This is a genomic window from Microbacterium testaceum StLB037 (genome assembly GCF_000202635.1).
In the GTDB taxonomy this organism is placed as follows: domain Bacteria; phylum Actinomycetota; class Actinomycetes; order Actinomycetales; family Microbacteriaceae; genus Microbacterium; species Microbacterium testaceum_F.
The window spans coordinates 3479311-3709996 of sequence record NC_015125.1; the positions used below are offsets into that span (position 1 = coordinate 3479311).

The window sequence follows — 230686 nt, forward strand, 5'->3', positions numbered from 1 at the left end:
CCGGCAGTCGCAGCGGCACGAGCTGTACCGCGAGGTGCTCGACAAGCTCGTCGCCGCGGGGGCCGTGTACGAGAGCTACTCGACCGCCGAGGAGATCGACGCGCGCAACGAGGCGAACGGCCGCGCGAAGCAGCTCGGTTACGACAACTACGACCGCGACCTCACGGACGAGCAGAAGGCCGCCTTCCGCGCCGAGGGGCGTCAGCCCGCGTGGCGCCTGCGCGTGCCCGACCACGACCTGAGCTACGTCGACCTCATCCGCGGTGAGGTCACCTTCCCGGCCGGCTCGTTCCCCGACTTCGTGCTCGTTCGCGCCGGGGGAGTGCCGCTCTACCCGTTCGTGAACCCGGTCGACGACGCCCTCATGGGCATCACCCACGTCATCCGCGGCGAAGACCTCATGCCCTCGACGGCCCGGCAGCTCGCGCTGTACTCCGCCCTGGTGGATGCCGGGGTGACGACGTTCATCCCGCGCTTCGGCCACATGCCGCTGGTGCTGGGCGAGACGGGCAACAAGAAGCTCTCGAAGCGCGACCCGCAGGCCGACCTCTTCCTGCAGCGTGAGAAGGGCTTCATCCACGAGGGCCTCCTCAACTACCTCTCGCTGCTCGGCTGGTCGCTCGCGAGCGATCGCGACGTCTTCTCGCTCGACGAGATGATCGCCGCGTTCGACATCGCCGACGTGAACCCCAATCCGGCCCGCTTCGATCAGAAGAAGGCCGAGGCGATCAACGGCGACCACATCCGGATGCTGGATGCCGACGACTTCGCCGCGCGGATCGTTCCGTACCTCGCGGGTGCGGGGTACATCGCCGAGGAGCCGTCGCCGGAACACCGGGAGATCATCGCCGCGGCAGCGCCCCTCGTGCAGGAGCGCGTGCAACTGCTGGGCGAGGTCCCGGGCATGCTCGGGTTCCTCTTCGTCTCCGAGGTCGACTACGCCGAAGATGCGCTGAAGGGCCTCCCCGCCAACGCGGACGAGGTGCTCGTGGCATCCGTCGGCGCTCTCGAGCTCGTGCCCGACGCGGAGTTCACCGCCGCCGCCGTGCAGGAGGCACTCTCGAAGGCCCTGGTCGAGGAGCTCGGGCTGAAGCCCCGCGTCGCCTACGGCCCGCCCCGTGTCGCCCTCACGGGTCGGCGCGTCTCGCCTCCGCTGTTCGAGTCGATGGAGCTTCTCGGCAAGGCGGAGACGCTGCGGCGCCTCGACGCCCTCGTGCGGCACCTGGGCTGAGCGTCGCGCGCGTCGCGCGGAGCGCGCCCGCTGCGCGGAGCGCACGACCTCGCAGAACCGCGCGGACCTCGCAGAATCCCCGGCGGATCCTGCGAGGTTCGCGCGTTTCTGCGTGGTTCGCGGCAGCGCGGTCGTGCCGCGCGACGCGCGCGGGCCGACTCCGGTTTGGTGAAGGGCCGCGCGTCACGTAAGCTTGATCCTCGGCACGAGTTACGGCTCACCGCCTTGGGGTATGGTGTAATTGGCAACACGGCGGTTTCTGGTTCCGTTGTTCTTGGTTCGAGTCCAGGTACCCCAGCAAAACGAAAAGCCCCGGTCAGCGCACAATGCGTGAGAACCGGGGCTTTTGCTTTGCCGTCGCGTCTGGTGCCTGTCCGAAGACGCTGGTAGGCAGGACGTATGACCACGACCTCGACACCGCCGCGCCGCCCGTCGCCGGGTGCACGTCGTGCGCGCCGGGAGCGCCTGGCCACCTGGATCACGATCTCGGTCGTCCTCGTCATCTGCGGAGCCGCCGGCCTCGGGGCGTACGCGATGTCGCACTCGTGGTGGGTCGAGGCGGCGCCGGCTCCCGCGGCCGACCAGCAGCTCACGGACGGGCAGTCGCGCTTCGACCGCGCGGGCCTCGACTTCCTCAACCGCCAGCGCCTCGCCACCGTCGATGTCGTGGCCCCCGCTCCCGCGAGTGAACTCGGTCTTCCTTCGGACGGCGACACCCCGATCGAGACCCTCGTCCCTCTGACCGTGGACGTGCGCGGCGCCGAGGGTGTGCTGTCGTTCCCGGGCGTCTCATCCTTCGCCCTCACCACGTCGGGGGATCGGCTCGCGACCCTGACCGTGACGCCGGCCGCGAGCGGCACGTGGATCACGATCCGCGCTGACCTCGAGAAGCGGGCGACGGAGTGGGGCTGGTCGACGGCGGACCTCGAGGATCTCGAGCGCAAAGTCGGTGAGGCGGGCCGTCAGGAGGGTGTCGCGCAGACGATGAGCCTGCCCGAGGCATCCGTCGACGGGATGACCGTGAGCGCGGACGTCACCGTCGACGCGGCGGGAGGGATCGCGCTGCAGTACGTCTTCGCGCGCTGATTCGGGGTCTCGGAGCTCGCGCCCGATCGGCGCGCGACAATAGGTGCATGGGACTCTTCATGCAGCGTCCGGAGGAACCGAGTGAATGGGCGGGACTCCCCGGCGAGCCCCTCCGGCCCCGGAGCCCGGCCGAGGTGCTCCCCGACGACGGGCCCGTGGATGCCGCTTCGGCCGGTCTTCTGGGAGTGGGGGACGTCCCCCTTTCGTCGATCTCGGTGCCGCTCGAGGTGGTGCATCCCCGCGAGAGCGACGTGTCGCCCGCTCCGGATGCCGACGAGGACTGACGGGCGCTCGGCACAAGCGCCCGCATCCGCTCGCCGCGGGTGAGCCGGTTCGGACGGGAAGGCGCGCGCGACTTAGGGTGAAGCAGTGCGCGTTCGTCCCTTTGCCACCCTTCTGGTGCTTCTGGGTGCGGCGCTCACCGCCTGTGCGTCGCCCTCGATGACCCCGACCCTCTCCCCGTCGCCTTCGCTCGCGCCGAGTGCGAGCGTCAGTTCGCCGGCGCCCGAGGCCGCCTCCTCTTCCGGGTGCGGTGCGACGCCGCCGGCCCCCGTCGGCGCGACGACCGCCGGTTCGATCACCGTCGACGGACAGAGCCGCACGTACCTCCTGCACATCCCCGGCGGCTACGACGCCACGAAGCCGACCCCCGTCATCCTCGCGTTCCACGGTCACGGGATGTCGCAGGGGGCTCTCGAGGGCTTCAGCGACCTCGAAGTCAGCGGGTCCCTTGTCGTCTACCCCAAGGCGGTGGGGAGCTCGCCCAAAGACGGGTGGCAGGGTGCGCCCTACGCGTCGGGCGCAGACGACGTGGCGTTCGTCTCCGCACTCATCGACACCCTCTCCGGTCGCTACTGCGTCGACACCGATCGAGTATCGGCGGTGGGGATCTCGAACGGCGGCGGATTCGTCGCCCTGTTGTCGTGCGCCCTCCCGCACCGCATCGCGGCCTTCGCCGTGGTCGCCGGAGCGATCTACCCCGCCTTCAATCCGGGATGCCCGACGGCCGAACCCGTCCCCCTGATCGAGTTCCACGGCACGGCCGATCCCATCACCACGTTCGAGGGTGGGGATCGCAACGGGACGCCCCTGGCATCCGTCCCGACATGGCTGGCGCGGGAGTCGCAGCGAAACGGCTGCGCCGCGACGCCGACGCGGACGAAGCTCGGCACCGACGTCGACCAGGACACCTGGACCGGATGCCAGGGGCGCGGTGCCCTGATCGCCTACCGCATCAACGGCGGAGGCCACACGTGGCCCGGCGCGGTCGCTGCGAGCGGGCCCGGCGTCACGACACAGACCATCTCGGCGACGTCTCTCGTCCTCGCCTTCTTCGCGGACCACCCGCGGCGGTGACGGCGGCTCCTCCGGGAGCAAGCGCCCGTCGCGTCCGCGGATTCAGGAACGAGCGGGGTAGCATCCGGGACAACAGCGCCGGGGCGGCCCCGGCCGGGGAGGTCTGACGTGAAGCGTTCGTCGTTCATCGTGGCAGGGGCTCTTGCGGCCGCTCTCCTCCTCGCCGGCTGCTCACCCGCCGCCGACTCGTCGTCCTCCGGCGGAGCGGACATCGGCTCGTCCTCGTCGGCGGTGAAGCCCGGGGCGTCGGCGAGCGCGCAGGCGCTTCCGCCGACGCTCGTGTCGCCGGGCGATCTCGACGGGCGGGACGTGACGGTCATCGTCGGGACCTCGCTCGTGATCGCCGCGCCCGACGGCACGGACGCCGAATGGACGGGGACGACCGCCGACCGCACCATCGCCGAGTTCTCGGCGGGCGGGGCCTCGGAGGGAGCGACGTTCCATCCCGGCTACATCGCGCGGGCGACGGGCACCACGGATGCCACCCTGACGGGACCGGACGGGAAGAACATCTCCTTCCGCATCTCCGTCGTGGCTCCCTAGCGGGCTCGCGCCGCGCCCGGCCTGTGACGATCGTGTTACGTCCGGGAATGGTCGCGAAAAAGTATGAAAAATTCCTTCATATCGTGCTTCACTGTACGCATCTCATCCGTACACCCAGAGGCCCTTATGAAGAAACCTTGGATCACCGCCGGCGCGGCTCTCGCTGCCGTCGTGCTCGTCGGCAGCGTTGCCGGCACCGTCGCCGTCGCGCAGAGCGGTTCTCCCGCTCCCGCAGACCCGAACTCGAACGCCGCGGTCGCGGCATCCGTCGCCGATCTGGATCGTTCCGGCTCGTTCTCGCTCGCCGAGACGGAGGCGACCGCCGCGATCGATGACAGCCGTGTCATCGCCGCCGCCCCCGAGGCCGACACCCGGGTGCCGGTGACGCTCGACGTGTCGAGCATCGAGCAGTACTGGCTGTGGGCCGGCGGCGTGAGCGTGACCGCGCACGGCCTCACGCCCGGGGCCGAGGTCGAGATCGGGATCGTCTTCGCCTCCGGCACGACGTTTCACTGGGCGCCCGTCACGGCCGACGCCGACGGGAACGTCGTCACCCAGGTGCGCACGCTCGACGTCGACCCCGAGAACACGCGGCCCGAAGCAGGACTCGCGCAGATCACCGTCACCTCGTCGGCGGGGGAGGCGGGCTCGGCGCTCCTGCGTGTCACCGCCACCACCGATGCCCTGACGGTGTCGACCGACCCCGTGACCATCAGTCAAGACGCCTTCCTCGACGCACCCGTCACGATCCACGCCGGCGGCTTCACCCCGATGACGAAGGTGTTCTTCAACCTCGGTATGCCCGATACGACCATGGTCGGCGTCGGCGAGAACGAGGGGCTCCACTCCGACGAGAACGGCGACTTCTCGTACTCGCTGCAGATGAACTCGGTCAACGCGCAGGTGGGCACGTGGCTGGTGAGCCTGATCTCGGCGGACGAGGGTCAGAGCGGATCCGCGACGTTCCAGGTGACCGCCGGCGCGGAGCGCGTCGCGGACAAGAAGGTCACTCCCGCAAGCTCCGAGATCTCCGTCGCCGATTTCGTCGCCGAGCCGGGCATGCGCTTCACGCTCGACGGGTTCCTCGCCTTCGACACGTACGAGCTGCTCCTGACCACCTCTCGCGGGTACACGGCGTCGCTCGGCATCTCGCGCACCAACGGCGAGGGGCACCACAGCAACGCGATCACGAGCCCCGAAGGCATCCCCGAGGGCGTCTACACCGTGACGGCGCGATCGACCACGACGGGTGACTACGCTTCCGGCACGTTCCGCGTGACGGGGAACCCGACGGCTCCGGCATCCGAGATCTCCCTCTCGACCGGCACGGTGAGCGCGGATGCTCTCGCCGACCCGTCGGCGGGTGTCGTCGTCCGCGGGCGGGACATCACCCCGGACACGTCGTTCCGCGTGTCGCTGCGCAACGCCGCGTGGGAGCGTCAGCCCCTGCTCGTCGGCGCGGACGCCTACGTGAACGTGGGCGCGGATGGGGTGCTCTCCCTGCCGCTGGTCACGCTGCAGACCCTCGCCGCCGGAACCTACACCGTGTGGATCGAAGGCGGCGGGGGAGCGGCGGCATACAACGCCCACCTTCCGCTCGAGGTGACGGCGGCCCCGGCCGCGGCCCCCGAGGCCTCGCCCACGCCGGAGACGCGTCTCGCCCCCGTCGAGCAGGCGCCCGTCGCTCCGCAGCCTTCGCCGGTCGCGCCCGAGACACCGGCTCCGGCCCCGTCGCCGAGTGCGTCGCCGACTCCCACCCCCGACCCGTTCGAGGACTTCGCGCCGGACCCGGCGATGCCCGTCCCGACCGTCCCGACCCGCTGAATACAGGAACCCATGATCACTCCACATTCGGCGCGCTCGCGCGCCTGCGCCCTGGTCGGAACCGGCCTCCTCGCGACCACGCTGTCGCTCGGTGCCGCTCTGCCCGCCGGGGCCGCCCCCGCCGGTCTCGATGAGATCGCCCTCGCCCCCGCCGGCCCCGGCAGCGGGACGCCGTTGCCCGACTCCGTCCTGTCCGCCGTGGGGAAGGTCGACGTCTTCGTCCAGACGCGCGGCGACAGCGCCCTCGGCGTGAGCAGTGCGCGCCGGGCGCAGGGCGCGCCGGAAGACGCGGCGACCGCGGCCGCGGCGGAGACCGCCGCGCGCAACGCCGAGGTCACCGAGCGCGTCTCCGACGCTCTCGGACAGATCGATCCGGATGCCACGGTGCTCTACACCTCGACCTACTCGGTGCCCGGGATCGCCGTGAGCGCCGACGCAGACACGCTTCGCCAGCTCGCCGAGCGCTCGGATGTCGAGAAGGTCTCGCGCATCGTGTCGCAGTCGATCGAGCTTCCGGCCGCGGACGGAGCGACGCCGTCGAACGCGGCCTCCGACGCCCTCACCCGCGCGGTCAACGCGTGGCAGCAGGCCGGTCGTACCGGGAAGGACGTGACGGTCGCCGTCGTGGACACGGGGGTGGACTACACCCACGCCGACTTCGGCGGACCCGGCACCACGGAGGCGTACCAGCAGGCCTTGGCCTCGACCGACGCGCCCGACGCGAGCTGGTTCGACGCCGCCAAGTACCTCGGCGGCTGGGACTTCGCCGGCCCCTCGTACAACGGTGCGAACGGCACCCCGGCGTACGACCCGATCCCGCGCCCGGACGCCAACCCGATCGACGGCCCGGGCGGAAACCACGGCACGCACGTCGCCGGCACCGCCGTCGGACTCGGCGTCGACAAGGACTCCCGGACGTTCCGGGGCGACTACACGACGCTGTCGTCGGAGAGCGTCCGCTCGCAGTTCTCGATCGGCCCCGGTTCCGCCCCGGAAGCCGGTCTCGTCGCGCTGAAGGTGTTCGGCGACAACGGCGGCAGCACCTCTCTCACCGGGGCGGCGCTGGAGTGGATCGCGGAGAAGGTGGCATCCGGAACCTCCATCGATGTCGTCAACCTCTCGCTGGGCACGAACTACGGCGCGATCGACGACCCCGACAACGCCAAGCTCCAGGTGCTCGTCGACGCGGGAGTGCTCCCGGTGGTCGCGGCCGGCAACTCCGGCGACGTCACCGACATCGCGGGCAGCCCCGGCACCACGATGGGCGCGCTGACCGTCGCCGCGTCGTCGAGCGGACACGGCCTCGCGGACGCGGCGTTGGCCACGGTCGGTGATCCCGCGCAGAACGCCGCCGAGAAGATCAAGGTCCAGTACTCGCAGGAGTACGGCTGGGACTTCGACGTCGCCCGCAACGTCGTCGCCCTGTCGGACACCACCAACGCGGACGGCTGCAAGCCGTTCAGCGCCGCGGACCGCCCGCGCGTCGCCGGCAAGATCGTCTGGCTCGAGTGGGACGACGCGGACGTCGCGTGCGGTTCGGCGACGCGGTTCGACAACGCCGACGACGCGGGTGCCGTGGGGGTCGTGCTGACCAGCCAGGCCAACTCCTTCGAGAACGGCATCGCGGGGAACTCCGCGATTCCCGGCGCCCAGCTCACCGGTGACTCCACGAACGCCCTCCGCCCCGCGATGGAGGAGGGACGTCTCGTGATCGAGATGCGCTCGGACCTGCGTCGCACCATCGAGGTGTTCGACTCCTCGCGGGTGGACACCGCGGCATCCTTCACGTCCCGGGGAACGCACGGGTCGATCGACAACGTGCTCAAGCCCGACGTGTCGGCGCCCGGAGTCTCGGTCGTCTCGGCCGGGAACGGCAGCGGGACCGGGCTCGAGGTGCTCAGCGGCACCTCGATGGCGGCCCCGCACGCCGCAGGCGTCGCCGCCCTCGTCGTCCAGGCGCACCCGGACTGGTCGGCCGAGCGCGTCAAGCAGAAGGTCATGAACACGGCCGCGCACGACATCGTCACCGCGGGGGAGAACCCGATCGCCTACGGCCCCGCTCGCGTGGGCGTCGGTCGCGTCGATGCGCTGGCCGCCGTCGAGGGCGACATCGACCTGCGATCGGTCGAGAACGGCGACCTGATCAGTGCGTCGTTCGGCGTGATCGACGTCGGCACCGAACCCGTCGTGCAGACGCGCACGGTCTCGGTCGGCAACGACGGGACGGATGCCGCCACCCTCGACCTGCGGTACTCGCCGCGCACGGAGACGCCCGGCGTCGCCTACGAGGTCAGCCCCGCGAACGTCACGGTTCCCGCCGGGGGAAGCGTCGACGTGACGCTCACTCTGCGGATCGAGGACCCGGCGGCTCTGCGTCGCACGCTCGACCCGACCATGGAATCGCAGACCGGGGGAGCGCCGCGGCAGTACCTCGCCGACGCCTCGGGAGTGCTCGAGGCCACCGGCCCCGCGGGCACCTATCCCGTGCGTCTCGCCGTGTACTCGGCTCCGCGGCCGTACTCCGAGACGCATGCCGAGGGACTCGCGTTCGACGGCACGGGCGGCACGCTCACGATCGACGGGCGCGGGCTCGACCAGGGCGAGGGGAGCGAGCGGTACCGCTCGATGATGGTGCCGCTCATCCTCGGAGCGACCGACCCCGACGACACCTTCCCGGACACGTCGGCGCAGCACACGCTGGAGAGCGCCGACATCCTCGCGGTGGGTGCCTCGTCGACCGCGTCGCTGCTGGACGATCCGACCGAGGGCGTGCTGACGTTCGGACTGCAGATGGACGGCGAATGGGCGCGGATGTCGCCCCTGACCTGGCCTATGGTGCAGCTCGACGTCAACGGTGACACCCGTGCCGACTTCATCGTGCAGGTGCAGCCCGGCGACGCCGGGGACGTGCCCGTGGCGATGACGATCGACGCCGTGACCGGTGACCTGATCGAGGAACGGCCCGTGAACGGCGTGTTCGGCGACCAGGGGACGAACGTGTTCGACAACACCGTCCTGACGATGTCGACCTCGCTGAAAGCGCTCGGCTACACGACCGGGACCACGCAGACGACGGTGCGCTACCTCGCGCAGACCCGCTCGTACTACAACCCCGCGTTCGACGGCGGGTACCAGAGCGCGCTCGTGGATCAGACGGATGCCGCCACCATCGACGCCTACGCTCCGGCGCTGTCGTTCGGTGAGAGCGGGACCGCGATGTTCGCGGACGCGGCGGGATCGGTTCCCGTGACCCGTGCGGGGGACGCGGCGCCCCAGGTGCTTGTGCTGCACCTGCACGGCGAGGGCGACGCCCGCGCCGAGATCGTCACCCCGACGATCGCCGGGGGACCGACACCGACGCCGACCGACCCGGCCCCGAGCCCGTCGGCGTCGAACCCGGACGGCGGAGGCTCCACCCCGCCGGGTGCCTCGCCGAAGCCCCAGGCTCTCGCCTCGACCGGACTGGACGGGGTCGCGCTCGTGTGGCTCGGCGCCGGTGCGGCCGCCGCGCTGGTCGCGGGAGCGGCCCTCGTGTGGCGTCGCCGCCAGCGGTCCTGAGCACGGCCACGGCGGGCGTCGCGCGTCCCTCGGGGTGCGCGGCGTCCGCCGACGCGGCAGACTGGGACGTCATGTCCGGTCAGACGCTCGTCATCTCCGATCCCCGCGCGGTTCGCGCCATGGCGAACCCCCTGCGCATGGTCGTGGTCGACGAGCTGTACCGACGTCAGGGCCCGGCGACGGCCACCGAACTCGCCGAGCTCGTCGGTCTCACGCCGAGCGCGATGAGCTACCACCTGCGTGCCGCGGAATCCACGGGGCTCATCCGGCGCGGCGAGTCCACGGATGGGCGCGAGCGCCCCTGGCTGCCGGCCGCACCGAGCTATTCGCTGGTCGCGAGCGTCGAGTCCGACGCCGTCCAGCGCATGGTGCTGATCGATTCGCGCCTGACGCCGATGCGTCAGCGCATGGAAGAACTTCTGGCCGCGCGTTCGGTGCGAGCTCCGGATGCCGACATCGTCTACATGGTGCTGCGGACCGGGCAGCTGCTGCTCAGCGCCGAGGAGGTCGGGCAGCTCCAGGACCGTGTGATGGACGTCTTCGACGAGTTCGAAGCCCTCAGCGCTGACCGCACCGAGGAAGGCGACTTCCGTCGCGGACGCTACATGTGGTCCATCGTCCCCGAGAAGGTACAGCCCGAGGACTGAATCCCCGGGCGCCGCGAGTGCGCCCGATTCCGGATGCCGGGAGTCGACCGAGCGCGACCGTGCAGCGCCCGGGCTCGGCATCCGGCGTGCCGGAAAGCCATGTGGCATTTCTGTTGCTGTGTGTGGGTTCGTGTTGTATCGTGTGGGAATCCTCGAAGGAGATCCCCGTGTACGCAATGGAGCGCCAACAGCTCATCGAGCGCGAACTGCGCGAGGTCGGACGCGTGAGCGTCGTCGACCTGGCCCGTCGTTTCGACGTGACCACGGAAACCGTCCGTCGCGACCTCGACCGTCTCGAGTCGACCGGTTCGCTCCGCCGCGTCCACGGCGGCGCCGTCGGTGTCGACCGGGCCAGCACGGCCGAGTCGACGCTCACCGAGCGCCGCGAACGCCAGGGCGACGCGAAGCGCGCGATCGCCGCCGCGGCCGCCGCGGTGCTGGGTTCCACCTTCCGCGGTTCGGTCTTCGTCGACGCGGGAACGACCGCCGCCGCCGTCGCCGCCGCCCTTCCGAGCGCGCTGAGCGCGAGCACGGGCGTCGAGGTCGTCACGCACTCGCTCGAGGCGGCGCATCTGCTCGCGGGGGAGGAGCGTCTCTCGCTCACCACGATCGGCGGGCGCGTGCGCGGGGTCACCGCCGCCGCGGTCGGGGCGCACACGGTGCGTGCGATCGGGCAGCTCCGTCCCGACATCGCCTTCGTCGGAACGAACGGTCTTAGCGCGGGTTTCGGGTTGAGCACCCCCGATCCCGAGGAAGCCGCCGTCAAGACGGCCATCATCCAGTCCGCGCGCCGGGTCGTCCTGGTCGCCGACGCGGCCAAATTCGGAGAGGAACTGCTCGTGAGCTTCGCCCGTCTCGATGAGATCGACGTCCTCGTCACGGACGCGTCGCCCGCCGCGCCCCTGGCGGACGCCCTCGCCGACGCCGACGTGGAGGTGCGTGTCGCATGATCGTCACCCTGACCGCCAACCCCTCCGCCGATCGTGCCGTCGTGCTCGCGGAGGCACTCGCCCCGGGCGAGGTGCAGCGCGCCCTCTCGTCACGCGAGGACGCCGGAGGAAAGGGTGTCAACGTGGCCCGCGTCGTCACGGCGGCGGGTGCCCCGGCTCGGGCCGTCGTGCCGGTCAACGGCCACGACCCGTACCGGATGCTGCTCGAAGACACCGGGATCGCCCTTGAGACCGTCGAGGTGGCGGGCCGCGCGCGAGCGAACCTCACCATCACCGATCCGTCGGGCGAGACCACCAAGCTCAACCTCCCCGGCGCCGAGCTCTCGGCGGCCGAGGCCGCGTCGCTCGTCGCGGGCGTCGTCGCTGCCGCCGAGGGGGCGACCTGGCTCGTTCTCGCGGGATCCCTGCCCCCCGGTGTGCCGGCGTCGTTCTACGCCGACCTCATCGCCGCCGTGCGCGAGCGATGGGGGAGCGCCTCCCCGCGCATCGCGGTCGACGCCTCGGGCCCCGCTCTCGCGGCCGTGGTCGAGACCGCCCACCCCGACCTCATCAAGCCCAATCACGAAGAGCTCGCCGAGTTGGTCGGCGAAGACGCGGCCACCGACACGGACGTTCTCGTCGAGGCCGCGCGGCGGGCGCGGACGCTCGTGCCCGAGCGCGCGGCATCCGCGCTCGTCACGCTCGGAGCCGACGGAGCCCTGCTCTTCTCAGCCGACGGCGCCTGGCGCGGACGCGCCCCGAAGATCCAGGTCGCCAGCACGGTCGGGGCGGGCGACAGCTCGCTCGCCGGCTACCTGCTGGCCGACCTCGAGGGGGCCACGGCCCCCGACCGTCTCGCCCGCAGCATCGCTTACGGCGCCGCGGCCGCGACGCTGCCCGGCACCCAGGCCCCGACACCGGCGGATCTGCCCGCAGGTCCCATCGCGGTCTCCGACTTCTCCACCCCCATCGCAACATCCTGACCACGGAGGTCACTGACAATGTCCGACATCATCACTCCGGAGCTCGTCACTCTCGACGCGCCCCTGGGCACCGACAAGCAGTCGGTGATCCGAGCCCTCGCCGAGCGCGTCGTCGCGCAGGGTCGCGCGACCAGCGCGCAGGAGCTGTTCGACGACGCCTGGGCCCGCGAGCAGAAGGACGAGACCGGCCTGCCCGGCGGCATCGGCATCCCGCACGCGCGCAGCGCGTCGGTCACCGAGCCGACTCTCGCATTCGCCCGCCTGAAGCCCGGCGTCGACTTCGGCGCCCCGGACGGCCCCGCCGACATCGTGTTCCTCATCGCCGCGCCCGCCGGCGCCGACGAGGCGCACCTCGCGGTGCTGTCGCAGCTGGCCCGCAGCCTCATGAACGACCAGTTCATGTCGGGCCTGCGCGCCGCGCAGACCCCCGCGGATGCGGTGCGCATCATCACGGATGCCGTGAACCCGGCGCCCGCGGCCGCTCCGGCCGAGACGTCCGCGGCGCCGGCCGCCGCCACGCGCGCCGAGGCCCGCAACGCGACCGCGCCGAAGACCAAGAAGATCGTCGCCGTCACCGCGTGTGCCACCGGCATCGCCCACACCTTCATGGCCGCCGACGCGCTCACGGCTGCGGGCGCCGAGACGGACGGCGTCGAGCTGGTCGTCGAGCCCCAGGGATCGAGCGGCTACAAGGCGCTTCCGCAGAGCGTGATCGACGACGCCGACGCCGTGATCTTCGCGGTCGACGTCGACGTCCGCGAGCCCCAGCGTTTCGCCGGCAAGCCCGTGGTCCGCGCGGGGGTCAAGCGCGGCATCGAGCAGCCGAAGCAGCTCATCGCCGAGGCCCTCGCCGCCAGTGAGAACCCCAACGCGGCACGCGTGCAGGGCGGTGCCGCCGCGGCATCCGCGTCCGACGCCCCCGTCGCGCAGCAGTCGGTGGGTCGCCGCATCCAGCGTTGGCTGCTCACCGGTGTCAGCTACATGATCCCGTTCGTCGCCGGTGGCGGTCTGCTCATCGCCCTCGGCTTCCTCCTCGGCGGCTACCAGGTCACCAAGGACGCGGCGAACGTCATCATCCAGAACTCGCTGTGGGACCTCCCCACCGAGAACATCACCTCGCCGCTCGGGCCGATCGGTCAGTACCTCGGCTCGGTCGCGTTCACGATCGGTGCGACGTCGATGGGCTTCATCGTCGCCGTCCTCGCGGGCTTCATCGCCTACGCGATCGCCGACCGCCCCGGCATCGCTCCCGGTTTCGTCGCCGGAGCCGTGGCCGTGCTCATGAACGCCGGCTTCATCGGCGGCATCATCGGCGGTCTCCTCGCCGGTTTCATCGCCTGGTGGCTCGGCCGTTTCGACGCCCCGCGCTGGTTGCGCGGCCTCATGCCGGTGGTGATCGTGCCGTTCCTCGGCTCGATCTTCGCCTCGGGGCTGATGATCCTGTTCCTCGGCCGCCCGATCGCTGCCCTCATGGCGGCGCTCACCGAGGGTCTCACCTCGCTCGCCGCCAGCAGCGCCGGTGCGATCGTCCTCGGCGTCATCCTCGGTCTCATGATGTGCTTCGACCTCGGTGGCCCGGTGAACAAGGTCGCGTACGTCTTCGCCACGACCGGCCTCGCCGCGGCGACCCAGACGAACACCGCTCCGTACCTCATCATGGCCGCGGTCATGGCCGCCGGCATGGTGCCCCCGCTGGCGATGGCCCTCGCCTCGACGCTTCTCGCCCGTAATAAGTTCACGCCGGTGGAGCGCGAGAACGGTGCGGCCGCGTGGCTGCTCGGTGCCTCGTTCATCTCCGAGGGCGCGATCCCGTTCGCCGCGGCCGACCCGCTGCGCGTGATCCCCGCCTCGATGGTGGGCGGTGCGATCACCGGTGGTCTCAGCATGCTGCTGGGCGTGCAGTCGTTCGCCCCGCACGGCGGGATCTTCGTCTTCTTCGCGATCAACCCCTTCTGGGGTTTTGCCCTCGCAATCGTGGCGGGTACCGTCGTGACGGCGCTGATCGTCGTGGCCCTCAAGGGTCTCGGTCGCAGCACCAAGGACGCCGCCGTCACCGAGGCCGCTCCCGCAGCCACGGTCGCCGCGTAACACCCCGTCGAATCGGAAGGATTCACCATGGCAGAACGTCAGGCCACCATCGCGAGCGCCTCGGGCCTCCACGCTCGTCCCGCCAAGCTCTTCGTGCAGGCCGTGCAGGAGAAGAAGATCCCCGTCACGATCGCCGCCGAAGGCGGTCCGGACCTCAACGCCGGCAGCATCCTGTCGCTCATGGGCCTCGGCGCCGGTCACGGCACGGTCGTGACCCTCAAGGCCGAGGGCGAGGGGGCCGAGCAGGCGCTCGACGAGCTCGTCGCGCTCCTCGAGACCGACCTCGACGCGCAGTAAGCAGCTTCACCGCAGAACACCGGATGCCACGGCCCTAGGGGTCGTGGCATCCGGTGTTTCGCGTGCGGGATCGTGGTCGCCCCGGGCCGAACTCCTGAGCAACGCGCGGTTCCCGGGCGGGCACGCTGCGGCGGATGACCGCCGCAGCCGAAACTCAGGAGTCCGGCCCGCAGGCGACCGTCACACGTCGACGGAGTCGCCGGGCTTCAGGTCGACGAACGACCCGCCGTTCTGCTCGACCGCCCACGTCAGTCGCGCGTCGCCCATCTGCTTACCGGCGGCCGAGAGGGTCATGTCGTGGGTCGCGAAGACGCGCTCCGGCTTGACGTCGAGGACGAAGTCGATCGCGTCGCCGATCTTCAACCAGGGCGCGCCCACCGGTGCCGCCAGCAATGCGACCTTCCTGTGCTTGGGGAGCGCGTACGAGTCGCCCGGGTAGTACAGCTGGTCGTTCACCAGGACGCCGACGTTGTCGATGACCGGGATCGACTCGTGGATGACGGCGTGCTCTCCGCCGAAGAACTCCAGGTGGAACGGGCCGAGGTCGAGCCTGTCGCCCGGGTGGACGGTGGTGACGTCGAAGCCCGCCGCAGCCTGTCGGACGCCCTCGGGTCCGTAGATCGGCGTACCCGGGTGCGCCGTGAGGAGGCGGGTGAGGTGGTCGGGCGTCCAGTGATCGGGGTGCTCGTGGGTCAGGACGATGCCCGCGAGGTTATCCACGTCGTCGAGCGGCGAGGTGAAGGTTCCCGGGTCGATGACCAGCGAATGTCCCGACTCGACGAGGACGAGGGCGGCGTGTTCGTGCTTGGTTACTCGCATGGAGCAAGTCAACTCCTCGCTCCGGGGCGCGGCAACCGGTGGCGCACGGGACTATGGGGGAGTAGATATGCCCGTCGGGGGATACTCACCGCGCTCTTCCGTCCGCTGCGGGATGGCGCTACGGTGGCCGGACACGCCCGAGATCTGCGGCGGTCCCGCCCCGATTTTGCGTGCGTGTTTTTGTGGTGCATACTTGAACGGTTGCGACGCGGCCCCATCGTATAGCGGCCTAGTACGCCGCCCTCTCACGGCGGTAACGCGGGTTCGAATCCCGCTGGGGTCACCAACACGGAAAAGAGCTTCGACCGTCAGGTCGGAGCTCTTTTCCGTATCGGCGAACTCGGCAGGACGAGGAGCCGTACGCGCGGGTTCGGCCCCACCGCCCGACCGTTCTCGGGCCGATGCCGGCGGACGGCCGCCGCGGAGGTCAGCCCTCGCGCGCCGCGCGCCGTCGGCGCAGCACCCGCCGCACCGCCCACACCACCGCGCCGACGATGGCCGCGACCGCGATCCAGGGCAGCAGGAACCCCAGCCCGATCACGACGCCGTTGAGGGCGGCGACGAGGCCGTTCCAGCCGGCGAGCAGCCCGTCGCCGAACCCCGCGGGGTCGGCGGATACGGTCGCCGTCGCGGGGACGACCTGCACCGACAACGACGACATCGACACCTGCGTCTCCAGCAGCGTCAACTGCTGCCGGTCGGCGTCGAGCTGCGCTTGCCGTTGTGCCAGCGCCGACTCCGCCGTGATGAGGTCCGACACCGACGCCGCCTGCGACATCAGTTCGGTCAGCCGGGCGACGGATGCCTCGCCCGCGGTGACACGCGCCCGGAGGTCCACCGCCTGGTCGGTGACATCGCTCCTCGAGACGCTCGAGGCTGTCACCGTTCCGACGGCGGAGAGCCTGTCCATCACGCTCGAAAGCTTGTCGGCGGGGATGCGGACCGTGACCCATGCCGTCGACGGGTCGCCGTTCGCGCTCTCCCTCACGGTGTCTCCCTCGAGGGGGACGACTCCGGACGAGCCCCCGACCTGCGAGGACTCGACGTAGCCGCCGACCGAGGTCGCGGCATCCGAAATCTGTGTGACAGCGGCAGCGACGTCGTTCGCCTCGATGGTCGCGGAGCCGTTCGCGATGATCTCGCGCGTGGTGGTGTCGCTCGCGCCGGGGGCCGCCTCGCCCCGCGCGCCATCGACGGACGGGGCGAGGGGAGCGCTGTCCGCGGAGCCCGCGTTCTGCTCGGTGACGCTGCCGCCGCCGGAAGCGGACTGCTCGAAGAGGGCACGATCGCCGCCGTTCAGGACGGCCGGACCGACGATGGCCGCGATGAGGACGACGCCGGCGGCCGCGGCGGTCCATCCGCCGATCCGTGCGCGCCTGCGTCGGCGATCGGCGTGCGCGGAGTCGTGGATGCGCGCGAAGATCCGGGTCTCCATCGCGTCGACCTGGCTGTCGTCGAGTGGGGGGAGCGTGGGCGTGGTCATGGGGTCTCCGTCTCCATCGCGGTGGCGCGCACCCGGGTGCGGATGCGGGAGAGGCGATTGCGCACGGTGCCGTGCGAGACGCCGAGATGCTCGGCGGCTGCCTGGTAGCCGTAGCCCTCGGCCGCGCACAGACGGAAGATCTCGCGGTCCAGGTCTCCGAGGCGATCGACGACCGCGAGGATCGCGGCCACGGTCTCCGCCTGCACGACCTGGGCTTCGACGTCGACGGTCGAGGCGATGTCTTCGTCGAGGCCGGCGTGCGAACCGTGGCGACGGCGCGCCCGCAGCCGGTTCTGTGCCTGCAGGCGGCAGACCGTCGCAAGCCACGGGAGCAGCGAGGTGCCCTCGAGTCTCAGCGACGGGATCTTCCGCCAGGCGACGACGAACGTGTCCTGCACGACGTCCTCCGCGTCGGTCGCGTCGCCCATCAGTCCGAACGCGATCCAGTACACCGGTCGCACGTACGCCCGGTACAGCTCGCGGTAGGCGACCTCCGACCCGCCGGCGGCGCGCGCCACGAGGGCCCTGTCGTCGATCACGTCGTGGCTCATGGCATCCGTTCCGCCCCCCGGGTGAGTCCCGGGAGCACTCTCTCACTCAGAGGTGTCCGCGCCCGCCTGATCGTCTCACCTCGCCGTTCCGTAACAGGGTGTGGGGCATCGGGCCCGGCTGGCGTGGATGCGAGAGGAGGCCTGAGAAGCCCTCAACGGGATGTCATCCGGAGGGACTGGTAATTCACCCTCCGACACCGTCGTGACCGAGGGTGGCACCTATACATTCGCTTGTGAAGATGACGATTGCGCGGAGGCGGCCATCATGAAGCAGTTTTTTCGGGTGAAGACCGTGCGCAGGTGGGGCGTGCCAACGGCCGGAGGTGGCTCTATGCACACGGAAACGAAGGTGAGCGGCTGGCTCGTCGCCTATAAGCCGAACGGGCGGTTCTCTTGCGTCTGAGGGTCGGGAGTGTTGCGCTCGCACTGTGTGTGGTCGGGGTGGTCGCAGGACTCGTGATCTTCGTCAGCGCCGCCCCCGCCGACGCGTGCGCGGGCCCGGTCGTCGACACGTCGTTGTGCGAGGGCGTGCGGCTCCGCGAGGCGATTCTCGCCGCTGCCCTGGTGGGCTCGGCGCTCGTCGCCGCAGCTCTCGTGATCGGCGCACTCATCCTGTCGCGGGAGCGTGCGGACAGCCGCTAGGCCTACGGCTCCACCGCGATGGAAGAGACCGCGCGAGCGATGGGTCCGTGGTACCGCTGGATAGACTCGAGCGTTTCCCCCGAACGAGAGGCTCGTCATGGAGCTGCAGATCGACCCGCTCTTCCAGACGGTCACGCTCGTCGCGCTCGTCCTGATCCTGGTCGCCGATCTGCTGATCATCCTCAAGCGGCCGCACATCCCCGCGGCCAAGGAATCGACCCTCTGGGTCGTCTTCTACGTCACGCTCGCGCTCATCTTCGCCGGGGTGCTGTGGATCGTGGCCGGGGGAGAGGTCGCGGGACAGTTCGTCGCCGGCTGGCTGACGGAGTACAGCCTGTCGATCGACAACCTCTTCGTCTTCGTGCTGATCATGGGACAGTTCGCGGTGCCGCGGCGCTATCAGCAGGAGGTGCTGATGGTGGGCATCATCATCGCGCTCGTGCTGCGCGGCGCGTTCATCCTCGTCGGTGCCACGATCATCGAGAACTTCAGCCCGATCTTCTACCTGTTCGGTCTGTTCCTCGTCTACACGGCGATCCGGCAGGCCTTCCCGGGCGACGACGATGACGACGCGCAGAAGGAGAATCTCATCGTGCGGACGCTGCGCCGCGTGCTGCCGATGAGCGACTCGTACGACGGCAAAAGGGTTATCACGCGCGTGAACGGCAAGAAGCTGTTCACGCCGATGATCATCGTGTTCGTCGCGATCGGCGTGACCGACCTGCTGTTCGCGATCGACTCGATCCCCGCCATCTTCGGCATCACGCAGAGCCCGTTCATCGTCTTCACCGCGAACCTGTTCGCGCTCATGGGCCTCCGCCAGCTGTACTTCCTCCTCGGCGACCTGCTCGACCGCTTGAAGTACCTGCACTACGGGATCGCGTTCATCCTCGCGTTCATCGGTGTGAAGCTCGTCCTGCACGCGATGCACGTCAACGAGCTGCCGTTCCTCAACGGCGGGGAGCCGATCGAATGGGCGCCCGAGATCTCGACCTGGACGTCCCTCGCCGTGATCGTCCTGTCGATGGCGGTGGCCACGATCGCCAGCCTGATCGCCGCGCGTCGTCACCCCGTGTCCGACGGACCTCAGGATGCCGCGACGGATGTCGCCGACGAGAGGGGCACGCCCACGACGGTGGAGCGCCCCGAGAGCGACTGACGCCGCTCCCGGAGCTCCGCAGCCAGGAGGACCCTGAGCTCGTCGAAGGGTCCGGGAGCGCGCGCGGGCGACGGTGGCTTCGACGGGCTCAGCCATCGTTGCGGGCAGTCACCTCGTTGCGGGCTCAGCCCGCGGCATCCGGGAACCTAGAATGCCCGCAGGTTCGCCCGCAGGCCGCCGTCGACGTACTCCTCGCGCAGGATGCCACGGCGCCGCAGGATCGGCACGAGGTCATCGAGCACGCGGTGGACGGTGACCGGATGCAGGTCGCCCCACAGGAGCACGCCGTCGTTGCCCCACGTGCTGAGCTCCTCGATGCGGTCGGCGAACTCGTCGGCCGTGCCCACGAATCCGGTACCGTCGTTGAGCCGCCCCAGGCGGGCGTGCGCGGCCAGCAGCGTGCGAAGCGGAGTGTGGGCGTCGTGCTTTCCGACGAGCCTCTTGATGCTGCCCTCCGACACGTGCTCGCCGAAGATCGACCGGTCGAGGGGCCGGTCGAGATCGAGCCCCGTCAGATCGGTCTCGAGGTCACTGGATTGCTTGCGCGCGATCGCGATCAGCGCGTCCTCCGAGGGATCGGCGGATGCCGCGACGAGACGATCCGCCTCCTCCGGTGACGACACCAGGACGGGCTGGATCGCGAAGAGGATCTTGATGGCGTCAATCGCACGACCCGCCGCCTCTGCCGCGGCGTGGATGCGCCCGCGGTAGGCGCGGATGCTCGCCTCGTCGAGCGGGGCGAGGGCGAGCTGCACGTCGGAGTTGTGGCCCGCGAACGAGAGTCCGCGCCCCGAGCCGCCCGGCGAGACGATCGCCGGCTCGCCGTCGGTGAACGGGATCGCGTTGAGCGGGCCGTCGAAGCCGAAGTACTCGCCGCGGTGGCGGGTGGCATCCAGTCTCGTCCCGTCGGCGTACACGCCGGATTCCTCGTCGACGACGAGCGCTCCCTCTCCCCAGCTCCGCCAGAGCTGACGGATGCCGTCGAGCCACTCTTCAGCTCGGTCGTACGCCGCGTCGTGTCCGAGCTGCGGGGCCGTGGAGAAGTGGCGGGCGCTGCCGGTATCGGTGACGACGTTGAGTCCGAGCCGGTGTCCGCTCAGGTGCTGCAGCGTCGCGAACTGCCGGGCCGCGGTGTACGGCAGGTACGCGGCGGGGTTCACGGTCGGCACGACGCCCAGGTGACGGGTGGCGGCGAAGAGGTACGGTGCGAGCAGCAGCGGGTCGTGCTTGGGCCCGCCGAAGGCGTGACGCACGCGCAGGTCGATGGTCTCTGCGCTGCCGAGCGAGGGGGCGTCTTCGATGATGAGCAGGTCGAAGCCGGCCTGCTCGAGCGTGCGCGCGGAGTCCTGGTAGAGCCCCGGCTCCGTCCAGCGGTGGTTCCACCGCAGGTACGGGTGTCCCCAGCCGTGCGGACCGAATCCGCGGGCGAGGAACCACCCGAAGTGCTGCAGCCGGCTCACAGGACGACCGTCTCGCGCTCGGCCACGGGCACTCCCACGAGCGCCTGCTCGAGGTCGGCCAGGATGTCGTCGATGTCCTCGATCCCGATCGACAGGCGGACGGTGCCGGGGAAGACGCCCGCGCGCTCGCGTTCTTCGACGGTGCGGGCCGAGTGCGAGGTGCTCTGCGGGTGCAGCACGAGCGAGCGGACGTCGCCGAGGTGGGTCATGTGCGTGATGAGCTTCACCGACTGAACGAGGTGGCGGGCCGCCTCGAGTCCGCCGCGGAGCGTCACGGTGAAGACCGAGCCGGTGCCGCGGGTGAGATAGTGTGCGCCGAGGTCGTGATGCGGGTGCGAGGTGAGCCCGACGTGGTCGACACGCTCCACCTCGGGCCGGCCCTCGAGCCACCGGGCGACCGCGAGCGCGTTCTGCGACTGCCGCTCGACGCGCAGGCTCAGCGTCTCGATGCCCTGACCGATCAGGAACGCGTTCAGCGGCGACGGCGCGGGGCCGAACCGCGGGGCGACGCTTTCGCGGATGTACGCGCCGCGCGCGCGGGCGCCGTGCTTCTCGGCGTAGCTCGCGCCACCCAGGCGGTCGGTGTGCACCAGGTGCGGGAAGAGATGACCGGATGCCGCGGCGTCGAAGCGTCCGTCGTCGACGATGACCCCGCCGAGCACCGCACCCTGGCCGGCGAGGAACTTGCTCGCCGAGTGCACCACGATCGCCGCGCCGTGCTCGATGGGACGAAGGAGGTACGGCGTCGTGAAGGTGCTGTCCACGACGAGGGGGATGCCGCGCTCCCGGCCGATCGCGGACACGGCGGCGATGTCGAGGACGTCGTTGCGGGCGTTGGACAGCGTCTCGGCGAACAGCGCCTTGGTGCGGGGGGTGACGGCATCCCGCCAGGCGTCGAGGTCGGACGTGTCGACGAAGGTGGTCTCGATACCGAGACGCGCGAGGTTGTCGAGGAGCAGGCCGCGCGTGCCCTCGTAGATGTGCTCGGAGACGACGACGTGATCGCCCGCGCCCGCGAGCGCCAGGAGGGCGACGGTGACCGCGGCCTGCCCGCTCGACACGAGCACGGCCTGGTCGCCGCCCTCGAGCGAGGCCAGGCGGTCCTCGACGGCCTGCACCGTGGGGTTTCCCGTGCGCGTGTAGCCGAAGCCCGCGCCGGTGCCGAAGTGGTCGGCGGACTCGTCGAGGTCGGTGAACGTGAAGCCGGCCGTGAGGTAGATCGGCAGGGCCCGCGGCGAGGCGGGCACCGTCGAGGCTCCGACGTGGACCTGTCGGGTCGAGAATCCGGGCTCTGCGTTCGCGGCCATGCGGCACGCTCCTTCCTGCGGCGTCTCGACAGGCTCGCACGAGGGCTCGGGCAATGCCCAAATGTGCGGCGTCGTGTTACGTCCCGCGCGGGGTCGGGGACGGCGGGCCGCGCGGAGAGAGGGACGGAGCCCGGTGGTATCGTGACGAGGTGCGGATCGTCGGCCTCCTCCTTAGCGGCCGCGACGAGACCTTGTTCTAGGCCTTTCTCGTCGCGGAGTTCGTCGCGGGCCTCACACCCCTCCCGAGGAGAAACGCAAACCATGAGCACGATTCCCGAGAACCCTCGCACCCTGGCTGAGAAGGTCTGGGACGACCATCTCGTCGTCAAGGGCGAAGACGGTCAGCCCGACCTCATCTACATCGACCTGCACCTCGTGCACGAGGTCACCAGCCCCCAGGCCTTCGACGGTCTGCGCGCCGAGGGGCGCCCCGTGCGCCGCCTCGACCTCACGATCGCGACCGAGGACCACAACACTCCGACCCTCGACATCGACAAGCCGATCGCCGACCTCACCAGTCGCACGCAGATCGACACGCTGCGCCGCAACGCCGAGGAGTTCGGCGTGCGCATTCACTCGCTGGGCGACAAAGAACAGGGGATCGTCCACGTCGTGGGTCCGCAGCTCGGACTCACGATGCCGGGCATCACCGTCGTCTGCGGCGACTCGCACACCTCGACGCACGGCGCGTTCGGCGCCATGGCGTTCGGCATCGGCACGAGCGAGGTCGAGCACGTGCTCGCAACGCAGACGCTGCCGCTCAAGCCCTTCAAGACCATGGCGATCACGGTCGAGGGCGAACTGAAGCCCGGCGTGACGGCGAAGGACATCATCCTCGCGATCATCGCCAAGATCGGCGCGAACGGCGGCCAGGGCTACGTCCTGGAGTTCCGCGGCAGCGCGATCCGCTCCCTCTCGATGGAGGGGCGAATGACGATGTGCAACATGTCGATCGAGGCCGGCGCTCGCGCCGGCATGATCGCGCCCGATGAGACGACGTTCGCGTACGTGAAGGACAAGCCCCACGCGCCGCAGGGGCAGGACTGGGACGACGCGGTCGCCTACTGGCGCACGCTGCCGAGCGACGAGGGTGCCGTCTACGACGCCGAGGTGTTCCTGGATGCCGCCGAGCTGGAGCCCTTCGTGACCTGGGGCACGAACCCCGGCCAGGGTGTTTCGCTGTCGGACGTCGTGCCCACCCCCGCCGACATCGCCGACCCCAATGAGCGCGCCGCCGCCGAGCGGGCGCTGGAGTACATGGACCTCACGGCGGGCACCCCGATGAAGGACATCCCCGTGGATGCCGTCTTCATGGGCTCCTGCACCAACAGCCGCATCGAAGACCTGCGTGCGTTCGCCTCGGTCATCGAGGGCCGCACCAAGGCCGACAACGTCCGCGTGATGGTCGTGCCGGGTTCGGCGCGCGTGCGTCTCGAGGCCGAGGCCGAGGGCCTCGACAAGGTCTTCACCGACTTCGGCGCCGAATGGCGCTTCGCCGGCTGCTCGATGTGCCTCGGGATGAACCCCGATCAACTGGCGCCGGGGGAGCGCTGCGCCTCGACGTCGAACCGCAACTTCGAGGGTCGCCAGGGCAAGGGCGGGCGGACGCACCTCGTGTCGCCGCTGGTGGCTGCGGCCACCGCCGTGCGCGGCACGCTGTCGAGCCCCGCCGACCTCGACCCCCTGCCCGGCGCGACCGCGCCCGCGGAGACCGTTTCGACCGGGGCGGAGGCCTGACATGGAGAAGATCACCACGCACACCGGTGTCGCCGCCCCGCTGAAGCGCTCAGCGGTCGACACCGACCAAATCATCCCCGCCGTCTTCCTCAAGCGGGTCACGAAGACCGGGTTCGACGACGCCCTGTTCGCCAACTGGCGTCAGGATCCGGAGTTCATCCTGAACCAGGACGCCTACCGGTCGGCATCCGTCCTCGTCGCGGGCCCCGACTTCGGCACCGGCTCGAGCCGCGAACACGCCGTCTGGGCGTTGCGCGACTACGGCTTCCAGGTCGTGCTGAGCCCGAAGTTCGCCGACATCTTCCGCGGTAACGCGGGCAAGCAGGGCCTGGTCACCGGGGTGATCACCGAAGACGAGGTCGAGCGGATCTGGGCCGTCATCGAGGCGAACCCCGGCATCGAGATGACGGTCGATCTGCAGGCGAAGACCGCCACGGTCGGCGACCTCCAGGTCTCGTTCGAGATCGACGATTACACTAGGTGGCGGCTTCTCGAAGGGCTCGACGACATCGGGCTCACGCTGCGTGACGAAGACAAGATCACGCAGTTCGAGGCGCGCCGCGAGGCATGGCGGCCGCGGACCCTTCCGGTCCGCTGAGCCCGATCGACCCGATCGGGTCGATTCGCCGCCCCTCGTCCACGAAGTGAGGTCCACCCCCCTATGAGCACACTCGTCACCGATACCGGAGACCAGAACCCCGGCCAGCCGGACTGGGAGGCGGCAGAGACCCTCACCATCCGCGGCGGTCGCCCCTTGCGCGGCACCGTCGAGGTCAAGGGAGCGAAGAACCTCGTCACCAAGGCGATGGTGGCGGCCCTTCTGGGCGACAGCACCAGCACCCTGCGCGACGTCCCGATGATCAGCGACGTCAAGGTCGTCCGTTCGCTCCTCGAGGTGCACGGCGTCACCGTCACCGAGGGCGAGGAGGAGGGAACCCTCCACCTCGACCCCTCCGGCGCGGTCGCCGCGCACTTCGAGGAGATCGACGCGCACGCGGGCGCTTCGCGCATCCCGATCCTCTTCTGCGGCCCGCTGCTGCACCTGCTCGGTGAAGCGCTGATCCCCGACCTCGGCGGATGCCGCATCGGCGACCGTCCGATCAACTTCCACATGGACGCGCTCCGCGCCTTCGGTGCGGTCGTCGACAAGAGCTACGAGGGCATCCGCATCACGGCGCCCAACGGCCTGCACGGGGCGAACATCACGCTCCCGTACCCGAGCGTCGGCGCGACCGAGCAGGTGCTGCTCACGGCCGTCCGCGCAAAGGGCGTCACCGAGCTGCGCAACGCCGCGATCGAGCCCGAGATCATGGACCTGATCGCGGTGCTGCAGAAGATGGGCGCGATCATCTCCTACGAGCCCAACCGCGTCATCTTCATCGAGGGCGTCGACAAGCTCGACGGCTACGACCACCGCGCGATCTTCGACCGCAACGAGGCCGCGTCGTGGGCCTGCGCCGCTCTCGCGACCGACGGTGAGATCTTCGCCAAGGGCGCGCGTCAGCAGGACATGCTGACCTTCCTCAACGTCTTCCGCAAGGCCGGCGGCTGGTTCGACGTCCGCGAGGACGGCATCCTGTTCCGTCGGGGCGAGGCGCTCAAGCCCGTCATGGTCGAGACCGACGTGCACCCCGGCTTCATGACGGATTGGCAGCAGCCGCTGATCGTGGCGCTCACGCAGGCTCCGGGGACCTCGACGGTCCACGAGACCGTGTACGAGAACCGCCTCGGCTTCACGGCCGCGCTGAACAAGATGGGCGCGGACATCGTCGTGCACCCGAAGGGCATCGCGAGCCCCGACCGCCGTGTCCCGCGTCGCGACCTCGAACAGGCCGCCGTCATCAACGGTCCGACGCCGCTGCACGGAGCCGACGTCGAGGTCCCCGACCTCCGCGGCGGTTACAGCTACGTGATTGCCGCCCTGGCGGCCGAGGGCGAGTCGACGGTGCGCAACATCGGCATCATCCGCCGCGGGTACGAGAAGTTCCTCGAGAAGCTCACCGCTCTCGACGCCGATTTCTCGGTCGTGGGCTGACGCCGGTGGCCTCGAACCCCGAGAAGAGCCGCCCGAGCGCCTTCTGGCCGCTCGCGGCGATCATCGTCCCCGTCACGGGACTCTTCGCCCGGATCGAGATCCGCGGTGCGGAGAACCTTCCGCGCGAGGGGGCGTACGTCCTCGCTCCGAACCACAACTCGGAGTTCGACCCCGTGACGGTCGCGGTGGCCGTCTGGCGTCTCGGGCGTGCCCCGCGGTTCATGGCGAAGGAGAGCCTCTTCAAGGTCCCCGTGCTGGGGGCGGCGCTCCGGGCGACCGGAATGGTCCCCGTGCCGCGGTCCTCCACCAGCGCCAATCAGTCGATGAAGGCCGCCCAGCAGATCGCGAAGGACGGGCGCGGTGTCATCGTCTACGCCGAGGGCACGCTCACGCGCGACCCCGATCTGTGGCCGATGCGCGGCAAGACCGGCGCCGTCCGGCTCGCCCTCGCCGGTGATCTTCCGCTCATCCCCATGGCGCAGTGGGGAGTGCAGCAGATCCTGCCGCGCTACGGCAAGCTCAAGTTCCCGCGGCGCTCACACGTGATCGTGGAGTTCGGCCCCGCGATGGACCTGTCCGAGTACGCCGGATCCACCTCGCCCGCGGTGCTGACGCGCGCGACGGACGCGCTGATGGGGCGCATCTCGGAGATGCTCTCCGGCATCCGGGGTGTTCCCGCTCCGGCCGAGCGCTGGAACCCGTCGCAGCACGGGCAGAACGAGACGGGCCGCCTTGAGCCGTAAGAACCTCGCGCAGGCCGCTGGTCCCAAGGTCGCCGTCATCGGCGCCGGGAGCTGGGGCACGACCTTCGGGAAGATCCTCGCCGACGGCGGGGCGTCGGTCGTCATGTGGGCTCGCCGGCCCGAGCTGGCGGCCGAGATCACCGAGTCCAAGCGCAACAGCCGCTATCTCTCGGGCATCAATCTGCCGCGCACCATGACGGCGACCACCGATCTGGCCGAGGCGATCCGCGGTGCCGAGCAGATCTACCTCTCCGTGCCGAGCCAGTCGCTGCGCGAGAACCTCGCCGCGATCAAGCCGCTCGTCGCGCACACCGACGTCCCGATCGTCTCGCTCATGAAGGGCGTCGAGAAGTCGACCGGGTTGCGCATGAGCCAGGTCATCGAGCAGGTGCTGGAGTGCGACCCGGCCCGCATCGCGGTGGCATCCGGTCCGAACCTCGCTCTCGAGATCGCGCGCGAGCAGCCGACGGCTGCGGTCATCAGCTCGCTGAGCCCCGAGACGGCCGAAGCCGTGGCCCGCCGCGCGCGCAACCGGTACTTCCGCTCGTTCGTGAACACCGACGTCGTCGGCACCGAGTTCGGCGGCGTGCTGAAGAACCTCATCGCCGTCGCCATCGGCATCGTCGACGGGGTCGGCTACGGCGAGAACACGAAGGCGTCGATCATCACGCGCGGTCTCGTCGAGATGACGGACTTCGCCGTCGCGCAGGGCGCGCAGCCCGAGACGCTGCAGGGACTCGCGGGTCTCGGCGACCTCATCGCGACGTGCCAGTCACCGCTGAGCCGCAACAACACCGCCGGGCGACTGCTCGGCCAGGGCTACGGCTACAAAGAAGTGGTCGCCCAGATGCAGCAGACCGCGGAGGGGCTGGCATCCGTCGCTCCCGTGCTCCAGCTCGCGAAGCAGGTCGGTGTCGACATGCCCATCGTGCAGCAGGTGAAGATGGTGCTCGACGGCACGATGGACCCGCGCGACATCGCGCCCCACCTGACGACCGACGACGACCAGCCGCAGGGCGAGAGGACGCAGAATGACCAAACCGGTGGTGGTGGTGCTCTTCGGCGGGCGCTCCAGCGAGCATTCGATCAGTTCCGCCACGGCGGGCGGGGTGCTGCGCGCGATCGATCGTGACCGCTTCCGGGTGATTCCGGTCGGGATCACCCGCGACGGCGCCTTCGTCCTCGAGGACGACGACCCCGACAAGTTCGCTCTCATCCCCGAGGCGCTGCCGCAGGTCGTCGACAACGGCACGCGCGTGCGACTTCCCGACTCGACGCTCACGCGCGAGTGGACGGTGACGGATGCCGAGGGCACGTGGTCCCTCGGCGACGTCGATGTCGTCCTGCCGATCCTGCACGGCCGCTTCGGCGAGGACGGCACGGTGCAGGGACTGCTCGAGCTCCTCGGCATCCCGTATGCCGGCGGCGGCGTGCTCATGTCGGCGATCGGCATGAACAAGCACGTGACCAAGCAGGTGCTCCGCGCCGCGAACGTCCCCGTCGTGCCGTGGGTCGCGGTGAGCCGCGCCGACCTCGCCCGCGACCGGTCGCTGTGGGAGCGGCGCATCCGCGCCCTCGACCTGCCGGTGTTCGTCAAGCCGAACGAGGCCGGCTCGAGCGTCGGCGTCACGAAGGTGTCGCGCTGGGAAGACCTCGATGCCGCCCTCGACACCGCTTTCGCCGAGGACGGTCTGGTGCTCGTGGAGAAGGCGATCGTCGGGCGTGAGCTCGAGTGCGGGGTCCTGCCCGGACGCGACGGGGGACCGGTGCGCGTGTCCGTCGCGGGCGAGATCGTCGTGACGGGCCGCGAGTTCTACGACTTCGAGGCGAAGTATCTCGACGCTCCGGGCGTCGACCTCGTGTGCCCCGCAGAGCTTGGCGACGGCGAACTGGCCGAGATGCAACGCATCGCCACGCAGGCCTTCGAGGCGATCGGCGGTCAGGGGCTGGCCCGGGTGGACTTCTTCTCCACCGGCACCGAGTTCTTCGTGAACGAGGTCAACACGATGCCCGGGTTCACGCCGATCTCGATGTTCCCGACGTGCTGGATCGCGTCGGGCCTGAGCTACCCCGACCTGATCAGCGACCTGCTCGACGCGGCGCTCGAGAAGGCCTGAGCGCTCTCCCACGGGAGGGGATTCCGGCTCCGGAGGACGGTCCGGCCAGGTCTCGTCCTCCCGCCTCGGGATCTCCTCCGCACCGGGAGGCCCGCTCCCGCAGCGCCGCTCTGGTCTCGCTCGGGCACGGGGCTGCGCGCGATGAGGAGGCGTGCGGACCCGACACCGCTACGGGGTCGCTGAGGGCGACGGCTCGGGAGCCGGCGTCGCGTCCGACAGCGATGTGCATTTCGCGCCGGTCGCGGCGAGGTTGTCGCGAATGAGGGGACCGAGCGCCTGGGCCACATCGCCGCTGCTGGCCACGCCCTGATCCAGGAAGACCTGCACGGCGGGCTCGCGCCCGTAGGTGGTGAGCGTGTACTTGTTCTCGGCCGCGCGGGACTCGTCGACGATCCAGTCCACCCCGTCCGACGTGCGACACGGCAGCGTCGTCGGGCCCGGGGCCTCGAGACCGCAGGTCATGAGAATGGATGCCGGATTGCCCCAGGCCGCGGTCGACTGCGCGTCGGTCCAGCGGCGCTCCTGCCCCGAGATGGTCTTCGGCAGCCGTGCCTCGACGTTGGCGCACGCGGGGTCGTTCGCGAGCTTCGCCGGCTGCATCGCGACGGTCGCGCTGCAGGCCGCGAGCCCCGGCAGGAGCGTGAGGGCGGCGAGCAGCGCGAGGGTCCGAGAAGAGCGGGGCACCCCTCCAGGCTAATAGCGTGGGGGAGTGACCGATGCCGAGACCAGCCGTGAGATCACCGTGGGAGAGCTCTCCGAGGGGCAGATCCTCCGCGGCATCCTGGATCGCCTTCCGCCCTCCGCAGCGCCGGTCGGACCGGGCGACGACGCGGCGGTGCTCGCGGTTCCGGACGGGCGTGTGGTCGCGACCACCGACACCCTCGTGCACGGCCCGGACTTTCGTCTCGCGTGGTCGTCCGCGCACGACCTCGGCTTCAAAGCGGCCGCGGTGAACCTCGCGGATGTCGCGGCGATGGGCGCTCGGCCCATCGCGCTGTTGGTGGCGCTGGCGATGCCCGACGCGACCCCGATCTCGTTCGTGCGGGGTTTCGCCGACGGACTGGCCGACGCCTGCGCCGAGCTGGCCCCGGACTGCGCGGTCGAGGGCGGCGACCTGACCGTCTCGGACACCCTCATCATCGCCGTCACCGCGCTCGGCTCGCTCGACGGCCGTGCTCCCGTCCGTCGATCGGGCGCGCGGGTCGGCGACGGCGTCTACGTCATCGGAGAGCTCGGCCCGGCCGCGCGCGGCATCGACCTGCTCTTCCGTCGGTTCACGGATGCCGACGGTGCCCCCGTCGCGCTCACGGCCGAGGACCGCGCGGCCCTTAGCGCCGCCGATGCCCGCGCGCTGTCTCGGCAGCTCGCGCCGCGGCCTCCGATCGCGGAGGCGCTGCGCGCGGCCGGCGCGGGAGCTACGGCGATGATGGACATCTCCGACGGCCTCGCGCTCGACGCCACACGGATGGCGGATGCCTCCGACGTGACGATCTCGCTCGATTCGGCGTCCCTGGGCGATGACCCCGCGCTCGCCCTGGGCGGGGGAGAGGATCACGGTTTCCTCGTCACCTTTCCGCCGGATGCCGACCCGCTCGGCCGCCGGATCGGAACCGTCGAAGCGCGCGGTGACGAACCGATCACCGTCGACGGACGGCCGTGGACCGGCCGGGTCGGCTGGGACCCCTACCGCGACTGGGACGCCGGTCGCGGCTGACCCTCTGCCGCGTCAGGCGGGTGGCCGTCCCCACCACAGGGTCGTGTCCCCGTAGGCACGCTCCCGATCGGGTTCGAGACCTGCGGCGGCCCAGTCCGGTGCCGGTGAGCGCTTCGCGCGCTCGACGATGACCGCGGCATCCGGGCTCAGGCGCGGAGCGAGCGCGACCAGCACACGGGTGAGCTCGTCCTCGCCGACGTCGTACGGCGGGTCGATGAAGACGAGGTCCCACTCGGACCCGGATGCCAGAAGGTAGGTCGTGACGTTGGCCCGGTGCACCCGCGCGGGCGCGTGGACGCCCGCCGTCCGCACACGGTCCGCATTCTTGCGGATGACGGCGGATGCCGGGGCGGACAGCTCCACGAGGTCGGCGGAAACCGCTCCTCGGCTCAGGCTCTCGAGCCCGAGCGCGCCCGAACCGGCGTAGAGGTCGGCGACGCGCGCTCCGTCGAGCAGGTCGGCGGACTCGAGAGCGCCGAACAGCGACTCGCGCACGCGGTCGCTCGTCGGGCGCGTGCCCTTCGGGGGGACCTCGAGCACGGTGCCGCCCGCGCGGCCGGAGATGATGCGCGTCACCCTCCCAGCCTAGGGTTCCGCGGACGCGAGCCCGGGGCCGCGTCGATGTCGGTGGTCGTCCCTAGACTCGAGGCATGTCCGGACTGTCGCTCGCCTCCCGTCTCGACGGCGCGATCGGCGGCAAGACGGCAGCGGCGTTCGACCGCGCTTTCGGCATGAAGACGGTGGGTGAGCTGCTCGAGCACTACCCGCGGCGGTACGCACGGCGTGGCGAGCTGACGCCGATCTCGACGCTCCCGCTGGGTGAACCGGTCACGATCGTCGCCGAGGTCGTGAGTGCGAGCGAGCGGCGGATGCAGAATCGTCGGGGCTCCCTGCTCGAGGTCGTCATCAGTGACGGCGACGGTCGGCTCTCACTCACGTTCTTCAACCAGCCGTGGCGGCTGAAAGATCTGACCCCCGGTCGCCGGGGCATCTTCTCGGGCAAGGTCGGCGAGTACCGGCGCCAGACGCAGCTGACGAACCCCGACTACGAGCTGTTCGACGATCTCGCCGAGGCCCGCGCCGAGGCCGAGGTCAGCGCGAAGCGTCCGATCCCGATCTATCCGGCCACCGCGACCGTGCCGAGCCCGCTCGTGCAGAAGACCATCTCGCTCGTCCTCGACGCGCTCGGCGACATCGACGATCCCCTTCCCGACGATCTCCGCGCCCGGCGGGGCCTCCTTCCGGCCCGCACCGCGCTCGAGCAGATCCACCGCCCCGAGGACGACGACGACATCCCTCCCGCCGTGGCGACCCTGCGCATGCAGGAGGCTTTCGTCCTTCAGACGGCGCTCCTCCAGCAGCGCCAGTTCGTACGAGCCCTCTCGGCGACGAAGCGGCCCGCCGCGCCCGGCGGTCTTCTCGAGCGATTCGACCGCATTCTGCCGTTCGAACTCACCCCCGATCAGCAGAGCGTGGGCGCGCAGATCCAGGCCGACATGGTCGGCGACTGGCCCATGAACCGTCTCGTCCAGGGCGAGGTCGGTTCGGGGAAGACCCTCGTGGCCCTCCGTGCCATGCTGCAGGTGGCCGAGACCGGCGGCCAGTCCGCGCTGATCGCCCCGACCGAGGTGCTCGCCGCGCAGCACCTGCGTTCGATCGCCCGCATGCTCGGCCCCGAGCTCGCCCCCGAACTCATGCCGACGCTGCTGACCGGGCAGCTTCCCGCTGCCGAGCGACGCAAGGCCGCTCTGCGCGTGGCATCCGGTCAGGCGCGCATCGTCGTCGGCACGCACGCGCTCCTCAGCTCGACCACGACCTTCGCCGACCTCGGGTTCGTCGTCGTCGACGAGCAGCACCGCTTCGGCGTCGACCAGCGTGAGGCGCTGCGCGCCAAGGGCGATTCCCCGCACACCATCGTGCTCACGGCGACACCCATCCCGCGCACGGTGGCCATGACGGTCTTCGGCGACCTCGACGTCTCGACGATCCGCACCATGCCGGCCGGGCGCGCCGGCATCCAGTCCTTCGTCGCGCCCCTCGCCGAGAAGCCGAGCTGGTTCGCCCGGGTGTGGGACCGCGTGGCCGAAGAGGTCGCGCAGGGGCGCCAGGCCTTCGTCGTCTGCGCCGCCATCGACGCGGATCAGCTCGCGGCCGACGACAAGACCGACGAACCGGCCGATGCACCGGAAGGGCCCGCGTCTGCCGCAGCGAGCGACGGCCAACGTACCCGGTGGGGAGTGGTCCAGGTCGAGGCCCTGCTCTCGCGACTGCCGGCGTTCACCGGCATCCGCGTCGAGATCCTGCACGGCAAGATGCCGTCGGACGAGAAGGATGCCGTCATGCAGGCCTTCGCGCGCGGCGACATCGATGTGCTGGTCGCGACCACGGTCATCGAGGTCGGTGTCGACGTGCCGAACGCCTCCACGATGGTGATTCTGGAAGCCGACCGTTTCGGCGTCTCCCAGCTCCACCAGTTGCGCGGACGCGTCGGTCGCGGCGGACTACCCGGACTGTGCCTGCTCGTCACCGAGGCGGCCCCCGGCACGTCGTCGCGGGCCCGTGTCGACGCGGTGGCGGCGACCCTCGATGGCTTCGCCCTGGCCGAGGTGGATCTCGAGCTGCGCGGTGAGGGGGATGTGCTCGGCGGCGCGCAGTCCGGCGTGCGATCGTCGCTCCGGCTCCTTCGCGTCGTCACCGACGCCGACCTCATCACCGAGGCACGCGCCGAGGGGGAGCGGTTGCTCGCCGACGATCCCGCCCTGCAACGGCATCCGGGGCTGGCGGCCGCCCTCGAGCGTCGTCTCGGCGTCGAAGAACGCGCGGCGCTCGCGAAGTCCTGAGCGGCACCCGGTCGGTAGGCTGGCGGCATGGACCCCCGGATCGCCGTTGTTCCCGGCTCGTTCGACCCGCCCACGCTCGGGCACCTCGACGTGATCCGGCGTGCGGCCGGTCTCTTCGACCAGCTGCACGTGCTCGTGGTCCACAACCCCGGCAAAGAGGCGATGCTGCCGATCGCCCAGCGGCAGTCGCTGCTCGAGCAGTCGATCGCCGAGGCGGGCGTCGAGGGAGACGTGGTCGTCGCGGCCTGGAGCATGGGGCTGCTCGTCGACTACGCCACCGAGGTGGGCGCGAAGGTTCTGGTCAAAGGCATCCGCTCGCAGGTCGATGTCGCCTACGAGACGCCGATGGCGATCGTGAACCGCGATCTCGCGCACGTCGAGACCGTGTTCCTCCTCCCGGACCCCTCGCACGCGCTGGTCTCGAGTTCTCTCGTCCGCCAGGTCGCGGGTCTCGGCGGCGACGTCTCGCCGTACGTGCCGCCCGCGGTCGCCCGCTTCCTCGACACCGGCGCGCGAGGTCTCTGACCGGCGCAGCGCCCGCGCGCCCGGCCCTCATCCCGGAGCGCCCGGGTAGCATGGACGACCGTGAGAACCCGACGACCCGGCCCCTTCCAGCTCCCCGTGCGCGACATCGAACGCAAGCCCGGTGAGATGCGCGAGCACAGCCTCGAGCTTCCCGCTCCCGAGAAATGGGGCGAGGGTCTCGTCTCGGTCGCCGAGGCCGAGCTGCTCGATCTCGAGGTGCGCCTCGAGTCGGTGCACGAGGGGATTCTCGTCTCGGGCACGGTCGACACCACCGCCACCGGCGTGTGCGGACGATGCCTGATCGACATCGAGGAGCCTGTCGAAGTCGAGTTCCAGGAACTTTTCGCGTATCCTGGGGATGAAGCGAGCGACTTCGACGTTCAAGACGACCACGTGGATCTTGAAAATCTGGTCCGGGACACGATTGTCCTGTCGCTTCCGTTCCAGCCGGTGTGTCAGCCGGACTGCCCCGGGCTCGACCCGAACACGGGCGAGAGGCTGACGGAAAGCCCCGGCGACACGGAGCAGACGTCCGTTGATCCTCGATGGGCTGCGCTCCAGCAGTACACCCCAGACGACGGCGATGCGCTCCGCGCCGCCCCCAAGACAGAGAAGAGCTAGTCATGGCAGGTAACCCCCCGAAGCGGAAGGTCTCCCGCTCGAACACCCGCTCGCGCCGCGCGCAGTGGAAGGCCGAAGCCCCCGCGCTGGTCAAGACCATCGAGAACGGCAAGGTCGTCTACAGCCGTCCCCACCAGGCGAAGGTCGTCACCGACTCGCAGGGCACCGAGCTCTTCCTCGAGTACAAGGGCCGCAAGGTCGCCGACGTCTGATCGGCGATTCGTGACGCGTAACAACGTCGAGCGCTCCGCGCTCACCGAGAAGCTCGGGGTCGACATCGACCCCGAGCTTCTTTCGCTCGCTCTGACGCATCGCTCGTTCGCCTACGAGAACGGCGGCATCCCGCACAACGAGCGCCTCGAGTTCCTCGGCGACTCGGTGCTCGGGCAGGCCGTCACCGTCCGCCTCTTCACGCGGCATCCCGATCTCGACGAGGGCCAGCTCGCGAAGCGCCGCGCCGGCGTGGTCTCGACGATCGCTCTCGCCGAAGTCGCTCGCGGCATCGGTCTCGGTCAGCACGTGCGTCTCGGGCGGGGGGAGATCCTCACCGGCGGCCATGACAAGGACTCGATCCTCGCCGACACCATGGAGGCGATCATCGGCGCGACGTACCTGTCCGCCGGACCGGATGCCGCCACGGCGATGGTGCTGCGTCTGGTCGAACCCCTGATGGCCGATCCCGCGCGTTACGGTGCGGCGATGGACCCGAAGACGAGCCTGCAGGAGATCGCGGCGCGGCTGTCGGTGCCCGCTCCGACCTACTCCGTCGAAGCCGCCGGCCCCGATCACGACCGTCGCTTCACCGCGACCGTGCGCGTCGGCGACGTGGTCACCACCGGAACCGGGTCGAGCAAGAAGCAGGCCGAGATGGCTGCGGCGCTGACGGCCTGGCGCGAACTCGACGCGCGTGCCTGAGCTTCCCGAGGTCGAGGTCGTCCGCGCGGGCCTCGAACCCGCGGTGACCGGCGCGCTGATCACCTCGGTGGACGTCCGCGACGAGCGCGCCCTCACACGTCATACCGGGGGAGCAGCCCACTTCGAGGCCGAACTGACCGGTCGGCGGATCGATGCCGCTGTTCGTCGCGGAAAGTTCCTCTGGATGCCGGTCTCCGCCGACGAAGCGATCGTGACGCATCTCGGGATGAGCGGGCAGATGCTCCTCCGCGTTCCGGGAGCGCCGGAGGAGCGCCACGAGCGCATCCGCATCGAGCTCGAGCATCCGGTACACGGCCCGCTCTCGGTGGTCTTCGCCGACCAGCGGACCTTCGGTTCCCTCGCGGTCGACCGACTCGTCGACACCCCTGACGGCGCCGCGGCCGGACGCGGATCGAGCCTGCCGCGCGTTCCGACCCAGGTCGCGCACATCGCCCGCGATCCGCTCGACCCCGCCTTCGACGTCTCGCGCTTCCGGTCACGCGTCGGTCGAACAGCGTCCGGCATCAAGCGCGTCCTGCTCGATCAGACCGTGGCGAGCGGCATCGGCAACATCTACGCCGATGAGTCGCTGTGGGCGGCGCGCATTCACCCCGAGGCCGTGGCATCCTCTCTGCCGACCCGCGCGGTGAATCGTCTGCTGGGCGAGGTCCGGGAGGTGCTCGACAAGGCGCTGGCCGAGGGCGGGACCAGCTTCGACGCGCAGTACGTGAACGTCAACGGCCAGGCCGGGTACTTCGCGCACTCGCTCAACGCCTACGGGCGGACCGGCCAGCCGTGCCCTCGCTGCGGCCGGCCGATCGTCCGGGTGTCGTTCATGAACCGATCGAGCCACTTCTGCCCGCACTGTCAGCGCCTCCGCTGACAGTGCGCCCGGCGGTCAGGACAGCACTTTCTTCCACGCCCCCTCGTACGCCACCGGGACGAAGCCGATCGCCTCGTTGATCGAGAGCATGGGTCGGTTCTCCTCCGCGTTGTAGGTGAGGACCCGCGGGGAGTCCGGCGCGATGTCGCGCCAGGCGAGAAGCCCCGCGCACTTCACGAGCAGCCCGAGGCGGTGGCCGCGGTGCGAGTCGACGACGAGCGTGTCGTGCTGAGACGTCGCAGCCGTGCGGTCCTTGCCGATCGCGAGCTCGTTGAACGCGACCAGCTCGCCGCTGTCGATGTGCTGAGCCGCCGTCACCAGGAGTAGGCGCCCGGCATCGAGGTAGGTTCGCTCGTAGCGGCGGACACGCTCGGCATCCCACTTCTCCTCGTCGAACTCCAGTCCCGCCGCCGGGGCGTCGGTGACCATGCGTGCCTTCATGAGCGCCAGGCCGTCGACGAACTCGTCGGGGGTCGGCAAGGTCCACTGCACGACGCGGTACCCGACGGACGCTGCTTCGGCCACCGCGAGGAGCTCGCGAAGGCGAGGTTCGGCGGTGGTGAGGTCGAGCGCACTGTTGCGCTCCACCTGCTCGAGAGTGTGACCGGATGCCAGGAAGAACCGCGCGATGTGATCGTGCGGCACCGACCCGAACCCGGTGGGCGCCTCGAGGTGCGGGCCGTCGGCGGCGGGGTGCTCGGCCCAGGATTGCAGCACGGTTCGGCCGTGCTCGCGCGCGGTCTGCTCGACGAGGGCGTAGGCGGCTCGTCCGATTCCGCGGCCCCAGACGGAGCGAAGCAGCTCGATGAGCCAGAAGCCCGATCGTGCCCCCTCCTCCTGCGGGAGGTCGAGGCCGACGCGTCCGACGGCCTCGCCGTCGAGCACCACGAGCCACGAGAACCGCAGCTGGGCGGGGTCGGGCTGGAAGTTCGGGAGCAGTTCGTCCGCGGGCATGGCGTGATCGTCGTGTCCGGAGATCTCGGCGTAGACGAGGTTGCGCACGCGCGTCATCTCGCGGAAGTCGGCGGCGTCATCGCTGTCGATCGAGGCGGGGATGTGCAGGCGTCGGAACTCGACGCCGGCGGGAAGCGAGGTCATGAGATGTCTTTCTGGGGTGGGAGGGGTCGGGGTGTGCGCCGCCCCGAAGGACGGCGCACACCGGATCAGGCGGTCGGGCGCATCAGGGACGCCGTGCGGTACCAGTCGCGTTCGCGCCGGCTCCGCTCGGCCGACTGCACGTGCGCCCGATGGGCGCTGGCCGTGCGCAGCTCGATGACGTGCACGCGCGCCGCGTGTCGCGTCAGCAACCACAGGCCGAGGCGAAGGGTGAGACGGTCGACGAAGCCGACCGGACGGTCGGTGATCAGGGGAAGGGAAACGGTGGGCGTGGCCGCGGTGTGCTGCGGCGCGCGCGTGGGCAGGGTGCTCATGCGGAGGCTCCGATGAAGGGAAGAGCGGGAGAGGAAGCGGCGAGCGGTGCTCGCGGAGGGATCGAACGATCCTGAGTGCACGGCATCCGGAAGATGCGGCACGCGAAGCGGAGACGACGAGCGTCTCGACGCGACGGGTCAGCCCTGGAAGACGGGCGTTCCGACGACGGTGGTCACTCCGGCAAAGGATGCGGACAGCACGGGGGCGGCGGTGAAGCCGGTGGCGTCGAAGCCAGTGGTGTTGCGAATCATGGGAGGACCTCCTTTCGTCGTCGGTTGCGAGCCCCGACGCTAGCGAAGGCTGTCAGCGAATGTCAAGCTCACGTCCAGATTCGCCAGGCGCCCGGGCGCGTCTTGGCGGCGCAGACGGCTCGGTGCCGCGGAATCCCGCGGTTGCTCAGGTAGCGTGAAGCGTGGACGATCAGGCGGGAGGCGGGGCGACGTGCACTTGAAAAGCGTGACGCTCAAGGGCTTCAAGTCGTTCGCGCAGTCCACGACGTTCGCGCTCGAGCCCGGGGTGACCTGCATCGTCGGCCCGAACGGCTCGGGCAAGTCCAACGTCGTCGACGCGCTCGCCTGGGTGATGGGGGAGCAGGGAGCCAAGACCCTCCGCGGCGGCAAGATGGAGGACGTCATCTTCGCCGGCACCTCGACGCGCGGTCCGCTCGGGCGCGCGGAGGTGCAGCTGACGATCGACAACTCCGACGGCGCGCTCCCGATCGACTACAGCGAGGTGACGATCAGCCGGACGCTGTTCCGCACCGGCGCGAGCGAGTACGCGATCAACGGGCAGACGAGCCGGTTGCTCGACGTCCAGGAGCTGTTGAGCGACTCGGGTCTCGGACGCGAGATGCACGTGATCATCGGGCAGGGGCGCCTGGACACGGTGCTGCAGGCGACCGCGGAGGACCGCCGGGGCTTCATCGAGGAAGCCGCGGGGATCCTGAAGCACCGCCGCCGCAAAGAGAAGACCGTCCGCAAGCTCGAGGCGATGGAGACCAATCTCACTCGGCTCAGCGACTTGGCCGGAGAGCTTCGCCGCCAGCTGAAGCCGCTCGGAAAGCAGGCCGAGATCGCACGGGAAGCCGCCACGATCGCGGCGGTCGTCCGCGATGCCAAGGCCCGACTCTTCGCCGACGAACTCGTGCGACTGCGCGGGCAGCTCGCCGACGCCGCGCGGGCCGAGAACGAGCGCCACACCGAGCGGCTCGTGCTGCAGGAGCAGGCGGAGGGTCTCCGTCACCGCGTCGAGCGACTCGAAGAGGAACAGCGCTCCGAGGCGGTGGACAAGGCCCGTCGCGTCGCGTTCTCGCTCGAGCAGGTGCAGGAGCGCCTGCGCGGCCTGTATACGCTCGCGGGTCAGCGACTCGCGCTGCTGTCCGACGACGACCGGGACACGGGCGCCTTCTCGCCGACGGTGACGCAGTCGATGATCGACGATGTCCGCGGCGAGATCGACGACATCGCCGCGGGTCTCGGTGACGCACAGGATGCCGCGGCCGATGCCGCGCGGGTGGTGGGGCGTGCACGCGCCGACCTCGACGCCCTCGACATCGACATCGCGGCGCAGAGCGCGCTGGTCTCCGAGCACGACATGAAGCTCACCGCCCTGCGCGGTGCGGCCTCGTCGGCGGCCTCGACCCGGGATGCCGTGCGCGCGGGCGTGGAGCGCCAGCAGCGCGCTCTGGACGCGGCGTTGGTCCGGCGAGCCGAGGCCGAGGAGGCCCTCGCCGACCTGGATCCGACGGTGGCTCCCGAGGCGTCGTCGGCCGAGCACGCGGCCGCCTATGAGCGCGCACAACGCGAGGCCAACGACGCCGAGACCTCGGTGGCCCAGCTGCGCGAACGCCTGCACGCCGCGGAGCGCGAGCGGGACGCCCTCTCCGCGCAGACGACGGCCCTCGGACGCGCGCTCGACGTGCGCAACGCCGCGGCAGATCTGGTCGCCTCGGGGCAACCCGGCGTCCGAGGACTGGTGGGAGACGGCGTCAAGGTGACCGCGGGCTACGAAGCCGCGATCGCCGCAGCGCTCGGATCGCTCGCCGAGGGTGTGCTCGTCGACGATGCCGCCGCCGCCTTCGCCACGGCCCGTGCCGCAGCCGAGGACGACCTCGGCATGGTCGAGATCGCTGTCGCCGACGCATCGGTGGACAGCTCACCGGCGCCCGTCGTCGCGGGCGGCGTGCGAGCCGTCGACGTCGTGACCGCCCCGCCGGGCATCCTCGGCATCCTGGCTCGGTTCGTGATCGTCGACGACCTGGATGCCGCCCAGTCGGGGCTGAACGACCTCGACGAGCGCACAATTCTCGTGACGCGCGCCGGCGAGGTCCTGACGGCGCACACGCTGCGCGCGGGGTCGGGCGCCGGGCGTTCGCGGCTCGAACTGGCGGCGGAGCGGGATGCCGCCGCGGAGCGGCTCGCGGAGATCGTCGTGGTCGCCGACTCGCTCCGCGAAGCCCTCGGTGACGCGCAGCGAGGGCTCGTCGACGCCCGACAGCGCACGAAAGACACCCTCGCCACACTGCGCGCACATGATGCGGCGCTGGCGGCTCAGGCCGAGAAGGTCAACCGCATCACGGTGCGGCACGAGGCTGCCGTCGCCGAGTGCGAACGGCTGGAAGCAGGACTGGCGCAGGCCTCCGCGGCTGTCGCCGAGGCCGAAGAGGCGGCGGTCGTTGCCGAGGCGGCGCTTGCTCGTGCCCTCGAGGCTCCTCGTCCGATCCTCGATGCCTCGGCGCGAGACGGCATGGTCCTCGAACTCGAGTCGGCGCGTGAGGCCGAGATGCGCGCGCGCCTCGACATCGAGACGCTCAAGGAGCGGGTGCGCGCCGGCGAGGCTCGCATCGTGCAGCTCGAGAACCAGCGTGAACGGGAGCGGGCCGCCGCCGAGGAAGCCGCACGGCGAGCCGTGATCCGGCGCGCGCAGCGCGAGATCGCTGCCGAGGTCGCGGCCCAGCTCCCCGCGCTCCTCGACTCGGTCGATCGCTCAGTGAGCCAGGCGCGCGTGGAGCTCGCGGCGGCGGAGGCCACCCGCACCGCGGTGTCGGCGGACCTCACGCGGGCCAGAGGCGAAGAGGCCGAGGTCCGCGAACGCCTCGCCCGCCTCACCGAGAGCGTTCACGGGCTCGAGCTCCAGATGCACGAGAAGCGCCTGCACGTCACGAGTCTGTTGGAGCGCGTGCAGTCCGAGCTGGCGCTCGACGAGGACATTCTCGTTTCGGAATATGGCCCGGATCAGCCCGTTCCGACGGAGGTCGAGGGGGAGACGCTCGCGTTCGATCGAGCGGGGCAGAAGCGCCGCCTGCAGGACGCGGAGCGCAAGCTCGGTCAGCTGGGCCGGGTGAACCCACTCGCTCTCGAGGAGTTCGCCGCGCTCGAGCAGCGCCACGCCTTCCTCACCGAGCAGCTCGCCGACCTGCAGCAGACGCGAGCGGACCTTCAGACGATCATCGCCGAGCTCGACGAGCGCATGCAGACGATCTTCGTCGCGGCCTTCGAGGACACGCGCGCCGCGTTCACCGAGATCTTCCCGATCCTGTTCCCGGGCGGGTCGGGGAGCATCTCGCTCACCGATCCGGAACACCCGTTGACGACGGGCATCGAGGTCTCCGTCCGCCCCGTGGGCAAGAAGATCGAGCGTCTCTCGCTGCTCTCCGGCGGGGAACGGTCCCTCGCCGCTGTCGCGTTCCTGACCTCGATCTTCACGGCCCGTCCGAGCCCGTTCTACATCCTCGACGAGGTCGAGGCGGCCCTCGACGACGCGAACCTGGGCCGTCTCCTCGGGGTCTTCGAGAAGCTGCGCTCGAGCAGCCAGCTGATCGTCATCACCCACCAGAAGCGGACGATGGAGATCGCGGACGCGCTCTACGGCGTCTCGATGCGGCAGGACGGGGTGTCCGCCGTCGTGGGCCAGCGCGTCGGCGATCGGGCGTCGGCCGCGCGCGAGGTCGCCCCCGTAAGCTGAGGGAATGGCTGAGAACTCCTGGTCGCTCGGCCGCGCGTTGCGCGGGCTGTTCGTCAAACCCACGATCGACGAGACCACGTGGGACGACCTCGAGACGGCTCTGCTGACGGCCGACTTCGGTCCCGACGTGACCGAACGGCTCGTCGACGAGCTGCGCGAGAAGGTGGAGCGCTTCCGCACGACCGATCCGCGCGACCTGCAGCGCATGCTGAAGGAGACGCTCGAGGAGCACTTCGCAAAGTTCGACACGACGCTGCGCCTCACCGAAAGGCCGGCGGTGGTCCTCGTCGTCGGCGTCAACGGCGTCGGCAAGACGACGACGATCGGCAAGTTCGCCAAGTTCCTCCAGCGCTACGGACGCACCGTCGTCGTCGGGGCCGCGGACACCTTCCGCGCCGCCGCGGTGGACCAGCTCGCCACGTGGGCGGAGCGCGGGGGAGCCACGATCGTCCGTCCTCAGCACGAGGGCCAGGATCCGGCATCCGTCGCTTTCCAGACCGTCGCGCACGCGAAGGAGACGGGGACCGAGATCGTCCTGGTCGACACCGCCGGGCGCCTCCACACCAAGGGCGGGCTCATGGACGAGCTCGGCAAGATCAAGCGCGTGATCGAGAAGCAGGCGCCGATCGCCGAGGTGCTGCTGGTCCTCGATGCCACGACGGGCCAGAACGGGCTGATGCAGGCGCAGGCCTTCCTCGACAGCGCCGGGGTGACGGGACTCGTGCTGACCAAGCTCGACGGCTCCGCGAAGGGCGGCTTCGTGCTCGCCGTGCAGGAGCGCACGGGCATTCCCGTCAAGCTCCTCGGTCAGGGCGAGGGCATCAACGACCTCACGGGTTTCACCCCGCACGTCTTCGCCTCCTCGCTCGTCGACTGACGAACGGATCGCGTCGCCCGCACCGGGCGGGTCGCCTTCCCGAAGCGGGTGGGGACTGGTTTCATGGGGGTATGGCGATCGAGCACGATTTCTTCGGACTCCTCGAGTCCGGACCCGACGGGTCGATCTTCTGGTCCGAGAACGTCGAGTTCGGCGACCAGAGCGTGACCGTCGACCTGACGGCCCCCGATCAGGACGACGTGTCCGTGGAGGCGCTCGACGTGGCGGCGGCCATGATCTCCGCCCTCGAGGCGATCGACCTCGCCGCGCGGAACGCCATGGTCGGTGAACTCGACTCGCGCACGAGCGAGGTCACGGAATACATCCTCCAGCAGCAGGCGACTCTCGGAGAGGAGATCGACGACCTCCTCATCGATCCCTCCGGCGACACCCACATCGACGTCATCAAGTCGATGCAGCTGATGAGTGTGACGATCCTCGCGGACGAGCACGGCGGGTCCGACCCCTTCGCGGTGCTCGAGTACGCCCTCGATCCGGATGCCACCGACGACGTGCTCCTCGTCAATCTCGCCTCGGACGGCACGGTGCAGTCGGTCACCAGCGCCGACTGAACCCGTGCAGACGTTCCTGCCCTACCCGTCGTTCGCGGAATCCGCCGCGGTCCTCGACACGAAGCGGCTCGGAAAGCAGCGCGTCGAGACCTTCCAGCTGCTGCGTGCCCTCACGGTCCCGGGACACGGCTGGCGCAACCATCCCGCAGCGAAGATGTGGGTCGGCTTCCTCCCGGCGCTCGTGTCTTACGGCCTCGCGATGACCGACGAGTGGATCGTTCAGGGCCGCAACGACACCGTGCGCGAGAAGATCCGCGTCTTCGCACCCGAGGTCGACGGTCTCTCGCAAGCCGACCTGGTCGTCCCTGCCTGGCTCGGCGACGAGGCATTCCACCTCTCGCATCGCTCCAACCTCATCCGCAAGGATGCCGACTTCTACGTGCCGCGCTTCGGCCCGGTGCCCGCCGACCTGCCTTACGTCTGGCCGGTCTGAGCGAGCATCAGACGGCCTGGGCGAAGCCCGCCTCGGCGGCCGCGATGTCCTTCGCCAGATGCGTGAGGTGCGGCGGGATCTCGCGGCCCTTCGAGACCATCGACTGCGCCCACAGGCGACCGGCGCGGTAGGACGAGCGGACGAGGGGACCCGCCAGAACACCGAGGAAGCCGATGCGCTCCGCTTCCTCCTTGAACGCGACGAACTCGGCGGGCTTGACCCACCGCTGCACCGGCAGGTGGCGCGGGGTCGGTCGCAGGTACTGGGTGATGGTGATGATGTCTGTCCCCGCCTCGCGCAGGTCGCGCAGGGCCTGCACGACCTCCTCCGGCTCTTCGCCCATTCCCAGGATGAGGTTGGACTTCGTGATGAGCCCGGCGTCGCGTGCCGCGGTCAGCACGCCGAGGGAGCGCTCGTAGCGGAAAGCGGGGCGGATCCGCTTGAAGATGCGCGGAACCGTCTCGACGTTGTGGGCGAAGACCTCGGGGCGGGAGGAGAAGACCTCCTCGAGCAGAACGGGGTTCCCGGAGAAGTCGGTGGCGAGGATCTCCACGCCCGTCCCCGGGTTCTCGGCGTGGATCCGACGGACGGTCTCGGCGTGCAGCCACGCCCCTTCGTCCGGGAGGTCATCGCGGGCGACGCCCGTGACCGTCGCGTAACGCAGTTGCATCCGGGTCACGCTCTCGGCGACCCGCCGGGGCTCGTCGGTGTCGTAGTCGGCGGGCTTGCCGGTGTCGATCTGGCAGAAGTCGCACCGTCGCGTGCACTGTGAGCCACCGATGAGGAAGGTCGCCTCGCGGTCCTCCCAGCACTCGAAGATGTTCGGGCAGCCGGCTTCCTGGCACACCGTGTGGAGGTCCTCGCTCTTCACGAGGTTCTGCAGCGCCGTGTACTCCGGCCCCATCCTGGCCTTCGTCTTGATCCACTCGGGCTTGCGCTCGATCGGCGTCTCCGCGTTGCGGACCTCGAGGCGCAGGAGCTTCCGCCCGTTCGGAGCAGTGGATGCCGGCACCCCGGCCGTTCCGGTGCCACAGGTGCTCATGCGGCCACCCCCGCGTACTCGGCGCGGAAGACGTCGACGATGCGCGGCACGAGATCGCCGGGGGAGACGTCGGCGCCGATCACCTCGCTCACGGTGGTCACGCCGGCATCCGTGATCCCACAGGGGACGATGTGCCGGAAGCCCGCGAGGGTGTTGTCGCAGTTGACGGCGAAGCCGTGCATGGTCACTCCTTTTTCGACGCGGACGCCGATCGCCGCGACCTTGTCGAGGCCGAGGGGGCGTTGGACCCACACGCCGCTGCGTCCGTCGACGCGGATGCCGTCGACGCCGAGCGGGGCGAGGGCGGCGATGATGAGGGATTCGAGGCGTCGGACGTGCGCGACGACGTCGACCGGTTCGGGCAGACGCACGATCGGGTAGCCCACGAGCTGACCGGGGCCGTGCCAGGTGATCTTGCCGCCTCGGTCGACGTCGATCACGGGAGTTCCGTCATCGGGACGCTCGTGGTCCTCGGTGCGCTTGCCCGCCGTGTACACCGCCTCGTGCTCGAGGAGCAGGAGGGTGTCGGGACGCCTGCCCGACACGACGTCGGCGTGGACGCGCCGCTGCTCGGCCCAGCCGTCGAGGTACGGCACGTAGTCGGGGGCGAACCCCGAGTGATGGATGTCGAGCATCACCGCTCCCGCCTTTGTTGGATTGCGTCTAACAATACATGCGCGACCGTCTCCTAGGCTGTGGTGATGACCTCAGCGAGCCGGAGCGGACGACCTCGCGCGTCGTCCCGGGAGGTCCTCGCCGAAGCCGCGTGCGAGCTCTTCCTCGAGCGCGGGTACGAGGCGACCTCGGTATCGGACATCACCCGCCGTGCCGGCGTCAGCCGCTCGAGTTTCTTCAACTACTTCTCGGCGAAGAGCGACGTGCTGTGGTCGGGATTCGACGAGCAATCCGCCCGGGGCGTCGGGCTGCTCCGCGACGGCGTCGACCCGCGACAGGCGCTGACGGTGATCGGAGACGGCCTGGACCCCGACGCCCTCGCCCTCGCCATCACGAATGCGGATGCCATGGGCATCGCCGCCGAACTCGACCGCGACCGCGCGGTGCGCCAGTTCCAGCTGCAGCGCGAGGTCGCCGCTCGCCTGGTGCGGGACGGCGTCCCGCCGCTCACCGCGCAGGTGCGGGCGGGCGCACTGTCGGCCGCCGTCCTCGCCGCCGTCTGGGCGTGGGCGGACCGCACGGCCGCGGGACGATCGCTTCCCGAGACGCTGGCGGAAGCCCTCGCGACGGCCTGACGCTTCTGCCCGGGCGGCGGGTGTGCCTCGTGCCGCGTAAACTCGACTCATCATGGCGACTTTCGGCACCCTCTCCGACCGGCTCACAGAGACCTTCCGCAATCTCCGGAAGAAGGGCCAGCTCACGCCCGCCGACGTCGACGGGACGGTGCGCGAGATCCGCCGCGCCCTCCTCGACGCCGACGTGGCGCTGCCCGTGGTCAAGGAGTTCACCGCCGCGGTCCGCGAACGCGCGCTCGGCGACGAGGTCAACCGTGCGCTGAACCCCGCGCAGCAGGTCGTGCAGATCGTCAACGACGAGCTCATCGGCATCCTGGGCGGCAAGCAGCGTCGCCTGCAGTTCGCCAAGAACCCGCCGACGGTCATCATGCTGGCCGGCCTCCAGGGTTCGGGTAAGACGACCTTCGCCGGCAAGCTCGCGAAGATGCTCGAGAAGGACGGGCACACGCCCCTTCTCGTCGCCTGCGACCTCCAGCGCCCCAACGCCGTCAACCAGCTCCAGGTCGTCGCGGAGCGCGCCGGTGCCGCCATCTACGCGCCCGAGCCCGGCAACGGCGTCGGCGACCCCGTCAAGGTCGCGCGCGACGGCGTCGCCTACGCCACGCGTCAGCAGCACGACATCGTCATCATCGACACCGCCGGCCGCCTCGGCGTCGACGCCGAGCTGATGAAGCAGGCCGCCGACATCCGCACGGCCACCCAGCCCGATGAGGTGCTGTTTGTCATCGACGCGATGATCGGTCAGGATGCCGTGAACACGGCCAAGGCGTTCCAGGACGGCGTCGACTTCACCGGCGTCGTGCTGTCGAAGCTCGACGGTGACGCCCGCGGTGGCGCCGCGCTGTCCGTCGCCTCGGTGACCGGACGCCCGATCATCTTCGCGTCGACCGGTGAGGGTCTCGACGACGTCGAGCCGTTCCACCCCGACCGCATGGCATCCCGCATCCTCGATCTCGGTGACATCCTCACGCTGATCGAGCAGGCGCAGAACGCCTTCGACGAGGCCGAGGCGATGAAGGTCGCCGAGAAGCTCGCGACCGAGACGTTCACGCTCGAGGACTTCCTCGAGCAGATGCAGCAGATGAAGAAGATGGGCTCCATGAAGAAGATGCTCGGGATGCTCCCGGGCATGGGAAACATGAAGCAGCAGCTCGAGGACTTCGACGAGCGTGAGATCGACCGCACGGAGGCGATCATCCGCTCGATGACCCCGGTCGAGCGCCGCAACCCGAAGGTCCTGAACGGGTCCCGGCGTCTTCGCATCGCCCGCGGTTCGGGCATGACCGTCACCGACGTGAACCAGCTGGTCCAGCGCTTCGAGCAGGCCGCGAAGATGATGAAGACCGTCGCGCGCGGCGGTGTGCCCAACATCCCCGGCATGGGTCCGGTGGGGGGCAAGCCCGGTGCGTCGTCGAAGCGCGGCAAGCAGCAGAAGGCCAAGGGCTCGAGGTCGGGCAACCCGGCCAAGCGCGCCGCCGAGAACGCCGGCATCGCGGCATCCACCGCTCCGACCGGGTCGGGCTTCGGCCTGGGCGGTCAGGCGGCGCCGAGCGAGGCCGACCTCGCGGAGCTGCAGAAGATGCTCGGTCGCGGCTGACGCCGCGCTCCCTGCAAGACGCGTCGATCAGGGCACGCGTCGGTCAGGGGAGGATGTCTGCGTCCTGCAGCGCGGACACGATCGTCTGCTCGATCGCTTTCTGTCCGCGAGCCGTGGGATGTACGTCGTCGTCCTGCAGCCATTCGGGGTGCCCGAGAAGCGGCTGTCCGATGTCGATGTATGTGCCGCCGACCGCGTCGATCGCCTCCTGCAGGGCCTGGGACGTGACGGCGTTGTCATCGGGGATGTCGGATTCGTCGTTCCAGATCGTGCTCAAGCCGACGATGTGCGCCGCGGGCGCCGCTTCGTGGAGTTCGTCGACGGTGGCCATGGTGCTCGAGCGGATGTCGTCGGCGTCTTGCCAGAAGTCGTTGCTCGACGACTCCACGATGAGCAGATCGGGCTGCAGCGCCGCGACCGCGGGAGCGAACCCCGCGTAGTTCGTTCCGCACTCACCGTCCACCACGAACCCCATTCCTCCGCAGGCCAGGTTCGTCAACGCGAGATGAGCGCGGGATGCCATGAGGTCGGGCCAGGCCTCGCCCAGCGTCAGTCCGGCGCCCGACATGAGTGAGTCGCCGACCGTGACGACGCGGAGGCGCGGGGGAGTGCTCGTCGACGGGGCCGGGGTCGGGGAGTCGACCGCGAAGGTCAACTCGGGTCGCGGCGCAGCCGCGGGCTCGGGGGCGCACGCGGCGAGGATGACCACCAGACCCGCGAGGAGCGCTGCCAGAGGTCGGCGCGAGCGGGTGCGTGCGGAGGTCATGGCGTGATCTTAGAGCGGCCCGTCTATGAGAATCCGCCGAGCGGGCATCACCCGGCGGCGGCGGACGGCTCAGACACGGAGCGCCGCGAGGTGCTCGCGCAGGGTCGGTCCGGCGCGGAACTCCCGGATGAGGTGCTGCACGACCTCGCGCAGGTCGCCGTCGGCGGCGTCCGCGACCGCGACCTGCCGTGCGGAGCTTCCGCCGGTGGCGAGGATCGTCTCGAGGCCGGCGAACTCCCGCGCGCACTTCAGCTCGACCGCGACGTCCGCCAACTCCTCCATGGTCTCGCGCAGGTGCTCGACGACGGGGCGCTGCGTTCCCTCGCGGTCGACGATCACGCGTGCGTCGAGTCCGTAGCGCGCAGCGCGCCACTTGTTCTCGCGGGCGAACCACGGAGGGATGCCGGGCAGTTCCCGGCCCTCGTCGAGGAGGCGCGAGAAGTGCTCGACGAGGGTCTGGGCCAGCGCCGCGACGGCGGCGAGCTCGGGGAGGGTCGACATCCCGTCGCACGCGCGGATCTCGACGGTTCCCCAGCGCGGCGCCGGACGGATGTCCCACCGCACTTCCGTGGCATCCGCCATCACGCCCGTGCGGATCATGTCGTCGAGGTAGCTCTCGAACTGACCCCAGGTCTCCATCTGCCAGGGGAGCCCCGCCGTCGGCAGCTGTTGGAAGACCAGGGAGCGGTTCGAGACGTAACCGGTGCGCTCTCCGGCCCAGAAGGGACTGGATGCCGACAGCGCCTGCAGGTGCGGGAGGAAGACGGTCAGCGCGTTGACGATCGGGAGCACCTTGTCGACGGAGTCGACGCCCACGTGCACGTGCACCCCCCAGATCATCATGTTGCGCCCCCACCACTGGGTGCGCTCGATGAGGGTGTGATACCTGGTCTTGTCGGTGACCTGCTGGTCGTACCACTGCGCGAAGGGGTGGCTCCCCGCGCAGAGCAGTTCGATGCCGCGCTTCTCCGTCTCGTCGCGGAGGGCGCCGATGGCGTCGGCGATGTCGTCGACGGCCGCGGCCACCGTGTCGCCGACACCGCTGGTGACCTCGACCGTGTTCGTCAGCAGCTCGCCCGTCACGGTGTAGCGCTCGAGGGCGGTGCGCTCCTCGACGAGCTCCAGGATCTCGGGCGCGCGGGGCACGAGATCGCCCGTGTCGCGGTCGGCGAGCATGAGTTCCCACTCCAGCCCCACGGATGATCGCGTTGAGGAAGCGAACGGCAGCGTCATCCGGTCAGTCTGACATGGGACACGCGGCACTCTCTGTTTCGCGCCTCGCGGTGTCATCTGGCAGAATAGAGGGTCGGACCAGGCACTCGACCCTCTATCCAGTGCCGGCCCGCCTTTTTTGAGCTTCCGCCGGGTGTGCACCCCACGCTCCAGGCGACCAGTTCGTTCGCTTTTCACCATCCAGGAGAAAATTCGTGGCTGTCAAGATCCGTCTCAAGCGTCTCGGTAAGATCCGTGCGCCCTACTACCGCATCGTCGTCGCCGACTCGCGCACCAAGCGCGACGGTCGTGTGATCGAGGAGATCGGCAAGTACCACCCCACCGAGGAGCCCTCGTTCATCGAGGTCGACTCCGAGCGTGCGCAGTACTGGCTCTCGGTCGGCGCCCAGCCCACCGAGCAGGTCGCGGCGATCCTCAAGCTCACCGGCGACTGGGGCAAGTTCAAGGGCGACAAGGACGCCGTGTCCACCGTCAAGGTGCGCGAGCCCAAGGCGGCCTTCGAGGCCGACGCGTCCAAGAAGTCGGTCGTCAAGCCCAAGGCCGAGAAGAAGGCGGAGGCCCCCGCGGCCGACGCTTCGGCCGACGACGCCGCCGAGACCTCGGCCGAGTAGTCCTCGTGCTGTCTGCCGCGCTCGAACACGTCGTCAAGGGGATCGTCGATCACCCTGAGGACGTGACCATCCGTTCCAGCACCTCGCCCCGGGGCGATGTGCTGGAGGTTCGCGTGCACCCCGATGACCGGGGTCGCGTGATCGGGCGCGGCGGACGCACCGCCAAGGCTCTGCGCACCGTCGTCTCCGCCCTCGCCGACGGGCGCCGCGTGCGCGTCGACGTGGCCGACGACTGATGGCGGCCGGCGACATCGCGGGCGGACAGCCCGCCAAGACACAGCTCCGCGTGGGGCGGCTCGTCAAGGCCCACGGCCTGAAGGGCGCCTTCAAGCTCGAGCTCTACACCGACGACCCCGAGGGACGCTTCGTCCCGGGGAACACCTTCACTCTGCAGGTGCCGGAGTCGTCGCCGTGGCACGGCCGTCCGTTGACGGTCCGGGAGTTCCGCTGGATGAACTCGCACCCCGTCGCCTTCTTCGAGGGCGTCGACGATCGTAATGCCGCCGAAGAACTCGTCAAGGCGATCCTCTGGATCGACCAGGACACCGCCGACGCCCCGGCCGAAGACGACGCGTGGTACGACCACCAGCTCGTCGGACTCGACGTCGTCCGCGACGGCGAGGTCGTGGGACGCGTGGTCCGCGTCGACCACTTCCCCGCGCAGGACCTGCTGATCGTGCGCCCGTCGGGCGAGGACCGTGAGGTGCTCGTCCCGTTCGTGAGCGCCATCGTCCCCGAGGTCGACATCGCCGGTGGCCGAGTGGTCGTGACACCCCCGGCGGGGCTCTTCGAAGACCTGCCGAGCGACGACGGAGACGAGCCCGAAGATTCGGACCGCGACGACTCCGACGACGCTTCCGCAGCCCGCGAGGACTGACATGCGCATCGACGTCGTGTCGATCTTCCCGACGATCTTCGACGCCCTCGAGGTGTCGCTGCTCGGCAAGGCCCGCACGACCGGCCTGCTCGACGTCCGCGTCCACGACTTGCGCGACTACACGCACGACCGCCACCGCACCGTCGACGACACCCCCTACGGTGGGGGCGCCGGCATGGTGATGAAGCCGGAGCCGTGGGGTGAAGCGCTCGACGACATCGTGGGCGATTCCGCCCCGCGCCCCGTCATCATCTTCCCCTCGCCGGCCGGTGAGCGATTCACCCAGGCGACCGCCCGCGAGCTGTCGACGGCGCAGCACCTGGTGTTCGGCTGCGGTCGCTACGAGGGCATCGACGAGCGTGTCTTCGACTACGCCGCGGAGCTCGGCGACGTCCGCCTCCTCAGCCTGGGCGACTACGTCCTCAACGGGGGAGAGGTCGCCGTCATGGCGATGGTCGAGGCCATCGGCCGCCTCATCCCCGGGGTCGTGGGCAACCCCGAGAGCCTCGTCGAAGAATCGCACGAAGACGGTCTGCTCGAGTACCCCTCATATACCAAGCCCTCGGTCTGGCGCGGACGCGAGGCTCCGCCGGTCCTGCTGAGCGGCAATCACGGTGCGGTCGCCGCGTGGCGCCGGGAGCAGCAGCTCGTTCGCACGCGCGAGCGTCGTCCGGACCTGCTCGCGGACTGACGCCCCGCGGGAGCGGCGCGGACCCCAGAATCTCGGCGACGCGAGCGCGGAACTCGCGGACGATCGCGACTCTCGCAGTAATCCGCGCGGAACGCGCGTCTCTGCCCGGTCGGACGGGACGGATGCCACGACCCCGAAGCCGCGGCATCCGGAATCCGTCGTCAGCGCACGCCGAGGAACGACCGGTCGGTGAGCACGATCGGGCCCTCGGCGGTGATCGCGACGGTGTGCTCGGAGTGCGCGCCGCGCGAGCCGTCGACGCTGCGCAGGGTCCAGCCGTCGGGGTCGGTGACGAGCTCGTCGGTGGTCTGCAGGAACCACGGCTCGAGCGCGACGACCAGGCCCGCGCGGAGAGGGTATCCGCGGCCGGCCTTGCCGTCGTTGGCCACGTGCGGGTCGCCGTGCATCGTGCGGCCCACGCCGTGACCGCCGAAATCGGTGTTGATGCTCAAGCCCTCGGCGTGGGCGACAGCGGCGATGGCCGCGGAGATGTCGCCGATCTTGTGTCCGACGGTCGCGGCGTCGATCGCGGCGACCAGAGCGCGTTCGGTCGTGTCGATGAGCGCGAGGTCTTCGTCGCGGGGGGTGCCGACCACGAACGAGACCGCCGAGTCGGCGACCCATCCGTCGACGGATGCCGCGAAGTCGAGCGAGACGAGGTCGCCGTCGCGCAGCACGTAGTCGTGGGGCAAGCCGTGCAGGACCGCGTCGTTGATCGAGGTGCAGAGGACCTTTCCGAAGGGGCTCGCTCCGAAGGACGGGTGGTAGTCGATGTAGCAGGACTCAGCCCCCGCGGCACGGATCATGTCGTGGGCGCGGCGATCCAGGTGGAGGAGATTGGTTCCCACCTTGGTCTCGTCGCGCAGCGTGGCCAGCACCTCGGCGACGAAACGGCCGGCCGGCCGCATCGCCTCGATCTCGGCAGGGGTGCGCAGTTCGATCATCGGTGGTTCCCTTCGTCTCTCCCATTGTCCCCGATCCGTTCGTGCCGCCCGACGTGCACCTGCCGCACTCATAGGCGGTGCACAGTGACGGTGCGTAGCCTCGATCCATGGTGCTTCGCCGAGTGTTCCTCCGCTGGCTGTTCCCCGCAGCCTTCGTCCTGCCGCTCTGGCTGTTCGTCGGATGGATCGTGTTCGCCGGCGGAAGCGCGTGGGCCCTGCTGTGGCTGCTCATCGCCGCTCCCACGGTGTTCGTGTCGCAGATTCTGCTCACGCTCCTGGTCCGTGCGCGCACGAGCGTCCGTCTCGGGCGTGCTGTCGCGTGGCGCGACGTCCTCGGGCTCGGCATCTGGCACGTCGTGATCGTTGCGCTGGGCTTCTACGATTCGCGCGCTTTCTTTCCCCTGCTCGTCCTCAGTGTGGTCGGAGCGCTCGTCCTGTTCTGGTCCTCGCTGGCCCAGCTGTGGAACGAGGCGCGCGGTTCGATGACCGTGATGCACGCGCAGGACGGCACCGCCTACATTCCGCCGACGGCCGAACGTCCGCGTCCGCGCGTCGGCGGAGACGTGATCGTGGTGTCGGAGAGCACGCCCCGCGACTGACCTGGTTTGGCGCGTGTCTTCTGCCGTGGCAGAATAGATGTTTGTGCCCTGACCAGCTCTGCCTCAGGGGAGTCCAGCCGCTTTCGCGGCCTCGGGCACGCCTCACCTTTTTCCCTCTTATCGTGCGATCGACCTGTGGCGGTCGCAGGAAGTGATGATCATGCAGATCCTCGACTCCGTCGACGCGGCTTCGCTCCGCTCCGACATCCCCGCCTTCGGCCCCGGTGACACCGTCAAGGTGCACGTCAACATCACCGAAGGCAACCGCTCGCGTATCCAGGTGTTCCAGGGGGTCGTCATCGGCCGCTCGGGCGACGGTGTGCGCGAGACCTTCTGCGTCCGCAAGGTCAGCTTCCAGGTCGGCGTCGAGCGCACCTTCCCGGTCCACAGCCCCGTGATCGACCACATCGAGGTCGTCACGCGCGGCGACGTGCGCCGCGCCAAGCTGTACTACCTGCGCAACCTGCGTGGCAAGAAGGCCAAGATCAAGGAGAAGCGCGACCGCTGAGTCGACTCTCTCGAACGCCCCGCGACTTCGTCGCGGGGCGTTCGGCGTTTTCCGGGTGACGTCGTGCGGCATCGCGCTTTCGATGTGCGACCCTTGTTCCTGCGGTTCTCCGGTGTGCGGCGAGCCCGGTGAAGGATCTTTGTGATGAGCGACCAGACCGCGTCGACCCCGGATGCCATGGCATCCGCCCCCTCGGACCGTCGGCGACGAGGGTGGGGCGCATTCCTCCGCGACATCGTCGTCATCATCCTGATCGCGCTGGCCGTCTCGTTCCTCGTCAAGACGTTCGTGGTCCGCTCGTTCTACATCCCCTCCGCCTCGATGAACAACACGCTCATCGAACAGGACCGCATCCTCGTCGACGAGCTGACCCCCCGCTTCGGGCAGTACTCGCGCGGTGACGTCGTCGTCTTCCGCGATCCGGGCGGGTGGCTCCCCGTCTCGACCCGTCCGGCACGTCCGCCCCTCGAAGAGGGAGCCGACTGGGTCCTCTCGCTGTTCGGCCTTTCCGCCCCCGACAGCGACGATCACCTCATCAAGCGCGTGATCGGAACGCCGGGTGACCACGTGGTGTGTTGCAACGCCCTGGGGCAGACCTCCGTCAACGGCGTGCCCCTCGACGAGCCGTACGTGAAGCTCTTCCCCGGCGCGACCGCGCCCAACCCGGTTCCGTACGACATCACCGTGCCCCAGGGCTCGCTCTGGGTGCTCGGCGACAACCGGAACAGCTCGAAGGACTCCCGCTTCAATCAGGATCAGCCGGGCCACGGTTTCGTGCCGATCGACAACGTCGTCGGACGCGCCTTCCTCATCACGTGGCCCTTCTCCCGTTTCGGGATCATCGACTTCCACCACAACGTGTTCGCGGGGGTGCCCGCGCCCGAGGCCACGCCGTGATCGAGCCGACGCTGACCCTCGAGCGTCGCCTTCTCAAGGAGCACGCACTTGTCATCGCGTGCGACGAGGTGGGGCGTGGAGCGCTGGCCGGTCCGGTGGCCGTCGGCGCCGCGGTGATCGATCCGTCGCGGTCGCGTAAGCGTGTGCCCACCGGCCTGCGCGACTCGAAGCTCGTTCCCGAGGCCCGTCGTCCCGAGGTGGCCGCGCGCGCGGCGGCGTTCGTCCAGCACAGTGCCGTCGGCTGGGCGAGCTCGGAGGAGATCGACGAGATCGGCATCATCCGGGCCCTCGGTCTCGCCGCGGTCCGGGCGATCGCCGATCTTCGGGCGCACGGTGTCGTGCCCGAGGACGCGTTGGTCATCCTCGACGGCAATCACGACTACATCACACCGGCGGGAGAGTCGGGTCTCCGTGTTCAGCCCATCGTGAAGGCCGACCGGGACTGCGCGAGTGCCGCCGCGGCATCCGTCATCGCCAAGGTCGCGCGCGACACCGTCATGACGTATCTGCACGACGATCTGCCGGCGTATGGCTGGGCGCGCAACAAGGGGTACGCGAGCCTCGATCACCGCGAGGCGATCTCGGCTCACGGGATGAGCGTGCACCACCGGCACTCGTGGGCGATCGCCGCGGCGCCGACGCTGTTCTGATCCGGCTCGACGCGGACGCGCCCGGGGCGAGGGCGCCGTGCGACCCCGAGGACCGGGCGCACCTAGGATGGAGAGACCATGGATGACGACGTCTTCGAGGATTACGACCGCGAACTCGAACTGGCCCTGTACCGCGAGTATCGCGACGTCGTGCAGCAGTTCCAGTACGTGATCGAGACCGAACGCCGGTTCTACCTGGCCAACGACGTGAACGTCGTCCGCCGCGACACCGAGCACGACTTCTACTTCGAGATCTCGATGTCCGACGTGTGGGTGTGGGACATCTACCGTGCCGACCGTTTCGTGAAGTCGGTGCGCGTGCTCACGTTCAAGGACGTGAACGTCGAAGAGCTCTCGCGTCGGGACTTCCAGCTCCCGGAGGAGCTCTCGCTCGACAACTGAGGGGCGTGACCCGGCATCGCACGGGTGAGCCTCCTCCCCATTCCGGGGATTGGCGGGTCCATCCACGGAAGGCCGGGGTGAGCCCTCGACACGTCGTCTCGGGATGCCACGCTCTCGGGCATGGCAGCGAAAGACGAACTCGGACGAGCCGGCGAGAACCGCGCGGTGGCGCATCTGCGCACCAGTGGCTACCGGATCCTCGACCGCAACTGGCGGTGTTCCCAGGGCGAGATCGACATCGTCGCGGACCATCACGGCGCTCTCGTGGTGATCGAGGTCAAGACCCGCACGAGCGAGGCGTTCGGTCACCCGTTCGACGCGATCGATGCGCGGAAAGCCGCGCGGCTCTGGCGACTGGCGATGGCCTGGATGGCGGAGCACCCCGATGAGGCACGCGGACGCCGACTCCGCATCGATGCCATCGCGGTGACCGGCCCCGACCCCGCGACGGGCCGGCTCGAGCACCTGGAGGACGCGCTGTGACCGTCGCGCGCACCTGGGCCGTGGCGCTCTCGGGCCTGCGCGGAGACCTCGTCGACGTCGAAGCAGATCTGTCGCAGCAGACCCCGGAGTTCTCCATCATCGGCCTGCCGGACAAGGCCCTCGGCGAGGCGGGCCGCCGCGTGCGAAACGCCTGCGCGAACCGCGGGCTCGATCTGCCCAAGCGTCGGATCACCGTCAACCTGTCCCCGGCGAGCCTCCCCAAGCGCGGTTCGGGGTTCGACGTCGCGATCGCGGTGGCGGCGCTCGCGACGACGGGGATGATGGATGCCACTCGCGTCGCCACCACCGTGCACATCGGGGAGCTCGGGCTCGACGGTCGGTTGCGTCCGGTTCCGGGAGTGCTCCCCGCGGTCGTCGCGGCGCAGCGGGCGGGGCACCGTCGTGTCGTCGTTCCGGCGGCCAACGCGGGGGAGGCTCGACTCGTCGACGGCGTGGAGGTGTGTGCCGCGAAGTGCCTCGCCGAGGTCGTCCGGTGGCACGGGGGTACCTGTGACGCGATCGAGCTCGAGCCCGTGCTCCCCAGCGCGCCGCCCCCGACCGACGAGGCCCCGCTCGAACTCGCAGACGTCGTCGGACAGACGGATGCGGTCGACGCGCTCGTCGTCGCGGCAGCCGGAGGCCATCACATGCTCATGAGCGGGCCACCCGGTGCGGGGAAGACGATGTTGGCTCGACGGCTTCCCGGCATCCTTCCCGACCTCGACGATGAGGCGGCCCTGTCCGTGGCATCCGTGCGCTCGCTCTCCGGCGAGACCGTGGTGCACCTGTCCCGGACACCCCCGTTCGAGAGTCCTCACCACGGTGCGAGTGCGGCCGCCCTCATCGGGGGCGGATCAGGGGTGGTGCGTCCCGGCGCGATCGCTCGCGCGAGCGAGGGCGTGCTGTTTCTGGACGAGGGAGGCGAGTTCCCCGCCTCCGTGCTCGACGCGCTCCGTCAGCCGCTGGAGAGCGGGGTGATCCATCTGCACCGCTCCGGCGTTGCCGCGACCTATCCGGCTCGGTTCCAGCTCGTCGTCGCGACGAACCCCTGTCCCTGCGGGCAGCATGGCGTTCCCGGCGGGTCGTGCGAGTGCGCGCCGCAGGCCATCCGGCGATACACCCGTCGGCTGTCGGGACCGCTTCTGGACCGGATCGACATCGACTTGCGCCTCCAGCGGGTGTCCGCTGCGCGCCGCGAGGCCGAGGCGCGGACCGTCACCACGCGGGAGGCCCGGGCGATTGTTGTCACCGCCCGTGAGCGGGCCGCCCGGCGGTGGGTCGATACCCCGTGGTCGCGCAACGCCGACGTCCCCGGGACGTGGATACGGGGGCCGGCTGCGCCCTCGGCCGAGGTCCTGCGGCCCCTGGACGTCGCGCTTCGCCGCGGAGCGCTGACCTTGCGCGGCTACGACCGGTTGCTGCGCGTGGCGTGGACGGTGGCCGACATCGCCGGCCACGACGAGATCACGGTCGACGACATCGGACGCGCGTTGTACCTGCGGCGGGGGATGAGCGCGTGACCCTGCCGGACCTGTCGACGGATGCCGCGCGCTCCGCGCTCCGCGGCATCGACGGCGTCGTCGCCGGCGCCGAGCAGGAGACCTATGCGCGGGTCGTGTGGAACGTGATCGCCGAGCCCGGCGACGGCGCGGCGGGCGCGTTGATCGCGGCCGTGGGTCCCGTCGAGGCTCTCCGTGTCGCGGCGGCGCCCTCGGAGGACCGATGGGCGCCGGCCCGCGCGCGGTGGACTCCGCGGTTGCGTTCCGATGCCGTCCGCGGTGCTCTCGACGGTGCGCGGCGAGCGGGCGTACGACTCGTGGTGCCCGGTGACCCGTCGTGGCCGTCGCGGGTGGACGATCTGGGCGTGCATGCCCCGGTGGCGTTGTGGGTGCGCGGTTGCACGGAGATGAACCATGCCCCGTCCGTCGCCATCGTGGGCGCGCGAGCGGCCACCCCGTACGGCGAGGGGGTCACGGCCGACCTCTCCGCCGAACTCGGCGCTGCCGGCGTCACGATCGTGTCGGGCGCGGCCTACGGCATCGACGGCGCGGCGCATCGAGCCGCTCTGGCAGCCGGGGCGCGAACCGTGGCGTTCCTCGCGGGCGGAGTGGATCGGGCCTACCCGCGGGGGCACGAAGGGCTCCTCGACCGCATCGCCGACACCGGTGCGGTGTGGAGTGAGACACCGTGCGGCTCCAGTCCCACGAAGTGGCGGTTCCTCTCGCGGAACAGGCTCATCGCCGCGATGGCGGACGCCGTGGTGGTCGTCGAAGCGGGATGGCGAAGCGGATCGTTGAACACGGCCGCCCACGCGGCGACGCTCGGTCGGGCGCTCGGGGCGGTCCCCGGCCCGATCACGTCGGCCGCCTCGGCCGGATGCCATCGCATCCTGCGCGAGTACGGGGGAGTGTGCGTGACGTCGGCGGACGATGTCCGCGAGATGATCGGCCACTCACCCGAACCCGACGCCGGCGCCACTTCCCGCGGCGGCGAGGGCCGAACGGATGACACGACCCGGCTGTTCGACGCCCTGTCGAGCCGGGTCGCCCGGGGCGCGGACGACATCGCGCGTCGAAGCGGACTGTCCTCTGCCCAGGTGCAGACGCAGCTCGGCCTGGCTCAGCTCGCGGGACGCGTGGTGAGGGATGAGGACGGCGGATGGCGCTCGGTACGCGGATGAGAAACCGGATGCCGTGCGCGCCCTCCGCTGTCGGGGCTCGCGCGGGGGCAGGCTGGACGCATGCGCATCTCCGTCGCCGCCGAGGCGTTCTTGACGCACCTCGCCACGGTGCGTCGGCTCTCGCCCGCGACGGTCCGCGCCTACCGCTCCGACCTCGCGGATCTGGCCCGCTCGACCGGCGATGCTCCGCTCGACGAACTCGACATCGAGGCGCTCCGGCAGTGGCAGTGGGAAGCGACTTCCGCGGGACGGGCGAAGGCGACTGCCGCCCGCCGCACCTCGGCCGCCCGGGCATTCCTCTCCTGGGCGCGGGAAGAGGGCCTGATCGAGGTCGACCCGTCCCCCCGTCTCGTGGCCCCCAAGCGCGGACGCACGCTCCCCGTCGTGGCGACGACCTCCGCGCTGGACGAGGTGCTCGCGGGAGCGGCGGCCCACGCGGAGTCGGGAGAACCCGTCGCCCTGCGCGATCACGCGATACTCGAGGTCCTGTACGGGTCGGGGGCGCGGGTGTCGGAGCTGTGTGGCCTCGACCTCGACGACGTCGATCGGGAGAGCCGGACGCTCCGTGTACGGGGCAAGGGCGACAGAGAACGGGTCGTTCCGTACGGTGTGCCGGCGGCCCGCGCCCTCGAGGCGTACGTCGTGCGCGGGCGACCCGTCTTGAGTGCTCGGGGCGACGGCGTGGCCGGACCCGCGGTGTTCCTCGGCGCACGCGGAGCGCGCCTGGGACCCCGTGCCGTGCATGCGCTCGTGTCGAGGGTGGTCGCACCCGTCGTGGGCGCGGAGACACTGGGGCCGCACGCCCTGCGGCATTCCGCGGCGACGCACCTCCTGGACGGCGGCGCAGACCTCCGCAGCGTGCAGGAGATCCTGGGCCACGCGAGTCTCGGGACCACGCAGATCTACACGCACGTGTCGGGCGAGCGGTTGCGCGAGGCCTACCGGCTGGCGCATCCGCGCGCGTGACCCGCCCTCGGCGTACGGCCTGCCTTCCCGGGCGAGAACAACCGCCGCACCGCGAGGCATCCGTTCCGATCGTGTCGGGCTGCACAGACGTCAGGCTGCGCGTCGACCGCCGCGGTTCGCATCCGCGGGGATGGCGCCCGCGCCCGCTCGGCCCTACCGTGGGAGAGGTGAACGTTCGTGGCCGGGTCCTGAGCGCTGCCGTCGGAGCGGGGACCCTCGCCGTCGCTCTGGCTGCATGCTCGCTGTCCCCGCAGCCGACGGTGGCGCGTCTTCCCCCGGCGGCGGGTGCCAGCGCGGCGCCCACGGTGAACGTCCCGGCGCCCTCGGTCGTCCCCGCCGCGCCCTCCTCCGTCCCCTCGGCGACGGACGACGCCGGAAGCACCGACGACGCCGGCACCACGGACGATGACGCGGTGACGTGCGCGGACGGCGCACCGACGTCGATCTCCGGAAGCGAGCAGACCGTGCGTGTGACGGGCTCCTGCGCACAGCTCTCGGTCTCCGGGAGCGCGATGACCGTCGACGCGACGACGGCGCAGATCGGAACGCTGGCGATCGCGGGTGACCGTGTCCGTGTGGATGCCGCCTCGATCACCGCCCTCTCCGTCCAGGGCAACGATGGTGTGATCACGTCGGCCGGGGCGATCGAACGCGTCGATCTCAGCGGCGACCGCACCCAGGTGACCGCCGCCGGCGCCATCTCCTCCGTCGCGATCCGCGGTCAGAACAACGGCGTCCGCGCCGGCGGCGGGATCGGAGACAGCACGATCGAGGGGCGCGACAACCAGGTCGGCTGACCCGACCCTGCCGGATTCAGCAGCACGGAAGCAGGACAGCCCGCGGGACACCACCCAGGAGCCGTAGGGGATTGATGTACTCGCCCTCGCGTCGCACGCCGAAGTGGACCGTCCCCGGCCCCGCGTGGCCTCCTGCCGCGACAACCCCCACCGGCGATCCTCGAGACACGGCGTCGCCCACCTCGCGGTCGGTGAGGACCGGCTCCAGTGTCGTCACGAGGCCGTCCCCGTGGTCGATCGTGACGACCGCGCGGCCCGCCACCATTCCGACGAACGCGATGCGACCCGCTGCGGGCGCGCGAACGGTGACGGCGGAGCCGAGGTCGACACCGCGGTGGCCCGGGCCGTAGGCGTGCGCGGGCGCCTCGAACCGGCGAACGAGCTGAACGTCGTCGACCGGCCACACCCACCCGCGCTCGGACAGATCATCGGCGGCGGCCGGCGATACTCCCGTCGTCACGGCGAGCAGAACCACGACCAGCAGCGCCGGCGCACGGGGAACGAAATGTCTCACGGGGCAATCGTGGCGGCGACGCTGATCGCCCGGCGCGCGCATCGGCCGGATGGGGGATGCCTCGGCGAAACACGCCGCGGGGGAGGAGCCGTCGCGGAGAGCGTTCGTCGAGCACCGTCCTGTACACTGAAGGACGCATCTCGTGTATTCGAGATGACTCCGCGTGCCCAGAGCGCAGCGCGCCGTCCTCCCGGACGGCGCATCGCGTGGCATCCACACCCCATGGTCCTCCGCTTCGGCGGGTGGCGGGTGTGCGCCGGGCACCAGGCTCGTCGGACGAATCGTCCGGCGCGATCAACCACAACCACGGCGCGCGAGCGCCCAGAAACAGGAGTACGACCATGGCCGTCGTCACCATCCGCCAGCTGCTCGACAGCGGCGTTCACTTCGGACACCAGACCCGTCGGTGGAACCCGAAGGTGAAGCGCTTCATCCTGACCGAGCGCTCGGGCATCCACATCATCGACCTGCAGCAGTCGCTCGGGTACATCGACAAGGCGTACGAATTCGTCAAGGAGACCGTCGCGCACGGCGGCACCATCCTCTTCGTCGGCACCAAGAAGCAGGCGCAGGAAGTCCTCGCCGAGCAGGCGACCCGCGTGGGCCAGCCCTACGTCAACCAGCGCTGGCTCGGTGGCCTCCTCACCAACTTCCAGACGGTGTCGAAGCGTCTCGCCCGCATGAAGGAGCTCGAGGAGCTCGACTACGAGAACCCCGCCGAGAGCGGCTTCACCAAGAAGGAGCTCCTGCTCAAGAAGCGCGAGCTCGACAAGCTGCACAAGTCGCTCGGCGGTATCCGCAACCTGCAGAAGACCCCGTCCGCCATCTGGGTCGTCGACGCCAAGCGCGAGCACCTCGCGGTCGACGAGGCCAAGAAGCTCGGCATCCCCGTGATCGGCATTCTCGACACGAACGCCGACCCCGACGAGTTCCAGTACCCGATCCCCGGCAACGACGACGCGATCCGCTCCGTGAGCCTGCTCACGCGCATCATCGCCGACGCCGCGGCCGAGGGCCTGATCCAGCGTCACCAGCCCGCCGGTGAGGACGAGGCCGCCGAGCCCCTCGCCGAGTGGGAGCGTGAACTCCTCGAGTCCGGTGCCCCGGAGCAGTCGTCCGCCGAGACCGCGAAGGTCGCCGACCTCGCCGAGGCCAAGGCCGAGGCGTCGGAGATCGTCGCCGACGAGCAGGCCGCCGAGGGCCAGGCCGCGACCGAGTCGGCCGATGACGCCGCCGGTGCCGAGGCTCACGACGAGGCTGTCGCCGCCGCGTCGGGCGAGTCCGCCGCCGAGGTCGCCGACGCCGAGGCTGCTGACAGCAAGTAATCCGCGCGACACGCGTCACCTCCGGGTGTCACGCGCGTCACCCGCACAGGCTACGATCCGGCGGGGTCGTGACCGGACCTCCTCGTGAGGCACGGTGCCACGACCCCGCCGAGCTTTTATCAAGAACGCACACGACAAGGAGACGCCACACCATGGCAAACTTCACGATCGCCGACATCAAGGCGCTGCGCGAGCAGCTCGGCACCGGCATGGTCGACACCAAGAAGGCGCTCGAGGAGGCCGACGGCGACGTCGAGAAGGCCGTCGAGATCCTGCGCCTCAAGGGCGCCAAGGGCAACGCGAAGCGCGCTGACCGCTCGACGAGCGAAGGCCTCGTCGTCGCCCGCGAGAACAACGGTTCGGTCACTCTGCTCGAGCTCGCCTGCGAGACCGACTTCGTCGCCAAGAACGAGCGCTTCATCGCGCTGGCCGACAAGGTCGTCGACGCGGCGGCCGCCGCGGGCGCCGACTCGGTCGAGGCCGCTCTGGCCGCCGACGCCGACGGTAAGACCGTCGAGCAGCTCATCTCCGACGAGGCCGCGATCATCGGCGAGAAGGTCGAACTGCGTCGCGTGCGCACGATCTCGGGCGACAAGTTCGAGGTCTACCTGCACAAGACGAGCAAGGACCTTCCCCCGCAGGTCGGCGTGGTGCTCGCTTACACCGGTGACGACGCCGAGACGGCTCGCTCGATCGCTCAGCACATCTCGTTCGCGAACCCCTCGTACCTCACCCGCGACGCCGTGCCCGAGGCCGACGTCGAGAAGGAGCGCGAGATCGTCACCGAGATCTCCCGCAACGAGGGCAAGCCCGAGGCCGCCCTGCCGAAGATCGTCGAGGGCCGCGTCAACGCGTTCTTCAAGCAGGTCGCCCTGCTCGACCAGGACTATGCGAAGGACAACAAGCTGTCCGTCGCGAAGGTCGCGTCCGACGCCGGTCTCACGCTGACCGACTTCGCCCGCTTCAAGGTCGGCGCGTAACACCTCGACAGGCTGACGGCCCGTCACAAGGCCCGGGATGCCATGGCATCCCGGGCCTTTTTCCTGCGCGCGCGACGTTTCGAGTCCGCGGCGCGGCAGATAGTTTGGACAGAACGAGAGGACATGACACGTGATCGATGAAGCGAGCAAGCGCCGCCGGGTGCTCCTGAAGCTGTCGGGTGAGGCGTTCGGCGGAGGCCAGCTGGGAGTCAATCCCGACGTGGTCAGCCAGATCGCACGGGAGATCGCGGAGGCGGTCGATCGCGTCGAGATCGCGATCGTCGTGGGTGGAGGCAACTTCTTCCGCGGGGCCGAGCTGAGCCAGCGCGGCATGGACCGCGGGCGTGCCGATTACATGGGAATGCTCGGCACCGTGATGAACGCCCTCGCCCTCCAGGACTTCCTCGAGCAGGCGGGTGCCGCGACGCGCGTGCAGTCGGCGATCTCGATGACCCAGGTGGCGGAGCCCTACATTCCGCGCCGCGCCGTGCGCCATCTCGAGAAGGGCCGCGTCGTGATCTTCGGTGCCGGCGCGGGACTCCCGTACTTCTCCACCGACACCGTGGCCGCCCAGCGTGCTCTCGAGATCGGTGCCGTCGAGGTGCTGGTGGCGAAGAACGGCGTCGACGGCGTCTACACGGCCGACCCGCGCGTCGACCCGACCGCGACGAAGCTGGATCACCTCACCTACAACGATGCGCTCCAGAAGGGCCTGAAGGTCGTGGACTCGACCGCCTTCAGCCTGTGCATGGACAACGGCATCGACATGCGCGTGTTCGGGATGGAGCCCGAGGGCAACGTCACCCGCGCGCTGCTCGGCGACACGATGGGCACGCTCGTCACGGCGTGACCCGCCGCGTGGGCCCGGGTCTCGGGCCCACGCGCGACTAGACTGAGATGTCAGTCCCAACGAATGGAGTCACCGTGATCGCCGATGTCCTCGCCGATGCCGGAGCGCGCATGGATCGCGCCGTGGAGGCCGCCAAGGAGGACTTCGCGACCGTCCGTACCGGGCGCGCGAACCCCCAGATGTTCCAGAAGGTCCTCGTCGACTACTACGGCTCGCCGACGCCGCTCGCGCAGCTCGCTTCGCTCAACAACCCCGAGGCGCGCACGCTCGTCATCAACCCGTACGACAAGTCGGCGCTGAAGGCGATCGAGCAGGCGATCCGCGACATGCCGAACCTGGGCGTGAACCCCACGAACGACGGCAACATCGTGCGCATCACGATGCCCGAGCTCACGGAGGAACGCCGCAAAGAGTACGTCAAGCTCGTGCGCGGCAAGGGCGAGGACGCGAAGGTCCAGATCCGCAACCTCCGCCGCAAGGCCAAGGACGACCTCGACGCGCTGAAGAGCGACGTCGGTGAAGACGAGTTGGTCCGCGCCGAGAAAGAGCTCGACGGCGTCACGCGCGCGCACGTCGACCAGATCGACGAGGCGCTCAAGCGCAAAGAGGCCGAGCTTCTCGAGGTCTGACGTCCATGTCCGATGACTCCACACGCGACGACGCCGATCCGCACACCGGTGCGGCCGGTCGTCGTCGCGTCGACGGGTCCCGGCGGTCGCCGGCGACCGGCGAGGGCGTGACGGCCATCGAGTCGCAGTTGCGATCCATGCGAACGGATGCCGAGCAGCACATCGCCCAAGCGCGAGCGGAGTTCGACCAGGCGAACGAGCGGATCAAGCAGCGCACGGGCCGCGACCTCATCCTGGCCACGCTGATCGGCGTGTCCATCGGCGTCGTCGTCATCGCCTCGCTCATCTTCTTCAAGTGGCTGTTCGTGCTGTTCGCCGCGGCGGCCGTGGGGCTGGCGATCTTCGAGTTCTCGCGCGCGCTGCAAGCGGCCGGGCGACGCGTCGACATCGTGCCGCAACTGGGGTTGGGTCTTCTCCTGCTCCTCAGCGGCTTCCTCGCGGGCCTGTGGGTGCACTGGGTCGCCGCCATCGCCTCCGTCGTCGTGGTGATCGTCTGGCGACTGGTCGGGCAGATGTTCGCGCGGGACGGCCGGACGCGGGCGGACGTCCTCGGAGACGTCCTCGTCGCCGGTTTCCTTCAGCTCTATCTGCCGTTCCTCGGCAGCTTCGCGACGATTCTGCTGTCGGAGGACCGGGGGGAGTGGTGGGTCCTCGCCTTCCTGATCGTCGCGGTCGTCTCCGATACCGGTGCGTACGTGTCCGGTCTCACCTTCGGGCGCGGAGGGCGGCATCCCATGGCGCCGCGCATCAGCCCGAAGAAGACGTGGGAGGGCTTCGCCGGAGCCTGCGTCGCCGCTCTGGTGGCCGGGGTTTTGCTCGCGGCGTTCATGCTCCACATCCCCTGGTGGGCGGGGTTGATCTTCGGCGGCGTCGTCCTCGCCACGGCGACGGTCGGCGACCTGGGCGAGTCCATGCTCAAGCGCGACCTCGGCATCAAGGACATGAGTTCCTGGCTGCCCGGGCACGGCGGTGTCCTCGACCGTCTGGACTCGATCCTCCCGTCGGCGATCGCCGCACTCGCCATGTTCTATCTGCTCGCCCCGCTGGGAGTGTCATGACTGAAACGCCGATCGACGACCGCACGACGAGCACGCTCTTCCCCGACGCCCCCGGGCGAACGAAGGGGTACGAGAAGCGCGCCGTCGATCAGTTCTTGTCCCGCGCACGCGAGGCCTTCGAATCCGACGCGGAGGGGACTCTCCGCTCGACGGAGGTCCGCGCCACCGCGTTCCCGCTGGTCCGCGGGGGCTATGCGATCGCCCCGGTCGACGCAGCGCTCGGTCGCGTCGAAGACGCCTTCGCCGCGCGCGAGCGCGAGCACGCGCTCTCCCGCCTCGGCGCCCGTGCCTGGGTGGCCGAGACGCGCGACACCGCGCAGGTCGTCCTCGACCGACTTCAGCGTCCGCGAGGCCACCGTTTCGATCGCGTCGGCTTCCTGCGCTACGGGTACCGCGTCGACGAGGTGGATGTCGCGGCCGACCGGATCGCGCGCTATCTGGCCGCGGGCGATCCGATCACCGCGGAGCAGGTGCGCTCCGTCGCGTTCCGCATGGAGCGCGGGGGGTATCGCGAGCAGCAGGTGGATGCCGTGCTCGACGCTGTCGTCGAGGTCATGCTCGCTATCGGTTGATGCACATCCCGCACACGTCGCACCCACCGCACGGCATCGGTAGACTCGGAGAACTGTGACTTCCGGATCCGACCTCACACGTGCGTCGTCCCGCCACGTATCGCGCCGCGGCGCGGCCACGGGGGACGTCGTTCCCCCCGCGCTCCCGCACCGCCGGACGCCGCGGTGGTCTCGTCGGCGTGGAGTCGTCGGTGCGTTCGCCGGCTGCGCTGCGCTTCTGTTCGCCGCCGCGTACGTGGGGCCTATGGGTGCGGTGGTCTCCCGCGCGCAGGCCGAGGAGCCGAAGACGGTGACCTTGTTCGCCGAAGGCCTCAACGACACCCAGGAGGTGTCGACGTCCGGTGAGCGCGAAGCTCCCACCCTCGATCGGGCGAGCTACAACGTCTACGTCAAGCCGAAGCCCACTCCGACGCCGACCCCGACGCCGCGCGAGCAGGGCTCGTCGGACGGCGGGGGAGGCGGGCCGCTGTTCTACACCGGTGGGGGCGCTCCCGCCGAGTGGATGGCAGCCGCGGGCATCTCCGAGGCGGACATGGGCTACGTCGACTACATCGTGAGCCGCGAGAGCGGGTGGAACCCGAACGCGACGAACCGCTCCTCGGGGGCGTGCGGACTCGTGCAGGCTCTTCCGTGCAGCAAGGTCCCCGGTAACGGCTACGACCCGGTGGACAATCTGCGCTGGGCGACCGGTTACGCGACGGGTCGTTACGGCAGCTGGGCCGGCGCCTACGCCTTCTGGACCAGCAACCATTGGTGGTGAGTGGCATCCATGCCCCGCTCACGCAAACGCCGTCCGGATCCTCGCCACGGCGATGACTCGCTCGATCGCCTGATCGCCGGGTGGAAGCGCAGCGAGATCAAGCGCGGTATCGAGTGGACCGTGCAGCCGATCTCGGCGCCACAGGCGCAGAAGGAGTATCGCTGCCCGGGCTGCGGACGGGCGGTCGAACCCGGTGTCGCGCACGTCGTGGTGTGGCGCGCCGACGGCGTCCTGGGTGATGCGGCCGATCTGGCCGCGCGTCGACACTGGCACACTCCGTGTTGGAGGATTGCGTGATGGAGATCCGCGGACCCGTCCTGCTCCCGGCACGACGCGAAGACATCGACCTGCAGACCGTCGACGGACTGACCCTCGTCGGCGAACTCGCGCTTCCTGTCGATCGCGACCCCGTCGCGACGCTCGTGACGCTTCACCCTCTGCCGACCGCCGGCGGCTTCATGGACTCGCACATCCTGCGGAAGGCCGCGGGACGCCTGCCGGCCCTCGCCGACCTCGCCGTGCTGCGCTTCAACACGCGCGGCACGACGTCACCGCGCGGAACGAGCGAGGGCGCCTTCGACGGGGGAGCGGCAGAGGTGTTCGACGTCGCCGCGGCGATGGATCTCGTGCGCGAGCGCGGTCTGCCCCGGCCGTGGCTCGTCGGCTGGTCGTTCGGCACCGAGCTGGCGCTGAAGTACGGCCGTGATCACGACATCGAGGGCGTTATTCTGCTCTCTCCGCCCCTCCACCGCGCCACCGCGGACGAGGTCGCCGCCTGGGGTGGCGACACGCGCCGGGTCGTCGTGCTGGTACCGGAGTTCGACGACTACCTGCGCCCGGACGAGGCCCGTGAGCGGTTCGCGTCGATCCCGCACGCGACGCTGATCGCCGTCGAGGGCGGCAAGCATCTCTGGGTCGGCGAGACCCAGACGCGCCGCGTCCTCACCGAGATCGTCGCGGCCGTGAACCCCGACGCGTTGCCGCTCCCGACCGAATGGGACGACGACCTCTGAGCCGTCAGCGTTCGTTCTGTCGCGGGATGATGACCTCGCGATAGATGATCAGGATGCTCGCCGCCACCGGGATCGCGATGAGCGCGCCCAACAGGTTGAGCAAGGCGCCACCCGCGAGGGCGGAGATCACCACGACCGCCCCCGGAACCGACACGGCGCGGTTCATGATGCGCGGGGAGATGACGTACGCCTCGATCTGCATGTAGATCAGATAGTAGATCAGGGCGATGATCGCGATGGTCGGCGAGCCCAGTCCCGGAATCAGGCACGTCAGCACGATGATCGTGGACCCGGTCAGGGTGCCGACGAGCGGGATCAGCGAGAAGAAGAACGCCACGACCGCGAGGACGGCCGGGAACGGGGCGTTGATGATGCTCAGGAAGATGGCGCTCAGGATGCCGTTGATCACACCCAGGCTGACCTGGCCCATGACGTAGTAGCCCACCGAATCCGTGATCTTCTCGGCGAGTTCGATGAAGCGCGCGCGCTTGGACGCGGGCACGAGCTGGTAGACCGCGGACTTCAAGGACGGAGTGGATGCCGTGAAGTAGATCGTGAGGATCAACACGATGAAGGCGCCGCCGAGGCCCGCCGCGATGGCACCGCCGAAGGTCAGCAGGCTGTTGCCGATCATCGTCGAGATGGACCCGACGTCGAGCGTGGAGAACCAGTGCTGGATGCCGGCCCACACCTCGTCCAGCCGGAGCCACGGGAAGTTGGCCGAGGCCCAGTCCTGGGCGCCCAGGACGATCTCGTTCCACCGGCCGGGTCGGAAGAGCTGTTCGATCTGTGCCACGAGTTGCGTGATCTGGCTCACGATGATCGGGACGACCATGAAGATGATGCCCGCGAAGATCCCGAGTACGCCGAGGATCGTCGCGAGGACGGCAGCCCAGCGGGGGAGTCCTCGCCGCTCGAGGAAGGAGACGACCGGATCGAGGCCGAGCGAGAGGAACAGCGCGGTGCCGACGTACAGCAGGATCGTCGAGAGGTTCTCGACGCTGCCGATGAGCAAGAGCCCGACGCCGACGCCGAGCGTCGCGAGCAGCGCGACCCGGAAGGGGTTGTGGATCTTCATGCCGGGGACTCCCGCCTCCTGCGGCCCTGGCCGCGTCCGTCCCGCCAGGATACTGAGCCGTCGGGCACGTCGCCCACATGGTCCTCGCCGAGAACTTTCAGGAGTCCTCCGATAGTCTGAAACGTCGATTCTTCGGCGACCACCCGAGTCGCCGATTGGGGATGGTGCATAGCGTGAGATTCGTCTGGGCCGTGGTGGCGTTCATCATCGCCGCCGTCATGATCGGTGCGGGCATCGCCCAGCGCACCGTTTTCCAAGGTCCCGCGGAGGCATCGGAATCGATCCGAACGGATCAATCGACCGCGTACACGATGATCGACGGCGCCGTGCTCGGCAAGCTCCCGGGGGCGCAGACGCTGCGCGTCGAAGGAAGCTCCACCGTGTTCGTGGCGTACGGCCGCACGGAGGACATGCGCGCCTGGCTCGCGGATGCCGAGTACACCTCGGTGACGACGGCCGACGAGGGCGCCATGCAGACCTCGGTGGTGCAGCCGACCGTGACGCCCACCGCCGGCGCGACTCCGAGCGCGACCGACACCACGGGGGGCACCGACACGACGGGTGGCACCGACACCACCGGCACGACGGGCGCGCAGGCCTCCGGCGGCCGTTCGCCGGTCGGCTCCGACCTGTGGCTCGACGAGTTCGAGCAGCCCGGAGCACTGACGCAGACGCTGCAACTTCCCGCCGACATGAGCGTCCTCGTCGCCTCGGACGGAACGGCTCCGGCACCCTCGTCGATCACCCTCACGTGGCCCGTCGACAACTCCACTCCCTGGGCGGGCCCGCTCATCGTGGGCGGGGGAGTCGTGCTGCTGATCGGCCTGGTCCTCTACGTCCTCGGCATCCGTCACGTCCGTCGTTCGCGGCGCCCGCGTCGGAAGGGATTGCCGTTGCCCGTCACCGAGCCCATCTCGATCGCGGATGCCGAGGACAAGGGCGTGATCAGCGAGACATCCCGCCGGCGGACGCTGGGGCGCGGACGTCGTTCGCTCATCGCCATCCCCGCCCTCGGAGTCTCCGCGGCCCTGTTCGCGGGGTGCTCGGCCGACGCATGGCCCCAGATCGCGGCCTCCGACTCGCCCAGCCCCTCCGCCACCGTCATCGTTCCGGAGGGGCAGTTCCCTCCCGCCGTGACCGAGGCGCAGGCGCAGCGCATCGTGTCGCGCATCTCGCAGACGGTCGCTCAGGCCGACGCGGCGATGGACGCCACCGCGGCGGAGACCCGTCTGACGGGTCCCGCCCTCGCGGAGCGCAAGACCAATTACACCCTCCGTGCGGCAATCCCTGATCGGCCCGCTCTGCCGGCCATCCCCGCGGAGCCGGTGCAGATCACCCTGCCGCAGACGACGAACACGTGGCCGCGCACGGTCATGACGGTGGTGGAGTCGGACGACGCCAGTGCGCCCACGACGACCATCATGATGATGACGCAGGACGACCCCTGGTCGGAGTACCGCGCGTCCTACGTCGGCAACCTCGAGGCATCCACGAACCTGCCCGAGCTGGCGGCCCCGTACGTCGGCGCGACGCAGGTGCCGCCGGACTCGTCGTTCCTTGTGATGGCGCCGAACGAACTCGCGTCGGCCTACGCCGACCTCATCAACAACGGCCAGAACAGCGCGTCGTGGTCGAAGTTCGACACGGCCAACGATCTTCTGCTGCCCGCGATCGAGGACAACAAGAAGAAGCGCACGGACGAGCTCAACCAGACCGGTCAGGGCACGGCCGAGATCAGCTTCACCGCGGCGGCCGGTCCCACCGCCCCGATCGCGCTCGCCACGCTCGACACCGGCGCCATCGTGGCCGTCAACGTCTACGAGAGCGACACGGCGAAGCCGACGAACGCGGACGCGGTCATCAAGCTCGACAACAACCCCGCGGTCAAGGCGCTCACCGGCGTCGACCAGTCCGCGAAGGGCTTCACGACGACGTACTCGGATCAGATCTTCTTCTACGTCCCCAGCCAGGGGTCGAACGATCCGATCCGCCTCCTCGGTTACCGATCCAGCCTCCTCGAAGCGAAGGTGTCCCCGTGAGCACTCCCGCCCCCGGTTCCGTCCTGCGCGGTGCGGTCGACCTGTCGTCGCTGCGCAACCGCCCCACGCCCCCCGCTCCGTCCGCCGAGGGCCCCGCGTCCGCGGACGCCCCGGCGATACCGCTCGTCTTCGACGTCACCGACGCCACCTTCGGGGAGGTGCTCGAGCTCTCTCGGACGGTGCCCGTCGTCGTCGATCTGTGGGCCGAATGGTGCGGGCCGTGCAAGCAGCTGAGCCCCATCCTCGAGAAGGGCGTGACCGAACTCGGCGGTCGTGTGGTGCTGGCGAAGGTCGACGTCGACGCCAATCCGCAGCTGGCGCAGGGATTCCGCGCGCAGTCCATCCCGATGGTGGTGGCGTTGGTGGCCGGTCAGCCCGTCCCCCTGTTCACCGGCGCCGTACCCGAGCAGCAGGTGCGCGAGGTCTTCGCGCAGCTTCTGCAGCTCGCCGCTCAGCACGGGGTCACCGGCACCGTGCCGACGGGCGAGGGGGCACCGGATGCCGACGAGCCCGCCGAAGCGCCCCTGCCGCCGCTCCACGCGGAGGCGTTCGCCGCGATCGAAGAGGGCGATTATCCTCGCGCGATCTCGGCGTACGAGCGTGCTCTCGCGGAAAACCCGCGCGACACGGAGGCGGCCGCGGGTCTCGGCCAGGTGCGCCTGTTGAACCGCGTGCAGGGCGCCGACCTCGCGCAGGCTCGTGCGGCTGCCGCTGCCGCTCCCACGGACGTCGAGGCGCAGTTCCTCGTGGCCGATCTCGACCTCGCCGGCGGTCACGTCGACGACGCGTTCGGGCGCCTGCTCGATCTTTTCGCGGCCCTCCCCGCGGAGGAGCGCGCTCCGGTGCGTGCGCGCCTGCTGGAGCTGTTCGGCATCGTCGGGGACGACGACGCCCGCGTCCTCCGCGCGCGGGGCCGCCTGGCATCCCTTCTCTTCTGACACGACATGACGAAGGCCCCGTCCGAGGACGGGGCCTTCGTCGTATCCGCGCCGGTCAGGCGCCGGCGGAGTGCTGAAGCCACAACACTCCGAGGGGCGGCAGCGTCAGTGTGGCGCTTCCGCGGGCGTCCGTCGTGACCGCGCCGAAGTTGCCCTGACCCGAGCCGCCGAAGGCCTCGGCGTCGCTGTTGAGGACCTCGGTCCACGTCCCCGCCTCGGGCAGGTCGATGGGGAAGTCGCCGAGGGGGACGCCCGAGAAGTTGCACAGCACGGCGACGGTGTTGCCGTGGTGATCGCGGCGCGCGAAGGCGAGCACGTTGGGGTTCCACGCCGGCGCGCCCAGGCGCGAGAAGGCCGCTCCGTCGTGGTCGCGCGACCACAGCGGCGCGTGGTCCTTGTACACGCGGTTGAGTTCGGCGACGAAGTCGTGCAGCTGCGCGTGCGACGGCTGGTCCAGCATCCACCAGTCGAGGCCGCGGCCCTCGGACCACTCGGACATCTGCCCGAACTCCTGACCCATGAACAACAGCTGCTTGCCCGGGTGCCCCCACATGTACGCCAGGAACGCGCGCATGTTGGCGAGCTTCTGCCAGTGGTCTCCCGGCATCCGTCCGAAGAGACTGCCCTTGCCGTGCACGACCTCGTCGTGACTGATCGGCAGGATGAAGTTCTCGCTGAACGCGTACACGAACGAGAACGACAGTTCGCCCTCGTGGTGGGAGCGGTACATCGGGTCTCGCGCGATGTACTGCAGCGAGTCGTTCATCCACCCCATGTTCCACTTGAAACCGAAGCCGAGGCCGGCGTGCGAGGTCGGAGCGGTGACGCCGGGGAAGCTCGTCGACTCCTCCGCGATCAGGGCGATACCGGGGTAACGCTTGTACGAGGTCGCGTTGACCTCCTGCAGGAAGCGGATCGCCTCGAGGTTCTCGCGCCCACCGAACTGGTTGGGGGCCCACTCGCCGTCGTTGCGGGAGTAATCGAGATAGAGCATGGATGCCACGGCATCCACGCGCAGGCCGTCGACGTGGAACTCCTCGAACCAGTACAGCGCGTTGGCGACGAGGAAGTTGCGCACCTCGTTGCGGCCGTAGTCGAAGATGAGCGTGCCCCAGTCCTTGTGCTCGCCGCGGCGGGGATCCGGGTGCTCGTAGAGCGCCTCGCCGTCGAAGCGGGCGAGGGCGAACTCGTCCTTGGGGAAGTGCCCGGGGACCCAGTCCATGATCACGCCGATGCCGGCCTGGTGCAGACGGTCGATGAGGTAGCGGAGGTCGTCGGGGTTGCCGAATCGGCTGGTGGGGGCGTAGTAGCCCGAGACCTGGTACCCCCACGAGCCACCGAAGGGGTGCTCCGCCAGCGGGAGGAACTCGACGTGGGTGAAGCCCTGGGCTCCGACGTAGTCGATGATCTCGTCGGCGGCATCCCGGTACGACAGGCCCTGCTTCCACGAGCCGATGTGCAGCTCGTAGATCGACATCGGCCGGTCGATCGGGGCGGAGTTCGAGCGTTCGGTGATCCACGCGTCGTCCGACCACGTGTAGTCGGAGTCGGTCACGACGGATGCGGTCGCGGGCGGCACCTCGGCGAGACGCGCCATCGGATCGGCCTTCTGCAGCCACGCGCCGCTGCGGGCGAGGATCTCGAACTTGTAGCGTGCGCCCACACCGACACCGGGGAGGAAGATCTCCCAGATGCCGCTGGAGCCCATGGAGCGCATCGCGCTGCCCTGGCCGTCCCAGCCGTTGAAGTCGCCGATCACGCGCAGGGCGCGGGCATCGGGAGCCCAGACGGTGAACGCGGTACCGGCCACGCCGTCGAACTCCCGCGCGTGTGCGCCCAGAACGCGCCACAGCTCCTCGTGACGCCCCTCCGCGATGAGATGCAGGTCGAGCTCACCCACGGAGGGGGCGAACCGGTAGGCGTCGTCGGCGGTGTGACCGACGCCGTCATCGTAGGTCGAGCGCACGCGATAGGCGCCGGGGTGTGCGGGAGCGGATGCCTCCCAGATCCCCTCGCGCACATGCGCGAAGTCCACGGTCGTCCCGTCCGGCAGTTCTGCCACGACCTCTCTCGCGAGGGGACGACGGACGCGGATCACCCACCCCTGCGCGGTCTCGTGCGCGCCGAGGACGCTGTGAGGGTCGTGGTGCGTGCCGTAGGCGACGGCATCCAGGAGCTCGGGGGGAAGGGTGCTCATCGGACCTCCTTGACGTGCAGGATGTGCACGGGTTCGTCGAACGCGTCCAGGCGGACGAAGTTGTGATCGGCCCACGTCCAGACCTGCCCGGTCACGAGGTCTTCGACCTCGTAGGGCGTGCCGGGCTCGACACCCCAGACCGTCGTGTCCAGGTGGACGGTGGTCTGCCGCGTCGAGTGCGGGTCGACGTTGGCGACGACGATGATCGTGTCGCTCACGCCCGTGGGGGAGAGGGCGGCGTCGAGATGCTTGGAGTAGACGAGGATCGCGTCGTCGTCGCTCCAGTGCACGTCGAGGTTGCGCAGCTGCAGGAGCGCGGGGTGCTCGCGACGCGCCTTGTTGAGCAGACGCAGGTAGGGGGCGAGGGAATCGCCCGCTGCCTCAGCCCCGGCCCAGTCGCGGAACTTGTACTCGTACTTCTCGTTGTCGATGTTCTCTTCGGAGCCGGGTCGCGCCACGTTCTCGTACAGCTCGTACCCGGCGTAGACGCCGTACGTCGGTGCCGCGGTGGCGGCGAGGGCGGCGCGGATCTTGTACGCGGGACGACCGCCGAACTGGAGGTACTCGGTGAGGATGTCAGGGGTGTTCACGAAGAGGTTCGGACGGAGGAAGTCCGCCGTGTCGTGAGCGAGGCCCGAGAAGAACTCCTCGAGCTCTTCCTTCGTGTTCCGCCACGTGAAGTACGTGTAGCTCTGCTGGAACCCGGCCATGGCCAAGCCCTGGAGCGGGGCGGGGCGGGTGAAGGCCTCCGCGAGGAAGACGGCGTCGGGCTCTTCCGCGCTGACGGTGGCGATCAGCCACTCCCAGAACTGCAGGGGCTTGGTGTGAGGGTTGTCGACGCGGAAGATGCGCACGCCCTGCGCGATCCAGTGCCGGACGATGCGCAGCACCTCGGCGCGGATGCCCTCGGGGTCGTTGTCGAAGTTGACCGGGTAGATGTCCTGGTACTTCTTCGGCGGGTTCTCGGCGTAGGCGATCGAGCCGTCGGGCAGCGTCGTGAACCATTCGGGGTGCTCGGTGACCCACGGGTGATCGGGCGACGCCTGGAGAGCGAGGTCGAGCGCGACTTCGACGCCCTGGCCGCGTGCGGCCTCCACGAACGCACGGAAGTCCTCGAGGGTACCGAGGTCGGGGTGCACGGTGTCGTGACCCCCGGCCGGACCGCCGATCGCCCACGGCGACCCGGGGTCGCCGGGGGCCGTCACGAGAGTGTTGTTGGGGCCCTTGCGGTTGCTCTCGCCGATGGGGTGGATCGGAGGCAGATAGAGAACGTCGAAGCCCATGTCGGCCACGGCCGGCAGGCGATCGGTCGCGGTGCGGAACGTTCCGCTCACCACGGTGCCGTCGTCGGCACGCGTCGCGCCCTCCGAGCGGGGGAAGAACTCGTACCACGCTCCGACGCCGGCGCGCTCGCGCTCGACGAGAAGCTCGGTGTCGCGTCCGACCGACACCAGGCTCATCACGGGCCGGGCGGCGAAGAGGGCCGCGATCTCGGGGCTGCGGACGATCTCGAGGGCGACGTCGTCATGGGTGTCGGGGTCGCGCAGGGCGCGGGCCGCGTCGTAGAGCACGTCCTTGTCGCTCGCGGGGCGCTTCTTCTCCCCGCGCGCGCGATCGAAGAGCTGCGCCCCGATCTCGCGCATCAGGGGTGCGTCGACGCCGGCGGCGATCTTGAGGTCGGCGGCGTGCTCCCACGTCGCGAACTCGTCGGCGAACGCCTCGAAGCGGAAGCGCCACACGCCCTGTTCGAGCGGCGCGACGAGGGTGGACCACCGATCGAAGCCGTCGTTCAGCGGGCTGAGGCGGTGCAGCGACTCGTCGCCCGACGGCGAGAACAGGCGCACGTGCACACCGATGCGATCGTGCCCCTCACGGAACGCGGTGACGGTGAAGGGGACCGCCTCGCCGACGTATGCCGAGGGGCGGAACCGCCCGCCGGGGACGCTCGGGTGCGGCAGAGCGAGAGGGATACGCGGGGTCACCACGCCCTTCGCGGTCGGCGTCGGTTTGACCGTGCGCTCGGGAATCGAGGCGCCACTGCGCCAGGGACGTACGGGCGAGAGAGTCGTCGTGGTGGCCACGGTCCGAACCTATCGCGGCCCGCCGACCTCGCCGTATCGATTCTCCCGGCCTTGACATGGCGGCCGGGTTACTCGACGCGGAACAACCTCATCGAGGTTCCGCCGAGGTCGATCAGCTCGCCGGGGGCGAACGCGTCGCCCTGCTCCGTGGGGGCCTCCTCGTCGCTGGACCAGAGCGAGACGTACCTCTGGGCCCCATCGACGACGGGTAATGTCACCTCGACCGGACGCTCGTCACCGTGCACGACGAGGAGGATCCGGTTGAGCGCCTCCTCCTCGGGCGTCGAGGTCGCGAGGTATTGCAGGGTCCGATGCGACGGATCCGTCCAGCGCTCGCTCGACATCGTCTCGCCGTGCTCGTCGAACCACTCCATGACGGAGGCGGAGGGGATGCTCTCGCCCGCTCGCGCGAAACGCTTGGGGCGCAGCGCCGGGTTCTCGCGCCGCACCTGCAAGAGCCGCTGGGTGTGGGCGAACAGGTCGCGTTGCCAGGGCGCGAGGTCCCAGGAGAGCCACGTGAGCGCGGAGTCGTGGCAGTACGCGTTGTTGTTGCCGCGCTGGGTGCGGCCCATTTCGTCGCCCGCCGTGATCATGGGGACGCCGGCCGAGAGCAGGAGCGTCCCCAGGAGGTTGCGCATCGCCTTGCGGCGCGTGGCGAGCACCCGCTCGTCATCGGTACGCCCCTCGGCGCCGTGGTTGAACGAGCGGTTCGTGTCGGCGCCGTCGCGGTTCTGCTCCCCGTTGCCGAGGTTGTGCTTGACGTCGTACGAGACGAGGTCGCGAAGCGTGAAGCCGTCGTGCGCGGTCACGAAGTTGATGCTCGCGAGCGGGCCGCGCTCCTCGGAGAAGGTGTTCGACGACCCCGCGAGGCGCGTGGCGAACCCGCCGATGCCGACCGGCGCGGTGTCCGCCCGCCGGGCGTAATCGATGTCGCTCAGCCAGAAGTTGCGCACCCGATCGCGGTAGCGATCGTTCCACTCGTGCCAGCCCTCTCCGAAGGCACCGGTCTGCCACCCGCCCATGCCGACGTCCCACGGCTCGGCGATGAGCTTCGTCCCCGCCAGCTGCTCGTCGTCGCGGATGGCCTGCAGCAGCGGATGGTCGGGCGTGAAGGAATGGTTCTCGTCGCGTCCGAGCGTTACCGCGAGGTCGAAGCGGAAGCCGTCGATCTGGACGTCGTTCGCCCAGTAGCGCAGGGAGTCGAGCACGAGGCGCGCAGCGGCATCCGTCGACGTGTTCACCGCGTTCCCGCATCCCGTCTCGTCGATGTACACGCCTTCAGCGGTCTGGCGGTAGTACGAGCGGTTGTCGATGCCGCGGAGACTCGTGCGGGGGCCCCCGATGCTCTCTTCGGCGGTGTGGTTGTAGACGACATCGAGGATGACCTCGAGACCCGCCTCGTGGAGGAGCTTCACCATGCCCTTGAACTCGCGCAGGACCGCCTCGGGGCCCGCGGCGCGACTTCCCGCCGTCGCGTAGTCGCCGTGCGGGGTGAAGAAGTTCAGCGAGTTGTAGCCCCAGTAGTTCGACAGCCCGAGTTGGAGCAGGCGGGGCTCGGTCGCGAAGGCGTGAACGGGGAGGAGTTGGACGCTCGTGATCCCGAGAGAGTGGAAGTGATCGATCATGGCGGGGTGCGCGAGACCGGCGTACGTGCCGTGAAGAGCGGGAGGGACGAGCGGATGCCGCTTCGTCAGGCCTTTGACGTGCCCCTCGTAGATGACCGTGCGGTCCATCGGGACGCGGGGCTTGACGGACGATCCCCAGTCGAAGCCGCCGTCCACCACGACGGAGCGCCAGTCGCCGTAGTTTCCGGAGACGAGTCCGCGTGAGTACGGCTCGATGAGCAGGGACTGCGGATTGAAGGTGTTCCCCGGCCCGTGCGGGCCGCCCACGCGGATCGCGTACCGCGCGCCGGGGCGCAGGAGCGGGGTCGTCGCCTCGAAGACACCGTCGCCCACGGGCGCCATCGGAAGGGTCTCCGTCGCCCAGTCGAGGTCGACGTCGTCGAAGACGAGGAGCTGCATCGCATCGGCGTGCCCCGACCACACGCGGAGGGTTCCGCCGTGGGGGCCGAAGGTCACGCCGAGGTCGTCGAACGTGCTGTCAAGCAGACCGGGGTGCGGGGGAAGGACAGTCTCGGGTCGGACCATGAGACCTAGGGTAGTGAAGGCGACAGTGGATCTCGGAAGGGGAGCGTGATGCAGGTCTACCTCGATCACGCAGCGACGACTCCTCTGCGCGCAGAAGCTCGCGAGGCGTGGCTCGCCGCACACGAGGTGCTCGGCAACCCCTCCTCGATCCACGGCGCGGGCCAGGCCGCCCGGCGCCTGCTCGAGGACGCGCGCGACGAGCTCGCGCGGGTGCTGCACTGCCAGCCCATCGAGATCGTCTTCACCTCCGGCGGCACCGAAGCGGCCAACCTGGCGCTGAAAGGGTTGTGGTGGGCCCGGACGGCGGGGACGCAGGCCGTGGTCCTTCCCGACGGCGAGCACCACGCGACCCTCGACGTCGTCGGCTGGCTCGCGTCCCGTTCGGGTGCCGAGGTCCGGGCCGTTCCGCTGGACGGCCTCGGCCGCATCGATTCCGAGGCCTTCATCGCCGCGGTTCCCGGCGCGGCGCTGGCGACCGCGCTCGTGGCCAACAACGAGGTCGGAACGCTGCAGGATGCCACGGCCCTGGCGTCCGCGGCATCCGGGGCCGGGGTGCCCCTGCATCTCGACGCGGTCTCGGCGCTCGGGAGCGTGCCGGTCGACTTCGCGGGATGGCGCGGTCCGGGATCCGACCGCGGAGGACTCGCGGCGATGTCGGTGTCGGCGCACAAGGTCGGCGGACCCGTCGGAGTGGGGGCGGCGGTCGTCTCTCGCCATGCGACCCTGACTCCGCTGGTCCACGGCGGGGGACAACAGCGCGGGCTTCGCGCCGGGACGCAGGATGTCGCCGGCGCGGCCGCGTTCGCGGCGGCGGCGACGGCGGCCGAGGCGGAGCGCGAGAGCGAGGGGCGGCGCGTGGCGGAGTTGCGCGATCGGCTGGTGGATGGCATCCGTCGATCCGTTCCCGAGGCTCGCCTGCTGGGCGATCCGACGAATCGGCTTCCGGGTAACGCGCATGTGCTGTTCCCGGATGCCGCGGGCGAGACGCTGCTGTTCCTGCTCGACATGGCGGGGATCGCGGTGTCTACGGGATCCGCGTGTCAGGCGGGGGTGGCCGAACCCTCGCACGTGGTGCTCGCGCTCGGGCTCGGCGAACGTGCTGCGCGGTCGGTCCTGCGTTTCACCCTCGGGCGCACCTCGACAGTCGCGGACGTGGACGCCGTGCTCGCCCGGCTCCCCGACGCGTACGCCCGGGCGGTGGCATCCGGAGCCCGTTCAGGTCCCGCTTCGTAGACTGGAGCCATGCGAGTTCTGGCGGCGATGAGCGGTGGCGTCGATTCCGCCGTGGCAGCGGCGCGCGCCGTCGATGCGGGCCACGACGTGGTGGGGGTCCACCTGGCGCTCTCGCGCGCGGGCGGGACGCTGCGCGCGGGCAGCCGCGGCTGCTGCACGATCGAGGATGCCATGGACGCGCGTCGCGCGGCCGACAAGCTCGGGATGCCGTTCTACGTCTGGGACTTCTCGGAGCGGTTCCGCGACGACGTGATCGACGATTTCGTGTCCGAGTACCGCGCGGGGCGCACCCCGAACCCCTGCATGCGCTGCAACGAGAAGATCAAGTTCGCCGCTCTCCTCGAGCGGGCGCTCGAGCTCGGCTTCGATGCGGTGTGCACCGGTCATTACGCGACCCTCGTCGACACTCCGGAGGGGCGGGAGCTGCACCGGGCGTCCGACAACGCGAAGGATCAGTCGTACGTGCTCGGTGTGCTGACCGCGGAGCAGCTCGCGCACACGTACTTCCCCCTCGGCGCCACGCCGTCGAAGGCGCTCGTGCGGGCCGAGGCCGAGGAACGCGGACTCACGGTCGCACAGAAGCCCGACAGCCACGACATCTGTTTCATCCCGGACGGCGACACGCGCGGCTGGCTGGCCGACAAGGTGGGCGCGGAGAAGGGCGAGATCCTCGACCGCTCGGGGGCCGTGGTCGGCACCCACGAGGGCGCCCACGCCTTCACCGTCGGGCAGCGGCGCGGGCTGCAGCTCGGCGTGCCGGCACCCGACGGCAAGCCGCGGTTCGTGCTCGAGGTGCGCCCCGTCAACAACACCGTCGTGGTCGGGCCGAAGGAGGCTCTTGCCTGCGCCGAGATCGCGGGGGAGCGTTTCACGTGGGCGGGGCGTGCACCGTCGTCGACGTCGTTCGCGTGCGACGTGCAGATCCGCGCGCACGCCGACCCCGTTCCCGCGTTCGCGGAGCTCGAGGACGGCGTGCTCACCGTGCGGCCGGATGCCCCGTTCGACGGTGTGGCGCCGGGACAGACGGCGGTGCTGTACGACGGCACGCGCGTGATCGGGCAGTTCACCATCGACCGGACGGTGTCGGCGGTCCCGGTCGAGGTCTGAGGAGCACTCGACGGGCGGCAGGCTCCCGGAGCTCCGCAAGGCCCACGGGCGATGTCGGAGCCCCTCCCTAAGCTGGTGGGGTGACCGAGCACGATCAGCTTCCCGACCTCAGCCTCGATGACGCGCGCGCAGAGGCCATCGACCTGACGCAGCGCATCACCGACGCGCGCGAGGCCTACTACGGGCGGGACGCCGAGCTCGTCGACGATGCGACCTATGACGGATGGATGCATCGGCTCGAGGCTCTCGAGCGCCGCCACCCCGAGTTGCAGGGGCAGGACAGCCCGACGCTGTCCGTCGGCGCGGCCGAGGCGACGGACCTGGCGACGATCGAACACGCCGAGCGCATGCTGAGCCTCGACAACGTCTTCTCGCCCGACGAGCTGCGCGATTGGGCGGTCAAGACCGAAGCAGCCGCGGGCCGCGCGGTGCACTGGCTCAGTGAGTTGAAGATCGACGGCCTCGCGATCAGCCTGCGGTACGAGAACGGTGTGCTGACCTCGGCGGCGACCCGCGGTGACGGGCGCGTCGGCGAGATCGTCACGGAGAACGCCCTGCGTCTCGCGGACGTGCCCCGCGAGCTCGGGGGGGAGGGGCACCCTCCGATCGTGGAGGTCCGCGGCGAGGTCTTCATCCCCGTCGCGAAGTTCGAGAACCTCAACCGTCTGCAGGGCGAGTACCGGGACCGGGCTGTCGCCGAGGCGCGGGAGCGTCACGCCGGTCGTCGCGCCGGCCGCCCCTTCGACGAAGAGAAGGCCGAGCAGGCGGCCGCGCGACGCTTCCCCGCCTTCGCCAACCCCCGCAACGCCGCGAGCGGGGGCCTGCGCCAGCAGATCGACAAGAAGACGGGTCTCGAGCTCGAGGCCGGCCTCGCGCGCATCGAGTCGCTCTCCCTCTACGTGCACGGCATCGGCGCCTGGCCCGACCCGCCGGTCGCTGCCCAGAGCGAGATCTACGACCTCCTTGCTTCGTGGGGGCTGCCCACCTCGCCTTACAGCCGCGTCGAGTCGAGCATCGACGGCGTCCTCTCGTTCGTCGCGCATTACGGCGAGCACCGGCACGACGTCGAGCACGAGATCGACGGCGTGGTCGTCAAAGTCGACGAGCTTGCGCTTCACGACGAGCTTGGGGCGACGAGCAGGGCTCCGCGCTGGGCGATCGCGTACAAGTACCCGCCCGAGCAGGTGAACACGAAGCTGCTCGACATCGTCGTCTCGGTGGGCCGCACAGGGCGAGCGACGCCGTTCGCCGTGATGGAGCCGGCGAAGGTGGCCGGGAGCGTCGTCCGCCAGGCCACCCTGCACAACCAGGACGTCGTGAAGGTGAAGGGTGTCCTCATCGGCGACACCGTCGTCCTGCGGAAGGCCGGAGACGTCATCCCCGAGGTCCTCGGACCCGTCGTGGAACTGCGCGACGGCACCGAACGCGCGTTCGTCATGCCCGCGGACTGTCCCGAGTGCGGGACACCGCTGCGACCCGCGAAAGAGGGCGACATCGACCTTCGGTGTCCCAACGCACGGTCGTGCCCCGCCCAGGTCCGCGGGCGCGTGGAACACATCGGCTCGCGCGGCGCGCTCGACATCGAGGCGCTCGGTGAGGTCACCGCCGCCGCGCTGACGCAGCCCGAAGTGCCGGAGCGCCCGCCCCTCGACACCGAGGCGGGCTTGTTCGACCTCACCGTGGAGCAGCTCGTGCCGATCGAGGTCGTGGTCCGCGACTCCGAGACGGGCGAACGCAAGGTCGATCCGGAAACGGGCGAGCTCGTACGACGTGCCCCGTTCCAGAAGCTCGGTCCCGCATCGTATCCGCCGGGTGCCGAGAACCTCGATCCGGCGGAACGACGACGCCGCGGCATCCGAAAGGACTACCGCGAAGTGCTCCCGTCCGAGCAGGCGACGAAGCTCGTCGCCGAGCTCGAGAAGGCGAAGACGAAAGACCTGTGGCGCCTGCTGGTCTCGCTCAACATCCGCCACGTCGGTCCCGTGGCGGCGCGCGCACTCGCGCAGTGGTTCGGATCTCTGGATGCCATCCGCGCGGCGACGCGAGAGGAGCTCGCCGCGGTCGAGGGTGTGGGCGGCATCATCGCCGACGCGGTGATCGACTGGTTCGAGGTGGACTGGCACCGGGAGATCGTCGAGACCTGGTCCCGCGCGGGCGTGCGGTTCTCCATCCCGGGGCACCCGGGTCCGGGAGCGGCGGCGGCCGCGGGCGGCGTTCTCGCGGGGCTCACCGTGGTGGCCACGGGGTCGCTCGACGGCTATACCCGCGAGGGCGCGCAAGAGGCGATCCTCGCCGCGGGAGGCAAGGCGGCCTCGAGCGTCTCGAAGAAGACCGACTTCGTGGCGGCCGGACCGGGTGCCGGCTCGAAACTCGCGAAGGCCGAGGAGCTGGGCCTGCGGATCCTGGATGCCGCGCAGTTCCGCATTCTCGTCGAGCAGGGGCCGGGCGCCCTCGACGGGGTGGGGTCAGATGGATCCGGTGAAGACGAGCCGGCGACGCCCTCGGTCGAGTGAGCGGCACGCCGCCGACCCACGAGGCCGGATTCATGACGATCGAGTGCGTGCGTTCAGGGCGAGGGGCGGAGCCGATGCGACCCCGCCCCTCGCCCGCGCAGGGGTCAGCCGGCGCAGACGGCTCCCGCCTGGGCGAACCCCTCCTGCAGCGCGGCGATCTCGTTGCCGAGTTCTGAGAGCTGCGTCGGGTCGGCGACGGCTCCCTGGAGGAAGGCGACGTACTGATCGAGAGCGCCGCTCGCCGCGGTGGCGGCCGGAGCGACTTCCTCGTTCGTGACGCCTGCGAACGCGGTCTTCATGCTGTCGGACAGCTCGGTGAACTTCACCATCGCCGCTTCGTTGTCGGCCGGGTCGATCTCGGTGCCGGCCTTGGAGACTTTCGCGAACTCGGTCTGAACGATCAGGCACGCATCCGCCGTTGACTGCTCGGACACCGACTCCGTCGTCTCCTCCGCGTCGGTGGAGTTCTCGTTCGCTCCGGCGTCTTCATTGACGCTTGCGTCGCTCTGCTCCGCGGGGGCGGCGGCAGAACATCCGCCGAGGAGGAGAAGAGCTGCTGCCGCGACGGCGAGCAGAGAAGTGCGCTTAATGACCATGACTCGTCCATTTCTGTCTTCCCAAGTCGGGTGCTCAGGATTAGGCACAGGGTAGCGAGAGGCCGTTCGATTTTCAGCGAATTGATAAGATCGTGATGCGCCGCGAGGATCAGCTCCCGAGGAGCTGATCCCGCACCTGGCGGCGGAGCACCTTGCCGATGAGCGACTTCGGGAGCTCTTCGACGACCACGATCCGGCGCGGGACCTTGTACGGCGTCAGGATGCCGCGAGCGAACGCCCGGACCGCCTCGGAATCGAATGCGCCGGGCGTCGTCGGAACCACCGCGGCGACGACCTCTTCGCCCGAGTGTTCGCTGGGCACGCCCACCACGGCGACGTCCGCCACCGAGGGGTGCTGCCGGAGGACGTTCTCGACCTCGGTCGGTGCGACATTGAACCCGCCGGTGATGATGAGTTCCTTGATGCGATCGACGATCCGCACGAAGCCGGAGTCGTCGATCGTGACGATGTCTCCCGTGCGGAACCACCCGTCGACGAAGACGTCGTCCGTCGCCTCGGGCTTGCCGTAGTAGCCCGAGAACACCTGCGGACCACGGACGAGGAGTTCTCCCCGCTCGACATCGACGCGGGGATCCTCCGGGTCGACGACTCGGCATTCCGTCCCGGGGAGGGGCAGGCCGACTGTGCCCGCGACGCGATTGTCGGCCACGGGATTCGCCATGAGGACGGGAGAGCACTCGCTCAGTCCGTATCCCTCGACGAGGTAGCCGCCCGTCGCCTTCTCGAACGGGACCACGAGATCGTGCGGGAGGGCCATCGCCCCGGAGATCGCGACATCGGTGCCCTGGAGCGAGACGCCTTTCGCCTCGGCCGCGGCGAGCAAGCGCTCCGCGATCGGGGGCACGAGGGGAAGGAACGTCGCGGGGTGCTTCTTCGTCACGGCGAGCACCAGGTCGGGGTCGAACTTGGGAAAGAGCACGAGCCTCGCGCCCATCGACATGGCGAAGGTCAGGCAGAGCGTGAGGCCGTACGCGTGGAACATCGGAAGGACCGCGTAGACCACGCAGCCCTCGCCGCGCACGATCTGCGGAACCCACGCTCGAGCCTGGGCCGCATTCGCGAGGAGGTTGGCGTGAGTCAACATGGCCCCCTTGGGGGTCCCCGTGGTGCCGCTGGTGTACTGGATGATCGCCAGATCGGACGAGCCTGGGCGCGGATGCGTCTCGGGCAGCGGGGCGTGGCGGACGAGATCCGTCCAGGGGGTGGCATCCCGTGTCTTCTCGGTCAGGGCGGCACGGGCCTCGCGCGCTTTCGCGATCGGCAGACGCAACGCCACTCGTGTCCGCAACGGCATCGCCGCGGTCACGTCCACGGACACGAGCGTCGACACGCGCAGGTCGGCGGGGAAGTCTTGGACCGTCCGGACGACCTTGCTCCAGACGATCGCGTGTTTCGCGCCGTGGTCCTCGAACTGCTTGCGGAGCTCGCGCGCGGTGTAGAGCGGGTTGTGCTCGACGACCACCGCGCCGAGGCGGAGGACGGCATAGAACGCGACGATGTGCTGGGGGCAGTTCGGCAGAACGATGGCGACGGGGTCGCCCGCTCGCACGCCGTGAGCCGCCAGGGCTGCCGCAGCGCGGGAGATGTCGGCCGACAGTGCGGCGTAGGTCGTCTCGCGGCCGAAGAACTGCAGCGCGGGCGCGTCGGGGTAATCGCGGGCCGAGGCGTCGACGATGTCCACGAGAGAACCCGTCTGGGGTTCGAGGTCTTCGGGAACTCCGGCGGCGTAGCTGTGGGTCCAGGTACGGGGCGGATCGAAGCTGGTCACCGGGCCAGCCTAGGGCGAGCCGCCTCGCGCGGGGAGTTTGTTCACGGCATGCGATTCGGGCTTCGACCTGTGCAGAAGAGTCGTCCCTTCCTCCCCAGGCATCGTTCCCCGCGCGCACTTCTCCACGGGCACGGGGCGAAGGCGACGCGAACTAGGATCGGAGGGTGTCTGAAATCACTCCTGATCTCGTGCGCCATCTCGGTGTGCTCGCCCGGATCCAGTTGAGCGACGAGGAGGTCCAGAGCCTCACCGGCCAGCTGGATGCCATCGTCGACAACATCGCGAAGGTGTCCGAGGTGGCGACCCCCGAGGTCGCCGCGACGAGCCACCCGATCCCGCTCGAGAACGTCTTCCGTCCCGACGTCGTGGAGCAGCAGCTCACGCGCGAGCAGGTGCTGCAGAACGCTCCCGACCAGGCCGACGGCCGGTTCCGGGTCACCGCGATCCTGGGGGAGGAACAGTGAGCGACCTCACGCGTCTGACCGCGGCCGAGTTGGCCGCCAAGCTCTCGTCGTCGGAGGTGTCGAGCGTCGAGGCGACGCGTGCCCACCTCGACCGCATCGCCGCCGTCGACGGCGACGTCCACGCCTTCCTGCACGTGAGCGACCACGCCCTCGAGGTCGCGGCCGACATCGACCGCCGTCGCGCGGCGGGCGAGCAGCTGCACGAACTCGCGGGCGTTCCGCTCGCGGTCAAGGACGTGCTCGTCACGACCGACATGCCCTCGACCAGCGGATCGAAGATCCTCGAGGGCTACATGTCGCCCTACGATGCCACGGTCGTCGCGCGCTCGCGCGCTGCGGGGCTCGTGCCCCTCGGTAAGACCAACATGGACGAGTTCGCGATGGGCTCCTCGACCGAGTTCTCGGCGTACGGCCCGACCCGCAACCCCTGGGATCTCGACCGCATCCCCGGCGGCTCGGGCGGTGGCTCCGCTGCGGCCGTCGCCGCTTTCGAGGCCCCGCTTGCCCTCGGCTCCGACACCGGCGGCTCGATCCGCCAGCCGGCGCACGTCACGGGCACGGTCGGGGTGAAGCCGACCTACGGGGGAGTGAGCCGTTACGGCGCGATCGCCCTGGCATCCAGTCTTGACCAGGTCGGCCCGGTCACCCGCACCGTCCTCGACGCGGGTCTGCTGCACGACGTGATCGGCGGACACGACGCGAACGACTCCACCTCGCTGTCCGACGCGTGGCCGTCGTTCGCCGCCGCCGCCCGCGAGGGTGCGACCGGCCAGATCCTCACGGGCCTGAAGGTCGGCGTCATCCGCGAGCTCGACGACCGCGGGTTCCAGAAGGGCGTGTCGGACTCGTTCCGCGCGTCGCTGGCGGCCATGGAGGCTCAGGGTGCCGAGATCGTCGAGATCAGCGCCCCGCACTTCGAGTACGGTGTCGCCGCGTACTACCTGATCCTGCCCGCGGAAGCCTCGAGCAACCTCGCGAAGTTCGACTCGGTGCGCTTCGGTCTGCGCGTGAACCCGCAGGGTGCCGCGACCGTCGAGAACGTCATGGCCGCCACGCGTGACGCGGGCTTCGGTCCCGAGGTCAAGCGCCGCATCATCCTCGGCACCTATGCGCTGTCGGCGGGCTACTACGACGCCTACTACGGCAGCGCGCAGAAGGTCCGCACGCTCATCCAGCAGGACTTCGACGCCGCGTTCGCGCAGGTCGACGTCATCGCGACGCCGTCCGCGCCGACCACGGCCTTCCGCCTCGGAGAGAAGATCGACGACCCGCTGCAGATGTACCTCAACGACGTCACCACGATCCCCGCGAACCTCGCGGGCGTGCCCGGTATCTCGATCCCGAGCGGCCTCGCCGAGGAGGACGGTCTTCCCGTCGGCATCCAGTTCCTCGCTCCCGCCCGACAGGACGCGCGTCTCTACCGCGTCGGCGCGGCTCTCGAAGCGTTGCTCGTCGATCAGTGGGGCGGTCCGCTGCTCGACAAGGCCCCCTCTCTCACGAACGGAGCGTCGCTCTGATGGCGAAAGACGCACTCATGGACTTCGACGAGGCGCTCGAGCTGTTCGAGCCCGTGCTCGGTTTCGAGGTGCACGTCGAGCTCAACACCGCGACCAAGATGTTCTCGGCCGCGCCCAACCCGGCCAACGAGGCCAACCACGGAGCCGAGCCGAACACGCTCGTCGCCCCGGTGGACATGGGCCTGCCGGGCGCGCTGCCGGTGGTGAACGCCGAGGCGATCCGCTCATCGATCAGCCTGGGCCTCGCCCTCGGCTGCTCGATCGCGCCGTCGAGCCGCTTCGCGCGGAAGAACTACTTCTACCCCGATCTCGGCAAGAACTACCAGATCTCGCAGTACGACGAGCCGATCGCGTTCGAGGGCTCGGTCGAGGTCGAGCTCGAAGACGGCACGATCGTGACCGTGCCAATCGAGCGCGCCCACATAGAAGAGGATGCCGGCAAGCTCACGCACATGGGAGGCTCGACGGGGCGCATCCAGGGCGCCGAGTACTCGCTCGTCGACTACAACCGCGCGGGCGTTCCCCTGGTCGAGATCGTCACCAAGCCGATCTTCGGTGCCGAGCACTCGGCCCCGGCCCTGGCCAAGGCCTACGTCGCGACGATCCGCGACATCGTGCGCGGTCTCGGTATCTCGGAGGCGAGGCTCGAGCGCGGCAACCTCCGCTGCGACGCGAACGTCTCACTGCGTCCCCGCGGCCAGGAGAAGCTGGGCACCCGCACCGAGACCAAGAACGTCAACTCGATGCGTTCCGTGGAGCGCGCGGTCCGCTACGAGATCCAGCGCCAGGCGGCGATCCTGGCGAAGGGCGGCACGATCACGCAGGAGACGCGTCACTGGCACGAGGACACCGGTCGCACCTCGCCCGGGCGCCCGAAGTCGGATGCCGACGACTACCGCTACTTCCCCGAGCCCGACCTGCTGCCGGTCGTGCCGGCGCCGGAGCTGATCGAGGAACTGCGTGCGGCCCTTCCCGAGGCGCCGGCCGCACGTCGGCGCCGACTGAAGACCGAGTGGGGCTTCACCGACCTCGAGTTCCAGGACGTCGCCAACGGCGGCCTGCTCGACGCGGTCGCCGACACGATCGCCGCGGGTGCCGCGCCCGCCTCGGCCCGCAAGTGGTGGACGGGTGAGATCACCCGCGTCGCGAACGCCCAGGAGCGCGACGCGGCGGATCTCGTCTCGCCCGAGAACGTCGCGGCGCTGCAGAAGCTCGTCGATCAGGGCACTCTCACCGACAAGCTCGCACGCCAGGTCCTCGAGGGTGTCATCGCCGGTGAAGGCACTCCGCAGGAGGTCGTCGACGCGCGCGGTCTCGCGGTGGTGTCCGACGACGGAGCGCTCATCGCCGCGATCGACGAGGCCCTGGCGGCTCAGCCCGACGTCCTCGCGAAGATCCGCGACGGCAAGGTGCAGGCCGCCGGCGCCGTCATCGGCGCGGTCATGAAGGCGATGAAGGGCCAGGCCGACGCGGCGCGCGTGCGCGAGCTCGTCCTGGAGCGCGCCGCCGCGCAGTAATCGACACCGGATGCCACGACCCCGGCCGTCTCGCACGGCTCGGGGTCGCGGCATCCGTCGTCTCACCATGCCACCGGCCCGATGTCGGAGGTCCGGGAGACAATGGAGGCATGGGACGAGGGGACGGCACCGGACGCATCGTCTCGCGTCCCGACGCGGACGACACCGGGACGGGGATCCTGCACGTCGACATGGATGCCTTCTTCGCCTCGGTCGCCGTCCTCGACGATCCGTCGCTCGCGGGGAAGCCTCTCATCATCGGTGGCTCCGAGGGGCGTGGGGTGGTGTCGAGTGCGTCCTACGAAGCGCGGCGCTACGGCGTGAAGTCCGCGATGCCCGTCGCGATCGCGCTGAGGATGTGCCCGACCGCGATCGTCGTGAACCCGCCGTACCAGCGCTACACGGAGATGTCGCGGCAGGTCATGGCGATCTTCCACGACGTCACCCCGCTCGTCGAGCCGCTGTCGATCGATGAGGCCTTCCTGGACGTGCGCGGAGCGCGTCGCCTGTGGGGGAGTCCGGGACGAATCGCGCGGGATCTCCGCACCCGAGTCAAAGCCGAGACCGGGCTCACGTGCAGCATCGGTGTGGCGGCGACCAAGCACGTGGCGAAGATGGCCTCGACGATCTCCAAGCCCGACGGTCTCCTCGTGGTGGCGGCGGCGGACACCGAGTCCTTCCTTCGCCCCCGCTCTGTGCGCGCACTCTGGGGCGTCGGGCCGAAGGCGGCAGAGGCGCTCGAGGCGCGTGGCATCCGTCTCGTGTCGGACATTCTCGATGCGCCGCGATCCGTTCTCGAACAGGCGCTGGGCCCGGCCATGGCCGAGCGGGTGTGGCACCTGTCGCGGGGGATCGACGCGCGGGAGGTGCACACCGGGCGCACGGAGAAGAGCATCGGGCACGAGGAGACGTTCCACACCGACATCACCGACACTCCTACTCTCCATGTCGAGCTGCGCCGACTCGCCGATCGCGTGGGTGCGCGGCTGCGCGCCCAGCAGTACGAGGCTGCGACGGTCGCCATCAAGGTGCGGTTCAGCGACTTCACCACGCTCAGTCGCTCCCGCACTCTCCCCGAGGCGACCTCCGTCGGTCAGCGCATCGGCGACGCGGCGATCGAGTTGTTCGACGCGATCGATCGTCGGCAGGCGGTGCGACTCGTCGGAGTGCGCGGCGAGAAGCTGGCCCCCGCGGCGATGGCTGCGACCCTCTGGGACGACGATGCGGAGTGGCGTCGGGTCGAGGGCGCTCTCGACAGCGCCGTCGCTCGATTCGGACGGGGCGCGGTGACCCGGGGATCGCTGCTCGGTCCCACGCGCGGAGGCGGCGCGCTCCCGACGAACCCGCGCCCCTCGTACGACCACTGACACGCTCCACCCGGAGGCGCAACACCCTGGGCGAGACGAAATCCGCCGGGTACGGTGGGGACATGCCCAACATCGCATTGGAACTCGGCAAGCAGTCCACCAGCTTCGGCGTCACGGCCGCCTATGGCGAGCAGCAGGACGTCGACGGCGTGCGCATCGTCCCGGTCGCACTGACCTGGGCCGGTTTCGGCGGGGGTTCGGATGAGCAGGGCAACGGCGGGGGCGGTGGCGGCGGCTACACCCTTCCGCTCGGCGCCTACATCCGTCGCGGCGATGACTTGCGGTTCGACCCGAACATCGTCTCGCTGCTCGCGGTGGCCGTGCCGTTCGTGTGGGTCGCCGGTCGCGCGCTCAGCCGTGTCATTCGCGCCCTCAAGAAGTAGCGCCGACGAGGTCGACGACGCTCTTGCTGCGGCGACGGCCGCCGTCGTCGAGCGTGTCCGAGCGATCGGCGCCACGAACCCCGTGATCATCGTGGACGGGCGAAGCGGCGCGGGCAAGAGCTCGCTTGCGCGGCGGCTCGTCACCGCATGGCCGCTCCGGGGCCGCGTGCAGCTCGTGGCGTTGGACGACGTGTATGCCGGGTGGGACGGACTCGCCGAGGGATCGGCTTACGCCTGCGAGAAGATCCTCACGCCGCATGCGAAGGGTCTCGTCGGCGTGTGGGAGCGCTGGGACTGGGACACCGGCGAACGCGCCGAGGCGCGGGCCGTCGATCCTGCTCTTCCACTGATCGTCGAGGGCGCCGGAGCGCTGACGCCTGAGACGTCTCGTCTCGCGGACATCGCCGTCTGGGTCGATGCGCCGACGTTCTCGCGCAAGCATCGTGCCCTCGATCGCGACGGAGACACGTATCGCCCGCACTGGGAGCGCTGGGCCGCCCAGGAGGATGAACACCTCGAGAGGAACGACCCGGTCTCGCTCGCGACCCTGTTCGTGCGCGTGCCCTGAAACGCGTGTGGATCCCGGCTCCCTCGGAGAGCTTTCTCGCGCCCCGAGGGCGAGCCGCGTCAGCGCCGATCGAGCGCGGTGACGAGCCCGTCCAGCCGATATCCGATCCAGTCGTAGATGCCGAATCGCGGGTCCTCCGGCTGGTGATCATCGTCGTTCTGGATGCCGAGACGCGTGGCCATGACGAGACGGACGGCGGAGAGCGTCCGCATCCAGGACAGGGCCTCTTCCTCTCCGAGGGCGACCGTGAGCGTGGCATCCGGATCTCCATCGGTTGCCGGATCGCCCCCGTCCATGCCCAGGGTGCGCAGTACCGTCTCCGCGTCGGCCACGCGTCGGGTGAGCAGATCGTCGCCGGTGAGACGGCGGAACTCCTGCGTCGCCTCGTCGTCGTCCGGGTAGGCGTCGGGGAGAAGGCGAGCGACGGCGGGATCGTCGCCGCGTCGGGTATCGGTCACGACGTCGCGGAACTGGCCGACGATGCCGGCCAGGTGCAGAGCCTCGAGACCGCTGATCTCGAGGACGACGATCTTCTCGGTCACGCGGGTTCCTTTCGAACGGTCGCCCACAGCCCGTAGTCGTGCATCGCGTGGGTGTGCGCTTCCATGACCTCGCGGGGCCCGCGGGCGACGACGGCGTGACCGTCGTGGTGAACGGCGAGCATCAGGCGCTCAGCGGTCGCGGAGTCGAAGCCGAAGTAGGTCCGGAACACGTGGCTGACGTAGCTCATGAGATTCACGGGGTCGTTCCACACCACCGTCTGCCAGGAGGAGGGCGGGACGTCGTCGACGTCGGTTTCGTCGACGGTGTCGAGATCCGGGAGGGCGATGGCGGGCATCAGGCCCACCCCAACTCGTGGAGGCGTGCGTCGTCGATCCCGTAGAAGTGCGCGATCTCGTGCACCAGCGTGGTGTGGATCTCGTCGCGCAGTTCCTCCTCATCGGCGCACGCGGCGAGGTGCGGCTCTCGGTAGAGGATGATGCGGTCCGGGAGTTCGCCGACGCCATAGCGATCGCGCTCCGTGAGCGCCCAGCCGTCGTAGAGCCCGAGGAGATCGAGCGAGCCGTCCTCCGGCCGATCCTCCACGACGAAGATGACGTTGTCCAAGCCGTCGACCATGTCGTCGGGGAGGCGATCGAGCTCGTCGATCACAAGGGCCTCGAACGTCTCGGCATCCAGATCGAGGGTGACGCCGGTGTTCGCGTCATCGCTCATGTCGTCTCCTGGGAAGTGGGCCGCTTCGTCGATTCTACGTTCGCTGGGGTCGACACCTCCCGAAAGCCGAAGGCCCGTCGAGTGATGTCGACGGGCCTTCGGGGGAGTGGGGTGGCTAACGGGACTTGAACCCGCGGCCCCCGCGACCACAACGCGGTGCTCTACCAACTGAGCTATAGCCACCATGCGTCCGCCGCAGCGGACAACTGGACAATTATGTCACACGTCGTGCGCGAACGACGACACGGCCGACGCCGCGACGGCCTTCGCCTCGTCGCTCGTCGGCCCCGGCTGCGGGACGAAAACCGCCTCGCGGTAGTAGGCAAGTTCGCGGATGGACTCGAGGATGTCGGCGAGGGCGCGGTGTCCGCCGTTCTTCGCGGGGGCGTGGATGTAGGCGCGCGGGTACCACCGTCGCGACAGCTCCTTGATGCTCGACACGTCCACGTTCCGGTAGTGCAGCCACCGGTCCACGCGGGGCATGTACTTCGCGAGGAACATCCGATCGGTACCGATCGTGTTGCCCGCGAGAGGAGCCTTGCCCTCGACCGGCGCGAAGCGCTGGATGTACTCGAGCGCCTGGAACTCGGCATCCGCGAGGCTCACGCCGTTCGGGATCTCGTCGAGCAATCCCGAGGAGCGGTGCATCTCGGTCACGAACTCGCCCATGTTCGCCATCGCCGAGGCGTCGGGCTTGATCACGATGTGGAAGCCCGGGTCGAGCACGTTGAGCTCGAAGTCGGTGACGACGACGGCGATCTCGACCAGCTCGTCGACCGCGAGGTCGAGGCCCGTCATCTCGCAGTCGATCCAGACGAGCCGGTCATTCGTGGAGGCGCCTACCATCCCTCCAGTCTAGTGAGGGGGTCCGACACCGAAGCCGTGTCCCCCAGACACGATTCGAACGTGTGACCGGCGGATTAGAAGGCCGCTGCTCTATCCACTGAGCTACTGGGGGTCGTCGACCAGGATATCGCCGTGCTCGACCGACGTCACACCGCGCGCGTCGACCCCCTGGTTCCTCCGCTCGGACGGAGGTACCCTGCGGGCATCGAGAGCAAAGGAGCACTCATGTCTGAAACGGTGACGCGACGCATCTGGGTCGCCTACGGTCCCGCCGGCGTGGTCGGCAAGATCCAGAAGGACGCCGACGGGTACGGCGTGCACATGGCGGGCAAGGACGAGCCGCTCGGGGTGTACCCCACGATGGAGATCGCGAAGAACGCCCTGCACTCGCACCTGAAGCCCGGGAGCGATCGCCCCGAATTCCGCGAGCACTGACGCCCCCGCACCGCGCGTCGCCTGTCCATGGCCACGCGCGGTGCGGACGCGCCGTCACGCGTGTGCCGGCGTCGGGGCGCTTTCTCGGGTTGCGAGCAAGGGCAGAGCGAGGTGCACCAGCGGCCCGATGCCGAGCGCGAAGACCACCGTTCCGATGCCGACGGTCCCGCCCAGGATCCAGCCGAGCACCAGGACGCTTCCCTCGACACCCAGGCGGCACGCCCAGATCGGCCAGCCGAAGCGCGCGTGCAGGCCGGTCATGAGCCCATCGCGCGGACCGGGCCCGAAGCGCGCACCGATGTAGAGGCCGGATGCCGCTGCCACGACGACGACGCCGGCGACGAGCATGAGCGCCTGCAGCCACCACACGTCCGGGTGCGGGAGGAATCCGAGAGCGACCTGCATGCTCGTGCCGACCAGCAGGATGTTGGCGACGGTGCCGACCCCGGGCTTCTGCCGGAGCGGGATCCACAGAAGGAGGACACCGAGCCCCACGATGTTGGTGATCCAGCCGACGCCGATGCCGCTTACACGCGCCAGGCCCTCAGCGAAGACGGTCCACGGGTCGACACCGAGACCGGCGGCGACGGTGAGCCCGCAGCCGAAGCCGTAGGCGATCAGGCCGATCAAGAGACGAAGGATGCGTTCGGGCATAAGAGGATCCAATCACCGGATTGGCTTTCTCTCGAGATGCCAATTCCCCTACTGTGGCCTGATGGATTCTCGAATCTCGGCGCGGGCGCTGGCGGAGGCGTTGGGTGGCTGGCGTGGTCAGGGCCCCGCCTACGAGGCGCTGGCCGACGCGGTGCGACTGCTGTGTCTCGACAATCGCATCGCGCCACGCACGGCCCTTCCCGCGGAGCGTGAGCTCTCGGCCGCGCTGGCGCTGAGTCGGACGACGGTGGCCGCCGCGTACCGGAGTCTGCGCGACACCGGCCACATCGAGAGTCTTCGCGGCAGTGGCAGCGTCACGCGTCCGCTGCCGCGGAACGACCCGGGAGGATCGACCGCGGACACTGACGCGATCGACCTGCAGCAGGCGAGTCCCGCGGCATGGCCGGGTCTGCCCGCGGTCCTGGCGGAGGTCCTTCAGGATGCCAGTGCCCTCGTGGCCCGTTCCGGTTACGACGTGATCGGATCGGTGGAGCTCCGGCAGGCGATCGCAGACCGGTACGGCGAGCGTGGCATCCCCACCACGGCCGATCAGATCCTCGTCACGACGGGAGCCCAGAGCGCCATTCACCTGGTGGCGTCGGTTCTGCTCAATCGGGCCGATCGTGTGCTGATCGAGACACCGACGTATCCGCACGCCGCCGAGGCCTTCCGATACATCGGCGCGCGGCTCGTCGGGGTGCCGGTTTCGGCGGAAACAGGCTGGGACCTCGACCGGGCGGCGCAGACCTTCGCGCGGACACTTCCGTCGCTGGCGTATCTGATGCCCGATTTCCAGAACCCGACCGGGCGGACGATGTCGCCCACGGAGGTGGCGGCGTTCGTCGCCGGCGCCGAGGCGACCGGGACGTCCCTCGTCCTCGACGAGACGACCGCCGAACTGAACATCGATCGGCGGGGGAGCGGGACGCGGTTCCCGGAATCGGACCTCGTGATCCGTATCGGTTCACTCGGCAAGACCGTGTGGGGCGGGCTCCGCGTGGGCTGGATCCGCGCGGAGGCGGACATCATCCGTCGGCTGGCCAGTGGGCGACCCGTGCACGACCTCGGAACGCCCGAGGTGGAGCAGGCCGTCGCGACGCGGCTGCTGCCGCGACTCGACGAGATCGCCGTCCAGCGAGGCGACCTGCTCCGCACCGGCCGGGATGCGCTCGTGAGGGCGTTGCGGTCGGCCTTCGGAGACTGGGACATCCCGAATCCGGACGGAGGTGTGTCCCTGTGGCTCGGCATCGGCGAGCCCGTCAGCACTCCGTTGGTGATGAACGCGCGTTCGCGCGGACTGTTCCTTTCCGCCGGGTCACGGTTCGCGACCGAGGGCGGCCACGATCGGCAACTGCGCATGCCCTTCACCGCTCCGCCGGCGACCCTCGAGCGCGCCGTCGACGTGCTCGCGGCGGCATGGGGGGACGTGCGAGGTGAGGGTCAGCCGAGCCGCCTCGGCGAACTGTCCGCGGTCGTGTGAGCCGAACGATCCGCCGCTGATTCTCGGTCATCGCGCGTACCGCAGACACTCGAGGGCTTCGGCGGCGGACCAGAACTCACCGAGCCGTCGGAACGCCCCGGATGCGGCGTGGAAGCGCTCGGCGGCATAGCGCCAGCCGCGCTCGGAGGCGGTGGCGCGGACATGACCGACCACGATGCCCCGAGGATCGGCGATGCGCCACAGGCCGGCGGCGACATGGGTCGCCGCACCCCACCCGGCCGGACGCGGTGCCGGGGCGAGGTCGTTCCACAGTGCGGTGCTCATGCCGTGAATGTACGACCGACCTCCGACATTGGCGTCGGCGTACTCTCTCGCCCTTCCTCCCCACCGTTCTTCCTTGTCGAGTCCTCCACGGATCGCCCCTTTCCGGTCCCGGCGCGCGCCGCGTCGCGGGCAGTCTGGGCTTCGCTCCGGTATCCGTCGGGCACACGGATGCCGGAGCACACACTCCGAGGAAAGGACTTCACCATGAGCGACCACATCACCCTCGTCGGCAACATCGTCGGCGACCCCGAAGCACGTACGACCCGCGGGGGCGACTCGATCGCCGCTTTCCGCCTCGCCGTCAGCGAACGGCGGTTCGACCGCGAGCGCAATCAGTGGGTCGACGGGCACACCAGCTACTACGCCGTGTCGGTCTTCGGCGAGCTGGGGAAGAACGCCCTCGCCTCCGTCCGAAAGGGTGAACGCGTCGTCGTGACGGGGCGGCTGCGCCTCCGCGAATGGGAGAACGAGACCAAGCGCGGGGTCAGCGCCGATGTCACCGCCGAAGCGATCGGTCACGACCTCCGCTGGGGCGTGACGCGCTTCCAACGAACGCCCCGTGGCGACACCGCGCGCGCCGAAGTGACGGACCAAGCGGCCGCGTCCGCGGAACAGTGGGCGAGTCCCGCGGCCTCCGATGAATCGGCGACGCCGGGCGCGGTGAACACCGAAGAGGTGAGCGATCCCGTGCTGCCCGAGACAGCAGACGCCACTCCGTTCTGACGGCGGTGTTCCGGTGGGGTGCGCGGGAGGCGTGGCGGTGTGAGCGGGAGGCGTCCCGGCGGTGTGGCGGGAGGCGCGGTAAGCCCCGACGATCGGGGTACGTAGAATCGAGCGCGTGTCCCGTCCCGCTGGTCGTCTGCTCGCTCCCGCGGCGCTCGTCGCCCTTCTCGCCTTGAGCGGGTGCACGGGCGGCTCGCCGGCGCCGGCCCCGGCGACCACCATCCCACCCGCCGCGACCGCGGCCCCTTCGTCGTCGCCGACCAGCGCTCCGGCGCCGACTCTCGCCCCCGAGGGCTCGGCATCCGACAATCTGCCGTACTTCGCGCAGGTCGTCGCCGCCGTCGCCGCTGGTTCGACCCCGGTCTCCGGTCGCGCCTACATCGATGCCCTCACCCAAGCAGGCTTCGACAAGGCGGCGATGCAGGTCACCCAGGACGAGTCCACGATCGGAAACCCCGCCGAAAGCATCGAGTTCTCGGTGCGGCGGGGCGACCAGTGCCTCGTGGGCCAGGTCGGCCCCTCGATCGGCGCGCCCGTCAGTACGGTTCTCCCCGGACTCAGCTCCGGGGGCTGCCTCATCGGACAGACCCGACCGATCGACTGGTGACGCAACCGCCCATCGCACACTGCGCGGAGGCCGCGCAGCGCCCGCGATGCTCCTCGATCGCTCTCGAGCGGCCGAGTCACTCCACCCACGGGCCATAGACTGGTCGGGTTATGGCGGAATACATCTACTCCATGGTCCGCGCGCGCAAGGCCGTGGGCGACAAGCTGATCCTCGACGACGTCACGATGTCGTTCCTCCCGGGTGCCAAGATCGGCATGGTCGGGCCGAACGGTGCCGGTAAGTCCACGATCCTCAAGATCATGGCCGGGCTCGACACCCCCTCCAACGGAGAGGCGCGGCTGAGCCCGGGCTTCACCGTCGGGATCCTCATGCAGGAGCCCGAGCTCGACGACAGCAAGACCGTGCTGGAGAACATCCAGGACGGCGTCGCGATCAAGCCGAAGCTCGACCGGTTCAACGAGATCTCGGCTCTCATGGCCGACCCCGATGCCGATTTCGACGCGCTGCTGGCCGAGATGGGCACGCTGCAGGAAGAGATCGACGCAGCCGACGGCTGGGATCTGGACTCGCAGCTCGAGCAGGCGATGGACGCTCTGCGCACCCCGCCCGCCGACGCCAGCGTGGTTCCGCTCTCGGGCGGTGAGCGGCGTCGCGTCGCCCTGGCGAAGCTGCTGCTGCAGAAGCCCGATCTCCTGCTGCTCGACGAGCCCACCAACCACCTCGACGCCGAGAGCGTGCTCTGGCTCGAGCAGCACCTGAAGGCGTACAAGGGCGCGGTCATCGCGATCACCCACGACCGGTACTTCCTCGACAACGTCGCGGAGTGGATCGCCGAGGTCGACCGCGGTCACCTGTACCCGTACGAGGGCAACTACTCGACCTACCTCGAGAAGAAGGGCCAGCGTCTCGACGTCCAGGGCAAGAAGGACGCCAAGCTCGCGAAGCGCCTGAAGGAAGAGCTCGAGTGGGTCCGCTCCAACGCCAAGGGACGCCAGGTCAAGTCGAAGGCGCGCCTCGCCCGGTACGAGGAGATGGCCGCTGAGGCAGAGCGCACGCGCAAGTTGGACTTCGACGAGATCCAGATCCCCGCCGGCCCGCGTCTGGGCAGCATCGTCATCGACGCCAAGAAGCTGGAGAAGAGCTTCGGCGACCGCTCGCTGATCAGCAACCTCAGCTTCAACCTGCCCCCGAACGGCATCGTCGGCGTGATCGGTCCGAACGGTGTCGGAAAGACGACGCTCTTCAAGACGATCGTCGGGCTCGAGCCCCTCGACGGCGGCACGCTCAAGATCGGCGAGACGGTCAAGATCAGCTACGTCGACCAGTCGCGCTCGAACATCGACCCGGAGAAGACGCTGTGGGAAGTCGTGTCCGACGGGCTCGACATCATCACCGTCGGCAAGACCGAGATCCCCTCGCGCGCTTACGTGTCGAAGTTCGGCTTCAAGGGGCCCGACCAGCAGAAGAAGGCCGGGGTGCTCTCCGGTGGTGAGCGCAACCGTCTCAACCTCGCGCTCACGCTGAAGGAGGGCGGCAACCTGCTCCTCCTCGACGAGCCGACCAACGACCTCGACGTCGAGACCCTCAGCTCGCTCGAGAACGCTCTGCTCGAGTTCCCCGGCTGCGCCGTGGTCATCACGCACGACCGGTGGTTCCTCGACCGCATCGCAACGCACATCCTCGCCTACGAGGGCACGGAGGAGCACCCCGACCAGTGGCACTGGTTCGAGGGCAACTTCGAGGCGTACGAGGCGAACAAGGTTGAGCGCCTCGGCGCCGACGCGGCGAACCCCTCGCGCTCGACCTACCGCAAGCTCACGCGTGACTGAGAACACGATCCCCGACGAGGGTCCGGCCACCGCCGGACCCTCGCGGGTGCATGTCCCGATCCACCTCCGGTGGGGCGACCTCGACGCTCTCGGGCACGTCAACAACACGTCGATGCTGAAGCTCCTCGAAGAGGCTCGCTTGCGCGCGTTCTGGTTCAGCGACGGCGAGGGAGAGCCCCTGCCGACCGCGGTGTTCCACATGGACGTCCTCGAGAGCGGGGGAGACCGGGCCACGCTCATCGCCCGGCAGGAGATCGAGTACCTCCGTCCTGTCCCGTACAGCCAGCGTCCGTTGGACGTGCGCATGTGGATCGGCGCGATGGGCGGCTCGAGTGCCGACATCTGCTTCGAGGTCTACAGCCCGGTGGGCGATGCCCAGCCGGTCCTCTATGCCCGCGCGACCGTGGTCACGGTCCTCGTCGACACCGCAAGTGGCCGTCCGATCCGCTGGACCGAGAACGAGCGCTCCGCCTGGGCGCCCTACATCGGCGATCCCATCGAGTACCGTCGGCGGTCCGGGCGAAGCTGATGCCCGGCACGAAGGGACCGGATGCCGGGGGCCCGGCATCCGGAATCAGTCGCGCGGTACCCGCACCATGACCTCTTGCGCGACGCTCGCGAGAAGGACGCCGTCCCGCGTGTAGATCCGCCCCGTCGACAGCCCGCGTCCGCCGCGGGCGTTCGGCGATTCCTGCACGTACAGGAGCCAGTCGTCGACGCGGCCCGGGCGATGCCACCACATCGCGTGGTCGAGGCTCGCGACCTTCAGGCCGGGGGTGTTCCACGCGACGCCGTGGGCGCGCATGATCGACTCCTGAATCGTGAGGTCGCTGAGGTACGCGAGCGCGGCGCGGTGAACCGCAGGATCGTCGGTGATGGGACGGCGGAGCTTCATCCACACCGCCTGCCGCGGCACCTGCGGTCCCTCCACGGAGCCGTACAGGGGCGACGTGACGTGCCGGACGTCTACGGGACTCGCCGAGAGGATTCGTCGGCTGATCGGGTGGAGCGCATCGACTTCGAGGGCCGGCGCGTCCTCGGGCTGCGGGATGCCGTCGGGCATGGGTTCGAAGTGCTCGAGACCCGGATCCTCGTCCTGGAAGGACGCGATCATCGAGAAGATCGGGACCCCGGACTGGAACGCCTGCGTCCTCCGCGTCGAGAAGGAACGGCCGTCATGGATCCGGTCGACCGAGAACGTGATGCCGTCCGTCGGATCGCCGGGACGCAGGAAGTACCCGTGCATCGAGTGCACCGTCCGCTCCGGGGGAAGCGTGCGCGAGGCGGCCACGATCGTCTGAGCGAGCACCTGCCCGCCGTAGACCCGACCGGTGGGCATGGCCTGCGATACGCCGGTGAAGATGTCTTCCGTCGTCCGGGCGCCGGCGTCGCGGAGGTCGAGCACCGCGAGGAGGGACGCCACGGGATCGTTGGCGTCGGTCACGCTGACTCCCGTTCCGGCGCAGCGAACCCGCGCCGCTTGATAGTTTAGGGCGGGTGTCCGCGCGCCTGTTGTTCCCCGACCCGCAGGCGGCAGCCGACCTGCTCACCTTCGCCTCTCGGGCCATCCGGCTCGGCGACGGGACGGTGCGTCTGCGCGCCGCCTCCGGAGTCCTCGCCACCACCGCCGCTCCGCTCGCGCCGCGCGGCCTGTTCGACGCGACGCCCACGGTTCTCGGCATGCGCGTCTCGGCGATCGACCCGGAACTCGAATGCGACCTGGTCGTCGAGGCATCCGCTCTGCTGCCGGCGCCCGACGATGCCTCCGCCGTCGTCCTCCCGGAGACCGCGACCTCACCCGCGTGGGCAGGCATCTCGCCTCCCCGGAGCGGATGGGAGCAGACGGATGCCATCGACGCCGCCGTGCTGGCGTCCCGCGCCCAGTACGGGGTCGCTGCCGTCGCCGACGCGCTTCCTGCGGATGCGGGGGAGGACGTCGTCCGCGCGGTCCGCGCCCAGGTCTGGGGCCAGCCCGATGAGGCGCTCGGAGGGCTGCCGCTCGGCACGGCTTTCGCCGCCTTCGCGCTCGGATTCATCGCCGGCGGTGAGGAGGCTCCCGTCCGAACGAGCGGAACGTGGACGCGCGTGACGCTCGCGCGCGGGCACGTGCTCGTCCGGGGGCCGGTGCGATCGGGCCTGACCGCGGTGCGGGCGACCGGGAGCTGATTCAGGGAACGCAAAGGAGTCTTCCCTACGCTGAATGGCGCAAGGGGAGTACTCCCATCGCGATGCATCCGTCATCACGAGGTCACCGTTGGCCTCCGGGTGCGTCGGGCCGGGTTCGGCGGAGGAGACCTTGACGTCGCAGCCTCGCGCTGCCCGTCGAGAGGTACCCCATGGTCTCGTTCTCCCGTCTGTTCGATCTCGCGTCCAAAGCCGTCGACAAGGCATCGTCGTCCGGCACCGGCTCCCGTCCCGCCACCGGCGGCGGTCGTGACTGGCGCACCATGGTGCGTTCCGCGGCGGATGCGGTGACCGGCGACCGGCGCGGAGATGCGCCCGCGACGCCCCCGGCCGGCTCGACCAGCCGCTACGCGCCCCCGCCCGCCGGAATAGCGCACGGCGCCGGTGCGCCTGCCGGACACGCGTCCGCGGGAGCATCGGCTGACACTCTCTCGGCCGACGATCGCGCGGCGATCGCGCGCTACGACTACCTCCTGCGCACGGCCGACCCCGCCCGCATCGAGCAGATGCACCGCGAAGCCTTCGCTCGCCTGACACCCGCGCAGCGCGCGCACGTGCGAGCGCGGATGGACGCCGACCTCGCCCCGCACGAGCGGCCCCGCTCCGATGCTCCCGAAGACCTCGCCCGTACGGCGGCCCGCGCGGAAGCGGCTCGGCCCGGCCGCATGTCGGGACTGCTGGCCAAGGCCGGGCGAGGGGGACTCCTCGGCGCCGGTGTCGTGGGCGCCGGGGGACTGCTCGCGGCGGTCGCCGGCGGGGCCGTCGTCAGCGCGGTCGCGGCTCCTCTGCTCGACCAGGCCGGACAGATGGGCGTCGACTTCGCCGGGCTCGCCGAGGGGGTCGATCTGACCGCCCTCGCGGAGGGAGCCGGCGTCGGTGAGTGGATCGGTGGGGCTCAGGATGCCGTGACGGGCGTCGGCGAGCAGGTCGGAGGCTTCGGCGAGCAGCTATCCAACGTCGAAATCCCCGGGTTCGGCGACCTTCTCTGACGATCGGCGCTGGTCGACCGTCGTCCCTGCCCCGGAGGCCGGGCGATCCTGGACTCAGACGGAAAGCTGATCCGCATCCGCTCCCGGATCGCGCTCGAAGGCGCGAACGCGGGGTCTAGGTGCCTTCGGGAGCCTTCGTTACGAGGGCGTCCCGTCAGCCGCGCGCACGGGGAATCCCGTGTCGGGACGACCGTGCTGCTGCGGGCCGATTCCGCGCGCCTCGAAGGTGTTGACCATCGCGTAGGCCGCCCGTTCGAGGTAGTCCCAGAGCGGGGCTTCGAGCACCGGGGGCAGCGCGATCTCGTCGACGGCCGCGCGCATGTGCCGCAGCCACCTGTCGCGGGCGTCGGGATCGACGTGGAACGGCATGTGGCGCATGCGCAGGCGCGGGTGTCCGCGCGTCTCGCCGTAGGTCGTCGGGCCGCCCCAGTACTGGGCGAGGAAGAGCGTCAGTCGCTCGGCCGCGGGGCCGAGATCCTCCTCGGGATACATGGGCTTGAGCACCTCGTCGGCGGCCACCCCGCGATAGAACGCGTCGACGAGTCGCCGGAAGGTATCCATCCCCCCGACCTGCTCGTAGAAGCTGACGGGCTCGCTCACGGCGTGTCCTTCTCGTCGGCGCGGACCGCGGGCGGCGTCGGTTTCGGCTGGTCGGCACCCGGCGCGTCCGGCAGGTTCACGATCGCCGTCGGGGTGTCGTCCCGCACGGCCTTCTTCTTCTTGACCCGGGGAGGGGCATCGGACGTGCGATCCTCGACCGTCTCGGACACCTCGATCTTGCGACCCCGCGGTCGCCACCTCGGACGCTCCGCGCCCGGGGCGACCTGCGTCTCCTTGGTCTTCGGCGGGTGCGCGCCCCGCACGCTCTGCGCGCCCTCGGGACCCGTGAGCATGATCGAGTTGAGCTGGGGCAGGGCGATCCCCATCGCGTCGATCGCGCGCTTCAGGCGGGCCCGCAGTTCGCGGGCGACGTCGTCCTTGGCACTCGACCGCGTCTTCATGACGATTCGGATGACGAGAGCGTCGCCGCTGATGGACTCCAGACCCCAGATCTCGGGCTGCTCGATGATGCGCGAGCGCCACTTCGGCTCCTTGGCCATGGCCTTCGCGGCCGACAGCATCGCCGTTTCCACGTCGTCGATCTCGGCATCCGTCGGTACCGCGAGATCGATGATCACGCGCGACCATCCTTGCGACATGTTGCCGATGCGCGTGATCTCACCGTTGCGGACGTACCAGAGGGTGCCGTTGACGTCGCGGACGTGGGTGATGCGCACGCTCACGAACTCGACGATGCCCGTCGCGAGCCCGAGGTCGACGACGTCGCCGATGCCGATCTGGTCTTCCGCGACGATGAAGATGCCGTTGAGGACGTCCTTCACGATGTTCTGGGCACCGAAACCGAGCCCGGCACCGACGGCGGCCGTCAGCAGGGTGAGCGAAGCAAGAGCGTTCGGCGCGGCGATGCTCGCGATCCACACCAACGCGACGATCACCAGGATGACGTTCACGATGTTCTGGAGGATCGTGCCGAGGGTGCGGGTGCGCTGCACGAGTCGGACCGCGCTCAGCGGGGAACGGTCGAGCGCCTGCGTGTCGTCGACGCGCGCCTTGCTCTTCGCCCCGTTCACGATGCGGTCGACGACGCGTCGGATGATGACGCGCAGCAGCCACGCGGCGATCGCGATGCCGACGATGATCCCGAGGATGCGCAGCAGCACACCGCCGAACCCGAGCAGCTGGGTTCCGATCCAGGTCCAGGTGTCGAGGCTCGTCAGGTTACCGGGGTCGATGGTCGTGGACGGCGAGGGAGACGGGTCGGGGACTTCGGCGAGAAGGGACATCCCCTTCATCGTAACGAGCGGCTCCTCAGCGAGGCCTGGGTACGACGGATGCCTCCGCCCCCGAGGGGGCGGAGGCATCCGAGGGGGAGAGGAGAGCGTTACGCCGCGTCGCGCTCCTGCACGGCCAGAGCACGCTCCACACCGGCGAGGTTCTCGCTCACCAGACGGCGCAGTGCGGGGGCGGCATCCTTGTGCTCGGCGAGCCACCCGCGCGTCGCGTCCCGCAAAGCGGCGCTCGCGAGGGCTGCCGGGTACAGACCCACGATCAGGTACTGCGCGATCTGGTAGCTGCGCGACTCCCAGATGGGCAGCAGCATCGCGAAGTACGGCTCGACGAAGTCGGCGAGGACCTCGACCGTGGCCGGGTTGGTGAATCCCGCGGCCGTCGAGCGCACGATCGTGTTGGGGGCGTCGGTGCGCGCGATGAGCGAGTCCCAGGCCTCCTGCTTCGCGTCGTGAGAGGGAAGCGACGCCTTGGCCATCGCGGCGAACTCTCCGCCCTTGGCGGTGTTGTCCGCCGCGCGGGCCTCGTCGATGTCCGCGGCGGTGACCGCGCCCGACGCGGCGAGCGACACGAGCAGCTGCCACGACAGGTCGGTGTCGATCTCGAGGCCCTCGAGGGTCGTCGAGCCGTCACGCAGGGCCTTCACGGTCTCGGCGTGAGCCGGAGTGGATGCCGCCGACGCGAACGCCGTGACGAACTGCAGCTGGCTGTCGCTCCCGGCCTCCGCCGCCTGCGCGAGCTCCCACAGACCGTCCGCGACCCGCTGGCGCGACGCCTCGCGCTTCGCGGGGGCGACGTACGAGTTCGCCGCCAGCTGCAGCTGGGCGAGCGTCGTACGAACCGTCGTCGACTCGGTCTCGGAGCCGATGTTGCGCAGCACGAGGTCGAGGTAGTCGGTCGCCGAGGCCTCGGCATCCCGCGTCTGATCCCACGCGGCACCCCAGACGAGCGAGCGCGCGAGGGGGTCGGAGATGTCCTTGAGGTGCGCGATCGCGGTGGCGAGCGAGCGCTCGTCGAGACGGATCTTCGCGTAGGCGAGGTCGTTGTCGTTCAGCAGTACGAGGTCGGGACGACGGATGCCGCGCAGTTCGGGTACCTCGGTGCGGTCGCCGTCGACGTCGATCTCGACGTGGTGCACCCGCTCGAGGGCTCCGCCGTCGTTCAGCGAGTAGAAGCCAACACCCAGGCGGTGGGGACGGATGGTGGGGTAGTCGGCGGGGGCGGTCTGGACGATCGCGAAGCGCGTTATCACGGTCCCTGAGCCTGTCGAAGGGTCGGCGCCCTCTTCGATGAGCGGGGTGAGGGTGTTCACGCCCGCGGTCTCGAGCCACTTCTTCGACCAGTCGCCCAGGTCGCGACCGCTCGTGGCCTCGAGCTCGACGAGCAGGTCGCCGACCTCGGTGTTCGACCACTGGTGCTTCTGGAAGTACGCGGCGACACCCGAGAAGAACTGCTCGATGCCCACCCAGGCGGCGAGCTGCTTGAGCACCGATCCGCCCTTGGCGTAGGTGATGCCGTCGAAGTTGACCTGCACGTCTTCGAGGTCGTTGATCTCGGCGACGACGGGGTGGGTCGAGGGGAGCTGGTCCTGGCGGTAGGCCCAGGTCTTCTCCATCGCGTTGAAGGTCGTCCAGGCGGCCTCCCACTCGGTGGCTTCGGCGGTGGCGATCGTGGAGGCCCACTCGGCGAACGACTCGTTCAACCAGAGGTCGTTCCACCACTTCATCGTGACGAGGTCGCCGAACCACATGTGGGCGAGCTCGTGGAGGATCGTGACGACGCGGCGCTCCTTCACGGCATCCGTCACCTTGGAACGGAAGACGTAGGTCTCGGTGAAGGTCACCGCGCCCGCGTTCTCCATGGCCCCGGCGTTGAACTCGGGCACGAAGAGCTGGTCGTACTTGGCGAAGGGGTAGGGGAAGCCGAACTTCTCCTCGAAGTACGCGAATCCCTGACGGGTCTTGTCGAAGACGTAGTCGGCATCCAGGTACTGCCACAGGCTCTTGCGCGCGAACACGCCGAGCGGGATGACGCGGCCGTCGGCGCTGGTGAGCTCGCTGTAGGTCGCCTCGTAGGGGCCAGCGACGAGAGCGGTGATGTACGAGGAGATGCGCGGGGTGGCGGGGAAGTCCCAGCGGGCGGTGTCGTCGGACACGGCGACGGGTTCGGGCGTGGGGGAGTTGGAGACGACCTTCCACCGCGCGGGGGCCGTGACCGAGAACGTGAACTCGGCCTTCAGATCGGGCTGCTCGAACACGGTGTACATGCGGCGCGAGTCCGGAACCTCGAACTGCGAGTAGAGGTAGACCTCGCCGTCGACGGGGTCGACGAAGCGATGCAGACCTTCACCGGTGTTCGTGTATTCGCAGTCCGCGTCGACGATGAGTTCGTTCTCGGATGCCAAGCCGTCGAGCGCGATGCGCGAGTCGGCGAACACCTCGGCGGGGTCGAGCTCGCGCCCGTTGAGCGTGACGGAGTGGACCGTCCGCGCGATGAGGTCGATGAAGGTCGACGCCCCCTCGGTGGCCGCGAAGGTCACCACCGTGCGGGACGAGAAGACCTCGTCGCCGCGAGTGAGGTCGAGCTGCACGTCGTAGGCGCGCGTGTCGACGATCGCGCGACGCTCCTGTGCTTCGATGCGGGTGAGGTTCTCTCCTGGCACTGGCGTACTCCCTGGGATGAGGGTGGATCGCCGCAGAAAGCGCGGGCGCGTGTGACGACGAACGCCGTCGGCGACGATGACAACCAGATAAGCCTAGTCACGAGATAACCCGCATCCGGCCCGGGCGGGCAGGTGGGAGGATGTGGGAGTGAGCACGACCGACACGGAAACCAACCCTGAGACCGTCCTCTACGCGTCGCCCGCTGCGGCGTCCGGGCCCAAGTGGGTCGAGACGCCGGTGGCGTACGACGGCATCCTCCTCGCCGGTTTCGGCGGGCCCGAGGGCCAGGACGACGTCATCCCGTTCCTCCGCAATGTGACGCGGGGCCGCGGCATCCCCGACGAGCGCCTCGAGGAGGTCGCCCACCACTACCGCCACTTCGGCGGCGTGAGCCCGATCAACCAGCACAACCGCGAGCTGAAGGCGGCGCTCGAGGCCGAGATCGCGAAGCGCGGACTGGGCCTTCCCGTCTACTGGGGCAATCGCAACTGGGCGCCCTACCTCGAAGAGGCCGTCACCGAGGCCGCCGAGGCCGGAGACACGACCCTCCTCGCGATCGCCACGAGCGCCTACAGCTCCTTCTCGAGCTGCCGTCAGTACCGCGAAGACTACGCGCGCGTGCTCGAGGCCACGGGCCTCGGCGAGACGGTGACCATCGACAAGGTCCGCCAGTTCTTCGACCACCCGGGATTCGTGACCACGTTCGTCCGGGGAGTGACGGATGCCGTGTCGGCCTACATCGCGGACGGCATCGCCCCCGAGAAGATCCGGGTGCTCTTCTCCACCCACTCCATTCCGACCGCCGACGCGCAGCGCTCCGGCCCCCGCGACGTCGACTTCGGCGAGGGCGGCGCGTACGAGGCCCAGCACAAGGCGGTCGCCGCGTTCGTCATGGCCGAGGTCGCCGCGGCCGTGGCCGACGTCGAGTGGGAGCTGGTCTACCAGTCGCGCTCCGGCCCGCCGACCCAGCCGTGGCTCGAGCCCGACGTCAACGACGTCATCGCGGAGCTGCCCGGTCGCGGGGCGGAGGCCGTGGTCATCGTGCCCCTGGGCTTCGTCAGCGACCACATGGAGGTGCTCTGGGACCTCGACACCGAGGCGATGGAAGCCGCCGAGGAAGCCGGCATCAAGGCTGTGCGCACCCCCACTCCCGGCATCGACCCCGCGTACGTCTCGGGACTCATCGATCTCGTCGAGGAGCGCCTCAAGGGCACCCCGAAGGCGGAGCGTCCGCACCTCACCGATCTCGGTCCGTGGTACGACGTCTGCCGCCCCGGATGCTGCGAGAACATCCGCGCCGGCTTCAAGCCGGTCGCGGCGGGCGTTCGTCCCTGACGATCCGATCGACGCCGTCCGTTCTCCCCGGGGAGCGGACGGCGTCGTCATGTCCGCCGCGATGTCGTCGGCCCTCAATAGGATGAGCGCATGCGAATCCACCTCGGCACCGACCACGCCGGTCTCGAATTCTCGACCCAGATCCAGCACCACCTCGCCTCGCAGGGGCACGAGGTCGTCGACCACGGTCCGATCGAGTACGACCCGCTCGACGACTACCCCGCGTTCTGCATCCGCGCGGCGCAGGCCGTCGTCCGTGATCAGGCGGATGGTGTCGAGAGTCTCGGCGTCGTCTTCGGCGGTTCCGGCAACGGCGAGCAGATCGCGGCGAACAAGGTCCTCGGCGTGCGTGCCGCCCTCGTCTGGAGCATCGCGACGGCCGAGCTCGCCCGCGAGCACAACGACGCGAACGTGATCGCCATCGGTGCGCGCCAGCACACCTTCGAAGAAGCTGCCTCGTTCATCGACCGCTTCATCACCACTCCCTTCTCGGGTGAAGAACGCCACGCGCGCCGCATCGCGCAGCTCGCCGCGTACGAGCAGGACGGCGTTCTGCTGCCCGATCCGCGCGAGAAGCGGTCGCACCCCGACGTCCTCGCCGCCGGCGACTCCTTCGACCCCGAGGCAGGCTGATGCCCGAAGGGCATTCCGTCCACCGCATCGCTCGGCAGTTCGCCCGGAACATCGTGGGCCGCACGGTGTCGGCATCCAGTCCGCAAGGGCGATTCGTCGAGGGGGCGTCCGTCATCGACGGGCGCGAAACGATCGATGTGCGTGCCGTCGGCAAGCAGATGTTCCTCGCCTTCGAGGGCGACATGTGGCTGCGGGTGCACCTCGGCATGTACGGCGCCTGGGACTTCTCCGGGGAGGTCGCCGTCGACGCGACCATCGCCTCGGCGAACGGTCGTATGGGACACACCAACCAGCGCGGCACGGTGCTCGACGACGCACCGATCCTGGATGCCGCGGGGGAGAACTCCCTCAGCTCGATCGGGGCTCCGCGACGGGCGCGTGTGCGCATGTCGGAGCAGACGACAGGGCTCGAAGAACAGACCGAGTGGCCGCCTCCCATCGTGGGAGCGGTCCGCCTCCGTCTGCTCACCGAAAGCACGTGCGCCGACCTGCGCGGGCCGACCGCCTGCGCGCTGCAGTCGCCCGACGAGGTCGCCGCGACCATCGCGAAGCTCGGACCTGATCCGCTCGTCGACGATGTGAGCGAGGGGGAGGAACGCTTCACGGCCACCGTGCGCAAGAAGCCGACGGCGATCGGCCTTCTCCTCATGGATCAGTCCGTCGTCAGTGGTATCGGCAACGTCTACCGCGCGGAGATCCTCTTCCGTGCCCGGCAGAACCCGCACACGCCCGGCCGCGACGTGCCCGAGGAGGTCGTGCGCGAAATGTGGCGCGACTGGGTGCGATTGCTGTCGATCGGGGTCGAGACCGGCCAGATGATGACGATGGACGACCTCGATCCCGAGGCGTACCGCCGCGCGATGGCCCACCGCGACGACCGTCACTGGGTGTACCACCGTGCCGGTCTGCCCTGCCGCGTCTGCGGCACGACGGTGCTCATGGAGGAAGCCGCCGGGCGAAAGCTGTACTGGTGCCCGACGTGTCAGGCGTGAGTGCGCGGGGCGCGGTCAGGCAGGTCGCTGAGCCTGTCGAAGCCACCGAGCGTGCGCGGGTTCCGGTCGGGCAGGCGGCTGAGCCTGTCGAAGCCACCGAGCGTGAGCGGGTTCCGGTCCCTTCGACAGGCTCAGGGACCTCGGGTTCCGGGCGCAGCGTTCTAGGCTGATCCGGTGCGTCAGAACCCGAGCTTCGCGATGACCGACGTCGGCGAACTCCGCCGTCTCATCGACCTCCATCCCTGGGTCACCCTCGTCAGCCAGAGCGCCGACGGCCTCGTCGCCTCGCACTACGCCGTGATGCTCGACGACGAACGCGATGACCTCACGATCGTCGGTCATGTCGGCAAGCCCGACGACGCCATCCTCGGTCTCGGCGAGCGTGAGCTGCTCGTGGTCGTGCAGGGACCGCACGGGTACATCACGCCCCGGTGGTACGGCGACGTCCCCGCCGTGCCGACGTGGAACTTCGTTTCCGCTCACCTGTCCGGCATCCCGGAGATCCTCAGCCCCGAAGAGAACCTGCGCGTGCTCGACCGGCTCGTCGAGCGCTTCGAGGGTCGAGAGGACGGGGCGCGCGGCCTCTACGCGCTGCCCAACGACGCGACCTTCGTCGAACGGCTCGAACGAGGAACCGTCGGGTTCCGCCTCACCCCGAGCCGGGTGACGGCCAAGCGCAAACTGAGCCAGAACAAGACGCCCGAGGTGGTCGAGACGATCATCGACGGGCTGTCGGACCAGAACCCCGACCTCGCCGCCGAGATGCGCCGCGTGGCCGATGCCCGGGTCCGCCCGTGATCGGCGAGACCGCGGGATTCGTCCGCGCCGTGCGCGTCGCCGGTCCGGGTCGGGAGTTCCTCCCCACGACCGAGCCCGTGGACCTCGTCATCGCGAACGGTCTCATCGCGGACATCGCGCCGACCGGCAATCTCCGACCGACCGGGTTCGTCGTCGAGGGCGAAGGAGGCTGGCTGCTCCCCGGGCTGTGGGACCACCATGTCCACGTCCTGCAGTGGGCCCTGGCCGCCGATCGGGTGCCGCTCGGCGAGGTGGCCTCGGCCCGCGACGCCGCGACGATCATGGGACTCGCTCCGGAGAACGACGGGCGCCGCGTCGGCTCGGGATTCCGCGACGGCCTGTGGCCCGATGTCCCGAGCCTGGAGCTCCTGGATGCCGCCACCGGCAGCGTTCCCACGTATCTCATCAACGCCGACGTCCACAGCGTCTGGATGAACACGGCCGCCTTCCGTCGCGAGGGTTTCGAGCCCGCGGCATCCGGAATGCTCCGCGAGGAGGACGCCTTCGAGATCTCGCGGCGAGTGAACGCGGTCGCGCCTGAGACCGCCGACCGCGCGGTCGAGCGGATGGCGCGTGCCGCAGCCGCCCGAGGGATCGTCGGACTCGTCGACCTCGACATGACCTGGAACGACGAGCCGTGGCAGCGGCGGGTGGCGCGCGGCTTCGAGACGCTCCGCGTCTCGTACGGCACCTATCCGGAGCATCTCGACCGAGCGATCGCGGAGGGCCTTCGCACGGGCGACCGCGTGCGCGGCGCGGCGAACGACCTCGTGCGCGTCGGACCTCTGAAGGCGATCACGGACGGCTCCCTCGGTACGCGGACGGCTGCGTGCGCCCACCACTATCCGGGAGAGGTCGGTAATCACGGCATCCTGACCGTGCCACCGGACGAGCTCGTCGAGATGATGACGCGCGCCACGGCCGCGGGCCTGGAGTGCGCGATCCACGCGATCGGCGACCTCGCGAACGCGCACGCGCTCGATGCCTACGCCCGCACCGGCGCCGTGGGGACGATCGAGCACGCGCAGCTCGTCGCGCACGCCGACATCCCGCGGTTCGCGCGCCTCGGGGTGGCGGCGAGTGTGCAGCCGGAGCACGCGCTCGACGATCGAGACATGACGGATGCCATCTGGGCCGAGCAGTCCGCGCAGCCCTACCCCCTGCGGGCGCTGGCCGACAGCGGCGCCAACCTCCGCTTCGGCTCGGATGCGCCGGTGGCGCCCCTCGACCCGTGGGCGGCCATCGCCTCGGCCGTGTTCCGCACGCGGGATGGGCGCGATGCCTGGCAGCCGCACGAGCGCGTGGACATCGACACCGCGATCGCGGCATCCACCGCGGGAGGCTCGACATCGCCCGCGGAGATCGCTCCGGGCGCCCTCGCCGACCTCGTCATCGTGGGGGCGGACCCGCTCACCGCCGACGAGCGCGGTCTGCGCGCGATGCCGGTGCGCACGACGATGCTCGCCGGTCGCGTGACGCACGGCGCCTGAGCCAGGCCGCGCGCGGGGCGTCCCCCTCGCGCGTCTGGGGGAGGCGGGTGAACACTCCGCGTGCCGGGGCGAAAACTCGCCCGGGAGGGGGATGAACGCATGCGTACATGCTGACGCGATGGTTGACTCAGCGGGTCATCGCGCTGTCTCGCGCCCTCATCCTGGGAGAACAATGACTTCTGTCGAGTCGTCCGTATCGGTCCCCGCCCCTCTCGTCTCGCGTCGCCGTGTCGTCGGCGTGGGGGCGTGGGCGGTTCCTGCCATCGCCCTCACCTGGGGCACCCCGGCTTACGCCTCCGCGTCGAACGCGGCCGTCGTCACCGTGAGCGTTCCTCAGGGGCAGATTCCGGCGACGGGAGCGACGCCCCTCACCGTCCTCACACGATCCGCTGACGGGACCCCGAGGGCGGGTGCCCCGGTCTCTCTCACCGCGCCCGCCAACGCGCAACTCGGGAGCTCCGACGGCATCACGGGATCGGACGGCACGTTCACCACCACGCTCGACCTCCGTCGACCGAGCGCCAAACCCGGGTCGACGGTGACGGTCACCGCCATCTCGGGGTCGGACGCGGCCTCCGCCTCCCTCACCGTCCTGGGCGCGAATGCGCTCGGGTGGGGGGTGAACGCGGGCGGGCAGTTGGGCTTGGACAGCGGCGGGCAGCCTGTGGTCTCGGCCGCCCACATCACACCTGCCTTTCCGGCGCCGATCGTGTCGATGATGACGAATGGAGCGGAGACGTCGCTCGCCCTCCTCGCCGACGGATCGGTATGGACGGTGGGATCCGATCGGTTCGGCGTCCGCGGCCCCGGAGTGTCGACCGGTCGGGAGTGGCGGAGGTTCGCGGGGTTGTCGGATGTCGCGCAGCTGGTGGCCGGTGGGGGCACAGCATATGCGCGGAGAAATGACGGGTCGTTGTGGTCGTGGGGGAGTGCGGTGAATGGGGCGCGTGGTGATGGGTCTTCCGCGTCGTCGTCGGGGACGTCGGCCGACAGTGACACGCCGGCGAAGATCCTGGATGGGGTGGTGGATGTCGCCGCGGGCGATTCGACGGCGTATGCGTTGTTGTCGTCGGGGAAGGTGATGGGGTGGGGCAACAACTTCCAGGGCGGTGTCGGCGACGGGACGACGACGAATCGCGCGAGGCCGGTGGAGGTGACCGGGCTGGAGAACATCACTCAGATCGCCGCGCAGTACAACGGCGGGTATGCGCTCGCCTCCGATGGCGCGGTGTGGGCGTGGGGGCGTAACGAGTTCGGCCAGTGCGGCAACGGAACCACCATCGCTGCTCAGCTGACCCCCGTCCAGGTAACCCTGCCCCTGGCGGCGACGCAAGTGGTCGGTTCGGGAGATGGGGGATTCGCACTGCTCACGGACAAGACGGTGCGGGCCTGGGGACGCAACGACTTCGGGCAGCTGGGCGATGGGACGGGTGGTGCGTGGGATCCGATCGAGAAGCGCCAGCAGCCCACACCTGTCGCGGTCAAGAACCTGTCGGATGTCAGACAGGCCGCGGCGACGACGTCCGGTGGCATGGCGCTGAAGAACGACGGAACCGTCTGGGCGTGGGGAGGAAACAACAACGGCCAGGTCGGGGACGGATCGACGGTCAACCGCATCGAGCCGGTTGCGGTGTCCGGGCTCGAAGGATATGCGGTTTCTCGGCTGTGCCCGCCGAACGGCGGTGGTCAGGCGCGCAACCCCTTCGCGATCACGGCGGACGAGACGGTCTCCGTCGAAGTCGACGGTCAGATCGCGGCGGGATCTTCGGGCGACGTCGCGGTCAAGGTGGCGGCGGGCGCCACCGCCATCGCGTCGGTTCCGGTGACGCTCACGGCGACGGGCAACTCGGCGCTGGGCACCCGTTCCGCGCAGACGGGAAGCGATGGTTTCGTCCGTACGACCCTCACTCCGGACGCTCGTACGTGGCCGGGCACCATCGTCCGCGTGGACGCCACCACGGATGCCGATGCAGCGTTCGACACGACGACCGTGTTGGGCGCGAATGTGTTGGGGTGGGGTCCGAACGGGGCGGGGCAGGCGGGTGTTCCGTCGGGCGGTTCGCCCCTGTCGACTCCGACGCAGTCGGCGCGGTCGTTCCCGTCGCCGGTGGTGTCGATGACCTCCAGCGGTGCGGGGTCCGGTTTCGCGGTCTTGGCGGACGGCTCGGTGTGGACGGTCGGCGACGCGCGCTGGGGCCTGCGGGGGCCGGGCCAGGCGGGGTCGACGACCTGGACGCGGTTCGCAGCGCTCTCGGACGTGACCCAGCTGGTGGCATCCGGCGGTGCTGCATTCGCCGTGAAGGCCGATGGCTCGTTGTGGTCGTGGGGCTCGGCGGCGAGGGGAGGCCGCGGCGACGGGTCGTATGCGTCGTCCGCGGGGACGTCGGCGGACAGTGACACCCCGACGAAGATCCTCGACGGGGTGGTGGATGTCGCCGCGGGCGATCTGACGGCGTACGCGCTGCTATCGACCGGGAAGGTCATGGGGTGGGGCAACAACGATCAGGGCGGCGTCGGCGATGGAACGACGACGGATCGCCCTCAGCCGGTGGAAGTCTCCGGGTTGAGCGGCATCGTCCAGATCTCGGCGCAGTATAACGGCGGGTATGCGCTCGGCTCCGACGGCAAGGTGTGGGCGTGGGGCCGCAACGAGCTCGGTCAGGGCGGGAACGGTACGGCAACGCCTGGGCAGTCAGTCCCTGTCCAGGTGACGTTGCCGATGGCGGCGACGCAGGTGGTCGGCGCGGGTGATACCGCCTACGCGCTGTTGACGGACAAGACGGTGCTGGCGTGGGGCCGCAACGATTACGGGCAGGTCGGTGACGGCAACGGCGGGTCGTGGGATCCGATCGAGAAGCGTCGGCAACTGAGCCCGGTCCCGGTGGCGAATCTGACGAACGTGAAGCAGCTGGCCGCCACCACCGAGACGGCGTACGCGTTGGACAACGACGGCGCCGTGTGGGCGTGGGGTATCAACCGCAACGGTGAGATCGGCGACGGCGCCACCGGGACGGCGAACAACCGCCTCGCGCCCGTGAAGGTGCCGGGCCTCGAGGGGTACGCCATCACGCGCCTGTGCCCGGTCAACGGCGGCGGCCAGGGCCGCAACCCCTTCGCCATCGTCGCCCAGTCCACCATCGCCCTGGTCGCTGACGCGACCGTAGTCGCGGGAGGCGCGGCAAGCGCCGTGACGGCGAAGGTCGCCTCCGGATCGAAGCCGCTTTCGGCCGCGCCCGTCTCCTTCACGGCATCGTCAGGAATCGTCCTGAGCGCGTCATCGGGACAGACGGACGCACAGGGGCTGTACGCCATCGGCGTCACCGTTCCCGATGTCCGCGCGTGGCCGGGCACCGTCGAGCGGGTCAACGCGGCGAGCGGGTCCAGCTCGACTTTCGCGACCCTGACGGTGTTGGGCGCGAATGTGTTGGGGTGGGGTCCGAACGGGGCGGGGCAGGCGGGTGTTCCGTCGGGCGGTTCGCCCCTGTCGACTCCGACGCAGTCGGCGCGGTCGTTCCCGTCGCCGGTGGTGTCGATGACCTCCAGCGGTGCGGGGTCCGGTTTCGCGGTCTTGGCGGACGGCTCGGTGTGGACGGTCGGCGACGCGCGCTGGGGCCTGCGGGGGCCGGGCCAGGCGGGGTCGACGACGTGGACGCGGTTCGCGGGGTTGTCGGATGTCGTACAGCTGGTGGCAGCGGGTGGAACGGCCTTCGCGCGCAAGCGGGACGGGTCGTTGTGGTCGTGGGGGAGTGCGGTGAATGGGGCGCGTGGTGATGGGTCTTCCGCGTCGTCGTCGGGGACGTCGGCGGACAGTGACACGCCGGCGAAGATCCTGGATGGGGTGGTGGATGTCGCCGCGGGCGATTCGACGGCGTATGCGTTGTTGTCGTCGGGGAAGGTGATGGGGTGGGGCAACAACTTCCAGGGCGGTGTCGGCGACGGGACGACGACGAATCGCGCGAGGCCGGTGGAGGTGACCGGGCTGGAGAACATCACTCAGATCGCCGCGCAGTACAACGGCGGGTATGCGCTCGCCTCCGATGGCGCGGTGTGGGCGTGGGGGCGTAACGAGTTCGGCCAGTGCGGCAACGGAACCACCATCGCTGCTCAGCTGACCCCCGTCCAGGTAACCCTGCCGATGAAGGCGACGCAGGTGATCGCTGGTGGTGACACGGGTTACGCGTTGCTGGCCGACAAGACAGTGCGGGCGTGGGGCCGTAACGACTTCGGTCAGGTCGGCGATGGGACGGGTGGTGCGTGGGATCCGATCGAGAAGCGCCAGCAGCCCACACCGGTCGCGGTGGCGAATCTCTCGAACGTCACGCAGGTGTCGGCCACGACGGAGAGCGCATTCGCGCTCACCGCCGACGGAGCAGTGTGGTCGTGGGGCATCAACCGCAACGGAGAGATCGGCGACGGCACCACTGGCGAGAGCAACAACCGCACGGCCCCCGTCCGCGTCCAGGGACTCGACGGGTACGCCTTGGTCGAACTCACCCCTCGCAACGGCGGTGGACAAGCACGAAACCCCTTCGCCATCTTCCGCCGGTGATGCAGGAGGCCGGGGAGGCCGGACACCCTCCCCGGCCTCCTGTCCACAGTCGGTTGCCCACTGGGACGACGACGGGGGCGGTGCCGAAGCACCGCCCCCGTCGGAAGAGGAACGTCTTACGCGGCGAGGTGCGCGAAGAGGAACCAGCGGTCCTTGTCGAGACCGCGCTTGATCTCGATCGCGACGTCCTGGCTCGTCATGTCGATCTCGTCGAGGCCTTCAATCGCGGCCTCGATGTCGACGAGCACGGCGTCGATGTCGGCGATGATCGCGCGGATGATCACGTCGGACTGAGCGAAGCCGGCGGGAACCTCGGTGGCCTTGGCCTTGGCAGCGACCGTCGAGAGGCGCGAGTCGATGGGGAGACCCAGGGCGACGATGCGCTCAGCGGCCAGGTCGGCCCAGTCCTGCGCGTGCGCCACGACGGAGTCCAGGAGTTCGTGGACGCCGATGAAGTTCGCGCCGCGGACGTGCCAGTGCGCCTGCTTGCCGTTGACGACGAGAGCCTCGAGACCGAGGACGACGGGGGAGAGGAACTGGGCGGTGCCGGCGGCCATCGTGGGGTCGACGGTGGTGGCGGCGGGGGTGTGGACGGTGCTCATTTTCTGCTCCTTCTCGCAGCGAACGAAGTCTGATGGATGTAACGCTACTCACGCCGGAGCATTCCGCAAGCAAGTTGAGGCTCGGCTAAATCCCTGATGAATAGGCAATCCTCACCTCACTCGCCGCGTCGCGGAGGCGTCTCGTCGCGCGCATGTGAGGATCGGGACATGCCGCACCACACCCCGCGCACCGAGGCGTACGGAGACCACCCCGATCAGTGGGTGCAGATCGTCGGGGATTCCGACGCCGAGGTCGTCGTCTGCTTCATCCACGGTGGCTACTGGCGTTCCTCCTACACCGCGGCATTGATGGAGCCGCTCGTCGAGCGGGTCTCGCGCGGTGGGGACGGCCTCGCCGCGATGAACATCGAGTATCGGCGCGAAAGCGACCCTTTTGCGATGCAGGCCGACGTGCGCGCGGCCCTCCGCCGAGCGCGGGAACTCTTCCCGGACGCCGTGCGCGTGGCCGTGGGTCACTCCGCGGGTGGTCATCTCGCGCTCCTCTGCGCCGACGACGCCGAACTCGTCGTCGCGCTCGCCCCCGTCACCGACCTCGTGGGCGGGTATGCGGCGCGCATCGGCTCCGGAGCGGTGGCGGAACTGATGGGGGCGTCGCCCGCCGATCGGCCCGCGGCGTTCGATGCGGCCACCCCTCGGCCGACGGTCGTGCCGACGCTGCTGGTCCATGGAGTGGACGACGATCGCGTCCCCGTGAGCCACTCGCAGGACTTCGCGCGCCTCGGCCGTGCCGCGCACGCGCCGATCGACTTCTTCGAGTTCGCGCGTCTTCCCCACATGGAGCTCATCGACCCGGACGGTCCGTACGTGCCCGTCGTGACGGCCTGGGTGCGCCGGCACCACTCCCACCGACGAAAGGATGCCTCGTGACCATCGCCGCGGACGCCTCGATCCTCGCCCTTCCCGACGCGGCACCAACCGTGCACGACGACGCGTTCGTGGCATCCGGCGCTCGCCTCCTCGGGGACGTCTCCCTCGGCGCCGGCGCGAGCGTCTGGTACAACGCGGTTCTGCGCGCCGACGGGGCCGCCATCGTCGTGGGGGAGCGGTCGAACGTCCAGGACAACGTGTCGATTCACGTCGACCGGGGTCACCCGGTGTCGATCGGCGACGACGTCTCGATCGGCCACAACGCCGTCGTCCACGGCTGCACGATCGGAGACGGATCGCTCATCGGCATGGGGAGCGTCGTGCTGTCGGGAGCCGAGATCGGACCGGGATGCCTCGTCGCCGGGGGAGCGGTCGTCCTCGAGGGGACGGTGGTCCCCGCGGGTTCGCTCGTCGCCGGCGTTCCCGCGAAGGTGCGGCGCGCGCTGACCGAGGAGGAGCGGCAGGGCATGCTCCGAAACGCGGACGCGTATCTGGGCCATGCCGCGCGGCACGCGCAAGCTGTCGCCGGGGAGACTGCTCGTCTGGGCTGACCTCGACCAGGACAACCGCCCCGCAATCAGTGAGACGCCACCTGCTCGTCGAGGAAGATCGGCACCGCCCCAACCTGGATGATCGCAGACCCGGCGCTCATTACACGCTCAGCTTTCCCGGTCGCGGAGTAGATCGTGGTCTGATCTCCCGCCGCCGTCTTGATCGTGACCGGCGTCGCGCTCTGGTCGCTGCTCGCGTATGGCTGGGTCTTCCACAGGATTCGTCGAACCTGTCCCGCATCATCGGTGAAGGTATAGGCGGCGACAGTACCGCTGAGACGGGCGACAGAGGTGAAGTGGAACCCGCTGAGTTGACGAATTGTGGTCACCATTGCCGCCGCGCCGGCCTTCGGCTGAAAAGCCACGACGTCGGACGTAGGTTGCTGAAAGAGCCCGAAGTTCTGCTCAGGCTCGTTCGGGTCGGTGCCGTCATTGATGGCGTCATACCACACCGCTTGTTGAACCGAGGGAAGAGACTTCAGCGTCGCGAACATCTGCACGAGCCCGCCAGCCGCCTGGTCCTCGTTGTCGACGCGACTGCCCTTGTCGATCGTCGGGGTGACCGGGGTGTTCGTCAGGCCCACCTCGCTGACGATGATGGGCTTCGACTGTCCATTGTTGTGTGCCTGGATCACGCTGTCCAACCGGTTGAGGCCGTTGTGGAGGTCAGTGACGTCGGGCGCGTATCCGTGGACCGAGATCATGTCCGCGTAGTTCAATCCGCCCGCGTTCGCGAAGTCGGTGAACCAGGCGATCGGGATCCCATGGGTATTGCCCGCCACGATCTTTATGTTCGGGTGTTGGGCCTTCACTCCCTGGGACACCGCCTTCACGAGCGTGGCGTAACAGGCGCCGGACTGGCAGTCGCTGGTGTTTCGGCGGGGAGTGTTGAACTCGTTCCAGACCTCGACCTTGTCAATGGACGGATTCGAGTCGATAACGGTGTTGATGTAGGAGACGAAGGCCGCGCGGCCTTGATCGGTCACAGGAGGAGACAGAATGCTCTTCGTGTCTCCGGGGTAGGCATGGGGGTTGCCGTAGCCGGCGACCAACATCATGTGCATGTCGTTGGTTTGGGCTGCCGACGCCAGCTTGGTCGCGAAATCAGGAGTGGCACGTGAGTCCGCGGTTCGTTCGACGGTTGCCCAGGGGGTTTCGTCACGGAAGTTCCGGATGCCGAGTCCCGTGACCAAAGGCATGGTCGACGCGAGTGGCCACGTCGAAGACGCGAACGTCCGCTTTCCCCAATGCGTGGCCACGGAGAAGAACGGGTCAGCTGTTTTCGGCACGTCGCCAGTGACAAGAAAATTTGCTTTCAGTGGCCCACGCCCATCGTCCACGACAAACGTGTAGAACCCCGGGTCGCGCAGAGTCGGCTCGATCTGATCGGTCATCGACGCCGCGACAGTTCCCGAGTCCACAAGGTCCCCCGACGAATCCCTCACCGACCAGTTCAGATCGCCACGCGCGTTCTGAACCGTCAGGTTGACCTCGTGAGGGGAGGCGAACAGCAACGATGGGTTCGTCAATCGGAGAGTGGCCACGGAGGAGGCACCTGCGTAGCGATCGCCCCCGAACGCTACGCAGGTGCCGAGCGCGACGACACCGGCGACCACCGCCCCCGTCAACGCCATTCCGATGACGGCGAACCCACCTTTGCTCTTCACAACCGCTCCTCGAACACTTGTAAACGCGCTAAACGTACGCAGTTCGTGCTTTGTGCCCGCTGTACGAGCGCACTCGGAGAATGAGCCGAGAAAACCAGAGCGAGGGCGTCCCCTCAAGCCCATCGGCACGCAGGGTCCGTCGGTCGGCCGTCGGCCCGGAGCCGAGCTTTCCGGCGACCTGAGCGCGCCGCTTGCACAGTCCCGCCAATCAGCACCCTTCGAGAGCGCTCTCCTCCGGTGCCCGTCCGCGCGAGCGACCATGGCGGACGACGAGCCAAAGCGCGTCGCCACTCCACTCGCTCTCGATGTCTCCGGTGTTCGCTCCGGTCGCATGCTGGATGATGTTCATAACGGACTCAGTGGTTTCCTCCAGGAGAGCTCTCGCTACCTCGGGCGAGAGCGTCGTGATCCCGAGGCGCGCACGCGCGTCCGGATGCCGGCATCCCTCCCTTCGTGCAAGCGCCTCCGCTCAGCCCGCAGGGATTCGCGGACACGTGAGCAGGCATGCTGGAAGGGTGGTCGGCGAGGGGCGGCGCTGCTCAGGTGGGCGATCGGCGTCTCGCCGCTCGAAGCGGCCATGCCGCACGGGCGAGATTTCGCCGCGATACGCCGAGTACTTCCATCCTGAGACGGAGAACGACGATGATCATTGCCATCAGCACCGCGATACCCCTCCTCGCAGCAGGTGTGTTGGTCCTGTGGACCGCTTATCGCGCGCATCGCGAGAGACTGCCGATGAACTTCTGGATCGGTATCCGCACGGCTTCGACCTTGCGGTCTGACGAAGCGTGGCGCGCGGGGCATGCCGCGGCCGCCGTTCCCATCGCGGTCGGAGGGATCGGTCTGGTCGTCGCCGCCGCGGCCGCGGTGTTCGCGACGGAGGATTACGCCGTCTACGTCGCCATGGCGGGCTGCGCCTGGATCGTCGTCTGGCTGATCATCGGTTCGGTCGGCGCAGGGAAGGCCGCGAACGACTCAGCCGAAGACGAATGACGAGGCCAGCTCGAACATGCGAAGGAGGAGAGGGGCTGACGAGAATCGAACTCGCATCATCTGTTTGGAAGACAGAGGCTTTACCACTAAGCTACAGCCCCGCATTTCCGGCGACCTCGATGAGGTTCAGCCGGAATCGGACTTCTCTACTGTACGACACCGGAGAGGTCGAGATGAACGCACCCGCGCGAGAATCGGCGCGGGCGGGTCGATCGACTAGACTTTCAGGGGTCGTTTCGTCGAACGCGCGCTGCGCGTCGCCCCGGGGCGTAGCTCAGCTTGGTAGAGCGCCCGCTTTGGGAGCGGGAGGCCGCAGGTTCAAATCCTGTCGCCCCGACGTGACGGCCCCCAGACCACAGGCCTAGCCGGCCCCCGCGTGCGCGCGGGCCACACAAGGAGAACACACCGCATGGTCAACAGCACCGTCGAGAAGCTCAGCCCGACCCGGGTCAAGCTCCACATCACGGTCTCGCCCGACGAGCTCAAGCCGAGCATCGCGCACGCCTACGAGCACATCGCCCGCGACGTGCAGATCCCGGGCTTCCGCAAGGGCAAGGTCCCCGCTCCGATCATCGATCAGCGCATGGGCCGCGGCGCCGTCATCGAGCACGCTGTCAACGAGGGTCTCGACGGGTTCTACCGCGAGGCCGTCGAGGCCCAGGAGCTGCGCGTGATCGGCCGCCCGAACGCCGAGATCATCGAGCTCCCCGACCTGAAGGACTTCTCGGGTGACCTGGTCGTCGACGTCGAGGTCGACGTCCGTCCCGAGTTCGACCTCCCCGCCTACGACAGCATCACCGTGACCGTCGACGCCGTCGAGGCCGACGAAGCCGGGATCGACGCCGAGCTCGACCGCCTGCGCGCTCGTTTCGGCACGCTCGTCACGGTCGACCGTCCCGCCGCCAAGGGCGACTTCGTCGAGCTCGACCTCGTCGCCACGATCGACGGCGCCGAGATCGACCGCGCCGAGGGCGTGTCGTACGAGGTCGGTTCGGGTGAGCTGCTCGAGGGCATCGACGAGGCCATCGACTCGCTCACCGCCGACGAAGAGACCACCTTCCGCTCGAAGCTGGTCGGTGGCGACCACGCCGGCGAAGAGGCCGAGGTCTCGGTCAAGATCACCGCGGTCAAGGAGCGCGAGCTCCCCGAGGCGGACGACGACTTCGCCCAGATGGCATCCGAGTTCGACACGATCGGCGAGCTCCGCGAGTCGCTCAGCGAGCGTGTGTCGCAGCAGGCCGTGTTCACGCAGGGTTCCGCCGCGCGCGACAAGTTCATCGACGCCCTCCTCGAGGCCGTCGAGATCCCGGTGCCGCCGCAGCTCATCGAAGACGAGGTGCACCAGCACCTCGAGGGCGAGAACCGCCTCGAGGACGACGTGCACCGCGCCGAGGTGACCGAGGCGAGCGAGAAGCAGTTCCGCACGCAGATGGTCCTCGACAAGATCGCCGAAGACGCCGACGTGCAGGTGTCGCAGGACGAGCTGACCCAGTACCTCATCCAGTCGGCCGCGCAGTACAACATGGCGCCGCAGGACTTCGTGAACGCGCTGCAGCAGGGCAACCAGCTCCCCGCGCTCGTCGGCGAGGTCGCGCGCAACAAGGCTCTCGCCATCGCGCTCGGTAAGGTCACCGTCGTCGACACGAACGGCAAGCCGGTCGACCTGACCGGTTTCGTCGCCGTCGAGGGCGAAGAAGCCGCCGAGGACGAGGTCGTCGAAGAGGCGCAGGAGATCGCGGATGCCGCGGCCGACGCGGACGCCGTCATCGACGCCGAAGAGGCTCCCGCGGCGAAGGCTCCCGCCAAGAAGCGTGCTCCCGCCAAGAAGAAGACCGCTGAGGCGCCCGTCGCCGACGAGGCTCCCACCGAGGAAGCCCCCGAGAAGGCTCCCGCCAAGAAGCGCGCTCCGGCCAAGAAGAAGGCCGACGCCGCTGACAGCGAGTAAGTCGTGATGGAGGGGGTGGATGCCACGGCATCCGCCCCCTTCTTCGTGTCCGGATGCCGTCACACACGCCGCGCGAGCCGCGTGTGTGACGGCATGTTCAGGGCGTTCGACCGGGGCGTGCGGCTCGACACGTGAACACGAGAGAAGGACGAATCCATGAGTGACTGGCAGAGCAGGGTGGATGCCGTCTGGTCCGACGACGCGCTCAGCCCCGAAGACGTGATCGTGCGCATCGACGAGCTCGCTGCCGAGCGGCCGGCCGATGATGCCCTCGCACTCTTCGAGCGCGCCGGAGCACGCGACTCGGCCGGCGTCGAAGACGAGGCGGAGCTGCTCTACCGACGCGCCCTCGCGATCGGCCTCGACGACGAACGTCGCACCCGCGCGACGATCCAGCTCGCCAGCACGATCCGCAACCTCGGCAAGACCGAGGAAGCCCTGGCGATGCTGCAGGCCGAGTATGAGCGCGAGCCCCGTGGCCCGCTGCACGATGCGGCCGCCGCCTTCTACGCCCTCGCGCTGGTGTCGAGCGGAGAGCCGGAGCGGGCGGCATCCGTCGCCCTCCAAGCCCTCGCTCCGCACCTCCCGCGCTATACCCGGTCCGTGACCGGATACGCGCGAGAAATCGCCGATGATCGCGGCTGATCCGCCCGCGGCGAACACGGCATCCCGGCTCGGAGCGCGCCGGTAGATTCGTTGCAGATCACCGGAAGAGGAGCACAAATGCCCGAACCCCTTATGGCAACGAGCGTCTTCGACAGGCTGCTGAAGGACCGCATCATCTGGCTCGGTTCGGAGGTGCGCGACGAGAACGCGAACGAGATCTGCGCGAAGATCCTCCTGCTCGCAGCCGAAGACCCGCAGAAGGACATCTACCTCTACATCAACTCGCCCGGCGGCTCGATCACGGCCGGCATGGCGATCTACGACACGATGCAGTTCGTGCCGAACGACATCGTGACCGTCGGCATCGGCATGGCGGCGTCGATGGGCCAGCTGCTGCTGACCAGCGGCACCAAGGGCAAGCGCTACATCACGCCCAACGCCCGCGTGCTGCTGCACCAGCCCCACGGCGGGTTCGGGGGAACGTCGAGCGACATCCAGACGCAGGCACAGCTCATCCTCGACATGAAGCGCCGGCTCGCCGAGATCACCGCGTCGCAGACCGGCAAGAGCGTCGAGCAGATCAACGCCGACGGCGACCGCGACCGTTGGTTCACCGCTCAGGAAGCCCTCGAGTACGGCTTCGTCGACCACATGCGCGAGCACGCCACCGACGTCACCGGCGGCGGCGGAACCGCAGCCTGAGTCGAGAGGAAAAGGACACCGATATGAACATCCCCACCTTCGGCGGCGCCGCAGCGCACATGCCCTCGAGCCGCTACGTCCTTCCTCAGTTCGAGGAGCGCACGGCCTACGGCTACAAGCGCCAGGACCCGTACAACAAGCTGTTCGAGGACCGCGTCATCTTCCTGGGTGTCCAGGTCGACGACGCCTCGGCCGACGACGTCATGGCCCAGCTGCTCGTGCTCGAGTCGCAGGACCCCGACCGCGACATCATCATGTACATCAACTCGCCCGGTGGCTCGTTCACGGCCATGACGGCGATCTACGACACGATGCAGTATGTCTCGCCGCAGATCCAGACCGTCGTTCTCGGTCAGGCCGCGTCCGCGGCATCCGTCCTGCTCGCCGCCGGCGCCCCCGGCAAGCGTCTCGCCCTGCCCAACGCCCGCATCCTGATCCACCAGCCCGCCATGGGTGAGGCCGGTCACGGTCAGGCGTCGGACATCGAGATCCAGGCCGCCGAGATCCTCCGGATGCGCACCTGGCTCGAAGAGACCATGGCGCGTCACACAGGCCAGGACGCGGCGAAGGTCAACAAGGACATCGACCGCGACAAGATCCTCTCCTCGCAGGAGGCGATGGAGTACGGCATCGTCGACCAGGTCCTCACCACGCGCAAGCGTCAGCCGGCGGCACTCACGGCCTGACACCCTCGCGTTCTCGATCACGCCCCGCAGACCCGTTCCGGTCTGCGGGGCGTCGTCGTCTTCGGCGAATGGATGCCGGGCTTCGCCCTCGGCGATCAGAACCGCACCGCGCGCGCAAATGCCCTCGGTTCGCTCGGGCACGGGTTAGGCTCGTGGCACACAGGCGTGAGGGCGCCGGGTGACGAGGAGGAACAGGCATGGCACGCATCGGAGAAAGCGCCGATCTGTTCAAATGCTCCTTCTGCGGGAAGAGCCAGAAGCAAGTTCAGCAGCTGATCGCCGGTCCCGGCGTCTACATCTGTGACGAATGCGTCGAGCTCTGCAACGAGATCATCGAAGAGCGCATGGCCGAGTCGTCGGCCGGCGAGGTCGCGGAGTTCGACCTGCCGAAGCCCCGCGAGATCTTCTCCTTCCTCGAGGAGTACGTCGTCGGCCAGGAGCCCGCAAAGCGCGCCCTCGCCGTCGCCGTCTACAACCACTACAAGCGCGTCCGCTCGCACGGTACGCTCCAGCCCGCCGAGGCCCGCGCCGAAGAGATCGACATCGCGAAGAGCAACATCCTGCTGCTCGGGCCCACGGGCTGCGGCAAGACCTACCTCGCGCAGACGCTCGCGAAGCGGCTCAACGTCCCCTTCGCGGTGGCGGATGCCACGGCCCTCACCGAGGCCGGGTACGTCGGTGAAGACGTCGAGAACATCCTGCTGAAGCTGCTCCAGGCCGCCGACTTCGACGTGAAGCGCGCCGAGACGGGCATCATCTACATCGACGAGGTCGACAAGATCGCCCGGAAGGCCGAGAACCCCTCGATCACGCGCGACGTGTCGGGCGAGGGCGTGCAGCAGGCGCTGCTGAAGATCCTCGAGGGTACGGTCGCCTCGGTTCCGCCGCAGGGGGGCCGCAAGCACCCGCACCAGGAATTCATCCAGATCGACACGACGAACGTTCTGTTCATCGTCGCCGGTGCTTTCGCCGGACTCGAAGAGATCATCTCCGCTCGTGTCGGCAAGCACGGCGTGGGCTTCGGTGCTCCGCTGCAGCGCAAGGAGGACGCCCCCGACCTCTTCAGCGAGGCGCTGCCGGAAGACCTGCACAAGTTCGGCCTGATCCCCGAGTTCATCGGTCGACTGCCCGTCGTGGCATCCGTGTCGCCCCTCGACCAGGACGCGCTGATGGAGATCCTCACGGCGCCGCGAAACGCGCTCGTGAAGCAGTACCAGCGCATGTTCGAACTCGACGGTGTGCAGCTCGAGTTCGACGAAGACGCCCTGCGCGCGATCGCCGACCTCGCCGTCGCCCGGAAGACCGGCGCGCGCGGCCTTCGAGCGATCCTCGAGGATGTGCTCGGCCCGATCATGTTCGAGGTGCCCTCGGCCGACGACATCGCCAAGGTCGTCATCACGCGCGCGGCCGTCGAGGACGGCGCGCAGCCGACCATCGTGCTGGCGCAGAAGCGCCGCAGCGCCTGACCCCAGTGGGCGGCTGGCGGGGGCGCGGCGAGTCGCTGCGAGTCCGACCGCTGTCGCTCGGTGGTCTCGCTCGCGGGGCACGTCTGATCGTCCGGGACACGCCGGAGGCGGCGCTGGCCCTCGCGCTCGATGCTCTCCGGCAGGAGCGTTTCGATGTCGGCGACGACCGCATCGCACGCGCCCTCTGCGATCGGGGGTCGGAGTGGATCGCGCAGGATGTGCGCGTCGGACACCCGAATCCGTCGTGGAACACGGGATTCATGGATGCCATGCTGTCGGACACCGTGTTGACGGTGATCCCCGGCCTCTGGCGTCGCGTCACGCCGACCCTAGTCGTCGCGAGCGCGCGTCCGCACGAGCAGGGCGCGGAGCTCGTCGTCTTCTCGCACGTGACGGTTCGCGGCTGGACCTCGTCCAACGATGCCGCTCCGCTGCTGAAGGCGGCTCTCGATCGCATCGAGGGGTCCGGCGTGGTGGTTTCCCGTGAACGGATGCACGGCATCCCCAACGACGGAGCTCCGGCCTCGCAGGCGTTCGTGCGCGAGGTGCTCGGCTGGCGATAGGCGCCAAGTCACGGGTCGGGGGAGCTTCGGCTCCTTCTGCACAGTTCGCCAGTCTCGGCATCCGTCCCGGCATCGGCGTCCGGGCCGCTCGCAATGTCGGACCCCCTCGCTAGCATGCACACATGTTCATGAACGTCTCATCGACACCCGCGGGTGGGGGGCCGCGGGCCCTGTCTGCGGTGCTGGGCGAGGTGCTCCGCGCGGGTGCGGTGGTCGCTGCGGCGGAGGTGGCGCGTATGCGTGCGTTGGCGGAGGCGGGGCATCTCGCCCTGGATGTGATGGGGGAGCGGCCGGTGTCGTCGCGGGTGGCGGAGATGGCGTTGCGGGAGGTGGCGTCCGAGATCGCGGCGGCCGAGCATGTCTCCGACCGCACGGTGCAGACCCAGATCGGTCGCGCCATGACCCTCGTCGATGACTACCCGGGCACCCTCACCGCGTGGGAGCAGGGGGCGATCACCCGCGCCCACGTGCATGCGATCCTCGAGATCGGTGCCCCCTTACCGGTAGAGGTGCGTGCCGAGTTCGACGCCCTCGCCGTGGCCACCGCCGAAGGCCTCAGCCCGGGCCGCCTCCGCACCTGCCTGGCGGTGCTGGCGGAGACCCTGCAGCCCACGACGATCACCGAACGCCACCAGCGGGGCCGTGACACCCGGTGCGTGCGGGTCGTGACCGGGCAGGACGGCATGTCCGGCCTCGTCGCCACCCTGCCCACGGTCCTGGCCGTCGGCATCTACGACCGCCTCACCCAGCAGGCTCGGGCGATCATCGACACCCGCGGTGACACCCCCCTCACGGCCACGGATGAGCGCACCACCGCGCAGCTGCGCGCGGACGTCCTCGCCGACCTCCTGCTCACCGCCGCCCCCGACGCCGATCCCACCCGCACCGACGACGGCCCCGGAACCCTCGGCGCCATCCGCGCCCGCGTCCAAGTCGTCGTGCCCGCCCTGACCATGCTCACCCCGCAGCAGGAGAACACCGACCCCGCCGAACTCGTCGGACACGGCCCCATCGACGCCGACACCGCTCGCGCCCTCGCCGAATCCACCACCACCCCCTGGGATCGCGTGATCACCCACCCCATCACCGGGGCCGTGCTGCACACCGACACCTACCACCGCACCACCGCGATCGACCGGTACCTCCGCGCCCGCGACCGCCACTGCCGATGGCCCGGATGCACCGTCCCCGCCATTCGCTCCGAAGTCGACCACACCCTCGACTACGCCCTCGGCGGCCCCACCCACATCCGAAACCTCGCCCACCTCTGCCAACGACACCACACCCAAAAACAATTCACCCGCTGGACCGTGAAACAGCTCTCCGACGGAATCCTCGAATGGACAAGCCCCACCGGCCGCACCTACCGCGACGAACCCCTCCCCTACTCACCCGCCGTCAAATTCCTCCCCGACGACCCACCCGAACCCGAACCCGAACCCGACCATGCCCCGTTCTGAACCAATCCCTCACACCGCAACGGGAATGCCCGACGCGCCCCGGCTTCGGGTGGGATGCGGGCGCACCTCGTGAGCGCTCCGCGCACAGAGGCCTGTCCCGTGGTTCCATGCCGGGCGCGGTGCCGCATCACGGGTTGCACGACAAAGCAGGGCTCACCGCACCCTTGCCTCCCGACATCAGGTGTCGGCGCGCGCTTCTCGATCCGGCACGGGTCGTCAACGGCCTCACCGGCAACGACCCGCGCCGCCGGGTGTGGCGGCTCTCAGCCGGTGAGACCTCGACGCTCCAGCAGCGGCTGGATCTCGGCATCCCGGCCCCGGAAGTCGCGATACGCGGCGAGCGGATCGGCCGAGCCACCGACGCCGAGGAGGCGCTGGCGGAAGCGGTCGCCGTTCGTCCGCGTGAGGCCGCCGTTCTCGCGGAACCACTCCACCGTGTCGGCGTCGAGCACCTCGCTCCAGATGTACGAGTAGTACCCGGCGCTGTACCCGCCCGAGAACACGTGCGCGAAGTACGTGGAAGCGTAGCGGGTGGGGACCGCGGGGTTGTCGAGCCCGATATCCGCGAGCGCCTCGGCCTCGAAGGTCGCGACGTCGATGTCGGCGGATGCCTCGTCGACGGAGAGGCCATGCCAGGCCTGGTCGATCCAGGATGCCGCGAGGTACTCGCTCGTCGCGAAGCCCTGGTTGAACGCCTCCGAGGCATGCAGGCGCTCGACGACATCGGTGGGGAGCGGCTCATCGGTGACGTTGTGACGCGCGTAGTTCGTGAGGATCTCGGGCCAGAGGATCCACATCTCGTTCACCTGGCTGGGGAACTCCACGAAATCGCGGTGGACGGCCGTACCGGCGAAGTGCGGGTAGGTGACCGTCGCGAACAGGCCGTGCAGCGCGTGCCCGAACTCGTGGAACAGCGTGGTGACCTCGTCCAGCGTCAGCAGCGTGGGCGTTCCGGGTGCGGGTTTGTTGACGTTGAGGTTGTTCACGACGACCGGAGCGGTGCCGCGCAGGCGCGACTGGGTGACGATCGAGTTCATCCACGCGCCACCGCGCTTGGTGTCCCGCGTGTAGAGGTCGAGCAGGAAGAGCCCGAGCTCGCTGCCGTCGGCGTTGTGCACCTCGAAGACGCGCACGTCCGGGTGGTACCCCTGCAGGTCGTGACGCTCGGCGATCCGCACGCCGTACAGCTGTTCCGCCGCGAAGAACACGCCGTCGCGGAGCACGCGCTCGGCCTCGAACCACGGCCGCAGCGCGGCGCGATCGAGGTCGTACTCGGCGGCGCGCACCTTTTCGGTGTAGAAGGCCCAATCGTGCGCTTCGATCCGGATGCCGTCGGGTTCGGCGAGGCGCTGGAGGGAGGCCTGCTCGGATCGGGCGTTCGCGGCGGCGGGCACAGCGAGACGGCGGAGGAGCTCGTGCACGGCCGCGGGGGAGCCGGCGGTCTGGTCGGCGAGGACCGCGGCGGCGTGAGACGGGTAGCCCAGGAGCGCGGCGCGTTCGGCGCGCAGGCGCACGATCTCGCGGAGCACTCCGCGGTTGTCGTGCGCGTTCCCGCGAACGCCACGCGACCGCGAGGCGTCGAGAAGGCGACGCCGACTCTCGCGGTTCGTGAGCGAGGCGAGATAAGGGTGCCCGGTGTACAGGGTGAGCGTGATGACGTACCGGCCGTCGAGTCCGCGGGAAGTGGCGGCTTGGGCGGCGGCCGACAGCTCGCCATCGCTCAATCCGTCGAGCTCCGAGACGTCGTCGAAGACCACGGCGAGGTCGTTCGTGTCGGCGAGAAGGTTCTTCTCGAACGTCGTCGTGAGGACGGAAAGGCGTTGGTTGAGATCGGTCAGACGCTCCTTCTCGATATCGTCCAGACCGGCGCCCGCCAGCGACATCTCGCGGTGGTGACGTTCGACGAGGTAGCGGCTCTCGGCATCCAGGTCCAGGTTCGGGAGCTGCGCGTGGACGGCGGCGATGCGCCCGAACAGAGCGGAGTCGAGCTGGATCGCATCGCTGTGCGCCGCCATGAGCGGCGCGAGCTCCTCTTCGATCGCCTGGATCTCCGCCGTGCCGTCGGCCGAGGTGACGGTGTAGAAGGTGCGCGCGACACGATCGAGCAGAGCACCGCTGCGCTCGAGAGGGAGAAGGGTGTTCTCGAACGTCGGCTCGTCCGTCTGCGCGGTGATGGCGTCCACCTCGGCCCGGTGCGCGGCGAACGCCGCGTGGAAGGCGGGCAGGTAGTGCTCAGGACGAATACTCCCGTACGGGGGCAGGTCATAGGGGAGAGCGGGCGGTGAGAGGAGGGGATTGGTCACGGCATCCGTCATTCGTCCAGCGTAGCCACGCGCTCACCGAACGGATGCAAAGAAGTGTTTGCATAAATACAGTTGCAAAGCTATCTTTGTATCCATGACCACTGATTCGCGACCCGAAGGGCGCGTCCTCGATGCGGGGGCACTCCGTGCTCTCGCGCACCCTCTGCGCGTCCGCCTCTACGACCTGCTCAGCCAGTACGGGCCACAGACAGCCAGCGGGCTGGCATCGCTGACGGGCGAGTCGACGGGGGCGACGAGCTACCACCTGAGGGCGCTGGCACGACAGGATCTGATCCGCGAGGTCCCGGGACGAGGCACCGCACGCGAGCGGTGGTGGGAGCGGCCCGCGGGAGCCGTCACCCTCGTCAATCCCGAGATGGCGTCGACGCCGACCGGCCGCGCCGTCATGGAGGCGGTGCACTCCGAGACGTTGACCCTTCGCCAACAGCAGCTGATGACCTTCATCACGCACGGCTGGGACGAAGACGAGCAGTGGCTCGACAAGAGCCTCATCTCCACCGCCAGCGCGCGGCTCACCGTCGCACAGATGGCGGAGCTCGCCGACCGGCTTCAGGCGGTCATCTCCGAGACCGTCGCCCGGTACCGCGATCAGACGGGCGAGGGCCTCCGCGTCGTCACGATGCGCGCCGACGTCTTCCCCCTGCCCGCCGAAGGAGCTGCATCATGACGACTCTCACGACCCCGCTGGCGACCGCCCCTCGCGCGCTCGCTCCCACGGCCTTCGATCGGGCGCTGCTCGCCCTCTCCCGTGCGCTCGCGCGCTTTGCCCACGGGCGCATGGAGGCGCGCGCGGCACGCCTGTCGACGGACCGCGCGCGCGGCGCCGCGCGCGACAACGGGCGTTCGCTCGTCGCCGAGGCGGAGTTCACCCTGCGAGTGCGTTGACGGGCCGGCGCCCCCGGCCTCAGGCGAACTCGTCGCCCTCGTCGTAGCGCACGACGACTTCGCCGGCGGCATCCTGCGTCACGATGACGCCCGTGTCGAGCTCGGCGACCGGACGACCCTCGAGGAAGGTCAGCGTCCAGCGCGGCGCGGGGGCGCTGAGCCCATCGGGGTTCAGCGCCTCCTCCACGGCGGCGATCTGGGCGTGCAGCGCCTCGGGAACAGCCTTCGGCGGCTGCTCACGGGCGGTCCAACGGGTTCCGAGCTGCATCAGTCCTCCTGGGGTGCGAACACGATGTCGGTGACGGCGGTGGTCTCGCCCTCGGCGAAGGCGATCGTCTCGATACGTCCCACCGCGCGCAGGTCGCCCTCCGCGAGGCGCAGCGCCTCGACGTGCGGTCCCGAGACCGTGAGCGAGGTCACCGGCGTCTTCTGCGAGGCCTTGGCCTCGGTCTTGGCGCGACGGATGCCGATGAGCGCGGCGCTCACGGCGGTGAGCACGGCCGGGTCACCCTCGATGCCGAGCGGCTCGGGCCAGGCGGCAGTGTGCACCGAGCCCTCCTCGAACCACGACCACACCTCTTCGGAGGCGAACGACAGCACGGGGGCGAACAGCCGCACGAGCGTCGACAGGGCCGTGCGCAGCGCGAGGGCCGCGGAGGCCTGACCGACGTCGGTCTGATCGTACGCGCGCTCCTTGACGAGCTCGAGGTAGTCGTCGCAGAACGTCCAGAAGAACGACTCGGTGATCTCCAGCGCGCGGGCGTGGTCGTAGGCCTCGAAGGCCGCGGTGGCATCGCGCACCACGGCATCCAGGGTCGCGAGCATCGACGCGTCGAGAGCGTGCGTGACCTCGGCGCCCTCGGGCACGGGGAACGACAGCACGAACTTCGCCGCGTTGAGCAGCTTGATCGCGAGACGGCGACCGATCTTGACCTGCGTCGGGTTCTGCGGGTCGAACGCCGCGTCGGTGCCCAGGCGGCTCGACGCCGACCAATACCGCACCGCGTCGGAGCCGTGCTGCTGGAGGATGTCGGCGGGCGTCACCACGTTGCCCTTCGACTTCGACATCTTCTTGCGGTCGGGGTCGACGATGAAGCCCGAGATGGCGGCATCCGACCAGGGGCTCCGGTCGTCTTCGAGAGCGCTCCGCAGCATCGTCGAGAAGAGCCAGGTGCGGATGATGTCCTGACCCTGGGGGCGCAGGTCGAACGGCGACACGAGGTTCCACAGCTCCTCGTCGCGCTGCCAGCCACCGGCGAGCTGCGGGGTGAGCGAGGACGTCGCCCAGGTGTCGAGGATGTCGCGCTCGGCGTCGAAGCCGCCGGCGACACCGCGCTGGTCTTCGGTGTAGCCCGGGGGCACGTCGGTCGTCGGGTCGACGGGAAGAGAGGCGAGGTCGGGCGTCAGCACGCGGGAGTAGTCGCGCTCCCCGTTCTCGTCGAGGCCGTACCAGACCGGGATCGGCACGCCGAAGAAGCGCTGACGCGACACGAGCCAGTCGCCGGTCAGACCGCTGGTCCAGTTCTCGAAGCGCACGCGCATGAAATCCGGATGCCACGACATCTCGCGACCGAGCGAGATCAGGCGCTCGCGCAGTTCGGCATCCCGCGCGCCGTTGCGGATGTACCACTGGCGCGTCGACACGATCTCGAGCGGCCGGTCGCCCTTCTCGAAGAACTTCACCGGGTGCGTGAAGGGCTTGGGGGCGCCCTCCATGTCGCCGGACTCCTGCAGGAGCTCGACGATGCGCTTCTTGGCGCTGAACACCGTCTTGCCCGCGAGTTCCGCGTACGCGGCCTTCGCGGCATCCGTCACGATCACGTCGGGGGCCTCGGCGACGATGCGACCGTCCTTGCCGATGATCGTGCGGTTGGGGAGGTCGAGCTCGCGCCACCAGATGATGTCGGTCACGTCGCCGAAGGTGCAGATCATGGCGATACCCGACCCCTTGTCCTTCTGCGCGAGGGGGTGGGCGAGCACCGGCACCTCGACGTCGAACAGCGGGGTGCGCACCGTCGTGCCGAACAGCGGCTGGTAGCGCTCGTCGTCGGGGTTGGCCACCAGGGCCACGCACGCCGGCAGCAGCTCGGGGCGGGTCGTCTCGATGAACACGTCGCCCGAGCCATCGGTCTTCGCGAAGCCGACGCGGTGGTAGGCGGCGGGCTGGTCGCGGTCTTCGAGCTCGGCCTGGGCGATCGCGGAGCGGAAGTCCACGTCCCACAGCGTCGGCGCCAGAGCCTGGTACGCCTCGCCGCGCTCGATGTTGCGCAGGAACGCCAGCTGGCTCGTGCGGATCGAGTCGTCGGAGATCGTGCGGTAGGTCTGGGTCCAGTCGACGCTGAGGCCGAGCTCGCGGAAGAGCTCCTCGAACTGCTTCTCGTCTTCGATCGTCAGCTGCTCGCACAGCTCGATGAAGTTGCGGCGGCTGATGGGCACCTGGTCGGCGGCCTTGCTGCTCTTGTTGTCGCCGCCCGCGAACGGCGGGGTGAAGTCGGCGTCGTAGGGGAGCGAGGGGTCGCAGCGCACGCCGTAGTAGTTCTGCACGCGGCGCTCGGTGGGCAGGCCGTTGTCGTCCCAGCCCATGGGGTAGAACACGGTCTTGCCGCGCATGCGCTCGAAGCGAACCTTGACGTCGGTGTGCGTGAACGAGAACACGTGACCGATGTGGAGGCTTCCGGATGCCGTCGGCGGGGGCGTGTCCACCGAGTAGACGCCCTGACGGCCGACCTCGGCCGCGCGGAGGCGGTCGAACACGTACGTGCCGCGCTCGTTCCACGCGGCATCCCACTTCTGCTCGAGGCCTTCCAGGGCGGGCTTGTCAGGGATCGTGGCCATGGGGGTACTCCTCGAGCGATATGGGCGGCACTGTGTGAGCGTGCCTGATGGGTGTGGCATCCATCGTATCGGGCCGGGGTCGTCGTGTCCGGGTTCGCGCGCGTGCGGGCGGTGTCCGGTGTGTGCACAGAGGCGGTGATGCGCACAAAGTCGGGCGATCGGGGAAGATGCCGACGGAGGTTGCGCGCATCGCGGAGGTTGCGCGCACGGCGTGGCGCGGCCGCAGTGCACGCGGCGCGGGCCGGCCGACTTTCCGCACCCGGTCCAGGAACGCGGGTAGGCTGGAGGTTCCCCATCGAAAACTCCGAGGTTCTTCTATGCCTTCTGTGCGTACGCGCCGTCTCCTCGCTGCGGTCGCCGTCGCCGCGGTCGCCGCTCTTTCCCTCTCGTCGTGTGCCGGTTCCGACCCCGCGTCCGAGGGAGACGGCGAGCTCGTCTGGGCGATCGAGGGAGCCAACCTCTCGGCCGGGCACATGGACCCGCAGACCAGCCAGCTCGACGTGTCGGCGATGGTCCAGCGCGCCGTGCTCGACTCGCTCGTGTTCCAGGAGGCGGACGGCTCGTTCTCCCCGTGGCTCGCGAGCTCGTGGGACGTCGAGGACAGCGGCGCGTCCTACGTCTTCCACCTGCGCGATGACGTCACGTTCCACGACGGCACCCCCTTCGACGCCGCAGCCGTGAAGGCGAACTTCGACCGCATCGCCGACCCCGTGACGGCCTCTGCTCAGGCGGCATCCATGCTCGGGGGCGAGCTGTACGCCGGCACCGACGTGGTCGACGAGCACACCGTACGGGTGCGCTTCTCCGAGCCCTACGCGCCCTTCCTCCAGGCGGCGAGCACGGCGCTTCTCGGCTTCTACTCGCCCGCCGTGCTGTCGTCGAAGTCCGACCAGCTCAAGGCCGGCGGACCCGACGTGAACGTCGGCACCGGCCCCTTCGAGCTCACCGAGTACACGCCCGACCAGGACATCGTGTACACCCGCAACGACGACTACACCTGGGGCCCCGACGGCGGCGGCAAGCCGGCGTTCAAGACCCTGCGCGTCGACATCCTCCCCGAGGCGTCGGTGCGCCTCGGCGCCCTGTCGAGCGGCCAGGCCGACGTCGTCACGAACCTCCCGCCGAACCTCGTGTCGCAGGTGCCGAGCGACGACACCGTCGAGTCGATCGCGTACCCCGGTCTTCCGTACTCGCTGTTCCTCAACGAGAAGTACGGGGTCTTCGCCGACCAGAACGTGCGCCAGGCCTTCACCCGCGCGATCGACGTCGACACCGCGGTGCAGGAGATCTTCTTCGGCCAGTACCCGCGCGCCTGGAGCATCCTCGGCGCCACCACGCCCGGCTACGACGCGAGCCTCGAGAACGCCTGGCCCTTCGACCCGACCGAGGCGAACGCCCTGCTCGACGCCGCCGGCTGGACAGGTCGGGATGCCGACGGCATCCGCACCAAGGACGGTCAGCGCCTCACCGCACGATGGATCGCCTGGACTCCGGTGCCGGATGACCGCGCGGCCCTCGCCAACGCGATCCAGAGCGACCTGAAGGCGGTCGGCTTCGACCTGCAGCGCGAGGTCCTGGAACCCGGCGCCTACAACGAGCAGTACGGTCCGAAGACCTTCGACGTGACCGATTGGGGCTTCTCGGGCGTCGACCCCGACCTGCTGCGCAGCCACCTCGCCACCGACGGCTTCCAGAACGCGTCGCAGGTCAGCGACCCCACGCTCGACGCCCTGCTCGAGAAGGGCGCGTCGACGACCGATCAGACCGCGCGCAACGCGATCTACGCGCAGGTGCAGCAGTGGAATCTCGAGCACGCCGCGATCGTGCCGCTGTACAGCCCCGCGCTGATCAGCGCGGTCACCCCGCGGGTGTCGGGGCTCACCTTCGACCTGTACGGTCGTCCGCTGTTCGCCACGGCCTCCGTCGGCTGAGCCCGTCGCACACCACGGACCCCGGATGCCACGCTCTCGCACGCGCGCGATCCTCTCGCGCATCGGCGGGCTCGTGGCATCCGTCGTCCTCGTGCTCTGGGGTGCGGCGACGCTCGCGTTCGTCGCGTTCCGGATCATCCCGGGCGACCCGGTCGACGTCATGCTCGGCCCGCAGGCGCAGGTGAGCGAGGCGGTGAAGGACGGGATCCGCGCGGAGCTCGGGCTCGACCGGCCCGTCCTCGAGCAGTACGGCGCGTTCCTCGGCCGTCTCGCGCGCGGCGACCTGGGGGAGTCGTATCAGCTGCGGTTGCCGGTGGCGGAGGTCATCGGGCGCCAGCTCGGACCCACGCTGCAGCTCGCGGCGCTCGCGCTCGTCATCGCGGTGGTGCTGGCGCTGGGATCCGCGCTGCTCGTGCGCGGACGGACGGGCCGGGCGGTGGCATCCGGAATCGAGCTCCTCGTCCTGTCGTCGCCCGTGTTCTGGACGGGGCTTGTCTTGCTGAGCGTGTTCTCCTTTCAGCTCGGATGGTTCCCTGTGTCGGGGGCGCGCGACCCCTCGGCGATCGTGCTGCCCGCGGTGACCCTGGCTCTGCCTGTGGCGGCCCTCCTCGCCCAGGTTCTGCGCGACGGCGTGCAGGCGGCCGAGCGGGAGCCGTTCCTCATCACCGTGCGAGCCCGCGGAGCCTCGCCGCTCCGCGAGAGCGCGCACCACACGCTCCGCCACGCGAGCGTCGGGGCGGTGACGCTCACGGCGTACCTCGTGGGGTCGCTGCTCGGGGGAGCCGTCCTGGTCGAGACGGTCTTCGCTCGGCCGGGCATCGGCCGCGTGACCCTCACGGCGATCACCGACCGGGATCTTCCCGTGATCACCGGGGTGATCCTGCTGAGCGCCCTCGTCTTCGTCGTCGTCAACACGATCGTCGACCTCGTCGTGCCCCTGCTCGATCCCCGTCTGCGCGGCACGACGGACGCGGTACACGCCCGAGCGGCGGTGCCGGCGTGAACGCGGGACGCGCGGTCGGCCTGTGGATCGCGGGCGGGGTCTTGGCCGTCATCGCCCTGGCGGCCGTCGCCCCCGGCCTGCTGGCGACGCACGACCCGCTCGTCACCGACGTGCGCGCGGCTCTGCAGCCTCCCAGCGCGGCCCACTGGTTCGGCACGGATCAGAGCGGCCGCGACGTGTACTCGCGCGTCATCGCCGGCGCGGGGCGATCCGTAGGCATCGGACTCCTGGCCACGACCCTGGCCTTCGTCGTCGGTGTGACCGCCGGCTCGCTCTCGGCCGTCGCGCCGCGGATCGTGGATGCCGCAGCCATGCGCGTCGTCGACGTGCTGCTGGCGTTCCCGGAGTTCCTCGTCGCCCTCCTCGTCGTGGCGGTGCTGGGGCCGGGTCCGGTCAACGTCGCGATCGCCGTCACGATCGCCGCCGTTCCCGTGTACGTCCGCCTCGCGCGGGCGCAGACGCGGAGCCTCGCCGCCGCCGAGCACGTCGAAGCCGCGCGGATCGTCGGTGTGCCCGCCCCGGTCGTGCACGTGCGACACGTGCTTCCGGGCGTCCTCGGGGCGGTGAGCGTCCTGGCCACGATCGGTATCGGCACGAGCATCCTCGCCGCGGCCGGGCTGAGTTTCCTCGGTCTCGGTCCCACCGAACCGACTCCCGAGTGGGGCCTGATGCTCTCGGCCGGGCGAAACCTGCTGTTGCAGGCGCCGTGGGTCGCCGTCTTCCCGGGCCTCGCGATCACCGCGACCGTCGTGAGCGTGAGCGTGGTCGGCCGCATCCTGCGCGCCCGGGCCGAGGAGCGGGGCCCATGAGCGGCCTTCGCGTGCGCGAGCTGCACATCGCAGCGGGTGACGTCGCGCTCGTCCGCGGCCTCGACCTCGACGTCGCCCCGGGAGAGTGCGTCGCCCTCGTCGGCGAGTCGGGCACCGGCAAGTCCCTCACCGCGACGGCACTCCTCGGCCTCCTGTCGAGGTCGCTGTCCTGGAGCGCCGGCGCGCTCGAGATCGACGGCGTCGACGCGCGTGATCTCGACGAGCGCGCGTGGCGACGCCTCCGCGGACGGCGCATCGCCCTCGTCTCCCAGGACGCGCTGGTCTCCCTCGACCCGCTGCGGCGCGTCGGCGCGGAGGTCGCCGAGCCTCTTCGCATCCATCAGCCGTCCGTCCGCGGTGAGGCCCTGCGGGCCCGGGTGCGGAACGCGCTCGAGCGCGTCGCTCTGCCGGAACCGGATCGACGCGCGCGGCAGTACCCGCACGAGCTCTCCGGCGGCCTGCGTCAACGCGCCCTCCTGGCCTCGGCCCTGGCCGCCGACCCCGTGATCCTCATCGCCGACGAACCGACGACGGCCCTGGATGCCACGGTGCAGGCGCGCGTGCTCGATCAACTCCGCGCCATCGCCGACGAGGGTGTCGCCGTCGTGTTCATCAGCCACGATCTCGCGGCGGTGCAGCGCGTCGCCGACCGCGTCATCGTGCTGCACGACGGACGCGTCGTCGAGACCGGTGTCACCGCCGACGTCCTGTCCTCTCCGCGCGACCCGCAGACGCGCGCTCTGGTGGCCGCGATACGCCACGAGCCTTTGCACCGCGCTCCGCGTTTCGACGCGCCGCTGCTGGAGGGAGCGGGACTGCGCAAGAGCTTCGGCGACCGCCGGGCGGTCGACGACGTGGGTTTCACCGTCCAGAGGGGCCGGACGCTCGCGGTCGTGGGGGAGTCGGGGTCGGGCAAGACGACCCTCGCGCGCATGATCGTCGGCGTCAGCGAAGCGGATGCCGGCACCCTCACGTTCGACGGACGCCCCTGGTCGCCGCACGCGGCGCGCGGCGCGGCCCGCCGCCGCGTCCAACTCGTGCAGCAGAACCCCTGGGGCGCGCTGGATCCGCGGTGGACGGTCGCGCGGACGCTGACCGAGGCGGTCGCCGCGGGCGGGGTGCCGCGGTCCCGGCGCCGCGCCGACGTGGATGCCCTCCTGCACGAGGTGGGACTGAGTCCGGCCTTCGGTCGGCGTCTGCCCGCGCAGCTCTCGGGCGGACAGCGGCAACGGGTCGCGATCGCCCGCGCGCTGGCGACCGACCCCGACCTGCTCGTGCTGGACGAGCCGGTGTCGGCGCTGGATGCGACCGTGCGCGCGCGGATCCTCGACCGTCTGCGCGCCCTCCAGCGCGAGCGCGAGCTCGCCATGGTGTTCATCACCCACGACCTCGAGGTGGTCACGGGGATCGCCGACGACGTCCTGGTGATGAAGGACGGCCGCGTGGTCGAGGCCGGGGCGGTGTCGTGCGTGTTCGCCGAGCCTCGGCATCCGTTCACACGAGAGCTGCTCGCCGCATCGACGGCCCCGACCCCGGAACGGTGAGTGTCCAAGACACCCGCGAGCTGCTCGCCGCGTCGCCGGCCTCAACCCGGCGCCGGTTCGGTGAGTGTCCAAAACACCCGGAGGCGCCCGCGCTGTCGTCCGGGTTTCTTGGACACTCACCGAACCGCCGGGGCGGCCGGCGACGCGCGGTGAGGGCGGGCGCGACGCGCCGCAGCGGTTCGCGGGAGCGCGTAGACTAGGGCGATCAGCACCGATCCGGCCATCACCGGGGAGCTCGCGGAAGAAACGGGTCACCGCCCGGAGTAGAACCGCGCGGGGCAGGCCCGTCACAGCCGCAGTGAGAGCGGTGTCGGTCCCTGAGCCTGTCGATGGGGTCCCTGAGCCTGTCGAAGGGTCCGACACAACGCAGGGTGGTACCGCGGTCCCGATGGATCGTCCCGGCGAGGAGACCTCGACCCGCGGAGAGACATGACCTACCCTCGCCCCTCATCCTTCGGCCCCGCAGCCGGCGCCAGCGCCGCGGAGACGGCATCCGTCGTCCCCAGCCCCCGTTTCCCGGCCATCGAGCAGGACACGCTCTCGTTCTGGGAGAGCGACGACACCTTCCGCGCCTCGATCGCGAACCGCGAGGGCGCCGAGGAGTGGGTGTTCTACGACGGCCCGCCGTTCGCCAACGGCCTGCCGCACTACGGGCACCTGCTCACCGGCTACGCGAAGGACCTCTTCCCGCGCTTCCAGACCATGCGCGGCAAGAAGGTCGACCGCGTCTTCGGCTGGGACACGCACGGCCTGCCCGCTGAGCTCGAGGCGATGAAGCAGCTCGGGATCACCGAGAAGGACGAGATCGAGCGCATGGGGGTCGCGACCTTCAACGCCAAGGCCCGCGAGTCGGTGCTCGAGTACACGCGCGAGTGGCAGGACTACGTCACGCGTCAGGCGCGCTGGGTCGACTTCGAGCGCGGCTACAAGACGCTCGACACGACCTACATGGAGAGCGTCCTGTGGGCGTTCAAGACGCTCCACGACAAGGGCCTCGCGTACGAGGGCTACCGCGTGCTGCCGTACTGCTGGCGCGACGAGACGCCCCTGTCGACCCACGAGCTGCGCATGGACGACGACGTCTACAAGATGCGCCAGGACCCCTCCGTCACCGTGACCTTCCCCCTCGTCGGGGCGAAGGCCGAGGCGATGGGCCTGACCGGCGTGCGGGCGCTCGCGTGGACGACGACGCCGTGGACCCTGCCGACGAACCTCGCTCTCGCGGTGGGTCCCGGCATCCGGTATGCCGTCATCGAGGGCGGTCCGCACGGGGCCGCCGACGTGCACACCACCCCCGACGGCACGCCCGACGAGGCTTTCGAGGCGGTCGCGCACCGCTACCTGCTGGCCGAGGATCTGCTGCCGAACTACGCCAAAGACCTCGGATACGAGACCCCGGATGCCGCCCGCCAGGCCGTGCAGACCACGATCCTGGGCGCGGAGCTCGAGGGCGTCTCGTACGACCGCCTCTTCGACTACTACGCCGACGCCGAGGTCTGGGGCACGCAGGACGCGTGGAAGATCCTCGTCGACGACTACGTCACCGTGAGCGACGGCACGGGCATCGTGCACCAGGCCCCCGCCTACGGTGAGGACGACAAGCGTCTCGCGGATGCCGCGGGCCTGCCGACCATCATCTCGCTCGACGACGGCGGCCGGTTCCTGTCGGCCGTGACCGACGTCGCCGGCGAGCTGTGGATGGAGGCCAACCGGCCGCTCATCCGCCTGCTGAAGCAGAGCGGGCGTCTCCTGCGCGAGGCCTCGTACGAGCACTCGTACCCGCACTGCTGGCGCTGCCGGAACCCCCTCATCTACAAGGCCGTGTCGAGCTGGTTCGTGCGCGTGACCGAGATCAAGGACGACCTCCTGGCGAACAACCAGCAGATCACCTGGGTGCCCGAGAACGTCAAGGAGGGCCAGTTCGGCAAGTGGCTCGAGGGCGCGCGCGACTGGTCGATCAGCCGCAACCGCTACTGGGGTTCGCCGATCCCGGTGTGGAAGAGCGACAACCCCGACTACCCGCGCGTCGACGTCTACGGCTCGCTCGCCGAGATGGAGGCTGATTTCGGCCGCCTGCCGGTGAACGCCGACGGTGAGGTCGACCTGCACCGGCCCTACATCGACGACCTCACGCGTCCGAACCCCGACGACCCGACGGGGCAGTCGACGATGCGCCGCATCGAAGACGTGCTCGACGTGTGGTTCGACTCGGGCTCGATGCCGTTCGCTCAGGTGCACTACCCGTTCGAGAACCACGAGTGGTTCGACGAGCACGCCCCCGCCGACTTCATCGTCGAGTACATCGGGCAGACCCGCGGCTGGTTCTACGTCATGCACGTGCTCTCCACGGCCCTGTTCGACCGCCCGGCGTACACGGGCGTCTCGTGCCACGGCATCGTGCTCGGCAACGACGGTCAGAAGATGTCGAAGTCGCTGCGCAACTACCCCGACGTGCGCGAGGTGTTCGACCGCGACGGTTCGGATGCCATGCGCTGGTTCCTCATGTCGAGCTCGGTGCTGCGTGGCGGAAACCTCGTCGTGACCGAGGAGGGCATCCGCTCGGGCGTGCGCGAGTTCCTCCTGCCGCTGTGGAACGCGTGGTACTTCTTCGCGACGTACGCCAACGCCTCGGGCTCCGAGGGCTACACCGCCGAGTGGCGCACCGACTCCACCGACGTGCTCGACCGGTACATCCTGGCGCTGACGGGTGACCTCGTGCGCGACGTCGCCGCCGACCTCGAGGGCCTCGACTCCACGACCGCGGCCGAGCGCCTGCGCGACTTCGCCGAGGTGCTGACGAACTGGTACATCCGCCGCTCGCGCGACCGCTTCTGGGTGGGCGTGACCGACGACCCGACCAGCCGCGAGGCCTTCGACACGCTCTACACGGTGCTCGAGACGCTGACCCGCGTCGCCGCCCCGCTGTTGCCGCTCGTGACCGAGCGCGTGTGGCAGGGCCTCACGGGTGGGCGGAGCGTCCACCTGACCGACTGGCCGGACGCCTCGGCGTTCCCCGCGGCCGCAGATATCCGCACCGCGATGGACACCGTGCGCGACGTCTCGAGCGTCGCGAACGCCCTGCGCAAGCGCGAGGGCAAGCGCGTGCGCCTGCCGCTCCCGCGCCTGACGGTGGTGACCCCGGATGCCGCGGGCCTGGCGCAGTTCGAGGACCTCGTGCGCGAGGAACTCAACGTCAAGAGCGTTCAGCTGGTCGAACTGACCCCGCAGTCGTTCGACGAGTTCGGTCTCGCACAGCGGCTGGTCGTCAACGCACGCGCGGCGGGTCCTCGACTGGGCAAGCGCGTGCAGCAGGTCATCCAGGCCGCGAAGGCCGGTGACTGGACCGAGACCGAGCGCGGCATCGTCGTGCAGACCGCCGACGGCGAGGTCGTCCTCAGCGACGGCGAGGGCACGCTCGAGACCGACGCCTCGAGGCTGGCCGAGGGGGAAGCGGTGGCGCTGCTCGTCGCCGCCGACGGATTCCTGCTGCTCGACACCTCGACCACTCCGGAGCTCGAGGCCGAAGGCCTGGCGCGCGACATGATCCGCGGCATCCAGGACACCCGTAAGGCCGCCGGCTTCGACGTGAGCGACCGCATCTTCCTCTCGCTGACCTTCGTCGAGGACGCCGACGCGCAGGCCGTCGCCCAGGCGTTCGACGTCGCGGGCGTGGCATCCGAGACGCTGGCCGAGGCCGTCGTCCTCGCCGGACCCGAGGGCCGGCTCATCGAGCGCGGTGCCGCCCTGCCCGCCGAATACGAGACGCAGATCACCGCCAAGACCTACGCGAACGTCGGCGCCGTCACGGTGGCCGTCGCCCGGATCGGAGCCCCCGCATGAGCGATCGCACCCGGGCCGACGCCGTCTACAGCGCGCTGCTCGAACGGCAGGGGGAGCAGTGGGTGCAGCCGCGCGTCGAGCGCACGCGCCGCGTGCTCGAACTGCTCGCCGACCCGCAGCGCACGTACCGCGTGATCCACGTCACCGGCACCAACGGCAAGACCTCCACCAGCCGCATGATCGAGAGCCTGCTGCGCGCCATGGGCCTGCGCACCGGCCTGTTCACCAGCCCGCACCTCGAGCGCTTCACCGAGCGGATCCTCATCGACGGCGAGCCGGTCTCGGATGCCGCGATCGCCGACGCGTGGGAGGAGATCCAGCCGTTCGTCGACATGGTGGATGCCGAGCTCGCCGCGGCCGGAGATGCTCCGCTGACGTTCTTCGAGCTGCTGACGGTGCTCGCCTTCGTGACCGCGGCGGACGCACCCATCGACGTCCTCGTGCTCGAGGTGGGCATGGGCGGGGAGTGGGACTCGACGAACACCGCGGACGGCGACGTCGCGGTCTTCACCCCGATCGACATCGACCACGTCGACCGCCTCGGCTCGACGATCGCCGAGATCGCGACCGTCAAAGCCGGCATCATCAAGCCGGGCGCAGCCGTCGTCTCCGCCCCGCAGCCCCCCGAGGCCCTGCGCGCCATCCGCGCGCGCGCCGAGAAGGAGAGCGCCACGGTCACGGTCGCCGGCGACGGCTTCGCCCTCGAGGCGCAGACCCTCGCCGTGGGGGGACAGCAGGTGAGCATCCGAGGCGTCGCGGGCACCTATCGCGAGGTCTACCTGCCGCTCTACGGCGCGCACCAGGGAGCCAATGCGACGCTCGCCGTCGCCGCTGTGGAGTCGCTCATCGGCGGGGGGACCCAGCCGCTGGCCGCCGACGTCGTGGCGGACGGTCTCGGTACCGCGACCTCGCCGGGGCGCCTGCAGCTCATCGGCACCGCCCCGACCGTGCTCGTCGACGCCGCCCACAACCCGCACGGCGCCCGTGCACTGGTCGCTGCGCTCGACGAGTCGTTCGACATCGACGAGTGGGGTGCCGTCGTCGGCATCCTGGACGGGAAGGATGCGGTCGGCATCATGTCGGCACTCGTTCCGGCTGTCGCCCGGGTCTTCGCGACCGCGCCCGACAGCGACCGGGCGACCGACCCCGACACGATCGCCGACGTGGCCGAGGCCGCCGACCTGCCCGTCACCGTGCACCCCACCCTCGAGGACGCCGCGGACGCCGCGCGGGCGTGGGCCGCGGAGTCGGACCGTCGCGCCGTGATCATCGCGGGGTCGGTCGTGCTCGCCGGCGAGGCGCTCCGTCTGTCGGAGCTCGAGGACTGGAAGGCCGGGTGGCAGGCGTGAGCCCGCGCGAGCCCCGGGTGCGGCGTCAGCGGGGAGCCCTCGAATCGCTGGGCGCCGTCGTGCTCGGTTTCGAGTCGATCATCGTCTTCCTCGGCGGTCTCGTCGTGTACGGACTCAAGGTGCTGCCCTTCGGCATCGAGCCGTGGTGGGGGATCGTCGGCGGCGTCGTGATGGCCCTCGCGATGGTCGCCGTCGCGGGCATGCTGCAGCGCCGCGGGGCCGTGTGGGCCGGCTGGGGGCTGCAGGTCCTGCTGCTCCTCGGCGGGTTCCTCGTTCCGGCCCTTTCGGTGGTCGCCCTCATTTTCGGCGGCATGTGGGCGTATGCGACGATCAAGGGAGCGGCGCTCGACCGGCAGAACGCCCGACGTGCCGCTTCCCCCGACCTCTCGAACGGAGAATGACCCATGGCTACCGAAGAGACCCTCGTCCTGGTCAAGCCCGACGGCGTCGCCCGCGGCCTGACGGGCGCGATCCTCGCCCGTATCGAGGCGAAGGGCTACGCCCTCGTCGACATCCGCCTCGTCGAGCCCGACCGCGAGACCCTCGCCCAGCACTACGCCGAGCACGAGGGAAAGCCGTTCTACGAGCCGCTCCTCGAGTTCATGATGTCGGGCCCCTCGGTCGCGATCCGCCTCGCGGGCAACCGTGTCATCGAGGGCTTCCGCTCGCTCGCCGGCACCACCGATCCCACCACCGCCGCCCCCGGCACGATCCGGGGCGACTTCGGTCGCGACTGGGGCCTCAAGGTCCAGCAGAACCTCGTCCACGGCAGCGACAGCGTCGAGTCCGCGGAGCGCGAGCTCGCGATCTGGTTCGCCTGATCCCGGATGCCGGAATGGCCGCCGCCCCTCGGGGTGGCGGCCATCGTCGTGTGACGGTCCCTTCGACGAGCTCAGGGACCTCCGCCTCCGGCGGCTGACGCCTCCGCCCCAGGTGGCTGAAACCTCCGCCCGAGGTGGCTGAAGCCTCCGCCCGAGGTGGCTGAAGCCTCCGCCCGAGGTGGCTGAGCCTGTCGACGCCCCGGCACCGAGACGCGGTCAGGTCCGCGCGACCCCGGCCCGACGACCCGCGAACAGCCACGAGACCGGCCCGAGCACGGGAACGACGAGGATCACCAGAGCCCAGATCAGCACAACCGTCGACGACAGCCGGCGCGCACTCCGGGAGAGGCTCACGATGCCCCACACCGCGAGACCCAAGGCGACGACGGCCAGGCCCGACCAGACGAGGTCGTACGCGGCGGGCATCAGCGGGTTCACGGCATCCATCCCTCGAAGCTAGAGCACGGAAGACCCCACCCGCCAGGTCAGATCTGGGCGAGCACGTTCAGACGCGACTGCGCGATCACCGCGATGACGACGAACGCCGCGAGCGTCATGAGCGGGACCCACGGCATCAGACGCTCGGCGATGTGCCGGACGCGCGGAGCCGGGATCACTCCCTCGCGGAGCACGTGCAGCGTGACCACGAAGAACGAGGGGATCACGACCGACCAGGTCACCATGCACCACGGGCAGAGGGTCGCGAGCACGAAGATGCTCTGCGAGATGAGCCAGATCACGAACGTCAGGGCGAACGCGAACCCGAGCCAGAAGAGCACCCAGAACCAGCGGGCGAACCGCGCTCCGGCCAGCAGGGCCATGCCGACGACGATGGGCGCCGCCCACGCCGTCAGCCCGATGATCGGGTTCGGAAAGCCGAACACGCTGCCCTGGGGCGACTGGAGGTTCGCCGAGCACTGCACGAGGACGCTGAAGTCACAGGATGCCGCCGTCCCGGGGTTCTGCAACTGGGCGAAGCGCTCCATCGTCAGGGAGAAGGCCGCCCACCAGCCGACGACGCCGGCGAGGACCAACCAGATCGCGACGACGACGGGGCGGCGCGGGGTGACGGTGTCGCTCATGGCTCGATTCTGTCACTGCGGACTTCGCTGTCCGCTGAGGATTGCTCGGTGTCGAGGAGCGCGATGCGGTGGATTCCGGACGGACCGTGCGATAATGATGTTTCGATGTACCGCGGCCGCGCCGCAGGAGCATCACCAGAAGACTTCGGGCGATGACCGCCCTTCGCAGCATGTGCCTCCGGCCAGCTGCAGACCGAGTGAGTTCGCGGCCCCGCCGGGTGCGGCGCCGCACGAGATTTCGCCGGGCGACGCGCGGTGTCGCCCCGCTAGGGAGCACGCCAAAATGGCAGACGCACGCGACGAACAGACCCCCACCGAGCAGACGGCGCCCGACACAGCGGTCGAGCAGGCCGACGGCACGGCCTCCACGCCGGACGCTGCGGACGACACCGCGACGGTGGAGGCTTCGGCGTCCGAGGCCCCGTCCTCCGACGCGGGGACGATCGAGGCCCTCTCCGCAGACGCGCCGAGCGTCGACGAGGAAGAGGGCGCGGTCCAGGATGCCGAGAGCGCTGCCGCGCTCGACACGGCCACCCCCGCGGTCCTCGACGAGTCCGCCCCCGCCACGGGCCCGGAGGCCGCTGCGCTCGAGGCTGACGTCGCCGCCCCGGGGCTCGAAGGTACGGCGACGGAAGCCGCCGCGGCGGATGGCACCCCGGCCGCCGCCGCGTCCGAGACTCCGGAGCCGGAGAAAGCCGCCGAGGGCATGGAGCCCACGACGCCGCAGAAGCGCGAGCGCCCGACCGCGGTCTCGCTGGGCCTGCTGCCCGAGGTGTTCGTGTCGGCCGTGTCGACGCAGCTTCACTTCTACGCGCCCGAGCCGCTCCCCGCGGCTCTGCGCGACGATTCCGAGGACCGCGGTTTCCGCGACGAGCGCGATGACGATGCTCCCACCGAGCGCACCTCGGCCAACGCGCGTCGGCGCAACCGTCGCCGCGGGGGAGCAGCCGCCGGCAACGACGACCAGGACGACGCACCCGTCGCGGCCCCGCCGCGCCAGCGCACGGTCGAGGTCGTCACCGAGCCGCAGCGCATCAAGGGGTCCACGCGCCTCGAGGCCAAGAAGCAGCGTCGCCGCGACGGTCGCGAGGCCGGCCGCCGCCGTCCCGTCGTCACGGAGGCCGAGTTCCTCGCGCGCCGCGAGGCCGTCGACCGCGTCATGGTCGTGCGCTCGAAGGCCGGGCGCATCCAGATCGCCGTCCTCGAAGACAACGTGCTCGTCGAGCACTACGTCGCCCGCAACCAGGACGCGTCGCTGATCGGCAACGTGTACCTCGGTCGCGTGCAGAACGTGCTGCCGAGCATGGAGGCCGCCTTCGTCGACATCGGCCGCGGCCGAAACGCCGTGCTCTACTCGGGCGAGGTCGACTGGGACGGCATCGACACCGGCAACCAGCCGCGTCGTATCGAGCTCGCCCTGAAGTCGGGCGACCGTGTGCTCGTGCAGGTCACCAAGGACCCCGTGGGCCACAAGGGGGCACGCCTGACGAGCCAGATCTCGCTCCCGGGCCGCTACCTCGTCTACGTGCCCAACGGCACGATGAACGGCATCTCGCGCAAGCTCCCCGACACGGAGCGCGCGCGCCTGAAGAAGATCCTCAAGGAGGTCCTCCCCGAGTCGTCGGGCGTCATCGTGCGTACGGCCGCGGAGGGCGCGACCGAGGACCAGCTGACGCGCGACGTGCAGCGCCTCACCTCCCAGTGGGAGCACGTCAGCACGCAGCTGAAGACGATCCAGGCCCCCGCGTTGCTGCACTCCGAGCCCGACCTGCTCGTGAAGATCGTCCGCGACGTCTTCAACGAGGACTTCACGCGCATGCTCATCCAGGGCGACGAGGCGCTGCAGACGATCTCGAACTACCTCGCCGGCGTCGCCCCCGACCTCCTCGAGCGCGTCGAGAAGTACGAGGGCGATCAGGATCCGTTCGACGCGTTCCGTGTCACCGAGCAGATCGAGAAGGCGCTCGACCGCAAGGTGTGGCTGCCCTCCGGCGGTTCGCTCGTCATCGACCGCACCGAGGCCATGACCGTCGTCGACGTCAACACGGGCAAGTTCGTCGGCTCGGGCGGAAACCTCGAAGAGACCGTCACGAAGAACAACCTCGAGGCGGCCGAAGAGATCGTGCGCCAGCTGCGGCTGCGCGACATCGGCGGCATCATCGTCGTCGACTTCATCGACATGGTTCTCGAGTCCAACCGCGACCTCGTGCTGCGCCGTCTCATCGAGTGCCTCAGCCGCGACCGGACGAAGCACCAGGTCGCCGAGGTCACCTCGCTCGGCCTCGTGCAGATGACGCGCAAGAAGCTCGGCCTCGGCCTTCTCGAGACCTTCAGCGAGGCCTGCGAGGTCTGCGCCGGTCGAGGTGTCGTCGTACACCACGACCCGGTCGTGCGTCACCGCACCGGCACCAACGGCAACGGCGGCGGCAGCAACGGGTCCAGCAACCGGCGCACGCGCGGCGGCAACGGAAACGGCAACGGCGGATCCTCGTCCGCCGGCAACGGCAACGCCCCGGGCAACGGCGGCTCCACCGGCAACGGGGGAGCGGCGGCGGCCGGCGGCACGCATGTGATCACCGAGGGCGTGAAGTCCGCGCTCGCGCAGATCGCGGCATCCACGATCCACCCCTCCGTCGAGGACCCGGCGATCGTCGAAGCGGCCGTGGTCGCCTCGGTCGAGGCGGTTCTGGATGCCAAGGCCGAGACGCCCGCGCGCGAGAAGCGCCCGCGCAAGAAGCGTGAGCCGAAGGCACCGCGCACAGAGAAGGACGCGCTGCTGGAGTCCGTGCTGGAGGCCCTCCCGGAGCCGAAGGCTCCCGGTCAGGGCCGGTCGCGTCGTCGCGTGACCACCGCCGCCCTCACGGGCACCCCGGTCGACGCCCAGCCGACCGCGGAGTAATCGCTTTCACCCGTGAGGGGTCACGTCTCGTCGGACACGACGGACGTGGCCCCTCATGCGCGTTCGCGGCGCTCTCGCGCCGTGATGCGCAACCCGGAGGCACGCAGGCGACGAACGAGCTCGCGCCCGCCCACGTGCTCGGCACCGGCGGCGACGAGGTCGGCGTGCCGCTCGTCGGGGACGTCGTAGTGGTCCAGATCGAACGCGCGGGCGGGGATTCCCGCGGCGGACGCGAAGGCGTGCAGCTCGGCGAGGTCGCTGTCGCTCACGAGGTGCGCCCACAGCCGTCCGTGCGCGGGCCACTGCGGGTCGTCGATCAGGATCGCCATTCCGTGATCCTACGGTCGACACGCGGGGCGGATGCTTTTGCCGGATGCCGAGACGTGAGCTAAACTCGACCCTTGGTGCGTCGTGTCCGCCCTTACCGGCGCGTGACCCCGCGAGCTGTCGCTTGCCGGATCGCACCGAGATTTGGGTCGAGAGACCCTCTCGACGTCATCAGACAACCGGAGCCTCGAGCTCCCGAACGAAACAGGTGTGAAGTGGTTTACGCAGTTGTGCGCGCCGGCGGCCGCCAGGAGAAGGTCCAGGTCGGCACGGTTGTCGTGCTCGACCGCCAGAAGGCGAAGGTTGGCGAGAGCATCGAGCTGCCCGCCGTTCTGTTCGTCGACGGCGACGCTGTCACGACCGACGCCGACAAGCTCGCGAAGGTCTCGGTCACGGCCGAGGTGCTCGGCGAGGAGCGCGGTCCGAAGATCGTGATCCAGAAGTTCAAGAACAAGACCGGCTACAAGAAGCGCCAGGGCCACCGTCAGGACCTCACGCGCGTCAAGATCACCGGCATCAAGTAAGAGCCAGGAGACGCAGAGATGGCACACAAAAAGGGCGCAAGCTCCACCCGCAACGGTCGTGACTCCAACGCACAGCGCCTCGGCGTGAAGCGCTTCGGTGGCCAGGCTGTCCTCGCCGGCGAGATCATCGTCCGCCAGCGCGGCACGCACTTCCACCCCGGCGCCAACGTCGGCCGTGGAGGCGACGACACGCTCTTCGCTCTCGCCGCCGGTGCGGTCGAGTTCGGCAACAAGGGCGGCCGCAAGGTCGTCAACATCGTCGCCGCAGCGGAGTAATCCACAGCGCTGAACGCGCGATAGAGGGGGTGGGCACAGCCCGCCCCCTCTTCTTTTCTTCCCGGCATCCCCGGTTCCGTCCCGAAAGGACTCCCATGGTCACCTTCGTCGACCGCGTCACTCTCCACCTGCGTGCGGGCAAGGGCGGCAACGGCTGCGTGTCGGTGCGCCGCGAGAAGTTCAAGCCCCTCGCCGGCCCCGACGGCGGCAACGGCGGGCACGGTGGTGACGTCGTCCTGGTGGCGGACCCGCAGACCACGACCCTGCTGTCGTACCACCACTCGCCGCACCGTTCGGCGGGCAACGGCGGATTCGGAATGGGCGACCACCGCTCCGGCGCCATGGGGGAAGACCAGGAACTCCCCGTGCCGCTCGGCACGGTCGTGAAGGACACCGACGGCACCGTGCTCGTCGACATGCTCACCCCGGGCATGCGCTTCGTCGTCGCGCCGGGCGGACTGGGCGGCCTCGGCAACGCGGCACTCGCCTCGCCGAAGCGCAAGGCTCCCGGCTTCGCCCTTCTGGGGACGCCCGGCTGGGAGGGCGACGTCGTCCTCGAGCTCAAGACCGTCGCCGACGTCGCGCTCGTGGGCTTCCCGTCGGCGGGCAAGTCGAGCCTCATCGCGGCCGTCTCCGCGGCGCGTCCCAAGATCGCGGATTACCCCTTCACGACGCTGCACCCGAACCTCGGTGTCGTCCAGGCCGGCGATGTCCGGTTCACGATCGCCGATGTCCCCGGTCTCATCGAGGGGGCGAGCGAGGGCAAGGGCCTCGGCCTGGAGTTCCTCCGCCACGTCGAGCGGTGCACCGCCCTCGTCCACGTCCTCGACTGCGCGACGCTCGACCCGGGCCGCGACCCCCTGAGCGACCTCGACGTCATCCTCGCGGAGCTCGGCGCGTACCCCGTGCCCGAGGGACAGCTGCCGCTTCTGGAGCGCCCGCAGATCATCGCCCTGAACAAGGTCGACGTCCCCGAAGCGCACGAGCTCGCCGACTTCGTACGTCCCGATCTCGAGGCGCGGGGCTTCCGCGTGTTCGAGATCTCGACGGTCAGCCGCGCGGGACTGCGCGAACTCACGTTCGCCCTCGCCGACATCGTCGAGCAGCACCGCATCGCGACGATCGACGACGCTCCCGCTGAGCGCATCGTCATCCGCCCCAAGGGCGCCGACAAGGAGTTCGAGGTCAAGGTCGAGGGCGGCACGTACGGCCCGGTGTACCGGATCCTCGGCGACAAGCCGGTCAAGTGGGTGCAGCAGACCGACTTCCAGAACGAGGAGGCCGTGGGGTACCTCGCCGACCGCCTCGCCCGTCTGGGCGTCGAGGACGGACTGTTCCGCGCCGGCGCGGTCGCGGGTGCGACGGTCGTCATCGGCCCCGGCGACGGCATCGTCTTCGACTGGGAGCCGACCCTCACCTCGGCCGCCGAGCTCATGACGGCTCCGCGCGGCACCGACCCGCGTCTCGTGCAGAACCCGCGCCGCACCTCGTCGGAGCGTCGCGAGCAGTATCACGAGCGGATGGATGCCAAGGCAGAGGCCCGCGCCGAACTCGAGGCCGAGCGCCGCGCGGCGCGTGCCGCGGGGATCGACCCCGACGGCGACTCCTCCGCCCTCGCGGACGACGGGGAGGATCGGTGACGGCCGCGACCCGCGCCGACATCCCCCGCGCGTCCCGCGTCGTCGTCAAGGTCGGCTCCTCGTCGATCAGCGGGGACGGGGCGCACCGCATCGACACGATCGTCGAGGCTCTCTCGCGCGCGAACGCCGCAGGTGTCGAGGTCGTCCTGGTGTCCTCCGGCGCGATCGCGACGGCTCTTCCGTTGCTCGACCTGCAGGGCCGACCGAACGACCTCGCGACCCAGCAGGCGGCCGCCGCCGTCGGCCAGAACGTCCTCATGTGGCGCTACCAGACCTCTCTCGACCGCTTCGGCCTGCTCGCCGGGCAGGTGCTGCTCACGGCCGGCGATCTCGAGAACGCCACGTCGCGCTCCAACGCGCGCCGGGCGATGGAACGGCTGCTGGGGCTCGGCATCCTGCCCATCGTCAACGAGAACGACACGGTGGCCACGCACGAGATCCGCTTCGGCGACAACGACCGGCTCGCGGCCCTCGTCGCTCAGCTGATCGGCGCCGACGCGCTCGTCCTGCTCAGCGACATCGCGTGCCTGTACACCGCGCCCCCGAACGAGCCGGGAGCCCGCCCCATCACGGAAGTCGCGTGGGGGGATGACCTGTCCGACTTCGAGTTCGGGGCGGGCGTCGTCAACGGCGTCGGCACCGGGGGCGCGGCGACCAAGGCCTCGGCTGCGAAGCTCGCGTCCGCGGCCGGTGTCGGCGTCCTGGTGACCAGTGCCGACCTCGTCGCCGACGCTCTCGCGGGGGAGTCCGTGGGCACGTGGTTCGTCCCAAATCCGGATGCCGTCACCCTGTCGACCGGCCCCGTCGGCGCCGTCAGCGCGACGGTAGACTGACGCGATGACCACGATCGCCGTCTCCGTCGATGAGCGCCTGCGTCTGGCGAAGGACGCGGCGCGAGAGATCGGTCTGCTCGACGCGGCCGCGAAGACCGCCCTGTTGAACGCGATCGCCGACGCCCTCGACGCCGCGACCGACGAGATCGTCATCGCGAACACCGACGATCTCGAGCGGGGTCGGGCGAGCCTGATCGGCGATGCTCTGCTCGATCGCCTGCGCCTCGATGCCGGCCGTGTCGCGGCGCTGGCCACCGCCGTCCGCGAGGTCGCCGTCCTGCCCGACCCGGTCGGGCGTGTCCTCGACCGTCGAACGCTGCCCAACGGGCTCGCGCTCGAGAAGGTCGCGGTGCCCTTCGGGGTCGTCGGCTCGATCTACGAGGCTCGCCCCAACGTCACCGTCGACATCGCCGCCCTGGCGCTGCGCTCGGGCAACGCGGTGGTCCTGCGCGGCGGCTCCGCGGCCCAGAGCTCGAATGCCGCGCTCGTCGCGGTGATGCGGGCGGCCCTCGCGTCGCAGGGCGTCTCGCCCGAAGCGGTGCAGACCGTCGACGACTTCGGCCGCGACGGAGCCCGCGCACTGATGAACGCGCGCGGACTCGTGGACGTCCTCGTCCCGCGGGGGAGCGCCTCGCTCATCGAGACCGTCGTCACCGAATCGACCGTGCCCGTCATCGAAACCGGCGCGGGAGTCGTCCACGTGTACCTCGACGAGACGGCGCGCGCCGACTGGGCGCGCGACATCGTGCTGAACGCCAAGACGCAGCGCCCGAGCGTCTGCAACGCCGTCGAGACGGTTCTCGTGCATCGCGCCGCCGCCGATCGGCTCCTGCCCGAGCTGCTCGTCTCGCTCGCCGGCGCCGGCGTGAGCGTGCACGGCGACGCGACGGTCGCCGGCTACGACCCGCGGGTCCTCGCCGCGACCGACGACGACTGGGCCGCGGAGTACCTCAGCCTCGATCTCGCCGTGCGAGTCGTGGACGATCTGGATGACGCTCTCGCGCACATCCGGCGGTACTCGACGCATCACACCGAGTCGATCATCACCGAGGACGACGCCGCCGCGCAGCGCTTCCTCGCCGAGGTCGACTCGGCCGTCGTCCTCGTCAACGCCTCGACCCGGTTCACCGACGGGGGCGAGTTCGGCTTCGGCGCCGAGGTCGGTATCTCCACCCAGAAACTTCACGCCCGCGGCCCCATGGGCCTCGCCGAGCTCACGAGCACGAAGTGGCTCGGGCGCGGCGACGGACAGGTCCGCGCCTAACCGCCTAAAATGGCACTGCGCGCCGCGCAGACACCCGAAACGGAGCACTGATGACTTTCGCCTCACTTCTCGCCCACGCCGCCGAAGAGGCCGGCCACCACGGCGGCAACGTGCAGGCCCAGACCTTCTGGATCGGCGCCCTCGCCTTCGTGGTGTTCGTGTCGCTCAGCCTCGTCACGCTGTCGTACCGCAACGTCTCGAACCGCCACGCGCACAAGGCCGAGGCCTACACGAAGAAGCACGGGACGCCGACGCCCGAGGCGCACGGCCACTGAGGCCCACCGTATGTCGGTGACGCGCGCCCCTCGCATCGGGGTCATGGGTGGGACGTTCGATCCCATCCATCACGGTCACCTGGTGGCGGCGAGCGAGGTCGCGCAGTCCTTCGATCTCGACGAGGTGGTCTTCGTGCCCACGGGGCGCCCGTGGCAGAAGGACGAGGTCACGGCGAGCGAGCACCGCTACCTCATGACGGTGATCGCGACGGCCTCGAATCCGCAGTTCACCGTGAGCAGGGTGGACATCGATCGCGACGGCCCGACGTACACGATCGACACGCTGCGAGACCTGAAGAGCCAGCGTCCGGGTGCCGACCTGTTCTTCATCACCGGAGCCGACGCGGTGGCGCAGATCCTCAGCTGGCGCAATCACCAGGAGCTGTGGGACCTGGCGCATTTCGTCGCCGTCTCCCGGCCTGGTCACGTGCTGACCACCGAGGGGCTGCCCACCGAAGACGTGAGCCAGCTCGAGATCCCGGCCCTGTCGATCTCATCCACAGACTGCCGCGCCCGCGTGCGCCGAGGACACCCCGTGTGGTACCTCGTGCCCGACGGCGTCGTGCAGTACATCGCGAAGCACCACCTCTACCGGAGTAAGGCATGAGCACTTCCGAGAACAATGGAACCCCGCCGCTGACGCGGCGCCAGCTGCGCGAGATCCGCAACACCGGCGCGACTCCGATCATCCCGACGCAGCCCGTCGAGCCCGTCGCGGACGCCGCGCCTGAGGCCCCGGCCGTCGAGCTCACGCCCGCGGTGCCGCAGCAGCCCACGGGACGCGAGGAGCCCTCGACTCCGGCGGACGACACCGCGGCGACCGCAGACACCGCGACGAGCGACGGGCCGGCCGAGGAGCCGGCTCCGGCACAGCCCACGACGACTCCCGAGCCCGCCGTGATCGGCTTCGGCACTCCGGCCGAAGACGCGAGTTCGACCTACGCGCCCACCGGCCTCACCCGTCGTCAGGTGCGCGCGCAGGAGAAGATCCGCACTGCGTCGGTGCCGGTGATCTCGCCGGATCTCGCTCCCGCGTCTCCCCAGCCCCGCGCGGAGTCGACGGACGACAAGGCCTCCGCCGACCTCCCCGCGATCTTCCGCCCCGCCGTCGCCGAAGAGCTCGAGGGAGCGGAACCCGCTCCGGAGCCGGTGTCATCAACGGTCAACCCCGACCTCGGGTCCGACCTGCTGAACGGCGCGACCCCCGACATCTCGCTTCCCCCCTCGTTCGACCAGCTCATCGCCCGCAGCGGCGTCGCCACCGGGTCGGTCTCGACCCCGAACGCTCTCATCCTCTCCGAGACCCCGATCGGCGGCCCCCTGGTCGCTCCGGTCACGGCGACCGGCGAAGTCATGATCACCGGCACCTTCGAGCTCCCGCAGGGCCTCGGCTCCGTCGGACACGCTCCGGGCACCACCGACGGCCGCGAAGCGGACGCCGTCCTCCTCGACGGAGAACTGCCTGCCGCGTCGTCGCCCACACCGATCGCCGCCAGCGCGGCCATCAGCACCGTCAAGCAGCCGGGGGACATCATTCGTCCGCCGGCGCCGGAGAAGGGCAGCAAGCTCGTCATCGGCCTCATCATCACCACCGGCGCTCTCGCGATCGCCGTGGCGGTGGCCCTCGCCATCGCCGTCACGACAGGAGTATTCGGATGACCGCGACCCAGAACGGACGCGAGATGGCGCAGATCGCCGCCCTCGCCGCCGACAGCAAGTCCGGCGAAGACCTCGTCGCCCTGGATGTGTCCGAGCCCCTGCCGCTCGTCGACATCTTCCTGCTGGTCACGGGTCGCAACGAGCGCAACGTCGCCGCGATCGCCGACGAGATCGAAGAGAAGCTGCTCGAGGCGGGCCACAAGCGCCTTCGCCGCGAAGGCCGCCAGGAGTCCCGCTGGGTCCTCCTCGACTTCGGCGACCTGGTCGTGCACGTCTTCCACGAGGAGGAGCGCATGTACTACGGCCTGGAGCGGCTCTGGAAGGACTGCCCCGTCGTCCCGCTCGAGCTGCCGAGCCCGGCCCACGCCGCCGACTGACGCGTGCCGACGTCGACGCCCTCTGCCTGCGGCAGGGGGCGTTCTCGTTCACCGAGCGCGCAGCGGGCCTGGACGCGGCTGCCTGCCGCGACGCGTTGACACGAACAGAAATTGGATCGGGCGAACGGATTCGGATGCCAGTGCCCTCGGCATCGGAATCCGTTGCCGTTCTCCGACTCCCGCGCCCGGCGGAAGAGACCACGAGGCTCCGCCCGGGAACGAAGAAAGCCTCCGCGGAGGCGGAGGCTTTCTCTCTGGGTGGACCTGAGGGGACTCGAACCCCTGACCCCCTGCATGCCATGCAGGTGCGCTACCAGCTGCGCCACAGGCCCGTTTTTTGTTTTCCGCCCCGTTCGAGGCAACTCCATGAGCTTACTACACGGGATCGGGACGCAAGAAATCGGCGCGGCCGGGCGTGTCGTCGCCAGCGCCGACGGCCGCGAGGACGGCCCGCCTCAGTGCCTGCGCCCGCTCGCTGAGAGCTCTCTGGCGGGACACGTACTGCGCCTTCCCCTCGGCGGTCTCGATGGCCACGGGGGAGTACCCCCACCCCGTGAGGTCGTAGGGAGACGCCTCCATGTCGAGGGTGCGGATGTCGCGCGCGAGCACGAACGCGTCCAGCAGCAGCGGGCCCGGAACGAGGGGTCCGAGCTTCACCGCCCACTTGTACACGTCCATCCCGGCGTGCAGGCACCCCGGCTGTTCGCGTTCCGCTTGCGTCTCACGAGACAACGGCTCGCGGTTTCGCGGAACCGCGTCGGGGGTGAAGAAACGGAAGGCATCGAAGTGCGTGCAACGGAGGTCGTGCGCGTCGACGACGGCATCCGTCCCGTCCCGGCCCAGCCGAAGCGGGACGGCGTGCCGCACCTCGTCCGCGCGATACGCCATCGCCCATTCGTGCAGACCGAAGCACCCGAACTGCGCCGGGCGGTGAAGCGTGGCGCGGAGGAGGTTCGTGATCCCGCGGTACAGCGAGGCGCGCTCAGCGCGGAAGGCCTCGGCATCCACGCGGACCCCCGTGCCCTCGCGGCGGTACCAGCGCCACCCGGCCCGCTCCTCGGCGCCGTCGAGGACGACCCCGGGTCCGGGATGCCACCGGCGCAGGATCGCGGGCTTGTACGAGTAGTACGTGAAGAGGAAGTCCTCGACGGGATGCTTCTCGGCGCGACTCGCGCGGGCGCGATGGTCGGCCGTCAGGGCGTCCGCGCGCGCCGCGTGCGCGGCGCCGGCGGCCGTCCACTGGTCGCGGTCGAGGACGGTCTCGGCGAGGAGCGCGGTCACTCGACCGGCTCGACGAGAGCGGGGGAGTCGTTGCGCACGTTCCCGACGGCGGACGACACGACGTGGTCGTCGAGGGTCTCGGCCACGTCCGGAGCCGCGTCGATCGCCGCGTCGAGAACGTCGCCGACGTTCTCGGTAGTCGGGTCGAGCCACGCGTCGGCGAAGTCGGGATCCATGAACAGCGGCATCCGGTCGTGGATCGAACCGAGGCGGCCGATCGCGTCGCGCGTGAGGATGGTGCAGCTGAGCACCCACCGCGCCGGGTCGTCCTCGGCGCGCGAAGGGTCTTTCCACCACTCGTACAGGCCCGCGAAGAAGAGCGGGGATCCGTCGGCGGGGTGGATGTAGTGCGGGGTCTTGCCCTCGTCGGTCGTCTTCCACTCGTAGTACCCGGATGCCGGGATCACCGCGCGCCGTTTGATGAGGGCGTTGCGGAACATCGGCTTGTCTTCGACCTCTTCGGCGCGCGCGTTGAACGCGCGGGCCCCGATCTTGACGTCTTTCGCCCAGCCCGGGACGAGCCCCCACCTCGCGACCTCGAGACGGCGCACCGGCGGCTCGGTCTTCACCGAGTCGAGGACGATCGCCACCGACGACGTCGGCGCGATGTTGTACGAGGGCGGGGGCAGCTCATCGCTCTCGACGTCGACGCGAAGAACGCCCACGAGCTCTGAGGCCACGTTGGCCACGACGAATCGACCGCACATGCTTCCACCGTACGCGCCCCCTCCGACATCGGGCGGGGGCGGGCGGCATCCGTCCTCAGGCGTCGTTCTTGATGACCCCGGCGCTCTCGAGACGATCGAGCAGCGCGGCCCCGTCCGACCCCGTCACCCAGGGGACCTCGGCCGCCGAGTGATCGTCGACGACCGTGCGGCCACCGGCGAGGACGGCCTCCGCCGGGAGCAGACGGCGGATCGCGACAGCGGCGACGTTCTGCGGGTGGTCGATGGCGAACTGCGTGTAGATCGCGTCGTCGTGCTGGCCGTCGTCGCCCACGAGGAGCCACTTGACGTTCGGGAACTCGCTCGCGATCCGGCGGAGGTTCTGCTCCTTGTGATCGCGCCCGCTGCGGAACCACCGGTCGTGCGTGGGGCCCCAGTCGGTCAGCAGGAACGAACCAGCGGGGAACAGGTGCCGCCGCATGAAGCGCGTCAGCGTGGGGGCCACGTTCCACGCACCCGTCGACAGGTAGATCACCGGCGTGCCGGGGTGCTCACGCGTCAATCGCTCGAGCATGACGGCCATGCCGGGCACGGGCTGGCGCGCGTGTTCGTCGAGGACGAACGAGTTCCAGGCCGCGAGGAAAGGGCGGGGGAGGGCCGTCACCATGACGGTGTCGTCGATGTCGCTGACCACGCCGAAGCGCACGTCGGAGCCGACGATGAAGACGCGGGTCTCGGCGGGCTCACTGCCCTCCACCGACATCGTGATCGTCTGCCAGCCCGGCGCGAGGGAGGCCGGTAGGCGCGCGTCGATCACTCCGCCGCGATCGGCCGAGACCTCGTGCGCGACGCCGTCGATGACGACGCGGACCCGGGCCATGCCCACGGGCACCGCCGCGAAGCTGCGCCACCCGCGAAGGCTCGCGAACTCACCCGTGGAAGTCCGTTTGATCGGCGGGGCGATGAGGACACGGCCCAGGACGCGGACCCATTCCTCCGTTCCGTACCCGGGGAATCCGGTGACCGCGGGACGGAGGCCCCGCGCGCGGGCGCGCTTCTCGCGCCACCGGTGGAAGCGGCGCTCCAGTCGGGCGAACCAGAGCACTTTGGCGCGGGGAGAACGAGGCATCCGCCTCAGTCTTTCACGTCACCCTCCGCCGACTCGAGGGGGTGGACCTCGTCGGCCAGGTGCCGACGCTCCACGCGCTCGATGACCTTCTTCCCGACGAAGACCAGCACGAGGAACACGACGAGGATGCCGACGAAGATGTAGCCGGCGTAGTGGATGCGGTCCGCGAGCTCGCGATACGTGCCCGCCGCCGTCGCCGCGACCGTGATGTACAGCGCGGACCAGATGGTGCACGCGGGGGCGGTCCACGCGAGGAAGCGGCGGTAGCTGTAGCCGCTCATCCCCACCGTCAGGGGCACGAGCGAGTGGAGGACCGGGAGGAACCGCGAGAGGAAGATGGCGGGCCCGCCGCGGCGACGCAGGTACCGGTCGGCGCGCTCCCAGTTGCGTTCCCCGAGTCTCTGCCCGAGCTTCGACGCGCGGATGCGCGGCCCGAAGTACCGGCCGAGCCAGAACCCGCCGCTCTCGCCGAGCAGGGCCCCGACGACCACGACGGCCGCGAGGATGACGCCCTCGAGCGGCGATGCGATGGCGGTTCCGGCGACGATCACCATCGTGTCGCCGGGCACGATGAGGCCGACCAGCACGCTCGTCTCGAGCATGACGGCGATGCCGGCGAGGATCGTGCGCAGCACGGGGTCGACGTTCTGGACGACGTCGAGCAGCCACGTGAGGATCTCGTTCACCTCCGTCAGCCTAGGGGCGCGGCCTCGCCCTAGCCTGGGAGCGTGCCGCGTTCCGTCCCCCCGCTCGCCCTGCCCCGCTGGGTCGACCCCGAGGCGGTCTTCACGAGCCTCTGGTCCGACGCGCCCGCGGCGTTCTGGCTCGACGGCGGCGTCGACGCCGATCGCGGGTGGAGCTGGATGGGTGCGGGGCGCCCCGAGCACGTCGCCGACCCGTTGGACCTCGCCGCGGCGCGCGTCGGGGGAGGGGCCTTCCACGGCGGATGGGTCGGCTGGATCCCCTACGACGGGGACGCCGCCTGGCTCCGCGTCGACGCCGCCCTCGCCTTCGACCACGGCGCTCGGCAGGTGTGGGCGGTGGGAACGGATGCCGCGGCCCTCGCCGACCTCGCCGAGCGGGCACTCCGCGCGGGGCCGGCGACTCCCGCACCGCCCGCGGAGCCTCGGGGAGTGGCATCCGGTCGCCATGCACCCGACGAGTACGCCGGGCTCATCGCCGCGTGCCGGGAGCACATCCGCGAGGGCGACGCCTATCAGCTGTGTCTCACCACCCGATTCACCGTTCCCGGCCGCTTCTTCGCCCTCGACGTGTTCCGACGGCTCCGCCGGACGTCGTCGTCGCACCACGGCGGTTTCGTGCGCATCGGCGACACGGCACTCGTGAGCGCATCGCCCGAGCGGTTCCTCGAGGTGCGCGACGGCACCGTCCACACGCACCCCATCAAGGGGACCCGTCCGCGCGCGGTCGATCCCGTGGCCGACGCCGCGCTCGCCGAGGAGCTGCGCACGGACGCCAAGGAGCAGGCCGAGAACGTCATGATCGTCGACCTCATGCGCAACGACCTCTCGCGGGTGTGCGCCCCGTCGAGCATCGGCGTCGACCGGCTCCTCGACGTCGAGACGTACCCGCACGTCCATCAGCTCGTCAGCGAGGTGTCCGGCCGACTGATCCCGGGAACGACGCTCGGCATGCTCCGGGATGCCACGTTCCCGGCCGGCAGCATGACCGGCGCCCCGAAGGCCTCCGCGATGACGATCCTCGAGCGCCTCGAGGGCGCCCCGCGGGGCATCTACTCCGGGACGTTCGGGTGGATCGGCGACGACGGGTCCGCGGATCTCGCCATGGTCATCCGGAGCATCGTCGTCGAAGCGGATGCCGCCTCCGTCGGCGCGGGCGGAGGCATCACGTGGCGATCGGTCGCGGCATCCGAGGTGGCCGAGGTGGGGATCAAGGCCCGCGCCCCGCTCGCGGCGCTCGGCGCCGAGGTGCCGCCGGGGTGGTGACGGGCACGGTCCGATAGCCTGGACGCCGGCCCTCGTGGCCTTCCCGACCTCACGATTGGCTTCACCCGTGTCTGAGAACACCACCCCTGTGCCCGGCGAGGGCGCCTTCGACGCCCACGCGATCCAGGAGAAGTGGCAGCGCGCGTGGGCGGACAAGGATCCGTTCCGCGCCGGAGGCGACGACGACAAGCGTCCGCGCAAGTACGTGCTCGCGATGTTCCCGTACCCCTCGGGAGACCTGCACATGGGTCACGCCGAGAACTACCTGTACTCCGACATCGTCGCGCGCTTCTGGCGCCACCGCGGCTACAACGTGCTCAACCCCATCGGCTGGGACTCGTTCGGTCTGCCCGCCGAGAACGCCGCCATCAAGCGCGGCGCCGACCCCGTCGAGTGGACGTACGCCAACATCGCGCAGCAGAAGGCGAGCCTGAAGGACTACGGCGTCTCGTTCGACTGGAGCCGGGTGCTCCACACCAGCGACCCCGAGTACTACCGCTGGAACCAGTGGCTGTTCCAGAAGCTGTACGAGAAGGGCCTCGCGTACCGCAAGGACGCCCTGGTCAACTGGGACCCCGTGGACCAGACCGTGCTCGCCAACGAGCAGGTGCTCCCCGACGGCACGAGCGAGCGCAGCGGCGCCGTCGTGGTGAAGAAGAAGCTGACGCAGTGGTTCCTGCGCATCACCGACTACGCCGACCGTCTGCTCGACGACCTCAACCAGCTCGAGGGCTTCTGGCCGAGCAAGGTCATCCAGATGCAGCGCAACTGGATCGGTCGCTCCGTCGGCGCCGACATCACCTTCGAGATCGAGGGTCGCGACGAGAAGATCACGGTCTTCTCCACGCGCCCCGACACCCTGCACGGAGCGACATTCTTCGTCGTCGCGCCCGAGTCCGACCTCGCGGCCGAGCTCGCGGCATCCGCGGATCAGGGCGTGCGCGAGACGTTCGAGGCGTACCTGGCGCAGGTGCAGCGCGCGACCGACATCGAGCGCCAGGCGACCGACCGACCGAAGACGGGCGTGTTCCTGGGGCACTACGCGATCAACCCGATCAACGGCGAGAAGCTGCCGATCTGGGCCGCCGACTACGTGCTGGCCGACTACGGTCACGGCGCCGTCATGGCCGTGCCCGCGCACGACCAGCGCGACCTCGACTTCGCTCGCGCGTTCGATCTTCCCGTGAAGGTCGTCGTCGACACGCTGGCGCCGGTCACCGGCGCGATCCCCGTCATCGAACTCGACGACGAGGGCGTGCCGATCGACCCACTCGGCGACGTCGAGGAGACCGACCCGGTGAAGACCGGGATCGCGCTCACCGGCGACGGTCGGATGATCAACTCGGGGTCGTTGAACGGGCTGTCCAAGCGCAACGCGATCGCGCGCGTCATCGAGGAGCTCGAGGCCAAGGGCGTCGGCCGCGCGGCGAAGACCTACCGCCTGCGCGACTGGCTGATCTCCCGCCAGCGGTACTGGGGCACGCCCATCCCGATGCTGCACGGTGAGGACGGCTCGATCACGCCCGTCCCCGCCGACCAGCTACCGGTCGTGCTGCCCTCGGTCGAGGGTCTCGACCTCAAGCCCAAGGGCACCTCGCCCCTCGGTGCGGCCACCGACTGGGTGCAGGTGACCGACCCCGAGACGGGGCAGACCCTGCTGCGCGACCCCGACACGATGGACACGTTCGTCGACAGCTCCTGGTACTACCTGCGCTTCCTCTCGCCGAACAGCGAGACCGAGGCGTTCTCGGGCCGTGAGGCGTCGAAGTGGGGTCCGGTCGACTTCTACATCGGCGGTGTGGAGCACGCGATCCTGCACCTGCTGTACGCGCGCTTCATCACGAAGGCGCTGTTCGACATGGGTCTGGTGGAGTTCACCGAGCCGTTCTCGAGCCTCATCAACCAGGGCATGGTCATCCTCGATGGCGCCAAGATGTCGAAGAGCAAGGGCAACCTGGTGCTCTTCCAGGAGGAGCTCGACGCCCACGGCGCCGACGCCCTGCGCGTCGCCCTGGCCTTCGCCGGTCCCGTGGAGGACGACAAGGACTGGAACGACGTCTCGACCACGGGAGCGGCGAAGTTCCTCGCCCGCGCCCTGCGCATCGCGCACGACGTCGACAGCGAGACCGACGTCGTGTGGGCCGAGGGCGACCAGTCCCTGCGCCGCGTGACGCACCGCCTGCTGGCCGAGGCGCCGAACCTCATCGAGCAGACGAAGTTCAACGTCGTCGTCGCCCGCCTGATGGAGCTGGTGAACGCCACCCGCAAGGCGATCGACGGCTCGGCCGGCACCAGCGACCCCGCCGTGCGCGAGGCCGCCGAGGTCATCGCGATGACCCTCGACCTCTTCGCCCCGCACACCGCGGAGGAGATGTGGCAGACGCTCGGATACGACGGCTTCGTGGGGCTGGCGACCTGGCGACAGGCCGACCCGACGCTGCTGGTGGAGGACTCCGTCACCGCCGTCGTGCAGATCGACGGCAAGGTCCGCGGCACCCTCGAGGTCTCGGCCAAGATCGGCGCCGACGAGCTCGAGAAGCTCGCGCGCAGCGACGAGAAGGTGCGCCGCGCGCTGGGCGATCGCGAGATCGTGCGCGCGGTCGTGCGTCCGCCGAAGGTGGTCAGCTTCTCGACGAAGTAAAACTCTCGGATGCCGCGTCCCCGATGCTCTGCGGAGCGGTGGGGACGCGGCATCCGTCGTTCTCAGGTTCGGGAGTAGGCGGATCCGTCCGCCGCGCGCGCGAGGAGACCGTGGTCGACGAGGGCGCGGCGAAGGCCCGCGACGTCGTCGGTCACGTCCGCGAGCCGCGCGTTGATCTCGGCCTCGGGGACGGTGTCGCCGGCCGCGAGCACACCGGTCGCGAGATGCTCGAGGACCGCTCGGCGGTCGGCCGCACGCGCGGGCATGCCGATGAGGCGGCCGTCCTGCAGGAAGCGGTCCACGCCCTCGCGGCGAGCGGGCGCACCCGCGGATGCCAGGGCTCGGGCGAACACATCCGGAACGACGTCGAACCCGTCGGCGGTGGCGGAGATGAGTCCCGCCGCCGTGAGTGACTCGGTGATGCGCTGCGCCTTCTTCGCGGGAAGCGCGGCGAGGGCCTCGTCAACCGGCTGCGCGAGGACGATACGGGCGTAGATCTCGCGCGCGCGGTCGTCGGCGAGAGCGGCGAGGATCGCGCGCCAGGCGTTGTGGTGCATGGGGTGATTCTTCTCCACACCTGCCGGAGGCGCACCTCCTCCCCACGCCCTCAATCGTCGAGCCCCTCCCCGGATTGGACCCGCCTGGCCGCGCCCGGTCCGCACGGGTTCCTAGGGTGGCCGGATGACCGACGCCCACGAACTCTCGCCGGATGCCCTCACCGCGCGCCGGCGACTCGGCGTCGGGGCCGTGATCGTGCTGCTGGTGCTCGCGTTCGCGGTCACGATCGGGATCGGCATGCTGCGGGGCGTGTCCGGCGTGCAGGGGGTGTCCGCCGCCTCCTCACCGATCACGACGGCACCCGCTCCTCCTGCGGCTGGCCTCTGCGTGCACGTCGCGGGCGCCGTGCGTGCCCCCGGCCTCTACCGCCTCGCCGCGGGCGACAGGGTCGCGGATGCCATCGCTCGCGCGGGCGGCTTCACCGACGACGCCGAACGCGCCGGGGTCAACCTCGCGCGCCCGGTCGCCGACGGAGAGCAGATCGTGGTGCCGGTTGTCGGAGCAACACCCGACGGCGGCGCCAGCGTCGCCCCCGGCACCGCCGCAGGGGGCCTCATCGACCTCAACACCGCGACGCGCGAGCAGCTCGACACGCTGCCGCGGGTGGGACCGGCGATCGCCGACCGCATCATCGCGTGGCGGAAGGAGAACGGCCGCTTCACCAGCGTCGACGATCTGGGCTCGGTCCCGGGGATCGGCCAGAAGATGCTCGACGGGCTCCGAGACCTGGTGCGGGTATGACGGCCTTACAGCGCCGTGCGCTCCGCCCCGCCGCCGTGGCGCTCGCGACGTGGGCCGCGGCAGGACTCACGACCTCGGCGCCGGACGTGGCCGGGTTCAGCGTGGTGGGGGCGGTGGCCGCCGTCCTCTGTGCGGTGGTGTTCGTGCGGGGCCGGCATCCGGTCTTCGGTATCGCTGCAGTGGCGCTCGCGTGCGCGGCCGCGGCCGGATGCAGCGTCGCGGCTGCGGCTCCGACACGCGCACAGATCGCCGCGCTGCAGGTCGAGGGGGGCCGTCAGCTCGCCGTCGATCTCACGGTCGTCGGACACGTATCCGGATCGGCCGACGGCGGCGCGTGGTTCGACGCGGTCGCCTCCCGCGTCGCCGCGGGAACCCTCACGGTGACCGGGGCGATCCCGTCCCGCGTCGGCGTGGATGCGAGCAGTCGCGCCGCCGTCGCGGCATCCGGACTCGGGAGCGAGATCCATCTGACCGGTCGGGCGATCCCGGCGAGCCCGGGGGAGAGGGCGATTCTCGTGCTGCGCGCGCAGGAGATCATCGACGCGCCCCCGCCGGAGGGGATCTGGGCGTGGTTCGAAGCGCTGCGCGACGGTCTCGTCGCGTCCACGCGCGGCCTGCCGCAGCCCGGGGCGGGTCTCGTGCCGGGGCTCGCGGTGGGCGATACGTCGAGCCTTGATCCGGCGACGGATGCGGCCATGACCGCCTCTTCCCTCTCGCACCTCACGGCCGTCTCCGGCGCGAACTGCGCGCTCGTCGTCGGGGCCGCCTTCGTCCTCCTGGCGGCGGTGGGTGCCCCGCGGTGGCTGCGCGTCGTCGGAGCGTCGGGTGTTCTGACGGGTTTCGTGGCGCTGGTGACGCCCGAGCCCAGCGTCGTGCGCGCCGCGACCATGGCCGCGATCGCCCTCCTGGCTGTCGTCCTGGGGCGTCCTGCGGCGGGAGTGGCGGTGCTCTCCGGGGCGGTGACAGCGCTGATGATCGCCGACCCGTGGCTGTCGACGTCCCTCGGCTTCGCCTTGTCCGCGGCGGCCACCGCGGCGCTGCTCGTTCTCGCGCGACCGCTCGCCCGCGGCTTGGAGCGATGGATGCCACGCGCCCTCGCCCTCGCGCTGGCGGTGCCGACGGCCGCTCAGCTCGCGTGCGGGCCCCTGATCGTCCTGATCGACCCTCACGTGCCGTTGCTCGGGATCACGGCGAACCTCGTGGCCGACCCGGCTGCGGCGCCGGCGACCATCGCCGGTGTCCTCGCCTGCATCGCGCCGTTCCCCTGGCTACGCGACGGGCTCTCCGCTCTCGCGTGGATTCCCGCGGCCTGGATCGCTGCGGTGGCGCACACGACGAGCGGAATCGGGGCGCAGAAGCTTCCGTGGCCGGACGGCGCGTTCGGCGCGGCGCTGTTGACGGCGGTCAGCGCGGCGATCGCCGTCGCCCTCATCCGACCGACGCGGGTCCGGCGAGTGACCGCGCTGTCGACCGTGATCGTCGCCGTCACCGCCGGCCTGATCGCGGGCCACACGACGCTGCGAACCGTCGCCGGGCCGCTCACGGTCCCGACGACGTGGGACGTTGCCATGTGCGATGTGGGGCAGGGCGACGCGACGCTGTGGCGGTCAGGCCGTGCGGTGGCGCTCGTCGATACCGGCCCGGAACCGGAACGGCTCACGCAGTGCCTTCAGACGTTCGGTGTCGAACATCTCGACCTCGTCGTGCTCACGCACTTCGATCTCGACCACATCGGCGGCTCGGCTGCGGTGATCGGACGAGCGACACTCGTCCTGCACGGGCCTGTCGACGTCCCCGAGGATCAGCGCCTGCTCGATCGGTTCGCGGCGGCCGGCGCACAGCTGCAGCAGGCGACGACCGGTACGACGGGAATGGTGGGGGAGACCCGCTGGCAGGCTCTCGGCCCCGCGCCGCGCGACGAGCCCGGCAACGGCGCGAGCGTCGCCCTGGACGTGGTCGGGCCGGACTTCCCGCGCACGGTGCTCCTGGGCGACCTGGGCGCCGACGCACAGGCCGCCCTGCTCCGGCGGGTCGAGGTGCCGCGGGTCGACGTGGTGAAGGTGTCGCATCACGGCAGCGCCGACCAGGATCCGGAGCTGTACCGTCGGCTGCATCCGGTCGTCGGGCTGATCGGCGTGGGGGCGCAGAACCGCTACGGACACCCCACCGTCACGCTCCTGTCGACGCTGGCCGCGCTCGGCGTCGTCGTCGGACGAACCGATACGGACGGAGACCTCGCCGTCAGCATGAGTGAGGGGAGTCTCATGTTGTGGCGGGCGCGGCCGCCGGGGTGAGGCGAGACCCCCCACGGGAGCGACACCACCACCCGAGCGTCACTCCGATGCGAGCGATGCCGGCGGTGTCGCCGCCCCGAACCGCGATGTCGGACCCGGTCGGTAGGCTGGGAAGGTGACCCCCGCTCCTCGACGCTCCGCTCCGGCGAAGGCCAAGTCGGCGATCCCGCAGGTGTCGTGGCGCACGCCGCAGCCGGCGCCGATCGTCCTCGTCTCCGGCCCCGAAGAAGTGTGCGCGGAGCGCGCGACGGCGGGCATCCGAGAGTTCCTCAAGAGCGAAGACCCGAGCCTCGAGGTCACCGACGTACGCGCCGACGACTACGCCGCGGGAACACTCCTCGCCGTGACCTCTCCCTCGCTGTTCGGCGAGCCGCGTCTCGTGCGCGTCGGCGGCGTCGAGAAGTGCAGCGACACGTTCCTCAGCGAGGCCGTCTCGTATCTCGCACAGCCGCAGGACGGCGCGACGGTTGTCCTCCGACACACCGGGGCGAGCGTGCGGGGCAAGAAGCTCCTCGACGCGATCCGCGCCGGACAGGGCGGCGGTATCGAGATCGCATGTCCCGCGATCAAGCGCGACTCCGATCGCTTCGACTTCGCCGTGGGCGAGTTCAAGGCCTCGAGCAAGCGCATCGCTCCCGTCGCGCTGCGCGCACTCGTCTCGGCCTTCGCCGACGACCTCACCGAGCTCGCGGCGGCGTGCCAGCAGCTCATCGCCGACGTCCCCGGCGACATCGACGAACGCACCGTCGAGCGGTATTACGGCGGCCGCGTCGAGACCTCCGCGTTCACCGTCGCCGACACCGCGATCGCGGGGCAGTACGGCCCCGCCCTCCTCGCGCTGCGTCACGCCCTGGCATCCGGGGCCGACCCCGTCCCCCTCGTGGCCGCTGTTGCGATGAAGCTGCGCACGATGGCGCGCGTGGCCGGCACCCGCGAACCCTCGTCGCAGCTCGCGCAGCGGCTGGGGATGAAGGACTGGCAGGTCGACCGCGCCCGCCGCGACCTCGTGGGCTGGACGGCCGCGAGCCTCGGCCGAGCGATCCACGCGACCGCGCGCGCCGACGCCGAGGTCAAGGGCGCGTCTCGCGATCCCGTCTTCGCGCTCGAGCGCATGATCACGATCATCGCGACGCGCGCGCCCTACGGCAGCTGAGCTCGCGCGCCGTTCGGCAGCTGAGCTCCCGCGCGTCCGCGCCCACCCCGGGCGGGCGCGGACCCCCCGAATGTGACGAGCGGAGGGGCAGGGACGAGCGGAGGACCACCGCGCCGTCAGCATCCTCCGCCGGTCCCAGATCCTCCGCCGAGCGCGCAAGCCCGCGGCACCGCCGCCAGAGACCGGGAGAGGGTCAGGATGAAGCGCATCCCGGCACCCGCAGCCCCGAGTGACCCCCCGGAAACGACGAAGCCCGCCCCGCGATGCGGGACGGGCTGTCGAGGTTCGGCGGCTCAGAGAGCGGCGACCGACTTCGCGATGGCCGACTTGCGGTTCGCGGCCTGGTTCTGGTGGATGACACCCTTGCTCACGGCCTTGTCGAGCTTCTTGGTCGCGGTGGCGAGCGCCTTGACGGCGGCTTCCTTGTCACCGGCCAGGACGGCTTCCTTGGTGCGACGCACGTGCGTCTTCAGCTCGCTCTTGACGGCCTTGTTGCGCTCGTGCGCCTTCTCGTTGGTCTTGTTGCGCTTGATCTGCGACTTGATGTTCGCCACGTCATCGGTCTTTCGTTTGAGTGAGTGTTGGAAATGCCGGGCGAGCGGTAGAGGGACGCTGCACCGGCGGTCGTGGAGGTCGGGAAAAACCCCACACGCAAGCCAAGGACCGATTCTATCAGGTCGACGCCTCGATCGTGGTGAGCGCCACCTCCAGCAGCGCGTTGAACACCCGTGGCCGCATCGCGGTGACGAGGTGCGTGGTCCGCGGAACGACGATCAGTTCGGCGTGGGGAGCCAGAGACGCGAAGAGCTTCTCGTTTACACGCAGCTGGTCCCACTGCCCGTTGATGAACCACAGCGGGACCCGGATCCGGCGAACGGATGCCAACAGGTCGAGCACCGAGAGCGACGCGAGCGCCGTGTCCTGCGCGTCGAACGCGTAGCCGCCCGCCCCGAAGTCCGGTCGGGTCTCGGGTGGAAGAGTTCGATCCAGCACGCGATTGGTCAGCCCGAGACCCCGGTCGGGCAGGCTGTCGAACCGCCGCGCCAGGAACCGATACGCCGCCAGCCCGACTCCGCGCGGGATCGAGGTGCAGGATGCCGCGATGAACGCCGCGACCGGCGGCGGCTCCTCTCTCCCCACGTACTCGATGGACAACAGACCGCCCATCGAGTGCCCGACGAGGAGCACGGGCCCGCGAGTGGCGGCATCCTGAACCGCCCGGTCGATCGTCGCGAACGCCTCGTCCAGCGTGAACTCCTCGCCGAGGCGACTGCCGTGCCCGGGCAGGTCGACGGCCGTGACGGGGGTGCCGCGCTCCTCGAGGTGCGCGACCTGGGCTCGCCACATCGTCGCCGACGTGCGGATGCCGTGCACGAGCACGACCTGGACCGACATGGCATCCAATCTACGAAAGCGAAGCCGTGACCGAGCCAGAAATCTGCTCTGCCTAGCATGAGCCCATGCCACAGCTCTCGTCTCGCTCGTCGGGGATGCCCGCGTCGGGGATCCGCCGCATCTTCGAGCTCGCCCTGCGGCGCCCCGACACCGTCATGCTCGCGGTCGGAGAGCCGGTCGCGGAGCCGCCGCGCCACATCTTGGCGGCCGCCGCCGACACCTGGGTCGCCGCTGATGTCCGCTACACCGCCAACGCGGGCATCCTCGAGCTGCGCGCGGCGATCGTCGACAAGCTCCGGCGCGAGAACCAGCTCGTCGTCGACACCGACCGGATCCACGTCACGAACGGGGGCACGCAGGCCCTGTCCCACGCGATCCTCCTCACGCTGGACGAGGGCGACGAAGTCCTCGTCCCCGACCCCGGCTACACGGTCTTCTCCATGGCACCGCGCATGGTCGGAGCCGTTCCGGTGCCGTATCGCCTGCGGGCCGAACACGGATTCGCCCCTCGGGCCGCCGACCTCGCCGCGCTCGTCACCCCACGCACCCGGGCGATCATCGTCAACTCCCCGTCGAACCCCCTCGGGGTGGCCTACCCTCGCGAAACGCTCCAGCAGATCGTCGACCTCGCCGTCGCCCACGATCTCTGGATCCTCTCCGACGAGGTGTACGAGCGTTTCGTGATGGATGCCGAACACGTCTCGGTCGCGACACTCCCGGGCGCGGCGGAGCGCACCCTGACGGTGCACTCGGTATCCAAGACGTACGCGCTCACCGGCGCGCGCGTGGGGTGGCTCGTGACGCCGCCCGGTCTCGGGGAGGTGCTCGGCAAGGTCCAGGAAGCCACGACCAGCTGCGTCAACACTCCGGCCCAGCGCGCGGCGCTCGCGGCTCTCACCGGCCCGCAGGCCGCTCTGCGCGATGCGCGGGACATGTACCGCGAGCGGCTCCGCGCGAGCTGCGCGCTCCTCGACGAACGCGGCATCCGGTACCTTCCGCCGACCGGGGCCTTCTATCTGTGGGTCGACGTCTCGCACGCCTCACGCGGCGACGTGGCCGCGTGGGCCGAGCGCTTCCTCGTCGAGAGGGGCGTCGCCGTCGCCCCGGGATCCGCGTTCGGCGCGGGCGGGGAGGGGTGGATCCGCATCTGCGCGGCAAGCCCGTGGGAGGACCTCGCCCGGGGTCTCGCGGCTCTGCCGGCACCCGTGCGCCCGTCGTGAGGCATCCCCTCCCGTAGAATCGACGGAACATGTCCCCGCGCGCCCTGAAGCCCCTCGAGCCGTCTGCCACTCCGCCGGAGCAGATCCGCAACTTCTGCATCATCGCTCACATCGACCACGGCAAGTCGACGTTGGCCGACCGCATGCTGCAGATCACCGGCGTCGTCAGCGACCGCGACATGCGGGCGCAGTACCTCGACCGGATGGACATCGAGCGCGAGCGCGGCATCACCATCAAGTCGCAAGCGGTCCGGATGCCGTGGTCCACCGCCGACGGCACGTTCGCCCTCAACATGATCGACACGCCCGGCCACGTCGACTTCACGTACGAGGTCAGCCGTTCGCTGGCCGCGTGCGAGGGAGCGATCCTCCTCGTCGATGCGGCACAGGGCATCGAGGCCCAGACGCTCGCGAACCTCTACCTCGCGCTCGAGAACGATCTGACGATCATCCCGGTGCTGAACAAGATCGACCTGCCCGCGGCCGACCCCGACAAGTACGCGGCCGAGCTCGCCGGCCTCATCGGCGGCGACCCCGCCGACGTGCTGCGGGTGAGCGGCAAGACCGGCATGGGCGTCGAAGAGCTGCTCGACCTGATCGTCGAGAAGATCCCGGCCCCGGTCGGAAAGGCCGACGCGCCGGCCCGCGCCATGATCTTCGACTCGGTGTACGACGCCTACCGGGGCGTCGTCACCTACGTCCGCATGATCGACGGTTCGCTGCAGCCGCGCGAGCGCCTGCAGATGATGTCGACCGGCGCGACGCACGAGGCTCTCGAGATCGGCGTGTCGAGCCCCGAGCCCGTCCCCACCAAGGGTCTCGGCGTCGGTGAGGTCGGCTACCTCATCACCGGCGTGAAAGACGTGCGGCAGTCGAAGGTCGGCGACACGATCACCACGCACCGCAAGCCCGCCACGGATGCGCTGCCGGGTTACACGGACCCGAAGCCCATGGTCTTCTCGGGCATCTACCCGATCGACGGAAGCGACTACGCCGAGCTCCGCGAAGCCCTCGACAAGCTCAAGCTCTCCGACGCGTCGCTGCAGTACGAGCCCGAGACCTCGGTGGCCCTCGGCTTCGGTTTCCGCGCCGGCTTCCTCGGCCTGCTGCACCTCGAGATCATCACCGAGCGCCTGTCGCGCGAGTTCGGTCTCGACCTCATCACCACCGCCCCGTCGGTGACGTACGAGGTGACCACCGACACCGGCGACACCGTCTCGGTCACGAACCCCAGCGAGTACCCCGACGGGCGCGTCGCCTCGGTGTCGGAGCCGATCGTCAAGGTCGGCATCCTGCTCCCGAAGGACTACGTCGGCACCGTCATGGAGCTCTGCCAGTCGCGCCGCGGCACCCTGCTCGGCATGGAGTACCTCAGCGAGGACCGCGTCGAGCTGCGCTACCACATGCCCCTCGGCGAGATCGTCTTCGACTTCTTCGACCACCTGAAGTCGCGCACGCAGGGCTACGCGAGCCTCGACTACGAACCGGCCGGCCAGCAGACCGCCGACCTCGTGAAGGTCGACATCCTGCTCCAGGGCGAGAAGGTCGATGCCTTCAGCTCGATCGTGCACCGCGAGAAGGCCTACGCGTACGGCACGCTCATGGCCGAGCGCCTGCGCAAACTCATCCCGCGCCAGCAGTTCGAAGTGCCGATCCAAGCGGCGATCGGTGCCCGCATCATCGCCCGCGAGACCATCCGCGCGATCCGCAAGGACGTGCTCGCCAAGTGCTACGGCGGTGACATCACCCGAAAGCGCAAGCTCCTCGAGAAGCAGAAAGAGGGCAAGAAGCGCATGAAGATGGTGGGCCGCGTCGAGGTTCCCCAGGAGGCGTTCATCGCCGCCCTGTCGGGAGACGTCGAGGCGAAGAAGTAACGACCGAATCGAGAGGGAGATCATGCGACGGCAGAACTTCACCGACGACACGGTCGACTACGCGGCGGTCGGTGCCACCCAGGCGCCCGACCTCATGCAGTATCCGCCGGAGCACTCCGTGCCCGCCGAGGACGCGTGGCGCATCGGCAGCGGCGAGGAGCGTTTCGCCGCGGCGAGCGAGCTGCTGCTGTCGTGGGCGCCGCTGCGCTCGGGTGATCTGAGCATCAGCGATGTGCGCCCGGCATCCGGAGGCGGATACTCCGGCGTCGGGTTCGACGCCGAGGGGGCCCCCGTCGCCCCCAGCAGCCTCGAGCCGGAGCAGCGGTTCGCCGTCGACGGGACGCCCTTCGTCAGCCCGGGTGCGGGCGTGCGGCTGCACGGCAAGGTCGACGGCCACCGCGCCGACGCCGAGCTGCGCGTGATCTCCGTCTTCGAGGAGCCGCGCCGCGTCGGCTTCATCCTCGGCACCGTCGGCCACTCGATCGTCAGCGGCGAGGAGCTTTTCGTCGTCGAATGGCGCGACAACGACGAGGTGTGGTTCGTCGTCCGGGCGTTCGACCGCCCGACCGTGCCGTCCTACCGCCTGTTCGCGAGCCGCCTCCGCCGCCGCCGGCGCGCGCTCTTCACGCAGTACCTGCGCGCGATCTCTCCGCTGTACACGTCCTGATGGGCGGACCTCTTCCCCTCGGAGACCCCGCACCCGCGGACGGACACCTGCCCGCCGACCTGACGATCGACCCGTCGACCGACTTCGGCGTCTACCTCCACGTGCCGTTCTGCCGCGTCCGCTGCGGGTACTGCGACTTCAACACCTACACCGCGAGCGAGCTGCGCGGCGCCCGGCAGGACGACTTCGCCGACACGCTCGCCGCCGAGGTGCGCCTGGCGGGACGGGTGATGGATGCCGCGGGCAGCCGCCGCGTGGCATCCACGGTGTTCTTCGGAGGCGGCACGCCGACGCTGCTCCCGCCCGGCGACCTCGCGAGAATGCTCGACGCGGTGCGCGCGGAGTTCGGGATCGCGGACGGAGCCGAGGTCACGGTCGAGGCCAACCCCGACACGGTCGACGACGCGGTGATGGAGACCCTCGCCGCAGCGGGGGTCACGCGCGTGTCGATCGGCATGCAGTCGGCGCGAACCCACGTCCTCGCGGCCCTCGATCGCACCCACGATCCGGCCAACGTCGCCACGGCGGTCGCCGCGGCGCGGCGCGCGGGACTCGACGTGTCTCTCGATCTCATCTACGGCGCACCGGGGGAGTCGCTCGACGACTGGCGCGCGTCGCTCGAGGCCGCCGCGGTTCTCGAACCCGACCACATCTCGGCCTACGCGCTGATCGTCGAAGACGGCACGAAGCTCGCGCGGCAGATCCGCTCCGGCGCCGTGGCTGAGCCCTCCGACGACCTGCAGGCCGACATGTACGAACTGGCCGACGAGCTCCTCGCCGACGCCGGGTACGACTGGTACGAGGTGTCGAACTGGTCGCGCGGCGTTCCGCACCGCTCGCGCCACAACCTCGCCTATTGGCGCGGCACCGACTGGTGGGGCTTCGGACCGGGCGCGCACAGTCACGTCGCCGGCCTTCGCTGGTGGAACGTCAAGCACCCCGCGGCGTACGCGCAGCGCCTCGCCGCCGAGGAGTCGCCGGCCGCAGCCCGCGAACGGCCCGACGAGACCGCCCGTCGCCTGGAGTCGGTGCTCCTGCGCAGCCGGATCCGGGAGGGGCTCGCGGTGTCCGAGCTGCTCGGCGAGGGCCGCAAGGCCGTGGCATCCCTCATCGCCGACGGGCTCGTCGAGGGTCCGGATGCCGTGCGCGGGCGCATCGTGCTCACCCGCCGCGGGCGGCTCTTGGCGGATGCCGTGGTCCGGGCGCTGACGGCCTGACCCCCGCCTGCGATGCCGCCTGACTCTGGGCGTTCGTTCCGCGATAAACGCCGTTCCTCGCGAGACACACGGCGACGCACCGTGTCTCGGGAGGAAGCGCGTTTCTCGCGGGTCGAAAGAACGCCAGCGCCCACGGGCCGCGAGCCGCTCGACGCGGGGCCGCGGCGATCGTCGTAGAATTGGCACTCAGTCAAGTCGAGTGCCAAACGGGAGGAGCAGCTCATGGTGTCGGAACGCGGCCTTCAGGTGCTCCGCGCGATCGTGCAGGACTACGTCGACACGCGCGAGCCGGTCGGCAGCAAGGCCATCGTGGACCGTCACGCCTTCGGGGTGTCGGCGGCGACCATCCGCAACGACATGGCGCTTCTCGAAGACGAGGAGCTCATCGTCGCCCCGCACACGTCGTCGGGGCGCGTCCCGACCGACAAGGGCTACCGCGTCTTCGTCGACCACCTGGCCGAGTTGCGTCCGCTCTCGAGCGCACAGCGCAGCGCGATCACCTCCTTCCTCGACCAGGCGGGCGACCTCGACGATCTGCTCGCGCGCACCGTGCGCGCCCTCACACAGCTGACCGGCCAGGTCGCGATCGTGCAGTACCCGTCTTTCGCGCGCGCCAATGTCACGCACGTCGAGCTCGTCGCCCTCGGCGGTCCGCGCGTGCTCGTCATCCTCGTCACCGACACCGGTCGTGTGTCGCAGCGCATCGCCCTCGTGCCGGCCGAGCCGGGCGAGACGGAGATCGTCCAGCTGCGTGCGCGGGTCGGCGCCGTTCTGGTGGGCCGCAGCGTCGCCGACTGCGTCCAGCGGGTCGCCGAAGCCGTCGCCGACGGCCCGCGCCCCGGCGTGCTCCTGGACGCGATCGCCGATGCCGTGCTCCGCGTGGTGGGCGAAGAGCTGGAGGAGTTCCGCCAGGACCGCCTGGTGATGGCCGGCGCCGCCACCCTCGCCAAGCGCGAGCAGGACTTCCGCGGCAGTATCTATCCGCTGCTCGAGGCGATCGAGGAGCAGGTGACGCTGCTGCGCCTGATGAGCGAGATGGTCGCGGACGACAAGGGCCTCTCGGCCAGCATCGGCCGCGAGAACGAGCCCTTCGGCCTCGTCGAGGCGTCGGTCCTCGCCAGCCGGTACGACGGATCGACGGGCGGCGCCCGCGTCGGTCTGCTCGGGCCCACGCGCATGGACTACTCCTCCAACCTCGCGGCGGTCCGCGCCGTCGCGCACTATCTGACCCGGATGCTCGAAGACGACGACAGCGCACGCTGAGCGCGAGCACGACGGACACCCCACCGAGAACGACCCCGCGCAAGCGGACAGGAAGGCGATTGTGGCTGACCACTACGAGGTCCTGGGCGTCGAGCGCGACGCCAGCCCCGAAGACATCAAGAAGGCGTACCGACGCCTGGCACGCCAACTCCACCCCGATGTGAACCCCGGCGAGGACGCGTCCGAGCGTTTCAAGCTCGTCACCCATGCCTACGACGTGCTGAGCGACCCCGAGCAGCGCCGTCGTTACGACATGGGCGGCGACCAGAACCCGTTCGGCGGCGGGGGAGCGGGCGGATTCGGCGGCTTCAGCGACATCTTCGAGACCTTCTTCGGCGGCGCCCAGGGCGGCGGCGGCCGCGGACCGCGCCCTCGTTCGCGCCGTGAGCGCGGGCAGGACGCCCTCGTGCGCGTCACCCTCTCGCTCGGCGATGTCGTCTTCGGCGTGCACCGCGACCTCGAGGTCGACACCGCCGTGCTGTGCGAGACGTGCCAGGGTGCCTGCACGGCGCCGGGCACCAGCGAGGTCACGTGCGACATCTGCCACGGCTCGGGTCACGTGCAGCGCACGGTCCGCAGTCTCCTCGGCAACGTCGTGACCAGCCAGCCCTGCAACGTCTGCCAGGGTCACGGCACGACCATCCCGTACCCCTGCAACACCTGCCAGGGCCAGGGCCGCGTGCGCGCGCGTCGCACCGTCTCGGTCGACATCCCGGCCGGCGTCGAGTCGGGCCTGCGCCTGCAGCTCCCGGGTTCGGGCGAGGTGGGCCCCGCCGGCGGCCCCAACGGCGATCTCTACATCGAGGTCACCGTCGAGGCGCACGAGGCGTTCAGCCGCGAGGGCGACGACCTGCTCGCGACCCTCGAGGTATCGATGCCGGACGCCATCCTCGGCACGACCACGACCATCGAGTCGCTCGACGGCAGCGTCGACCTCGAGGTGCGCCCCGGAGTCCAGTCCGGCGACGTGCTGACGATCAAGAACCGCGGCATCACCCCGCTGCGGGGAAGCCAGCGCGGCGACCTGAAGGTCGGCGTGCAGGTGGTCACGCCCACGCGGCTCGACCACCGGGACCGTGCCCTCATCGAGGAGTTCGCGAAGCGCACGAAGGCTCCCAAGCCGCGCCTCGCCGAGCACCAGCAGGGCATGTTCGCGAAGTTCCGCGACCGCTTCCGGCACTGATCGTGGCCCTGCATTTCGTCACCGACGCCGCGGCATCCGCTCAGTCCGGCGACGTCGTCGAGCTGACCGGTTCCGAGGCGCATCACGCGTCCGCGGTGCGTCGGGTGCGCGTCGATGAAGCGGTGACCCTCGGCGACGGACGGGGCACGTGGCTGACGGGCCTCGTGACCGCCGCGTCTCCGAAGCAGGTCGATGTCCGCATCACCGCCCGCGAGGACGTGCCCGCCCCGAGCCCGCGCTTCGTACTCGTCCAGGCCCTCGCCAAGGGCGACCGCGACGAGCTCGCCGTGCAGGCGGCGACCGAGCTCGGCGTCGACGCGATCGTGCCGTGGCAGGCGTCTCGGAGCGTGTCCCGCTGGGATGCCAAGGCCGAGAAGGGCCTCGCCCGCTGGCGGACCATCGTTCGTGAGGCCGCGAAGCAGGCGCATCGCGCGTGGATCCCCGAGGTCGAGGGGCTGGCGCGCACGGCCGACCTGGTCCGGCTCGCCGCGACGTCGCAGGTGTTCGTGCTCGAGCCCTCGGCACCCGCTCGTCTCACCGCCGTCGCCACCGAGGCGTCGGACGGCCGCGACGTCGTGCTCGTGGTCGGACCGGAGGGCGGGATCGCGCCCGAGGAGCTCTCCGCGCTCGAGCGAGCCGGTGCGCGGCAGGTCCGCCTCGGCGAGACGGTGCTGCGCACCTCCACCGCCGGTGCCGCCGCGATCTCGGTGTTGTCGGCGGCGCACGGTCGCTGGTGACAGCCACGCGTCCCAGGTTTGGGGCACGTTCCTCCGTTTGGGGCGCGGCAATTCACGCCCCAGACGGCGAAACGCGCCCCAAACCCTGAAAGCCGGTCGGGCGCGGAGGGACCCAGCCCCGATGTCGGAGCCCGTCGATAGACTGGATGCCATGAGCGAACCGTCCATCTTCACGCGCATCCTGCAGGGCGAGATCCCGGCCGAGATCGTCGCCGAGACGGAGAACGTGTTCGCGATCCGCGACATCGCTCCGCAGGCCCCGGTGCATCTGCTGGTCATCCCCAAGACGGCGCAGTACCGCAACGTCGTCGAGCTGGCGGCGGGCGACCCCGATCTTCTGACCGAGGTCATCGGCCTGGCGAACACCGTGGCCGCCGAGCACGCCGACGGCGACTTCCGTCTCGTCTTCAACACCGGCGAGGGTGCCGGTCAAACCGTCTTCCATGTGCACGCCCACGTCCTCGCGGGCGGCCTGAACGAAAAGAGCCTGGGTGGCTGATTCCCCCGAGAAGAACGTCGTCGACCACATCGAGGTCGACGGCGTCGCCATGGTGCAGCTCCTCGGCCCGCAGGATCGTCTCCTGCGCGTGGTCGAGAAGGAGCACCCCGAGGTCGACGTGCACGTGCGCGGCAACGAGGTCACCCTGTCGGGCGCTCCGGATGCCGTGCGCGCGGCGCGCGGCCTCGTCGACGAGCTGCTGGCGATGACCCGCTCCGGCCACGGGCTCGACCCGGCGGACGTGTCGAGCTCGAACCGCATGCTGCGCTCCGAGGGCGGTCCGCGGCCGTCCGAGGTGATGGGGGAGGCGATCCTCTCCTCGCGCGGCAAAGTCATCCGCCCCAAGACCGCCGGGCAGAAGGCCTACGTCGACGCGATCGACGAGAGCACGATCGTCTTCGGCATCGGCCCCGCCGGTACCGGGAAGACCTACCTCGCGATGGCCAAGGCCGTGCAGGCGCTGCAGCGCAAAGAGGTCAGCCGCATCATCCTCACGCGTCCCGCGGTCGAGGCGGGGGAGCGCCTGGGCTTCCTGCCGGGCACGCTGACCGACAAGATCGACCCGTATCTGCGCCCGCTCTACGACGCTCTCAACGAGATGATGGATCCCGAGATCGTCCCGAAGCTCATGGCGACGGGAACCATCGAGGTCGCGCCGCTGGCGTACATGCGCGGTCGCACGCTGAACGACTCCTTCGTCGTGCTCGACGAGGCGCAGAACACCACGCCCGAGCAGATGAAGATGTTCCTCACCCGGCTCGGGTTCGGCACGCGCATGGTCGTCACCGGCGACATCACGCAGATCGACCTCCCGCAGGGGGCCTCGGGCCTTCGTCTGGTGACGCGCGTGCTGAGCAACGTCGACGACATCCACTTCTCGTACCTGACCAGCGACGACGTCGTACGCCACACGCTGGTGGGCCGCATCGTCGACGCGTACAGCGAGTACGACGAGAAGCGGCTCGTCGCGCGGCGAGAGCGCGACGAAGCCACCGAGTTCGCCAACCGTGCGGAGCGACGCGGCCCCCGGGCCGCGGGTCCCCGCGATCACCTCCCGAGACGAAACCGCTCATGACGATCGAGATCAACAACGAATCCGGCTACGACATCGACGAGCAGGTCCTGCTCCGGCTGATGGAGTACAACCTCGCCGAGCTCCACGTGAGCGCCGACGCCGACGTGGCCATCGTGCTGGTCGACGAGGGTGCGATGGAGTCGCTGCACGTGCAGTGGATGGACGAGCCCGGCCCCACCGACGTCCTGAGCTTCCCGATGGACGAGCTCCGGCCGGGTTCGGAAGACGCGCCGACCCCCGCCGGTCTCCTGGGCGACATCGTGCTCTGCCCCTCGGTCGCCGAGGCCCAGGCGGTCACCGCCCAGCACTCGACGCAGGACGAGCTGATCCTCCTCACCACGCACGGCCTGCTCCACCTGCTCGGCTTCGATCACGCCGAGCCCGACGAAGAGCGCGAGATGTTCGGCCTGCAGCGCGAGCTCATCACCGGTTTCCAGGCCGTCGAGCGCCGCCGCCGCGCATGACCGAGGCCCTCCTCCTCGTCGCCGCGCTCCTGCTCGTCGCCTTCGGCGGGTTGATGGCGGCATCCGAGGCGGCTTTGGGCGTCACCTCGCGCGCCGACCTGCTCGAGCTGGGCGCGACGGGGCGCAACGCCCGCGCCCTGCAGCGCATCGCCGACGACGCGAACGCGCACGTGACGGCCGTGGGCTTCATCCGCGTGCTCGCCGAGACCACCGCCGCCGTGCTCGTGACCGCCGCCTTCGTGCTGCTCTTCGACAACATCTGGCTCGCCGTCGCGGCGGCGGCGATCCTCATGACGGTGATCTCCTTCGTCGCGGTGGGAGCGAGTCCCCGTTCGGTCGGGCGCCAGCACGCGCGGGGGCTGCTGCGCGGCGGCGCGCCCCTGATCCGCGGTATGCGCATCCTCCTCGGTCCCCTCGCGCACGGCCTCGTATCGGTGAGCAACCGCGTGACGCCCGGTCTGGCGCAATCGACGTCTTTCGCCTCCGAGGAGCAGCTGCTCAGCATCATCGACGAGGCGGCCGAGAACGAGCTCATCGAGCAGGACGACCGCGAGCTCATCCACTCGGTCTTCGACTTCACCGACCGCTACGTCCGGGAGGTCATGGTCCCGCGCACCGACATGGTGACCGTGGATGCCACCGCCACCTCGCGCGAGGCACTCGCCCTCTTCCTCGAGAAGGGCGTCTCCCGCGTTCCCCTGGCCGACGACGAGGCCGACGACGTCGTGGGCATGCTGTACCTGAAAGACCTGGTCCAGTTCGGATTCCGAGACGAAGCGGGCTGGCGCGACGCGCCGATCCGCCGCATCGCCCGCCCGGCCGTGTTCGTGCCGGAGTCGATGAAGGCCGAGACCCTCCTGCAGCAGATGAAGCGGGACGCCGTCCACGTGTGCCTCGCCGTCGACGAGTACGGCGGGATCTCGGGCCTGGTCACGCTCGAAGACCTCATCGAAGAACTGGTCGGCGAGATCTCGGACGAGTACGACGCCCCGTCCACCGAGGTCGTGGCCCTCGACGACGGTCGCTACCGTGTAAACGCGCGACTCGGGCTCGACGAGGTGGGCGACCTGTTCGGCCTCGAGCTCGATGACGAGGACGTCGACTCGATCGGCGGGCTGCTGGGCAAAGCCCTCGGCCGCATCCCCCAGCCCGGCGCCACGGCCGAGCACTCCGGTCTCGTGATGACCGGGGGAGCGTCACGGGGCCGCAACCGCGGCATCGCGACCGTCATCGTGGAACGAGCCGAGACGGCGGACGACGACACCGACGCGGAGACCGCGCGCGAGAGGAACGACAGATGAGCGACACCCGATCCGGCTTCGTGACCTTCGTGGGGCGACCCAACGTCGGCAAGTCGACGCTGACCAACGCCCTGGTGGGCGAGAAGGTCGCCATCACGAGCGACAAGCCGCAGACCACTCGACGCGCGATCCGCGGAATCGTGAACCGTCCGGGCGGGCAGCTCGTGGTCGTCGACACCCCGGGTATCCACCGCCCCCGGACCCTCCTCGGACAGCGGCTGAACGACCTCGTCGAGCAGGTGCTGGGCGACGTCGACGTCATCGCCTTCTGCGCGCCCGCGACCGAGAAGGTCGGTCCCGGAGACCGCCGGATCGCGGAGTCACTGTCGGGCTATCCGCGCGCGAAGAAGGTCGCCCTCGTCACGAAGACGGATGCCGCGACCCGCGACCAGATCACCGAGCGCCTCGTCGAGGTCGACTCCCTCCGCGAGGACTGGGCCGCTGTCATCCCGCTGTCCGCCGTGACCAACGACCAGCTCGACGTGCTGAGCGACGAGCTGCTCGCCCTCATGCCCGAGGGACCGGCCCTGTACGACGCCGACATCACGACTGACGAGACCCTCGAGGATCGCATCGCCGAGATCATCCGCGAGGCGGCGCTGCACGGGGTCCGCGACGAACTCCCGCACTCGATCGCGGTGACGATCGACGACGTCGCTCCCCGCGACGGCAGCGACCTCACCGACGTGTGGGCCAACATCATCGTCGAGCGCGACAGCCAGAAGGCCATCATCATCGGCCGCAAGGGTTCGCGTCTCGCCGACGTCGGCGCCCGGGCGCGCGCCGGCATCGAACCTCTCGTGGGCGGCCGCGTCTATCTGTCTCTGCACGTCCGGGTCGCGAAAGAGTGGCAGCGCGACGCGAAGCAGCTCGGCCGACTCGGGTTCTGACCCGTCCGGCACCCTCCCGAAGAAAGGCGCGATCATGGCGAAGAGGTGGACGGCTCCGGCTCCGGGGCCGATCGATTCGTGGAGCTTCGACGAGGTCGATGTCGCCCCTCCCGGCCCGGGAGAGGTGACGATCCGCGTTCGCGCGGCGGGCGTCAACCCCGCGGATGCCAAGCACGTCGCCCAGGCGCGCCCCGGCGCGACGTTCCCCGCGCCCGTCGGGTACGAACTGTCGGGTGAGATCCTCGCCGTCGGTCCGGACGCCGTCGGTGGTGCGGGTGAGCTCGCCGTCGGCGACGAGGTGGTCGCGTTCCGTGTCCAGGGCGCGTACGCGACCGAGATCACGGTGCCCTCGCGGGACGTCTTCGCGAAGCCCGCGACGCTCTCGCACCCCGAGGCGGCGAACCTCCTCCTCGCCGGCACCACCGCGGCCGAGATGATCCAGGTCACCCGCGTCACCGCCGGCGACACCGTTGTCCTGCACGCGGCGTCCGGAGCGGTGGGTGTGAGTCTGCTCCAGCAGGCGCGCGAGCTCGGCGTGCGCGTGATCGGGACGGTGAGCCCGGATGCCACCGACTCGGCCGACCGCGTTCGTCGCTACGGCGGCGTCCCCGTCGCGTACGGCGAGGGGCTGCGCGAACGCGTGGAGGAAGCCGCCGGAGGAGCACCGATCGTCGCCGCGTGGGACGCCGTCGGTACCGACGAGGCGATCGACGTCTCGCTGGCGCTGGTCGAGGAGCGCGACCGCATCGTCACGATCGTCGACCCCGAACGGGCGAAGCGCGACGGCTTCCTCTGGATCGCGGGCGCGCGCCCCGAAAGCGCCCGGTTCCGCGACATCGCGCGAGTGCGAGTGCTGGAGCTCGCGGCATCCGGTGTCCTCGAAGTGCCCCTCTCGCGCACGTACCCGCTCGCGGAGGCCGTCGAGGCGCTCCGCTTCGTCATGACCGGGCACCCCGGGGGCAAGGTCGCGCTGATCCCGTGACCGCGTCGCCGTTCGTCCTCCCTCCGGCACCGGAGCGGCTCGAGGTGCGGCGCGAGCGCGTGCTGCTGCGCCCGGTCGTCGACGCCGACCTCGAGGCGATGGTGGGCTACCGCGGTGACGCCGAGGTGTGCCGCTTCCTGCCGTTCGATCCGCAGACGCCGGATGACATCCGCGCGAGGATCGGCCACCTCTTCGGCGGTACGAGCATCGACGGGGAGCGCGGTGGGATCGTCCTCGCGATCGAGGACAGGGCCGGCGGCGCGGTGATCGGCGATCTCGTGCTCTTCCATCTCGACCGCGACGCGGGTTCGGCCGAGATCGGATGGGTCGTGAGTCCGGCGGCATCCGGTCGGGGGATGGCGACCGAGGCGGTGCGCGCCCTGATCGACACGGCGTTCGAGGTCTACGGCCTCCGCCGCCTGGTCGCGCGTATCGACGCCGAGAACGCGCGATCCCTCGCCCTCGCCGAACGGGTGGGGATGCGCCGCGAGGCGCACCTCGTCGAGAACGCCTGGTTCAAGGGGCGCTGGAGCGACGAGGTCGACTACGGCATCCTGTCGCGCGAGTGGGCGACGGGGGAGTGAACCGGTCCGCGCGAGGCTGGTACCATCACAGAATGCGCTTCGGTGGTCTGCTTCTTCTTAGCTGCCGCGACGAGTCCTCGATCTAGGGCCATCCTCGTCGCGGAGCTCGTCGTCGGCCCCTCCTGATGCCCTTCCCGGGCGGGAACCACGAACAAGAGAAGCGACACACCATGAAGAACACCCAGAAGCCCACGTCCGCTCCGGTGCACAAGTACCGTCCCTTCCACGAGCAGATCCGGGTCGACCTGCCCGATCGCACGTGGCCGAGCAAGCGCATCGAGGTCGCCCCGCGCTGGTGCGCCGTCGATCTGCGCGACGGCAATCAGGCCCTGATCGACCCGATGAGCCCCGAGCGCAAGCGCGTCATGTTCGACCTCCTGGTCAAGATGGGCTACAAGGAGATCGAGGTCGGCTTCCCGAGCGCCAGCCAGACCGACTTCGACTTCGTCCGTCAGCTGATCGAAGAAGATCTCATCCCCGACGACGTCACGATCCAGGTGCTGACGCAGGCGCGCGAGCACCTGATCGCCCGCACCTACGAGGCGATCGCCGGCGCGAAGCAGGCGATCGTCCACCTGTACAACTCCACGAGCGTGCTGCAGCGCGAGGTCGTGTTCCGCACCGACCAGCAGGGCATCGTCGACATCGCGCTCGAGGGCGCGCGCCTGTGCAAGAAGTACGAGGCGACGGTCCCCGAGACCGACGTCTACTACGAGTACTCACCCGAGAGCTACACCGGCACCGAGCTCGAGTTCGCGCTGCGCATCTGCAACGAGGTGCTCGAGATCTTCCAGCCGACACCCGAGCGCAAGGTCATCCTGAACCTGCCGGCCACCGTCGAGATGGCGACGCCGAACGTCTACGCCGACTCGATCGAGTGGATGTCGCGGAACCTGAACCACCGCGAGAACGTCATCCTGTCGCTGCACCCGCACAACGACCGCGGCACCGCCGTGGCCGCCGCGGAGCTGGGCTACATGGCCGGAGCCGACCGCATCGAGGGATGCCTCTTCGGCAACGGGGAGCGCACCGGCAACGTCGACCTGGTCGCGCTGGGCATCAACCTGCTGACGCAGGGCATCGACCCGCAGATCGACTTCAGCGACATCGACCAGGTGAAGCGCACGGTCGAGTACTGCAACCAGCTGCCCGTCCCCGAGCGCAGCCCCTGGGCCGGCGACCTCGTCTTCACCGCCTTCAGCGGTTCGCATCAGGATGCCATCAAGAAGGGCTTCGAGGCGATGGAGGCCCGCGCGGCCGCCGAGGGCACGACCGTCGACCAGATCGAGTGGGCCGTTCCGTACCTGCCGATCGACCCGAAGGACCTGGGCCGCTCGTACGAAGCCGTCATCCGCGTCAACTCGCAGTCGGGCAAGGGCGGCGTCGCGTACCTGCTGAAGGCCGACCACGCGATCGATCTGCCCCGCAAGCTCCAGATCGAGTTCTCCGGCGTCGTGCAGGCCCGCACCGACGCGGAGGGCGGCGAGGTCTCGAGCGACCAGATCTGGGACATCTTCACCGACGAGTACCTGCCGTCGAAGGAGGACGACCAGCGCTGGGGCCGTTTCGAACTGCTGTCCACGCGCTCGTCGAGCGACATGTCGGGCGACGTGCACCTCGACGTCACGCTGCGCGACGGCGATGCGGCACAGCCCGCCTCGGCCGTGGGCAACGGTCCGGTCGCCGCGTTCCTCGAGATCGTTCGCGCACAGGGCTTCGACGTCACGCTCTACGACTACGTGGAGCACGCGCTGAGCTCGGGCGGAGACGCCCAGGCGGCCGCGTACATCGAGCTGCAGGTCGACGACCAGCGCCTGTGGGGTGTCGGCATCGACAACGACATCTCGACGGCCTCGCTCAAGGCGATCGTCTCGGGCGTGAACCGCGCGATCCGCACCCGTCAGACCAGCGGCGAGCTGGCCGGCGTCTGACGCCGAGCCCGGGAGACACGGCCGTGGCCTACGCCCACGGACATCACGAGAGCGTGCTGCGTTCCCACGCGGCACGGACCGTCGCCGACTCGGCGGCCTACCTGGTGTCCTCGCTGTTCCCCGGCGCCCGCATCCTGGATGTGGGCGCCGGCCCCGGCACCATCACCGTCGACCTCGCCGACCGGGTCTTCCCGGGGCGAGTCGTCGGGGTGGATGCCGCGTCCGATGTCATCGAGGTCGCGCGCGCCGTGATCGGGGAGCGGACGAACGTCGACTTCCGCACGGGCGACGCCTACGCCCTCGACGTCCCCGACGCGTCCTTCGACATCGTGCACGCGCATCAGACGCTGCAGCACCTCGCGCGCCCGGTGGACGCCCTGCGGGAGTTCGGTCGCGCCGCCGGTCCCGAAGGCCTGGTGGCCGCGCGGGACGTGGACTACGGCGGCGTGATCTGGCATCCGCGGATCCCGGCTCTCGACGAGTGGCTCGAGATCTACCACGGCGTCCACCGCGGCGTGTCGGGGGAGCCCGACGCGGGGCGTCGTCTGAAGGCGTGGGCACGCGAGGCGGGCTTCACCCGCGTCGAGGCGAGCGCGAGCGTCTGGGTCTTCGACACCGCCGACAAACGCGCCTGGTGGGGCGGGATGTGGGCGGATCGCGTCCTCGCGTCGGCGTTCGCCGGGCACGCCCGCCGACTCGGGCTCGCCGACGACCAGACGTTGCAGCGCATCTCGGACGCGTGGCGCGAGTGGGCGGCGGACCCCGACGGCTGGATCCTGCTGCCGCACGGGGAGATCCTCGCGCGCGCCTGAAAGGATGTCCGCATGATCACCGTCTCCGCGCTGTACCGCCATCCCGTCAAGGGCCTGACCCCGGAGCGGCGCGATCACCTGATCGTGCAGGACGACGGCCGGATTCGCGGAGACCGCGTGCTCGCTTTTCGCTTCGCCGATGCCGTCGAGCCGATCGACGACGGTGGACTCGACGCGTGGCCGAAGAGCGGAGGCCTCGCCCTGATGGACTTCCCCTCCCTCGCCCGCGTGTCCGCGACGTTCGATGCCGAGGCGCAGCGCCTGAGCCTGCGAGCGGAGGGCCGTGTCCTCGCGGAAGCGGTGATCGACGAGGCGGGTCGTGCGGAGCTCGAGGACGCCCTCACCGCCTACGTCGCGACGACCTCCGAGGCCAAGGCCCTCGCGCGGGAGGGAGCACTACCCCTGCGTCTGATCGGCGACGGACACACGTCGCGCTTCCAGGATCGGGCGCGCGGATTCGTGTCGCTGCACGGGTCCGCTTCGGTGGAAGAAGTGGATGCCACGGTGCCCGCCCCCGTCGACGATCGCCGCTTCCGCTCCAACATCGTCGTCTCGGGCGCCGCGCCGTGGGCCGAACTCGCCTGGCGCGGGCGCGTGCGCATCGGAGAGGTCGTCTTCGAGGTGCAGAGGCCGATCGGCCGGTGCGCCGCGATCATGGCCAACCCCGACACGGGCGAGCGCGACGCGCGGCTGCTCGGCGTGCTGACCCGTCAGTTCGGTCAGGACGAGGCGACGCTCGGCATCCTGCTCCTTCCCGCGGAGGGCGGTGGCGTCATCCGCGAGGGTGACGAGGTGCACATCGAGGAGCACTGAGCGGCGACTCAGCGCGGCTCGGCCGCACGGAACGCCGGAATCCCGGTCAGGTGCGCCCCGAGCACGAGCGTGTGAATCTCGTCGGTGCCCTCGTACGTACGCACCGATTCGAGGTTCGCGGCATGGCGCATCGGCGAGAACTCCGCGGTGACACCGTTGCCGCCGAGGATCGTCCGTGCCTCCCGGACGACGTCGATCGCCGCCCGCGTGTTGGCGAGCTTCGCGACCGAGATCTGGTGCGACTGGAGCCGTCCGGCATCCTTCAACCGTCCGAGCCGGAGCGCGACGAGCTGGGCCTTCTCGATCTCGATCGCCATGTCGACGAGCTTCTGCTGCGTCAGTTGGAAGGCTGCGATCGGCTGCCCGAACTGCCGCCGCTCACCCGCGTAGGCGAGGGCGGTGGCGTAGCTGTCGCGCGCCGCTCCGATGACGCCCCAACCGATGCCGTAGCGCGCGTTGTTCAAGCACGCGAAGGGAGCGCTCAGTCCGCGCGCGAGCGGGAGAACGGCGTCGAGGGGCACGCGCACGTCGGTCAGGGTGATGTCGCACTGGATCGAGGCCCGCATCGACATCTTCGGTGCGATCGGGGTGGCGACGAAGCCCGGCGTGCCGGTGGGGACGAGAAACCCGCGGACGCCCTCGTCGGTGCGCGCCCAGATCACGGCGACATCCGCGATGGATGCCAACCCGATCCATCGCTTCGCTCCGTCGAGCACCCACGCGTCGCCGTCCTGCCGCGCGCGCGTCGTCATGCTCGCGGGGTCGGATCCCGACCCCGGCTCGGTGAGACCGAAGCAGCCGATGACCTCGCCCCGCGCCATGCGGGGGAGCCAGGTCTGCTTCTGCTCCTCGCTGCCGTGCAGGTAGATCGCGCTCATCGCGAGCGACCCCTGGACAGACACGAGGGTACGGAGCCCCGAGTCGCCGGCTTCGAGCTCCATCGCCGCGAGCCCGTACTCGACCGCACTGCGGCCGGCGCACCCGTAACCGGTCAGGTGCATGCCGAAGAGCCCCAGATCGGCGAGCCCCGGGATGAGCTCTGCCGGGAAGTACGCCCGGTCGTACCAGTCGGCGATGAAAGGACGCACCCGCTCCTCGACGAAGGCCCGCACGCGATCGCGCGTGTCGCGCTCGTCCGCGGTGAGCATGTCGTCGAAGTCGAGCAGATCGGGGGTCATGGGCGTTCCTCGGGGGTGTCGTCGAGCCACGAGAGCACCTCGGCGGTGTGCTCGCCGAGGCGTGGGGGAGCGGACGGCGAGCCGGCGTACGGCGGGGTCCAGGTGATCGGCATCCGGACCTGCCGGGACACGCGTCCGTCCTGTCCGACCGTATCGATCACGGGGTGCAGACCGAGATCCTCGGCCAGCGCGAGCCCCGCGCCGACGGTGTTCACGACCCCCGCGGCGACGCCGACGCTGTTCAGCCGCGCCGCCCAGGTCGCGGCGGGCTCCGCGGAGAGCCTGTCCTCGAGCAGCGCGGCGAGCTCCGTCCGGTTGCGGACGCGGTCGGCGTTCGTGGCGAAGCGCGGGTCGGCGGCCAGTTCGGCCGCCCCGAGCACCGCGGTCATCCGCGCGAACTGCGCGTCGTTGCCGCACGCCACGGCGAGCGGCGCATCGGCGCAGCGCAGCGCTTCGTAGGGAGCGATGGAGGGATGCCGATTGCCCAAGCGCACCGGCTCGATCCCGGCGCCGAGGTGCGCCGATACCTGATTCACGAGCGCGCTCTGCAGGCTCGACAGGAGGTTGACCTCGACGAGCGACCCCCGTCCGGTCGACTCCCTCCGGCGGAGCGCCGCGAGCACGCCGATCACGGCATCCTTCCCCGTGAGAACGTCGACGAGGGCGACGCCGACCTTCATGGCATCCCCGTCCTGCGCCCCGGTCACGTGCATGAGCCCGCCGACGGCCTGGGCGACGAAGTCGTAGCCGGGAAGGTCCGCTCCGCCGGCCGATCCGAAACCGCTGATCGAGACGACGACGAGATGCGGATGCCGCGCGAGGAGCGCCGCGGCACCGAATCCGAGCCGCGCGAACTCGCCGGGTCGGAAGTTCTCGATGACGACGTCGCTGCGCGCGATGAGCGTCTCGGCGCGCGCGTGATCGGCCGGATCGCGCAGGTCGAGGACGAGGGAGCTCTTCCCCCGATTGACGGACTCGAAGTACGTCGTCATCCCGGATGGCGCGTACGGTGGCCCCCACGCCCGCGTGTCGTCGCCTGTGCCGGGTCGCTCGACCTTGATGACGCGCGCGCCGAGATCGGCGAGGGTCATCGTCGCGAGCGGTCCGGCGAGGACGCGGGAGAAGTCGGCGATGACGATCCCGTCGAGGGGCGCGACAGCGGCGTCCTTCCCGTCGTCGTCGAGACCGAGCATGGCCGCGAGTCTATCCAGCGCTGTCGTCGTCGGTCCGGATGATCGGGATGCCGGTCGTCTCGACCGCCACCTTGCGGCGGTACAGCTTGCGTTGCTCCGGCAGGGAGAGGTCGAAGATCACGGCGAGCACGCGGATGACGGTGGTGACCACGAGCCCCACGACAGCAGCCACGGGGAGCGGAACCCCGAAGGCCGCCGCCGTCGCGACGACCGCGCACCCACCCCCGGCTGCCACCGCGTACAGCGAGCCGACGTGCATGATCGCCACCGGAAGCCCCATCAGCACATCGCGCAGGACGCTGCCGCCGACAGCCGCGAGCACGCCGACGAAGACGGCGGGAACGGCGGGGAGGCCGAGGGCGAGGGCCTTGCTCGTGCCGAACACACCGAAGAGGCCGATGACGACCGCGTCCAGCATGACGATCGCGCGGTTCAGCCTCTGGAAGAGCCCGGACAGCAGCATGCCGACCAGCGCGGCGACCGTCGCCGTGATGAGGTACCAGTTGTTCTGGAGGGTGGCGGGGGTGAGCCCGAGGAGGAGATCGCGGATCAGTCCGCCACCCATCCCGAGCAGGATGCCGATGATCGCGACGCCGAGGAGGTCGAGCCGTCGTTGTCCCTGGAAACCGGAGGCGAACAGCGCACCCTGCACACCGCCGAGCGCGACCGCGGTGAGGTCGGCCCAGAGCGGGATGATGAAGACGGGCGGGTTCACGGCATCCATTCTCCGGGACGAGCGCACACAGAACCGGCTCGCGGCCACCGTGTCGTGCGTGGTCGCGAGCCGGTTCTGACGCGAGATGCCTCGCGGTGCGGAGAGGGCTTAGGAGCCGCCACCCGCGGAGAAGATGTTCTGGGAGATCGCGTTGAGCTGCGTGCGCAGCTCTTCGAGCTCCTGCTTGGCCTTGTCGAGGGCGGCCTTCGTCTCGGGCCAGGTCGAGCCACGGAACTGCGCGGCGAGAGGGCCATCCCAGACGTTGGGGTCCGACAGGATCCGTCCCTGTGCGTCGAGCTGCGAGATCTGGTCGGTGAAGCCCCCGTTCACGATCGACTGGATCTGCTGGATGGCCGACTTGGCCTGCTCGGTAGAAAGAACGCGCGACATCATTTCCCCTTTTGTTTCGCGCGGCGCACCCACTGCACGCCGTTCATGACGTGACGACGATAAACAACGGCGCAAGACGTGTCCAGGTGTTGACGAGGGACCACGGAGGCGTTTATTGGAGGCGGAACGCCGTTCGATCAGGGTTTATGAGGGACGTATGAGAACCTGCCGCAAGACCCTGATCCTCACGGGAATCCGGGGCTAAGCTCTTGCGGTCGTGAGCGGTCGACGCGGTTTCCGCATGATCGCCGAACCAGTGGGGGGTTTCGATGAGCGATGTCGATCTCGAGGTGTACGGGGCACCCGATCTGACGTACGACTTCGGTCTGGCGGACGCGGTGGCGTCGGCGGCCAACTCAGCGGCGTCGGCGGTGGAGGGCCAGGCAGGGACCCGCGCGTCGTATGTCACCACGGCGGGGCAGGACTTCCGGGGATACTTCAGCGAGCTGTTCGCGGCCAACGCGGCGACCGCCGCGGGCGACGCGCGAGAGCTCGCGTCGAGGCTCCGCGATGTGTCGTCGTTCATCGGTCGTCTGAGCGATGCGGCCCGCGAAGAGAACGCTCGTCGAAAGCGCGCTCGTGAGTGGAAGGCCCGCGTCGAGGCACGCCGGTCGAACTGGCTGGATGCCACGTGGGACGACATCTTCGGCGAGGAGCCGCCGCCCCAGGGCGGCGAGATCGAGCCGCCCGTGTTCCAGGCGACCCCGGTGAACGCTTCGGCGCGTCAGACACCGAGTGCGGGCGGCGGCGGGGGAGGAACGTCCTCCGCACGACCGGAGAACCTCCGCACCTTCGCCACGGGCAACGCGAACCTCGACGCGGCTCTGTCGGCTCACCCCGGGCGCGTGTCGTCGGCGGCGAGCGATTTCATGGCCACGTGCGACTTCGGCGGGATCGACGTGAGTCCCGTCGTGACCGGATTCCAAACCTGGCTCGACGCGAATGCGAATGACACGGCGTGGGCGAACACGATCGCGCAGGCGTTCGAGGACGCTGGCACGAACGGCGGGATCGGGACGGTGTCGGATGCCGCGTTGGCGGCGTCTTTGGCGGCGGCGGGGGTGTCCGCGACGCGTCAGGATCTGGTGATCGACCCCCCGACCGCGTGGGGTGGGGCGCCGACCACGGGGTTCGTGAACGACCCTGTGAACTCCGCGACCGGGAACTTCTTGGAGCCGGAGAACGATCTCCCGTTCCCTGCGGCGACGGGTCTGCTGTCGCTGACGCGGATGTACAACTCCCTGAACGACGGGGACGGGGTGTTCGGTCTGGGATGGTCCTCGATCCTCGACACGGCCCTGCTGCTGTCGGATGATGATGCCCGGTTCGTGATGGCGGACGGGCGACAGATCGTCTTCGGCCGTGACGGGCGCGACTGGGCACGGGCGACGGGGGAGAACTACTGGCTGAACCGTGTCCGTGCTGCCGAGTTTGCCGCGCGGGGTCTCATCGGGCCGGACGGGTTGCTGGTGACCGACAACACCGGGGCGTGGTGGGCGTTCACCACCGGTGGCGACTGGCTCGGTGCGGGTGCCGGGGCTGGCAACGTCGTCGCCGTCGTCCGGGATGCCGCGGGCGCGATCGTCGCCCTGGAGCACTCCCGTGACCGCCGCGTCGACGTGGAGTACGCGGACGGGCTCGTGGCATCCGTCACGGCATCGGATGGTCGCCGGGTGGAGTACCTGTACGACGAGGACCGCCGCCTGACCGCGGTCACGGGTCCGGCGGGGACGCGGACGTACCGGTGGAACGAGGACGACCTCATCGACCAGGTGGTCTCGGCTGCCGGGGTCATCGAGTGCACGAACGTGTACGACGTGCAAGGTCGGGTGCGGGAGCAGGTCACGGAGTTCGGTCGTCACACCCGCTTCACCTACCTCTCCGGCCGCGTCACCGAGGTCGCCGACGCCGACGGGTCGAACGCGAACACGTGGATCGCCGACCGCAAGGGCCGCCTCGTCGGGATCATCGACACCGACGGGAACCGCCAGTCCATGGCGTACGACCCGAACGGGAACCTCGTCTCCGTCACCGACCGCGAGGGCCGCATCACCGTCCACGCCTACGACACCCGCGGCCGCAGAACCCGCACCGTCACCCCCGACGGCGCCGACATCACCTACGGGTACGACGACCACGACCGCGTCACCACCGTCGTCACCGCCGACGGCGGCATCGTCACCTACGACTACCCCAACGACCTCGAACGCAACCCCTCGCGGGTCACCGACCCCGGCGGCGGCGTCACCGAACTCGACTGGGCCGCCGGGCTGCTCCGCCGGGTCGAAGACCCCGAGGGTGTCGTCGTCCGCTTCGACTACGACGCCCACGGCGAATCGGTCGCGACGCGGAACGCGGACGGGGCGGTCGCGAAGCTCGTCCGCGACGCCACGGGCCGGGTCACCCAGGCCATCACCCCGCTGGGCGCGGTCACGCGGTACGTGTACACCGACGCCGGGGTGTTGGCATCCCGCGAAGATCCCGACGGTGCGATCTGGCGCTACGAACACGGCCCCGGCGGGCAGATCACCGCGATCATCGACCCCCTCGGCGCTCGCACCGAACTCGAGTATGGCCCCCACGGCCACCTCACCCGCACCACCGACCCCCTCGGCCGCAGCATTGACCGCTCGTTTGACACCTTCGGCAACGTCACCGGGGTGACGCTGCCGGACGGTGCCGCGTGGGGTTTCACCCACGACGCCCTCTCCCGTCTGCGGGAGATCACCGACCCGGCCGGTGGGGTGTGGACGCGCGAGTACGACGCCGTCGGTGACCTGGTCCGCACGACCGACCCCACCGGGGTGTCTGCGGAGGCGACGCTGTCGCGCACCGATGCGACCCGCACGGTTCAGACGGCGTTCGAGCAGACCTCGGTGAGCTACGACAGCTACGGCCGGCCGGAGAAGATCCAGGATGCCGCCGGCGACGCCTCGTTGATCACTTACGATGCCTGCGGGCGTGCCGTCGAGGTCCTCGACGCGGACGGCGGCCTCACCCGCATCGACCGCAACCTCGCCGGCCGTGTCACCGCGATCACCACACCCGCGGGACGCACGACCCGCTACGAGTACGACCACTGCGGCCGCCCCGTCGCCGCCATCGACGGCAACGACGCCCGCACCACCCTCGAATACGACGCCGATTCCCGCGTGACTGCCCGGGTCCTCCCCACGGGGGAGCGGGTGGAGATCGAGTACGACGAGGTCGGACGTGTCGTCCGCGAGCGCGTCCCGGGCTCGGGCGTCTCGCGTTTCGGTTACGACAAGGTGGGGCGCCTGACGTTCTCGCACGACACCCGGTTCGGCATCCGTCGCTTCTCCTACGACCCCGCTGGCCAACTCGTCGCCGCCACGAACGGGATCGGCGGTGTGACCCGGTACGCGTATGACGAGCGGGGCCGGGTGGTGTCGATCGCCGATCCCGCCGGCGGGGTCACCACCCGCACGTACACGCATCTCGACAAGGTCGCCTCGCAGACCGACCCGCTGGGCCGGGTGACCACCGCGGACTACGACGCGGCGGGTCGTCAGATCCGCCAGACCAGCCCCGACGGGACCGTGACGGAGTGGTCGTACGACGACGCGGGCCTCGAATCCGGGCTGAGCGTGAACGGGCGGGTCGTGACGGAGATCCGTCGCGACGCGCGTGCCCGCACGGCGACGATCGTCGATCACACCACGGCCGAGCCGACCACGCACACCCTCCGGTTCACGCGCCTGGACCGTCTGGCCGAGAGCACGAGCGACGGTCGCTCGACCCGCTGGGAGTACGACGCCGACGGTGCTCGCACCCGCCTCGTCACCCCCGACGGAGTGACGGTCGATTACACGCGGGATGCCGCCGGCCACCTCACCCGCATCGACCACTCCCGCCTCGGCGCGGTGCACTACACGCGCGACGCGTTCGGGCGGATCCTCGAAGCCCGCGCCGGCGACGGCCTCCAGACCTGGGAATACCAGGACGGGTTCCCCGTCGCGCACACCCGCACCGACGCCGACGGCGCCACCCTCACCCGCATCACCCGCGATAACGAGGGCCGCATCACCGGCATCGACGGACCCGACGGCACCACCCGATACACCCACGACGACGCCGGACAACTCCGCTCGGCGGTCGGCGACGGGCACGCGAGCGCGTGGGAGTACGACACCGCCGGACGCCTCATCCACGAAACCCGTGACGATGTCGAGCGGGCGTTCGCGTACGACACCGCCGGGCAACTCCTCACCCTCACCGCACCCGACGGAGACACGACCTACGCCTACGACGGGCAGGGCCGCCGCACCCGCGAGACCACCCCCGCCGGGTCGACGCAGTACACGTGGGATGACCGCGGGTGGATCCGCGCGATCACCACACACACCCCCGACGGAGAACGTCGCACCGAGCTGCGCGTGAACGCGCTCGGAGAACTCGCCGAGGTCGACGGGACCCCGCTGACCTGGGATGCCGGCTCCTACGCCGCCACCCCGCTCACCGTCGGGGACACGGACGTGTTCCACGCCCCCGGCGCGATCACCGGCATCGGCGACACCTGGACCACCGGCGGATGGCGCTCCACCCGCACGACAGGAACCGACGACCCCTGGCAGGCGTTGACCGCCGCCCAAGCCCTCGGTGGGGGAGCCGTCGGCATCAGCCCCGCCGGCGGCCTCGAGGTCGCGGGGCTCGAGTGGATGGGCGCCCGCGCCTACGACCCCACCACCCGCGGATTCCTCAGCACCGACCCGATCACCGCCCCCGCCGGCGCCGCCTGGTCAGCGAACCCCTACTCCTTCGCCGGCAACGACCCCCTCCACGCCACCGACCCCCTCGGCCTCCAACCCGTCACCGACGAACAACTCACCGCCTACGCCAACGCCCACCAAGGCGCCCTCGCCACAGCCGGCAACGCCATCGGCGAATGGTGGAACGAGAACTGGGAATACGTCGCCGGCGGCGCCATGGTCATCGCCGGCGGCGTCATGATCGCCACCGGCGTCGGCGGCCCCATCGGTGCCGCCCTCATCGGCGCCGGGGCCGACACCATCATCCAGAAAGCCACCACCGGCGAAGTCAACTGGGGACAAGTCGCCCTCACCGGAGCGTTCGGGCTCATCCCTGGAGCCGGAGCCGCCGGCGGCCTCCTCGCCCGCACCGGCGCCAACGCCGCACAAGGCGCGGTGGAGAACACCGCGCAGTACCTCATCAGCGGCCAACCCATCACCCCCGGCGGCCTCCTCTCCAACGCCGCCACCGGCGCCACCATGTCGGCCGTCACCGCCGGAGCGCTCAGCCGCGTCCCCGCGGGCAGCGCCATCAATCGGCTGGATGAGGAGGTGCCGCAGTTCGTCGATCTCGCAAGCCCCGCGCGTCGTGAGCACATCTTGGATGGCGATCTGACGGGCGGTGGCCACCGCTGGCCTGGAGCAGAAGGCAAGACGCCTTTCCCGCAGGGCTGGTCGGATGACAAGATCATGCACGAAATATCCGATGTCGCCACGGACCCCAGTCTCACCTGGCGTCAACAGACCGGTGCACCCGGGGCCGATTTCACAAAGAACGGAAGACCTGTGCGCTATGCGGTGGAGGGGGAGCGTGACGGCGTTCCCCTGAGAGTCATTATCGAGCCCTCTGGGGATGGAATCATTTCAGGGTTCCCACTCCGATGACGAATGAAACTGCGCTTTGGGCGAGCAACGAGATTCAGAAGATCGCCGCATCTCTGGTGGACGTGCTTGGCCAGACGGTGATCGACGACGTTCTGGAGCTTGTCTCGTACTCCGAGCCTGGCATCGCTCTGGATCTGCTCTGCGACAGGATTTCCGAATCCGAAGTCAGTCTTTCACCCGACCTTCGCGCACGAATAGTTGCCACGGGCAGCGCGATGGGGCTCGATTCGACGGTCAGTTTCCTCGTGGACCCGGACGAAACCCGGCCGTGATCTCTCGCCGCGTAAAGAGCTGGACGCGCTAACGCGAGTCCGCAGCAAAGAAATGTTCGGGTGACTTCAAGACGCGGGAGGCGCTTTGCCGAATCCGCGCGGATCATGCAAAGCGAGAGACGCATGCAGACACTGTTTCACGACCACTTCTACCCTGCGACGAAGAGGATCGGCTTCCTGCGCAGTTCTCCGGAGTTGATCGTCAGGGCCTACGGCGATTGGTATGCGCAACTGGGCAACTCGTTCGACGTCACCTCCTATAACGCCCCGCTTCGCCAGGTCATGCCGCACCTCGAACCGCTCGTGAGCAACCACACTCGAACCATCGTGGCAACGACGCGCAGCACCGAATGGTCCGCGATCCTCGACAACTTCGCGCCCGGAGGCGACCCGGTGAGCGCGATCGCGGTGTTGTCGAAGGCAATGCAGACAGACGGATTGCTCGTCGGCTACTCGCCCGATAAGAGGGAGAAGCCGGGCATCAGCCTGGGGCGACTCGGTGCGCGTGTCTTCACGTATACCGAGTACGACCCAGACAACGAGCGCCCGATCGCGCCACCGACGCGAAGCATCTATCTGGCACGCCAATCGGGATCTCAGTGGCTTTTCGAAGCCAAGGGCGAGCCGCTCAGCTTCGAGGACCTCGACGCCTACGGGCAGCGCCGGGTGAAAGACCGGTTCACGCCCGAGATGCTCGAGCAGTACTGTCGCGAGCTCGGCATCGATCCTTTCGACGAGGATTTCTACCCCGGACCCTGCTATCTGGTGGAGAAGTACGTGGATGCCAGCGCGCTCGGCACCATCACCACGTTCGACGAACAGCAGCGGAAGTGGCAGATCGTTCCGGGGGCACTGATCTGGCCCTCGCGCGTCTTCCCCCGGCGTGGTGATCGGCCGATGGATGGAGGGGACGGGTGAGAGGGGAACGACACCGGGACGAAGAGGGATCGTGATGCACCGATGGCGTCGTACATGCGGTTGACGAAGCTGTGCCTGCCGAAACAGTCGCGCATCATGAGAGATGAGGCCACACATGCCAGACATCGAGATTGTCAAATTCAGATATGCGCCCCCAGAGGGCCCTCGGTGGCTCCCGTCACAGTTGCGACGACGTCGGTTTGAGATCGAACAGGATTGTCCACCAAACTCCATCGTCGACTTCGACGGTCTCGCTGAACGTTGCCGAGGCGGCAGGGGCACTGACTTCCAGATGTGCATAACTGTCGCGGGACGTCTCGCAGACGCCCACGATCCACGATGGGTGGGCTTTCCATTCGCCGCCCCCATGGACGACCGGGACGCGCAAGAACGGCAGTTTTCAGTGGACCCGTACAAGGGGCGGAAAATGTTCACATCCGTGAGATTTCGACGAACCGCCGGCGTCGGTCCTCAGTGGATGCCAGAGCGCTTCAGATCCCGGCGGTATGAGGTTAAAGGGGAGGCGCCCGAGCCCGCATCGTGGACCTTGAGGAGCTTTCGGAACTCTGCGGCGGTGGACGCAATACAGATTTCCAGCAATGTCTCTCTATGGCGACGAGGCTCGCCATCGCGGGCGACCCGCGCTGGATTTCCTACCCCTCCATCGCAGTGGTCGACGAGTAGCCGGTTCCTCGGATGATCAATTGAAGACATGGAACGTGAGGAGTCTGTATTGGCGAGGAGTAGCCCGGTGCACGCCATTCGAGAGGGCGACATCTTCACGATAGCCATCGACGATCGGCACGTGTACGTGGGGCACGTCATCTGCGAGTACCTGCATGCGTGGTTCGTTGTCGTCTTCGACGAACGCAGGTCAGCATCCGAAGCTCGCGCGAACCCGACCCACGCACTCGCCTCGCGGCCCCTTTTCGGCGCGATCGTGTTCGACGCGAGGTTCCGCCCGGGCATGTGGGAACTGATCGGGCATTCCGACTCGCAGCCGGAACGATTCGCCCCCGCGTACAGCATGGGAGATCCTCGCGCCGGAGGCATGAAGATCCTGAACTTCCGGGGAACCAAGATGCGCGAGGCCACCCCATCGGAGGCAGACGGCTTCCCCCGTAGGACGTTCAACTCGCCGTTGGTCTTGGAAAAGGCCGTTCGAGCCCACGCCGGTCTGGAACGGTGGCTACCGACATTCGATGATCTTCTCGTGCGTAACCAACCGAAATCCGTCGACGTCTTCGGAACATGGTGAGTCGGACATGAGTACCCATCACCCCGCACCCGAGATGTTCTCAAACGGCGGCGACCTCGAGTTCATCGGAGTCGACCACCGCCTCACCCTGCGATTCTCCGATGGCGATGTCGTCACCATCGAGACCGAGTTCGCACTGACCCGTCCAGGCATGAACGAGATGTTCCTGGATCCTGACGGAGACAAGAAGGCTCTGGGGGAGGTCTTGGCTCTGTTCGGGCGACACATCACCGGGGCGGAGATCGTCGGCCAGGAGTTGCGGATCGCGTTCGACGACTCATCCTTGCTGCGTGTCCCTTCCCATCCCGCCTATGAGGCATGGAGCTACTCTGGGCCCGGAAACCCGCGGTCGCTCGTCATATCGATGCCGGGCGGCGACCTTGCGATCTGGAGTTCCTGACGGTGAAGGAGTTGCTCCATGAAATCCGTCATTGACGGCCGCATCTCGTTCGCGAACGCGCTGATAGGCGGACGGACAGACCCAAATGCGGCACACCACGTTCCCGCTCGCGAGATGTGCGGATGAACCTTCCTTCCGCGCACCTGTGCCGTGTCTGCGGATATTTCTCAGAAGAACCTCCGTGGGGGCTCGATGGGTGCTGTCCGACCTACGCGTACTGTCCCTGCTGCGGCGTCGAGTGGGGGTATCAGGATTCCCTGCCGACCTCCGCCGACCGGTTCCGAGCGAACTGGTTGCAGCGCGGCGGGATATGGGAGGACCGCGCAGTGCCCCCTGACGGCCTCACCACGAACGAGCGCCTTCACCGCCTCGGCATTCACGCGGAAAAGGCACCGATCACAGGCCTTGACGGCGAGATCATCTTCCATCCGCGGAGCGCGGGCGGCCGGCGGTCGGGTCCCCCGACCGCCGAGGACTACTTCCCGACGGCCACCGTTCTCGCGCCCGCCACGGGCCGTGGCACGTTCAGCATCCGCGTGCACCTCGCCCACTTCCCGTCGGCAACGCAACGGACACCCTGCACCGTCAGTGTGCTCGTCCCGGGCGCACCGGGCTCCGAAGCGGTGATCGCCGGCGCTCAGCTCCTCGTGTACGAAGGCCCACACGTGGTGGGACAGCTCCGCATTCTCGGGTCTGCGGACGAGACGAACGCCCACGCGTCGGGAATCGTGCGATGGGCGAGCGCGGAGATCGCTTCCCTCTGCGTCGAGCTCGGCGGCATCCTGGATCCGGCGGTGCTGCGCGACGTCGCCGACCTGGCCGACCATGCGGAGCCCGGAATCGCGCTCGGCCTGATCTGCGACGGACTGGACGCGAGTTCTCCTCTCGATGTCGCGCTGCGCAGTCGCCTCCTCACCGTCGGGCGGGCGATGGGCCTCGATGAGACCGTCGCCTTCCTCGGTGACGCGCGCACGGAAGGATGACCGACATGGACCGACAGCTCCGCCTCGACCGGATGCCACTGCCCACCGCCGGCGCATACATCGCCGTCGTCGCGGTCGACGTCCCCGGCGAAGCGAGCAGCGCCCTCGTCACCCTGACGCCCGCGTCCTGAGGCGCGGCGCACCGCCGCCTCTCGGCATCCGGGCCCGATAATGGACTGTGCCCACCTACCGCGACGAAGTCGTGGTCCTGCGTACCCACAAGCTCGGGGAGGCGGACCGCATCCTCACCCTCCTCAGCCGCCGCAACGGCAAGATCCGCGCGGTTGCGAAGGGCGTGCGGCGGACGTCGTCGAAGTTCGGGTCGCGCCTCGAGCCCTTCATGGTCGCCGACGTGCAGCTGTTCAAGGGACGCAACCTCGACATCGTGCAGCAGGCCGAGTCGCTCGGCTCGTACGGGGCCGAGATCGTGGCGGATTACGACGTGTACACCACGGCCAGCGCCATGGTCGAGACCGCCGATCGCCTCAACGAGGCCGAGGCGACGCCCCAGCAGTACCTGCTGCTGGTCGGCGGCCTCCGTTCGCTGGCGCGCGGCGAACACTCCGAGCGCAGCGTGCTCGACTCGTACCTGCTGCGCGCCATGGCCCTGTCGGGCTGGGCGCCCGGGCTCACCGAGTGCGCGCGCTGCGGCACGGTCGGCGACCACCCGTACTTCCTCGCCCAGCTCGGCGGCGTCGTCTGCTCGACGTGCGCCCCCGCAGGCTCGCCGCGCGTCGCGCGCGATACGGTCGACATGCTCCGCGCCCTCATGGCGGGGGAGTGGGAGACGATCGACGCCGCCCCGGGCCGCACGGTCTCGGCGGCCTCCGGCCTCGTTGCCGCGTACGCGCAGTTCCACCTGGAGCGTGGCATCCGTTCCCTCTCGCACCTGGAGTCGCACCGATGACACCGAAGCCGTTCACGCACCGCGACGCCGTGCCGTACCGCCCCCTCGACTGGACGGGCGAGTACCCGCCCAGCTACCCCAAGGGGGCGGTGCCCGAGCACGTCGCGATCGTCATGGACGGTAACGGCCGCTGGGCCAACCGCCAGGGCCTCACGCGCGTCGAGGGACACCGCGCCGGAGAGGCCGCGCTGCTGGACGTGGTCGCCGGGGCCATCCAGGCCGGGGTGAAGCATCTGTCGGTCTACGCCTTCTCGACCGAGAACTGGTCGCGATCGCCCGACGAGGTGCGCTTCCTCATGGGCTTCAACCGCGAGGTGCTGCACCGCCGCCGCGACCAACTGAACGAGTGGGGCGTGCGCATCCGCTGGTCGGGTCGGAAGCCCCGCCTCTGGGGGTCGGTGATCAAGGAGCTCCAGCACGCCGAGCGCCTCACCGAGGGCAACTCGACTCTGACCCTGACCATGTGCGTCAACTACGGCGGACGCGTGGAGATCGTGGATGCCATGCGCCGGATCGGCGATGACATCGCCGCCGGCAAGCTCAAGCCGTCGGCCGTGACCGAGAAGCTGATCCGCAAGAACCTGTACCAACCCGACATGCCCGACGTCGATCTGTTCGTGCGCTCGAGCGGCGAGCAGCGCACCTCGAACTTCCTGCTGTGGGAGTCGGCGTACGCCGAGATGGTGTTCCTCGACACGCTGTGGCCCGACTTCCGCCGCACGCACCTCTGGGACGCGATCGGTCTCTACCTCTCGCGCGACCGCCGCTTCGGCGGAGCGGTCGACACGCCCACCACGTGATGGATGCCGCTGGCGGAATAGATCCAGGATCGAAGGGGTTGTACGCGACATGACGGATGCCATCAAGATCGACGTGTGGAGTGACATCGCCTGCCCCTGGTGCTACATCGGCAAGCGGAACCTCGAGAACGGCCTGGCCGCCACGGCCGCCGACGACGACGCCCCGGTCGTCGAGATCGAGTACCACTCGTTCGAGCTCTCGCCCGACACCCCCGAGGACTTCGACGGGGGAGAGGTCGACTACCTCTCGCAGCACAAGGGCATCTCGCCCGCCCAGGCACGCGAGATGCTGGACCGCGTCACCGGCGTGGCGGCCGACGCCGGCCTCGCCTACCGCTTCGACATCCTGAAGCACACCAACACGGTGAAGGCGCACGAGCTGCTCCACTTCGCCAAGGAGAACGGCAAGCAGCTGGAGTTGGCCGAGGTCCTCATGTCGGCGTACTTCCTCGAGGGCAAGCACGTGGGTCGCGACGACGACCTCGTCGCCCTGGCGGCGGAGGTCGGTCTCGACGCGGATGCCGCCCGCGAGGCGCTCGCGTCGCAGCGCTACCGCGGCGCCGTCCGCGCCGACCAGGAGCAGGCGCAGCAGTTCGGCATCACCGGCGTGCCGTTCTTCGTCATCGACGGCAAGTACGGCGTGAGCGGAGCGCAGCCGGTCGAGGCGTTCACGCAGATCGCCCGCCAGGTGTGGGGCGAGCGCCGCGAGGCATCCGCGACCGCCGACGCCTGACATTTCCTCCACAGCGGTGTCCGCGCCCGGCTCCGGCCGGCGCGGGCACCGCTGTCGCGCGACGTCTGGGAGAATAGGACAGTGAATACGGCATTGGCTCCGGCGCGGACGCTCCGCATCGGCAACATCGAGCTCGACGCCCCCGTCGTCCTCGCTCCGATGGCCGGCATCACGAACACGGCGTTCCGTCGCCTGTGTCGCGAATACGGTGCCGGCCTGTACGTGAGCGAGATGATCACGACGCGCGCCCTCGTCGAGCGCAACGACACGACCATGCGGCTCATCCGCCACCACGAGTCCGAGACCCCGCGCTCGATCCAGCTCTACGGCGTCGACCCGGGGACGGTCGAGGCGGCCGTGCGCATCATCGTCGACGAAGACCACGCCGACCACATCGACCTCAACTTCGGCTGCCCCGTCCCGAAGGTCACCCGCCGCGGCGGCGGCGCCGCTCTGCCGTGGAAGACGTCGCTGTTCCGCGAGATCGTCGAACGGGCGGTCCGCGCCGCGGGCGAGAAGCCGCTCACGATCAAGATGCGCAAGGGCATCGACGCCGATCACCTGACCTACCTCGAGGCCGGGCGGATCGCCGAGGGCGCCGGCGTGGCATCCATCGCCCTGCACGCGCGCACCGCGAGCGAGTTCTACTCCGGTCACGCCGACTGGTCGGCGATCACGAAGCTGAAAGAGACGGTCACGAGCGTTCCCGTGCTCGGCAACGGCGACATCTGGTCGGCCGACGACGCGGCGCGCATGATGGCCGAGACCGGCTGCGACGGTGTCGTCGTCGGCCGCGGCTGTCTCGGCCGCCCGTGGCTGTTCGGCGACCTCGCCCGCGCGCTGGGTCAGCCCGGCGCCGCCCACGGCGAGCCCGTCGATGCGACCCTCGGCTTCGTCGCGAAGGCGTTCCGCCGCCACGCCGAACTCCTCGTCGAGTTCTTCGAGGACGAGGGGCGCGGATGCCGTGACATCCGCAAGCACGTCGCCTGGTACTTCAAGGGGTATCCCGTCGGCGGCGAGCTGCGCGCGAGCCTCGCGACCGCGTCGACCCTCAACGAGATCGACGAGCTGCTCGCCACGATGGAGCTCGACGCGCCCTACCCGGGAGCGGCGGCCGAGGGCCAGCGCGGGCGCGCCGGCACCCCGAAGCGTCCAGCGCTGCCCGACCGGTGGCTCGAGTCTCACGAGATCGGCGACGCGGCCGGTCGCGAACTCGCCGATGCGGAGCTGCATCACAGTGGGGGCTGAGGTGACGGCGACGACCGCCCGCCCCCTCGGGTACGCGGATGCCGATGCCGCCCGGTTCCACGAAGAGAAGCACCGTTCGCAGCGCGACGATTTCGCGCGCGACCGCGCCCGCGTGCTGCACTCCGCAGCCCTCCGGCGCCTCGCCGCGAAGACGCAGGTGCTGAGCCCGGCCAGCCCCGCCGACTTCGCCCGCAACCGCCTCACACACTCGCTGGAGGTCGCGCAGGTCGGCCGCGAGCTGGCGACCGCTCTGCAGCTCTCGCCCGACGTCGTCGACACCGCGTGCCTGAGCCACGACCTCGGCCACCCTCCGTTCGGCCACAACGGCGAGCGGGCGCTCAACGATTGGGCGGCCGACATCGGCGGCTTCGAGGGCAACGCGCAGACCCTGCGCATCCTCACGCGCCTCGAGCCCAAGGTGTTCGGCGCCGACGGGGAACCGTTCGGACTCAACCTCACGCGTGCCAGCCTCGACGCCACGTGCAAGTACCCGTGGACGGTCGACGAGCCCGTCCCCGACCCGGGCGGGCGCTTGAAGTTCGGCGTGTACCCCGATGACGAGCCGGTCTTCCACTGGATGCGGGGCGAGGCTCCGGCGCGTCAGCGCTGCATCGAGGCCGAGGTCATGGATCTCTCCGACGACATCGCCTATTCGGTGCACGACTTCGAAGACGCGGTCGTCAACCGCTACGTCGACCCCGCCCGCTTGGCATCCCGAGTCGGTCGCGAGGGCCTGCTCGACGCGATCCAGCGCTGGGTCGGGTACGACTTCGTGCGCGACGATCTCGCCCAGGGACTCGACCGGCTGATGGCGATGCCCGAGTGGATCCACTCTTTCGACGGCACGCGCCCCGCACTCGCGCGCCTGAAGAACCTCACCTCCGACCTGATCGGACGCTTCGCCCGCGCGGCGACCGCTGCCACCCGAGAGGCCTACCCGGCGGACGAGCTCACGCGCTACCGCGCCCGCGTGATCGTGCCCACCGAGGTCGAGACCGAGATGGCCGTGCTGAAGGGCATCATCGGTGCGACGGTGGTATCGATCGACGGTCGCAAGGTGCTCTACCGCGAGCAGCGGAGTGTGCTCAAGCGCTTGGCATCCGCCCTCTGGGAGAACCCGGGAGCCCTCGACGCCCTGCACGCCCCGGACTTCGCCGCCGCGGCGGACGACACCGCCCGCCGCCGGGTCGTCGTCGACCAGGTCGCGAGCCTGACCGATCAGCTCGCGATCGCCTGGCACAACCGTCTCGTGGGAGAAGTGGATGCCGCCGAGCTCGGCGTCTGGGCACCCGGATCCCGTGCGCCCCGCGGAGCGGATGCCTGATGGCCCGCATCCGCCAGTCCGACATAGACGAGGTCAAGGCGCGGGTCAACATCGCCGATGTCGTCGGTGAGCGCGTCGCGCTGAAGTCCGCCGGTGTGGGCTCGATGAAGGGGCTCTGCCCGTTCCACGACGAGCGCAGCCCGAGCTTCCACGTGCGACCGCAGGTCGGCTACTACCACTGCTTCGGCTGCGGGGAGTCGGGCGATGTCTACTCCTTCCTCCGCGCGATGGACCACGTCTCGTTCACCGAGGCCGTCGAGCGGATGGCCGCGCGCGTGGGCTACACGCTGCACTACGAAGACGGCGGCCCCGCGCCCGAGACCACCGGGCGCTCGCGCCTGTACGCCGCCAACGCCGCAGCCGCCGAATACTTCCGCGCGCAGCTGATGACGCCCGAGGCCGACACGGGCCGGCGCTTCCTCGGCGACCGCGGGTTCGACGCGGGAGCGGCGGCGCACTTCGGCGTCGGCTACGCCCCCAAGGGCTGGTCGCACCTCATGGACCACCTGCTCGCGCAGAAGTTCACGCGCGACGAGCTGCTGCAGGCGGGACTCGTCTCGCAGGGGCAGCGCGGCGTGTACGACCGGTTCCGCGGGCGGCTCGTCTGGCCCATCCGGGATGTCACCGGGCAGGTGATCGGTTTCGGGGCGCGCAAGCTCTACGACGACGACCAGGGCCCGAAGTACCTCAACACCCCCGAGACGCCGATCTACAAGAAGGCCCAGGTTCTCTACGGCCTCGACCTGGCGAAGCGCGACATCTCGCGCTCGCACCGGGTCGTCGTCGTCGAGGGCTACACCGACGTCATGGCGTGCCACCTCGCCGGCATCACCACGGCGATCGCCTCGTGCGGGACCGCGTTCGGCAGCGACCACATCACGGTGCTCCGCCGCGTCATGGGCGACGACAGCTCCTCGGGCGAGGTCGTCTTCACCTTCGATCCGGATGCCGCGGGCCAGAAGGCGGCGCTTCGCGCCTTCGCCGACGAGAAGCGCTTCGCCGCCCAGACGTACGTCGCCGTGGCTCCCGAAGGCCTCGACCCGTGCGATCTGCGTCTCCAGCGCGGAGACGGCGCGGTGCGGGCGCTGATGGACAACAAAGCCCCGATGTTCGAGTTCGTGATCGACCAGCGTCTGAAGGACTTCGACCTCGGCAGCGTCGAGGGGCGCGCGGGGGCGCTCCGGGCCGCGGCCCCGATCGTCGCCGACATCCGCGATCCCGCGCTGCGCCCCGGCTACGTCCGCGTCCTCGCGCGGCGGCTCGGTCTCGACATGCCCGAGGTGCAGTCCGCCGTCGAGCGCGCCGCGCGCGGCGCCGACAGGGCCGAGAAACGCGAGACCGCACGCGAGGCGGACGCGGCCCCCGTCGCGGTGTCCGTGACCATGGCCTCGCTGCCGAACACCCGCGACGTCGCCCTCGAGCGCGGCGCGATGATGGCGTTCCTCCAGTACGGGCACCGGATCGAGCCCGAGCTGTTCCTGCGCGCGCTGCAGACACCGTTCGGTCACCCCGCCCTCGAAGCGGTGCGGAGCACTCTGGCATCCACGGATCTGTCCCAACCCGGGTGGGCCGTCGCGGCCGTCGAGGCGGTCCGCGAGCCGTTCCGCTCCCTCGCCGCCGAACTGCTGACGTCCGAGTTCCCCGCGCGCACCGAGGAGGGGGCGGTCGTCGCGGCGAACGACCTGTCGCGACGGTTGCTCGTCCGCGAACTCGAGCGCCAGAAGGCCGAGCTGCTGCGCGAGGTGCAGCGCGTCCCCGCCGACACCGACGAGGGGCGTCGCCTCGGGCTGCGCCTGCGCGATCTCGAGGCGGATCGCCAGCGGCTCATCGCCTCATAGCGTCGGCTGTCGCGCAACGGGCCGTTACCGCACCGGCGTGTCGGGAGGGAAGCCCGATGCGTCCCCGCGGGTCTTCGGCGAGGATGAGGGGATGCCCCGGACACTCGACACCGACGTCGCCATCCGCGCCGACGATCTCTCGCTCGCTCGCAACGGCGTCCGCGTGATCGACGGCATCACCCTGACGCTTCCGTTCGCCGAGACGCTGGTGGTGCGCGGGGCGACCGGCTCGGGCAAGACGTCCCTGGTCTCGATGCTCGCGGGCCGACCCGACGAAGGGCTGAGCGTCGTCGGGGGAGAGGCGTACGTCCACGGCATCTCCGCGCGGCGCCCCGGGCGCGCGCACCGCGAGTGGACGTTCCACACGGGCTACCTCCCGCAGGGGGCCGGCGCTTCGCTGCCCTCGCGCCTCACCGTGCAGGACGTCATCGCCGAGCCGATCACGAGTCGCGACCGCCGTGTGAACACCCGGGCCCTCGCGGTCCGGGTCGCGACCCTTCTCGACGAGATGGAGCTGCCCCTCGGCACGGCGCCGAAGTATCCGTACGAGCTCAGCGCCGGCATGCGGCAGCGCGTGGCGCTGGCCCGCGCGTTCGTGCTGGAGCCCCGGCTCTTCGTCGCGGACGACCTCTACGCGAACCTCGACGTCGAGGTGCGCGCCGCCGCGCGCGCGTCGATCGTGCGTCGGCGCGACGAGCGCGGAATGGCCACCGTGGTCGTGACGAACGACGCCGACGCCCCGACGGATCTGGATGCCGACGTGCTCGTGCTGCACGGCGGCCACGCCGTCGCGTTCGGTCACGGAGCCGACGAGCTGCAGTGGACGCCGGGCGGCGCGCCCGACCGGCGCGTTTCGACCGCCTGATTTTTCGACTGCCCCGCGGTGCTGTTAGTATCGTGTGGTTGCCCGCCGCAAGGCGAGCATGATCCTCGGTAGCTCAATTGGCAGAGCAATCGGCTGTTAACCGATAGGTTCTTGGTTCGAGTCCAAGCCGGGGAGCGAGATGTCCACGCCCATCTAGCGTGGCTCTCAACCTAGGCCCGGGCTTCCACCCCGGGCCTTACCTTTTCCCGGAGAACGGCCACGGATCGCCCGCTCGGCTCGTCGCGGTCCCCGGCCGTGGGAGCGGTTCCACTAGACTCGCTCCGGCCCTCGCCCGAGGCCGGAGAGGACACCGCCCGTGCACGCAGCGACACCGCGCGTGCGCCGCGATCTGCAGGGCCTCCGCGCGATCGCGGTGCTGGCGGTGGTGGCCACCCACCTGACCGGCTGGCCGAGGGGCGGCTTCGTCGGAGTCGACGTGTTCTTCGTGCTGTCCGGCTTCCTCGTCACCGGCATCCTGCTCCGCGACCTGGAGTCCCGCGGAACGGTGCACCTCCGGCGCTTCTTCGCCCGCCGCGTGCGTCGTCTGCTCCCCGCGGCTCTTCTGGTTCTCGCGGGGGTCGTGGGCACCGGGTTCCTCGTCTTCCCCGGCGTGCGAGCGGAGGACCTCGTCGCCGACGCGCTCGCCGCGGCCGGGCTCGTGTCGAACTGGCGATTCGCCCTCGAGGGCCGCGACTACTTCTCGAGCGTCGACGTGTCGCCGTTGCAGCACTTCTGGTCGCTGTCCGTCGAAGAGCAGTTCTCGCTGTGCTGGCCCGTGCTCGTCCTCCTCGCCGTGTCGTTCCTCCCCGCGCTCGCTCGCCGCGGGAGCGCCGGTCGCTCGGCGGTGGGCGTCCTCGCGGCGCTGGTCGTCGTGGCATCCGGGATCGTTGCGTGGATGCAGACGTCGAGCGACCCCGCGGTGGCCTACTTCTCGACATTCACGCGCGCGGGGGAGCTCGGCGTCGGCGCCGTCCTCGCCAGCCTCGCCCCCGTGCTGGCGCGCCTTCACGCAGCCGTGCGCGTTCCCCTGGCCTGGATCGGGGTGGGTATCGTGGCCGCCTCGTTCGTCATCGTCGATCCCGAATCGCCGTTCCCCGCCCCGTGGGCGGCTCTTCCGGTCGCCGGGGCCGCACTCGTGATCGCGGCGGGGATCGGGGGAGACCCGCGGCATCGATCCTTGTTCGTGCTGACCAACCCGCTCGCCGTGGCCATCGGCGACGTCTCGTACTCCCTGTACCTCTGGCACCTGCCCGTCATCGTCTTCGCGGGTGCGCTCCTGCCGCCGGGGCCGGCGGCGATGCCGATCACCGTGCTCATCCTCGTCGTCCTGACGGTCGCGACCTTCCTCGGTGTGGAGCAGCCCCTGCACCGGTCGCCGTGGCTGAACCGCGACGACGGGTCGCCTCTCCCGCCCGAGCCGCTGACGCCCGCGCCCCTCGCATCTGCTCCCCTCACGCCCGTGGCGGCCGCTCCGGCTGCTCGCGCACACTCCACGACACCTCCGCGTTCGTCCGCCCTGGCATCGCGCCCGGCCGGGTGGGTGCCGGGCCAGCGCTACTACCCGGGCTCGCGACCCGGCGCGGCACCCCCGCCCGACTCGGCCGCCCCGGTGTCGCGGATCGACCGGTCCGCCGGCCCGCCGCCCTCCGCGGACATCCCCGCGCTCATGGCACCCACGCCGCCCCCCGAGAGCCCCCGCGCCGCGCAGCCGTTCGCGGCCACGCCCCCGCCCCGCCAGAGCTGGGCCGACTGGCGCTCCCGCTTCGCGCCGCGGATGGGCCTGGCCGCCGCGAGCCTCGTGATCGGGGCGGGGGCGACGGTGCTGGCCGTCTTCGTCGCGTACGGAGCTCCCGTCCTCCCTCCCGCGCCCGCTCCCGCCGCGGTCGCGACGCCCCACGACGACGGCGGCTCGCTCACCGCGCTGCAAGCCGATCTCGCCGCCGCGACGACGGCCGCCGCCTGGCCCGAGCTGCATCCCTCGATCGACGACGCGATGCGGGAGTCCTCCGCCGCCAACCGCGCGCACGACTGCTTCACGCCCGACCCTCTTCCCGACCTCGGCCGCTGCACCTGGGGCAGCCCCGATGCGCCGCGGCACCTCTATCTCGTCGGAGATTCCAGCGCGATGGCCTACGCGCCCACGTTCGCGAAGCTCGCCGAAGACAGCGGAGGCCAGTGGCGCGTCACCACGGTGGGGATGTACGGATGCCGCTTCACCGACGTCCTCATCGAGAGCCGGGATCCCGCGGTCACGGCGGGCTGCGCACAGCGCAAGACGGACGTCGCCGCGCTGATCGCCGCCGCCCCCGCGGATCTCCTCGTCGTCTCGAACGCCTTCACCCTGGCGCGCACGGTCGACGGGCGCGATCTCAACGCCGAGGAGGTGGCATCCGCTGTCTCTTCCGAGGTCGGCGGGTGGGCACCCGCCGGACGCACGGTGTACCTGTCTCCGCCCCCGCACGGCGCGGACCTCGGTCGCTGCGTCTCGAGTGTGACGGGCCCGGGGGCGTGTCTCGCCGCCGTCGACGACGTCTGGACCGACATGGAGAGCGCGATCGAGGCGCGGGCCACGACGACGGGAGACACGGCGATCAGCGCCCTGCCGTTCACGTGCGTCGACCGGGTCTGCCCCGCGTTCGCCGGCGACATCCCGGTCCGCTACGACGAGATCCACATCACGCCCGCGTACGCGGAGCGTCTGACGCCGATCCTCCGCGCGGACCTGACCGCCCGCGGCCTGCTGTGACGGCCCGCCCCACCGCGAAGCCTGCGAGGCTGGGAGCGTGACCCCCGCGAACGATCCCGACCGGTACGACCTCGACGCCCTGCGCGAGAGCCTGCTCGACGAACGCGGGGGAGAGGTGGACGACAGCATCCCTGCGCTCGCGGATGCCGATCCCGACCTCTGCGCGATCGCTCTCGCACTGCCGGACGGGACCGTGCGCTCCAGCACGGACGCGGATGTCGCGTTCAGCATCCAGTCCGCCGTGAAGCCCTTCCTGTTCGCTCTCGCACTGCTCGACACCGGCGGCGAAGCCCTCGACCGCGTGGGCATCGAACCCACGGGGGAGTCCTTCGACGCGATCAAACTCGAAAGCGGGACCGGACGACCCCCGAACCCGATGGTGAACGCGGGCGCGCTGCTCACCGCGGCCCTGGTGGACGGCGAGGGTCCGACCGCGCGCAGCGCCCGGATCGCGCGAGGACTCGCCGCCTTCGCCGGCCGCGAGCTCGACGTCGACGAAGACGTCGCGCACGACGAACACCTGCTCGGCGACCGCAATCACGCCCTCGCCCATCTCATGCGGGCCGAGGACACCCTGGCGGTCTCGGCCGACGATGCCGTCGCGGTCTACGCGCGCGCCTGCGCGACACTCGTGGATGCCGCGACCCTGGCCGTCATGGGGGCGACGCTCGCGCTCGGCGGCGTCAACCCGCGGACCGGCGAGCGGGTCGTCCCCGAAGCCGTGGCGCGCGACGTCGTGTCGGTCATGGCGACCTGCGGGGTCTACGACGGGTCGGGCCGCTGGATGCGCGCGGTCGGCGTCCCGGCGAAGTCGAGCGTGTCGGGGTCCCTCGTCCTGTCGACTCCCGGTCGGCTGGGCGCCGCAGCGGTCAGCCCTCCGCTCGACGAGCAGGGCACGAGCGTGCGTGGGCGCCTCGCCAGCGAGGTGCTCAGCCGGGACCTCCACCTCCACAGCTTCGCCGTCTGAGTGGCGGTTCGGCGGGGACACCATTCGCCGCCTGTGAGAGCATCTGCATGACCCCTTCACCGCTCACCCCAGGAGAGTCGATGCCCGTTGCCGCCCGCCGCCGCGCGTCACGCACCGTGACGATCGGTGTCGTCGCCGCCCTCGCCGCCACCCTCACGGGGTGCGGGCAGGGGACGAACGTCTCCGAGGACTACGCGCAGATCTGCCGCGACAACGCGACCGAGAAGCGGCTCCCGGACGACGACTGCAACAATCACGGCGGCAGCGCCCACTGGTACTACCTGCCCCTCGGGTCGAGCAGCCGCAACGTGCCGGCCGTCGGCGACCGCGCCTCGGGCGGCGTCGACACCCTGCCCGGCGGGAAGACCGCCGCGAAGGGCATTTCGGGCGACGGGGCGAGCGTCTCGCGCGGCGGGTTCGGCGGATCGGGATCCGACGGAAGTCACGGCGGCTGATGCGCCGCATCGAACTGGCGCCCCGACCCGACTGGGAGCGCACGATCAAGCAGTCGGGTCTCATCTACTCCCGGTCGCTACGCGACGACGGCTCGGCGGTCGAGTACTGGAACGATGGCGCGGCGTACGTCTTCACCCTCCCCGAGGTCGAGGCGCTCGAGAAGCAGACCGAGGAACTGCACCGCATGTGCCGCGAGGCGGCGACCTACCTGGCATCCGGAGAACTCGGACACCTCGGCCTCACCCCGCAGGCGTTCGAGTTCGCCCAGTGGTCGCTGGAGCAGGACGAGCCCGATGTCTACGCACGCTTCGACCTGGCCTACGCCGGCGACGGCTCTCCGGCGAAGATGCTCGAGTACAACGCCGATACGCCGACCGGACTCATCGAGGCCTCGGTGACCCAGTGGTTCTGGCTGCAGGACCGCATCAAGAGCGGCGCGCTGCCGGCCGACACCGACCAGTGGAACGGGCTGCACGAAGCCCTCGTCGAGCGCTGGCGCGTCCTGCTGCATCGTTCGTTGAGCGAGGGCGAGGGCGGACGCCTCTTCGTCGCCCACTCGGATGCCGACATCTACGGCGAGGACTGGGACACGGTCGCCTACATGCGCGACCTCGCGGGCGAGGCGGGCTGGGAGCACACCGGCATCGAGATGAAGGACATCGGCTGGCACCACGGCGCGCGCCAGTTCGTGGGCGTCCCCGAGCCGTGGGGCTCGTCCCGCAGCGTCAACGCACTCCCGGGGGATGCTCCAGAGACGCAGTATCCGGTGATCCGCAACCTCTTCAAGCTCTATCCCTGGGAGGACATCGTCTCCGGTGACGACCGCGTCGTCGGCGACCAGGAGTTCGGGGCCCTGCTGATCGCCGGGCGCGGCCTGTTCGGCCGCTGGTACGAGCCGGCGTGGAAGATGTTCCTCTCGAACAAGCTGCTCCTCGTCGCGCTGTGGCGGCTGTTCCCGGATCACCCCAACCTCCTGCCCGCCTACGCCGACGGTCCGAACGGCATGACCGACTACGTCGTCAAACCCGTCTTCGGGCGCGAGGGCGATGGCATCCGGGTCCACCGTGCCGACGGCAGCGTGACGACGAACGGGCAGGAGTACCGCCGCGAGGGCACGGGTCGCGAGCGCGTGTGGCAGCAGTACCATGAGCTGCCCGACTTCCCCGGGGCGAACGGGAGCAACCATCCGGTTCTCGGCTCGTGGGTCGTGAACGACGAGGCCTACGGGGTCGGCATCCGCGAGTCCGACGGGCCGATCACCGACTACTTCTGCCGCTTCGCCCCGAACATCATCGAGAGCTGACCTCCGGATGCCGCGCGGCCCGCGCCGCGGCGCGATCGGCGCTCACGCGTCGATGTCGTCGACTCCCGGCATCCAGGACGCACCGGGCTTGCCCCACTTGCGCTTCTTCGCGATCTTCGCGACCACCCGGCTGTCCTCGTCGTCGAGACGATCGACGTACAGAATGCCGTCGAGGTGATCGAACTCGTGCTGGAGGATGCGCGCCCGCCAGCCCGTCACCTCGATGCGCACGGGTCGACCGTCGAGATCGACGCCGGTGAGGAGCGCGGCATCCGAACGACGCAGCGGGAACCGCTCACCGGGGAACGACAGGCACCCCTCGGACTCGTCGTCGGGGTCGGGATAACCGGGCTCGAGCGGACGGATCCACAGCTCGGGGTTGATGACGACGCCCCGCCACGGGAGACCCTCGTCGTCCTCGTACGTGTACGTGAAGATGCGCAGGCCCACGCCCACCTGCGGTGCGGCGAGACCGACGCCGGGGGCGGCATCCATCGTCTCGAACATGTCGGCGACGAGGGTGCGCACCTCCTCGGTGATCTCGTCGACGCGGGCGGCGGGAGCGTGCAGCACGGGATCACCCATGATGCGAATCGGGAGAACGGCCACGTCACCAGCCTATCCAGCGAGCGGGCGGCTATCGTCGGAGGGTGATCCCGCTCGATGTCTCCCTCAGCGACGGAATCGACCAACTCGTCGGTGTCTTCCGCGACCCCCGCATTCTTCTCGGCATCCCGCTCGCCCTTCTCGGCGCGGTCTTCATGTCGTTCGGTGCGCAGTACCAGCACCGCGGAGTCCAGAAAGTCGAACGCCTCTCGGGCAAGACCACCGGCGGCCTGTCGCGGCAGCAGCTCACCTCGCTGCTGACGCGCCCGTCGTGGGTGGCCGGCACCCTGATGCTGGGCCTGGCGATCGTGTGCCAGCTGGCGGCCCTCTCGGTCGCGCCCCTCATCCTCGTGCAGCCCCTGGGGGCGATCGCCCTCGTCCTCACCACGGTACTGAACGCCCGCGTCACGCGGCACAAGCCGACCCGCCAATCGCTCATCGCGATCGCCGCGTGCGTCGGCGGCATCTTCATCTTCGTCACGATCGCCGCGTTCTTCGCGACCGAGCACGTGGTGACCGAGCGCGAACTGTGGATCATCCTCGGCATCCTGGCCGTCGTCGTGATCGTCTTCGGGGTCTTCTGGGTGCTCGTGCGGCGCAAGGCGCAGGCGCTGTTCTACATCATGGCCGCGGGCGTGATCTACGGCTTCGTCGCGACCCTCGCCAAGGTCGTCATCAGCCGCGCGCAGGCCGGCAACTTCGAGTGGCTGACGCTGCTGTGCCTGGTGGCCCTCCTCGCCGCGGTCGCCGTCGGCGCGTACTTCGTGCAGACGGCGTACTCGGTCGGCCCGCCCGACCTGGTGATCGCCGGCCTCACGGTCATCGACCCGATCGTGGCCGTGCTCATCGGACTCCTCGTGCTCGGCGAGGCCTCGACCGCCCCCGCCTGGGCGCTCATCGGCTTCGTGATCGCCGGCGCGATCGCCACGTGGGGCGTGATCCAGCTCACGAAGCACCACCCGCAGGTGACGGCCGACGGCAAGCCGAAGCAGCCGCGCGTCCACTGACGCGTCGGCGGCGTGACCGGGCGACCCGGCGCCTCCCCGAGATCACACGATCGTGTCGAGAACACCCGACGTCGTCGCGCACGAGCCGGTGATCTCGCGCGGAACGTGTGCTCTCGCGCGGGCCGCCCGCGAGAGAGGTCGGATGCCGGTAGGCTCGTCGTCGCTGGGGGCGGTGGCCAAGCTGGTCAAGGCAGCGGGCTCATAACCCGACGATCGTGGGTTCAAGTCCCACCCGCCCTACCATTGCCCTCACCCGGGCCGCCGACGTGACGGCGGGAGGGCCGGGGACGAGCGGAGGGCCGGGAACCCGGCATCCTCCTCCGTTCATCCCCGACCCTCCCGCCGTCACGCGCCGTCCCGCCGTGACCCGACGTCGCGCGTCAGACCAGGGCCGGCGCCGACACCTCGTCGCGCACGATCGCCGCCCCCGCCGCCAACGCGCTCATCTTCTCGAGCGCGACGCGGCGCGGCAGGGGAGCCATGCCGCAGTTGGTCGAGGGGATGAGCTTGTCGGCGTCGACGAACTGCAGGGCGCGACGCAGCGTCTCGGCGACCTCCTCGGGGGTCTCGACCGTCTCGGACGAGACGTCGATCGCGCCGAGCATGACCTTCTTGCCGCGGATGAGCTCGATGAGATCGATGGGCACGTGCGAGTGATGGCTCTCGAGAGAGACGGCGTCGATCGTCGACCGCTGCAGAAGCGGGAACGACTCCTCGTACTGGCGCCACTCGGAGCCGAGCGTCGCCTTCCAGTCGTTGTTCGCCTTGATGCCGTAGCCGTAGCAGATGTGCACGACCGTCTCTGCGCGCAGCCCCTCGGCGGCACGCTCGAGGGCGGCGACGCCCCAGTCCTTCATCTCGTCGAAGAACACGTTGAAGGCCGGCTCGTCGAACTGGATGACGTCGACCCCCGCCGCTTCGAGCTCGCGCGCCTCCTGGTTGAGGATCGTCGCGAACTCCCACGCGAGCTTCTCGCGGCTGCGGTAGTGATGGTCGGACAACGTGTCGATCATCGTCATGGGTCCGGGCAGGGCCCACTTGATCGGTCGGTCGGTCTGCGCGCGCAGGAAGGCGGCATCCTGGACGAAGACCGGCTGACGCCGGCTCACCGCTCCGACGACAGTCGGGACGCTCGCGTCATAGCGGTTCCGGATGCGAACGGTCTCGCGGTTCTCGAAATCGACGCCGTCGAGGTGCTCGATGAACGTCGTGACGAAGTGCTGGCGGGTCTGCTCACCGTCGCTGACGATGTCGATGCCGCGGCGCTCCTGCTCGTGGACGGCCGCGCGGAGGGCGTCGTGCTGCCCCTCGACGAGTTCGTCGCCGTCGAGCTCCCACGGCGCCCAGAGCACCTCGGGTCGCGCGAGCCACGCGGGCTTGGGGAGACTGCCGACCAGCGCGGTGGGGAGGAGGGACGTGGTCATCGGAGCACCGCCCCGACGTTCGCCGACCAGGCGTCGAGAGCCGCGCGGTGGGGCTTCACGAAGTGCTCCTCGGCGTAGCGTCCCTGCACCACGGCGAGCTGGCTGCGCTCCTCGCGGTCGTAGTCGATGCCGGTGCGGACGAACTCCGCCTGGTCGAGGGTGGGGCGGTACACCTCGCCGGCGGGGACGACGGCGTTGTAGATCTCGGGGCGGTAGATCTTCTGGAACGTCTCCATGGTGGCGATCGTTCCAGCCAGTTGCAGGTCGGTGTAGTCCGCGAGCAGATCGCCGCGGAAGTAGAACGCGAGCGGAGCGACGCTCCCACGCGGCATGAAGTACCGCACTCGAAGGCCCATCTTCGCGAAGTACTCGTCGGTGAGAGAGAACGCGTCCTGCTCGTACTCGACGCCCAGCACGGGGTGCACGACGCCGGTCCGGTGGTAGGTGCGGCTCGTCGACACGCTGATGCAGATCACCGGCGACGACGGGAAGCGGTCGCGGTAGGTCGCGGAGTCGAGGAAGTGCTGGAAGAGCTGGCCGTGCAGGTCGCCGAAGTCCTCGGGCACCGTGAAGGTCCCCGCGGCGGCTTTGGCCGCCGGCAGGACGACGCTGAAGTCGTAGTCGCGGAGGTAGGACGAGAAGTTGTTGCCGACGATGCCCGGGTGACTCTCGCCGGTCTCGGTGTCGAGGATGTGCACGTCGAGCACCTCGATCACGGGGAACTGCTCGTCGTCGGCCCCGTCGGAGAACTGCAGCTGCACCGACACGATGTCGAGCTCGAGGCGGTACCGCGCCTCGGTGGACAGCAACTCGTTGAGCCGGCGATCCATCATCGACAGCGCCCCGCGCAGATTCTGCCGGCGACCTGCTCCGCGAGCGAGGTTCGCGAAGTTCGTGGTCACGCGCGAGTTCTCCGCCGGGGCGTAGTGCTCGTCGAAACGGGTGGTGGTGATGCTGAACGTGATGTCGTTCGTCATGACGTGCCAATCAGAAAGGGTCGGATGCCGCTCCCTCATCGTGCTCGCAACACTCAGGCATCGGGTAATTCGGCGCATCTATGCGGAGGTATAGCCTGTGACTATGGCTCGTCGTCCGAGTGGCATCACGCTCCAACAGCTGCAGTACTTCATCGAGGTCGCCGCCGAGGGATCCATCAGCGCGGCCGCCGATCTGCTCTACGTCGCGCAACCGACGATGTCGGCCGCCATGCGCGACCTCGAGAGCCGTGTCGGACGCGAGCTCCTGGTGCGCTCGGCCCGCGGAGTCACGCTGACCAACGACGGCGTCGAGTTCCTCGGGTACGCCCGACAGGTCGTGGAGCAGGCCGAGCTGCTCGAGCAGCGATACCTCGGCCGCCCTCCGTCCCGCAGGCTCCTGGGCGTCTCGGCGCAGCACTACTCGTTCGTCGTGGACGCGTTCGTGCGCATGGTCCGTGCGAGCGACGCGGCGGAGTACGAGTTCTCACTCCGTGAGACGCGGACCTGGGACATCATCGAGGACGTCCGGACGCTGCGCAGCGAGCTCGGCATCCTGTTCCGCAACGACTTCAACCGCAACGTCATCGACAAGCTGTTGCGCGACTCGGGGCTGGCGTTCCACCCGCTCTTCGTCGCCGCCCCGCACATCTTCGTCTCGCGGCGAAATCCTCTCGCGTCACGCGAGCGCGCGACCCTCGATGACCTCGTCGACCTGCCGCGCCTGACCTTCGACCAGGGCGCCAACAACTCGTTCTATTTCGCCGAGGAGATCCTCTCGACGCTGTCGAGCGCGCAGGAGATCCGTGTCTCCGATCGCGCCACGATCTTCAACCTCATGATCGGCCTCGACGGCTACACGATCTCGACCGGCATCATCAGCGACGACCTCGACCCCGAGATCGTCGCGGTGCCCCTCGACGTCGACGAACGGATCGAGATCGGCTGGATCGGACGGACGGCCATCCCGCTCACCGATCAGGCCCAGCGCTATCTCTCGGAACTGCGGGCCGTCGTCGCCGAGGCGGGTGTCGCCCTCGCCGACGCCGCCGCGTAGCACCGCCCGACACCGCAGATTACGCTCGATCGAGATGGACACCACCGCCCTCCGCCCGGCACTCGTCGGCCGCCTGCACTTCGCCGTGCAGGCGCTGTCCGGGGCGGCGTGGTGGATCGCCGTGTTCACGGTGCCCTTCGTGCGGACGGCGACTCTCGGCGCCCTCGATCCCGTCGTGGTCGCCGCCCTCGACATCCCGTTGTTCGTGGTGGCATCCGGTCTCGCGGTGCTTCCCGGACGGACGGGGCCAATCGGGGCCCTCGTCGCGACGGCCTGGACCCTGTTCGTCACCGCCTCGCTCGGGCTGTACGCGACGATCACCGGGCTCGCGGGGTGGGGCGTGCTCGCGATGATCGCGGCCTCCGTGTGCTCGCTGCTCGCGCTGTCGCTGCTGTGGCTGGGCCGCATCCCGACGAGCTGGCTGCTCGTCGGACCGTTCGCGTTCCGGCCCGCCCGTCCGCGCCGGTCGCCCGTCGCGCACATCATCGCCACGACCGGACAGATCGTGGTGTTCTGGGGGCTGTTCCTCGTCGTGTTCCCGCTCGTGATCGCCTTCCTCGAGCGGCGGTGGGGGCTGTCCGTGCCCCTGCCTCTCGGCGTGACCGTCATCGGCGCCGTCCTCGTGCTCGCGGCGAGCCTGCTCGGCCTCGCGTCGGCGGCCGCGTTGACCGTAAAGGGCGACGGAACACCACTGCCCTCCGCGATGCCCAATCGCCTCGTCATCGCCGGTCCGTACCGGTGGGTCCGCAACCCGATGGCCGTCGCGGGAATCGTCCAGGGCGTGGGCGTCGGACTCATCCTGCAGTCGTGGCTCGTCGTCGTGTGGGCTCTCGTGGGCTCGCTCGTCTGGAACTACGCGATCCGCCCCCACGAGGAGGCCGACCTCGAGGCGAGCTTCGGCGAGGACTACCGCCGTTACTCCGCCCAGGTACGGTGCTGGACCCCTGGTCGCCGCATCGCCCGCTGAACACGGCGAAGGCCCCGCCCCCACCACCCGGGTGAGAACGGGGCCTTCGGCGTCGGCTACCGCGCGACCTCCGCAAGCTCGCCGGGTCCCGGCAGGATCTCGCGCAAGAGGTCGTCAAGGGTCACGACGCCCACCAGGCGCTCGCCGTCGACCACCGTCGCCAACTGCACCCGACCGCGGCGCATCCGCGCCAGCGCGTCGTAGGCCGAGGCATCCGGTTCCAGCACGAGGGGCTCCCGCGCGATGTCGAGCGCCGGCGTCGCGGGATCGACGGTCAGCGTGTCTCGCACGTGCGCGACGCATGACGACGCCCCCGAGCCGACGAGGATCCGCAGGTGCGTCGACGCGGCCGCGACGGCCTGGATGTCGGCGACCGTGGCATCCGTCGGCACACTCGTGGGGGAGCGGTCCGTGCGGACGATGTCGCCCACGGTCAGGGTGCCGAGCGCGATCGCCTGCGCGATCGGCTCGGAGTACTGTTTCTCGAGGGTGCCCGCCTGGCGCGAATGCGCGACGAGCTCGCGGATCGTGTCGGCGTCCTGTCCGCCCGCGGCGGCCTTGTCGACCGGCTCGACGCCCGACGCCTTCACCAGACGGTTGGCGATGTGGTTGATCCACAGCAGGAACGGACGCAGCGGCCACGTGAGGGCACGGGCCAGGATGCCGGTGGCCTTCGCCGCGGTCTCGGGATGCGCGATGGCCCATGACTTCGGCGCCATCTCGCCGATCACGAGATGAAGGAACGTGACGACGATCAGCGCGAGCATGAACGCGATGATGTCCGCGAGGACGTAGGGGAGACCCCACGCCTCGAACACCGGTGAGAGCGCGTAGTCGATTGCGGGCTTGGTGATCGCACCGAGCAGGAACGTACAGGCGGTGATGCCGAGCTGCGCGAAGGCGAGCATCACGGTGAGCTCGTTGACGCCGCGCAGCGCCGCGCGGGCGGAGGCGCTGGTCGCGGCCTCCTCCTCCAGGCGGTGGCGACGCGCGGCGAGGAGCGCGAACTCCACGATCACGAAGAACGCGCTCGCGATGATCAGCAGCGCGGTGATGAGGGCGACGGTCCAGCCATTCATCGGGCCACCTCCTCGTCGACGGGGCGTGCTTCGTCGGCGGGCTCGGCATCCCGATCCACCTCGTGCAGACGCACCGCGAGCTGCGAGGGCACGTGACGGTCGACCTCGACGACCTCGACGGTCAGCCAGCGCTCGATGTCGAGGCCCTGCACGGTCTCGGACGGCTTCACGGGAAGGTCGACGCGCACGACCGCGCCGATCGCGGGGAGGTCGCCGTGCGTCTCGATGACCAGACCCGCGGCCGTTTCGGCGTCGGTCTCGGCCAGGTCGTGGCCGATGATGCGCTCGAGCTCGTCGAGGTGCACGTCGCCCGGAACGGTCCACGCGTCGTCTCCCACGACAGCCACCTCCGAGGTCTCGACGTCGTGCTCGTCGGAGAGCTCGCCGATCACCTCTTCGGTGAGGTCCTCGATCGTCAGGATGCCGTCGAAGTTGCCGTACTCGTCCACCACGCACGCCAGTTCGTTGCGGGTCTTGCGCATCCGGTCGAGGGCGACCGGCAGCATCATCGAGGTCGGAAGGACCACCGCCGGGCGCATGACCGTCGACACCGCGGCATCGTCGGCGGGCTGCTCGCGCAGCAGGTCGATCAGCTCGACCACACCCACGGGGGAGTCCTCGTCCCCGATCACGGGATAACGCGTGTGACCGGATGCCATGAGGGCACGCACCTCGCCGACCGTCGTCTCGGGGGTCACCGAGTCGATCTGCGAGCGGGGGATCATGGCGTGTTCGACGTCGCGCTGGGGGAAGTCGAGGATGCGGTCGATGATGATCGACAGATCGTCCGGGAGGTCGCCGCTCTGCCGCGACTCCTCGATGATGGCCTCGAGGTCGCGCGCGGTGGCGCTCTCGTCGACGTCTTCGAGGGGCTCGATGCGCAGCAGCCGCAGCAGCGCGTTGGCCGCGACGTCGAAGACCGTGATGAGCCAGCCGAAGAGCAGGAGGTAGATGCGCGTCGGCACGGCGAGGGCGCGCGCCAACGGTTCCGGGCTCGCGATCGCGAGGTTCTTCGGATAGAGCTCGCCGAAGATCATGGTGACGATGGTCGCGAGCAGCAGCGCGCCGACCGTTCCGATGAGGACGGACACGGCGGGGTCGATGCCCACACCGCCGAGCAGCGTGCCGAGCGATTCGCCGATCAGCGGTTCGGCGACGTAACCGATCAGCAGACCGGTCACCGTGATGCCCAACTGGGCACCCGACAGCATGAACGACGTGCGCTTCGTGATGGCGAGAACGCGCTTCGCCTGCGCGTCACCCTTCTCGGCCAGCGCCGCCATGCGCGAACGGTCGACCGACATGTACGCGAACTCCTGCGCGACGAAGAAGCCGCAGGCGACGATGATCGCCAGAGTCACGACGACACCCACGAGGAGTGTCAGAGTCGCAGCCAGCATCAGATTTCACCCCCTCTCGAAACGAGGGGGCTCGAAGATCGGCCCTCCTGGTCGGGGGAGGTTCGGTGATGGCTCACGGGTTTTCTCTCTCGTGGGTCGGTTGATCGAAGATCGTCCTCAACTTTATCGACGGGCAGATCGTGGGGGCTGGGGATTGACCGCGTAAAAGCGGGGATCGGGCCGCGTTTCGGCCCGATCCCCGCTTCCGTAGATCAGGGAGTCGCGCGCCGAAGGGTGAGGAACGACGAGGACGCGAGCACCGCGATCAGCAGCAGCCCCCACAGCGCCATGCCGAACGCCCCGAGCGCCGCGCCGCCCTCGATGACCGTGGGCCACGAACGGGTGAGGGTCACGAGGCCGATGAGGGCGACCACGACGAGCGACACGGCGATCAGGGTCACCGTGAGGACGACCGTGCCGAAGCGTTTGAAGACGGTCGCGGCCCAGAATCCGATGACGAAGAAGAACATCGCGACGGCGAAGAAGGTGATTCCGGCGGCGACGGGACCGGCCTCCCACAGCCACGGCATGTAGAAGAAGTACCCGTTCATCCCGTACCCATCGGTGGCTTGCTCGACCATGCCGCCGACGACGAAGACCGTCGAGAGCACGACCGCGGTGATCCCCGCGGTCAACAGCGTGCCCGTGAAGAACTCGCGGCGCGTGATGCTCATCGCCTGCGAGAACGGGAACGTGCGCGTCAGGGCCTGCGCGCCGATGACACCGAAGTACCACAGGGGCGCCTGGGCACCACCGCTGATCTTGACTCCTTCGACACCCGCCGCCGCGATGATCCCGTAGACGAGGAGACTGAGCCCCAGCGCCCCGAAGAGGATGATCAACGGCAGCCACAGGAATGTCTGGCGGTTGATCAGTTGCAGGCGGACGACGTTCAGCGTGCGGTTCATCGCAGCGCTCCTTCCGGGACAGCGGCGCCGGTCGACGCAGCGGTGCGCGAGCCGGCGCTCTGGGTGCGCCGCACGATGAGTTGCTGCAGAGAGACGGGGGCGACCTCGAGGCGTGCCTCGACGAGCGCCCGACGATCGATCGGAGTGAGCTCGCCGACGACGGTGACGGATGCCACACCCCCGAGGCTCTCGCGATGGATGACCTCGCGCCCCGCACAGAAGGCGTCGACCGCGGTCGCCTCGCCGATGATCGTCGCCGCGCTGTGGCGCACGGCATCCGTGTCCTCGTCCATGACGATGCGTCCGCCGTCCAGCACGATGACCTTCTCGAGGAGGTTCGCCACCTCATCGATCAGGTGGCTCGAGAGGATGATCGTGCGCGGGTGTTCGGCGTAGTCCTCGAGCAGGCGGTCGTAGAAGATCTGGCGCGCCACGGCGTCGAGGCCCAGGTACGGCTCGTCGAAGAAGGTGATCTCCGACCGCGAGGCGAGTCCGATGATGACGCCCACCGCCGACAGCTGGCCGCGCGAGAGCTTCTTGATCGTCCGCTTCAGCGGCAACTGGAAGTCCTCCACGAGACGGTCGGCGAATGCCTGGTCCCAGTTCGGGAAGAAGAGGCGGGCCGCGCGGAACGCGTGGGCGGGCTGCGCGTCATCGGGGTACTTCTGACTCTCGCGCACGAAGCACATGCGGGACAGGACGCGCGGGTTCTCATAGGGGTCTTCGCCGAACACGCGCGCCTCGCCGCTCGAGGCGAAGTTCTGCGCGGTGAGGATCGACATGAGGGTGGTCTTCCCGGCGCCGTTGCGGCCGAGCAGACCGTAGATGGCATCCTTCTCGATCCGGAAGGACACGTCGTCGAGGGCGAGTCCGCCCCGGTAACGCTTCGTGAGGCCCGTTGCCTCGATCACGGCGGTCATCGTGTGGCTCCTTCGGTGCGGGGGGAGGGGGTGGACGAGACGAGGTTCGCCCGTTCACGGATGAGGTCGGCGAGGTCGTCGGGCCCGAGGCCGAGCGTGCGGGCTTCGGCGAGGAGAGGTTCGACGAAGCGATCGGCGAAGGCCGTCCGGCGCTCGCGGAGGAGGTTGTCGCGCGCGCCGGCGGCGACGAACATGCCGATTCCTCGGCGCTTGTAGAGGACACCCTTGTCGACGAGCATGGTGATTCCTTTCGCGGCGGTGGCGGGATTGATGCGATGGAAGGCGGCGAGTTCGTTCGTGGAGGGCGCGCGGGTCTCCTCGGCGAGCGAGCCGTCGACGATGGAGTCCTCCACGCTCTCGGCGATCTGGAGGAACAGCGCCCTGCCGTCGTCGATCATGCGATCTCCGTCCGTTGGTTCATTACTTGACTAAGTAACCATGCAACGGGACGAGGCGTCGTGTCAAGGTGGTTAATATCTCGCGAGGTGAGATAATGGGTGGACCCCGCATTGCTGCGCTTCCCGGCGCGGTCCCGCCCCTTGCATCACGAGGCGCTTCAGCGCGCCAGAAAAGGACCAGCCGTGGGACGCCTCATCTACCGCGATCGCGCATCGTTCGACATCGACGACCGCATCCTCGCCCATCTCCGCATCGTCATCATGAACAAGTTGCGCCGCAACGAGGGGTTCATGCTGCAGCTCCCCGTGAACGAGGGGGTGCGCCAGGCCAGCATCTGGGTGCACGCATCGAACGCGCTCGTCCTGCAGTTCTACGGCGGCCGCGAACCCGCGATCGACCGCGAACTCGTGGATCAGATGATGCACGACGCCAGCAGCGCCGACGGGCTCACGCTTCTCTCGACCGGACCGGTGATCGCAGCCGCACCCCCGGTGCGCGCCGCGCGCTGACCGTCCCTCGCTCGCGCGCGACCCGCGCCCGGGACCCGTCAGCGGGCGCGGGCACCGCGGGGGAGCGTGACCACGAAGAGCGCCCCGATGTCCGCCGCCTGGCAGCGAACGTCACCGCCGTGGGCACGGGCGATCCCGCGCGCAATCGGCAGGCCGAGCCCCACGCCCGCCGCGGATCGGGCCGGGTCCAACCTCACGAGTCGATCGAAGATGCGTTCGCGATCGGCATCCGGCACCCCGGGGCCGTCGTCCGCGACGGTCAGGCGGATCTCGGTCGCGCTTTCCTCGACCGAGATCCGCACGGCCCCACGACCCCCGGTCGCCCGCGCGGCGTTCTCGACGAGGTTCGACAGCACCTGTCCGATCCGGTCGGAGTCGACGGATGCCAGGATCGCGGCATCCGGAACCGTCGCCGTCAGAGCGAGGTGGGGGTGCAGCAGCGGCGCCCGCTCCGCCTCGGCGAGAACGAGGGAACGCAGATCGACATCGGTGACGGTCAGCTCGAGACCGCGGTCGACGCGCGCCATCATGAGCAGGTCGTCGACGAGGCGCGACGCGCGGGCCGCTTCGCGCGCGACCTGGGCGGCCAGCATCTCGCGATCGGGTCCGTCGAGATCCGCGCGGACCAGCGTGTCGGCGGCGGCCCGGATGCCGGCGACCGGCGTCCGCAGCTCGTGTGCGGCGTCCGAGAGGAAGGCGCGCAGACGGCGCTCGGCCCCGCGCGCGGCCTCTTCGGCCCCCACGACGTCGTCGAGCATGTCGTCCAGGGCGGTCGCGACCCGGCCGATCTCGGTGTCGGGCCGCGTGGGACGCAGCCGTCGACCCCGCTCGCCCGCGCCGATCGAGCGGGCCACCTCGGACACCTGGTCCAGGGGCCGGAGCGTCGCCCGCACGATGACGATCACTGCTCCCGCGGCGATCGCCAGAACGACGGCGGACGCGATCGCCATGATCCACCGGACCTGCACGAGCGTGTCCTCGACCCCGACCGCGGATGCCGTCAGCGTCAGCGTCGATCCATCGCTCAGGGTCGAACTCAACGTCACGAGGTCGGCATCGCCGCTGACGGTCGAGGCGACGACCGTCACATCCGATCCCGTCGACGTCGACTGCGGTGCCGTGCGCTCTCCGGGCCCGGGACCACCGGGACCCGGTGGGCCGTCCCGGAGCTGCTCCGGGCTGGGCCCCGCGACGATCGACCCGCCGCCCGCGCTGTCGATCCGCACGGCGAGTCCTTGGTCCGACAGCCGCTCTGCCAGATCGGCGTCGTCGACGGTGCCGACGAGCGACGCGGCGGCCGCCGCGCGGTCGCGCAGCCGATCCTCGATCTGGCCGCGGAGGCGCGCGCCGAGGGCGACGTCGACGACGACCGAGAGCACGATGAGCAGCACCGCGACCAGCGCCAGCACGGCCACGATCGTGCGGCGGCGGAGCGATCCCGACCGCAGCGCCGGTGGAGTCATCACGGGGCGACGCTCAGTCGGTAGCCGAGGCCGCGCACGGTGTGGATGAGCCGCGGCCCGCGGGCCTCCATCTTGCGCCGGAGAGCGCTCAGATGCACCTCGACGAGGTTGGGGTCGTAGTCGTCGTACCCCCACACCTGGGTGAGGATCTGTCCCTTCGACAGCGTGCGCCCGCGGCTCTCCGCGAGCAGCTGCAACAACCGGAACTCGGTCGCCGTCAGATCGAGGGGCCCGCCCGCGCGATGGGCGACGGCCGCGTCCGGATCGACGACGAGATCGCCGATCGCGATCGTCTGAGGGAGGCGTCCACGCCGACGCAGCACCGCGCCCGTACGCGCCACGAGCTCGGCCACCGTGAACGGCTTGGTCACGTAATCGTCCGCCCCCTCCGCGAACCCGCGCAGGCGATCGTCGACCTCATCGCGAGCGGTCAGCATGATCACCGCGGTGTCGCCCTCCGCTCGGATCACGGGGAGCAAACGGATGCCGGCCGGCCCGGGCATCATCCAGTCCAGCACCACGAGGTCGGGGCGGAAAGCCGACAGCCGAGCCGTCAGATCCGTGCCGTCCGGAGCGCCCTCGGCGGTGAAGCCTTCGGCGCGCAGCGCCGTCACGACGCTCAGTCGGATGGTCTCGTCGTCGTCGAGCACGAGGACGCGGGCAGGGGTGGACACCCGCCCACGGTAGGCGCGGCGCCTGTGCGCTTCTTATGCGGTGGCTATGGCATCCGGGACCGCACGGGAGCTTCAGGTTCGCTTCAGTCCCGCCTCGAAGGCTGGACATACCGCCGGAGAAGCCTCCGGCCAGGAAGGAACATCATGACCGACGACGACAACCCCACCCTGCCCCTGCCGCGGACGGAACCGCAGCCCGAACCGGCCCGCCGCCGGTGGACGCGTCCCGCGCTCATCGCCGGAGCCGTGGTCGTGGCTGTCGGCCTCGCGGGCGGCTCCGCCGCCATCGCTGCGCAGTCCGGAGGCCCGATCGCCCTCGCCGGCGCGTCGACGACCTCCGCCCCGAGCGCCGACGGTGGCAGCGGACCGGGCACCGTCCCGATGCCGGGCGCCACCCCGACCGACGCCCCGACACCCGGCGCGGAGGCGCCGACGCCCGGAACCGAGGCCACGCCTCCCGCTGCGCCGGGTGAAGCCGCGGGCCCGGGCGCGTGCGAGCCGGGTGGAAAGGGTCCCGGGGGACCGGGGGCGGCGGGGCCGGGTGCCGGCGGACCGGGAGGCGCCACGCCTCCCGCCGAGGGCACGGCACCGACACCGCCCGCCGCCGGACAGGCGCCGACCCCGCCCACGGACGGCACCGCGCCGACTCCGCCCGCCCCGCCCTCCGACGGACAGGCGCCGACCCCGCCGCCCACCCCGGGCAGCTGACCACCGACCCGCGCTGACCGGCGCGCCACACGCTCCGCGTGCAGGCCGCGGTCAGCGCGGTGAGGCACGATCGATGCATGACCACACGGCGACCTCCGGCCCGCCGTCCCCTCCCTCGGCGTCGCGTCCCGCGGCGCCGCCCGCGCCGTCGGGTCACCGCCGCGATGCTTCGACGACGCCGCATCACCGTCGGCGCACTGGTCGCGCTGGGGATCCTGACGATCGTCGGTCTCCTCGTCGCGGCCGTCGTCCCCCTCCTCGGCCTGGCGTCGGCCTGGAACACCGAGGTGCGCAAAGAGCGCATAGACCTCTCCTCGTTCGACCCGGGGCATCTCATCGACGACGCGGACTTCTACGACGGCAATGCGATGACGGCGGACGAGATCCAGCGCTTCCTCGACGACCAGGTGGGGCAGTGCCGCACCGACACCTGTCTCAACGTGCTGCGCACGACCCTGCCCGCCCGCGACCGGATCGTCTCGGATGCCACCGGCGAAACCGTGTGCGAGGCGTACGAGGGCGGCGAGCTCACCGCCGCCGAGATCATTGATCGCGTGCAGCGCGCCTGCGGGATCTCGGCGAAAGTGCTGCTGGTCACCCTCCAGAAGGAGCAGAGCCTCGTCTCCGGGCGCACCGCCCGCGACCCCGACGACGCCGCCCTCGGCGCCGCCATGGGAGCGCGCTGCCCGGACACCGCCCCGTGCGACGCCGGTCTCGCCGGGTTCGCCGCGCAGATCGCCCAGGGAGCCACCGACCTGAAGTCGTACAGCGCGTCCGACTTCATGCGTCAACCCGGCACTCACTGGATCGCCTACTCGCCGAACCCCGACTGCGGCGGCACCGACCTGACCATCGCGAACGAGGCCACCGCGGCCCTCTACAACTACACGCCCTACCAGCCCAATCCCGCTGCGCTGGAAGCAGCGTGGGGCACGGGCGACTCCTGCTCGTCCTACGGAAACCGCAACTTCGCGCTGTATTGGGCGCTCTGGTTCGGCTGAGCACTCTCGGACGAATCACAGTGTTGTGATTTCGTTATCAACGGGCGATAATGACCGAGACAACAGAACATCGCCGTGACTCCATCACAGGTCGTAGGGGAAGACGTACCTGACGAAGGAGAGACCATGGCGACCACGTCTTCGCGCGGAGTGATCCTGATCCACTCCGCGCCCCGCGCGTTGTGCCCCCACCTGGAGTGGGCGGTGGGACGCGCTCTCGGCCGTGCCGTGAACTTCGACTGGACAGACCAGCCGGTCCTCACGGGGAGTCGGCGTGCCGAGTTCTACTGGGAGGGCCCCGTCGGTTCCGGCGCGGCCCTGGCCAGCGCGATCCGCGGCTGGGAGCACCTCCGCTTCGAGGTGA

The 230686-nt window shown here is 69.9% G+C and carries 218 protein-coding genes and 9 tRNA genes (2 of these 227 running past the window's edge); 163 read left to right on the plus strand and 64 right to left on the minus strand.

The annotated features are described in order from the left end of the window. The 13 genes from gltX to MTES_RS15920 form a co-directional block, all read left to right on the plus strand. Positions 1-1231 carry the 3' portion of a glutamate--tRNA ligase gene (gene gltX, locus MTES_RS15860; protein ID WP_013586296.1) on the plus strand. It extends 284 nt beyond the left edge of the window, so only the last 1231 of its 1515 coding nucleotides appear in the window; its start codon lies off the left edge, out of view; its stop codon occupies positions 1229-1231. Between the two features lie 226 nt (positions 1232-1457). Further along, positions 1458-1529: transfer RNA gene (locus MTES_RS15865), tRNA-Gln, on the plus strand. A 101-nt stretch (positions 1530-1630) separates the two neighbouring features. Next, positions 1631-2317 (plus strand): hypothetical protein, encoded by a 687-nt coding sequence (locus MTES_RS15870; RefSeq protein WP_013586297.1) that lies wholly within the window; start codon positions 1631-1633, stop codon positions 2315-2317. A 47-nt stretch (positions 2318-2364) separates the two neighbouring features. Continuing rightward, on the plus strand, positions 2365-2601 hold the full coding sequence (locus MTES_RS15875) for a hypothetical protein (protein ID WP_050901804.1): 237 nt from the start codon (positions 2365-2367) through the stop codon (positions 2599-2601). A gap of 85 nt (positions 2602-2686) precedes the next feature. Next, positions 2687-3673: an alpha/beta hydrolase family esterase gene (locus MTES_RS15880; protein ID WP_013586299.1), complete on the plus strand. Its 987-nt coding sequence runs from the start codon at positions 2687-2689 to the stop codon at positions 3671-3673. 108 nt (positions 3674-3781) lie between these two features. Next, a complete protein-coding gene (locus MTES_RS15885; RefSeq protein ID WP_013586300.1) occupies positions 3782-4216 on the plus strand; it encodes a hypothetical protein in 435 nt (144 codons plus the stop codon). A 126-nt stretch (positions 4217-4342) separates the two neighbouring features. Then, positions 4343-6040 carry a glucan-binding protein gene (locus tag MTES_RS15890; protein WP_013586301.1) on the plus strand — a complete coding sequence of 566 codons (1698 nt, stop codon included), beginning with the start codon at positions 4343-4345 and terminating at the stop codon, positions 6038-6040. Between the two features lie 12 nt (positions 6041-6052). Then, positions 6053-9598, plus strand: coding sequence for a S8 family serine peptidase (locus MTES_RS15895; RefSeq protein ID WP_013586302.1), 3546 nt, complete (start codon positions 6053-6055; stop codon positions 9596-9598). 71 nt (positions 9599-9669) lie between these two features. Continuing rightward, entirely contained in the window at positions 9670-10245 is a 576-nt protein-coding gene (locus MTES_RS18610) for an ArsR/SmtB family transcription factor (protein ID WP_013586303.1), read from the plus strand. Positions 10246-10412: 167 nt separating this feature from the next. Then, the gene (locus MTES_RS15905) at positions 10413-11195 is read left to right on the plus strand and encodes a DeoR/GlpR family DNA-binding transcription regulator (RefSeq protein ID WP_013586304.1); all 783 of its coding nucleotides are present in this window, start codon (positions 10413-10415) and stop codon (positions 11193-11195) included. After that, complete coding sequence (locus MTES_RS15910; protein WP_013586305.1) at positions 11192-12157, plus strand: 1-phosphofructokinase family hexose kinase; 966 nt, start codon at positions 11192-11194, stop codon at positions 12155-12157. Before MTES_RS15905 ends, MTES_RS15910 begins: the two co-directional genes overlap by 4 nt. Positions 12158-12175: 18 nt before the next feature. Continuing rightward, a complete protein-coding gene (locus MTES_RS15915) occupies positions 12176-14245 on the plus strand; it encodes a PTS fructose transporter subunit IIABC (RefSeq protein WP_013586306.1) in 2070 nt (689 codons plus the stop codon). A gap of 27 nt (positions 14246-14272) precedes the next feature. Next, positions 14273-14542, plus strand: coding sequence for an HPr family phosphocarrier protein (locus tag MTES_RS15920; protein WP_013586307.1), 270 nt, complete (start codon positions 14273-14275; stop codon positions 14540-14542). Between the two features lie 180 nt (positions 14543-14722). On the opposite strand, the gene MTES_RS15925 is transcribed toward MTES_RS15920, so the two are convergent. Further along, positions 14723-15361: an MBL fold metallo-hydrolase gene (locus MTES_RS15925; RefSeq protein WP_013586308.1), complete on the minus strand. Its 639-nt coding sequence runs from the start codon at positions 15359-15361 to the stop codon at positions 14723-14725. Positions 15362-15571: 210 nt separating this feature from the next. Between MTES_RS15925 and MTES_RS15930 the strand changes: the two genes are divergently transcribed. Further along, a tRNA-Glu gene (locus MTES_RS15930) sits at positions 15572-15647 on the plus strand. A gap of 141 nt (positions 15648-15788) precedes the next feature. On the opposite strand, the gene MTES_RS15935 is transcribed toward MTES_RS15930, so the two are convergent. Beyond that, positions 15789-16844: a DUF4349 domain-containing protein gene (locus MTES_RS15935; protein ID WP_013586309.1), complete on the minus strand. Its 1056-nt coding sequence runs from the start codon at positions 16842-16844 to the stop codon at positions 15789-15791. After that, on the minus strand, positions 16841-17395 hold the full coding sequence (locus tag MTES_RS15940; RefSeq protein WP_013586310.1) for an RNA polymerase sigma factor: 555 nt from the start codon (positions 17393-17395) through the stop codon (positions 16841-16843). Before MTES_RS15940 ends, MTES_RS15935 begins: the two co-directional genes overlap by 4 nt. Positions 17396-17836: 441 nt before the next feature. Here MTES_RS15940 and MTES_RS15945 point away from each other — a divergent pair, with 441 nt between their 5' ends. Next, positions 17837-18037: a CDP-diglyceride synthetase gene (locus tag MTES_RS15945; RefSeq protein ID WP_148272900.1), complete on the plus strand. Its 201-nt coding sequence runs from the start codon at positions 17837-17839 to the stop codon at positions 18035-18037. 97 nt (positions 18038-18134) lie between these two features. Beyond that, the gene (locus MTES_RS15950) at positions 18135-19196 is read left to right on the plus strand and encodes a TerC family protein (RefSeq protein WP_013586313.1); all 1062 of its coding nucleotides are present in this window, start codon (positions 18135-18137) and stop codon (positions 19194-19196) included. 146 nt (positions 19197-19342) lie between these two features. Here MTES_RS15950 and MTES_RS15955 read toward each other — a convergent pair whose 3' ends face one another. After that, a complete protein-coding gene (locus tag MTES_RS15955) occupies positions 19343-20656 on the minus strand; it encodes an LLM class flavin-dependent oxidoreductase (protein ID WP_013586314.1) in 1314 nt (437 codons plus the stop codon). Then, on the minus strand, positions 20653-21963 hold the full coding sequence (locus MTES_RS15960; protein WP_013586315.1) for an O-acetylhomoserine aminocarboxypropyltransferase/cysteine synthase family protein: 1311 nt from the start codon (positions 21961-21963) through the stop codon (positions 20653-20655). The genes MTES_RS15955 and MTES_RS15960 overlap by 4 nt, the downstream gene beginning before the upstream one ends. Before the next feature lie 261 nt (positions 21964-22224). Between MTES_RS15960 and leuC the strand changes: the two genes are divergently transcribed. The 6 genes from leuC (at position 22225) to MTES_RS15990 (ending at position 28595) form a co-directional block, all read left to right on the plus strand. After that, a complete protein-coding gene (gene leuC, locus MTES_RS15965) occupies positions 22225-23700 on the plus strand; it encodes a 3-isopropylmalate dehydratase large subunit (RefSeq protein WP_013586316.1) in 1476 nt (491 codons plus the stop codon). A gap of 1 nt (position 23701) precedes the next feature. Continuing rightward, positions 23702-24298 carry a 3-isopropylmalate dehydratase small subunit gene (gene leuD / locus MTES_RS15970; protein ID WP_013586317.1) on the plus strand — a complete coding sequence of 199 codons (597 nt, stop codon included), beginning with the start codon at positions 23702-23704 and terminating at the stop codon, positions 24296-24298. A gap of 63 nt (positions 24299-24361) precedes the next feature. Continuing rightward, positions 24362-25735: a UDP-N-acetylglucosamine 1-carboxyvinyltransferase gene (murA, locus tag MTES_RS15975; protein ID WP_013586318.1), complete on the plus strand. Its 1374-nt coding sequence runs from the start codon at positions 24362-24364 to the stop codon at positions 25733-25735. Positions 25736-25740: 5 nt separating this feature from the next. Next, positions 25741-26478 (plus strand): lysophospholipid acyltransferase family protein, encoded by a 738-nt coding sequence (locus MTES_RS15980; protein ID WP_013586319.1) that lies wholly within the window; start codon positions 25741-25743, stop codon positions 26476-26478. Next, on the plus strand, positions 26468-27610 hold the full coding sequence (locus MTES_RS15985) for an NAD(P)H-dependent glycerol-3-phosphate dehydrogenase (RefSeq protein WP_013586320.1): 1143 nt from the start codon (positions 26468-26470) through the stop codon (positions 27608-27610). Before MTES_RS15980 ends, MTES_RS15985 begins: the two co-directional genes overlap by 11 nt. Next, entirely contained in the window at positions 27510-28595 is a 1086-nt protein-coding gene (locus MTES_RS15990; RefSeq protein ID WP_013586321.1) for a D-alanine--D-alanine ligase family protein, read from the plus strand. The genes MTES_RS15985 and MTES_RS15990 overlap by 101 nt, the downstream gene beginning before the upstream one ends. Before the next feature lie 168 nt (positions 28596-28763). Here the strand turns inward: MTES_RS15990 and MTES_RS15995 are convergent, their stop codons facing one another. Further along, the gene (locus MTES_RS15995; RefSeq protein ID WP_013586322.1) at positions 28764-29279 is read right to left on the minus strand and encodes a DUF3515 family protein; all 516 of its coding nucleotides are present in this window, start codon (positions 29277-29279) and stop codon (positions 28764-28766) included. Between the two features lie 25 nt (positions 29280-29304). Between MTES_RS15995 and thiL the strand changes: the two genes are divergently transcribed. Further along, positions 29305-30309, plus strand: a complete 1005-nt coding sequence (gene thiL, locus MTES_RS16000) for a thiamine-phosphate kinase (RefSeq protein ID WP_013586323.1) — start codon at positions 29305-29307, stop codon at positions 30307-30309. A 12-nt stretch (positions 30310-30321) separates the two neighbouring features. On the opposite strand, the gene MTES_RS16005 is transcribed toward thiL, so the two are convergent. Continuing rightward, the gene (locus MTES_RS16005; RefSeq protein ID WP_013586324.1) at positions 30322-30885 is read right to left on the minus strand and encodes an RsmD family RNA methyltransferase; all 564 of its coding nucleotides are present in this window, start codon (positions 30883-30885) and stop codon (positions 30322-30324) included. Positions 30886-30959: 74 nt separating this feature from the next. On the opposite strand from MTES_RS16005, the gene MTES_RS16010 reads away from it, so the two are divergent. The 6 genes from MTES_RS16010 (at position 30960) to mutM (ending at position 36093) form a co-directional block, all read left to right on the plus strand. Next, positions 30960-33149: an ATP-dependent DNA helicase RecG gene (locus MTES_RS16010; protein WP_013586325.1), complete on the plus strand. Its 2190-nt coding sequence runs from the start codon at positions 30960-30962 to the stop codon at positions 33147-33149. Between the two features lie 27 nt (positions 33150-33176). Then, positions 33177-33674 carry a pantetheine-phosphate adenylyltransferase gene (gene coaD, locus MTES_RS16015; protein WP_013586326.1) on the plus strand — a complete coding sequence of 166 codons (498 nt, stop codon included), beginning with the start codon at positions 33177-33179 and terminating at the stop codon, positions 33672-33674. Positions 33675-33800: 126 nt separating this feature from the next. Beyond that, positions 33801-34295 carry a YceD family protein gene (locus MTES_RS16020; RefSeq protein ID WP_013586328.1) on the plus strand — a complete coding sequence of 165 codons (495 nt, stop codon included), beginning with the start codon at positions 33801-33803 and terminating at the stop codon, positions 34293-34295. A 2-nt stretch (positions 34296-34297) separates the two neighbouring features. Further along, complete coding sequence (rpmF, locus tag MTES_RS16025; RefSeq protein WP_013586329.1) at positions 34298-34507, plus strand: 50S ribosomal protein L32; 210 nt, start codon at positions 34298-34300, stop codon at positions 34505-34507. A 10-nt stretch (positions 34508-34517) separates the two neighbouring features. Next, a complete protein-coding gene (gene rnc, locus MTES_RS16030; RefSeq protein ID WP_013586330.1) occupies positions 34518-35210 on the plus strand; it encodes a ribonuclease III in 693 nt (230 codons plus the stop codon). Beyond that, a complete protein-coding gene (gene mutM, locus MTES_RS16035; protein WP_013586331.1) occupies positions 35203-36093 on the plus strand; it encodes a bifunctional DNA-formamidopyrimidine glycosylase/DNA-(apurinic or apyrimidinic site) lyase in 891 nt (296 codons plus the stop codon). The genes rnc and mutM overlap by 8 nt, the downstream gene beginning before the upstream one ends. 15 nt (positions 36094-36108) lie before the next feature. Here mutM and MTES_RS16040 read toward each other — a convergent pair whose 3' ends face one another. Next, entirely contained in the window at positions 36109-37191 is a 1083-nt protein-coding gene (locus tag MTES_RS16040) for a GNAT family N-acetyltransferase (protein ID WP_013586332.1), read from the minus strand. 65 nt (positions 37192-37256) lie between these two features. Then, a complete protein-coding gene (locus tag MTES_RS16045) occupies positions 37257-37523 on the minus strand; it encodes a hypothetical protein (protein ID WP_013586333.1) in 267 nt (88 codons plus the stop codon). A gap of 442 nt (positions 37524-37965) precedes the next feature. Between MTES_RS16045 and smc the strand changes: the two genes are divergently transcribed. From smc to MTES_RS16065, 4 genes are all read left to right on the plus strand, one after another. Continuing rightward, positions 37966-41487: a chromosome segregation protein SMC gene (smc, locus tag MTES_RS16050; RefSeq protein ID WP_013586334.1), complete on the plus strand. Its 3522-nt coding sequence runs from the start codon at positions 37966-37968 to the stop codon at positions 41485-41487. 4 nt (positions 41488-41491) lie between these two features. Further along, a complete protein-coding gene (gene ftsY, locus MTES_RS16055) occupies positions 41492-42364 on the plus strand; it encodes a signal recognition particle-docking protein FtsY (protein WP_013586335.1) in 873 nt (290 codons plus the stop codon). A gap of 71 nt (positions 42365-42435) precedes the next feature. After that, a complete protein-coding gene (locus tag MTES_RS16060; protein WP_013586336.1) occupies positions 42436-42936 on the plus strand; it encodes a DUF2004 domain-containing protein in 501 nt (166 codons plus the stop codon). 4 nt (positions 42937-42940) lie between these two features. Further along, a complete protein-coding gene (locus MTES_RS16065) occupies positions 42941-43369 on the plus strand; it encodes an MSMEG_6728 family protein (protein WP_013586337.1) in 429 nt (142 codons plus the stop codon). A gap of 7 nt (positions 43370-43376) precedes the next feature. Here the strand turns inward: MTES_RS16065 and lipA are convergent, their stop codons facing one another. Continuing rightward, on the minus strand, positions 43377-44411 hold the full coding sequence (gene lipA / locus MTES_RS16070; RefSeq protein WP_013586338.1) for a lipoyl synthase: 1035 nt from the start codon (positions 44409-44411) through the stop codon (positions 43377-43379). Beyond that, positions 44408-45046, minus strand: a complete 639-nt coding sequence (gene lipB / locus MTES_RS16075) for a lipoyl(octanoyl) transferase LipB (protein WP_043361603.1) — start codon at positions 45044-45046, stop codon at positions 44408-44410. The genes lipA and lipB overlap by 4 nt, the downstream gene beginning before the upstream one ends. A 66-nt stretch (positions 45047-45112) precedes the next feature. On the opposite strand from lipB, the gene MTES_RS16080 reads away from it, so the two are divergent. Together MTES_RS16080 and ffh are read left to right on the plus strand one after the other, a co-directional pair. Beyond that, a complete protein-coding gene (locus tag MTES_RS16080) occupies positions 45113-45661 on the plus strand; it encodes a TetR/AcrR family transcriptional regulator (RefSeq protein ID WP_013586340.1) in 549 nt (182 codons plus the stop codon). 52 nt (positions 45662-45713) lie between these two features. Then, positions 45714-47258, plus strand: a complete 1545-nt coding sequence (gene ffh / locus MTES_RS16085) for a signal recognition particle protein (RefSeq protein WP_013586341.1) — start codon at positions 45714-45716, stop codon at positions 47256-47258. A gap of 43 nt (positions 47259-47301) precedes the next feature. Here ffh and MTES_RS16090 read toward each other — a convergent pair whose 3' ends face one another. Together MTES_RS16090 and MTES_RS16095 are read right to left on the minus strand one after the other, a co-directional pair. After that, positions 47302-48024, minus strand: coding sequence for an SGNH/GDSL hydrolase family protein (locus tag MTES_RS16090; protein ID WP_013586342.1), 723 nt, complete (start codon positions 48022-48024; stop codon positions 47302-47304). Positions 48025-48093: 69 nt separating this feature from the next. Beyond that, positions 48094-49257, minus strand: coding sequence for a glutamate--cysteine ligase (locus MTES_RS16095; RefSeq protein ID WP_043361607.1), 1164 nt, complete (start codon positions 49255-49257; stop codon positions 48094-48096). A gap of 194 nt (positions 49258-49451) precedes the next feature. Here MTES_RS16095 and rpsP point away from each other — a divergent pair, with 194 nt between their 5' ends. Genes rpsP through trmD form a run of 4 tightly spaced genes read left to right on the plus strand, consistent with a single transcriptional unit; the run spans position 49452 to position 51436 of the window. Further along, entirely contained in the window at positions 49452-49868 is a 417-nt protein-coding gene (gene rpsP / locus MTES_RS16100) for a 30S ribosomal protein S16 (protein WP_013586344.1), read from the plus strand. Positions 49869-49873: 5 nt separating this feature from the next. Next, positions 49874-50104 (plus strand): RNA-binding protein, encoded by a 231-nt coding sequence (locus MTES_RS16105; RefSeq protein WP_013586345.1) that lies wholly within the window; start codon positions 49874-49876, stop codon positions 50102-50104. Then, positions 50104-50745 carry a ribosome maturation factor RimM gene (gene rimM, locus MTES_RS16110; RefSeq protein ID WP_013586346.1) on the plus strand — a complete coding sequence of 214 codons (642 nt, stop codon included), beginning with the start codon at positions 50104-50106 and terminating at the stop codon, positions 50743-50745. Before MTES_RS16105 ends, rimM begins: the two co-directional genes overlap by 1 nt. Position 50746: 1 nt before the next feature. Continuing rightward, on the plus strand, positions 50747-51436 hold the full coding sequence (gene trmD, locus MTES_RS16115; protein WP_013586347.1) for a tRNA (guanosine(37)-N1)-methyltransferase TrmD: 690 nt from the start codon (positions 50747-50749) through the stop codon (positions 51434-51436). A 161-nt stretch (positions 51437-51597) separates the two neighbouring features. Here trmD and map read toward each other — a convergent pair whose 3' ends face one another. Then, positions 51598-52380, minus strand: a complete 783-nt coding sequence (gene map / locus MTES_RS16120) for a type I methionyl aminopeptidase (protein WP_013586348.1) — start codon at positions 52378-52380, stop codon at positions 51598-51600. Between the two features lie 107 nt (positions 52381-52487). Here map and MTES_RS16125 point away from each other — a divergent pair, with 107 nt between their 5' ends. From MTES_RS16125 to MTES_RS16170, 10 genes are all read left to right on the plus strand, one after another. Further along, a complete protein-coding gene (locus MTES_RS16125; protein ID WP_043361609.1) occupies positions 52488-52979 on the plus strand; it encodes a hypothetical protein in 492 nt (163 codons plus the stop codon). A gap of 160 nt (positions 52980-53139) precedes the next feature. After that, on the plus strand, positions 53140-53487 hold the full coding sequence (gene rplS / locus MTES_RS16130) for a 50S ribosomal protein L19 (protein ID WP_043363166.1): 348 nt from the start codon (positions 53140-53142) through the stop codon (positions 53485-53487). Between the two features lie 144 nt (positions 53488-53631). Beyond that, a complete protein-coding gene (gene lepB, locus MTES_RS16135; protein ID WP_013586351.1) occupies positions 53632-54384 on the plus strand; it encodes a signal peptidase I in 753 nt (250 codons plus the stop codon). Beyond that, positions 54381-55034: a ribonuclease HII gene (locus tag MTES_RS16140; RefSeq protein ID WP_013586352.1), complete on the plus strand. Its 654-nt coding sequence runs from the start codon at positions 54381-54383 to the stop codon at positions 55032-55034. The genes lepB and MTES_RS16140 overlap by 4 nt, the downstream gene beginning before the upstream one ends. Positions 55035-55112: 78 nt before the next feature. Then, entirely contained in the window at positions 55113-55436 is a 324-nt protein-coding gene (locus MTES_RS16145; protein ID WP_013586353.1) for a DUF2469 family protein, read from the plus strand. Positions 55437-55556: 120 nt separating this feature from the next. Then, positions 55557-55919, plus strand: coding sequence for a YraN family protein (locus MTES_RS16150; protein WP_013586354.1), 363 nt, complete (start codon positions 55557-55559; stop codon positions 55917-55919). Then, complete coding sequence (locus MTES_RS16155) at positions 55916-57439, plus strand: YifB family Mg chelatase-like AAA ATPase (protein ID WP_013586355.1); 1524 nt, start codon at positions 55916-55918, stop codon at positions 57437-57439. Before MTES_RS16150 ends, MTES_RS16155 begins: the two co-directional genes overlap by 4 nt. Beyond that, entirely contained in the window at positions 57436-58599 is a 1164-nt protein-coding gene (dprA, locus tag MTES_RS16160; protein ID WP_013586356.1) for a DNA-processing protein DprA, read from the plus strand. Before MTES_RS16155 ends, dprA begins: the two co-directional genes overlap by 4 nt. Before the next feature lie 60 nt (positions 58600-58659). Continuing rightward, the gene (locus tag MTES_RS16165; RefSeq protein ID WP_013586357.1) at positions 58660-59565 is read left to right on the plus strand and encodes a tyrosine recombinase XerC; all 906 of its coding nucleotides are present in this window, start codon (positions 58660-58662) and stop codon (positions 59563-59565) included. Between the two features lie 167 nt (positions 59566-59732). Next, positions 59733-60362, plus strand: coding sequence for a DUF3060 domain-containing protein (locus MTES_RS16170; RefSeq protein WP_013586358.1), 630 nt, complete (start codon positions 59733-59735; stop codon positions 60360-60362). Between the two features lie 16 nt (positions 60363-60378). On the opposite strand, the gene MTES_RS16175 is transcribed toward MTES_RS16170, so the two are convergent. Continuing rightward, positions 60379-60876 (minus strand): murein hydrolase activator EnvC family protein, encoded by a 498-nt coding sequence (locus MTES_RS16175; protein WP_013586359.1) that lies wholly within the window; start codon positions 60874-60876, stop codon positions 60379-60381. A 341-nt stretch (positions 60877-61217) separates the two neighbouring features. Here MTES_RS16175 and rpsB point away from each other — a divergent pair, with 341 nt between their 5' ends. The 9 genes from rpsB to MTES_RS16220 all read left to right on the plus strand — a co-directional run bounded on the left by rpsB (position 61218) and on the right by MTES_RS16220 (position 68063). Continuing rightward, on the plus strand, positions 61218-62201 hold the full coding sequence (gene rpsB / locus MTES_RS16180) for a 30S ribosomal protein S2 (RefSeq protein WP_013586360.1): 984 nt from the start codon (positions 61218-61220) through the stop codon (positions 62199-62201). A 152-nt stretch (positions 62202-62353) separates the two neighbouring features. Next, the gene (gene tsf / locus MTES_RS16185) at positions 62354-63181 is read left to right on the plus strand and encodes a translation elongation factor Ts (RefSeq protein WP_013586361.1); all 828 of its coding nucleotides are present in this window, start codon (positions 62354-62356) and stop codon (positions 63179-63181) included. Positions 63182-63311: 130 nt separating this feature from the next. Beyond that, positions 63312-64031, plus strand: a complete 720-nt coding sequence (gene pyrH, locus MTES_RS16190; protein WP_013586362.1) for a UMP kinase — start codon at positions 63312-63314, stop codon at positions 64029-64031. A 74-nt stretch (positions 64032-64105) separates the two neighbouring features. Further along, positions 64106-64660 carry a ribosome recycling factor gene (gene frr / locus MTES_RS16195; RefSeq protein WP_013586363.1) on the plus strand — a complete coding sequence of 185 codons (555 nt, stop codon included), beginning with the start codon at positions 64106-64108 and terminating at the stop codon, positions 64658-64660. 5 nt (positions 64661-64665) lie between these two features. Continuing rightward, positions 64666-65718 carry a phosphatidate cytidylyltransferase gene (locus MTES_RS16200; protein WP_013586364.1) on the plus strand — a complete coding sequence of 351 codons (1053 nt, stop codon included), beginning with the start codon at positions 64666-64668 and terminating at the stop codon, positions 65716-65718. Beyond that, positions 65715-66290, plus strand: coding sequence for a DivIVA domain-containing protein (locus MTES_RS16205; protein WP_013586365.1), 576 nt, complete (start codon positions 65715-65717; stop codon positions 66288-66290). Before MTES_RS16200 ends, MTES_RS16205 begins: the two co-directional genes overlap by 4 nt. 244 nt (positions 66291-66534) lie before the next feature. Next, on the plus strand, positions 66535-67050 hold the full coding sequence (locus MTES_RS16210) for a transglycosylase SLT domain-containing protein (RefSeq protein ID WP_013586366.1): 516 nt from the start codon (positions 66535-66537) through the stop codon (positions 67048-67050). Positions 67051-67059: 9 nt separating this feature from the next. Then, a complete protein-coding gene (locus MTES_RS16215; protein WP_013586367.1) occupies positions 67060-67347 on the plus strand; it encodes a hypothetical protein in 288 nt (95 codons plus the stop codon). Continuing rightward, positions 67347-68063, plus strand: coding sequence for an alpha/beta hydrolase (locus MTES_RS16220; RefSeq protein WP_013586368.1), 717 nt, complete (start codon positions 67347-67349; stop codon positions 68061-68063). Before MTES_RS16215 ends, MTES_RS16220 begins: the two co-directional genes overlap by 1 nt. Before the next feature lie 4 nt (positions 68064-68067). On the opposite strand, the gene MTES_RS16225 is transcribed toward MTES_RS16220, so the two are convergent. Then, the gene (locus tag MTES_RS16225; protein WP_013586369.1) at positions 68068-69141 is read right to left on the minus strand and encodes an AI-2E family transporter; all 1074 of its coding nucleotides are present in this window, start codon (positions 69139-69141) and stop codon (positions 68068-68070) included. A gap of 173 nt (positions 69142-69314) precedes the next feature. Between MTES_RS16225 and MTES_RS16230 the strand changes: the two genes are divergently transcribed. Beyond that, positions 69315-71180, plus strand: a complete 1866-nt coding sequence (locus MTES_RS16230) for a hypothetical protein (RefSeq protein WP_043361611.1) — start codon at positions 69315-69317, stop codon at positions 71178-71180. After that, positions 71177-72118, plus strand: coding sequence for a tetratricopeptide repeat protein (locus MTES_RS16235; RefSeq protein ID WP_013586371.1), 942 nt, complete (start codon positions 71177-71179; stop codon positions 72116-72118). Before MTES_RS16230 ends, MTES_RS16235 begins: the two co-directional genes overlap by 4 nt. Positions 72119-72173: 55 nt before the next feature. On the opposite strand, the gene glgB is transcribed toward MTES_RS16235, so the two are convergent. The 3 genes from glgB to glgX form a co-directional block, all read right to left on the minus strand. Next, the gene (glgB, locus tag MTES_RS16240) at positions 72174-74315 is read right to left on the minus strand and encodes a 1,4-alpha-glucan branching protein GlgB (RefSeq protein ID WP_013586372.1); all 2142 of its coding nucleotides are present in this window, start codon (positions 74313-74315) and stop codon (positions 72174-72176) included. Then, positions 74312-76396, minus strand: a complete 2085-nt coding sequence (locus MTES_RS16245) for an alpha-1,4-glucan--maltose-1-phosphate maltosyltransferase (protein ID WP_013586373.1) — start codon at positions 76394-76396, stop codon at positions 74312-74314. Before MTES_RS16245 ends, glgB begins: the two co-directional genes overlap by 4 nt. A gap of 68 nt (positions 76397-76464) precedes the next feature. Next, complete coding sequence (gene glgX, locus MTES_RS16250; protein WP_013586374.1) at positions 76465-78546, minus strand: glycogen debranching protein GlgX; 2082 nt, start codon at positions 78544-78546, stop codon at positions 76465-76467. A gap of 48 nt (positions 78547-78594) precedes the next feature. Here glgX and MTES_RS16255 point away from each other — a divergent pair, with 48 nt between their 5' ends. From MTES_RS16255 to ligA, 3 genes are all read left to right on the plus strand, one after another. Then, on the plus strand, positions 78595-79779 hold the full coding sequence (locus tag MTES_RS16255) for a cysteine desulfurase family protein (RefSeq protein WP_013586375.1): 1185 nt from the start codon (positions 78595-78597) through the stop codon (positions 79777-79779). 9 nt (positions 79780-79788) lie between these two features. Continuing rightward, positions 79789-80886, plus strand: a complete 1098-nt coding sequence (gene mnmA, locus MTES_RS16260) for a tRNA 2-thiouridine(34) synthase MnmA (RefSeq protein WP_013586376.1) — start codon at positions 79789-79791, stop codon at positions 80884-80886. 80 nt (positions 80887-80966) lie between these two features. Further along, a complete protein-coding gene (gene ligA / locus MTES_RS16265) occupies positions 80967-83399 on the plus strand; it encodes an NAD-dependent DNA ligase LigA (RefSeq protein ID WP_013586377.1) in 2433 nt (810 codons plus the stop codon). A gap of 104 nt (positions 83400-83503) precedes the next feature. Here the strand turns inward: ligA and MTES_RS16270 are convergent, their stop codons facing one another. Beyond that, complete coding sequence (locus MTES_RS16270) at positions 83504-83995, minus strand: hypothetical protein (RefSeq protein WP_013586378.1); 492 nt, start codon at positions 83993-83995, stop codon at positions 83504-83506. Positions 83996-84104: 109 nt separating this feature from the next. Next, a complete protein-coding gene (locus tag MTES_RS16275) occupies positions 84105-85784 on the minus strand; it encodes a long-chain-fatty-acid--CoA ligase (RefSeq protein WP_013586379.1) in 1680 nt (559 codons plus the stop codon). Positions 85785-85948: 164 nt separating this feature from the next. On the opposite strand from MTES_RS16275, the gene gatC reads away from it, so the two are divergent. From gatC to MTES_RS16305, 6 genes are all read left to right on the plus strand, one after another. Next, positions 85949-86248, plus strand: coding sequence for an Asp-tRNA(Asn)/Glu-tRNA(Gln) amidotransferase subunit GatC (gene gatC, locus MTES_RS16280; protein WP_013586380.1), 300 nt, complete (start codon positions 85949-85951; stop codon positions 86246-86248). Further along, a complete protein-coding gene (gatA, locus tag MTES_RS16285; protein WP_013586381.1) occupies positions 86245-87765 on the plus strand; it encodes an Asp-tRNA(Asn)/Glu-tRNA(Gln) amidotransferase subunit GatA in 1521 nt (506 codons plus the stop codon). Before gatC ends, gatA begins: the two co-directional genes overlap by 4 nt. Continuing rightward, the gene (gene gatB, locus MTES_RS16290; protein WP_013586382.1) at positions 87765-89282 is read left to right on the plus strand and encodes an Asp-tRNA(Asn)/Glu-tRNA(Gln) amidotransferase subunit GatB; all 1518 of its coding nucleotides are present in this window, start codon (positions 87765-87767) and stop codon (positions 89280-89282) included. Before gatA ends, gatB begins: the two co-directional genes overlap by 1 nt. Positions 89283-89392: 110 nt before the next feature. Further along, a complete protein-coding gene (gene dinB, locus MTES_RS16295) occupies positions 89393-90649 on the plus strand; it encodes a DNA polymerase IV (RefSeq protein WP_013586383.1) in 1257 nt (418 codons plus the stop codon). Between the two features lie 62 nt (positions 90650-90711). Continuing rightward, positions 90712-91032, plus strand: coding sequence for a hypothetical protein (locus MTES_RS16300; RefSeq protein WP_013586384.1), 321 nt, complete (start codon positions 90712-90714; stop codon positions 91030-91032). Continuing rightward, positions 91007-91600: an adenylate kinase gene (locus MTES_RS16305; RefSeq protein WP_013586385.1), complete on the plus strand. Its 594-nt coding sequence runs from the start codon at positions 91007-91009 to the stop codon at positions 91598-91600. Before MTES_RS16300 ends, MTES_RS16305 begins: the two co-directional genes overlap by 26 nt. 59 nt (positions 91601-91659) lie before the next feature. On the opposite strand, the gene MTES_RS16310 is transcribed toward MTES_RS16305, so the two are convergent. From MTES_RS16310 to MTES_RS16335, 6 genes are all read right to left on the minus strand, one after another. Next, positions 91660-92142, minus strand: a complete 483-nt coding sequence (locus tag MTES_RS16310) for a DUF2017 family protein (protein WP_013586386.1) — start codon at positions 92140-92142, stop codon at positions 91660-91662. Further along, a complete protein-coding gene (gene clpS, locus MTES_RS16315; protein WP_013586387.1) occupies positions 92139-92447 on the minus strand; it encodes an ATP-dependent Clp protease adapter ClpS in 309 nt (102 codons plus the stop codon). The genes MTES_RS16310 and clpS overlap by 4 nt, the downstream gene beginning before the upstream one ends. Further along, positions 92438-92815 (minus strand): metallopeptidase family protein, encoded by a 378-nt coding sequence (locus MTES_RS16320; RefSeq protein ID WP_013586388.1) that lies wholly within the window; start codon positions 92813-92815, stop codon positions 92438-92440. The genes clpS and MTES_RS16320 overlap by 10 nt, the downstream gene beginning before the upstream one ends. Before the next feature lie 107 nt (positions 92816-92922). Continuing rightward, positions 92923-92998 (minus strand) — tRNA-His (locus tag MTES_RS16325). A gap of 36 nt (positions 92999-93034) precedes the next feature. After that, entirely contained in the window at positions 93035-93661 is a 627-nt protein-coding gene (gene orn / locus MTES_RS16330; RefSeq protein WP_043361616.1) for an oligoribonuclease, read from the minus strand. A gap of 39 nt (positions 93662-93700) precedes the next feature. Continuing rightward, positions 93701-93773, minus strand: a tRNA-Arg gene (locus MTES_RS16335). A gap of 113 nt (positions 93774-93886) precedes the next feature. Here MTES_RS16335 and MTES_RS16340 point away from each other — a divergent pair. Then, entirely contained in the window at positions 93887-94096 is a 210-nt protein-coding gene (locus tag MTES_RS16340) for a hypothetical protein (protein ID WP_013586391.1), read from the plus strand. Between the two features lie 54 nt (positions 94097-94150). On the opposite strand, the gene MTES_RS16345 is transcribed toward MTES_RS16340, so the two are convergent. After that, complete coding sequence (locus MTES_RS16345) at positions 94151-94750, minus strand: YczE/YyaS/YitT family protein (RefSeq protein WP_013586392.1); 600 nt, start codon at positions 94748-94750, stop codon at positions 94151-94153. Between the two features lie 61 nt (positions 94751-94811). Here MTES_RS16345 and MTES_RS16350 point away from each other — a divergent pair, with 61 nt between their 5' ends. Then, complete coding sequence (locus tag MTES_RS16350) at positions 94812-96230, plus strand: PLP-dependent aminotransferase family protein (protein WP_043361618.1); 1419 nt, start codon at positions 94812-94814, stop codon at positions 96228-96230. A 27-nt stretch (positions 96231-96257) separates the two neighbouring features. On the opposite strand, the gene MTES_RS19595 is transcribed toward MTES_RS16350, so the two are convergent. Then, positions 96258-96515 carry a hypothetical protein gene (locus tag MTES_RS19595; RefSeq protein WP_013586394.1) on the minus strand — a complete coding sequence of 86 codons (258 nt, stop codon included), beginning with the start codon at positions 96513-96515 and terminating at the stop codon, positions 96258-96260. A 204-nt stretch (positions 96516-96719) separates the two neighbouring features. Here MTES_RS19595 and ssb point away from each other — a divergent pair, with 204 nt between their 5' ends. The 4 genes from ssb (at position 96720) to MTES_RS16375 (ending at position 100164) form a co-directional block, all read left to right on the plus strand. After that, positions 96720-97238: a single-stranded DNA-binding protein gene (gene ssb, locus MTES_RS19600; protein ID WP_013586395.1), complete on the plus strand. Its 519-nt coding sequence runs from the start codon at positions 96720-96722 to the stop codon at positions 97236-97238. A gap of 115 nt (positions 97239-97353) precedes the next feature. Continuing rightward, the gene (locus MTES_RS19730; protein WP_013586396.1) at positions 97354-97845 is read left to right on the plus strand and encodes a DUF6993 domain-containing protein; all 492 of its coding nucleotides are present in this window, start codon (positions 97354-97356) and stop codon (positions 97843-97845) included. Between the two features lie 110 nt (positions 97846-97955). Further along, positions 97956-99635, plus strand: coding sequence for an energy-dependent translational throttle protein EttA (ettA, locus tag MTES_RS16370; RefSeq protein ID WP_013586397.1), 1680 nt, complete (start codon positions 97956-97958; stop codon positions 99633-99635). After that, entirely contained in the window at positions 99628-100164 is a 537-nt protein-coding gene (locus MTES_RS16375; RefSeq protein ID WP_013586398.1) for an acyl-CoA thioesterase, read from the plus strand. The genes ettA and MTES_RS16375 overlap by 8 nt, the downstream gene beginning before the upstream one ends. Positions 100165-100209: 45 nt before the next feature. Here MTES_RS16375 and MTES_RS16380 read toward each other — a convergent pair whose 3' ends face one another. After that, positions 100210-101079, minus strand: coding sequence for an acyl-CoA thioesterase (locus MTES_RS16380; protein WP_013586399.1), 870 nt, complete (start codon positions 101077-101079; stop codon positions 100210-100212). 53 nt (positions 101080-101132) lie between these two features. On the opposite strand from MTES_RS16380, the gene MTES_RS16385 reads away from it, so the two are divergent. Together MTES_RS16385 and MTES_RS16390 are read left to right on the plus strand one after the other, a co-directional pair. After that, the gene (locus MTES_RS16385) at positions 101133-101801 is read left to right on the plus strand and encodes a hypothetical protein (RefSeq protein ID WP_013586400.1); all 669 of its coding nucleotides are present in this window, start codon (positions 101133-101135) and stop codon (positions 101799-101801) included. A gap of 170 nt (positions 101802-101971) precedes the next feature. Next, positions 101972-102808, plus strand: a complete 837-nt coding sequence (locus MTES_RS16390; RefSeq protein WP_013586401.1) for a hypothetical protein — start codon at positions 101972-101974, stop codon at positions 102806-102808. A 138-nt stretch (positions 102809-102946) separates the two neighbouring features. Here MTES_RS16390 and MTES_RS16395 read toward each other — a convergent pair whose 3' ends face one another. The 3 genes from MTES_RS16395 to pepN all read right to left on the minus strand — a co-directional run bounded on the left by MTES_RS16395 (position 102947) and on the right by pepN (position 107318). Continuing rightward, on the minus strand, positions 102947-103369 hold the full coding sequence (locus MTES_RS16395) for a globin (protein WP_050901890.1): 423 nt from the start codon (positions 103367-103369) through the stop codon (positions 102947-102949). A gap of 35 nt (positions 103370-103404) precedes the next feature. Next, positions 103405-104652, minus strand: a complete 1248-nt coding sequence (locus MTES_RS16400) for a mechanosensitive ion channel family protein (RefSeq protein WP_013586403.1) — start codon at positions 104650-104652, stop codon at positions 103405-103407. A 98-nt stretch (positions 104653-104750) separates the two neighbouring features. Next, complete coding sequence (gene pepN / locus MTES_RS16405; protein ID WP_013586404.1) at positions 104751-107318, minus strand: aminopeptidase N; 2568 nt, start codon at positions 107316-107318, stop codon at positions 104751-104753. A gap of 148 nt (positions 107319-107466) precedes the next feature. On the opposite strand from pepN, the gene MTES_RS16410 reads away from it, so the two are divergent. From MTES_RS16410 to MTES_RS16435, 6 genes are all read left to right on the plus strand, one after another. Continuing rightward, entirely contained in the window at positions 107467-108654 is a 1188-nt protein-coding gene (locus MTES_RS16410; protein ID WP_013586405.1) for a ferrochelatase, read from the plus strand. Positions 108655-108744: 90 nt separating this feature from the next. Then, a complete protein-coding gene (locus MTES_RS16415; RefSeq protein WP_013586406.1) occupies positions 108745-109287 on the plus strand; it encodes a ribose-5-phosphate isomerase in 543 nt (180 codons plus the stop codon). Continuing rightward, complete coding sequence (locus tag MTES_RS16420; protein WP_013586407.1) at positions 109287-110279, plus strand: Fpg/Nei family DNA glycosylase; 993 nt, start codon at positions 109287-109289, stop codon at positions 110277-110279. The genes MTES_RS16415 and MTES_RS16420 overlap by 1 nt, the downstream gene beginning before the upstream one ends. 174 nt (positions 110280-110453) lie before the next feature. Continuing rightward, entirely contained in the window at positions 110454-111077 is a 624-nt protein-coding gene (locus MTES_RS16425) for an FMN-binding negative transcriptional regulator (RefSeq protein WP_013586408.1), read from the plus strand. Beyond that, positions 111074-112567, plus strand: a complete 1494-nt coding sequence (locus MTES_RS16430) for an amidohydrolase (RefSeq protein ID WP_013586409.1) — start codon at positions 111074-111076, stop codon at positions 112565-112567. The genes MTES_RS16425 and MTES_RS16430 overlap by 4 nt, the downstream gene beginning before the upstream one ends. Positions 112568-112739: 172 nt before the next feature. Next, the gene (locus tag MTES_RS16435; protein ID WP_013586410.1) at positions 112740-117116 is read left to right on the plus strand and encodes an alpha-tubulin suppressor; all 4377 of its coding nucleotides are present in this window, start codon (positions 112740-112742) and stop codon (positions 117114-117116) included. 116 nt (positions 117117-117232) lie between these two features. Here MTES_RS16435 and MTES_RS16440 read toward each other — a convergent pair whose 3' ends face one another. Beyond that, on the minus strand, positions 117233-117718 hold the full coding sequence (locus MTES_RS16440; protein ID WP_013586411.1) for a Dps family protein: 486 nt from the start codon (positions 117716-117718) through the stop codon (positions 117233-117235). A 168-nt stretch (positions 117719-117886) separates the two neighbouring features. On the opposite strand from MTES_RS16440, the gene MTES_RS16445 reads away from it, so the two are divergent. Together MTES_RS16445 and MTES_RS16450 are read left to right on the plus strand one after the other, a co-directional pair. Further along, positions 117887-118606, plus strand: a complete 720-nt coding sequence (locus MTES_RS16445; protein WP_013586412.1) for an alpha/beta hydrolase family protein — start codon at positions 117887-117889, stop codon at positions 118604-118606. Then, positions 118603-119157, plus strand: a complete 555-nt coding sequence (locus MTES_RS16450) for a gamma carbonic anhydrase family protein (protein WP_013586413.1) — start codon at positions 118603-118605, stop codon at positions 119155-119157. The genes MTES_RS16445 and MTES_RS16450 overlap by 4 nt, the downstream gene beginning before the upstream one ends. A 26-nt stretch (positions 119158-119183) precedes the next feature. On the opposite strand, the gene MTES_RS16455 is transcribed toward MTES_RS16450, so the two are convergent. After that, a complete protein-coding gene (locus MTES_RS16455; RefSeq protein WP_013586414.1) occupies positions 119184-120824 on the minus strand; it encodes a glycosyl hydrolase in 1641 nt (546 codons plus the stop codon). A 642-nt stretch (positions 120825-121466) separates the two neighbouring features. Between MTES_RS16455 and MTES_RS19000 the strand changes: the two genes are divergently transcribed. Continuing rightward, positions 121467-121817, plus strand: a complete 351-nt coding sequence (locus tag MTES_RS19000) for an SdpI family protein (RefSeq protein WP_013586415.1) — start codon at positions 121467-121469, stop codon at positions 121815-121817. 30 nt (positions 121818-121847) lie between these two features. On the opposite strand, the gene MTES_RS16470 is transcribed toward MTES_RS19000, so the two are convergent. Then, a tRNA-Gly gene (locus tag MTES_RS16470) sits at positions 121848-121918 on the minus strand. Between the two features lie 162 nt (positions 121919-122080). On the opposite strand from MTES_RS16470, the gene MTES_RS16475 reads away from it, so the two are divergent. The 8 genes from MTES_RS16475 to MTES_RS16510 all read left to right on the plus strand — a co-directional run bounded on the left by MTES_RS16475 (position 122081) and on the right by MTES_RS16510 (position 129245). Then, a tRNA-Pro gene (locus MTES_RS16475) sits at positions 122081-122154 on the plus strand. 72 nt (positions 122155-122226) lie between these two features. After that, positions 122227-123762 carry a trigger factor gene (gene tig, locus MTES_RS16480; protein WP_013586416.1) on the plus strand — a complete coding sequence of 512 codons (1536 nt, stop codon included), beginning with the start codon at positions 122227-122229 and terminating at the stop codon, positions 123760-123762. Positions 123763-123918: 156 nt separating this feature from the next. Next, positions 123919-124407 carry a tetratricopeptide repeat protein gene (locus MTES_RS16485; RefSeq protein WP_013586417.1) on the plus strand — a complete coding sequence of 163 codons (489 nt, stop codon included), beginning with the start codon at positions 123919-123921 and terminating at the stop codon, positions 124405-124407. Between the two features lie 78 nt (positions 124408-124485). Continuing rightward, positions 124486-125070, plus strand: a complete 585-nt coding sequence (locus MTES_RS16490; protein ID WP_013586418.1) for an ATP-dependent Clp protease proteolytic subunit — start codon at positions 124486-124488, stop codon at positions 125068-125070. Positions 125071-125093: 23 nt separating this feature from the next. Then, on the plus strand, positions 125094-125756 hold the full coding sequence (locus MTES_RS16495; protein ID WP_013586419.1) for an ATP-dependent Clp protease proteolytic subunit: 663 nt from the start codon (positions 125094-125096) through the stop codon (positions 125754-125756). A 197-nt stretch (positions 125757-125953) separates the two neighbouring features. Beyond that, on the plus strand, positions 125954-127222 hold the full coding sequence (gene clpX, locus MTES_RS16500; RefSeq protein WP_013586420.1) for an ATP-dependent Clp protease ATP-binding subunit ClpX: 1269 nt from the start codon (positions 125954-125956) through the stop codon (positions 127220-127222). A 5-nt stretch (positions 127223-127227) separates the two neighbouring features. Next, positions 127228-127785: a hypothetical protein gene (locus MTES_RS16505; RefSeq protein ID WP_013586421.1), complete on the plus strand. Its 558-nt coding sequence runs from the start codon at positions 127228-127230 to the stop codon at positions 127783-127785. Positions 127786-127907: 122 nt separating this feature from the next. Further along, complete coding sequence (locus MTES_RS16510; protein WP_013586422.1) at positions 127908-129245, plus strand: HNH endonuclease; 1338 nt, start codon at positions 127908-127910, stop codon at positions 129243-129245. A gap of 263 nt (positions 129246-129508) precedes the next feature. Here the strand turns inward: MTES_RS16510 and MTES_RS16515 are convergent, their stop codons facing one another. Then, positions 129509-131560 (minus strand): M3 family metallopeptidase, encoded by a 2052-nt coding sequence (locus tag MTES_RS16515; RefSeq protein WP_013586423.1) that lies wholly within the window; start codon positions 131558-131560, stop codon positions 129509-129511. Between the two features lie 82 nt (positions 131561-131642). Here MTES_RS16515 and MTES_RS16520 point away from each other — a divergent pair, with 82 nt between their 5' ends. After that, the gene (locus MTES_RS16520; RefSeq protein ID WP_013586424.1) at positions 131643-132236 is read left to right on the plus strand and encodes a winged helix-turn-helix domain-containing protein; all 594 of its coding nucleotides are present in this window, start codon (positions 131643-131645) and stop codon (positions 132234-132236) included. After that, the gene (locus tag MTES_RS16525; RefSeq protein ID WP_043361620.1) at positions 132233-132454 is read left to right on the plus strand and encodes a hypothetical protein; all 222 of its coding nucleotides are present in this window, start codon (positions 132233-132235) and stop codon (positions 132452-132454) included. Before MTES_RS16520 ends, MTES_RS16525 begins: the two co-directional genes overlap by 4 nt. Before the next feature lie 19 nt (positions 132455-132473). On the opposite strand, the gene MTES_RS16530 is transcribed toward MTES_RS16525, so the two are convergent. Both MTES_RS16530 and valS read right to left on the minus strand, forming a co-directional pair. Beyond that, positions 132474-132722, minus strand: coding sequence for a hypothetical protein (locus MTES_RS16530; RefSeq protein WP_013586425.1), 249 nt, complete (start codon positions 132720-132722; stop codon positions 132474-132476). Then, complete coding sequence (gene valS / locus MTES_RS16535) at positions 132722-135289, minus strand: valine--tRNA ligase (protein ID WP_013586426.1); 2568 nt, start codon at positions 135287-135289, stop codon at positions 132722-132724. Before valS ends, MTES_RS16530 begins: the two co-directional genes overlap by 1 nt. 317 nt (positions 135290-135606) lie before the next feature. Between valS and MTES_RS16540 the strand changes: the two genes are divergently transcribed. The 8 genes from MTES_RS16540 to ndk all read left to right on the plus strand — a co-directional run bounded on the left by MTES_RS16540 (position 135607) and on the right by ndk (position 146586). After that, positions 135607-137220, plus strand: a complete 1614-nt coding sequence (locus MTES_RS16540) for an ABC transporter substrate-binding protein (protein WP_013586427.1) — start codon at positions 135607-135609, stop codon at positions 137218-137220. 25 nt (positions 137221-137245) lie between these two features. Beyond that, positions 137246-138223, plus strand: coding sequence for an ABC transporter permease (locus MTES_RS16545; RefSeq protein ID WP_013586428.1), 978 nt, complete (start codon positions 137246-137248; stop codon positions 138221-138223). Then, the gene (locus tag MTES_RS16550; RefSeq protein WP_013586429.1) at positions 138220-139032 is read left to right on the plus strand and encodes an ABC transporter permease; all 813 of its coding nucleotides are present in this window, start codon (positions 138220-138222) and stop codon (positions 139030-139032) included. Before MTES_RS16545 ends, MTES_RS16550 begins: the two co-directional genes overlap by 4 nt. Then, positions 139029-140576, plus strand: coding sequence for a dipeptide ABC transporter ATP-binding protein (locus MTES_RS16555; protein WP_013586430.1), 1548 nt, complete (start codon positions 139029-139031; stop codon positions 140574-140576). Before MTES_RS16550 ends, MTES_RS16555 begins: the two co-directional genes overlap by 4 nt. A gap of 429 nt (positions 140577-141005) precedes the next feature. After that, a complete protein-coding gene (gene ileS / locus MTES_RS16560; RefSeq protein ID WP_013586431.1) occupies positions 141006-144416 on the plus strand; it encodes an isoleucine--tRNA ligase in 3411 nt (1136 codons plus the stop codon). Then, positions 144413-145765: a bifunctional folylpolyglutamate synthase/dihydrofolate synthase gene (locus tag MTES_RS16565; protein WP_013586432.1), complete on the plus strand. Its 1353-nt coding sequence runs from the start codon at positions 144413-144415 to the stop codon at positions 145763-145765. Before ileS ends, MTES_RS16565 begins: the two co-directional genes overlap by 4 nt. Continuing rightward, positions 145753-146166 (plus strand): DUF4233 domain-containing protein, encoded by a 414-nt coding sequence (locus MTES_RS16570; protein WP_013586433.1) that lies wholly within the window; start codon positions 145753-145755, stop codon positions 146164-146166. Before MTES_RS16565 ends, MTES_RS16570 begins: the two co-directional genes overlap by 13 nt. A gap of 3 nt (positions 146167-146169) precedes the next feature. Beyond that, the gene (ndk, locus tag MTES_RS16575) at positions 146170-146586 is read left to right on the plus strand and encodes a nucleoside-diphosphate kinase (protein ID WP_013586434.1); all 417 of its coding nucleotides are present in this window, start codon (positions 146170-146172) and stop codon (positions 146584-146586) included. Positions 146587-146802: 216 nt separating this feature from the next. On the opposite strand, the gene MTES_RS16580 is transcribed toward ndk, so the two are convergent. Together MTES_RS16580 and MTES_RS16585 are read right to left on the minus strand one after the other, a co-directional pair. Then, positions 146803-147033, minus strand: a complete 231-nt coding sequence (locus MTES_RS16580) for a PLD nuclease N-terminal domain-containing protein (protein WP_013586435.1) — start codon at positions 147031-147033, stop codon at positions 146803-146805. 38 nt (positions 147034-147071) lie between these two features. Beyond that, positions 147072-147668 (minus strand): vitamin K epoxide reductase family protein, encoded by a 597-nt coding sequence (locus MTES_RS16585; protein ID WP_013586436.1) that lies wholly within the window; start codon positions 147666-147668, stop codon positions 147072-147074. A gap of 283 nt (positions 147669-147951) precedes the next feature. Between MTES_RS16585 and MTES_RS16590 the strand changes: the two genes are divergently transcribed. Next, a complete protein-coding gene (locus tag MTES_RS16590) occupies positions 147952-150567 on the plus strand; it encodes an Rne/Rng family ribonuclease (RefSeq protein ID WP_013586437.1) in 2616 nt (871 codons plus the stop codon). Positions 150568-150620: 53 nt separating this feature from the next. Here the strand turns inward: MTES_RS16590 and MTES_RS16595 are convergent, their stop codons facing one another. Then, positions 150621-150896, minus strand: a complete 276-nt coding sequence (locus MTES_RS16595; protein WP_013586438.1) for a DUF4031 domain-containing protein — start codon at positions 150894-150896, stop codon at positions 150621-150623. 213 nt (positions 150897-151109) lie between these two features. Here MTES_RS16595 and rplU point away from each other — a divergent pair, with 213 nt between their 5' ends. From rplU to rsfS, 9 genes are all read left to right on the plus strand, one after another. Beyond that, positions 151110-151418 carry a 50S ribosomal protein L21 gene (gene rplU / locus MTES_RS16600; RefSeq protein ID WP_013586439.1) on the plus strand — a complete coding sequence of 103 codons (309 nt, stop codon included), beginning with the start codon at positions 151110-151112 and terminating at the stop codon, positions 151416-151418. An 18-nt stretch (positions 151419-151436) separates the two neighbouring features. Continuing rightward, positions 151437-151694, plus strand: coding sequence for a 50S ribosomal protein L27 (gene rpmA / locus MTES_RS16605; RefSeq protein ID WP_013586440.1), 258 nt, complete (start codon positions 151437-151439; stop codon positions 151692-151694). Positions 151695-151789: 95 nt separating this feature from the next. Then, positions 151790-153334 carry a GTPase ObgE gene (obgE, locus tag MTES_RS16610; RefSeq protein ID WP_013586441.1) on the plus strand — a complete coding sequence of 515 codons (1545 nt, stop codon included), beginning with the start codon at positions 151790-151792 and terminating at the stop codon, positions 153332-153334. After that, positions 153331-154167, plus strand: a complete 837-nt coding sequence (gene proB / locus MTES_RS16615; protein ID WP_013586442.1) for a glutamate 5-kinase — start codon at positions 153331-153333, stop codon at positions 154165-154167. The genes obgE and proB overlap by 4 nt, the downstream gene beginning before the upstream one ends. 4 nt (positions 154168-154171) lie before the next feature. After that, positions 154172-155431 (plus strand): glutamate-5-semialdehyde dehydrogenase, encoded by a 1260-nt coding sequence (locus tag MTES_RS16620; protein ID WP_013586443.1) that lies wholly within the window; start codon positions 154172-154174, stop codon positions 155429-155431. Between the two features lie 50 nt (positions 155432-155481). Beyond that, positions 155482-155706, plus strand: a complete 225-nt coding sequence (locus MTES_RS16625) for a hypothetical protein (protein ID WP_013586444.1) — start codon at positions 155482-155484, stop codon at positions 155704-155706. A gap of 10 nt (positions 155707-155716) precedes the next feature. Then, complete coding sequence (nadD, locus tag MTES_RS16630; protein WP_013586445.1) at positions 155717-156313, plus strand: nicotinate-nucleotide adenylyltransferase; 597 nt, start codon at positions 155717-155719, stop codon at positions 156311-156313. Further along, positions 156310-157365, plus strand: coding sequence for a hypothetical protein (locus tag MTES_RS16635; RefSeq protein WP_013586446.1), 1056 nt, complete (start codon positions 156310-156312; stop codon positions 157363-157365). Before nadD ends, MTES_RS16635 begins: the two co-directional genes overlap by 4 nt. Then, positions 157362-157742 carry a ribosome silencing factor gene (gene rsfS, locus MTES_RS16640; protein ID WP_013586447.1) on the plus strand — a complete coding sequence of 127 codons (381 nt, stop codon included), beginning with the start codon at positions 157362-157364 and terminating at the stop codon, positions 157740-157742. The genes MTES_RS16635 and rsfS overlap by 4 nt, the downstream gene beginning before the upstream one ends. Before the next feature lie 259 nt (positions 157743-158001). Here the strand turns inward: rsfS and MTES_RS16645 are convergent. From MTES_RS16645 to MTES_RS16665, 5 genes are all read right to left on the minus strand, one after another. Further along, positions 158002-158074 (minus strand) — tRNA-Ala (locus tag MTES_RS16645). A 43-nt stretch (positions 158075-158117) separates the two neighbouring features. Continuing rightward, a complete protein-coding gene (locus MTES_RS16650) occupies positions 158118-159023 on the minus strand; it encodes a hypothetical protein (RefSeq protein WP_013586448.1) in 906 nt (301 codons plus the stop codon). Next, complete coding sequence (locus MTES_RS16655) at positions 159020-159730, minus strand: SOS response-associated peptidase (protein WP_013586449.1); 711 nt, start codon at positions 159728-159730, stop codon at positions 159020-159022. Before MTES_RS16655 ends, MTES_RS16650 begins: the two co-directional genes overlap by 4 nt. A gap of 55 nt (positions 159731-159785) precedes the next feature. After that, complete coding sequence (locus tag MTES_RS16660; RefSeq protein ID WP_013586450.1) at positions 159786-160817, minus strand: App1 family protein; 1032 nt, start codon at positions 160815-160817, stop codon at positions 159786-159788. A gap of 5 nt (positions 160818-160822) precedes the next feature. Continuing rightward, the gene (locus tag MTES_RS16665) at positions 160823-161503 is read right to left on the minus strand and encodes a DedA family protein (RefSeq protein WP_013586451.1); all 681 of its coding nucleotides are present in this window, start codon (positions 161501-161503) and stop codon (positions 160823-160825) included. Positions 161504-161545: 42 nt separating this feature from the next. Here MTES_RS16665 and MTES_RS16670 point away from each other — a divergent pair, with 42 nt between their 5' ends. Continuing rightward, complete coding sequence (locus tag MTES_RS16670; protein WP_013586452.1) at positions 161546-162784, plus strand: anthranilate synthase component I family protein; 1239 nt, start codon at positions 161546-161548, stop codon at positions 162782-162784. 67 nt (positions 162785-162851) lie between these two features. Continuing rightward, positions 162852-165425 carry a leucine--tRNA ligase gene (leuS, locus tag MTES_RS16675; protein WP_013586453.1) on the plus strand — a complete coding sequence of 858 codons (2574 nt, stop codon included), beginning with the start codon at positions 162852-162854 and terminating at the stop codon, positions 165423-165425. Between the two features lie 62 nt (positions 165426-165487). Here leuS and MTES_RS16680 read toward each other — a convergent pair whose 3' ends face one another. Next, a complete protein-coding gene (locus MTES_RS16680; protein WP_013586454.1) occupies positions 165488-165982 on the minus strand; it encodes a DUF2087 domain-containing protein in 495 nt (164 codons plus the stop codon). A gap of 124 nt (positions 165983-166106) precedes the next feature. On the opposite strand from MTES_RS16680, the gene MTES_RS16685 reads away from it, so the two are divergent. The 3 genes from MTES_RS16685 to holA all read left to right on the plus strand — a co-directional run bounded on the left by MTES_RS16685 (position 166107) and on the right by holA (position 170171). Further along, complete coding sequence (locus tag MTES_RS16685) at positions 166107-166724, plus strand: ComEA family DNA-binding protein (RefSeq protein WP_013586455.1); 618 nt, start codon at positions 166107-166109, stop codon at positions 166722-166724. Beyond that, complete coding sequence (locus MTES_RS16690; protein WP_013586456.1) at positions 166721-169018, plus strand: ComEC/Rec2 family competence protein; 2298 nt, start codon at positions 166721-166723, stop codon at positions 169016-169018. Before MTES_RS16685 ends, MTES_RS16690 begins: the two co-directional genes overlap by 4 nt. Positions 169019-169133: 115 nt before the next feature. Further along, complete coding sequence (holA, locus tag MTES_RS16695) at positions 169134-170171, plus strand: DNA polymerase III subunit delta (RefSeq protein ID WP_013586457.1); 1038 nt, start codon at positions 169134-169136, stop codon at positions 170169-170171. Positions 170172-170464: 293 nt separating this feature from the next. Here the strand turns inward: holA and rpsT are convergent, their stop codons facing one another. Both rpsT and MTES_RS16705 read right to left on the minus strand, forming a co-directional pair. Beyond that, positions 170465-170725, minus strand: a complete 261-nt coding sequence (gene rpsT, locus MTES_RS16700) for a 30S ribosomal protein S20 (RefSeq protein ID WP_013586458.1) — start codon at positions 170723-170725, stop codon at positions 170465-170467. Between the two features lie 118 nt (positions 170726-170843). Continuing rightward, positions 170844-171566, minus strand: coding sequence for an alpha/beta fold hydrolase (locus tag MTES_RS16705; protein ID WP_013586459.1), 723 nt, complete (start codon positions 171564-171566; stop codon positions 170844-170846). Positions 171567-171631: 65 nt separating this feature from the next. Here MTES_RS16705 and MTES_RS16710 point away from each other — a divergent pair, with 65 nt between their 5' ends. The 17 genes from MTES_RS16710 (at position 171632) to MTES_RS16790 (ending at position 189078) form a co-directional block, all read left to right on the plus strand. Next, positions 171632-172786: a pyridoxal phosphate-dependent aminotransferase gene (locus tag MTES_RS16710; protein WP_043361625.1), complete on the plus strand. Its 1155-nt coding sequence runs from the start codon at positions 171632-171634 to the stop codon at positions 172784-172786. Positions 172787-172815: 29 nt separating this feature from the next. After that, positions 172816-174660 carry a translation elongation factor 4 gene (lepA, locus tag MTES_RS16715; protein ID WP_013586461.1) on the plus strand — a complete coding sequence of 615 codons (1845 nt, stop codon included), beginning with the start codon at positions 172816-172818 and terminating at the stop codon, positions 174658-174660. Between the two features lie 22 nt (positions 174661-174682). After that, positions 174683-175327: a DUF1990 family protein gene (locus MTES_RS16720; RefSeq protein ID WP_013586462.1), complete on the plus strand. Its 645-nt coding sequence runs from the start codon at positions 174683-174685 to the stop codon at positions 175325-175327. Then, a complete protein-coding gene (hemW, locus tag MTES_RS16725) occupies positions 175327-176544 on the plus strand; it encodes a radical SAM family heme chaperone HemW (RefSeq protein WP_013586463.1) in 1218 nt (405 codons plus the stop codon). The genes MTES_RS16720 and hemW overlap by 1 nt, the downstream gene beginning before the upstream one ends. A gap of 222 nt (positions 176545-176766) precedes the next feature. After that, a complete protein-coding gene (hrcA, locus tag MTES_RS16730) occupies positions 176767-177807 on the plus strand; it encodes a heat-inducible transcriptional repressor HrcA (protein ID WP_013586464.1) in 1041 nt (346 codons plus the stop codon). A 61-nt stretch (positions 177808-177868) separates the two neighbouring features. Continuing rightward, positions 177869-178990 (plus strand): molecular chaperone DnaJ, encoded by a 1122-nt coding sequence (gene dnaJ / locus MTES_RS16735; RefSeq protein ID WP_013586465.1) that lies wholly within the window; start codon positions 177869-177871, stop codon positions 178988-178990. Between the two features lie 2 nt (positions 178991-178992). Then, positions 178993-179727 carry a 16S rRNA (uracil(1498)-N(3))-methyltransferase gene (locus MTES_RS16740; RefSeq protein ID WP_013586466.1) on the plus strand — a complete coding sequence of 245 codons (735 nt, stop codon included), beginning with the start codon at positions 178993-178995 and terminating at the stop codon, positions 179725-179727. 151 nt (positions 179728-179878) lie between these two features. Beyond that, entirely contained in the window at positions 179879-180226 is a 348-nt protein-coding gene (locus MTES_RS16745; RefSeq protein ID WP_013586467.1) for an HIT domain-containing protein, read from the plus strand. Positions 180227-180275: 49 nt separating this feature from the next. Then, a complete protein-coding gene (locus MTES_RS16750) occupies positions 180276-181301 on the plus strand; it encodes a PhoH family protein (RefSeq protein ID WP_099046959.1) in 1026 nt (341 codons plus the stop codon). Further along, positions 181298-181765: an rRNA maturation RNase YbeY gene (gene ybeY, locus MTES_RS16755; protein WP_013586469.1), complete on the plus strand. Its 468-nt coding sequence runs from the start codon at positions 181298-181300 to the stop codon at positions 181763-181765. Before MTES_RS16750 ends, ybeY begins: the two co-directional genes overlap by 4 nt. Beyond that, positions 181762-183066, plus strand: coding sequence for a hemolysin family protein (locus MTES_RS16760; protein ID WP_013586470.1), 1305 nt, complete (start codon positions 181762-181764; stop codon positions 183064-183066). The genes ybeY and MTES_RS16760 overlap by 4 nt, the downstream gene beginning before the upstream one ends. Continuing rightward, positions 183063-183956: a GTPase Era gene (gene era / locus MTES_RS16765; RefSeq protein ID WP_013586471.1), complete on the plus strand. Its 894-nt coding sequence runs from the start codon at positions 183063-183065 to the stop codon at positions 183954-183956. Before MTES_RS16760 ends, era begins: the two co-directional genes overlap by 4 nt. Before the next feature lie 34 nt (positions 183957-183990). Next, positions 183991-184938: a quinone oxidoreductase family protein gene (locus MTES_RS16770; RefSeq protein WP_013586472.1), complete on the plus strand. Its 948-nt coding sequence runs from the start codon at positions 183991-183993 to the stop codon at positions 184936-184938. Continuing rightward, positions 184935-185522, plus strand: coding sequence for a GNAT family N-acetyltransferase (locus tag MTES_RS16775; RefSeq protein ID WP_013586473.1), 588 nt, complete (start codon positions 184935-184937; stop codon positions 185520-185522). Before MTES_RS16770 ends, MTES_RS16775 begins: the two co-directional genes overlap by 4 nt. Positions 185523-185692: 170 nt before the next feature. After that, positions 185693-187453: a 2-isopropylmalate synthase gene (gene leuA / locus MTES_RS16780; RefSeq protein WP_013586474.1), complete on the plus strand. Its 1761-nt coding sequence runs from the start codon at positions 185693-185695 to the stop codon at positions 187451-187453. A gap of 23 nt (positions 187454-187476) precedes the next feature. Then, positions 187477-188265, plus strand: a complete 789-nt coding sequence (locus MTES_RS16785) for a methyltransferase domain-containing protein (RefSeq protein WP_013586475.1) — start codon at positions 187477-187479, stop codon at positions 188263-188265. 12 nt (positions 188266-188277) lie between these two features. Further along, on the plus strand, positions 188278-189078 hold the full coding sequence (locus MTES_RS16790) for an MOSC domain-containing protein (protein ID WP_013586476.1): 801 nt from the start codon (positions 188278-188280) through the stop codon (positions 189076-189078). 8 nt (positions 189079-189086) lie between these two features. On the opposite strand, the gene MTES_RS16795 is transcribed toward MTES_RS16790, so the two are convergent. The 4 genes from MTES_RS16795 to MTES_RS16810 form a co-directional block, all read right to left on the minus strand. Then, on the minus strand, positions 189087-190256 hold the full coding sequence (locus MTES_RS16795) for an acyl-CoA dehydrogenase family protein (protein ID WP_013586477.1): 1170 nt from the start codon (positions 190254-190256) through the stop codon (positions 189087-189089). Continuing rightward, positions 190253-191449: a CaiB/BaiF CoA transferase family protein gene (locus tag MTES_RS16800; protein ID WP_013586478.1), complete on the minus strand. Its 1197-nt coding sequence runs from the start codon at positions 191447-191449 to the stop codon at positions 190253-190255. Before MTES_RS16800 ends, MTES_RS16795 begins: the two co-directional genes overlap by 4 nt. Before the next feature lie 10 nt (positions 191450-191459). After that, the gene (locus MTES_RS16805; protein ID WP_013586479.1) at positions 191460-192164 is read right to left on the minus strand and encodes a trimeric intracellular cation channel family protein; all 705 of its coding nucleotides are present in this window, start codon (positions 192162-192164) and stop codon (positions 191460-191462) included. 108 nt (positions 192165-192272) lie between these two features. Continuing rightward, the gene (locus MTES_RS16810; RefSeq protein ID WP_043361631.1) at positions 192273-192557 is read right to left on the minus strand and encodes a hypothetical protein; all 285 of its coding nucleotides are present in this window, start codon (positions 192555-192557) and stop codon (positions 192273-192275) included. Between the two features lie 266 nt (positions 192558-192823). Here MTES_RS16810 and MTES_RS16815 point away from each other — a divergent pair, with 266 nt between their 5' ends. The 19 genes from MTES_RS16815 to MTES_RS16900 all read left to right on the plus strand — a co-directional run bounded on the left by MTES_RS16815 (position 192824) and on the right by MTES_RS16900 (position 215226). Continuing rightward, positions 192824-198208, plus strand: a complete 5385-nt coding sequence (locus MTES_RS16815; RefSeq protein WP_013586481.1) for a DUF6531 domain-containing protein — start codon at positions 192824-192826, stop codon at positions 198206-198208. After that, positions 198205-198480: a MafI family immunity protein gene (locus tag MTES_RS16820; RefSeq protein ID WP_013586482.1), complete on the plus strand. Its 276-nt coding sequence runs from the start codon at positions 198205-198207 to the stop codon at positions 198478-198480. The genes MTES_RS16815 and MTES_RS16820 overlap by 4 nt, the downstream gene beginning before the upstream one ends. Positions 198481-198603: 123 nt before the next feature. Next, on the plus strand, positions 198604-199398 hold the full coding sequence (locus tag MTES_RS18615) for a hypothetical protein (RefSeq protein ID WP_013586483.1): 795 nt from the start codon (positions 198604-198606) through the stop codon (positions 199396-199398). Positions 199399-200149: 751 nt separating this feature from the next. Next, positions 200150-200656, plus strand: coding sequence for an Imm26 family immunity protein (locus MTES_RS16830; RefSeq protein WP_043361638.1), 507 nt, complete (start codon positions 200150-200152; stop codon positions 200654-200656). A gap of 7 nt (positions 200657-200663) precedes the next feature. Next, positions 200664-201056 carry a DUF6188 family protein gene (locus MTES_RS16835; protein ID WP_013586485.1) on the plus strand — a complete coding sequence of 131 codons (393 nt, stop codon included), beginning with the start codon at positions 200664-200666 and terminating at the stop codon, positions 201054-201056. Between the two features lie 122 nt (positions 201057-201178). Next, on the plus strand, positions 201179-202039 hold the full coding sequence (locus MTES_RS16840) for a hypothetical protein (protein WP_013586486.1): 861 nt from the start codon (positions 201179-201181) through the stop codon (positions 202037-202039). A gap of 5 nt (positions 202040-202044) precedes the next feature. Further along, positions 202045-202170: a hypothetical protein gene (locus MTES_RS20010; protein WP_269453417.1), complete on the plus strand. Its 126-nt coding sequence runs from the start codon at positions 202045-202047 to the stop codon at positions 202168-202170. A 47-nt stretch (positions 202171-202217) separates the two neighbouring features. After that, positions 202218-202946: a DNA repair protein RecO gene (recO, locus tag MTES_RS16845; RefSeq protein WP_013586488.1), complete on the plus strand. Its 729-nt coding sequence runs from the start codon at positions 202218-202220 to the stop codon at positions 202944-202946. Further along, the gene (locus MTES_RS16850; protein WP_013586489.1) at positions 202943-203746 is read left to right on the plus strand and encodes an isoprenyl transferase; all 804 of its coding nucleotides are present in this window, start codon (positions 202943-202945) and stop codon (positions 203744-203746) included. The genes recO and MTES_RS16850 overlap by 4 nt, the downstream gene beginning before the upstream one ends. A gap of 49 nt (positions 203747-203795) precedes the next feature. Continuing rightward, a complete protein-coding gene (locus MTES_RS16855; protein WP_013586490.1) occupies positions 203796-204479 on the plus strand; it encodes a DsbA family oxidoreductase in 684 nt (227 codons plus the stop codon). A gap of 81 nt (positions 204480-204560) precedes the next feature. Next, positions 204561-205727: a tRNA dihydrouridine synthase DusB gene (dusB, locus tag MTES_RS16860; protein WP_013586491.1), complete on the plus strand. Its 1167-nt coding sequence runs from the start codon at positions 204561-204563 to the stop codon at positions 205725-205727. Further along, the gene (locus MTES_RS16865) at positions 205699-207051 is read left to right on the plus strand and encodes a deoxyguanosinetriphosphate triphosphohydrolase (RefSeq protein ID WP_043361642.1); all 1353 of its coding nucleotides are present in this window, start codon (positions 205699-205701) and stop codon (positions 207049-207051) included. The genes dusB and MTES_RS16865 overlap by 29 nt, the downstream gene beginning before the upstream one ends. Then, positions 207051-208889, plus strand: coding sequence for a DNA primase (gene dnaG / locus MTES_RS16870; RefSeq protein ID WP_013586493.1), 1839 nt, complete (start codon positions 207051-207053; stop codon positions 208887-208889). The genes MTES_RS16865 and dnaG overlap by 1 nt, the downstream gene beginning before the upstream one ends. A gap of 91 nt (positions 208890-208980) precedes the next feature. After that, on the plus strand, positions 208981-209754 hold the full coding sequence (locus MTES_RS16875; RefSeq protein ID WP_013586494.1) for an ATP-binding cassette domain-containing protein: 774 nt from the start codon (positions 208981-208983) through the stop codon (positions 209752-209754). 62 nt (positions 209755-209816) lie between these two features. Further along, a tRNA-Asn gene (locus tag MTES_RS16880) sits at positions 209817-209889 on the plus strand. 181 nt (positions 209890-210070) lie between these two features. Beyond that, positions 210071-212500, plus strand: a complete 2430-nt coding sequence (locus MTES_RS16885; protein ID WP_013586495.1) for an acyltransferase family protein — start codon at positions 210071-210073, stop codon at positions 212498-212500. Positions 212501-212537: 37 nt separating this feature from the next. Next, a complete protein-coding gene (glsA, locus tag MTES_RS16890) occupies positions 212538-213467 on the plus strand; it encodes a glutaminase A (RefSeq protein ID WP_013586496.1) in 930 nt (309 codons plus the stop codon). A gap of 80 nt (positions 213468-213547) precedes the next feature. Then, positions 213548-213922 carry a hypothetical protein gene (locus MTES_RS16895; protein ID WP_013586497.1) on the plus strand — a complete coding sequence of 125 codons (375 nt, stop codon included), beginning with the start codon at positions 213548-213550 and terminating at the stop codon, positions 213920-213922. Then, complete coding sequence (locus MTES_RS16900; protein ID WP_013586498.1) at positions 213922-215226, plus strand: glutathionylspermidine synthase family protein; 1305 nt, start codon at positions 213922-213924, stop codon at positions 215224-215226. Before MTES_RS16895 ends, MTES_RS16900 begins: the two co-directional genes overlap by 1 nt. A 42-nt stretch (positions 215227-215268) precedes the next feature. Here the strand turns inward: MTES_RS16900 and def are convergent, their stop codons facing one another. After that, the gene (gene def / locus MTES_RS16905) at positions 215269-215835 is read right to left on the minus strand and encodes a peptide deformylase (RefSeq protein ID WP_013586499.1); all 567 of its coding nucleotides are present in this window, start codon (positions 215833-215835) and stop codon (positions 215269-215271) included. Positions 215836-215876: 41 nt separating this feature from the next. Between def and MTES_RS16910 the strand changes: the two genes are divergently transcribed. Beyond that, positions 215877-216839 (plus strand): DMT family transporter, encoded by a 963-nt coding sequence (locus MTES_RS16910; RefSeq protein WP_013586500.1) that lies wholly within the window; start codon positions 215877-215879, stop codon positions 216837-216839. 166 nt (positions 216840-217005) lie between these two features. After that, positions 217006-217082 (plus strand) — tRNA-Ile (locus tag MTES_RS16915). A gap of 137 nt (positions 217083-217219) precedes the next feature. Here the strand turns inward: MTES_RS16915 and MTES_RS16920 are convergent. Together MTES_RS16920 and MTES_RS16925 are read right to left on the minus strand one after the other, a co-directional pair. Next, positions 217220-218263, minus strand: a complete 1044-nt coding sequence (locus tag MTES_RS16920; RefSeq protein WP_013586501.1) for a methionine synthase — start codon at positions 218261-218263, stop codon at positions 217220-217222. After that, positions 218260-219240: a putative oxygenase MesX gene (locus tag MTES_RS16925; RefSeq protein WP_013586502.1), complete on the minus strand. Its 981-nt coding sequence runs from the start codon at positions 219238-219240 to the stop codon at positions 218260-218262. The genes MTES_RS16920 and MTES_RS16925 overlap by 4 nt, the downstream gene beginning before the upstream one ends. Before the next feature lie 103 nt (positions 219241-219343). Here MTES_RS16925 and MTES_RS16930 point away from each other — a divergent pair, with 103 nt between their 5' ends. Together MTES_RS16930 and MTES_RS16935 are read left to right on the plus strand one after the other, a co-directional pair. After that, the gene (locus MTES_RS16930; RefSeq protein WP_043361645.1) at positions 219344-220294 is read left to right on the plus strand and encodes a LysR family transcriptional regulator; all 951 of its coding nucleotides are present in this window, start codon (positions 219344-219346) and stop codon (positions 220292-220294) included. A gap of 34 nt (positions 220295-220328) precedes the next feature. After that, the gene (locus MTES_RS16935) at positions 220329-221261 is read left to right on the plus strand and encodes a methyltransferase family protein (RefSeq protein WP_013586504.1); all 933 of its coding nucleotides are present in this window, start codon (positions 220329-220331) and stop codon (positions 221259-221261) included. Positions 221262-221317: 56 nt separating this feature from the next. Here MTES_RS16935 and MTES_RS16940 read toward each other — a convergent pair whose 3' ends face one another. The 5 genes from MTES_RS16940 to MTES_RS16960 form a co-directional block, all read right to left on the minus strand. Then, positions 221318-222340, minus strand: coding sequence for a CNNM domain-containing protein (locus tag MTES_RS16940; RefSeq protein ID WP_013586505.1), 1023 nt, complete (start codon positions 222338-222340; stop codon positions 221318-221320). Next, complete coding sequence (locus MTES_RS16945; protein WP_013586506.1) at positions 222337-223740, minus strand: hemolysin family protein; 1404 nt, start codon at positions 223738-223740, stop codon at positions 222337-222339. The genes MTES_RS16940 and MTES_RS16945 overlap by 4 nt, the downstream gene beginning before the upstream one ends. Before the next feature lie 212 nt (positions 223741-223952). After that, positions 223953-224648 (minus strand): hypothetical protein, encoded by a 696-nt coding sequence (locus tag MTES_RS16950; protein ID WP_013586507.1) that lies wholly within the window; start codon positions 224646-224648, stop codon positions 223953-223955. Beyond that, on the minus strand, positions 224645-225568 hold the full coding sequence (locus MTES_RS16955) for an ABC transporter ATP-binding protein (RefSeq protein WP_013586508.1): 924 nt from the start codon (positions 225566-225568) through the stop codon (positions 224645-224647). Before MTES_RS16955 ends, MTES_RS16950 begins: the two co-directional genes overlap by 4 nt. Continuing rightward, positions 225565-225966, minus strand: coding sequence for a GntR family transcriptional regulator (locus MTES_RS16960; RefSeq protein WP_013586509.1), 402 nt, complete (start codon positions 225964-225966; stop codon positions 225565-225567). The genes MTES_RS16955 and MTES_RS16960 overlap by 4 nt, the downstream gene beginning before the upstream one ends. A 183-nt stretch (positions 225967-226149) precedes the next feature. On the opposite strand from MTES_RS16960, the gene MTES_RS16965 reads away from it, so the two are divergent. Next, entirely contained in the window at positions 226150-226476 is a 327-nt protein-coding gene (locus MTES_RS16965; protein WP_013586510.1) for a hypothetical protein, read from the plus strand. A gap of 38 nt (positions 226477-226514) precedes the next feature. Here the strand turns inward: MTES_RS16965 and MTES_RS16970 are convergent, their stop codons facing one another. Beyond that, a complete protein-coding gene (locus MTES_RS16970) occupies positions 226515-227939 on the minus strand; it encodes a sensor histidine kinase (RefSeq protein ID WP_013586511.1) in 1425 nt (474 codons plus the stop codon). After that, the gene (locus MTES_RS16975) at positions 227939-228613 is read right to left on the minus strand and encodes a response regulator transcription factor (protein WP_013586512.1); all 675 of its coding nucleotides are present in this window, start codon (positions 228611-228613) and stop codon (positions 227939-227941) included. Before MTES_RS16975 ends, MTES_RS16970 begins: the two co-directional genes overlap by 1 nt. A gap of 144 nt (positions 228614-228757) precedes the next feature. Here MTES_RS16975 and MTES_RS18620 point away from each other — a divergent pair, with 144 nt between their 5' ends. The 3 genes from MTES_RS18620 to MTES_RS16990 form a co-directional block, all read left to right on the plus strand. Further along, positions 228758-229321 carry a P pilus assembly protein, pilin FimA gene (locus MTES_RS18620; protein ID WP_013586513.1) on the plus strand — a complete coding sequence of 188 codons (564 nt, stop codon included), beginning with the start codon at positions 228758-228760 and terminating at the stop codon, positions 229319-229321. A 77-nt stretch (positions 229322-229398) separates the two neighbouring features. Then, positions 229399-230322, plus strand: coding sequence for a hemagglutinin (locus MTES_RS16985; protein ID WP_148272904.1), 924 nt, complete (start codon positions 229399-229401; stop codon positions 230320-230322). Between the two features lie 126 nt (positions 230323-230448). Beyond that, positions 230449-230686 carry the 5' portion of a DUF3145 domain-containing protein gene (locus MTES_RS16990; protein ID WP_013586515.1) on the plus strand. 266 nt of this gene lie beyond the right edge of the window, so only the first 238 of its 504 coding nucleotides appear in the window; its start codon is at positions 230449-230451; its stop codon lies off the right edge, out of view.

What these genes read in the sequence shown, in the direction of transcription:
- MTES_RS15870 (WP_013586297.1), top strand. Translation starts at nt 1,631, where the DNA reads ATGACCACGACCTCGACACCGCCGCGCCGCCCGTCGCCGGGTGCACGT.
- MTES_RS15875 (WP_050901804.1), top strand. Translation starts at nt 2,365, where the DNA reads ATGGGACTCTTCATGCAGCGTCCGGAGGAACCGAGTGAATGGGCGGGA.
- MTES_RS15890 (WP_013586301.1), top strand. Translation starts at nt 4,343, where the DNA reads ATGAAGAAACCTTGGATCACCGCCGGCGCGGCTCTCGCTGCCGTCGTG.
- MTES_RS15895 (WP_013586302.1), top strand. Translation starts at nt 6,053, where the DNA reads ATGATCACTCCACATTCGGCGCGCTCGCGCGCCTGCGCCCTGGTCGGA.
- MTES_RS18610 (WP_013586303.1), top strand. Translation starts at nt 9,670, where the DNA reads ATGTCCGGTCAGACGCTCGTCATCTCCGATCCCCGCGCGGTTCGCGCC.
- MTES_RS15910 (WP_013586305.1), top strand. Translation starts at nt 11,192, where the DNA reads ATGATCGTCACCCTGACCGCCAACCCCTCCGCCGATCGTGCCGTCGTG.
- MTES_RS15915 (WP_013586306.1), top strand. Translation starts at nt 12,176, where the DNA reads ATGTCCGACATCATCACTCCGGAGCTCGTCACTCTCGACGCGCCCCTG.
- MTES_RS15920 (WP_013586307.1), top strand. Translation starts at nt 14,273, where the DNA reads ATGGCAGAACGTCAGGCCACCATCGCGAGCGCCTCGGGCCTCCACGCT.
- MTES_RS15925 (WP_013586308.1), bottom strand. Translation starts at nt 15,361, where the DNA reads ATGCGAGTAACCAAGCACGAACACGCCGCCCTCGTCCTCGTCGAGTCG.
- MTES_RS15935 (WP_013586309.1), bottom strand. Translation starts at nt 16,844, where the DNA reads ATGACCACGCCCACGCTCCCCCCACTCGACGACAGCCAGGTCGACGCG.
- MTES_RS15940 (WP_013586310.1), bottom strand. Translation starts at nt 17,395, where the DNA reads ATGAGCCACGACGTGATCGACGACAGGGCCCTCGTGGCGCGCGCCGCC.
- MTES_RS15950 (WP_013586313.1), top strand. Translation starts at nt 18,135, where the DNA reads ATGGAGCTGCAGATCGACCCGCTCTTCCAGACGGTCACGCTCGTCGCG.
- MTES_RS15960 (WP_013586315.1), bottom strand. Translation starts at nt 21,963, where the DNA reads ATGGCCGCGAACGCAGAGCCCGGATTCTCGACCCGACAGGTCCACGTC.
- leuC (WP_013586316.1), top strand. Translation starts at nt 22,225, where the DNA reads ATGAGCACGATTCCCGAGAACCCTCGCACCCTGGCTGAGAAGGTCTGG.
- leuD (WP_013586317.1), top strand. Translation starts at nt 23,702, where the DNA reads ATGGAGAAGATCACCACGCACACCGGTGTCGCCGCCCCGCTGAAGCGC.
- murA (WP_013586318.1), top strand. Translation starts at nt 24,362, where the DNA reads ATGAGCACACTCGTCACCGATACCGGAGACCAGAACCCCGGCCAGCCG.
- MTES_RS15990 (WP_013586321.1), top strand. Translation starts at nt 27,510, where the DNA reads ATGACCAAACCGGTGGTGGTGGTGCTCTTCGGCGGGCGCTCCAGCGAG.
- MTES_RS16010 (WP_013586325.1), top strand. Translation starts at nt 30,960, where the DNA reads ATGTCCGGACTGTCGCTCGCCTCCCGTCTCGACGGCGCGATCGGCGGC.
- coaD (WP_013586326.1), top strand. Translation starts at nt 33,177, where the DNA reads ATGGACCCCCGGATCGCCGTTGTTCCCGGCTCGTTCGACCCGCCCACG.
- MTES_RS16020 (WP_013586328.1), top strand. Translation starts at nt 33,801, where the DNA reads ATGCGCGAGCACAGCCTCGAGCTTCCCGCTCCCGAGAAATGGGGCGAG.
- rpmF (WP_013586329.1), top strand. Translation starts at nt 34,298, where the DNA reads ATGGCAGGTAACCCCCCGAAGCGGAAGGTCTCCCGCTCGAACACCCGC.
- MTES_RS16040 (WP_013586332.1), bottom strand. Translation starts at nt 37,191, where the DNA reads ATGACCTCGCTTCCCGCCGGCGTCGAGTTCCGACGCCTGCACATCCCC.
- MTES_RS16045 (WP_013586333.1), bottom strand. Translation starts at nt 37,523, where the DNA reads ATGAGCACCCTGCCCACGCGCGCGCCGCAGCACACCGCGGCCACGCCC.
- ftsY (WP_013586335.1), top strand. Translation starts at nt 41,492, where the DNA reads ATGGCTGAGAACTCCTGGTCGCTCGGCCGCGCGTTGCGCGGGCTGTTC.
- MTES_RS16060 (WP_013586336.1), top strand. Translation starts at nt 42,436, where the DNA reads ATGGCGATCGAGCACGATTTCTTCGGACTCCTCGAGTCCGGACCCGAC.
- lipA (WP_013586338.1), bottom strand. Translation starts at nt 44,411, where the DNA reads ATGAGCACCTGTGGCACCGGAACGGCCGGGGTGCCGGCATCCACTGCT.
- lipB (WP_043361603.1), bottom strand. Translation starts at nt 45,046, where the DNA reads ATGCTCGACATCCATCACTCGGGGTTCGCCCCCGACTACGTGCCGTAC.
- MTES_RS16080 (WP_013586340.1), top strand. Translation starts at nt 45,113, where the DNA reads ATGACCTCAGCGAGCCGGAGCGGACGACCTCGCGCGTCGTCCCGGGAG.
- ffh (WP_013586341.1), top strand. Translation starts at nt 45,714, where the DNA reads ATGGCGACTTTCGGCACCCTCTCCGACCGGCTCACAGAGACCTTCCGC.
- MTES_RS16090 (WP_013586342.1), bottom strand. Translation starts at nt 48,024, where the DNA reads ATGACCTCCGCACGCACCCGCTCGCGCCGACCTCTGGCAGCGCTCCTC.
- MTES_RS16095 (WP_043361607.1), bottom strand. Translation starts at nt 49,257, where the DNA reads ATGACGCTGCCGTTCGCTTCCTCAACGCGATCATCCGTGGGGCTGGAG.
- rimM (WP_013586346.1), top strand. Translation starts at nt 50,104, where the DNA reads ATGGCGGCCGGCGACATCGCGGGCGGACAGCCCGCCAAGACACAGCTC.
- trmD (WP_013586347.1), top strand. Translation starts at nt 50,747, where the DNA reads ATGCGCATCGACGTCGTGTCGATCTTCCCGACGATCTTCGACGCCCTC.
- map (WP_013586348.1), bottom strand. Translation starts at nt 52,380, where the DNA reads ATGATCGAACTGCGCACCCCTGCCGAGATCGAGGCGATGCGGCCGGCC.
- MTES_RS16125 (WP_043361609.1), top strand. Translation starts at nt 52,488, where the DNA reads ATGGTGCTTCGCCGAGTGTTCCTCCGCTGGCTGTTCCCCGCAGCCTTC.
- rplS (WP_043363166.1), top strand. Translation starts at nt 53,140, where the DNA reads ATGCAGATCCTCGACTCCGTCGACGCGGCTTCGCTCCGCTCCGACATC.
- lepB (WP_013586351.1), top strand. Translation starts at nt 53,632, where the DNA reads ATGAGCGACCAGACCGCGTCGACCCCGGATGCCATGGCATCCGCCCCC.
- MTES_RS16145 (WP_013586353.1), top strand. Translation starts at nt 55,113, where the DNA reads ATGGATGACGACGTCTTCGAGGATTACGACCGCGAACTCGAACTGGCC.
- MTES_RS16150 (WP_013586354.1), top strand. Translation starts at nt 55,557, where the DNA reads ATGGCAGCGAAAGACGAACTCGGACGAGCCGGCGAGAACCGCGCGGTG.
- MTES_RS16165 (WP_013586357.1), top strand. Translation starts at nt 58,660, where the DNA reads ATGCGCATCTCCGTCGCCGCCGAGGCGTTCTTGACGCACCTCGCCACG.
- rpsB (WP_013586360.1), top strand. Translation starts at nt 61,218, where the DNA reads ATGGCCGTCGTCACCATCCGCCAGCTGCTCGACAGCGGCGTTCACTTC.
- tsf (WP_013586361.1), top strand. Translation starts at nt 62,354, where the DNA reads ATGGCAAACTTCACGATCGCCGACATCAAGGCGCTGCGCGAGCAGCTC.
- MTES_RS16200 (WP_013586364.1), top strand. Translation starts at nt 64,666, where the DNA reads ATGTCCGATGACTCCACACGCGACGACGCCGATCCGCACACCGGTGCG.
- MTES_RS16205 (WP_013586365.1), top strand. Translation starts at nt 65,715, where the DNA reads ATGACTGAAACGCCGATCGACGACCGCACGACGAGCACGCTCTTCCCC.
- MTES_RS16210 (WP_013586366.1), top strand. Translation starts at nt 66,535, where the DNA reads ATGGGTGCGGTGGTCTCCCGCGCGCAGGCCGAGGAGCCGAAGACGGTG.
- MTES_RS16215 (WP_013586367.1), top strand. Translation starts at nt 67,060, where the DNA reads ATGCCCCGCTCACGCAAACGCCGTCCGGATCCTCGCCACGGCGATGAC.
- MTES_RS16220 (WP_013586368.1), top strand. Translation starts at nt 67,347, where the DNA reads ATGGAGATCCGCGGACCCGTCCTGCTCCCGGCACGACGCGAAGACATC.
- MTES_RS16225 (WP_013586369.1), bottom strand. Translation starts at nt 69,141, where the DNA reads ATGAAGATCCACAACCCCTTCCGGGTCGCGCTGCTCGCGACGCTCGGC.
- glgB (WP_013586372.1), bottom strand. Translation starts at nt 74,315, where the DNA reads ATGAGCACCCTTCCCCCCGAGCTCCTGGATGCCGTCGCCTACGGCACG.
- glgX (WP_013586374.1), bottom strand. Translation starts at nt 78,546, where the DNA reads ATGGTCCGACCCGAGACTGTCCTTCCCCCGCACCCCGGTCTGCTTGAC.
- MTES_RS16255 (WP_013586375.1), top strand. Translation starts at nt 78,595, where the DNA reads ATGCAGGTCTACCTCGATCACGCAGCGACGACTCCTCTGCGCGCAGAA.
- mnmA (WP_013586376.1), top strand. Translation starts at nt 79,789, where the DNA reads ATGCGAGTTCTGGCGGCGATGAGCGGTGGCGTCGATTCCGCCGTGGCA.
- MTES_RS16270 (WP_013586378.1), bottom strand. Translation starts at nt 83,995, where the DNA reads ATGGTCATTAAGCGCACTTCTCTGCTCGCCGTCGCGGCAGCAGCTCTT.
- gatB (WP_013586382.1), top strand. Translation starts at nt 87,765, where the DNA reads ATGGCGAAAGACGCACTCATGGACTTCGACGAGGCGCTCGAGCTGTTC.
- dinB (WP_013586383.1), top strand. Translation starts at nt 89,393, where the DNA reads ATGGGACGAGGGGACGGCACCGGACGCATCGTCTCGCGTCCCGACGCG.
- MTES_RS16300 (WP_013586384.1), top strand. Translation starts at nt 90,712, where the DNA reads ATGCCCAACATCGCATTGGAACTCGGCAAGCAGTCCACCAGCTTCGGC.
- MTES_RS16320 (WP_013586388.1), bottom strand. Translation starts at nt 92,815, where the DNA reads ATGAGCGATGACGCGAACACCGGCGTCACCCTCGATCTGGATGCCGAG.
- orn (WP_043361616.1), bottom strand. Translation starts at nt 93,661, where the DNA reads ATGGTAGGCGCCTCCACGAATGACCGGCTCGTCTGGATCGACTGCGAG.
- MTES_RS16340 (WP_013586391.1), top strand. Translation starts at nt 93,887, where the DNA reads ATGTCTGAAACGGTGACGCGACGCATCTGGGTCGCCTACGGTCCCGCC.
- MTES_RS16345 (WP_013586392.1), bottom strand. Translation starts at nt 94,750, where the DNA reads ATGCCCGAACGCATCCTTCGTCTCTTGATCGGCCTGATCGCCTACGGC.
- MTES_RS16350 (WP_043361618.1), top strand. Translation starts at nt 94,812, where the DNA reads ATGGATTCTCGAATCTCGGCGCGGGCGCTGGCGGAGGCGTTGGGTGGC.
- MTES_RS19595 (WP_013586394.1), bottom strand. Translation starts at nt 96,515, where the DNA reads ATGAGCACCGCACTGTGGAACGACCTCGCCCCGGCACCGCGTCCGGCC.
- ssb (WP_013586395.1), top strand. Translation starts at nt 96,720, where the DNA reads ATGAGCGACCACATCACCCTCGTCGGCAACATCGTCGGCGACCCCGAA.
- ettA (WP_013586397.1), top strand. Translation starts at nt 97,956, where the DNA reads ATGGCGGAATACATCTACTCCATGGTCCGCGCGCGCAAGGCCGTGGGC.
- MTES_RS16390 (WP_013586401.1), top strand. Translation starts at nt 101,972, where the DNA reads ATGGTCTCGTTCTCCCGTCTGTTCGATCTCGCGTCCAAAGCCGTCGAC.
- MTES_RS16395 (WP_050901890.1), bottom strand. Translation starts at nt 103,369, where the DNA reads ATGGATACCTTCCGGCGACTCGTCGACGCGTTCTATCGCGGGGTGGCC.
- MTES_RS16400 (WP_013586403.1), bottom strand. Translation starts at nt 104,652, where the DNA reads ATGTCCCTTCTCGCCGAAGTCCCCGACCCGTCTCCCTCGCCGTCCACG.
- MTES_RS16415 (WP_013586406.1), top strand. Translation starts at nt 108,745, where the DNA reads ATGCGAATCCACCTCGGCACCGACCACGCCGGTCTCGAATTCTCGACC.
- MTES_RS16420 (WP_013586407.1), top strand. Translation starts at nt 109,287, where the DNA reads ATGCCCGAAGGGCATTCCGTCCACCGCATCGCTCGGCAGTTCGCCCGG.
- MTES_RS16435 (WP_013586410.1), top strand. Translation starts at nt 112,740, where the DNA reads ATGACTTCTGTCGAGTCGTCCGTATCGGTCCCCGCCCCTCTCGTCTCG.
- MTES_RS16440 (WP_013586411.1), bottom strand. Translation starts at nt 117,718, where the DNA reads ATGAGCACCGTCCACACCCCCGCCGCCACCACCGTCGACCCCACGATG.
- MTES_RS16445 (WP_013586412.1), top strand. Translation starts at nt 117,887, where the DNA reads ATGCCGCACCACACCCCGCGCACCGAGGCGTACGGAGACCACCCCGAT.
- MTES_RS19000 (WP_013586415.1), top strand. Translation starts at nt 121,467, where the DNA reads ATGATCATTGCCATCAGCACCGCGATACCCCTCCTCGCAGCAGGTGTG.
- tig (WP_013586416.1), top strand. Translation starts at nt 122,227, where the DNA reads ATGGTCAACAGCACCGTCGAGAAGCTCAGCCCGACCCGGGTCAAGCTC.
- MTES_RS16485 (WP_013586417.1), top strand. Translation starts at nt 123,919, where the DNA reads ATGAGTGACTGGCAGAGCAGGGTGGATGCCGTCTGGTCCGACGACGCG.
- MTES_RS16490 (WP_013586418.1), top strand. Translation starts at nt 124,486, where the DNA reads ATGCCCGAACCCCTTATGGCAACGAGCGTCTTCGACAGGCTGCTGAAG.
- MTES_RS16495 (WP_013586419.1), top strand. Translation starts at nt 125,094, where the DNA reads ATGAACATCCCCACCTTCGGCGGCGCCGCAGCGCACATGCCCTCGAGC.
- clpX (WP_013586420.1), top strand. Translation starts at nt 125,954, where the DNA reads ATGGCACGCATCGGAGAAAGCGCCGATCTGTTCAAATGCTCCTTCTGC.
- MTES_RS16510 (WP_013586422.1), top strand. Translation starts at nt 127,908, where the DNA reads ATGTTCATGAACGTCTCATCGACACCCGCGGGTGGGGGGCCGCGGGCC.
- MTES_RS16515 (WP_013586423.1), bottom strand. Translation starts at nt 131,560, where the DNA reads ATGACGGATGCCGTGACCAATCCCCTCCTCTCACCGCCCGCTCTCCCC.
- MTES_RS16520 (WP_013586424.1), top strand. Translation starts at nt 131,643, where the DNA reads ATGACCACTGATTCGCGACCCGAAGGGCGCGTCCTCGATGCGGGGGCA.
- MTES_RS16525 (WP_043361620.1), top strand. Translation starts at nt 132,233, where the DNA reads ATGACGACTCTCACGACCCCGCTGGCGACCGCCCCTCGCGCGCTCGCT.
- MTES_RS16530 (WP_013586425.1), bottom strand. Translation starts at nt 132,722, where the DNA reads ATGCAGCTCGGAACCCGTTGGACCGCCCGTGAGCAGCCGCCGAAGGCT.
- valS (WP_013586426.1), bottom strand. Translation starts at nt 135,289, where the DNA reads ATGGCCACGATCCCTGACAAGCCCGCCCTGGAAGGCCTCGAGCAGAAG.
- MTES_RS16540 (WP_013586427.1), top strand. Translation starts at nt 135,607, where the DNA reads ATGCCTTCTGTGCGTACGCGCCGTCTCCTCGCTGCGGTCGCCGTCGCC.
- MTES_RS16545 (WP_013586428.1), top strand. Translation starts at nt 137,246, where the DNA reads ATGCCACGCTCTCGCACGCGCGCGATCCTCTCGCGCATCGGCGGGCTC.
- MTES_RS16555 (WP_013586430.1), top strand. Translation starts at nt 139,029, where the DNA reads ATGAGCGGCCTTCGCGTGCGCGAGCTGCACATCGCAGCGGGTGACGTC.
- ileS (WP_013586431.1), top strand. Translation starts at nt 141,006, where the DNA reads ATGACCTACCCTCGCCCCTCATCCTTCGGCCCCGCAGCCGGCGCCAGC.
- MTES_RS16565 (WP_013586432.1), top strand. Translation starts at nt 144,413, where the DNA reads ATGAGCGATCGCACCCGGGCCGACGCCGTCTACAGCGCGCTGCTCGAA.
- ndk (WP_013586434.1), top strand. Translation starts at nt 146,170, where the DNA reads ATGGCTACCGAAGAGACCCTCGTCCTGGTCAAGCCCGACGGCGTCGCC.
- MTES_RS16580 (WP_013586435.1), bottom strand. Translation starts at nt 147,033, where the DNA reads ATGGATGCCGTGAACCCGCTGATGCCCGCCGCGTACGACCTCGTCTGG.
- MTES_RS16585 (WP_013586436.1), bottom strand. Translation starts at nt 147,668, where the DNA reads ATGAGCGACACCGTCACCCCGCGCCGCCCCGTCGTCGTCGCGATCTGG.
- MTES_RS16590 (WP_013586437.1), top strand. Translation starts at nt 147,952, where the DNA reads ATGGCAGACGCACGCGACGAACAGACCCCCACCGAGCAGACGGCGCCC.
- MTES_RS16595 (WP_013586438.1), bottom strand. Translation starts at nt 150,896, where the DNA reads ATGGCGATCCTGATCGACGACCCGCAGTGGCCCGCGCACGGACGGCTG.
- rpmA (WP_013586440.1), top strand. Translation starts at nt 151,437, where the DNA reads ATGGCACACAAAAAGGGCGCAAGCTCCACCCGCAACGGTCGTGACTCC.
- obgE (WP_013586441.1), top strand. Translation starts at nt 151,790, where the DNA reads ATGGTCACCTTCGTCGACCGCGTCACTCTCCACCTGCGTGCGGGCAAG.
- MTES_RS16620 (WP_013586443.1), top strand. Translation starts at nt 154,172, where the DNA reads ATGACCACGATCGCCGTCTCCGTCGATGAGCGCCTGCGTCTGGCGAAG.
- MTES_RS16625 (WP_013586444.1), top strand. Translation starts at nt 155,482, where the DNA reads ATGACTTTCGCCTCACTTCTCGCCCACGCCGCCGAAGAGGCCGGCCAC.
- nadD (WP_013586445.1), top strand. Translation starts at nt 155,717, where the DNA reads ATGTCGGTGACGCGCGCCCCTCGCATCGGGGTCATGGGTGGGACGTTC.
- MTES_RS16635 (WP_013586446.1), top strand. Translation starts at nt 156,310, where the DNA reads ATGAGCACTTCCGAGAACAATGGAACCCCGCCGCTGACGCGGCGCCAG.
- rsfS (WP_013586447.1), top strand. Translation starts at nt 157,362, where the DNA reads ATGACCGCGACCCAGAACGGACGCGAGATGGCGCAGATCGCCGCCCTC.
- MTES_RS16655 (WP_013586449.1), bottom strand. Translation starts at nt 159,730, where the DNA reads ATGTGCGGTCGATTCGTCGTGGCCAACGTGGCCTCAGAGCTCGTGGGC.
- MTES_RS16660 (WP_013586450.1), bottom strand. Translation starts at nt 160,817, where the DNA reads ATGCCTCGTTCTCCCCGCGCCAAAGTGCTCTGGTTCGCCCGACTGGAG.
- MTES_RS16680 (WP_013586454.1), bottom strand. Translation starts at nt 165,982, where the DNA reads ATGCACCACAACGCCTGGCGCGCGATCCTCGCCGCTCTCGCCGACGAC.
- MTES_RS16685 (WP_013586455.1), top strand. Translation starts at nt 166,107, where the DNA reads ATGACCGACGCCCACGAACTCTCGCCGGATGCCCTCACCGCGCGCCGG.
- MTES_RS16690 (WP_013586456.1), top strand. Translation starts at nt 166,721, where the DNA reads ATGACGGCCTTACAGCGCCGTGCGCTCCGCCCCGCCGCCGTGGCGCTC.
- MTES_RS16705 (WP_013586459.1), bottom strand. Translation starts at nt 171,566, where the DNA reads ATGTCGGTCCAGGTCGTGCTCGTGCACGGCATCCGCACGTCGGCGACG.
- MTES_RS16710 (WP_043361625.1), top strand. Translation starts at nt 171,632, where the DNA reads ATGCCACAGCTCTCGTCTCGCTCGTCGGGGATGCCCGCGTCGGGGATC.
- lepA (WP_013586461.1), top strand. Translation starts at nt 172,816, where the DNA reads ATGTCCCCGCGCGCCCTGAAGCCCCTCGAGCCGTCTGCCACTCCGCCG.
- MTES_RS16720 (WP_013586462.1), top strand. Translation starts at nt 174,683, where the DNA reads ATGCGACGGCAGAACTTCACCGACGACACGGTCGACTACGCGGCGGTC.
- hemW (WP_013586463.1), top strand. Translation starts at nt 175,327, where the DNA reads ATGGGCGGACCTCTTCCCCTCGGAGACCCCGCACCCGCGGACGGACAC.
- hrcA (WP_013586464.1), top strand. Translation starts at nt 176,767, where the DNA reads ATGGTGTCGGAACGCGGCCTTCAGGTGCTCCGCGCGATCGTGCAGGAC.
- MTES_RS16745 (WP_013586467.1), top strand. Translation starts at nt 179,879, where the DNA reads ATGAGCGAACCGTCCATCTTCACGCGCATCCTGCAGGGCGAGATCCCG.
- MTES_RS16750 (WP_099046959.1), top strand. Translation starts at nt 180,276, where the DNA reads ATGGTGCAGCTCCTCGGCCCGCAGGATCGTCTCCTGCGCGTGGTCGAG.
- ybeY (WP_013586469.1), top strand. Translation starts at nt 181,298, where the DNA reads ATGACGATCGAGATCAACAACGAATCCGGCTACGACATCGACGAGCAG.
- MTES_RS16760 (WP_013586470.1), top strand. Translation starts at nt 181,762, where the DNA reads ATGACCGAGGCCCTCCTCCTCGTCGCCGCGCTCCTGCTCGTCGCCTTC.
- era (WP_013586471.1), top strand. Translation starts at nt 183,063, where the DNA reads ATGAGCGACACCCGATCCGGCTTCGTGACCTTCGTGGGGCGACCCAAC.
- MTES_RS16770 (WP_013586472.1), top strand. Translation starts at nt 183,991, where the DNA reads ATGGCGAAGAGGTGGACGGCTCCGGCTCCGGGGCCGATCGATTCGTGG.
- leuA (WP_013586474.1), top strand. Translation starts at nt 185,693, where the DNA reads ATGAAGAACACCCAGAAGCCCACGTCCGCTCCGGTGCACAAGTACCGT.
- MTES_RS16790 (WP_013586476.1), top strand. Translation starts at nt 188,278, where the DNA reads ATGATCACCGTCTCCGCGCTGTACCGCCATCCCGTCAAGGGCCTGACC.
- MTES_RS16795 (WP_013586477.1), bottom strand. Translation starts at nt 190,256, where the DNA reads ATGACCCCCGATCTGCTCGACTTCGACGACATGCTCACCGCGGACGAG.
- MTES_RS16800 (WP_013586478.1), bottom strand. Translation starts at nt 191,449, where the DNA reads ATGCTCGGTCTCGACGACGACGGGAAGGACGCCGCTGTCGCGCCCCTC.
- MTES_RS16810 (WP_043361631.1), bottom strand. Translation starts at nt 192,557, where the DNA reads ATGATGTCGCGCGTTCTTTCTACCGAGCAGGCCAAGTCGGCCATCCAG.
- MTES_RS16815 (WP_013586481.1), top strand. Translation starts at nt 192,824, where the DNA reads ATGAGCGATGTCGATCTCGAGGTGTACGGGGCACCCGATCTGACGTAC.
- MTES_RS16820 (WP_013586482.1), top strand. Translation starts at nt 198,205, where the DNA reads ATGACGAATGAAACTGCGCTTTGGGCGAGCAACGAGATTCAGAAGATC.
- MTES_RS18615 (WP_013586483.1), top strand. Translation starts at nt 198,604, where the DNA reads ATGCAGACACTGTTTCACGACCACTTCTACCCTGCGACGAAGAGGATC.
- MTES_RS16835 (WP_013586485.1), top strand. Translation starts at nt 200,664, where the DNA reads ATGAGTACCCATCACCCCGCACCCGAGATGTTCTCAAACGGCGGCGAC.
- MTES_RS16840 (WP_013586486.1), top strand. Translation starts at nt 201,179, where the DNA reads ATGAACCTTCCTTCCGCGCACCTGTGCCGTGTCTGCGGATATTTCTCA.
- MTES_RS20010 (WP_269453417.1), top strand. Translation starts at nt 202,045, where the DNA reads ATGGACCGACAGCTCCGCCTCGACCGGATGCCACTGCCCACCGCCGGC.
- MTES_RS16850 (WP_013586489.1), top strand. Translation starts at nt 202,943, where the DNA reads ATGACACCGAAGCCGTTCACGCACCGCGACGCCGTGCCGTACCGCCCC.
- MTES_RS16855 (WP_013586490.1), top strand. Translation starts at nt 203,796, where the DNA reads ATGACGGATGCCATCAAGATCGACGTGTGGAGTGACATCGCCTGCCCC.
- MTES_RS16865 (WP_043361642.1), top strand. Translation starts at nt 205,699, where the DNA reads ATGCGGAGCTGCATCACAGTGGGGGCTGAGGTGACGGCGACGACCGCC.
- dnaG (WP_013586493.1), top strand. Translation starts at nt 207,051, where the DNA reads ATGGCCCGCATCCGCCAGTCCGACATAGACGAGGTCAAGGCGCGGGTC.
- MTES_RS16875 (WP_013586494.1), top strand. Translation starts at nt 208,981, where the DNA reads ATGCCCCGGACACTCGACACCGACGTCGCCATCCGCGCCGACGATCTC.
- MTES_RS16895 (WP_013586497.1), top strand. Translation starts at nt 213,548, where the DNA reads ATGCCCGTTGCCGCCCGCCGCCGCGCGTCACGCACCGTGACGATCGGT.
- MTES_RS16900 (WP_013586498.1), top strand. Translation starts at nt 213,922, where the DNA reads ATGCGCCGCATCGAACTGGCGCCCCGACCCGACTGGGAGCGCACGATC.
- MTES_RS16920 (WP_013586501.1), bottom strand. Translation starts at nt 218,263, where the DNA reads ATGACCACGTCCCTCCTCCCCACCGCGCTGGTCGGCAGTCTCCCCAAG.
- MTES_RS16925 (WP_013586502.1), bottom strand. Translation starts at nt 219,240, where the DNA reads ATGACGAACGACATCACGTTCAGCATCACCACCACCCGTTTCGACGAG.
- MTES_RS16930 (WP_043361645.1), top strand. Translation starts at nt 219,344, where the DNA reads ATGGCTCGTCGTCCGAGTGGCATCACGCTCCAACAGCTGCAGTACTTC.
- MTES_RS16935 (WP_013586504.1), top strand. Translation starts at nt 220,329, where the DNA reads ATGGACACCACCGCCCTCCGCCCGGCACTCGTCGGCCGCCTGCACTTC.
- MTES_RS16940 (WP_013586505.1), bottom strand. Translation starts at nt 222,340, where the DNA reads ATGAATGGCTGGACCGTCGCCCTCATCACCGCGCTGCTGATCATCGCG.
- MTES_RS16945 (WP_013586506.1), bottom strand. Translation starts at nt 223,740, where the DNA reads ATGCTGGCTGCGACTCTGACACTCCTCGTGGGTGTCGTCGTGACTCTG.
- MTES_RS16950 (WP_013586507.1), bottom strand. Translation starts at nt 224,648, where the DNA reads ATGAACCGCACGCTGAACGTCGTCCGCCTGCAACTGATCAACCGCCAG.
- MTES_RS16955 (WP_013586508.1), bottom strand. Translation starts at nt 225,568, where the DNA reads ATGACCGCCGTGATCGAGGCAACGGGCCTCACGAAGCGTTACCGGGGC.
- MTES_RS16960 (WP_013586509.1), bottom strand. Translation starts at nt 225,966, where the DNA reads ATGATCGACGACGGCAGGGCGCTGTTCCTCCAGATCGCCGAGAGCGTG.
- MTES_RS16970 (WP_013586511.1), bottom strand. Translation starts at nt 227,939, where the DNA reads ATGACTCCACCGGCGCTGCGGTCGGGATCGCTCCGCCGCCGCACGATC.
- MTES_RS18620 (WP_013586513.1), top strand. Translation starts at nt 228,758, where the DNA reads ATGACCGACGACGACAACCCCACCCTGCCCCTGCCGCGGACGGAACCG.
- MTES_RS16985 (WP_148272904.1), top strand. Translation starts at nt 229,399, where the DNA reads ATGACCACACGGCGACCTCCGGCCCGCCGTCCCCTCCCTCGGCGTCGC.